A 226,413-nucleotide genomic window follows, 5' to 3' on the forward strand; every position below is an offset into this window, starting at 1 on the left:
CGCGGCGGCGGGTATAAACGTCGCGCGCATGCTGCAGCGCCATTTCCGCGTCGCTCGCATGCAACGAGCCGACATGCTTGTGGCTGAGGCCTTCGCGCGCCCGGATGAACACTTCCCAGAGCGGCCAGTCGTGCCCTGTGGTCATTCTCTCTCTCCCGATGGATCCGGCTTCGGAGGCCGGGATTCGTTCATTCGGCGGCGATCTTCGCCGCTTCCTTGCGCATGCGCTGCTTCTCGGCATAGGCCGCCGCTGCGTCGCGCACCCAGGCACCGTCCTCGTGCGCCTTGATACGGGCCGCCATGCGTTCCTTGTTGCACGGGCCGTCGCCGGAGACGACGCGCTTCAATTCCGCCCAGTCGATCTCGCCGAAATCGTAGTGGCCGCGCTCCTCGTTCCACTTCAGGTCCGGGTCCGGCATTCTTAGGCCCAGATAGTCGGCCTGCGGCACCGTCATATCGATGAACTGCTGGCGCAGATCGTCGTTCGAGACCCGCTTGATCTTCCATTGCATGGACTGGGAGGAATGCGCCGACTCGCGGTCGCTCGGCCCGAACATCATCAACGAAGGCCACCACCAGCGGTCCAGCGCGCTCTGCGCCATCCGTTTCTGCTCCTTCGTCCCGAAGGCCATCGACATCATGATCTCGTAGCCCTGACGCTGATGGAAACTCTCCTCGCGACAGATCCGCTCCATCGCGCGGGCATAGGGCCCGTAGGAACAGCGGCAAAGCGCGATCTGGTTGATGATCGCCGCGCCGTCGACCAGCCAGCCGATCGCACCGATATCGGCCCAGGACAGCACCGGGTAATTGAAGATGTTGGAATATTTGGCGCGCCCCTCATGCAGCGCGTCGACCATCTCCTCCCGGCTGGTGCCGAGCGTCTCGGCGGCACTGTAGAGATAGAGACCGTGCCCACCCTCGTCCTGAATCTTGGCCAGCAGCTGCACCTTGCGGCGGAGCGACGGCGCCCGGGTTACCCAGGTGCCCTCCGGCAGCATGCCGACGATCTCGGAATGTGCGTGCTGAGAGATCTGCCGAACGAGGGTCTTGCGGTACCCGTCCGGCATCCAGTCCCTCGGCTCGATCTTGATTTCACGATCGACCTTTGCCTGGAAATGTGCGGCCTCGTCTGTTTCCGGGGCCATTCCCTGTGTTTGGCTTTGCGCCATTGCGTTCCCTCGCTTAACCCGGACATTGCCGAATAGCTCAAACTTAAATGATACAAAAATCTTCCCGCGTCCAGAAAAAACTGTATCATATTAACCGAAAGGCAGACCTCATGAATGACAGCAAACCTCCGGTCACGGCGACGGAACCGGCAAACAAAACTGCGCGTAGAGTCGCGGACTGGATGCACGAGAACGATCCGGCTACGCGGAACTTCGGCATGCTCATCGAGGAGGTCGGGCCGGGATACGCATGCCTAAGGATGACGGTCCGGCCGGAGATGCTGAACGGACACAAGACCTGCCACGGGGGCTTGATCTTCACCCTTGCGGACAGTGCCTTCGCCTTTGCTTGCAATTCCGGAAACGCGCTCACCGTCGCGCAGAGCTGCGACATCGACTTCGTCAATCCGGCGCATGAGGGAGACGAGTTGGTTGCCATTTGCGAGGAGCGCTTCCATCGCGGTCGTTCAGGGATCTACGACACCGTCGTGCAGCGTGCCGACGGTACGGTCGTGGCCCACTTCCGCGGCCGCTCCCGAACGATCGGCGGCGCGTTGGTGGAGGATGGAGCAGTCGGATGAGTGTCGCGCGCAAGCTCGAGTCCGACACGACCGATGCCGCCGCGCTTCTCGCGGCGCTCAAGCCACGAGCGAAATCACTGATCGTCACTGTTTACGGCGATGCGATCCTGCCGCACGGCGGCGAAGCCTGGCTCGGCGACCTGATCCGACTCATGGAATGTTTCGGCATCAGCGAGCGCCTTGTCCGCACATCGGTCTTCCGCCTGACGCAGGATGGCGTGCTCGCCGCGCGTCAGGTTGGCAGGCGAAGCATCTACGCCCTCACCCCGGGCGGCCGGCGGGCGTTCGATGCTGCTCAGCGCAAGATCTATGCTCCATTGACCGAACGGCGCGATCCCGATGAAAACGCGCCCTGGACCATCGCCCTCCTCGGCGGCAGCGTCGATGCGGAGCAGCGGGACGCTTTGCACCGGGAACTCGGATGGGCGGGTTTCGGAATGCTGGGCACGCAGGCGCTGATCGGTACCGGCAGCGATTTGCAGAGGGCAAAGGACTCTCTAACCACGCTCGGCCTCGAAGACAGGGTGACCCTCTTCGAAGCAACGGCGAACAGCGCAGCCGGTACTCTGCGGGCACTTTGCCACGAGGCCTGGCATCTCGATGCGACGGATCAGGACTATCGCGCATTCATCAGGCGCTTTACGCCTCTGCGCGACCGGCTTCTCGCACCGTCCGAAAAGCCGGCTCCGAAAGAGGCGTTCACGCTTCGGATTTTGATGATCCACGCTTATCGGAGGGCCCTCCTCCGCGATCCCGGATTACCGACACCGCTCATGCCGGACAATTGGAGCGGCCGGACCGCGCGACAGCTTGCGGCCGAGATCTATGACAACCTGCAATACAATGCGCAGGACTTCGTCGAAACCGGCCTGCACGGCACCGACGGTCCACTCCCGCCCTCAGCGCCGCAATTTTCCGCACGCTTTTTGCGGTTAATACCCGACTGAGTGCTCGCCGGACACTCGCGGCGGACACGTTCACGCCAAAATTTATCCCACTGCCTCAATTGGATATTCCAAAACCGGTCAAAAGCCGGAAAACCGCTCTCGCCATCCGCCCCGCCGAGATGATTAAATGCGCCCTGCGCATGCGATGAGCGGCGCGCAGCCTATTTTCCCCTGCCGTCCCGGCGAGCGACCCTGGATTCGAAGTCATGATCGAGATCTATATCGAGTGTTGGGCAAGCCCCGATGGTATTCGATATCCCTGGTCCATCTGGCAGGATGGACGTCAGGTTGATTCTTCTCACGCGACATCTCTCTACGAAAACCCGGACGAAGCGGAGGAGGCTGCGCGCAAATACTGCAACGACGTGCTGAAAACGTCGCCATCCAATGTGGTTCGGCTCTAATCGGGCCACAAACGTTGACGGTTGCGAAGCAATAGGTCTAAGTGACCTTGGTTTCGTTCTGAAACTGCGTTCTACACAGCCGATTGATCTAATATGTCCGAGTCCAGCATCCGCGGCCGCCTCGCGGTCGATGTTGGCGGCACCTTTACCGATGTCGCCCTCGAATTTGGCCCTAAGCGCTACACGGCAAAGGTCCTGACCACGCCCGCCATGCCGGAGCGCGGCGTGATGAACGGGATCGAGAAAGCTCTGGAAGTGGCGAACGCAAACCCGGCGGACATCGGCCTGCTGATCCACGGGACCACGCTCGCGACCAACGCCCTAATCGAGCGCAAGGGCGCCAAGACCGCTCTGATCACTACTGAAGGTCTTCGCGATTCCGTCGAAATGGCCTTCGAGAACCGGTTCGAGCAGTACGACATCAATATCGACCGGCCGGACCCGCTGGTGCCGCGCAATCTGCGCTGGCCGGTCAGGGAGCGGCTGAACTTCAAGGGCGAAGTTCTGATCCCGCTCGACGAAAGCTCCGTCGAGGCGCTGGTGCCCCTGATCGACAAGCACGAGATCGGCTCCATCGCAGTGGGGCTCATCCATTCCTACGCCAACGGCGCGCATGAGGAGCGGGTCGGGGAGATCCTGAGCAAGGCACGCCCGGACCTCAGCATCACCCTCTCGAGCGAAGTCTGCCCGGAGATCCGCGAGTACGAACGGCAGTCGACCGCATCAGCCAACGCCTATGTGCGCCCCATCATGTCGCGCTATCTCGGCATCCTGCGCGAGGACCTGAAAAAACGCGGGTTCGATTGCCCGGTCCTGCTGATGACCTCGGGCGGCGGCCTGACCTCTCTCGACACCGCCATGCGCTTCCCGATCCGGCTGGTCGAGTCCGGCCCGGCAGGCGGTGCCATCCTGGCGAGCGAGATCGCCCGGGAATGCGATCTCTCCAGTGTCGTCTCCTTCGATATGGGCGGCACCACCGCAAAGATCTGCTTGCTGGACGACTTCCTGCCGCAAATGACGCGCACCTTCGAGGTCGCTCGCGTCTACCGCAATATGAAAGGCAGCGGCTGGCCGGTGCGCATTCCGGCCATCGAGATGGTCGAAATCGGTGCCGGCGGCGGCTCGCTCGCAACGATCGATAAACTCGGCCGGATCGCTGTCGGGCCGGAAAGCGCCGGCGCCGATCCGGGACCTGCCAGCTATGATCAGGGCGGCACTCAGCCCGCTGTCACAGACGCGGACGTCGTGCTCGGCAAGATCGATCCAGAGAAATTCGCCGGTGGTTCCGTCGCGCTGAAGCCCGAGAAGGCGGAAGCGGCACTCAAGGCCGAGATCGGAGAGAAGATGGGCCTGACGCCCGCCCTCTCCGCCTTCGGCGTCTGCGAGATCGTAGACGAGAATATGGCCAATGCCGCCCGCGTCCACGCCATCGAATGGGGCAAGGATATCGCGGCGCGGGCGATGATCGCCTTCGGCGGCGCAGCCCCGCTCCATGCGGCCCGCCTAGCGGAGAAGCTCGACATCCCCACAGTCGTGGTACCGACCGGCGCCGGCGTCGGCTCGGCGATCGGCTTCCTGCGCGCGCCGATCTCCTATGAGGTCGTGCGCTCCCGCTACATGAAACTCTCCGATTTCGACGCGGGCGCCGCGAACGCGCTGCTGGCCGAGATGGGCGAGGAAGCACGTGCCATCGTCGAAAGCGGCGCCCAGGGAGCCAAGCTCGCCGAAGGCCGCACCGCCTTCATGCGCTATGTCGGCCAGGGACACGAGATTGCCGTGCAGCTTCCGGCGGGCGCACTTACAGCCGAACATGCCGAAGAGATCCGCGCCGCCTTCGAGACCGAGTACAAGCGGCTCTACGGACGCATCATTCCGGGGCCGGAGCCGGAGATCCTGAGCTGGACATTAAATATGACGGCGCCGAGCCCCGAAACAGAAACCGAACTGATGGCTCCGAAGGGCGGCGAAGCAATACCGACCGGCAGCCGCAAGCTGTTCGATCCGGCGACGAGCGACTATGTCGACGCCGCAATCTACTGGCGCGACGACCTGCCAGTCGGCGCAAAGATCTCCGGCCCCGCGCTGGTGGCCGAGGCGCAGACCACGACGGTCGTCACCTCGGTCTTCGACGCCGCGGTAAACGAACTCGGCTATCTCGTCCTGACCCGCAAATCCGCGGCCTGAGGGAGCAGACACATGAGCACAACCTCCGCCCTCGACCAGATCCGCATGCAGATCCAGTGGAACCGCCTCCTCTCCGTCGTGGAGGAACAGGCCCAGACCCTGATCCGCACCGCCTTCAGCACCTCGGCCCGCGAGGCCGGCGACATTTCCGCCGGCGTCTATGACGTCAAGGGCCGCATGCTGGCGCAGGCGGTCACCGGTACGCCGGGCCACGTCAACGCAATGGCCGCTTCGGTCGGCTTCTTCCTGCAAAAATATCCGCTCGCGAAGATGAAGCCGGGCGACGTGTTCGTGACCAACGATCCCTGGCTCGGCACCGGACACCTCAACGACTTCACCGTCGTCACGCCGACCTTCCGCGGCAACGAGATCGTCGCCCTCTTCGCCTGCACCACTCACGTGGTCGATGTCGGCGGCAAGGGCTTCGGTCCGGACGGGCGGCAGATCTACGAGGAAGGCATCAACATCCCGATCATGCGGCTCGCGGAGAATGGCGAATTCTGCGAGCCCGTGCTCGAAATCATCCGCACCAACGTTCGCAACCCGGTGGAGGTCGAGGGCGATCTCTACTCGCTCGCGGCCTGCAACGATGTCGGCGGCCAGCGCCTTCTGGACATGATGAAGGAATTCGGCCTCGACGATCTGGCTCCCCTCGCCGACTACGTGATCGAGGGCGCGCGCGCCGGCATGGCGGCCGAAATCCGCGAACTGCCGAACGGCACCTACCGCAACTCGATGCGGATCGACGGGTACGAATCGCCGATCGATCTGGTCGCGGCGCTCACCATTCGCGACGAAGAAATCGAGGTGGATTTCTCCGGGACCTCCGGGGTCTCGACCTTCGGCATTAACGTCCCTCTGACCTATACTCAGGCCTATGCCAGCTTCGGCGTGCGCTGCGTCATCGGCGGCGCGGTGCCGAACAATGCGGGCTCGCTTGCCCCGGTGATCATCACCGCGCCGGAAGGCTCGATCCTGAACGCGCCGCATCCCTGCGCCGTCACCGCGCGGCACGTAATCGGTCAGATGCTGCCCGACGTCGTGCTCGGTTGCCTCAACCAGGTGATCCCCGACCGGGTCCCGGCGGAAGGCACATCATGCCTCTGGAACCCGGTGCTGCTCGGCGGCCATGGCCTGACCGACGAGGATTACGGCGACGCGACGCCGTTCGCGATCAACACCTTCCATGCCGGCGGCACCGGCGCGCGACCGAACAAGGACGGCCTCAACGCAACCGCCTTCCCCTCCGGTGTGCGCAACACACCGATCGAGGTGAACGAAACCATCGCCCCTCTGGTGATCTGGAAGAAAGAGTACCGGACCGACAGCGGCGGGGCCGGCAAGTTCCGTGGCGGCGTTGGACAGGTGATGGAAATCTCCCACGCCCAGCACGCCCCCTTCGCCATCAATTGCATGTTCGACCGTGTGACCTATCCGGCACGCGGCCGCAATGGCGGCGGCGACGGCGAGGCCGGAATCATCGAGCGCAAGCTTCGGAACGACCGTCTCAACGCCAAGGGACGGCAATCGATTTCCGGCGACGACCATCTCGTCGTCTCGATGCCCGGAGGCGGCGGCCTCGGTTCCGCGTTCGAGCGCGATCCGGCGGAAGTGGCGCGCGACGTCGTGCTCGGATTTGTGTCCCCGGAGGCGGCCCGCTCGGTCTATGGTGTCGCCGTCGATGAGGAAGGGCGGATCGACGAAGGCCTGACGAAGGACCTGCGCGCCGCCCGCTGAGGGGAGCAGCAGGAATGCAGTCTGGCGCCGCGGAGGCCATCACGATCGAGGGGCTCGCCAAGAGTTTCGTCGATAAGGAAGTCCTCCGCTCTATTTCGCTGACAGTCCCGGCGGGCGAGTCCACCGTTCTGATCGGGCCTTCCGCCACGGGAAAATCGGTGCTGCTGAAATGCCTGCTCGGCCTGATGCCGATCGATAGCGGCAGCATGAAGTATGGAAATCTGGAACTGCATGCTCAGGATGCCGACGGTTGGAGTGCCTTTCAGTCGCGCGCCGGCATGCTGTTTCAGCAGAACGCTCTCTTCGACAGCCTGAGAATCTGGGAGAACGTCGCCTTCAGGCTGATCAATCAGGAGCGTATGTCACGCAAGAAGGCGCGCGAGCGTGCACTGATCCGTATGGCGGAAGTCGGGCTCGGCGAGGAGATGGCGGATCTCTTCCCCGTCGAGCTTTCCGGCGGAATGCAGAAGCGCGTCGGGGTCGCCAGGGCCATGATCGGCAATCCGGAGCTGCTGATCCTCGACGATCCGACAGCGGGCCTAGACCCGATCCTGACAAACTCGATCCTCTCCCTGATCGAGCGGGCGACCGCCGGCAAAGGCACGACCGTGCTTGTCGTTACGGGCGATATGAAGGCCGCCCGGAGCCGGTTCGACAATGTCGCCATGCTTTTCGACGGCGAGATAAAATGGTCCGGAAGACGCGAAGCCGTTCCGGATGCCGGCAACCCCTATCTCGAACAGATGATCAACGGACGCGCCCGTGGCCCGATCAAGATGCGGCTCGCCGCCCGGGACTGATCCGGCCACATACGTGAATTGACCTGGATCAAAGCGCGCGTTCCGGAGCTTCAGCAGACTGTGCCCGCTTGAATGCCGGAATCTTTCGGCGCGAACGAAGCAGGCTGGTTATGGACGTATCGATTGCAGTGGACGGAGATGATTCGGACAAGCTCCCCTGTGCGGGATGCGATGACCGCGATTGCCCCATCCGCAAAGCGCTTGGCGAGGCAGGACTTCTGGAATGTTCGGACTCGATCCGGCAGATATCCGCACGTCCCGGCGAGCGGCTTGAGATCTCGGGTTTTGAGCCCGACACGGTCTTCAGGATCGCCTCCGGAATGCTCATGCAGGAACACGTCCTCGAGGACGGCCGGCGCCACGTCGCCGCCTTCAAAACCGACGGAGAACTTGCCTGGCCACTCTCCCGGGAAGACAATGGCGATATCCGTGAATTCTACGAGGCGGTCAAGCCGACCGATCTCTGCGTGATTTCAGTCTCCCCGCTGGCGGACCGGACGTCCGATGCCTGCGGGTTGATGGAGACACTTTACAGCGCAGCGAAAGAGGAAGTCGCCCGCTCACAGACGCGCATGCTGACCCTCGCCCGCTCCTCGGCGACGGAACGGCTGGCCGGGTTCCTCTTCGACCTCGCCAAGCGCACCGGCAAGCAGATGAAATACGGCACCGAGCTCAAGCTCAACATGCGTCGCGAGCGCATCGCCGACCATCTCGGCATGCAGCCGGAAACGATCAGCCGGATCATGTCCGCCTTCAAGAAGGACGGCGTGATTCAGCTCCCCCGCCCGACCGTGGTGATCATTCCGAACCTGCAGGCGCTCGCCGCCATCGCTTTCGGAGCGGCCTGACCCCGCTCAGTCCGGTTGTGCGAGCGCCGAAAGCACGCTCGCATCCTCAATTTCCGCCAGCGCGAAGATCCGGTCCGCCAATTCGACGGTCCGGGCCGCACCGAGCACCGGCTCGCCGAGCGTCCGATACTTCTCAAGGAGCCGCTGGCGCTGCGCCGGCTGATCAGCCGCCGGGACACCGACATCCCGGATTTCTTCAACCACCGTTCCGTCCTTGAGCTCCGCACGAACGCGCCCGACCGTCCGGGTGTCGGCCTCGACCCCCACCACCATCGAGCGCCGTCCGAGCTCCCGGAGCGCCTCGTCCTGCGCGAGATCATCGGTATAGGCGTTGAGATCCGCCGTATCGCGCCCGCTCAGCGCCATGGCCACCGTATGACGCAGGCTGAACTTCACCTGAAGGCCGGTCTCCGGCCTCTCAATGTTACAGACGGAAAGCGCACCCTTATTGACCTCGATGGTCAATCGCTCGATCGCCTCCGGCGCAACGCCGCGCTCCAGACGCAGCTGGCGCGCTGCTTCGATCGAGGAATGAGTCAGGTAGCAGGCGGCGTGGTACTTGAAAAGATTGCCTTCCACGGCATAGGCGCTATTCCCGCCCGGCGAGATTTCCTGCGGCGTGAAACCGTCCGACTGGGTATCGGCAAGCCCCTGCGCGCATTCAAGCGCATCCGTGCGCGAGGTCATCCCCTTGCCAGCCAGACGGGCAGCGAGCAGGCCGTTCGAGGCCGACTTTCCGACCTGGAAGGGTTTCGACATGGTCCCGAACATGGATTTGAGACCGGCCGCCTGAGCGACGGCGAGGCCAAGCGCGTGTGCCGCCCGCTCCGCATCGAGGCCAAGCAGGCGAGCCGCTGCGGCAGCGGCACCGAGCGTTCCGATCGTCGCCGTCATGTGCCAACCGCGATCATAGTGGCTGAGCCCCACCATTTCCGCTGCGAGAACCTCAGTTTCGTAACCGACCACGAAAGCGTCGAGAAAATCCGGACCCGACACTTTCCGCGTGTCGGCGATGGCGAGCAGTACCGGGACGAGCGGAACCGTCGGATGCCCCATCATCCGCGAATTCACATCGTCATAGTCGAGTGCATGAGAAGCCGCACCGTTCACCAGCGCCGCATTCAACGGGCTGAGACTGTCCGCCAAACCGACCAGACGCGCTGGACCGTCGCCTTCTTCCCGGGCGGCTTCCGCAAGCATCAGGCTCAATGGCTCGCGGCTGCCCGCCAGCGTTACGCCAAACCAATCGAGGATCGCATCCTCCGCCCAGGCATGCGCAGTCGCACCGATACTTCCCGGTTTGGCCGAAACCGCCCATGCGGCAAGTTCCCGGGTCGGCGAGGATGGTGCTCCGGGTTGCGATGCTTCAATATCGGCACGTCCCACTGTTTCCTCCTGTCCCGTCCGGCGTGTTTGAGTCATGTCATGGAATCTGAACCGGACGGCGGCATGATGGCAGCCTCCAGCAATTCATGTGACCGGATCTAGCGGACCATCGAACCATGGAAGAAACCGACGACCAAAGTGCGGCTTTGGAATTTCTCGGGCGCCGCGACAGCTACGATCCACGGCCAGATCAGGATCCGGCCCATATCGCGACCCATGGCAGTCATGTTTTTCTCGCCGGAGACCGCGCCTACAAACTGAAACGCGCGGTGGCATTCCCCTACATGGATTACGGCACGCTCTCGAAGCGGAAACGATTCACGGAAGCGGAGCTCGACCTCAACCGACGCACCGCTCCCGAGCTCTATCTCGGCATCCGGCGGCTGACCGAGACACCGGCCGGCGATCTGGAATGGGACGGCGCGGGCGAAACCGTCGAATATGTCCTTGAGATGCGGCGTTTTCCGGACGGCGCCCTGCTCGATCGCATGGCCGATGACGGGACGCTCTCTGCCGCCCTGATAGAAAGGACAGCGGAACGTATCCGCTCCTTCCACGACGCCGCGGCGGCTTTGCCACGAGAGGACGCACCCGGGGCCGGCGCCGCCGGACTGCGCGCGGTGCTCAAGGAGAATTTCGAGGAATTCGAAGCCCAGCCGGAACATTTCGCGCCCGCCGATGTCGCGAGATATGCGGAGCATGTTTGGACCGCCTTCGACAGCCTCGCGCCGCTCCTCGACAGGCGGATGGCAGGTGGGCACGCCAAACATTGCCACGGCGACCTTCACCTTCGAAACATCTGCCTGCTCGACGGCGAGCCGACGCTTTTCGACGGCCTTGAGTTCAACCCACTCTTTGCCTGCATCGACGTGCTCTACGATTTCGCCTATTTCCTCAGCGACCTTGCGATCCGGGACCGTCCGGACCTCGCGAACCTCGCCTTCAACCGATATTTCGTCGATGGAGGCTATGATGGATTGCCTTGCCTGCCACTGTTCATTTCCACCCGCTCGGCCGTCCGCGCGAAGATCATGGTCAGCGGTGCCATGGCACAAGACGATCCCGCCGCACGCGAAGCCATGCTGGAGCAATCGCGCCATTCCTTCGAGGCCGCGAGGACGCAGATCGAACCGGCGGCGCCTCTCCTGATCGGCGTCGGTGGCTTTTCCGGCTCCGGTAAATCGACCCTCGCACGCGCCCTTGCCAACCGGCGGCGCCCTGTCCCCGGCGCGATCCACCTGCGCAGCGACATCATCCGGAAGCGGATACACGGCGCGGCACCGACCGACCGTCTGCCCAATAGGGCTTACCGTTCCGAAGTGAGCGCGGAAGTCTACCGCCTGATGCTGCAACGCGCGGAAGCGGTGCTGAAATCAGGCTATCCGGTGATCCTCGATGCAGTAAACGACCGCCTCGAAGATCGCGACGCCATGGAGACGCTCGCCCGTTCTTTAAGTGTGCCTTTCCATGGACTCTGGCTTGACCTGCCTGCGGAGCTCATGGCAGCCCGCATTGCGGGGCGAAGAGGTGACGCGTCCGATGCCACGGAAAACGTTATGCGCGATCAACTCGCCCGCGGCCATGGACCGCTCGGCTCATGGCATCGGATAAACGCGTCCAGCGCTCCCGAGACGGTTCTGGAAAGAGCCGAGAAGCTCGGCTTTCCGGGCAATTGACATACATCAACGCCCGCACGCGCCCCCTTCCATAGACTCGCGGCCGTAAAGACCTGAACAGGGATGGTCGCCATGCCAAAAATTCTTGAAATCCTGCAGAAAGATCATGAGCAGCATGACTTGCTGCTCTCGATTCTTGAGAAACAGGTAAAAGACGCTCATCTCCGGGGCGAACCGGATTACGATGTGGTTTCGGAAATCGTCGATTATTTCCTGACCTACCCCGCCGAATTCCATCACGTGCGCGAAGATCAAATCTACGAAAAGATCCTCGCGCGCGACCCGCAAGCCGCAGAAGAGATCGGCCAGATCGAGGAAGAGCACAAAGCGTGCGAAGCCTTCATCAAAGCCTTTGCCGGCGCGCTCGCGAGTGTGCTTGGCACCGGTATCGTTACCCGCAGTCAGTTTGCCAATGCTGCGCTCGAATTCATCGAGTCGCAGCGTCGCCATATCCGGATGGAAGAGAGCATCTTCTTCCCGACCGCACTCCGGGTACTGAAACAAGAGGATTGGCGCGATCTCGACGATCACCTGTCGGACCGGGCGGATCCCATTTTCGGAAGCCAGCGCGAAGCGCAATTCGAGACATTGCGGCAGGAAATACTGGATTGGCAGAGCGCGAGAGAGCCTGCCAACGACCGATTTCCCGCGGGACAGGAAATGAGTGTCTGAAGCGACGGCGCCGCACCCTCGATCCAGGTGAAGACAAATGAATATGATGCGTAAAGAAGGGCCCCGGAGGGTCTGCGAACTCAAGCTTCTACAGAAATACGGCGCGAGCAACGTGCCGCGCTACACGAGCTATCCGACGGCCCCTCATTTCAGCAACCAGGTGTCCGCGGACGACTACAAACAATGGCTCGGCGAGTTGAGCCCGAGCGACGCCCTCTCGCTCTACCTCCACGTGCCGTTTTGCGAGGAACTGTGCTGGTACTGCGGCTGCGCGGCTCAGGTCGCGCGCAAGTACGGCCCGGTGTCCGAGTATGCACGGGTAATGGAGCGGGAAATCGAAACCGTCTCCCATTATCTCGCTAAGCCCGGACCGGTGCGCCACCTGCATTGGGGCGGGGGATCCCCGAACCGGCTCAATGCGAGCGACTTTTTCAGCCTGATGTCGCTGCTGCGCCGCCACTTCGAGTTTTCGGACGATGCGGAACTCGCGATTGAGATCGACCCCCGCACGCTCGACGACAGCCAGATCGACGCCTATGCCCGTTCCGGCATCAATCGTGCCAGCCTCGGCCTGCAGGATTTCACCCCTAAAGTGCAAGCGAGCATCAACCGGCTTCAGCCGTTCGAACTGGTCGCCGACCGCGTTTCGGCGCTGCGCCACGCCGGAGTTTCAAATCTCAACTTCGATCTGATGTACGGCCTGCCCTACCAGACCACTGACGATGCAGAGAAGAGCGTCTCGCTCGCGCTGAGCCTCGAGCCAAGCCGGATCGCGGTCTTCGGGTATGCACATGTCCCCTGGATGCGCAAACATCAGAAGCTCATTCCGGAAACTGCCCTTCCGGGGACGGCGCGCCGCCGCGAGCAGGCGCACGCGATGTCCGAATGCATCCGGGCCGCCGGATACGTCCAGATCGGACTAGACCATTTCGCGCGCCCAGACGATTCGATGGCCCGCGCGGCGGCTGCCGGCACGCTCCGACGGAACTTCCAAGGCTATACGACCGATGATGCGGTCGCTCTGATCGGTTTCGGTGTTTCTTCGATAGGCTATTTGCCGAATGGCTATATCCAGAACGTTCCGGACACACGCCTTTACGAGCAGAGCGTTCGCGAATCGGGCCTCGCCGTCTCCCGGGGACTCTCACTGACCCAAGACGACCGTCTGCGTCGAACCCTGATCGAGAAACTGATGTGTAACGATACCGTCGACGTCGCGGAAACCTGCGCTGACTATGCGATCCCCGTCGAAGACGTTTTGAGCGATGCGGATTCCCTTGGTGAGATGGAAAGGGACGGACTCTTGACGTGGGACGGATCGAGGATCGAGATAACACCGGAGGGGCGGCCCTATGTCCGGGTCGTCGCGGCACTTTTTGATGCGTTCCTGGCTTCCGGCAAGGCCCGCCATTCGGGTGCTGTCTAAACAAAAAATATGACTGTTTGAGTGAAATGTTGCGGCGCAATGTCGCTGTGCGCTCGCGCCACATGCTCATTGCGCCGCCCATAGAGGATCTTGAGCCCACGGCTCAGGACATGCTGGGAATTTGACCTAAATCAATGCCGGATTAGGGCAACGTTTCTAGTTTGCTAGCAAGGCTGTTCCCGGAGGGGGGATGGTCACTCGAGTGTGTTCAGTATCGCGAGGGAAGACATGAACAGCACACTAACCGCAAACCGCCATACAGGCGGCGCATGGACCATGGGGGTTCTCTTCGCCCTCGGTGCCATCGTCAGCCTGCTTTGGATGGCAAAAGCGCCGAGCCCCGAGATGGGCTTTCACGCCTTTCTTTTCTTTGCCTTTTTCACTCTCGGCTGTTTCGTCCTGGTGAAACGCCACTACGATATGGCCAACGCGCCAGCGGTGCCGACGGCGGACGACGACGTCGGCTATATGGACGGCGTGATCCGCGCCGGGGCCATCGCCTCGACCTTCTGGGGCGTGGTGGGCTTTACCGTAGGTCTCGTCATCGCCCTGCAGCTGGCATTTCCGGTCCTGAACTTCGACCTTCCCTGGACGAATTTCGGCCGCCTGCGCCCGCTGCACACCTCGGCGGTGATCTTCGCCTTCGGCGGCAACATCCTGATCATGACCTCTTTCCACGTGGTGCAGCGGACCTGTAAGGCCCGGCTCGCGGGCGGTCTCGCACCCTGGTTCGTTTTCTGGGGTTACCAGCTCTTCATCGTGCTGGCGGCGACCGGTTACGTTCTCGGCATCACGCAGAGCAAGGAATACGCGGAACCGGAATGGTACGTGGATCTCTGGCTGACCATCGTTTGGGTGGTCTATCTGCTGGTCTTCCTCGGCACCATCTGGAAACGGAAAGAGCCGCATATCTACGTCGCGAACTGGTTCTACCTCGCGTTCATCATCACCATCGCGATGCTGCATATCGTCAACAACCTGTCCCTGCCGGTTTCCCTTGCCGGCGCGAAGAGCTACTCCGCCTTCGCCGGTGTGCAGGACGCACTGACGCAGTGGTGGTACGGCCATAACGCCGTCGGGTTCTTCCTGACCGCCGGCTTCCTGGCCATCATGTACTATTACATCCCGAAGCGGGCCGAGCGTCCGGTCTATTCCTACCGGCTTTCGATCATCCACTTCTGGGCGCTGATCTTCCTCTATATCTGGGCCGGTCCGCACCACCTGCACTACACGGCCCTGCCGGACTGGGCGCAGACTCTCGGCATGACCTTCTCGATCATGCTCTGGATGCCGTCCTGGGGCGGCATGATCAACGGCCTGATGACGCTCTCGGGCGCCTGGGACAAGCTCCGCACGGACCCGGTCCTGCGCATGCTGGTCACCTCCGTCGCCTTCTACGGCATGTCCACCTTCGAAGGCCCGGTCATGTCCATCAAGGCGGTGAACGGCCTCAGCCACTACACCGACTGGACCGTCGGCCACGTGCATTCCGGTGCGCTCGGCTGGGTCGGCATGGTCAGCTTCGGCGCCCTCTACTGCGTGGTTCCGATCCTCTGGAACCGCGAGCGGCTCTACTCGCTGCGCCTCGTCGGCTGGCACTTCTGGATCTCGACCATCGGCATCGTGCTGTACATCACCTCGATGTGGGTCTCGGGCATCCTGCAGGGCCTGATGTGGCGTGCCTACGACACCCTCGGCTTTCTGGAATACTCCTTCGTCGAGACCGTCGAGGCCATGCATCCCTTCTATGTGATCCGGGCTCTTGGCGGTGCCGTTTTCGTCGCCGGTTCCCTGGTCATGGCTTACAACCTCTACCGCACCATGCGGGGCGATCTTCGTGATGAAGCCCCGTTCGTGGGCGCGCCGGTGCGCGCACCCCAGGGCGCGGTCGCGGCGGGAGAATGATCGATGTCTCTGCTCAATAAACACGCTGTCTTCGAGAAGAACTCGATCCTGCTCTGCGTCGGGATCCTGATCACCGTCGCCATCGGCGGCCTGGTCGAGATCTCGCCCCTCTTCTACCTGGAAAGCACAATCGAGAAGGTGAAGGGCATGCGTCCTTACACCCCGCTCGAGCTCGCGGGACGGAACATCTATATCCGCGAGGGTTGCTACAACTGCCACAGCCAGATGGTGCGGCCGTTCCGGGACGAAGCCGAACGCTATGGCCATTACAGCCTCGCGGCGGAGAGCATGTACGACCACCCTTTCCAGTGGGGCTCCAAGCGAACCGGACCGGACCTCGCCCGGGTCGGCGGTCGTTATTCCGACGACTGGCACGTGGCGCACCTGATCAATCCGCGCTCCGTGGTGCCGGAATCGATCATGCCGGGCTATCCGTTCCTCGCCGATAAGGAGCTGAAGATCGACGATCTTTCCGGCCACCTGGCGGCGAACCGTGGCGTCGGCGTGCCCTACACGGACGAGATGATCGAGAACGCGGTCCTCGATGCCCGGGTCCAGGTCAATCCGGATGCGGATGAAGTGGATGCCTTCATGGAGCGCTACCCGAAGGTTCAGGTACGCGACTTCGACGGCAATCCGAACAAGCTCACCGAACTCGATGCGGTGATCGCCTACCTCCAGATGCTGGGTACGCTGGTCGATTTCGACCTCTACGCCCAGGATCCGGCGCTGCGATAGGAGGGAGAAATGGATTACCAGACTGTCTCCGCTTTCGCGCAGACCTGGGGCCTTGTGTTCCTGGTCACCATGTTCGGCGGCGCGGTGATTTACGCGCTGTGGCCGAGCAACCGCGGCAAGTTCAAAAAAGCCGCGCACATGCCGCTTGAGGAGGATTGACCGTGGCTCACAACGCTGAAAAGGACGCTGTGACCGGCGTCGAAACAACCGGTCACGAGTGGGACGGGATCAAGGAACTCAACAATCCTCTCCCGCGCTGGTGGCTCTGGACCTTCTACATCACGGTCCTTTGGTCGATCGGCTACTGGGTCGTCTACCCGGCCTGGCCGCTGGTCTCCAGCTATACCGAAGGCATGTTCGGCTATTCCTCCCGCCAAGAGGTGATGGACCGGATCGCAGAGGCAAAGGAAGCCCAGTCAGAGTATCTCGGGAAGATCGAGACCGCCTCCCTGGACGAGATCCGGGGCGACAGCGAGTTGCTGAATTTCGCGCTCGCCGGCGGACGCTCGGCCTTCGCGGTGAACTGCTCCCAGTGTCATGGTCAGGGCGCCCAGGGCTTTGTCGGATACCCGAACCTCAACGACGACGCCTGGATCTGGGGCGGAAAGCCGGACGAGATCATGACCACGATCCTCTACGGCATCCGTTCCGATCACGACGATACGCGGTACAGCGAAATGCCGGCCTTCGGCCGGGACGGTCTGCTGGAACGCCCGCAGATCAACGAGGTCGTGGAATACGTCCTGCAGATCTCCGGACAGGATCACGACTCGGGTATGGCCACGGCAGGTAAGGACGTTTTCGTGGAGCAGTGCGCTGCCTGCCATGGCGAGAACGGCGAAGGTATCCGGGAGACCGGTGCCCCGCGCCTGACCGACTCGATCTGGCTCTATGGCGGCGACCGCGACACGCTCCGTGCGACTGTCACCAATGCCCGCTACGGCGTGATGCCGGCTTGGACCGGCCGTCTCGACGAAGCGACGATCAAACAGCTTGCCGTCTACGTGCATTCGCTCGGCGGCGGCGAATAAACCTTATTGCTCCCGCCGGTCCTCCGGCGGGAGCTTCCCAACCGCCCGGGCCAGGACCGCCCCGGATCAGTGACAGCAAACCCGCGAAAACAGGTCACCCATGGATCAGGCCAGCCAGGTTTCGAGCCCAGCCACCGCCCCCGAGGCCTCAGTCGAGAAGATCGACGTCGATGCGGTCAACAAGAAGGAGGAGCGCTCCCTCTACAAGGCCCGGGTCAAGATCTACCCGAAACGGGCGACCGGCTTCTTTCGCAAGCTGAAGTGGCTGGTCATGGCCGCCACGCTCGCGGTTTACTACGTCGCACCATGGCTCCGCTGGGATCGCGGCCCGAACGCGCCCGATCAGGCGATCCTGATCGATTTCCCCGCGCGCCGGTTCTACTTCTTCTTCATCGAGATCTGGCCGGAAGAGGTCTACTATCTGACCGGCCTCCTGATCATCGCCGCGCTCGGCCTCTTCCTGATCACCAGCCTCGCCGGCCGCGTCTGGTGCGGCTATACCTGCCCGCAGACCGTCTGGACCGATCTCTTCATCTGGGTCGAGCGCTTCGTCGAAGGCGACCGCAGCGCCAGGATCAGGCTCGACAAGCAACCGCTCTCGGTGAACAAGGTCGCCCGGAAATCCGTGAAGCACGCTCTCTGGCTGCTGATCGGGATGGCGACTGGCGGCGCCTGGATCTTCTATTTCGCGGACGCGCCTACCCTGCTGGTCGATCTCTTTACCCTGCAGGCCCCGGTCGTCGCCTACAGCACCGTCGCCGTTTTGACCGCCAGCACCTATATCTTCGGCGGCATGATGCGGGAGCAGGTCTGCACCTTCATGTGCCCCTGGCCCCGTATCCAAGGAGCGCTGGTCGACGAGGACTCCCTGATCGTCTCCTACAAGGACGATCGGGGCGAGCCGCGCGCGCCGTTCCGCAAGAACCAGGACTGGTCAGAGCGCGCCGACTGTATCGATTGCAACCAGTGCGTCGCGGTCTGCCCCATGGGCATCGATATTCGCGATGGCCAGCAGCTTGAATGTATTCACTGCGCCCTCTGCATCGACGCCTGCAACGAGGTGATGACTCGTATCGACCGGCCGCTGAACCTGATTTCCTACGATACTTTCGTCAATCACGAGCGGCGCGCGACAGGACAGCCGACACAGAAACCGCGTCTGATCCGGGCACGGACCGTCATCTACAGCGCGCTGATCTCAGCCGTCGGCCTGCTGATGCTCGCCACCCTGCTGACCCGCGCCACGCTCGACATAAACATCCTGCATGACCGAAACCCGCTCTTCGTCAAACTTTCCGACGGCGGCGTCCGCAATGGCTACACGATCAAGATCCTCAACAAGCAGCACGAGGTGCGGCGTTTCGAGATCGCGGTCGATGGCCTGGACAACGCCCTGGTTACGGTCGTCGGACATGACGGGACCAGCGGCCTCGAGGTGCCCGCCGACAAGCTGGCGCAGTTCCGGGTGTTCGTCTCAGTCCCGCCGGCCTCCGTTCCGGACGGACGGCAGGATTTCGATTTCATCGTGACAGACGTGGTTGACGGGAACCGGGCGGTCAACGACACCATATTCAGAGGACCGGAAAAATGAGTGACCTCGCGATGACCGAGCCCGCCCGCCTGAAAGGCAAACACGTTCTCTTCACCCTGCTCGGGTTTTTCGGCGTGGTGATCGCGGTCAACGTGACCTTCGTCGTGATCGCGCTCGATACCTGGACCGGCCTGACGACGCCGAAATCCTATGTCGAAGGGCTGAACTACAACAGCCTCATCGAGGATGCCACGAAGCAGCGAGCCCTCGGATGGACGGCGGATATCGCCGTCGCGCGGGATCCTGGCAAACCGGACAGCTTCGCGGTGACCGTTACCGCATCGCTCGGCGACCGCAATGGAAAGCCGCTCGCCGCAGAGAGCGTCACCCTCAGTTTCCGCCATCCGATTAACGAGAAATACGATCAGACGATCGCGCTGACGCGTGGAGCGGACGGCCGCTATACCGGAGCAGCCGAGCTTCCCGTCGCCGGCAACTGGGACACACGTATGACCGCGCGCATGGCGGACGGCAGCAGCTTCCGCCGCGACGGCGAACTCTGGATCAAGTAGGCAGAGCAATGAGCACTGCGCCCCGCACTCCGGCAGACAAAGGCAAGACGGAAACCGCTCCGCTGGCGAGCTGCTGCGAGATCGCGGCGGCGATGGATCTAGCGGAGGACGTCATCCGCCCGGCCGATGTGGCAAGTTACGTCGCTGCCGGTCCGGACGGTATCGCAGATCTGCACCTGATCGTCCGCAATATGCATTGCCCCTCGTGCGTGCGTCAGATCGAAGGCGGACTCGGCACCGAAGCCGGTGTGCTCCTCGCCCGTCTCAATGCCACTACGCGGCGACTGCATCTGCGCTGGAACGAAGCCGAAACCAGCGCGGCGGCACTCGTCGAGAAGCTGGCCGATCTCGGTTACGAGGTCTCACCCTATGACCCTGTAAAACTCGCCGCCTCGGCGAATACCGACGACCGGGAACTGCTGAAGGCGATGGCGGTCGCCGGATTTGCCGCCGCGAACGTCATGCTGATCTCTGTCGCGGTCTGGGCCGGCCTCGCACAGGATATGGGCGAAGCCACCCGCGCGCTGATGCACTGGCTCTCGGCGCTGATCGCGCTTCCGGCGGTCGCCTATTCCGGGCGCCCGTTTTTTCGCTCCGCCCTCTCCGCCGTCTCTCACGGCCGCACGAACATGGATGTGCCGATCTCGCTAGCGGTCATCCTCGCCGCGGGCATGAGCCTGTTCGAGACCACGCGCGGCGGCGAACATGTTTATTTCGACGCTTCTGTCAGCCTGCTCTTCTTCCTGCTGATCGGCCGCTTCCTCGATCGTTCGCTCCGGCGGAAGGTGGAATCCGCGGCACAGAACCTGCTCGCCCTGAAAGCCGTCTCCGCGACCGTCATCGGAGAGGACGGCGGTTACATTTCCCAGCCGATAGACCTCGTCCGCCCGGGCATGAAGGTCGCCGTCGCCGCCGGCGAGCGCTTCCCCGTCGACGGTGTCCTGCAATCGGGACAGACAGAGATCGACACTTCAATGGTGACCGGCGAATCCGTCCCGCGCGCCGCCGGGCCGGGCGAAAAGGTCTTCGCCGGCACGGTCAATCTCGGCGCACCCGTGACTGTGACCGTGACAGCGACGGACGAAGGCACCTTGCTCTCCGAAATCGTGGGCCTTATGGAAGCGGCCGAACAGGGCCGTGCGCGCTATGTCCGCCTCGCGGACCGGATGGCCCGCTGGTATGCCCCGGTCGTCCACGCGGTGGCGCTTGCCACCTTCGCCGGCTGGATGACATTCGGAGACATCGGCTGGCAAGCCGCCTTGCTGGTTTCGATCACCGTCCTGATCGTGACCTGCCCCTGCGCCCTAGGCCTCGCCGTCCCCGCGGTTCAGGCCGGCGCCGTCGGACGGCTGCTCAAGGCCGGCATTCTCGCGAAATCGGGCGACGGACTGGAGCGGCTCGCCGCGGTGGACACCATCGTCTTCGACAAGACCGGGACCCTGACGCTCGGCCGTCCGGAGCTGCTGGACCGGCACGATATTGCGCTTTCGGATCTTAAACGCGCCGCTTCCCTCGCGGCCGCGAGCCGCCATCCTCTGTCCCTCGCCATCCGCCGCGTCGCCGGCCCCGTTGCTGCGATGGACGATGTCGAGGAAGTGCCTGGACAGGGCCTTCGTGCGATGGACGGCCAGACCGAGATCCGTCTTGGGCGGCGCAATTTTGCCCGGGTCGGCGCAGAGGCCGGCGCCTATCACGACGGCCCGGAGCTCTGGCTCACCGACGGCAATCGCTGCACCCAGTTTCGCTTCCGCGACGAGGCCAGAGCCGACGCGCGCGAAACCGTCTCAGCCTTGCGCGATCACGGATTCTCGGTCGAGCTTCTCTCCGGTGACCGCCGCGAGGCCGTGGAGCGGCTCGCACGCGATGTCGGTATCGCGCAGTGGCGAGAGGCCTGCACACCTCAGGACAAGATCGCCCGGCTTGAAGCGCTGGCGAAGAAAGGCAGAAAAGTTTGCATGGTCGGGGACGGTCTGAACGACGCGCCCGCCCTCGCCGCCGCCTTCGCCTCGATCTCGCCGGGTACTGCCGCCGACGCAAGCCAGACGGCGGCCGATTTCATCTTCCAGGGCCAGCGCCTCGCCCCCGTGCTGGAAGCCGTGAAGACGGCCCGCTCGGCCCGCGTTCTGGTCTTGCAGAATTTCGCACTCGCCCTCGCCTATAACGTCATCGCGGTGCCGGTCGCGGCAGCCGGCTTCGCGACACCGCTGATCGCGGCCATCGCAATGTCCGCCTCGTCCCTCGTGGTGACCCTGAACGCGCTCAGAATCAAACTGGGTCGTCTTCAGCCGGAGCAGACCAATGACAGCGCTTAGCTTTCTGATCCCCGCCGCCCTGCTGCTTGGCCTGGTGGGCCTCGTCGCCTTCCTCTGGGCGCTGAAGAACGGACAATTCGAGGATCTCGATGGGGCGGCACACCGGATGCTCGACGAGGACTGAGCACTTCTCAATCACGTCCAAGTGACGCACATCCGGGCCGGGTTTGGGTCATGCTCCGGATTATGAACCCGATCCGATTTTTCCCCGCCTTACTGATCGCCTTTTGCCTCGCCGCCGCCCCGGGCGGCGCGGAAGCGTGCGGCGTGGAAACCCCATGCGAAATCCCAGCCGGCAGCTATTACGTCAAACCGCCCTCCGGCTGGGACGGGCAAAGCCCGCTGCCGGCCGTGCTCTATTTTCACGGCTACAAGCAGAGTGGCAGGACCGTCCTGCGAATGAAGGCTCTGATGCGGGCTGCAGATGAGGCCGGTATCCTCGTCGTCGCTCCGAACGGTATCGAAGGGCAATGGGGCGTACGGGGAGCCCCTTCCGTACTTAGGGACGATATCGCCTTCACCCGCGCTGTCAGGGTGGACGTTACGTCAAAATGGCCCATCGACCGGTCGCGCCTGTGGGTTTCCGGGTTCTCGCTCGGCGGCTCCATGGCCTGGAACGTCGCCTGCCTCAGCGGGGACGATTTTTCCGGCTTCCTTCCCGTCTCCGGCGCCTTCTGGCGTCCTCATCCACAGAACTGCCCAAGCGGCCCGATCAACATGCTTCACGTCCACGGGCGCGGCGACAAGGTGGTCCCTATAGAGGGACGCGCCATCGGAAGCCGCTGGCGGCAGGGTAACGTGCTGGAAGGCTTCGATTTCTGGCGCAGCCACGACCGGTGCGAGGCCGACGAGCTGCAAAGCACCGGCGACAAGGGCCTGCATTGCCGGGAATGGCGTGGCTGCTCCGGCGGCAAGCGTCTCGCGCTCTGCCTCTATGACGGCGGCCATTCGGCGCCGAAGGATTGGTATCCCCGGGCCTTCAAATGGATGAAAGACGTGAGCGAAACGCCGAGAGGATAAGGCTTATTCCGGCCGCACCCCGTCGAAGGCGCGCCTGTAGGCATGCCATGTCGCATGGCCGATCAGCGGGAAAGTGATTGCGAGTCCGACGAAACAGGTCACGATCCCGACCGCCGTCAACATGACGATGAGCCAGGCCCAGACGAGCAACGGCCAGAGATTGCGCCGTACCATCTGGACGCTCTCCATCACGGCGGTCACCGCATCGACGTCCCGCACCATGAGCATCGGCACGGAAAACGCCGTCACGGCAAAGACCGCGGCCGCCAGCACTCCACCAAAGGCCGTGCCGATCACAAGCAGCCCGAGGCCGTCATAGGTGAAGAACAGGATGCCGATGGAGTCCTCGAGCCCCGGAAACGGCCGCGTGCCGAGGAAAAGTGCATAAAGCAGCGTCGCGATCCGGATCCAGATCAGATGCACCACCATCAGGATCACACCGAGATAGGCGAGCTGGGTTGGATTCTTTACCGGCACGAACAGGGCGGTCCTGAGCGATACAGGCTCCCCCGCCTCGCGCCGGCGGCTGGTTTCGTAAAGACCGACGGCGAGCATCGGCCCCATCAGCATGAACCCGGCCGAGAGCGGTAGCAGAAGGTGCGGAACGTCCAGCAGGAAAAGCGTGCTCGCCAAGCCGAGGCTGACCAGCGTAAACCCGACCCCGTAGGTCAGGCTGATTCCAGGCACGGCGAGCATGTCGCGCCACCCGGCCGCGAGCCATTCCCACGGCTCGTCGGGCTCCATGCCATTGCCTGTCACGTGGACCGTATCGGCCGATACCATCTGGTTCCTCCACTTCCGCCGTTCTTTCATCGGCAGGAATTGGGAATCCTGTCCGGCCAGCGACTTGTTTCATACCAGTGTCACTCTCAATATCGACCTGAAACAAGTCAAAAACATTGATCCAAATCAATGTTTGAGAGCATGAAACGACCGCCTAATCCTCCTCAGGGACCAAACGATGCCCGTGTGTGCCGACTGGAACAGACCATGAGAAAGCCGATAACCGACGGAGCGGAGGTCTCCATCGAATTTCCCGACAAGGCCTATCTCGGCTATTTCCGCCGCGACAGCACCTTCGAAGTTTCACGGGATGACGACAGTATCGTGCTCAAACTGGTCCATCCCGGCGACGACAAGCGTGTCGCCTCGTTCCACCTGCATGACTACCTGCTTGCTGACGTCCTCCAAGCGATCGCCGGAACCCTCGGCGACGCGGAAATCGGGGGACCTCAGCGCGAGGCCCTCGAACAGGCCGCGAAAACGCTCGTTTCGGCGCTAAAACACTCCTCCTGATCCGACGGCCCAATACAGACTCCGCCGAAGCTGGTTGCGACGCCAAGGGCAGCGTGCAAGGCTGCGCGCATCGGGCGGCGACCGGATGGCGCGCCGCTTTGAACGGGGAGAAAAAGATGAAATCCAAGCTGTTCGCCGCCGCGCTGCTCGCCACCACGCTGGGCGCCGCAGGAAATGCCGCCGCCAAGGATAGCCTCGCTCTCGGTATTGGCCTTGAGCCGCCGCATCTGGACCCGACCGCCGGCGCCGCCGCGGCGATCGACGAGGTTGTCTATGCAAATGTGTTCGAAGGCCTGACGCGCATCGGACCTGATGGCGCGGTGCTGCCGGCACTGGCGAAGTCCTGGAGCGTTTCCGAGAACGGCCTCACCTATACCTTCAAGCTGCAGGACGGTGTCGCCTTCCATGACGGCACCGGGTTCGATTCCGCCGATGTCCTGTTCTCGCTCAATCGCGCCATGGCGGAAGACAGCACCAACGCCCAGAAAGGCCTGTTCGAACCGATCGAGAAGGTCGAGGCGCCGGACGCGACGACGGTCGTGATCACCCTGAAGCGCCCGACCGGCCATTTCCTCTTCAATCTCGGCTGGGGTGACGCTGTCATCGTGGCGCCGGAAAGCGCCGGGGCGAATAAATCCAACCCTGTCGGCACCGGCCCCTTCAGCTTCAAGCGCTGGGCGAAAGGCTCCGAGATCAATCTGGCGCGGAACGACGCCTACTGGGGCACGAAGGCAAAGCTCACAAAGGTCAGCTTCAAGATCATGCCGGACGCCGCCGCTTCGGCGGCCGCATTGATGTCAGGTGATGTCGACGCGATCCCGAATTTCGGCGCTCCGGAATTGCTGGAGCAGTTCCGTTCCGATCCGCGTTTCCTGGTCATGATCGGCACGACGGAAGGGGAAACGATCCTTTCCATGAACCATGCGAACGAAGCATTGAGCGACATTCGTGTTCGCCGCGCGATCAGCCACGCGATCGACCGCCAGGCGATTATTGACGGTGCCATGTTCGGCTCCGGTACCCCCATCGGCAGCCATTTCGCGCCGCACCACCCGGCCTATATCGACCTGACCGGCATGTATCCGCACGATACCGCCAAGGCCAAGGCACTCCTCGCCGAAGCCGGCTACGCCGACGGGCTGAAACTGCGCCTGACACTGCCGCCGCCGAGCTATGCGCGGCGTGGCGGCGAAGTGATCGCGGCCCAGCTCGCAGCCGTCGGGATCGAAACCGAGATCATCCCGGTCGAGTGGGCCCAATGGCTGAAGCAGGTCTTCAAGACGACGGATTACGACCTGACGATCGTCTCCCACACGGAACCGTTCGATATCGGGATCTATGCCCGCGACAGCTACTATTTCAACTACAAGAGCGACCGCTTCCGGAATGTCTATTCCGCTCTCACAGAGGCGGTAGATCCGACGGAGCGGAACTCCCTGATCGGCGAGGCACAGAAAATCCTCGCGGAGGACGCGGTCAACGGTTTCCTCTTCGAACTCGCTCAGAACGGCGTCTGGCGCACGAAGATCAAGGGGCTCTGGCGCAACCGGCCGATCCAGGCGAACGACGTGACAGGCGCCTACTGGGAATAACCCCGCGCCCGACGGACCCTGCATATGCTCGCATTCGCCGTTCGACGGCTGACGGCACTGGCGGCGACCCTTGCGGTTGCCGCCCTTGTCGTCTTCATGGTCATGGAAGTCCTGCCGGGCGATCCGGCGGAAGTCATGCTCGGCCTCAACGCCCAGCCCGACACGCTGGCCGCGCTCCGGGCCCAGATGGGGCTGGACCGGCCGGTGCCCGAACGCTTCCTGGTCTGGATCCTCGCCTTTCTCTCCGGCGATCTCGGTATCAGCTATACCTATGACGTCCCCGTCGCGGAGCTGATCGGCGAGCGCATGGAAGTCACCCTTCCGCTGGCGCTCATGGCCATCCTGTTCTCGACCGCAATCGCCTTGCCCTGCGGCGTGCTTGCAGCCCGTTTCCGTGGCGGTTTCGCAGACACCTTCATCATGGGCGCCGCTCAGCTCGGCGTTGCCGTTCCGAACTTCTGGTTCGCGATCCTGCTGATCCTGCTCTTCGCCGTCACGCTTGGCTGGACCAGTGCCGGCGGCTTTCCCGGTTTCGAGGACGGTATTCTGCCGGCGCTCGGCGCGCTGCTTTTGCCCGCCGTCGCGCTCGCCCTGCCGCAGGCCGCGATCCTGGCGCGCGTCACCCGCTCATCGGTCGTAGAGGTGATGGGCGAGGATTATATCCGCACCGCCCGCGCCAAGGGGCTCTCCGGTCGCACGGTGCTCTGGCGGCATGCGGTGCGAAATGCGCTCGCGGCGCCACTGACGATCATGGGGCTGCAATTCAGTTTCCTGCTCGCCGGGACCGTCATCATCGAGAACGTCTTTTACCTGCCCGGCCTCGGCCGGTTGATTTTCCAGGCCATCGCCCAACGCGACCTCATCGTCGTGAAGGACGTTGTGGTGCTTCTCGTCGCCCTCGTCATCACGGTCAACTTCGTCGTCGACCTTCTCTATGCCTGGACCGATCCGCGGCTCCGGAAAGCGGGCAGCGATGTCTGAAAGCGTCTCGATCGTGTCAGGTCCGGTCCGCACTCCGTTCTGGCGGCGCGCATCGCGTCATCCGGGTTTCCTACTCGGCGGCGCGATCAGTCTCTTCGTCCTCCTTACGGCGGCGCTCGCCCTGATCTGGACGCCGTTCCCGGTAACCGAACTGAACATCGCCCAGAAACTCCGGCCGTTTTCCCTCTCTCATCCGCTCGGCACCGATCATTTTGGACGCGATATCGTATCCATGCTCATGGTCGGCGCCGGCAATTCCGTTCTGGTCGGGATCGTCGCCGTCGGGCTCGGGGTCGGGGTCGGCGGTCCGCTCGGACTGCTGGCCGCAATGCGACCGGGCCTCATCAGCGAAGCCGTGATGCGCGCGAGCGATCTCGCCTTTGCCTTTCCAGCCCTGCTGACCGCCGTGATGATCACCGCGATCTACGGGCCCGGTACGGTGAATTCGATCATCGCCATCGGGATCTTCAACGTCCCGGTCTTCGCCCGGCTCACCCGCGGCGTTTCCCTTTCGGTCTGGCAGATGGAATATGTGTCCGCCGCCCGCGCAATCGGCGTGCCGTCGCTGCAGATCGCGCTCCGGCACATGCTGCCCAACATCGCCAGTCCGCTGATCGTGCAGGCGACGATCCAATTCGCCCTCGCCATACTCGCGGAAGCCGGTCTCAGCTATCTCGGACTCGGTACCCAGCCGCCGCAACCAAGCTGGGGGAAAATGCTCCATGAAGCGCAGACCATGCTTTATTTCGCGCCGACCCTCGCGATTCTCCCCGGCATCAGCATCGCCGTGACCGTCCTCGGCCTCAATTTGCTCGGCGACGGTTTGCGCGATTTGCTCGATCCAAAGCTGCGCAACGCCTCAAACAGGCAGTCTCGGGGCGAATAACCCTGTCGATGCCTGTTGGCGCGCGAGCGCTTGGAAATTATGCTTTTGGCGCCGATCCGTACTGCCTATCTATGTCCGGGTACGGACACCGTCCTGAGCGCCACTGGGGAGCAATGCATAAATGGGTCTTCGATCCGCCAGAGAGGAAATCTTCTTCCTCTCACGATGGCTTCGTGCCCCTCTGAAGACCGGTTCGGTCCGCCCCAGCGGACGCGACCTGACCCGGCTCATTGCACGCACCGTGTCACGGACCGGGCCCGACGAGTGGATAGTCGAGCTCGGCGGAGGCACCGGAGCCGTGACGCGCGCGCTCCTTGATGCCGGTATCGCCCGGAACCGCCTCGTCATCCTTGAGCGCGACCCGGCGCTTTCGGCCTGGCTGCGGCGCGATTTTCCCGGCACGACGGTCATCGCGGGCGACGCGGAGCAGTTGGGCCACCATCTTGCACGCCGCGAGATCGGACCGGTCCGCCGGATCGTCTCCAGCCTGCCCCTGCTCTCTCTTCCGCGCACGCAGCGCAAGGCAATCCTTGCCGCGATCCTTTCGGTCCTCGGTGAGGAAGGCTCCCTGATCCAGTACAGCTACGGTCCGTCCTGCCCGGTTCCACGCGCGTTGCGGAACGAACTCGGCCTGAAGGCAACGCCTGTTGGCATCGCCTGGCGCAATCTGCCGCCGGCGCGGGTCTGGGAATTCAGGAAACGGGCATCCGGTTCGGGCCAGCGCTCAAAGCCGCGCTGCGCCGCCTGAAGATGCGAAGAGTTCAGGCTTCGTGATGACGGACGACGTAGCGGCCGTCGTCGAATTCCGTGAACTGGTCTGAAATGGACGGATGGTTGACCGGGCCATTGCCGCTGTCGTCAATCAGGTTCTGCTCGGAGACATAGGCGACGTAGTAGGTCTCCGGGTTTTCCGCGAATAGGTGGTAGAACGGCTGATCGCGCCGGGGACGGCGGTCCTCCGGAATGGCCTCGTACCATTCCTCGGTGTTGGCGAATTCCGGGTCGACATCGAACACGACACCCCGGAAGTCGAACATCCTGTGCCGAACAACCGCGCCGATACCAAACTTGGCTTCGACCACATTGACCACAGCATATCACTCCGTTGTTTTTGCTCGCATCTTACCGAACTTGTCCGGAATAGCGGCGAACGTCAACCATTGCCGCGCGACGATCCGGGTCCGCGGACATGCTCCCTTTCCGATTACGACGCAACTTGCCCCTTGTTCAGACGCGGTTCTGCATACACTGTGACGATAAGCGGACGGATCAGTTCGCAATAAAACAATAATCGGGAGGTGAGGATGTCCGTCGCGGCTTTGCGCGATCACGTTTTCGGTTATCTGAACGACCGCTTCTTCTATGGCTGGGTCATCCTCTCGGTCGCTGGTCTCGGCCTCTTCACAAGCGGCCCGGGCCAATCCCACACCTTCAGCGTGTTCGTCGACCCGATCAGCGCCGATCTCGGGATTACCAGCACGACTATCGCCTCTGCCTACGGGACGGCAACGCTGGCCGCCGCCCTCTGCCTGCCCGTTGCCGGACGCTTGGTCGACCGTTTCGGGCCGCGCCGTATGGCGGGCGCGATCGTCTTCCTGCTTGGGCTCGCCTGCCTCTTTTTCGGCGCCGCCGCGAATTTCGTCTGGCTGGCTCTCGGCTACGGTTTCCTCCGCTTTTTCGGCCAGGGTGCCTTGATGCTCACCTCCGCCAACCTGACTTCCCGCTGGTTCGCGAGGAAGCGCGGCACGGCCATGGGGCTGATGGCACTCGGTTTCGGTGCATCGATCGCCGTACATCCACCGCTTGCGCAGTTCCTGATCGAAACCGTCGGCTGGCGGCAGGCCTGGACCTATCTGGGTCTTCTGACCTGGGTCCAGATGCTTCCCGCCATTTGGCTCCTCGTGATCGACAGTCCGGAAGAAAAGGGGTTGGCTCCGGACGGTGAGAGCCGCCCGAGGCCAGAAGCCGCGGCCGCAGTAAAAAACTCCAAGGAAGAGGACATTCCGGGCCTTACACTCTCCGAGGCGCTCAGAACACCGACCTTTCACCTGATCTGGTTCAGCATGGCGTCCATCGCAATGCTGGTTACCGCGCTCCATTTCTACCAGGTGAAGATCTTCACGGCGCAGGGCCTCGATCCCGCCGTCGCAGCCTGGGTTTTCCCGATCACAGCCGGCACCATGGTCGCCATGATGCCGGTCGTCGGACGTGTGCTCGACCGCCTCAAGACCCGCCATGCGCTTGCGCTAGCCTTATTGGTCCAGGCCAGTGCCCTCCTCATGGTGACGCAGGTCAATAACGTGCCCACGGCGATTTTCTATGCCGCCCTCTTCGGGCTGAACAACGCCTGCAGCATGACCCTGTTCGGATATATCTGGCCGCGCTATTTCGGACGCCGCCATCTCGGAAGTATTCAGGGAACAGGACAGATGATTATGGTCGTCGGCGCCTCGCTCGGCCCGCTCCCGATCGGCTATGCGTTCGATACATTCGGATCGCCGAGCCTGATGATCCAAGGCCTTTCGGTCTATCCGGCAGCTTGCGCCCTTCTCGCTCTCCTCATCCGCACTCCGGCGGCCATCCCGGTCGAAGAGCATCTGGAGTAGATCCGCAGCGGCGGCATGCCCGGTTTATGCGAGGGGCTGAAGCCGCTCAGCCGGCAACGTCACTGTGATGGTCGTGCCTTCGCTGAGGGCACTCCTGATCTTCAGGTCGCCACCATGCGCCTTGGCGATTGCCTGCGTGAGATACAAGCCGAGCCCGGCCCCTTCGATAGACCGGCTGTAGGTCTCGTCGGTCGCCTGTTCAAACGGATTGAGAACCCGGTCGAGATCGCCCTCTCGAATACCGATGCCATTATCCGAGACTTCAAGGACAACTCCCGCCGCCGCATCCACCGTCAGGCTGAGCGCAATCACTCCGTTCGCATCCGTGAACTTCACTGCATTGGTGAGAAGGTTCATCAGGATTTGGCGAATCTGCCGCTCGTCGCCAACGAAGCCAACCGGACCGTCCGGAAGACTCGCTGAGAAATGATGCCCTTTCTCGGCCAGCTTCGGCCGGATCATTGCAATCGTCGCGGAGACCGAGCGGGCGATGTCAAAAAGGTCCTCCTTGAGGCCCATCTCTCCCAGCTCTATACGCGAAACATCGAGGATATCGTTAATCAGCTCCAGAAGGTGCGCTCCGGCCGAATGTATATGCTGAACGAACTCGACATATCGTTCGCTGCCGATCGGCCCGAACATCTCCTTCTGCAACAGATCCGAAAAGCCGATGATGCTGTTTAGCGGTGTCCGGAGTTCGTGGCTCATATTGGCCAGAAACTGGGTTTTGGCGAGACTGGCGAGATCGGCCCGGTGCAGGGCTTCCTCGAGCTGCCGCGTTTTCTCGGCGACCTTGCTTTGCAGGTCTTTGGCCTGGCGCCTCCGGACCGAGATATCGCGGAACCAGATGATCCTGGCATCGCAGCCTTCAAAAGTGATCGGCCGGCCGCTCAGCAGGATCCAACGGGTTCCGCCATCCAGCGCTTCACGCTCGATCTCGTATTCGGCCATCGCCATGCTGAAATTCGGGTCGATCAGAATTGAAGCGAGATCGTCCGTCCGGTCGCCCACCGGACACGGCTTCGCCCCTGCAATTCCTTCGACGAAATCCGAGCCGAACCAGCGCGTTAGCGACGCATTCGCCATCAGGCATTCGTTCGTATCATTGCAGAGGACGAGCACCCCGATCGGGCAATCCTCGAAGATCCCCCGCAATGCGTCCGATTCTTCGCGTGCCGCAGTTCCAGCAGGCACGAAATCCGGCACCTCTGAAACAACTGTCGCGACTCCGCCGTCCCGCCGCTGGCGCCGGTCGATCCTGACAACACGCCCGGAATCCAGCACGACGCGGAAATCCTCCCGAGGCGCGGCAAGTTCCAAGTCACCCGACGCGAGCTCAGAAGCAAAACCGTTCAGGAAACGGGCATCGCGGCAGGACTCCTGCAAAGCATGGATGTCGCTCGCCTTCATTCCAAGCGATAGCGCGCCGTCCGGCAGTCCGAGGATACCCAAAACCGGGCCGCTATAGGCTTGCAGCCGTCCATTTCGGCTCCAAAGGACAATGCCGTCCCGCGCCGGATCCGGCATGACGTCGAACGCGCCTTCGATCGCGCCTTCCACATCAAAGGAAAGGTCGCTATTCCACACATCACTCATCGCGACAAAACGGCGGGAAATACCCGCGCCGGCCCCAACGTAAAAAATGGAGCGAATTCAATAAAACAATCTCTGGAAATACTCCACAAAATACAAAACGGCTCTTTATCCAAGATTCCGCTTTATTTTTTGAAAATTTCACACGTCTTTACTGGAAACCAGCCACCAAAGCGCGAGCTAGAGCAGACCGAGCTTTTGCAATGCATCGGCAAGGTCGTCACCAAAATACTTTCCTTTGCGGATAACCGGAACCGACTCCGGCAACCCCTGCAGAAGCTGGTTGTCGCGCGAAAACGCCGTCAGCAGCGCGCAGGGAATTTCCTCTGTCGCCCGCATCGCTTTCAGCGCACGAACGAAGTCGACACCGTCGAGCCCCGGCATGTTCGCGGACACGAAGACGCAATCAGGACGCGTCTGATAGACATAACCGATAGCCTGGATCGAAGACTGAACGTGGGTGACACGATAGCCGCAGGCTTCAAGCTCCTTGGTCACCAGGCGTGCCTGAGCTCCCGGCTCCATGATCAGGTCGACCTCGATCTCCGTAATCGTCACATCGGAAACATCGAAACGGGAGCGCATCGGGAGCGAACGCACAATAGTGTCGATCGGCCCATCCTGAGATATCCGTCCGTCGATCACGTCGCCGATCCGATCAACGAAGATCCGGATATCTTTCAGCGACAGCGACTCGGAGCCGTCTGAGGCCGCGAGATAATCTTCCAGGCGATGAGCGATGATCGTGAGGTTGGGATAGCCGTAGGTCGTTCCCGAACCTTTCAGGGAATGGACGATACGAGCCAGCTCGATCTGAGCTCCAGGCTCAAGCTCACCTTTCGCGGATGCCGCGTCCAGCATGTCGTCCAAGTGCGCGACCCGATCGTTCGAGTGATCCAGGAATTCCTGATGCAACTGCGCTAGATGTTTCTCGAAATCTTCCATATCAGGTCCTGCCCACTCGCTTCTGAAACAACCGGTGTCGCCGGTTCGCCGCACTCAGTCCGTCATTTTGTAATTCGTTAACCGGCAATGGTTACGATTCAGTTAGTCGGCAGCATTTTGATACGACTATGTTTGCAATGTGCGCAACCGCCGCGCCGCTCGGCCCAAGGTCCCAACTGTCCTGAGATGCCTACCAGATGCATAAGATCCTGCATGTCGATGACGAGAAAGATATCAGGTCGATCGCCAAACTCTCGCTGCAATCGATCGGCGGCTTTGAGGTGACGTCCTGTGAATCGGGCCGGGAAGCGCTCGGCTGCCTGGAGGCCGTCTCGCCCGACTGCATCCTGCTCGATGTGATGATGCCTGATCTGGACGGCCCAGCCACGCTCCTGGAACTCAGGCGGCGCCAGGACACCGTCGATATTCCCGTGATCTTCATGACTGCGGAGACGGACGCGAGAGAGGTCGAGCGGCTGATCGAGTTGGGAGCAATCGGCGTCATTGCAAAACCGTTCAATCCCATGCAGCTCAGCGAAGAAATAAAGCGCGTCTGGACTGACTGGAAGAGCGGAACCGCTTAAACAACGAGCGTTCCTCAGAACGGGATGGTCCCTATGTCAGGGTCCGCAAACATTTTGTCGGCATCGGCATAGAGCTTGGCAAGTCGCTCAAGGATGTCATCCGGTTGCCCGTCCGGTTCCGCCAAATGACTCCCGCACGCAAGTTCGACGCTCCGCGCGCTGTTGGATAGATCCGCATAGCCGTAAGTACCCGAACTGCCCGAAATCGTATGCGTTTCCCGGCGTATGGTCTCCAATGCCGAACTCTTGTCTGTCGCGCTGGCTCCGGAGCGGAGGACCCGTTCCTGCTCTCGAATCGCGTCAACCCGCCCGCGGCAGATTTGCAGGAACTCCTCGCGCAAGCGAAGAAATGCTTCTTTCATACTGGTCTCGGACAAACACCCCTCCCCGCCCCGGAACTCAAGTCCCCAGCCGGTCGGCACAATAGCATTCGAAGGCATGCCGTCCGAGAACGGTTTTTCTCAGTGCAGGTGCTCGCGCGCTTCGGCGGTCTTCGAGGTCAATGTAGACAGCCGCTTCATGAGATATTCGACATCGTCGTCGGAAAGGCCGAAGTCGTCGGTCTCGAAGGCGGTCAGGAGGCGCTCAAGAACTTTCAGGCTGAAGCGCTCTCGATCACTTTCCAGACCGTCGTATTCGGTATCCCGCATCACATCGATCGCCTTGCGCAACACCGGGTAGCTGCGTTTCGGAAGCCCCGAACGGTCGAACAGGGCCTTGAGACCCAGGTCTCCGGAGTCGTCGAACAGCTTTTGCGCATTGATCAGCGGGACCGAAGCAAGCTCGGCCATAGCGGCCTGGGCGAAGTCGAGATCCCCGAGACAGGCGGCACGCAACACGATCGATTCCGTCAGCCGTCCATTGCGATGAAGCTCTGCAACGAGATCTTCCACCTTTTGTGACGGCGCGCCGTTCGAGACAAGACTCAACGTGGCGTTTTCCCGCGCCTCAAGCAGCAGATCGGTCGCCGTATTCGCCGGCAGATCGTGATGCTTGACCAAGTGCTCTTTCAATCGATCCGAAACGATCGAAACGAGGCGCTCGGAAATTCCGACGGGAAGGGCCTCGCGATGCACCAACCCGTCCTGAATATTCTCGTCGTCGCCAAACCGCTCGATTGCCTTGCTGAAACCGCTCTCGGAGATTTCCGCGCCTTCATTTCTCACCAGGGTTTCGACAACCGTCTGGTTTCCCTTGTCGATCAGGGTGTCTGCGAGGGCCTCGGAAACATTCTCGCGCCGCGCAATGGCAGTCTGTTTCATTTCATCGGCGGCGGATGCGATCTCTATCAGGTCCTCTTCGCGCAGGACCTCGGAGAATTCGAGCACCGGCATAGCCACCGATTCAACGTCCTTCGCGAGCAGAACCGCGACATCGTGCGGAAGGTCCTTCGCCGTCCGTGCTTCCCGGGCTAGCGCCTCTCGCACGCGGCGTTCCGCATCCCGTGCCATGACACGCAGAATTTCCTGTGCCATCGGAAGCTCGGTGGCAGAGAAACTTGCAGCTGTCAGTTGTCCCGCGACTTTCGCGGCCGTCATTGCGCGATTTTCGGCAGAGGGATCTTTCAGCAGAGCCTGAACGTCCGCTACCGAGAGCGCCCCACCGGATCCATTTCCACCGCCGTCCGAACTAACCATGCGCTTCCCCACTTTTCGCCGGAATTCTAGCGAAGCAGTTTTTCGCAGCATTGGTTAACGTTTTCTTATCAAACGCCTTCCGCTGCGGATCTGCTTTTAAGTGTAGCAGCTTTCCCCGGACTCCGCGCAAGTTATGAAGCGACCCGGCTTTAGGACCGGGTCGCTTCATCGCGCGAAGACGGATCAGAGATTGAGCTGATAGCTGGCAGGTATCCAGCGATAACCGCTTCCATGTTTTTCGACATACCCGACCGCTGGGAAAGGCATGTGATATCCGGTCGCAGGGATGCGTTCCGCCGCAACCATATCCAGTACCTTCTTCCGGCTCGCGGCAGCCGCCTCCTTGTCCATATCGAACCGGACATGCCAGTCCGGACGTTGAAGAGAGGCGACATAGTGGTTTGTCGTATCCGCCCAGGCGAGAAGCCGGCGGCCTTCGCTCTCAAAATGATAGGCCATATGCCCAGGCGTATGGCCGAACGAGTTGACGGCCTGTACCCCCGTCACGACGTCCTCTCCCGGCTTGAGGAAAGTCATCTTTTCCGCGAACGGGACGACATTGCTCTGTACCAGTTTACCAACACGAGCAAGTTTGCCCTCGGCCATTTCCGGCGGCGACCAGAAATCGTACTCCGCTGCGCCCGTGACGTAGCGGGCGTTGGGGAACAGAGGTTGCCCGCCTTCCATCAGTCCGCCGATATGATCAGGGTGAAAATGGGTCAGCACCACGACATCGATCTGATCCGCAGTGAAGCCGGCTTTCGCGAGAACACTCGCCAGCTGCCCTGCATTTGGCCTCCGCCCATCGCCGTTACCGCTGTCGAACATGATTACTTCGTTGCCGGTATTGACGATGACCGGCGTGAAGGAGATTTCCATCCGGCTGCCGGAAAGGAAGTTCTCCTCCGCCAGCTTTGCGACTTCCTCCTGGGTAACGTTCTGCCCAAAGATCGGATGAGGCCCGTCGAGCTGGATGGCCCCGTCACGCACCGTCGTGATTTCGAACTTTCCGAGCTTGAAGCGGTAATGGGTCGGATAAGACGCCCCCTGCATCGGAGCGCCCGCCTCCGCCACGGACGGCAGCGCGGACAGGATTGCCGGTGCCGCAAGCGTCCCGGCGGCAGCGAGCAAAGCCTCGCGGCGATTCATTCGTGTAGCATTCGTCGTCATTTCAGGTCCTCCCTCGACCAATACGAAAGACGCCTTCGAGATAGGTCGGCTTCGGCACCCGAAAAGGCCCTCGGGACGCACTTTCCGCAGCATGGACCATCGCAATCAAGTTCACCGCTTCTTGTCCGCGCCCGGACATTGCTTATAAAGAACACGGATTTCTGCGGCCTCACGGCGCGCGACTCCCACCAACCGGCAAAAGCGGGACCGAAACGCGATGGCATTCTTCAAACATGGCTCACGAACAATTCACTATTCGGACCGCCGTCATGGCGATGGGCCGACCCTGGTGCTGGCAAATTCCCTCGGAACCGACTTCCGGATTTGGGATCCGCTGCTCCCTCACCTGGCAGGCATCGGTCGGGTCGTGCGCTACGACAAACGCGGTCACGGTCTGAGCGACGCGGCGCCCGCGCCCTATTCGATAAGGGATCTGAGCGACGACCTGAAAGCCGTCACCGATCATCTAGGCCTTGAGCATTTCCTCCTCGGGGGCGTTTCGATCGGCGGCATGATCGCACAGGATTACGCCGCCCGTTTCCCGAGCCAGGTCAACGGCCTCGTCTGCATGGACACCGCGCCCAAGATCGGCGACGCCCAGCTCTGGCAGGACCGGATGGATGCGATCGCGAAGATCGGGCTGGAGGGTATCGCGGACGGTGTGATGGAGCGCTGGTTCACGGAGAGCTTCCGGACCAATTTCCCGGCCAAGACGGCGGGCTGGCGCAATCTCCTGACGCGAACGACCCAAGTCGGCTATGTCGGCTGCTGCGCGGCGATCCGGGATGCCGATCTCACGGAGGCGACCCGCGCTATCCCCCTGCCGACGCTGGTGGTCTGCGGCGGCGAGGACGGCGCGACACCGCCCGCGCTCGTCGAAGCCATGGCAGATATCATGCCCGATGCCCGTTATGTCGAAATCGCCGGAGCAGGCCATATCCCGAGCCTGGAACAGCCGGAAGCTCTCGCCGAAGCCATGAACAGTTTTTTCAAGGGCCGCGGACTGGTCTGACGTTACGGCTCCCAGCGGACCTCGAAGGGGCGTCCCGCCTCGTCCAGATAGACCATTGCGGCGATGCCCGCGCGCCCGAAGGCCGAAACCGGCACGCCTGGGAGCTTTACGCGGGCGATCTCCCGCAGACCGTCACCTTCGAGCCCGACAGCTAAGAGATGGCGGTAGCCCCGGTCCGGCACGAGCAAATCGGGATGGCCGTCGCCATCGATGTCGGCAACCAAGGAGAGTCCCTGAACAGTCGACCCTCCGTGATGGTTGGCGAACCCGCCTTCCCGCTCCTGCTCGCGCAGACGTACGCCACGCCATTCCAGAAACACCAACTCGCCGCGAATATGGGGCCGGTCAACGTAGGCGATCTCAATGAAACCGTCCCCGTCGAAATCGGCGATACCGGCAATGTTCAGCCAGCGATAGGCCGAGCCGATCCGGCTTGAAGTCGCGAGCCGTACAAGAGTCGGGGCGCCAGTGCTGTCGCGCCCGATACCGAACACGGCAATCGCCGCGCCTTCATTTGCGCTGGCCGTGATTGTAACGATTTCCGGCCGGCCATTCTCTTCGCCGTCAAGGTCGACGATGCGGGGCTCGAGATCCTCGAAAACCTCATCCCCGGCCATTCGATATATCGCGGTCATGCCGCCTACCTCGAGCACCGCGAGCGCAAGGGCCTCGATTGGGTCCCCTAGCGCCCCGTGCCGGTACTGCTCGGTCTCTTCCGCGTACCAGGCGCTGAGACCGAACGCGGAGCTACGCGCGACACGGCCGTCACGGACCATCGGCGGCGCCAGCGGAGCGGCCTCTTCCGGCCATGCGCCCGCCGGCGCGATGCGGAACTCCCCGTCTTCTCCGTACAGGTAAGTCTCGCCCTTGTCCGAACGAACCAGGACCCCGGCCTCTGTGTGCGTCAGGTCGACAGCGCTTCCAGGCAATGCAAGCTGACGGATCCGGAGTTCCGCCGCGGAGAGATCCGAACGCGGGAGACAGGAGAAAAAGAGGGCGGCAATCAAACAGCGAAACATGACGATCCTGTGCGGTGAAATCCGATCTGATCGGAGAAGAGAGCGGATCGAATATAGGACTGGACGCTCCGGTCCGGGTGCTGGATATGTATCGCTCCGCTTCACAGGTGCGCGACCGCGGCGAACGCGGCGCGCCTGCCACTCCCAGACAGGAGTCTGCCATGAGCTATGTTTTCACGCCGCCTCCCGCCGTTTCGCTGCTGGTTAGAGGTCAGGACGACCGCTTCCCGGTCCACCGGGTCTATTGTGTCGGGCGAAACTATGCCGAACATGCGATCGAGATGGGACACGACCCGGACAAGGAACCGCCGTTCTTCTTCCAGAAAAACCCGGACAATCTGATCGTGCCGGACCTGAACTTTCCCTACCCGCCGCAGTCCAATGACGTCCATCACGAGATCGAGATGGTGGTCGCGCTGCACAAAGGCGGCACCGATATCCCGGTCGATGAGGCCATGGACTGCGTCTATGGCTACGGTGTTTCCCTCGATATGACCCGGCGCGATCTGCAAGGCGAAATGAAAAAGCTCGGCCGCCCCTGGGAAATCGGAAAGGCGTTCGAGAAATCGGCCCCTTGCGGCGAGATCGTCCCGGCAAGCGATATAGGTCATCCCGAGAATGGCGCGATCTGGCTCAAAGTAAATGGGGAGATGCGCCAGGAAGGCGATCTCAACCAGATGATCTGGAAAGTGCCGGAAATGATCTCCTATCTCTCCGGCCTGTTCGAGCTGGCACCCGGCGACATCATCATGTCCGGGACGCCGGCAGGTGTCGGCCCGGTGCAACGCGGAGACGTTATGCACGGTCATATCGACGGCATTGGCGAATTGGTCGTAAACGTCGTCTGATCCGACAAATCGGTAAAACGCAAGGGGCGGCCCGAAGGCCGCCCCCTTTTCGTTTCGGTCCTGCCTGCCTTCAGGCTTCGACCTGTTTCGACTGCTTCATCTTTTTCCGCACGACCTGCACGAGCGGGAGAACGAGCAGGATGAGCGCGATCACAGTGATCGGTCCCGCGATCGGACGGGTGAAGAATACCGTTGCATCGCCGCCCGAAATGATCAGGCTCTGTCGCAGGGCCGGCTCTGCGATCGGCCCCAGCACGATGGCGAGCACTGCCGGCGCGAGCGGGTAGTCGAGCTTGCGCAGCAGATAGGCACCGAAGCCGAAGATCACCATCAGCCAGACATCGTGCATATCCTCGGTCGGGGCATAACCGCCAACGAGGCAGAGCACGAAGATGATAGGCGCGAGGATGGTGAACGGCATCTTCAGAACCCAAAGGAAGACCGGGATGAAGAGGATGTTGATCACCACCGCGAAGAAGTTCGCCGCATAGAGGCTCGCCGTCAGCCCCCAAACGAAGTCCGACTGCTCGATGAACATCAGTGGGCCGGGAACCAGTCCCCAGATCACCATACCGCCGAGCAGGATAGCCGTTGTCGGAGAACCCGGAATGCCGAGGGTCAGCATGGGCAGCATGGCGCCGGTCGACGCCGAGTTATTGGCCGCTTCCGGCGCGATCACGCCCCCGACTTCGCCTTTACCGTAGCCGTCAGGATTCTTGGACGTCATCTTCGAGATACCGTAGGCCATCAGAGACCCCGGTGTGGCGCCCGCCGCGGGCAGGATGCCGACGAAGAAGCCGAGCAAGGAGCCGATCCAGGCCGGTTTCCACTCCAGCACGACTTCCTTCATATGCGAAACCGTGCGCTCCATCGAGATCTTCACCTTGGACATCGAGGGGTTTCCGCGCGTCGAGTCGATGGTCCACAGCATCTCGCCGATGCCGTAGACGCCGATGGCGAGGACCAGGAAATTAATCCCGTGCAGGAAGCCGGTGATATCGAAGAATACCAGACGCGGCGTTCCGCTGATGATGTCCATCCCGACAGCGCTGAAAACAAGCCCGATGCAGATCGAGAAAATGGTCTTCGGAATGTCGTCCCCGCCTAACCCGACAAATGTCGCGAAAGCGAGGAGCATCAGGGCGAAGATCTCCTGATCACCGAAATCGAGCGCGACACTGGCCAGCGCCGGCGCGAAGCCGGTGAACAATACAATCGAGATTGTCCCACCGAAGAAAGACGCCATCGCCGCCCCGATAAGGGCCTTGTCAGCCAGCCCTTTCAGCGCCAGCGGTCGCCCATCGAAAGTCGTCGCCACCGCCGTCGAGGCGCCGGGTATTCCGAGCATGACCGAACTGATCGCGCCGCCATACATCGCGCCGTAATAGATCGCTGCAAGAAAGATGATCGCCGAGGTCGGCGGGACCAGGAAGGTCAGCGGCAGAAGGATCGCCACGCCGTTCACGGAACCGAGCCCCGGCATCGCGCCGATGAACAGACCGACAGTCACGCCCACGACCACCAGCCCGAGATTGAGCGGCTCGAACGCGATCAGGAAGCCGTCGAGAAGATGCTGAATGATTTCCATAAGTCAGGTTCCCCGCGGCCTTAAAGAAAGATGTCGTAGAGCGGATAGAACAGTGGCTCCAAGTAGCCCTTGGGCAACACGATCCGCATCGCGACATCGAAGAAGAAGAAGATGACGACGGGAGCTGAGACGGCGACCGGGACGGTCAGCCGCCAGGTATGTCTCCCGAGCACCCGCAGGTAGAACAGCAGGAAGACAGGCACCGCCCCATAGACGCCGATAAAGTGCACCATCGCGACCAGCGCCACTACACTGCCGCCAACCAGCACGAACATGCGGATGGCGTGCGCGTCCATGAACTGCTCGACCGAGCGCGACTGCGGCGTCGCCTTCCGGACCCAGTTCACGATCGTCCAGATGTTGCAGACCAGCATGACTGCGGCCAGCCAGAACGGCCAGGCACCTCCGCCGGGCCCCTCGTATTCGACCCAGCCGATATTCAGCTCGGTGCTCTTCCACATCAGATAGATGGAAAACGCTGCCAAAACGACAGCCGTGACCAATTCCGCGCGACGCATTTGCGGCGACCTTCCCCACTCAGTCGTGAATTGAAAACATATGCCCGGGATCAACAGATCCCACGGTCCGCTGCCCCGGAACCGTCGGCTCCGGGGCAGGCGGCACGATGTTTAGGAGGCGCCCATCTTGGCCAACATCGCACGGTGCGTTTCGTTGTTGACCTTCCAGTAATCGCGCAGATCGTCTCCGGTCAGGAACTCACCGTAGAGACTTTTCTTCGTACGGTAGTCCTGCCACTCGGCGCTCTCATACACCTTCTTGAAGAGGGCCGTGTAGTAGTCCTGAGCTTCCTGGGACATGCCCGGAGCTCCCACCACGCTGCGCTGCATATAGTATGCGAAATCGTGCCCCTTCTCCTTCATAGTCGGAGCATTGGGGAACGCGTCGAGGCGCTCTTTGGTAAAGGAGACCAGCGGAATCGCCGTCCCCGCCTTGTAGAAGCCTTCGATTTCGGACGGGTTGTTGACCGAAGAGTTCACGTGCTTGCCGGCGACCTGCTTCGCGACAGTACCGCCGCCTTTGTAAGGCACGTACTTGATCTTCAGGTCGAAATTGGCGTTCAGGAAGTCGGTGATCAGCTGATCTTCCTGCAGCTTGCCGGTACCGCCCATGACCCACTTGTCGCCGACCTTCTTCACATGGTCGACCCACTGGTCGAACGAGGTCAGGCCGGAGTCCTTGTGTACCCAGAGCAGGAAGGTGTCTTCCGCCATACGGGCGATCGGCGCGAACTTCAGAGAGTCGACGCCGAGGCCGGGCTGACGCATCGGGGTCGTATAGAAGCTGTTCAGGGTCACCATGATGGTGTGGTCCTGATCCTTGGCATTCTGGACATGAACCAGAGCCTCGGCGCCCGAGCCGCCAGGCTTGTTGATCGGGATCAGCGGCTTGGAAGCCATATTGTGCTTCTCGACGATGGTCTGCATGAGCCGCGCCATCTTGTCGGCGCCGCCGCCCTTGCCGGCCATAATGATGAAATCGATCGGCTTGACGGGTTCAAACGCCTGCGCGGCAGGCACTGCTCCCATGGCGAGACCGGCGCAAACGGCCAGTCCCATAAGACTGCGTCTCGAGATTTTCATTGAACTCCTCCCTTTGTTGTTTTCCGGGCAGCTTATTTTTTGTTTTTGCCCGTCACCAAATCGTAGTTCCGCTTTTCCGCGATAACCAACAACTTTTCATGGCATGGAAATGGTATACCAAGCGTTAGTATCTTGTATACCAGTTTCTCCATAAGTCCCCTTCGCATCCCCGTCTTGCGCTATCCCATTATAAAGAGGAGAAAAATTTTCCCGAAAGAATGCGCACCTTCAGCATCCCCGGCACTCGACACAAAAAAAACTGGGAGCTATGGTATACAAGATGCCAAACTGAAAGGAGCCGGACACGCGGACCGGAAAAGCACATAGTTTACGAGTGGTTTTTCGATTTTTCCGCGATTGACACCAGAATACGAACTCCGGCCGAGGCAGGCATGGACTGCTACGGCGACGCTCTGAAGCGAATACATGACGCACACGAGCGAAGCCGGGAAATGACTGGCCGATAGCGTTCAATCGGACGCGATTGGGAGTGAGCCCGAGGCGCCGCAAGAGTGACCCGGGTCAAACCGAGGAAGCAACAAGAAGGCCACGCGAGAGATGAACGAGATCAAAGTCGGGCAAAAGATCCACCCCGGATCTGGCCGCCGCAAAGCGCCCACCTTCAACAAGGGACGTGTTCTGAGCGGAGAAGATGTCGACCGGCTGAAGCAACTGCTCGGCGATCGGCCGAGACGCCGGGATCTCCTCATCGAACATCTTCATCTCATACAGGACAGCGAAGGCTGCCTGCCGGCCGGCCTGCTCCACGCCCTGGCCGCTGAAATGCGGATCCCAATGGCCGAGATCTACGAGGTCGCGTCTTTCTACGCACATTTCGATATCGTGCGCGACGGCGAGACACGCCCCGCTCCGGTCACCATCCGCGTCTGCGAGTCCCTGAGCTGCGCCCTTGCCGGCGCCGAGCAACTGATTTCGGAGCTCGAAAACAATGCCGGCGCGGATATCCGCGTGCTGCGCGCACCTTGCATGGGCCGTTGCGATTTGGCGCCGGTCGCGGAGGTCGGACACCGTCATGTCGACCACTGCACGACGGAAAGCGCGCTATCGGTCGCCCGTAGCGGTCACCTTCACCCGGAGATACCTCCCTATAAGAATTTCTCCACCTATCGGGCCGAGGGCGGCTACGACGTTCTGGAAAGCTGCACGTCCGGCGAGCGCACTGTCGAACAGGCTATCGAGACCCTGTCCGACGGCGGACTGCGCGGTCTCGGGGGGGCGGGCTTTCCCACTGGCAGAAAATGGAGCTTCGTTCGAGCCGAAGACGGTCCGCGCCTCATGGCCGTCAACGGCGACGAGGGTGAGCCCGGCACGTTCAAGGACCGCCTCTACCTGGAAACCAACCCGCACCAATTCATTGAGGGCATGCTGATCGCGGCTTGGGCGGTCGAGGCAGAGGAAGTTTTCATCTATCTCCGCGACGAGTATCCGGCGGCCCGCGAGATCCTGCTCAAGGAAATCGAGGCGGTGGAGAAAGCGGGCCTCGCCACGCACACGAAGATCAATCTCCGGCGCGGCGCAGGCGCCTATATCTGCGGCGAGGAGTCGGCGATGATCGAATCGATCGAGGGCAAGCGCGGCCTACCCCGCCACCGTCCGCCTTTCGTCTCGGTCCGCGGCATCTTCGACCGCCCGACCCTGGTGAACAATATCGAGACTCTCTACTGGGTGCCGGAAATCCTGAAGAACGGCGCCGAGTGGTTCGCGAGCCAAGGCAAGAACGGTTGCAAGGGCATCAGGAGCTATTCCGTATCCGGCCGGGTGAAGAATCCAGGCGTGAAACTCGTTGAGGCCGGCACCACGGCGCGCGAGTTGATCGAGGATCATTGCGGCGGCATGGCGGGCGGTCACGCTTTCAAGGGCTACCTCCCCGGCGGCCCCTCCGGAGGCATTCTTCCCGCCGACATGGCGGATATCCCTCTCGATTTCGGTCAACTTGAGAAGTATGGGGCATTGGTTGGCTCGCATGCCGTCGTGATCCTGTCCGATCAGGATGACATGAAAGATGTCGCACTCAATCTGCTGAAATTCTTCGAGGATGAGAGCTGCGGTCAGTGCACGCCCTGCCGCAACGGCACCGAAAAAGCTGTCAAGCTGATGAGCCAGCCGAGTTGGGACACCGACCTGCTGGAGGAACTGAGCGCGGTGATGGCAGACGCATCGATCTGCGGTCTCGGACAAGCGGCACCGAACCCGATCCGGTCGGTCATCAAATATTTCCCGGGAGACCTGAAATGAGCGAGCGCATCTCTTTCGAGTTGAACGGCGAGACAGTCGAGGCAAACCAGGGCGAAACCATCTGGCAGGTCGCGGACCGGCTCGGAGTGGAGATCCCGCATCTCTGCTGGCAGCCGGAGAAAGACTACAGGGCAGACGGCAACTGCCGGGCCTGTATGGTCGAGATCGAGGGCGAACGCACCCTCGCAGCCTCCTGTATCCGCACCCCCACCGCCGGGATGAAGGTCAGCACGGCCAGCGAGCGGGCGAAGAAATCCCGAGAGATGGTGTTCGAGCTGTTGATGGCCGACCAGCCTGAACGGGAAACCAGCCACGATCCGGAGTCCAAATTCTGGAACTGGGTCGACACGATGCAGATCAGCGACGCGAGCCGCTTCCCGGCGGGCAACCGTCCGATGGCGGACAGCAGCCACTCGGCCATCGCCGTCAATCTCGATGCCTGCATCAACTGCAATCTCTGCGTCCGCGCCTGCCGCGAGGTTCAGGTCAATGACGTGATCGGCATGGCCTATCGCGGCAACGGGGCGAAGATCATCTTCGATTTCGACGAGGATATGGGCGAGTCCACCTGCGTTGCCTGCGGCGAATGCGTCCAGGCCTGCCCGACCGGCGCGCTGATGGAAGCGAACCTGCTCGACAAGGCCGGTAAGCGGACGGAATACGCCGATCGCGTGGTGGACACGCTCTGCCCCTATTGCGGGGTCGGCTGCCAGACCCGCGTCCATGTAAAGGATGACAAGATCCTTCATATCGACGGACGTGACGGGCCGGCCAACACCAACCGGCTCTGTGTGAAGGGGCGCTTCGGCTTCGATTATATCCACCACGAGGACCGCCTGACCGTGCCGCTGATCCGGCGCGACGACGCGCCGAAATCCGGCACCATGCAAATCGGCCGCGGCGAGGTTTCGAAATACTTCCGCGAAGCGACCTGGGAAGAGGCTCTGGAACGGGCCGCATCAGGGCTGAAGAAGGTCCTGGACCGCGACGGCGGCGGTGCGCTCGCGGGCTTCGGCTCGGCAAAATGCTCCAACGAGGAGGCCTATCTCTTTCAGAAACTGATCCGCCAGGGCTTCGGCACCAACAATGTCGACCACTGCACCCGGCTTTGCCACGCCTCTTCCGTTGCCGCCCTGATGGAAGGGTTGAATTCGGGCGCCGTGACAGCTCCTTTCATGGCGGCCAAGGACTCGGACGTCATCATCGTCCTCGGCGCCCGGCCGGCGGAGAACCATCCGGTTGCCGCGACCTTCCTCAAGAACGCTGCCAAGGAAGGCAAGGAACTGATCGTGATGGACCCACGCGGCCAGAATAACGGCCTGTCGCGCCATGCGACCCGGGTGCTGCAGTTCAAGCCGGGGGCAGACGTCTCGCTCCTCAACGGCATGCTCTACACCATCGTCGAGGAAGAGCTCTACGACCGACAATATGTCGCCGCCAACACCGAAGGCTTCGAGGCGCTCAAATCTTCGATAAAGGATTTCCCGCCGGAGAAGATGGAGGAAATCTGCGGCATCGAGGCCAACACGATCCGCGAGGTTGCGCGGCTCTATGCCAAGTCGACAGCGTCACTGATCTTCTGGGGCATGGGCGTGTCGCAGCATATTCACGGCACCGACAATGTGCGCTGCCTGATCGCCCTCGCGCTGACCACGGGCCAGATCGGCCGCCCCGGTTCCGGCCTGCATCCGCTACGCGGCCAGAACAACGTCCAGGGCGCTTCCGACGCCGGCCTGATCCCGATGGTCTTCCCGGACTATAAGTCTGTCGAGGACAGCGAGATCCGTTCCCACTACGAAGAATTCTGGGGCACCGAGCTGGATCCGAAGAAAGGCCTGACGGTGGTCGAGATCATCGACGCGATCCTCGCCGACGATATCAAGTCGATGTACATCCTCGGCGAAAACCCAGCCATGTCCGACCCGGACCAGAACCATGCCCGCGCGGCGCTCGCCAAGCTCGAGCATCTGGTCGTGCAGGATATCTTCCTGACCGAGACCGCCTGGCACGCGGACGTGGTCCTGCCCGCCTCGGCGCATGCGGAGAAGTGGGGCACCTTCACCAATACCAACCGGCAGGTGCAGATCGCCCGACCTGTTGTTCCGCCCCCGGGAGAAGCCCGGCAGGACTGGGAACTGGTCCAGGAGCTGGCGAAGCGCATCGGCCTGGATTGGAACTACGATCACCCATCCGACGTTTTCACCGAGATGACCCAGGTCATGCCTTCTCTGAAGAACATCACCTGGGAACGGCTGGTTCGCGAGGAAGCCGTCACTTATCCGTGCGACGCTCCCGACAAGCCCGGAAACGAGATCATCTTCGGCGACCGCTTTCCGACCGCCTCGGGCCGAGCCAAGATCGTGCCCGCCAAGGTCACGCCTCCGGCCGAGCTGCCGGACGCGGATTATCCGATGGTGCTCACCACCGGCCGCCTGCTGGAACATTGGCACACGGGCAGCATGACCCGGCGCTCGGAAACGCTCGACGCGCTGGAGCCGGAGGCCATCGCGGGCCTCAACCGCTGGGATATGAAAAGGATGGGGGTCACCGCAGGTGATTATGTCCGCGTCAGTACCCGGCGCGGCGAAGTCACACTCAAGGCGCGGCAGGACGTGGATGTGCCCGAAGGCATGATCTTCATTCCGTTCTGCTTCGCCGAAGCGGCGGCAAATCTGCTCACCAATCCGCAGCTCGACCCGATGGGCAAGATCCCCGAGTTCAAGTTCTGCGCGGCAAAGATCGAACCGTTCGAGGAAAAAGTGGAAGCCGCCGAATAAACCAGGCGGCCATGGGAGGAAAAAATGGCAATCAAGGATCTGGCCGTCGCCTTCAACGGCGCGGAAAGTTCGCGTGCGGCCCTGCGCCTGGCCGTACGCATGGCGGACAAATACGGGGCGACCATCACCGGTCTGCATGTCAGCCCGCCGATGAAAATGGACAGCCTGACCCGTCAGTGGATACCGGAAAGCACGCTTGAAACCCTGAAGAAGTCGGAGGCCGATCATATTGCCGGCATCGAGGCCAATTTCCGCGAGGACCTCAAGGCTCTCGGCCATACCAACAACGGTGACTGGTGTGCGGAAAAAGGCGAACCGACCCGGGTTCTCGCGAAAGCCGCGCGCTATTTCGACATCCTGCTCACAGGCCAGGTCGACGCAGCCGGCGGCGTCGCGGATCAGCTAAGGCCCGAGGACGTCGTGCTGCTCTCCGGAAAGCCTGTGATCATCGTGCCGACGGCTTACAAGGACCGGGATTTCAACGAATTCGCCGTCGTTGCCTGGGACGGCAGCCGGCCGGCTGCGCGCGCCCTCACTGACGCCATGCAAATTCTGGAGACCAAGAAGCGTCTCGACATCGTGACCGTGGTTCCGGACGACACCCCGCCGGATTGCGGCCACGATATCCTGCGCCATCTGCGGCGGCACGGGATCGACGCCCGCCAGGTCGTGCTGAAGGACGAAGGCGGCGTCGGCAAGACCATTCTCCAGCACTGCGCCAAGACCGACCCGGACATCATGGTGATGGGCGCCTACAGCCGGACCCGCATCCGCGAGGATATTTTCGGCGGCACCACGCGCGATGTGCTTGAAAACATGAGCACTCCCGTCCTGATGGCGCACTGAACCCGCGCCCCTCCGTCACGAAAGAGTCAAATTCGGCTCTGGGCCGCGACTCTTTCCTTTCAACGGCGCCCTTCTTTGAGTAAACACCTTGCAACCGTTGCACCTTCGCAGGTGCAACAACCAGACGGTGCCGTGCGTCCCGGACGCGAGTGCCCTGGACGCAAGGCACCGGAATCATGACTTGGAGAGAGCGACTTGGCCAAGTGGGTGTATAATTTCGGAGCTGGAAAGGCCGACGGTTCGGCCCAACTGCGCGAGCTGCTCGGCGGCAAGGGCGCGAACCTGGCGGAGATGGCCAGTCTCGGCCTGCCGGTGCCACCGGGTTTCACGATCTCGACCGAGGTCTGCACGCATTATTACGCCAACGGCCGTTCCTATCCGACAGATCTGGAATCCCAGGCAGAGGAAAGCCTGAAAGCCGTCGAAGCCCAGCTCGGCCGCGGTTTCGGCTCGACCGAAAAGCCGCTTCTCGTCTCTGTCCGATCCGGCGCCCGCGCCTCCATGCCGGGCATGATGGATACGGTGCTCAATCTGGGCCTCAACGACGACACCGCCGCGGCGCTGGCGCGCGAGACCAATGACGAGCGCTTCGCCTACGACAGCTTCCGTCGCTTTATCCAGATGTACAGCGACGTCGTGCTTGAGGTGGAGCACTACAATTTCGAGGAAATCCTTGAAGAATACAAGGATATCAAGGACTACAACCTCGACACCGAGATGACAGCCGACGACTGGAAGCAGATCGTCAAGGAATACAAGGCACGGGTGAAGGACGTTCTCGGCAGGGATTTCCCGGCTGATCCGAAAGAGCAGCTCTGGGGCGCGATCAGCGCCGTGTTCGGCTCCTGGATGAATCAGCGCGCCAACACCTACAGGCGCCTGCACGGCATTCCGGAAGAATGGGGCACCGCGGTCACCGTGCAGAGCATGGTGTTCGGAAATATGGGCAACGACTGCTCGACCGGCGTCTGCTTCTCCCGCAACCCCTCGACCGGCGACAATCATTTCTACGGCGAGTTCCTGGTGAACGCCCAGGGCGAGGACGTGGTGGCCGGCATCCGTACGCCGCAGCCCCTGACCCTCGCCGAGCGCGAGAATGGCGGCGGCGAGCTTCCCTCGATGGAAGAGACCCAGCCGGAGGTCTTCAAGGAACTCTGCGCCATCCGCGAGAAGCTGGAAGGCCACTACCGCGACATGCAGGACATGGAGTTCACGGTTCAGCAGAACCGGCTCTGGATCCTGCAGACCCGAAACGGCAAGCGCACAGCGAAAGCGGCGCTGAAGATCGCCTGCGACCTCGTCCGCGAGGGCGTGATCGACAAGCGCGAGGCGATCAAGCGCATCGACCCGGCGCAGCTCGACCAGCTGCTGCATCCGACTCTCGATCCGTCCGCCGAGCGCGACGTGGTCGGACGCGGCCTTCCCGCCTCTCCCGGTGCCGCCAGCGGCCAGATCGTGTTTACCGCCGACGAGGCGGAGGAATGGTCAAAGGCCGGCAAGAAGGTCGTCCTGGTCCGCAACGAGACCAGCCCCGAGGATATCGGCGGCATGCACGTTGCCGAAGGCATCCTGACCACCCGCGGCGGGATGACCTCCCACGCGGCGGTGGTCGCCCGCGGCATGGGCACGCCTTGCGTCTCGGGTGCCGGCGAAATCAAGGTCGACGGCAAGAACAAGGTCATGCTGGCCAACGGACGCGAATTCGCCGAAGGCGACGTCATCACGCTGGACGGCACCACCGGCGAGGTGATGAGCGGCGAGGTCGCCACCATCAAGCCCGAACTGACCGGAGATTTCGGCGAGCTGATGGGTTGGGTCGACGAGTTCCGCACCCTCGGCGTACGCGCCAACGCGGAAACCCCGCTCGACGCCCAGACCGCGGTCGATTTCGGCGCCGAGGGCATCGGCCTCTCGCGGACCGAGCACATGTTCTTCGACCCGGAGCGCATCGTGCACATGCGCGAGATGATCCTCGCCCGCGACCCGGAAGCCCGGCGCGCCGCGATCGCCAAGCTGCTCCCCTATCAGCGTGAGGACTTCACCGCCCTCTTCCGCATCATGAATGGCCTGCCGGCGACCATCCGTCTGCTCGACCCGCCGTTGAACGAGTTCCTGCCGCATACCGAAGAGGAGATGCAGGACGTGGCCGATGCGGCGGGCGTCTCGCTTCGGGCGCTGGAGCTCCGCAAGGCGGAACTGGACGAGGCCAACCCGATGCTCGGCCATCGCGGCTGCCGTCTCGCGGTCACCTATCCGGAAATCTGCGAAATGCAGGCCCGCGCCATCTTCGAAGCCGTGGTCGCGGTGAAGAAGGACGGCATCAAGGCCATTCCGGAAGTGATGATCCCGCTGGTCGGCACCAAGGCGGAGATGGACGATCAGGCGAAAATCGTTCACCGCATCGCGGATGCCGTGAAGAAGGAAAGCGGAGAGGCGTTCGAATATATGGTCGGCACCATGATCGAACTGCCGCGTGCCTGCATGGTCGCAGACGAGATCGCGGAAACCGCCGAATTCTTCAGCTTCGGCACCAACGACCTGACCCAGACGACCTTCGGCTTCTCGCGCGACGACGCGGGCACCTTCATTGAGGAATACCTGCAGCGCGGGCTTCTGCCGGCCGATCCCTTCATCACCATCGACCGGGACGGTGTCGGCGGACTGGTGCGCATGGGCGCGGAGAAAGGCAAGAAGACCCGCCCGGACCTCAAGATGGGGATCTGCGGCGAACATGGCGGCGATCCGGAATCGGTCCGCTTCTGCCACGAAGTCGGCCTGACCTACGTTTCCTGCTCGCCCTATCGCGTGCCGATTGCCCGTCTGGCGGCCGCGCAGGCGGCGATCGACGAGGCCGACGCTGCCTGAATGTGCTCCGCGGCGTAAACGCGAGCGGACACCTCAATCAAGAACGCCGCCCTTCCTTCGGGGCGGCGTTTTTATTTCGCTCTCACTTTCGGCATCCCGATGCAAGTGGAGCCCCAGGGAAGACGGCGTCGGTTCTACGATCTCTAGGCCCCCGCTTTCGCGGGAATGACAAAAACATGCTAGGCGATAACTTCAGGCCGCCTTCAGCATCTCGTAATGCGGAATGCCGTCCTCGTCGTACGGTCCCCGGACGATTTCGTATCCGACACTCTCGTAGAAATCCTTGAGATAGGCTTGCGCATTGAGGCGCAGCGGCACGTCTCCGTAGAGCGCCTTCGCCCGGGCGTGTCCCTCGTCCATCAAGGTGCGCGCCAGCCCGCGGCCGCGCGCTTCCGGCGTGACAAGAATGCGACCGAGCGCCGGCTCTTCGTAATAGTCACCCGGACCGAGGATCCGCATATAGGCAAGGAAGGTATTGTGCGCACCGCGGCCGATCAGATGGCGGGCGACTTGGTCCTTACCGTCGATATCCGGGTAGAAGCATTTCTGCTCGAGAACGAAGACATCCTGACGGTGGCGCAGGATATCGTAGAGATCCCCGCAACTCAGACTTTCGAAGCTCTCGAATGTCCAGTCGATCAAATCGAAATCCTTTCCACGCTCAGGACCGTCCCGCCGACTGCCATAGCGCGGGATAGCGTCTGCGGACAAGAACGGTGATCGGCACGATAGCAAAACCCCGCGCCTTTGCATCCGGAATCCAGTCGCGGAGCACAGTTATCGTCGCGTCGTGGGGATGGCCGATGGCGATCGCCGCACCGGATTTACGCGCGATTTTCTCGACCTGCTCCAGGCGGTAGCGCACCTCTTCCGGCGAATCCTCGTTATCGAGGAACACGTCCCGCTTCAGCACCGGCACGCCCAGCGCCTCGGCCGCGGCGGGGCCCGCGGTGTCCGGCGCGGTCACCGAGTCGAGGAAGAACAGGCCGCGCAGCTTGAGCGCTTCCATCACCGCGTTCATCCCCGCACGGTCGCTGGTGAAGCGGCTGCCCATATGATTGTTCACCCCGACATAACCGCCGAAGCGCGACAGGCCCCAGTCGATCTTCTTCGCGAGATCGACCGGCTTGTCACGCACCCGGAGCACGTTCGGCCCCGGATCGGCATCTGCGCTCTTCGGCTGCATGGGCATATGGACCATCAGTTCGTGGCCCCCGGCCCGCGCGGCGGCGGTCTGCCGGTCAAGATCCTTCGCGTAGGTCAGGTAAGAAAGCGTAAGCGGTCCGGGTAAGGCGACGATCGCATCGGAGCGGCGGCGGTCGATCCCCACATCGTCGATCACCAGCGCTATCATCGGACGGCCGGATGGCAAGTCCGTCGGTAGCGCGTTCTGCACCCAGGCCAGTTGCGCCGGTGCCTCGGCGTCGGGGCGCAATCGAGGAGCTTGCTGCGCAACAGCCTTCACTTCGGGTGCCGGTGCCTTTTCGGGTTCGGCCACTCGGGCGACCAGCCGGTCCATCGCCGCCTGATCGGCAGGACCGGGGCTTACCGGAAGTGGCGGCTTCTGCTTGTCCGCCGGAGAGCGCATCACCGCTTCCTGCTGCCGAGGCGCCGGCGGCTCCTGCCCGAACTGCATCCCGGCCCAGAGACCGGCGGCAAACACTGCGGCGATGAAACCGCCCGCGGCGAGCATAACCACCGGGGTGCCGAACCTGCTGCTGGCCTTGCGTTTTCGTGCCATTCGGAAAGCCCAAAAGAATTTGCCAAGCCAAGTCCGCCGGGGCAGTCTCTATCCGCGAACATGGCCGCTTGCTATAAACACTGTAAGAGCCTTCGAGTTTACTTCAACAGAATTCGATAACAGCCTGAAAATGTTCATACTTATCGACAATTACGATAGCTTCACCTACAATCTCTGGCACTTTCTGGGATCGCTGGGGGTCGAGGTTGTCGTGCATCGAAACGACAAGATCTCCGTCGACGAGGTCATGGCGCTGGCACCGCGGGGCATCGTGCTCTCGCCGGGCCCATGCGATCCGGACCGGGCCGGGATCTGCCTGCCGCTGATCGAAAAGGCCGCCGGCAAGGTGCCGATCTTCGGCGTCTGCCTCGGCCTGCAGTCGATCGGACAGGCCTTTGGCGGAACGATCACGCGCGGGCCGGTACCTATGCACGGCAAGATCAGCAAGGTGAGCCATACCGGCAAGGGCGTGTTCGAAGGCCTGCCGAGCCCGTTCGATGCCACCCGCTATCATTCGCTCGTGGTCGACCGGGCATCCCTGCCGGACTGCCTCGAGATCACGGCGGAGACCGAGGACGGCATGATGATGGGCCTGCAGCACAAGACGATGCAGGTGCACGGGGTGCAGTTCCACCCCGAGAGCATCGCCTCCGAGCACGGCCACAGGATCCTGCAGAACTTCCTCAGGCTCTCCGGGATCAACGCCGAGCCGCTGAAACCGCTGGATGTGCTGGAATCCGAACTCCGGAAAACCGGGACATGAGCGGCGACATCCAGGATATGAAGTCGCTCATCGGGCATGTTGCGACGGGCGCAACGCTGTCCGAAGAGCAGGCTGAAACGGCATTCGACATCATCATGACCGGTAACGCGACACCGGCGCAGATGGGCGGTTTCCTGATGGCGCTCCGGGTGCGCGGCGAGACCGTCGAGGAAATCACCGGGGCGGCCCGTTCGATGCGCGCAAAGGCACTCCGCGTGACCGCTCCCGCCGATGCAATCGACACTGTCGGCACCGGCGGTGACGGCGCCAAGACCTGGAACATTTCCTCCGCCAGCGCTTTCGTGCTCGCAGGCGCCGGCGTCCCGGTCGCCAAGCACGGCAACCGCGCGCTCTCCTCCCGCACCGGTGCCGCCGACGTGCTGAGCGCACTCGGCATCAATAACGAATGCGACATGAGCCTGGTGCAGAAGGCCATCGACGAGGCCGGGATCTGCTTCCTGATGGCGCCGCGGCACCATTCCGCCATGCGCCATGTCGGCGGCACGCGGGTCGAGCTCGGCACGCGGACGATCTTCAACCTGCTCGGCCCGCTCTCCAACCCCGCCTTCGTGAAACGGCAACTGGTGGGAGTGTTCGCGAAGGAATGGGTGGAGCCGGTCGCGCACGTGCTCGGCAGGCTCGGATCCGAAAAGGCCTGGGTGGTGCATGGTTCCGACGGGCTGGATGAAGTCACGACAACCGGCCCGACTTACGTCTCCGCGCTGGAGAATGGCGCAGTGCGCTCCTTCGAGATCTCCCCGGAAGATGCCGGCCTGCCGCTGGCGAAAGCGGAAGACCTGAAAGGCTCGGGCCCGGAAGAAAATGCGAAGGCCCTGCGCGCGCTGCTTGAAGGCGAGCCCGGAGCCTACCGCGACGTCGTTCTGTTCAACAGTGCCGCGGCACTGATGGTCGCCGACAAGGTCTCCGATCTGAAGGACGGTGTCGCGATGGCGGCCGAGGTGATCGACAGCGGCAAGGCGCTTGCGCGTCTCGACGCCCTGATCAGGGTCACCAACAGCCTGAACGAGGCCGCAGAAGATGAGTGACGTCCTGGCGAAGATCTGCGCCGACAAACGCGAACACATTGCCTCCTGCAAGGCCGCTCGCCCGCTTGCCGACGTGAAGGCCCGCACGAGCGACGCCTCTGCGCCGCGCGGTTTCGCGAAGGCGCTTCAGGCCGCATCACGGACCGGTTACGGCCTGATCGCGGAGATCAAGAAGGCCTCGCCGAGCAAGGGACTGATCCGCGCCGATTTCGACCCGCCGCGATTGGCCGAAGCCTATCAGGCCGGGGGTGCCACCTGTCTTTCCGTGCTGACCGACATGCCCTATTTCCAGGGCCACGACGATTTCCTCGTCGCGGCCCGCGCCGCGGTCTCCCTGCCCGCGCTGCGCAAGGACTTCATGCTCGACGCCTATCAGGTCTGGGAAGCGCGGGCGCTCGGCGCCGACTGCATCCTGCTGATTATGGCGGCACTGGAGGATGGCCAGGCGGCGGAGCTGGAAGCGCTTGCATTCGAACTCGGCATGGACGTTCTGATCGAAGTGCATGACGGCAGCGAACTCGACCGGGCGCTGGCGCTGAAATCGCCTCTGCTTGGAATCAACAACCGGAACCTCAAGACCATGGTGACGGATCTCGCGGTGACCGAGGAATTGGCCGCGCGCGTGCCGGCGGACCGGACCCTGATCTCGGAGAGCGGTCTCTACGCTCCCTCCGATCTCGCGCGCATGGCGAAGGTCGGCGCCCGCTGTTTCCTCGTCGGCGAAAGCCTGATGCGGCAGCCGGACGTCACGCGCGCCACGCAAACCCTGCTGAGCGATCCCGTCCCGGCGGTCGCCTGATCGGTAAGGCCGGAAGAGCCACCGGGAGGACACATTGAGCGAACTCACCCATTTCGACGAGCGCGGCAACGCCGCGATGGTCGATGTCGGCGACAAGGACATCACCGAACGGACAGCAACCGCGGCCGGCACCGTCACCATGGATCCGGCGACGATGAAACTAATCGTCGATGGCGGCGTCAAAAAGGGCGATGTGCTCTCCGTCGCACGCCTCGCCGGAATCATGGGCGCCAAGAAGACACCGGACCTCATCCCGCTCTGCCATCCCCTTGCCCTCACTTCGGTTAAGCTCGAATTGTCCTGCGACCCGGGCCGCAGCGCCGTCGACATCACCGCCACCTGCAAACTGAAGGGACGCACCGGCGTCGAGATGGAGGCGCTGACCGCCGTCAGCGTCGCCGCCCTCACCGTCTACGACATGTGCAAGGCGGTCGATCGCGGCATGAAGCTGGAAAACATCCGCCTGATCCATAAAGCGGGCGGCAAATCCGGGGACTGGCATGGCGAATGACCTCCTGCCGGTCGAGCAAGCGCTGGAGCGCATCCTCGCGGCCATGCCGCTCATGCCCGGCGAGGAAGTGCCGCTGACCGAGGCGCACGGGCGCACCGCCGCCGCCGACATCGCCGCCCGGCGCACGCAGCCGCCGGAGGCGGTCTCCGCCATGGACGGCTATGCCGTGCGCGGAGCCGATGTCGCGACGGCCGGCGCCAAGCTCAAGCGGATCGGAACGGCGCCCGCGGGCCATGTCTTCGAAGGCACGGTCGGCCCCGGAGAGGCGGTCCGCATCTTCACCGGCGGCGCCCTGCCGGACGGCACCGACACGATCGTCATCCAGGAAGATGTGCAGGCAAGCGCCGAGGTCGATGGCGCAACCATCGAAGTCACGGAGGCGACGAAGACGGGAGCCTTCGTGCGCCCGGCAGGGCTCGATTTCCGTGAAGGCGATATCCGCATCAAGGCCGGCCAGGTCCTCACGGCCCGCGATGTCGGCATGGCGGCGGCGATGAACGTGCCGTGGATCGAGGTGCGGCGGAAACCGCGCGTCGCGATCCTCCCCACCGGCGACGAGATCATCCGCCCGGGCGATCCGACCGGGCCTAACAAGATCGTCAGTTCCAACAGCTACGCACTGGCGGCGCTTGTGCGGGCCTGCGGCGGCGAGCCGACCCTGCTCGGCATCGCCCCCGATACGGTCGAGGGCATCCAGGCGATGGTCCGGGGCGCGAGCGGCGCGGATATCCTGATCACCACGGGCGGCGCCTCGGTCGGCGAGCACGACCTGATCCGCGAAGCCCTCGGTACGGACGCTTTCGGTCCCGACGGGCTGGATCTCGATTTCTGGAAAATCGCCATGCGTCCGGGCAAGCCGCTGATTTTCGGCCATGTCGGCCGCACTCCGTTGCTCGGCCTGCCGGGGAATCCTGTCTCCACGATCGTCTGCGGCACAATATTCCTGCGCCCCGCAATCGCCACCATGCTAGGCCGGACCGGGCCGAACACAACAATGCTCAAGGCGCGCCTCGCCAAGCCGCTGAAGGAAAACGACCGTCGTCAGGACTATCTCCGCGCGGTCTATCATCTCGACGAGAACGGAGAAGCCGTTGCCGAGGTCTTCGAGCGCCAAGACAGTTCCATGCTGGCCCTCTTGGCGGAGGCGAACTGTCTGCTGATCCGCTCGCCCCATGCGCCCCCCGCCGATGCCGGCGAGAAGGTGGATATCGTTCCGCTCGGGATCGGATCCATTTCAATCTGATCGAGACCTGTAATCAAAGACTTGACGCCAAACAGGAACCAAAGTAGAACATTTGCGATGTTTATCTTTTGTTCCTGATGGAACCAGGGCGGGAGTCTCAGATGCTCACAAAAAAGCAGCAACAACTATTGCTGTTCATTCAGGAACGACTGGAATCCGACGGCGTATCCCCCTCTTTCGATGAAATGAAGGATGCACTGGACCTGAAATCGAAGTCCGGCATTCACCGTCTGATCACCGCACTGGAAGAACGGGGCTTTATCCGCCGTCTGCCGCACCGGGCACGGGCTCTGGAAGTCCTGAAAACCCCGGACGCCAGTTCCGCAGTGAAACCACCGCAGACCGAGATACACCCGGCAGCCCTGGATCGCCCGGCGAGCCGCGGCTTCACTCCGAACGTCATCCCCGGGAACTTTGCTCGTGCAACCCGTGACGAGGACGAGAGTGCAGCGGCTGTGTCCATGCCGGCCGGATCGGACGACACCATGTTCGACCTGCCGATGATGGGGCGGATCGCCGCCGGCACGCCGATCGAGGCGCTGCGCGACGACAGTAACCATGTCGGCGTGCCGGGCTCAATGCTGGGCGGCGGCGACCATTACGCTTTGGAAGTCGCCGGCGATTCCATGGTCGATGCAGGCATTCTCGACGGCGATACGGTGATTATCCGGCGTTGTGATACGGCCGATAACGGTGCGATCGTCGTTGCCCTCGTGGATGAGCACGAAGTAACGCTGAAACGGCTGCGCCGCCGCGGTCATGCTGTCGCGCTGGAGCCTGCGAACCCGAATTACGAGACGCGGATCTTCGGACCGGATCAGGTCAGGATCCAAGGCTGCCTTGTCGGTCTGATGCGGAAATATTGACAGAAATACGGACGCGGGGGCGGCCTAGCGGCTGCCCCAGATCATGCCGAGGTCCGCGATCCGGACATCTGATTGCGGCTTTTCGCGCGCACGTACGGACAGAACGTGCCGCTTTTCTTCCTGCGCCTTATTGATGGCGACGCTCTTGATCTCGCGCCGGTTGGTCAGCGGGATCTGGTCGAAAACTGAAGTCGCCCATTCCTGACGCGCGGAGTTTTCGATCTCGTCCGAGGCCTTCTTGATTGCGATATAGGCAAGATTCTTCTGGCCCACGACGTCGGAGACCGAAGCGGCGAGAATGTTCAGCGCGCGTTTCTTGACCGTATCAGCCACCCTTGACCCACCTTCCCGTGAAAGTCGCTCGTTAACGAGCTGCAGCAAGTAGAAAAAATTATCGGTGGTTTTTCTAGAAAATTCAATCTTTTTCGTTTTTGCGAAATCTCACGCGTGCCGTCCATGGACGATCCCCATGCACATTTCGTGAGTGAACCACCTCAGGTTGCCCGTCCTTCATCCAAACCGCAATCGCGCCTCCAGTACGAAGTTCCCTTGGCCCCAGGATCAGGCGGGGCGCGGTGCACCCCTTCGGAACATGAATCCGGGTGACGAGAATGTCCGCACGGCCGCAATCCTCCCAGAGCGACTGCGCACTCGAAGACCGGACAATCGTTCCAAGCCCCTCCGCGCGATAGACGCACCCCAGCGGATCGCATTCGAAGCGATGCCCCGCCCGGTCTTCATCTTCGCCAAGCCCGGCCCGGCGGCGCCATACCATCGCTTCGAAGCCGCTCCACCCCGAACTTGTGACCAGTTCACGCCCGGTCTGCACCCCGACGACCCGGCCCCGGTCGCTGATCAGGATCTCCGGCGGTCTCCAGGGTGAGAGCAGCAACAGAAATACGGCGCACAGCAGCGGGACGGCCCCCAGAAAACGCCAGCCCGAGCGCCAGAGGCAGAGCCAGAGCGCGGACAGTACCGCCATGCCGACGGCCCATCCAGGTGCGGCCGACACGTTGTGCGTCGCATGGGGCCATCCCCGGATTTCCTGCGCGAGAACCAGAAGCAGATCGAGCCCCCATCCCATCGGCACGAGCGCCAGCATTTCCAAGCCGAGGGGCATCAACACCAATGCCGATACCCCCCAGGGCATGATCCAGATCCCCGCGGCCGGAACCGCGAGGAGATTGCTGGCAACTCCGTAAAGCGCCGCTTTTTGGAAGTGATAGAGGGCGACGGGCAACGTCGCGAGGCTCGCAACGAGCGAACTCAAGGCAAGTAGGAAAACGTGGCGCAGGACCCGATGCATCCATCCGTCCCGGCGGCGGCGGCTGGTCCAGTATCCCGCTTCATAGACCGCGACGAGGCAGGTCACGGCGGCGAAAGAGAGCTGAAAGCTCGCACTCAGCACATATTCCGGCCGGACAGCCATGATCGCCAACGCCGCCGCCGCGATCAGCCGCATGGAGATTGCCTTCCGTCCCAACAAGTGGCCGAGAAGCACGATCAGCGTCATCACATAAGCTCTGAGGGTCGGCACCGAGGCTCCGGAAAGAAGCAGATAGAGCGTCGCGAACAATATCGCGGCGACCGCCGCCGACTGCCGGACCGGCCAGGTCAACGCCGAACGCGGATGCAGACTAAGCAGGAGGCGGACAAATCCGAACACGCACCCAGCGACCAACCCCATATGCAACCCGGAAATCGCAAGCAGATGGGCGATCCCCGCATCCCGCATCGCCGTTTCCGCGTCCTCCGAAATCCAGTCCCGGTCGCCGACGAGCAGAGCTGCGGCGAGTGCCCCCCTATCACCCGTCAGAACGGCCCGGATCCGGCTGGATAGTTCCTGCCGGAGGCGCGCCAGCGCGCTGGCCCAGCGCCCCTCGCCCGCGGCCTCGCCCGTCGCCCTGGCCGTGACCGGTGCCAACGCGAAGCCGACGGCACCGATCCGCTCGAAAAAAAGTGCGCGACGGAAATCGTAGGCGTATGGGGAAACCGGCGGCGGCGGCGGCTGAAAGCGGCCGAAAATAGAGATCCGGCTTCCTGCGGCCGGGGCGTCGTCCCGCTTCAGCAGGAGCACACGCGCCCGCGCCGGAAGTTGCGCAGTCGGAAGCCGCCCGAGCCGCTCGACCTTGAGGATCGTCCGGAAACCGCGCGGGGTCATCCGCACGGTTATGACCACGCCTTCCAATACTCCGGTCATGCCGCGCGCAAGCACTGGCGCCGCGACCTGCGACGTTCTGAATTGCGCCGCGGTAAAACCCGCCGACGCACCCAGCAGAAGAATGGCCGCAAATGCCGGTACCGACGACTTGCGCAGCATGAGGAGCACAAGAGCGGCGACACCGATCATCGCGATCCCATTCCAGGGCGCCGGCTCGGAGCGGAGCCCAAAATAACCGACGATCCCCGCGCCGAAGGCCACGGGCAGCCAAAGCCCCGCTCGTTCGCGCTCCACCTGCTGGAAACGCGTCAGCCCCGCCCCCACCTTGGAGACGAGCTCAAAAGCCCCGTCCGTCCAATCTCGCACTGCCCCTGCCAATGTGCTAAATAGCCCCGCGCCCGCGCTGCACCAGCCCCGGGCGCACCGTCAAAGCCACAGGAATCACGAGAATTCGCCCCATGTCCGTCGTCACGCGCTTCGCCCCCTCGCCGACCGGTTTCCTCCATATCGGCGGCGCCAGGACGGCGCTCTACAACTGGCTCTATGCGCGGCACACGGGCGGAAAATATCTCGTCCGCATCGAGGATACCGATCGCGCCCGCTCCACCCCGGAAGCGGTGCAGGCGATCTTCGACGGCCTTTCCTGGCTCGGTCTGCTCGGCGACGAGGAACCGGTCTACCAGTCGACCCGTCTTGAACGGCACGCGGAAGTCGCCCGCGAGCTGGTGGAAAAGGGCCAGGCCTATTACTGCTACTGCACGCCCGACGAGCTCACCGCCATGCGCGAGGAAGCCAAGGCCGCCGGAAAGCCTATGCGCTACAACGGCATGTGGCGCGACCGTAATCCGTCCGAGGCGCCGGCCGGCGTCGATCCCGTGGTGCGTCTCAAAGCTCCCCTGACCGGCGAAACCACCCTGGTGGACCATGTCCAGGGCGAGATCACGGTGCAGAACGAGCAGCTCGACGATTTCGTGTTGCTGCGGGGAGACGGTACACCGACCTATATGCTCTCCGTGGTGGTCGACGATCACGATATGGGCATCACCCATGTGCTGCGCGGCGATGACCATCTGAACAATGCTTTCCGTCAAGCCGCGCTTTACCGCGCGATGGATTGGGAAGTGCCGGAATTCGGCCATATCCCGCTGATCCACGGCCCGGACGGCGGCAAGCTGTCCAAGCGCCACGGCGCGCTCGGCGTCGATGCCTATCGCGAGATGGGCTATCTGCCGGAGGCCATGAACAACTACCTGCTGCGCCTCGGCTGGGGGCATGGAGACGACGAGATCATCTCCAGCGCCCAGGCGATCGATTGGTTCACGTTGGAAGCCGTCGGCCGCTCGCCGTCGCGCTTCGACCTCGCCAAGCTGGAAAACCTCAACGGTCATTACATCCGCGAAGCGGACGACGCGCGGCTGACCGAGCTGGTGCTTGAAGGGCTGAGCGGCGTCGACGAAATCGGCCGCGCGCGGATTCTGAAAGGCATGAATGGCCTGAAACAGCGCGCCAAGACCATGGTCGAGCTGACCGAGAATTCCGCTTTTTACGCTGCGGCCGTGCCGTTGACCTTCACCGAAAAGGCACAGGGCCTGCTGACGGAAGACGCCGTGGCGCATCTGACGACACTTACGGCACGCCTTGAGGCACTGCCGGACTGGACGGAAGAGTCCGTAGAAGGCGCGGTCCGGGAAGTCGCCGAAGAATCCGGACTGAAACTCGGTAAACTGGCCCAGCCTTTGCGCGCCGCCCTCACGGGATCGACCGTCTCTCCCGGTATTTTCGAGGTTGCCGCGGTACTGGAACGCGCAGAAACCCTAGCCAGACTCAAGGCGATTTGCGGCACTGCACAATAACGACTAATATCCGCCGCGATTTAGCGGCAATGTTGCTTCGAGGGAATGCGAAGCAGCCGCCCAACAAGAACTAAGGGAAGCTCAGGATGAACAAACCAAACACCGGCAGCTTTACGCTCACCGATAATCAGACCGGCAAGAGTTACGAACTCCCTGTCCTGCACGCCTCGGTCGGTCCCAACGTGGTCGACGTCCGCAAGTTTTACGCCGAGACCGATCATTTCACCTACGATCCCGGCTTCACCTCGACCGGCTCCTGCGAGTCCGGCCTCACCTTCATCGACGGCGACAAAGGTATCCTGCTGCACCGCGGCTACCGCATCGAAGATCTCGCCGCCAACTGCAGCTTCCTCGAGGTTGCCCATCTGCTCCTGAACGGCGAACTGCCGAACAAGGAACAGAAGGCCAAATTCGACCATGACGTCACCTATCACACGATGGTGCACGAGCAGTTGAGCAACTTCTACCGGGGTTTCCGTCGCGACGCGCACCCGATGGCCGTGCTCTGCGGCGTGGTCGGCGCGCTTTCCGCCTTCTACCACGACTCCACGGACATCAACGATCCGCATGCCCGGATGGTCGCCTCCTTCCGCCTGATCGCGAAGATGCCTACCCTTGCTGCCATGGCCTACAAGTACTCGATCGGCCAGCCGTTCAACTACCCGAAGAACGATCTCACCTACGCCGAAAACTTCCTGCACATGATGTTCTCGGTCCCGGCAGAGGAATACAAGATGGACCCGGTGCTGGCGAAGGCCATGGACCGCCTGTTCATTCTGCATGCCGACCACGAGCAGAACGCGTCGACCTCGACCGTCCGCCTCGCCGGCTCCTCCGGCGCCAACCCGTTCGCCTGCATCGCCGCCGGCATCGCCTCGCTTTGGGGCCCGGCGCATGGCGGAGCGAACGAGGCCGTGCTGACGATGCTCAACCAGATCGGCCACAAGGACAACATCAACGAGTTCATCAAGAAGGCGAAGGACAAGGACGATCCGTTCCGCCTGATGGGCTTCGGGCACCGGGTCTACAAGAACTACGATCCCCGCGCCAAGGTGATGCAGGAGAGCTGCCACGAAGTGCTCGAGGTGCTCGGCGTCGAGGATCCGCTGCTCGAACTGGCGATGGAACTCGAGAAAATCGCGCTCTCGGACGAGTATTTCGTCGACCGCAAGCTGTTCCCGAACGTCGACTTCTATTCGGGCATCGTGCTCAAGGCGATGGGCTTCCCGACCTCCATGTTCACCGTGCTGTTTGCTGTCGCCCGCACCACGGGCTGGGTGGCGCAGTGGAAGGAAAGCATCGAGGATCCGCAAGCCAAGATCGGCCGTCCGCGCCAGCTCTATACCGGCCCGACCGAGCGTCCGTTCGTCCCGCTCGACAAGCGGTAACAGATATCCGGAAACGGTGTGAAAACGGCGGCACAAGATGCCGCCGTTTTTCTATTCAGGCTGTTTCGGCCGGGGATATTCCGGCAGCATCGGCAACGGTCAGAGCCGCGGTTTCCGACGGGGAAACCGCTCCGGTACCGAGCAACTCACGGAGCTCGCGGGCCGCGGCGGCACAATCGGCACGGGCCCTTGTGTCGTCGAACAGGCGTGCGATCGAGACCGTAAGCGCATCCGGCGTGCAGTTTTCCTGCAGAAAGAACGGCTGCACCGGCCGGCCCAGAATACGGTTTGCCAGTACGACCGCCTCAAGATTGACCAGCCGCCTTCCGATCGGCGCGGAAAGCGGACTAACTTTGTAGCCAACCGCCGTGGGGACCCCCGCAAGCGCCAGTTCGAGAGTCACGGTGCCAGAGGCCGCAAGCGCGACGTTCATGGCATCGAACGCGTTGTACTTCTCCGCCTCACCTTCGATGACGATTGCCGTCCCCGGCCAGTCCTTGACAGTCTCCCGCACCTGTTCGGCGACACCGGACACCGTCGGAACGAGGATTCTGAGATCGGGATAGCGGGCTATCAGCCGGCGCACCGTCTCGCCGAATACCGGCAACAGACGCCGCACTTCGCCAGGTCGGCTGCCCGGAAGAACTCCAAGCACCGGTGCTCGCGGAGCAATTTGCGTCCGCGCCCGAAGCCCAGCGCCATCACCGACAGGCTGCGTCGAAGCCGGATGGCCGACGAACGTCGTCTTCAGTCCATGCTCTTCGAAATAGGGCCGTTCGAAAGGAAACAGCACCAGCAAGCGATCCAGGAACCGGGAAATCACCTTGGCCCGGCCCGGGCGCCAGGCCCAGACCGTCGGCGCCACCATATGGACCAGCGGGAAACCGACCGGGCCTCCCGCCTCCCGGCGCTTGTAGAGGCGTTTCTGCACGCGGAGACTGAACGCCTTCGAGTCCACCGTGACCAGAATATCCGGCTGCTTCTCGAGGATATCGGCAACAGTCTGCTTGATCCGGCGCAGGAGCTTGGGGGCATGGGGAAGGATCTCAAACACTCCCATGACCGCCATTTCCGAGATCGGAAACAGGCTCTCCAGGCCTTCCGCCCGCATCAGATCGCCGCCGACCCCGGCGAAACGGATCTTTCCTCCGGTCACCTTCTTGAGGGCGCGCATCATCCCGGCCGCGAGCAGATCCCCGGACGCTTCGCCGGCGACGATATAGACCAGCGGCGTTTCGGCCACTTCCGCGCTCATGTCTCTTCACCCGGTTCAGCGGCAACAATTCCGGAGACGAAGAGTCCCGCCGCATCCGCCGCTTCGACAACCGCTTCCCGATCGATGACGATCGTGGCGCCGGTCTCGACGGCTATGCCCCGGAACCCCGAAGCGATCGCGCCGCGCACCGTCTCGACGCCAATGGTCGGCAAATCGGCACGCCGTTCCTGCCCGCGCTTGCGGGTTTTGACGAGGATCGGTCCCGGAGCTCCGCTTCGCTTCACGTCTCCAGCCCGGGCAACCATGGCATCCGTGCCTTCCACGGCTTCGACCGCGAGAACGAGTCCCTCCTGTACTACCACGGCCTGCCCGACATCCGCCGGACTGAGGGCGGCCAGGACCTCGAGCCCGCGCGCGATATCCTGCTCTGCGTTCTCATCCGGCCGGGATTCCGTAATCGCACCCGCCGGCATCAGATAGCCGCCGAGCACGTCATCGATTCCGACAACCCGAAAGCCGTCGCGCTCGATCTCCTCGATGATCAGGGACAACAGACCGTCATCGCCGAACGCCTTGCGGCCGGCGCGGGCTAAAGCCTTTACCGAGCGCATGTCGAGAGTGAGGTCTGAAAAAGCCGGTCGCCGCATCGGTCCGGCCATCACAACCTCCTCGACCGATGCTTCCTTGAGCCGCTTAAGGGCAGCCCCTGTCGCCCCAAGACGCATCCAGGCATGTTCCAGCCCCTCAACTGTCGCAGGATCGGTCTGGCCCTCGAAAGCGATGACGAAAACCCTCTCGCCGCTTTCCAGACGGCGCTCGGCAATCCGGCGGGGAAGCACCCCGCCGCCGGCCAGAATTCCGAGCTTGGGCATGGCCCGTCCTCAGTCCTTGCTGGGCTGACAGATCGCGCCGCGACTGCTCGTGGCACGGATGAAGGCGACGATTTCCGCGACCGCCTCGTGATCCTGATATTCCCGCGCGACCTCGTCCACCCGCTCCTGAAAGGTGCCTTCGTCGGCAAAGAGGAGCCGGTAGGCCTTGCGGAGTTCAGAGATCTGATCGGGCGTGTATCCGCGCCGCTTCAGGCCGATCAAGTTGAGACCGGACAACCGCGCCCGGTCGCCCATGACCGTGCCGAACGGAATGACATCATTCTCGACGCCGGTCAGTCCGCCGACCATGGCGTGCTTGCCGATCCGGCAGAATTGACGCACCGCGCTGAGGCCGCCGAGAATGACGAAATCGCCGACCGAGACATGTCCCGCCAGAGTTGCGTTGTTCGCCAGAATCACGTTGTCGCCGACCATGCAGTCGTGCGCGACATGAGAGCCCGCCATGAAAAGACAGCCGTCGCCGACCTTGGTCAGCATGCCCCCGCCCTCGGTGCCGGGGTTCATCGTCACGTGCTCGCGAATGACGTTCCGCGCACCGATATGCAGCTCGGACGGCTCGCCGTTATATTTGAGGTCCTGCGGGATCTGCCCGATCGAGGTGAAGGGAAAGATCTCGGTTTCCGCGCCGATCCGGGTACGCCCCTCGACCACCACATGGGACTTGAGACGGCATCCGTCGCCAAGCACCACATCGGGGCCAATGACGCTGTAGGGACCGATCTCCACACCGCTGCCGATCTCCGCCGCCGCGTCCACGATCGCGGTGGGATGGATCTTGGTCTCCTGTGCGGTCATCAGCTCTATTTGTCCACGATCATTGCGGAGAAGGTGGCTTCGGCGACGAGCACGCCGTCGACTTTCGCCGCCCCGGTGAACTTCCAGACCGGTCCGCGGTTGCGCGCCTTCTCGACATGGATCTTCAGCTGGTCACCCGGCACGACCGGTTTACGGAAGCGGGCATCGTCGATGGTCATGAAATAGACCAGCTTGCCTTCGGCCTCCTCGCCAAGTGTCGCAACGACGAGACATCCCGCCGTCTGCGCCATCGACTCGATGATGAGCACTCCCGGAAACACCGGACGGGTGGGAAAATGGCCCTGGAAGAAGTTTTCGTTGATGGAAACGTTCTTGATCCCGACGGCCCGGACGTCGAGCTCGATCTCCTCGATCCGGTCCACCATCAGGAACGGATAGCGGTGCGGGATCAGTTCCATCACGCGGTTGACGTCGATATCCGTCTTGGTGACCGTTCCGGTCTCTGAGTCTGCGGCGCTCATTTGTTCTCCTGGTCTGACTTCCGTCGCCCCAACGCTTTGACCGCGGCGATCTGCCGGCGAAAATCGTTAATCGGCACCGTCGGCATGCCGCCGACCTTCTGGCCGGGTGCAATCGAGTTGCTGACACCCGACATGGCCGCCACCTGCACACCGTCGCCGATCTCAAGGTGCCCGCCGACGCCGACCTGACCGGCCAGCACCACGTAATTGCCTATCCGGGCGGACCCCGCGATACCGGCCTGACCGCAAATAATACAGCCTTTTCCGATCTGTACGTTGTGGCCGATCTGCACCAGATTATCAATCATGGTAGCGCGACCGATAACCGTGTCCGGACCGCTGCCCCTATCGACACAGCTATTGGCGCCGATCTCGACATCGTCCTCGATGATCGCCCGCCCGAGCTGCGGCATCTTTACGAGACCGCTTTCGTCCACTTCAAAACCGAATCCACAGGTACCGACCCGCGCTCCCGGATAGATCACCACGCGCGCGCCGATCAATGCGTGGCTGACAGACGCATTCTCGCCGATCACCGTCCCGTCGCCGATGACCACAGCCTCTCCGACACAGGCATTGGCGCAGATTTTCACTCCCGCACCGATCTTCGCGCCCGCACCAATCGTGGCTCCGGGACCAACGAAGCAGCCGTCGCCCAGCTCTGCGGACGGATCCACATGCGCTGATTGATCGACACCGGTCCGGTGGTCCTCCTGCGGATAAAATAGTGCCGCGATCTTGGCGAACGCCCTCCGCGGCCGCTCGCTGACGATGAGCGGCATGGCCTCGGGCGCGCGGTCGGCAATATTTCTCGGAAGCAGGCAGACGCCGGCTTTCGAAGAGCCGAGCGCGGCGACATAGCGGCGATTTTCCACAAAACAGATATCACTGCCGGCGGCTTCTTCGACCGACGCCACATCCTCGATTACGGTATCGGGAGCCGGGCAATTCATGAGTTCTCCGCCAACCCGTTCCGCAAGATCGGCGATCGAGTAACTGCCCGATTTAGCGAAGAACCTCTTGTCAGCCATGCTGGATCAACCGGACTAGTTACCATTTTCCGAGAAGGTGACCTCGACGCTCGGCAAACTCTGATTGAGCCGCTTCATGATCTCTTCTGTAAGGTCAATCTTTCGGTCGCCCAGAAAAATCTGGTTCTTGAAGAGCACGAGACCGACTCCGCTCTCTTCGGCAACATCCGCGACGATCTCGATCATGGCCTGGCGCACCTTAGCATTGGCCCGGCCGAACGCCTGGTCGAGCTGATGCTTCATGGACTGGCCGTCGCGCTGAAGCGCCGCGACATTCTCCTGATGCTCCCGGAGGCGTGCCTGGAAGACGTCGTTGGCAAGTATATTCCGCTGCTGTGCGAGCGCCTTCTCAGCCTCCCGCACACCGGATTCACGCTGTTGGAAGTCTTTCTCGTAGATCTTCCGACGCGCCTCGATCTGATCGCGGATCACCTTGGCGGCTTCCGACTGACGCATAATGAGCTGCGCATCGACCACGGCCACGCTCACCGGCGGAATCTTGTCCACGGCGCGGACCGGAGAAACGGCCACCGCGAGTGTCAAAGCGACGGCCAGAACCGTCCCGGCGATGATTCTAGAAGCGCGTTCCGAAACTGAACCTAAAGATTTCAGTATCATCGACATCTTCCTTCAAAACTGCTTGTGCTACATCGATGCGGATCAGGCCGAAAGCGGTGGCCCATGCCAGGCCCGTACCGACAGACGCACGCAATTTCGAGCTGTCTACGATTTCCGAGCCGCTATCGTCGATCCCGTAGAGCGATCCGACATCGGTAAAGACAAATCCCTTGATCCCGAGGTCGCCCGGAAGCCCCAAAGGAAATCCGACTTCGGCTGTCCCGACATAATAGGTGTTGCCGCCCAGCGCGTCACCACTATCGGAATCACGTGGCCCGATACCGTTTCGCGCGAAACCCCGGAAATTGTTACCGCCGACGAAATAGCGCTCCGCAATGCCAACATCGTCATCGAGACCGAAAATGTATCCGCCCTCTCCGATCAGGCCGAGGACATAATCCTCGTAGATCGGAACATAGTAGGCGCCGCGGACATTGGTCCTCAAATGCGCGACGGTTCCGCCAAGCCCGGCAAGATCGTTGCCGATACTCGCAAAGTACCCCTCGGTCGGATCCGACCTGCTGTCGCGGGTATCGTAAGTCAGAACGTGCCCGATCTGCGAAACCGTCTCTGACCCTTCCTGATCGCGGACGAAACGGGACGCGTCATCTTCCACGTCTTTGATTTCCGTCGTCTTGATCAGGTAGTTGACCGAGTGCCGGAGGTCCTCAGCCAGATCGTATCCGGCGCGCAGGCGTGCTCCGGTGCTCTCTTCCTTGAAGGAGCTGTCGTCGGTCTCGTCACGCAGGATGCGGAAGAGGTCGAAGCCGGCGGAAACGTCACGATCCATGAAGTACGGCTCTGTAAAGCCGACGTCGAACTGCTGCCGGTTCGTGGATCCGGAGAACTTCAGCCTCAGGTCCTGACCGCGGCCAAGCAGGTTCCGCTCGCGGATGCCGATATCGCCGATGACACTGTCGACCGTCGAGAAACCGATGCCGAAGGATATCTCGCCGGTCGACTGCTCTTCGACCGTCGCCGTGATCACGGTCCGGTCGGGCTGCGAACCTTCCCGGTTCGTCACATCCACACTCTTAAAGAAGCCCAAATTCCGGATTCTGCGGTTCGAGCGGCGCATCTTGGAAGTGTTGAAGGCATCGCCCTCGGCCAGCTGGAATTCGCGCCGGATGACACGGTCCAGCGTTCGCACATTTCCTTCGATGTCGATCCGTTCCACGAACACCTTCGGGCCTTCGCCAACGAAATAGGTGATCCCGACGGTCCGGCCCTCACGGTCCTGGTTCGGTTGCGGGCGCACATCGACAAAAGCGAAGCCGAGTGTCCCGAGATAGTCGGTGATCTCATCGACCGCGTCATCGACAAGGTCGGCGTCATAGGTTTCGCCCGGAATGGTCTCGATAAGCGGCTGAAGCGCCTCCGCCTCGATACCTTTCAGGCGTATGTCGTAGTCGATCTCGCCGAAAGTGTACTGCTCACCCTCCTCCAGCGTGAAGGTAACCACGAAGTCCTTCTGGTCCGGCGTCAGCTCGGCGACAGCGTTGACGACCTTGAAGTCGGCATACCCCTCGCTCAGATAGAACCGGCGCAACAGTTCCCGATCAAAGCTGAGCCGGTCCGGATCGTAGGTATCTGTCGTCGTGAGAATGCGCCAGAACGCGTATTCCTTGGTCTGGATCTTGTCGCGCAGCTTGGAATCGCTGAACACCTTGTTGCCGATGAACGAAATCGAGCGGATCCGGGTCAGCGGTCCCTCGTCGATTTCGAACACGAGATCGACGCGGTTCTGTTCCAGCTGGATCACCTTCGGCTCCACCGACGCGGCGAAGCGGCCACTGAGGCGGTAGACATCGAGGATGCGCTGCACGTCCTGCTGGACGCGGGTCCGGGTGAAGACGCGCCGCGGCTGCAGCTGAACTTCCCGACCCAGGTCTTCATCCTTGATCCGCTTGTTGCCTTCGAAGGCGATCCGGTTGATCACCGGGTTCTCGACCACGGTGACGATCAGGCGGCGCCCCTCCGGGCGGATACTGACATCGGCAAAGAGACCGGTGCCGAACAGCGCCTTCAGGGACCGGTCGAGCATGGCAGCGTCGGCAACGTCACCGACCTTGACCGACATGTAGGACCGAACGGTTTCGGGATCCACGCGCTGCGTGCCGACAACCTCTATCTCGTCGACCTGCATCGTCTGCGCAAAGGCAGACGACACCGCGCCGGGAAGCAACGGAGTTCCGAGGAAACACGCCGCGGCGAACGCGATGGCGAAAAAGGAACGGGCAAGCGCCAGCCGTGCCGACACGTCAAACTCCGCAAACAAATCTTTTAACCCTGTGAAGGTCAGCTCGGTGGCGGACTATAGACGGGATGGAACACTCATTAAACCAGTGATTCCGTTGAAAATTCGAATTCTTCGCGAACATGGCGCCGCCCTCGGGCCGGGTCAGCCGAAAATCTCGCCAATTCGCTGCACGAGCGGGTGGTTCACGATGTCGTTCCAGGTGACAAAAACCATCAAGGCGATGACCAGCGAGAGTCCCGCGACCGAGGCATATTCACGGAAGCGCTCGTTGAGCGGCTTACCCCGAATCGCTTCAGCGGCATAGAAGACCAGATGGCCGCCATCGAGCACCGGGATCGGAAACAGGTTAATGAGGCCGAGATTGACCGAGAGCACGGCCATGAACCAGAACGTCATTGCCCACCCGGTCTTGGCCACCTCACCCGACATTTGCGCAATCTTGATCGGGCCGCCCAATTCTTCGGTCCCGCGCGCACCGGTAATCATTTGCCAGACGGCCCGAAGAGTCTGCGCCGTGAGATTGTAGGTCTCCAGCGTGGCGTTCCACACTGCGGCGACAGGACCGTGCTTGATAAACTCCACATTATTGCTGCGCACGCCGAGCTGACCGAAACGCAGGACATTGCCAAACCGGTCCTGGGTCTCAATCTCCTTCGGTGTGACGGAGACATTGAATTCTTCCTCGCCGCGCTGGACGCGCATCGGCAGCGCAATTCCGGGATTCTCCCGAACCACCATCTGCAGATCGGCAAAGCGGGTCACTTCGGTACCGTCGACCTCAAGCACCCTGTCGCCCGCCACGAGTCCGGCTTCCGCGGCGGCACTGCCGGCCATCACCTCGTCGATGGTCGCCGGCGCATAGCGTTGCCCGACGACCATGAACATTCCAGCGAGCAGAACGATGGCGAAGAGGAAATTCGCCGCAGGCCCCGCCGCGACGATGGCCGTGCGCTGGGCGACGGACTTGTAGTGGAAGGATACCGCCTTTTCCTCCGGCGTCATCTCTTCCAGCCCCTCCGACGTCGCGCTCGCCGGATCCGCGTCCCCGAACATCTTCACGTACCCGCCCAACGGGACGGCGGAGAATTTCCATCGGGTGCCGTGCTTGTCGTCGAAACCAAAGATCTCCGGTCCGAACCCGATCGAGAACACTTCAACACGAACACCGTTCCGCCGCGCGACCCAGTAATGCCCGAGCTCATGCACGAAAACGAGGACGGTCAGGATCAGCAGAAACGGGATCAGGCTCCCGACGAAACCGGAGAGGAATTCCATGATGGACTGGGCCTTCGGTGCTTTTCGTAACAGTTGGTTCTATTTAGAGACGGCCGGCGCCGATCTCAATGGTGCTCTCGACATCGGCACGCGCGGCGCTATGCGCCAATTGGCCGACCAGACGGTCCTGCGCCAGGACCCGGACCTCACGATCGAGACCGATTACATCGTCGATAGTTGCCGGTCCTGCAAAGTCCGCAGCCGCCATAACCTCTCCCACCAGTTCCGCGATACCGGTGAATTCGAGACGGCCTTCGAGAAACCCGGCGACTGCGATTTCATTCGCGGCATTGAGGATCGCGGGCATCGCACCGCGGAGGCGGAGCGCTTCACGGGCGAGCGCGAGCGCCGGAAACCTCGTCTCGTCGGGCGCAGAGAAAGTCAGCGTCGCGATCTCTGTCAAATCCAGCGGACGCACGTTCGTCTCCATGCGCTCCGGCCAGGCCAGGGCATAGGAGATCGGTGTCCGCATATCCGGCATACCGAGCTGGGCGAGCACCGAGCCGTCCCGATAGGCGACCATGCTGTGCACGATCGACTCCGGATGGACAAGCACGTCGATTCTCTCCTCTGGAAGATCGAAAAGATGCGCTGCTTCAATAACTTCCAGGCCTTTGTTCATCATGGTCGCGGAATCGACGGAGATCTTCGCCCCCATGTCCCAGCGCGGATGCGCGACCGCCTCGGCAGGGCTCTTGCCCGCCATCTCGGCCAGGGAGGCGTCGCGGAACGGTCCGCCCGAGGCGGTCAGCACGATCTTGTCGATCGCCTCTCGGCGCCGCTGCTCGAAGACCTGGAAAATTGCGTTATGCTCGGAATCCACAGGCAACAGCGTGGCGCCCGCATCTGCGACTTCCCGCATCATGATGTCGCCGGCCGAGACCAGACATTCCTTGTTCGCGAGCGCTACCGTCGCACCGCGGCGCACTGCCGTCAGCGTCGGTAACAGTCCCGCGCACCCGACGATCGCCGCCATGACCCAATCGGCCGGCCGGTCGGCAGCCTCGCAGACCGCCTCGTCGCCGGCCGCGACCTCGATACCGCTTCCGGACAACGCGTCTTTCAGCGTCCCATAACAGGACGGATCGGCGATGGCGACAAACCGAGGGTGAAGAGCCGACGCCAGCTCCACGAGGCGCGCGACATTCCGCCCCCCGGTGAGCGCGTCGACCGCGAACCGCTCCGGATTCGCCAAGAGCAGATCGGCGGTACTGCCGCCCACGGACCCTGTTGCGCCAAGAATGGAAACCGTTTTCCGTTCCGTGTCCTGCATCGCGTCAATCGTTTCCGCTTGCTGTCTCGGACTCAGGACCACGACCAGAGCAAAATGCTCTCACCGGTGGCCAGCATCGCCAAAGCCGCGACAGGCAGCACGGTAATCTGGCCGTCGACCCTGTCGAGGATACCGCCGTGTCCCGGAATGAGGCGGCCGGAATCCTTCGCTCCAAACGCGCGCTTGATGGCGGACTCCGCAAAGTCTCCAGCCTGTGCCAGAAGTGCGATCACCACGCCGCAACCCGCTAGCACCAGCGGGTTCGCGGGTCCGACAAGCATCCCGAGACCCGCTCCAAAGGCGGCGGCTCCCAGCATGCCGCCGATCAGCCCTGCCCAGGTCTTGTTCGGGCTCACTCGGACCCAGATTTTAGGCCCGCCGATGGACTTGCCCGCGCAATAGGCCGCCACATCCGTCACGACCACCGATAGCGCCAGCCAGAGCGCCGTTTCCAGACCGAAATCAGGCAGTTCGCGAATCCAATATATCGCGATCGCCGGACATAGCGCCAAAAGCAGTCCCGGAAGCATCTGCGGCATCCAACTCCCGGATCCGATCCTCACAGCGCCCGCGAAGGCGAGCGGCAGCGCAAGCAGAACCACCAAAGCCACCGGCTTTTCGAAGGCGAGCGAGGCCGCAAGGACGAGCAGCGCGCCGATCAGTCCGGCCAGACGGCGAAGGCTGGCGGGACAGCGTGGCGCAACCAGATTGGCCCATTCCCAAGCCATTGCCGCAGCCATCACCGTCACCAGGGCGAGGAAATAAGGGCCGCCTACCCAAAACAGCAGTAACACCGGCGGCAGTATGATCACCGAGGACAGGACACGGAGCGTCAGCTCCCGCGCACGCGGGTTGGGTACAGCGGTCTTATCGGAACCGTTTACGGAATCGCCGCGAGCAGCGCGTTTTTCCGGATCCGGCATTCCGGAGTCAGCCGACGGCGGCGCCGAAACGCCGGTCCCGCTGACAGAATTCGTCGATCGCCTCGATCATCTGGTCCTTGCCGAAATCCGGCCAGAGCGTTTGCATAAAAACATATTCCGAGTAGGCGCACTGCCAGAGCATGAAGTTCGAAATACGCTTCTCGCCGCTGGTCCGGATCAGAAGCTCCGGGTCGGGGATGTCAGCTGTTTCGAGTTGCTCGGCGAATACCTGCTCACTGATCTGCTCCGGCTGGAGCGCGCCGTCCGCAACCAGCTGTGCGAGCTTTCGCGCGGTCCCGGCGATCTCGTCCCGCCCGCCATAGCTGAGCGCGATGGTCAGGACGAGGTCCCGGTTACCCCCAGTCAGGCGCTCCGCCTGCTCGATCAGATTGACGATGTCTCTGTCGAGGCGGCCGCGATCCCCAATAACGCGGAACCGAACGCCTTTTTCATGCAGTTCGGCGATCTCGCTCTTCAGATAGCGCCGAAGGAGCCCCATCAGGTCCAACACCTCGGTCTTCGGGCGCTTCCAGTTCTCCGAGGAGAAGCCGAACAGCGTGAGATAGCCGATCCCGAGTTCGAGCGACGCCTCGACCGTACGCCGGACGGCCTCGGCACCGCGCTGGTGGCCGATCGTGCGCGGGAGCCCGCGCGCGCGGGCCCAACGCCCGTTGCCATCCATGATGATCGCGACGTGACGCGGGGTATTCGGTTGCTGTTCTGCGTCGGACTCCGCCATCGATCAGACCTGCATGATCTCCTTTTCCTTGGCGCTCAGCGCCTCGTCTATGCGGGAGACGAACTTGTCCGTCATCTCCTGCACTTCCTCTTCGTAGAGATGCTTCTCATCCTGGGAAAGGTCGCCGTCTTTTTCGGCCTTTTTCAGGCTGTCCATCCCGTCCCGGCGCACATTGCGCACGGCGACGCGCGCCGACTCGGCATATTTCGCCGCGACCTTGGCGAGCTCACCGCGGCGTTCCTCCGAGAGGTCCGGCAGCGGAATGCGCAGGAGCTGCCCGTCGACCTGCGGGTTGAGGCCGAGGTCGGATTCCCGGATCGCCTTCTCCACCGCTTTGGTCATGGACTTGTCCCAGACCTGAACCGTCAGCATGCGCGGCTCCGGGACGCCAACAGTCCCGACCTGGTTGATGGGCATTTTCGAGCCATAGGCATCGACCATGATCGGCTCAAGCAGGTTGACCGAGGCACGGCCGGTTCGAAGGCCCTGGAATTCCTTCTCCAAGGCATTCAGCGCTCCGTCCATGCGGCGCTTCAGGTCGTCGAGATCGGGTCCTTCAGACATTGTTATTCGGCCTTTTCGCTTATGATTGTGAAGGTACCGCGTCCGCGGATGACATCCGCGAAGGCTCCCACATTCTGTATCGAGAAGACAAGGATCGGAATGCCGTTCTCCCGGGCGAGCGAGATCGCCGAAGCGTCCATGACCCGCAGATCGCGCGAGAGAACGTCCATATAGGTCAGATGGTCGTAGCGGACGGCGTCCTTGGCGAGAGCCGGGTCGGCATCGTAGACGCCGTCGACCTTGGTTGCCTTCAGCATCGCGTCGCAGCCCATTTCCGATGCGCGCAGTGCCGCCGCAGTGTCGGTTGTAAAGAACGGGTTGCCGGTGCCGGCCGCGAAAACCACGACACGGCGCTTTTCCATGTGTCGCATCGCGCGGCGGCGAATATAGGGCTCGGCGACAGCCGAGATGGGCAGCGCGGAAAGCACGCGGGTCGGCACCCCAATGCTCTCAAGTCCGCTCTGCATGGCGAGCGCGTTCATCACCGTCGCCAGCATGCCCATGTAATCGGCGGTCGCCCGCTCCATGCCGGAAGCGGCAGCAGAGACACCGCGGAAAATGTTTCCGCCACCGATGACGACGCAAACCTCGCCTCCCAGGTCCCACACGGATTTGATCTCGTTGGCAACCTGGGAGACCATGTCCGGGTCGAGGCCATAGGCCCGATCGCCCATCAGGGCCTCGCCCGAAATTTTCAACAGAACCCGTTTGTACCTGGGAGCCGCCGGCCCCTGATCTTCTGCCATGTCGTGCTCCCTTGGTTGGTTTCGGGTTCCGTTTCCGCCGATCAGCTGCCCAGCGTGGCCGCGACTTCGGCTGCGAAGTCTTCTTCTTCCTTTTCGATGCCCGCGCCAAGCACGAAATGCCGGAAGCCGACGAGCTTCACTTCGGTGCCCAGCTCCTTGGCGGCATTCTCGACGACCTTGGCAACCTTGGTCTCGTTGTCGATCACGAAGGTCTGCTCCAGCAGAACGACTTCCTGATAGAACTTACGGATCCGGCCCTCGACCATTTTCTGAGCAATCTCTTCCGATTTGCCCGAAGCCTTCGCCTGATCGACCAGCACGGCCCGCTCGCGCTCGACAACTTCCGGATCGAGATCGTCGGTGGAGAGGCTCTGCGGGGAGGTCGCCGCAATATGCATCGCGATCTGCTTGCCGAGTTCGGCGAGCTTGCCCGCATCGCCGGTCGACTCGAGCGCGACCAGAACGCCGATCTTGCCGAGGCCCGGGACGACTGCGCTGTGCACATACGGCACGACCACGCCGTTATCGACGGAGATCGTCGCGGCACGGCGGATGCTCATGTTCTCACCGATCGTCGCGATATTGTGGGTCAGCTGTTCCTCGACGGTACGGCCGGTATCCGGATACGCGAGGCCCTTCAGCGCCTCGACATCGTCGCCATTGGCCAGAACCATGCCGGCGAGCGTCGTCGCGAAACCCTGGAAGTCGGCGTTACGGCCGACGAAATCGGTCTCGGCATTCACCTCAATCAGCGCGCCCTTGCCACCGTCGGTCGCAACGGCGACCAGACCCTCGGCAGCGACACGGCCTGACTTCTTCGCCGCGGCGGCGAGGCCTTTGGTCCGCAGCCAGTCGATCGCGGCTTCGATATTGCCGTCGGTTTCGCCGAGCGCCTTCTTGCAATCCATCATGCCCGCGCCGGACTTCTCGCGCAGTTCCTTAACCATCGCAGCGGTGACAGCAGCCATCGTCTTCCTCTTTTCTTGTTCAAGCGGCCCTCGCGCCCCGCTGGCGCCGGTGGACCTGTCAGACAATCGTAACTTTTCGAACCCACCTCGTAACGGCGGCGGCCCCGCCCTCGCGTGCCGCCGCTGTCACGAACAAGTATACCAAACCGGGCCGGTTTAGGCGCTCGCGGCTTCCGCCTCGGTCTTCTCGCCTTCGGTTTCCGCGGCTTCCGCCGGGGCTTCCTCTGCGGCCTCGACAGCCGGCTCCGCCGGGGCTTCTTCCGACTCGCCGATATCCGCGCCGGACGCCGTCATTTCTTCCTGCAGACCGGACAGAACCGCCTGACCGATCAGGTCGCAATAAAGCGTGACGGCGCGCATGGCGTCGTCGTTACCCGGGATCGGGAAGCTGATACCCTTCGGATCGCAGTTGCTGTCCAGAATGGCCACGACCGGAATACCGAGCGTATTGGCTTCCTGGATAGCGAGCTGCTCCTTGTTGGTGTCGATCACGAACATGATGTCCGGAAGACCGCCCATCTCCTTGATCCCGCCGAGGGACCGGTCGAGCTTCTCGCGCTCGCGGGAGAGGTTCAGCTGTTCCTTCTTGGTCAGGCCCTGCATGCCCTCCTCGAAACGCTCTTCCAGTTCCTTCAGGCGGCGGATCGAATTGGAGATGGTTTTCCAGTTGGTCAGCATGCCGCCGAGCCAGCGGTGGTTGACGTAATACTGGCCGGTCTTCGACGCGGTCTCGGCGATCACGTCGGCGGCCTGGCGCTTGGTGCCGACCATGAGCACGCGGCCGCCGGACGCGGTCACGTCGCGGATCGCGGCAAGCGCGCGGTGCAGCATCGGGACGGTCTGCTGCAGGTCGAGAATGTGGACATTGTTACGGACGCCGAAGATGTATTCCTGCATCTTCGGGTTCCAACGGCGCGTGTGGTGGCCGAAATGGACGCCGGCTTCAAGCAGCTGGCGCATCGTAAACGTAGGGACGCTCATCTTTCCGTCTTTCTCCGGTTATGCCTCCACGGGTTTTGCCGGGACACCTGCCCCGACACCGGAGCGCCTTGCCGGGATGTCTCCCCGGCACAGCGCACACCCGTGTGCGTGATGAATGCGGCGGGTTCTAATGCCCCCGTCACTTAATTGCAAGGGATAACAGTACATCTCGCGACCTGACGTCAGACAGCTTTTGCCGATCCGTGCCAGGCATTGCGGATTGCGCCGGACATGGCGGAGGCCAGAGCTTTCGGAGCCCGTTCGCCGATCAGGATCGAGCGGTTCGAGACAGGCAGTAAAGGAAATCCCTCCTCCTGCCCGAGGACGGCAAGTCCGGGCCCGATGCACGAACTCGGCAGTACGCCGATTGCAAGCCCTGACCGGATCGCCGAAATCAGGCTCTCGAAACTCGCACCAAGATAAGCCTTTCGCCAGGACCGACCGATCGCATCAAGTGCCTCGACGGGAATACGTGGCCACCAACAACTCCGGTCCAGCAATGCCAGAGGCACCGGAACAGCCGGGTCCGGGGCCATTCCCTCGCGGCAGCACCAGACCGTCGGTTCGGACATCAGGAAATCGCCGGGGACGTCTCCCGGACCGGAGCAGACAGCCAGGTCCAGTTCTCCGGCGCGAACCAGATCGGGATACCGCGAGGCGCAGCTCGATGCGACGACGGTTTCCACTTCCGGGTTGCGCGCAGCGAATTCCGCGAGTGCGCGCTCCAGAAGCTCACCGACGAAATCGTCCGGAATCCCGACCCGCAAGCGTCCGGCAAGAGGCACTTCAAATAGACGTCCCGCACGCTCGAGCTCCGTCAGCGCACGTCGCGCCGCAGGAAGGAACTTCCGGCCATTCACGCTCAGATCCATCCCGCGCGCACCACGCTCGAAGAGCGTCACACCGATTGCCGTTTCAAGCTTCTTCAACTGGACACTGATCGCGGACTGCGTACGGTTCAGTCTGTCCGCAGCGAGGGTGAGATTGCCAGCTTCGGCAATCTCCACAAAGGCCCTCAATTGTTCGTAGCTCGGCAGCATGCGTTCGATTTTATTTATCGATTCGATCAAATCAATTCATTTTACTGAACGCCACCTTCGGCTTAGGTCTGAGCAGCGGCCGCACTTCACGCAACCGACTTCAAGGATCTCGCATGTCTCCCGAAATTCTCGGCATCCTGCTCATGATCGGAATCTTCGCCGGCGCCTGGAACGCCATTGCCGGCGGCGCCTCGCTGTTCACATTTCCCGCATTGATGGCCACCGGACTCCCGCCGATGGTCGCGAACGCGACGAACTACCTCGCCTTGCTGCCATCCGGAGCGGCCGCCCTGCCCGCCTATAAGGACGAACTCAGAGACGCCGGCTGGCGCCTGGTGCCGTTGCTGGTGATCTCCGGACTCGGTGCCGTCGTCGGGTCGCTGCTGCTGACGGTTTCAGATCCGGACATGTTCCGCGAGATCGTCCCGTTTCTGCTGATGATCGCGACCGCTCTCTTCGCTTTCGGAGACCGCCTGAGGGCGACATTGCTCCAGACACTGGGCCACAGCCGCAGCCGCCTGCTGATCCTCGCGACGATGTTCGCCTTCTCGGTCTATGGCGGCTATTTCGGCGCCGGGCTCGGGATCATCCTGCTCGGAGTCGTGCAGGTGTTCGGCTTCGAGGGATATCACGCCGCCAACGGCGTGAAGAACCTGGTGGCCACCTTCTTCACCATCCTGAGTGTCACGATCTTCGGCATCGGCGGCCTGATCTCGTGGCCGGCGGCGATCGCGATGATGACCGGCAGCACGATCGGCGGCTACCTCGGCGGCCGCCTCGCCAAACGCGTCAATACGCGCTGGCTGCGCACCGGGATCATATGCTTCGGTGTGATATTGGCGGCCGTGTATTTCCAGCGGATCTACCTGGCCTGACCGGCGATCGGGGACCGTCCGATAAGAGCCCATGCTGGGGGCCTTTCCGAACCGGCGAGGCACCCAGCAGCGCAGCGGTGCGATATTCCGAACTTATCCGCACTTGGCGCCGGTATCCCCCGGCTCCACAACTTTCTCGCGGTTCTTTTCAGCCCATTCCGACACGGCATTCGCCGCCTTCGCTCCCGAATATCCCTTGGGCTTATTCAGCTTGAGTCCCTCTCCGTCACCCGGCGCGGCGAAAAAGCCGCCTTCCGGATGTGCGAGTGGTCAGTGTCCGTCCTTCTCATTCTCTGTGGTAAAGACGACCCGGCAGTTACCGAAAGCATTCTGCTTGTTCCGGTGAACCAGAAGATATCCCAGCTCGAAATTGAATTCGGATGGCCCGAGCTGCGCCTTGCCGTTCAGGCTGGGCACCGCGAAATACAGCTTCTCGGCGGCCGCCGCTACGTTCGGGAGGAAAACCACCGCCAATAGCCCTGCGGCGGCCAAACTGACGCGAAATTTATACATGATTCTCTCCGGGTTCGATTACGCACGAACGGACCTCGTCCCGGACCGTTCCCGGAGAGAATGAGTATTAAATTACTCAATTGCAACTTTAAATTGTAGATTTAATTATTTATCGCGCACCACTCACCTCCGTCACCCCGATCATCGCGTCCCGGTGGACGAGCGCGGCGAGGTCCTCCTCGCTCATGCCGTCCGTCCCTGCGGGCCGCATCGGCAGCACGAAGTAGCGCATGTCCGCCGTGCTGTCGTGGACCCGCACCTCGCGATCGCCGGCGATCTCGGTGCCGAACTCCTTCAGCACAGCGCGCGGCTCGCGCACCACGCGGGAACGGTAGGAACGGCTCTTGTACCAGTCCGGCGGAATGCCAAGGATCCATCGCGGATAGCAGGAGCAGAGGGTGCAGACGACGACATTGTGCACCTCCGGCGTGTTCTCCAGCACCACCAACTTCATCGGCCCGATATCGTGACCGGCTTCGGCGATCGCCTCTTTCGGTGTCTCGATGAGGCGTTTCTTGAAATCCGGATCGGTCCAGGCCCGCGCCACGACCTTCGCGCCGTTCGCCGGAACCCGGGCGTCCATCGCCTCGACCTCGGCGCGGATATCGTCCGGCGTCACCAGCCCCTTCTCGATCATCAGTTCACGCACCGCCTCTTCCATCAGGCGGTAGTAGGTCATCGTGTCGTCCTGATCCGGGCGATGCGGGTGATGGTGCTCGGGATCGTAGGGATGCAGGTGGTCGTGGTCATGACCATGGTGGTGACGATCGTGATGATTGCCGCTCATGCCCCGTCTCCCGCCGCATCGAGCCAGAACTCGAAGATCTCGATCTCGATTTTGTCAGCCTCGTTACCGTCGTAGTCCGGCCAGACGTCCTTCTGACGGAAGCGCACGCGATAAAGCGGAACTTCCGGCGTTCCCGGGCGGCCGAAGGCCAGCTCTTCCGGGTTCTTGAACGCGCCGCAGATGCGCTCGACAGTGCCGGAAAGGCCGCGAATGTAATAGGGCGTGCGGATATGGCTCGGCGGAGTCGGCGGGAACTGCTTATGCACCCGCACCCGGTCTCCCACGGCAAAACGAGGCATCAGCAGCCTCCCCCAGCGGCGCCGCCCGGCATCACGCCGTCCGGATAGCGCGCCCGCACCTCTTCCATCTTCGCACCGAGTTCATCCGCGGTGAACACGCCGCGCTCCAGCAGCGTGTTGGTCACCGAGGAAATCCAGCGCTCGTAATAGGTCATCTCGTCGTAAGCCTCGGGCGGAAGCGCTTCGATGCCCTTGCGGAGCTGATCGACGGTCATCAGCTTCAGCCTGTTGGTGCAAAGCATCATGAGAGCGTCGACACGCTTTTCCCAGAGCGCGTAATCGTGCTCCGCGCGGTCGATCTCGCCGCCGTCCAGGCCGCCCATATCGTGATGCCCGCGCGCGGTGAAATCGCGTTCCATGGCGTTCGCTCCCTCTTGTCCCTCGAAGGTTATCTTGCCAGAGGCGCCTTTCGGCGCAAGCCCGGAGGGATCACGGTTTGACGAGGCAGATGGCGAGCCCGTCATACCCTTTCATTCCGACGAGCTGCAGTGCCGTCGCATCGACCCGCCGCTCGCTCGAGATGAGGTCGAGAACGGCCCGCACACCCTGCACGTTCTCGTCGCGGGTTGCCGCGTCGAGCACACGGCCGCCGCGCACCACATTGTCGATCAGGATCAGACCGCCCGGGCGGACCAGCTTCAGGGCCCATTCGAAGTAGCCGGGATTGTTCTTCTTGTCGGCGTCGATGAAGGCAAGATCGAACGGGCCAATCCCGTCCGCAGCGACTCCCGGCAGGCTCTCCATCGCGGCGCCGACGCGGACCTCGATCCGCTCCGCCAGCCCCGCGTCGCGGAAATTCGCGCGCGCCACCTCGGCATGCAGCGGCTCGAATTCGAGCGTCACCACCTTGCCGTCCTCCGGCAGAGCACTCGCGAACCAGAGCGTGCTGTAGCCGCCGAGCGTGCCGACCTCGAGCACTTTCTTCGCACCGATCATGCGGGCCAGAAGATGCAGGAACTTGCCGACATTGGCGGAGACGCTGATCGCCGGCAGATTGGACGCGTCGCTCGCATCCAGCGCCTTCTGGAATGCCGTCTGCTCCGGCACCAGGGTTTCGGTGAAGTATCCGTCGACGGCTTCCCAGGTCTGCCGGTCGCTCATGCCTTGCTCCTGTCCCAGACCGCCTTCTCTCCGTCCACCGGGAAGAAGGGGCGTTGCACGTATTTCCAGTCGAAATTGGCGAGGTTCGGCGAGGTCAGCCCCGGCACATCCACCTCCACGATCCGCTCCGGCGGGAACATGTGGGCGAAGCCGGCGCGGAAATGGCCACGCGATTTCACGACGATGCAGCGCTCTCCGTCCGGATCGATGCCGAAAGCGGAGAGATAGTCCGGAGAGAGGCACTGCGTCCGTTTGGTGATGCAGACCAGCTTGATGCCGCCGATCTTCAGCACTGCGGTCGCGCCGAGATCGGTGGTCTTGCCCTCGACCATGCCGTGATTGCCGACGAAGATCCCATCGGAGAGATGCAGGACCTCGGCGGAAACGTCGAGCTTGTCGGAGAACGCGTTCTCCTCCTCCGCGTTCAGCGTGATGTCGATCGTCGCCCCGACGCCCGCCTTCTCCGCCGCTTTCACGGCAGCCGGATCGTAGAATACCGCGAGGGTGCAGCCTGTGACGCCAGCTTCAAGGAAGGATTTCAGGATATAGGTCGTATTGCCGCGACCGCCGCCCCCCGGATTGTCCGCCGGGTCGGCGAAGAGGACGGTCTCGCGGCTCATGTCGTCGCCAACCGCCTTGGCGAGCGCGGCCGCCTCGTCGAGCGGCATCATCTTCGGTACATAGCGGTGCCGGTCGGCCCAGGCCGCCTCCGCGAGGTCGGTCGCTACCTCTCTCGCGTCCGTCTCGTTGCCCCGCGTCGTGACGATCACCGTCATGCCGTTCTTCGGCGTATCGCAGAAGGCGAAGCCGGACAGGCAGGTCACGTTCATCACGCTCTCGTCGAGCTTGGTCTGGCCGAGCCGGATCAGATCGCCATAGGGATGTCCCTCCGCCGTCAATTGAGTGACGGACGGCGCGACCAGCGGCAGGCGCACCTTGTAGGCGGCCGTCTTCACCCCGCCGAACATCTCCAGCATCGCCTTCGCCGCCTCGCAACCGCGTTCGTAGAGATCGACATGCGGATTGGTGCGGTAGCCGATCATCAGGTCGGTCGCCTCCATCATCTCACCGGAGACGTTGGCATGGAGATCGAGGGTGGCGATCACCGGCACGTCCGGGCCGACCACCTCACGCACCAGCCGGAAGACGTCGCCGTCCGGATCGTGCGTGTGGGTCGCGCAGGCGCCGCCATGCTGGCAGATATAAACGCCGTCGACCGCGCCGCCCGCTTCGAGATCGGACCGAAGCTCGCCGAGAAACTCCTTGAAGAATGTCTCCTCGACCGGTCCCGCCGGGGTCGAGCCGATCACCAGCGCCGGCACAGGCTCCCAGCCCGTCGGGCCGCCGAGTTGCTCGTCCATGATGTCGTAGAAGCCGCAGATCCCGAGATGGATCGAGGGATATTCTGCCCGGGCCTGAAGATCGATCTCCTTGCCCCGAAAGTACATGTTCTCCTCGAAATCCGCCCTGGAACAGGTCGGGGCGAAGCGGTTGGATTCGAGATTGAACCCGCAGATTGCGATGCGTTTCTTACTCATGGAAAGCCGGTCCCGGGAAAGGCGAGGACAAAGGGTGGGAAGAGGACTTTAGACCAAACCGCGAGTTCTGCCGACCCCCTCACCTGCCCTTTTTCTCCCTTCCCTGTAACCGACTTATCGGGAACGCGGCTCGCCTTCCGGCTCCCGTTTCAGCACCGCCTCAATCTCTTCCATGACATCCTGAGAAAACCGGCCATGGTCGAGAGCACCGATATTTTCTTCGACCTGCGCGGCGGTTCGTCCCCCCGGGATCGGAAGGTTCCCGGACGACTTCGTCATGAGCCAACAAAGGCTTCCCTGGGCCAAAGTACGCCCTCCGCTCGTCAGAAGTTCCCGGACGGCATCGAGATCCGCCAGATATCCCGCTCCGGGTTTGCCATCCCTGAAATAGTCACGCGTCTCCGAGTTCATCGACCGGATGTCGTCGGCCGGCACCGAACTATCGGCAAGGTATTTTCCGGTTAGAACCCCCATCGCGAGCGGCGAGCGGATGAAACCGACCAGCCCGTTCTTTTCAAGCGTCGCCTGCATGCTCGGCGCATCGAAAAACACATTCATAACATGCTGAACTGCGGCGAACCCGTCCCTTCCGGCCATCGCTTCGACCCGCGCCGGGAAATCCGTACTCCATCCGAACGCGCGAACCTTGCCCGCGGCACGGGCCTTCGCGAAGATCTCGAAAATCGGTTCCGCGCGCTCCACCGGCAGATCGTTGTGATGCAGAAACAGCATGTCGATACGGTCCCGTCGGAGCCGCCGGAGGCAGTCTTCTATCGAAGCGACAATTTGGGCCGGATCGGTGACATCGCCGCCGATCTGCTTCGTTCTTTCGTCAAAGCTCATACCGACCTTGGTCGCGATGATGGCGTCCGGCCGGTTCTCCAGAGCACGGCCCAATAGATATTCGGCATGCCCGGCGCCGTAGGCATTGGCCGTGTCGAACAAACGTATGCCGCCGTCCCAGGCCGCATCGATCGCCTTGATGGCCTCGCCGGGATCCGCGTTGGCGTATCCGAGCGACTGTTCGCCCGCATAGAACGGGCCTCCAAGCGGCCAGGTTCCGAGCCCAAGCTGCGGAATGTCGGTGTCCAGAAATCTCATGCGTCCGTTTCCTCGTTCGTATCGGGAACGGCACTATCGGGTTTTCCGCTACCATCTCCCATGCAACGCATTGTAATGTGCATTTCATGAATGAAACGAAGTTCGATTGGGACGATCTACGCCTGTTTCTCGAGGTTGCCCGGGCAGGCGGTCTCGCCGCCGCCAGCGAGCGAACCGGGAAAAGCGCCCCCACACTCGGACGACGAATGCTGCATCTGGAAAAAGAGCTCGGAAAAGAGCTGTTCCACAGACATGCCAGGGGCTACGACCTCACCGAAGACGGTCACAAATTCAAAAGAGAGATAGATGAGATTGCGTCCCGGATCGCGCCGCTGCACCGGTCCGCAGAGGACAGCAAGACAACTCTCGTCAAAATCTCCGCCGGAACCTGGGTCACGCTGTTTCTGGCACGAAACATACAAAAGCTGACCGGCGGCAGCGGAGATGTGCGGCTCCGTTTCATCTCGGACGAGGCGGTTCTCGATATCGGACATCGCGAAGCCGTCATCGGAGTTCGCAACCGCCGGCCGGAACAGATCGGGCTTGCCTGCCGGACGGTCGGGCGCGTGCATTTCGCCGGCTACGCGGTCACTCCGGAGATCCAAACATGGGTGAAGGTTCTCGGGACCACGCCGTCCGCACTCTGGCTTCGGGACGAGATCCGCTGCGCTGATTTTGTAGAAGTCACGTCGCCGCGAAGCGCGCTCGATCTTGCCATGTCAGGACAGGCGCGCGCCGTTCTGCCGACTTTCATCGGAGACCGAGAGTCACCCCTGACCCGCGTGACCGATCCGATCGCCGAGCTCTCTCACGATCAGTGGCTGGTTTCACACGAAGAAGAACGGTTCGTTCCCGAGATTCGGCGCACGATCGAGTACATGGCCAAACTTCTGACGGAGCTGCACCGGGAAGGTCCCCGGAGCGGCGCGCCAGGCTGACACTTGTCACAAGTATTATCTGGTCGTGATTTCCGCGTTGCAGAATTCCTGCAGGTCGCGGGCGAATCCCTCAAGGCAAACGCCGTCATCCGTCAGGCAGATTTCGACCGAACGCTTCCGGTTGGCCGCATCGTCCGCGAGGCTCATTGCCTTCTGGAAATCGATGCCGAAACGATGCTGCTCGAGTTTCCGCTCCGCCGAGAAACAGCGGCCCGTCGCGGTGTGTTCTTCCCAGAGCGTGTAGAGGCCGTACGCCGCAGCGAACGCGACAGCAGTGCCGCCGGTCAGGAAGAGGATCTTCTGGATAAGGGCATCCATGGCGGCCGCCGCTTTTACCTCAGATATCGCGCGCGTCCACGATCCCCGGCAGCGACTTCACCGCGGCACGGAAATCGGGAGAGATGTTGTAGGTCCTGCCAAGCGCCAACTCGACCTCCTCGTCATCGGTATCGACGACGAGCTTGATCTTACCCCGGCCGGGCTTCTCCTTCGCGATCATCTCGGAGATGTGAGGGATGGGCCCGGGGTCCCGGAGATAGATCTTGAGCCCGGCCGCCGTTCCAGAGACCGCTTTATCGAGCGCTTCGAGGCGCGAGACGGTGAGACGGATACCTTCGTCCTCGATCTTCGCATCGGCCTTCACCAGCACGGATTGCCCCGCTTCCAGCAGATCGCGGCTTGTCGCCAGAACCTCCGAGAACACGGTGACTTCGGTGACCCCCGCCTGATCAGTGAGCTGAACGAACGCATAGCGGTTCCCCCGGCTCGAGGTCCGGATGCGGGAGCCGACGACGATCCCGGCGATGTTGATCCGGGTCGAGCCGCCCTTCTCCTTCACCGTCGCGACGATCTGGTCCGAGCGTACAACGCCGAGCCGCTCCAAAGAGGCGCCGTAGGCGTCGAGCGGATGGGCGGAGAGGTAGAAACCGATCGCGTCGAACTCCTCCTTCAGGCGCTCCATCGCCGGCCAGTCGAGCCGGTCGGCGAGTGCAATCTCCGGCTCCGGCGTGCCGGACGGCCCGCCGAACAGGCTCACCTGATCGGAACTGCGCTCCGCCGAGGCGGCGTTTGCATGACGCAGGATCTTCTCGACGCTCTCGAAGAGCTGACCCCGGTTCTGTGTCATGCAGTCGAAGGCCCCGGCGCGGACAAGGTTTTCCATCAGCCGCTTGTTCACCACGGTGCCGTCGATCCGGCCTGCGAACTCGCCGATGGTCTTGTAGGGGCCCTTCTCGCTCCGCTCCGCGATCAGCGCTTCCATCGCATTCTCGCCAACATTCTTGATCGCGGCGAGCGCGTAGCGGATCGCGAGGTCGCCCTCCGGCGTCTCCTCCGGAACGAAATCGACGAAGGACTTGTTGATGTCCGGACCGAGCAACCGGATGCCGAGGCGCTGGATCTCCTGGCGGAAGACGTTCAGCTTGTCGGTGTTGTTCATGTCGTAGGTCATCGAAGCGGCGAGGAACTCGACCGGGTAGTTCGCTTTCAGATAGGCCGTGTGATAGGCGACCAGCGCATAGGCCGCCGCGTGGCTCTTGTTGAAGCCGTAGCCGGCGAAGGCGGCGATCTGGTCGAAGATCTCGGAGGCCTTTTCGGCCTTCACCTTCTGCTCGACCGCGCCCTTCACGAAGGTCTCGCGCTGGGCGTCCATCTCCTCCTTGATCTTCTTACCCATGGCGCGGCGCAGCAGGTCGGCGCCGCCGAGCGTATAGCCGGAGAGACGCTGGGCCGCCTGCTGCACCTGCTCCTGGTAGATCATGATGCCGAAGGTTTCCTTCAGCACCGGCTCCAGCACGGGGTGCATGTAGTCCGGCTGCTCCTCGCCGTGCTTGCAGGCGATGTATTTCGGGATGTTCGCCATGGGCCCCGGACGGTAGAGGGCGACGAGCGCGATGATGTCCTCGAAGCGGTCAGGCTTCATCCGGCGCAGCACGTCGCGCATGCCGGTACTTTCCAGCTGGAACACTCCGGTCGATTCCGCCCGCCCCAGCATCTCGTAAGTCGGCTTGTCGTCGAGCGGCACCTGGGAGAGGTCCAGCTCGATCCCGCGCCGCTTCAGGAGATCGACGGCGTTCTGCAGCACCGAAAGGGTTTTCAGGCCGAGGAAGTCGAACTTCACCAGTCCCGCCTGCTCGACCCATTTCATGTTGAACTGGGTCGCCGGCATGTCCGAGTTCGGATCTCGGTAGAGCGCGACCAGTTCATGCAGCGGCCGGTCGCCGATCACCACGCCGGCGGCATGGGTCGACGCGTTACGGAACAGGCCCTCAAGCTGCAGGCTGATGCGAATGAGATCCCCGACCTCCTCGTCCTCGTCCCGCTGTTTCCTGAGTTCCGGTTCGACCTCGAGCGCCTCGGCGAGCGTCACCGGATTGGCCGGATTGTTCGGCACCAGTTTGCAGATCCTGTCGACCTGTCCATACGGCATCTCGCGCACGCGGCCCACGTCACGCAGGGCTGCTCGGGCCTGGAGCTTACCGAAGGTGATGATCTGCGCCACGCGGTCCCGACCGTAGCGCTTCTGTACATAATCGATCACCTCGCCGCGGCGGTCCTGGCAGAAGTCGATATCGAAGTCAGGCATCGAGACGCGTTCGGGATTGAGGAAGCGTTCGAACAGCAGCCCCCAGCGCAGCGGATCGAGATCGGTGATGGTGAGTGAATAAGCGACCAGCGACCCCGCACCGGAGCCACGGCCGGGGCCGACGGGAATGTTCCGGTCCTTGGCCCAGCCGATGAAGTCCGCGACGATCAGGAAGTAGCCGGGAAAGCCCATCTGCTCGATGACGCCGAGCTCGAAATCGAGCCTCTCCTCGTAAGGCTTGGCCGCCTCCGCGCGGGCCGCCTCGTCCATGCCCTCGGTGAAGACATGAGCCTCCAGCCGTTTCTTCAGCCCCTCCTCGGCCTGCGCCCGCAGTTCTTCCGCCTCGTTCCGGCCCTCGGCCGTATCGAAAGGCGGCAGGATCGGGGCGACCGTCTGAACCATGTAGCTGCAGCGCTGGGCGATCACGAGCGTATTGTCCACCGCTTCCGGCAGGTCGGAGAAGAGTTCGCGCATCTCCTCCGCGCTCTTGAAGCGGTGATGCGGCGTGACCCGGCGGCGGTTCGCATTGCCGATGGTGGTGCGCTCGGCGATGCAGAGCAACGCGTCATGCGCCTCGTACATTTCCTCGGTCGCGAAGTAGCATTCATTGGTGGCGACCAGCGGAACGTCATGCTTGTAGGCGAGATCGAGGAAACCCGCCTCACTGCGCCGCTCGGAATCGAGGAAATGACGTTGGATCTCGACATAGAGCCGGTCGCCGAACAGCGCCTTCAGGTCCAGCAACGCAGTCTCGGCTTCCTCCGGACGGTTCTCCAGCAACAGGCGGCCGATCTTGCCGGACGGCCCGCCGGTAAGTGCGATCAGCCCCTCGCTCCGTCCTTCCAGATCCTCGAAAGGCACCCGCGGAGATTCTCCGGGATCGGTCAACGTGTAGGACCGGCTGACCAATTCCATCAGGTTGCGGTAGCCTGTCTCGGTCTGGGCCAGCAGCACGATCTGATCGGTCTGGTTCGGCGTATGAGCCGTTCCGCCGACCACCTTCAGGGCGCCGCGCGGTTCGGACTCTTCCCGCCTCAGAGCCAGCTGCACGCCGACGATCGGCTGTACGCCGGAGCCGGAAGCCGTCACCGCGAATTCGAGCGCACCGAAGAGATTGCCGCTATCCGTCATGGCCGCCGCCGGCATGCGGTGCTTGACCGCGAGCGACACCAGTTCCTTGCCTTTAATCGCCCCCTCAGCGAGCGAATAGGCGGAATGGACACGGAGATGGACGAAATCGGCGTGAGTCATGCGATCCTCGAAAATCAGGACGCCGAAGTGTTTCACACGGTCCGATAAAGGTCAGCATGAACAGGTTGCGAACACTCGCACCAGCGCAGCAACCTACTGATTTTTTTATTTAATCTCGTGCAATGTCCCGTCCCGCAACTCCACCACCCTGTCCATCGCCCGCGCAAGCTCATGGTTGTGCGTTGCGATCAGAGCAGCGATTCGGGTCGCCGAAATGATCCGGCGGAGCTGACGGAAAACCTCCTCCGCCGTATGCGGATCGAGATTGCCGGTCGGCTCGTCCGCCAGCAGAACGGCCGGGACGTTGGCGATCGAGCGCACGATGGCAACACGCTGCTGCTCGCCGCCGGAGAGTTTCGCCGGACGATGGGTTTCTCGTTCCTCCAAACCGACGAGATTGAGCAGCTGGCGCGCCCGCTCCTTCGCCTCGCGACGCGAGAGCCCCGCGATGAGCTGCGGCATCATCACATTCTCAAGCGCGGAGAACTCCGGCAGGAGATGGTGGAACTGGTAGACGAAGCCGATACCGTCTCGGCGTATCAGGGTGCGTTCCCAGTCGCTTGCGTCGCCGCAATCCTGGCCCTGAAACAGGACCTCGCCGCCGGTGGGTGCTTCCAGAAGACCCGCGATATGCAGCAGCGTCGACTTGCCGGCCCCGGAAGGCCCGACGAGCGCCGTGACCTGACCCGGCATGAGCGAGAGGTTGACCCCCTGCAACACGGTGAGCGTGCCGCCGGCATCCTCGAAACTGCGCGATACGTTCCGCAGTTCGAGAACGGCGCCCCCGTCCGCCGTCTCGCCCGCCGCGATGCGCTCGATCTCGGTCATGCCGGAGACGTCACTCATAGCGGAGCGCCTCCACCGGATCGAGACGCGAGGCCCGCCAGGCCGGATAGATCGTCGCCGCGAAGGTCAGGAACAGCGCCATCGCGATGACCGAGACCACCTCAAACGCATCTACTTCGGCCGGCAGCTTGGAGAGGAAGTAAATCTCCGCCGAGAACAGCTCGGTTCCGGTCAGGCTCTGCAGGAACTGGCGGATCGACTCGATATTGTCGCAGAAGACAAGACCGAGGATCGATCCCGCAACGGTCCCGATCACGCCGATGCTGGCGCCGGACATGAAGAAGATCCGCATCACCATGCCCTGGGAGGCGCCCATGGTCCGCAGGATCGCGATGTCCCGGCCCTTATCCTTCACCAGCATGATCATCGATGAGATGATGTTGAAGGCGGCGACCAGGATGATCAGCGTCAGGATCAGGAACATGACGTTGCGCTCGACCTCTAGCGCATTGAAAAAGCTCGAATTCTGTTGTTTCCAATCGACCGCGTACTTGTCCCCGCCGATCACCTTGGCGAGCGGCAGGCGCAACGCGTCCACGCGCTGCGGATCGTCGACCATCACCTCGACCGCATTGACCGCATCGCCGCTCTTGAAGAAGAGCTGCGCCGTCTTCAGCGGCATGTAGATGAAAGTGTTGTCGTATTCGTACATGCCCACATTGAAGAGCGCGGAAACGGTGAAGGCACGCATACGCGGCACGCTGCCGATCACGGTCGTCGTCGTACTCGGCGAGATCAGGGTGATCTTGTCACCGACACCGACGCGGAGGCGGCGGGCCAGGCGCGCGCCCATGATGACACCGCTCTCGCCGCTGAACTCCTCAAGCGACCCCGTGGTGATATTGTCCGGCACGACCTGGCGGCTGAGCAGCGCACTCGCCCGGAGTCCACGCACCAGTGCACCGGACGCGATACCGTTCGCCATCGCCATGACCTGGCCTTCGAGCTGCGGCGTCACGGTCAGCACGCCCGGGATCTCGCCGATCCGCACTGCGAGCTCGTCGAAGCCCTGCATCGGCGCGCCTTTGCTGTAGACAGACATATGCCCGTTGAGGCCCAGGATGCGTCCGATAAGCTCCGCGCGGAACCCGTTCATCACCGACATGACGATGATCAGGGTCGCAACGCCGAGCCCGATGCCGAGCAGGGAAAACCCCGCGATGACGGAGATGAAGCCTTCCTGGCGACGGGAGCGCAGGTACCGCATGGCCACCATGCGCTCGAAAGTGCCGAACATGCCGATCCCCTTTGCCGGACCCGGATCAGGAAGCGAACTTGTTCAGCGCCGCTTCCGGCGTCATTTCCTCGACCGCACCGGTTTTCCTGTTCTTGACCTCGACCACGCCTGACTTGAGGCCACGCGGGCCGACCAGAATCTGCCACGGCACGCCGATCAGATCGAGGTTGGCGAGCTTGGCGCCCGGGCGTTCGTCGCGGTCATCGATCAGCGCCTCGATACCGGCCTTCGAGAGCTTTGCATATAGATCCTCGGAAACCGATGTGCAGCCCTCGTCATCCGCTTTGAGATTGGCGACAGCGACCTGGAACGGTGCGACCTGCTCCGGCCAGACGATCCCCTTCTCGTCATGGCTCGCCTCGATGATGGCGCCGACAAGACGTGAGACGCCGATGCCGTAGGACCCCATATGCACCGGAACCTCCTCGCCTTCCGGCGTCGAGACGACGGCATTCAGGGGAGCCGAGTATTTGGTGCCGAAATAGAAGATCTGCCCGACCTCGATACCCCGGCGCTCCTTCAGATCGGCGGCCGCGACGCTGCAATTCTCGGTGTCGTGCTTCTCGTCGGTTGCCGCATAGAGCGAAGTATATTTCTCGACAATGCCGTTCACCTCGGACATGTCGGCATAGTTCACGTCCATATTGGCAAAATCCTGGTTTTCCCAGGCCTTGTCGTAGAACACACCGCTCTCGCCGGTATCGGCGAGCACAATGAACTCATGAGAAAGGTCGCCGCCGATCGGCCCGGTATCGGCCTTCATCGGGATCGCGCTCAATCCCATGCGGGCATAAGTCTTCAGATAGGATACGAACATACGGTTATAGGCATCGACCGCGCCCTGATAGTCGGTATCGAAGGAATAGTTGTCCTTCATCAGGAACTCGCGGCCGCGCATCACGCCGAATCGGGGACGGACCTCGTCACGGAATTTCCACTGGATGTGATAGAGCATCAGCGGCAGCGCCTTGTAGCTCCGCACGTGGGTCCGGAAGATGTCGGTGATCAGTTCCTCGTTGGTCGGCCCATAGAGCATGTCACGCCCGTGCCGGTCCTCGATCCGCAGCATTTCCTTGCCGTAGTCGTCGTACCGTCCGCTCTCGCGCCACAGATCGGCGGACTGGATGGTCGGCATCAGAACTTCCTGCGCACCCGCCGCGTCCTGTTCCTCACGCACGATCTGCTCGATTTTCCGGAGCACTTTGTAGCCGAGCGGGAGCCAGGAATAGATTCCGGCACTGGCCTGCTGGATCATGCCTGCCCGCAGCATGAGGCGATGGGAGACAATCTGCGCCTCCTTCGGGTTTTCCCGGAGAGTCGGCAGAAAATAGGCGGAAAGACGCATGGAGTCCTCTGTGCTCTGATATCCGAGCCCCGGCTCGGCGAAACGCCGCGACACTCTATGAAAAGGGTTAGCGGCTGTCCAAACGAAAACGCGGCCGGAAATCCGGCCGCGCGCTCAGAAATTCAACGGAAACAAGACCGCCGGAAAGCCTTCACACCGGCGGCATCCCGCCCCGTATGCCGAAATTGAGCAGCCCCATCCAGAAGCGCTCCAATTCGCGATAGGTCTGGCTCGACTCGGTCAGCCGCTCCGGACTTCCACCAGCCTCGCCCAGCGCCGTCGCGTGGCGATCGAACATGTCGGAGACGAACTCGCAGAGCTCAAGTCCCTTGTCGGAAAGCTTGACGCGGATCGAGCGGCGGTCGTGCGCCGAGCGTTCCTGCACCAAGTAACCGTTCTCGACCATCTTCCGGACGTTATAGGAAACATTGGATCCCAGGTAGTAACCGCGGTTGGTCAACTCGCCGACCGTCAGTTCCTCGCTGCCAATATTGAAGAGAATCAGCGCCTGGATGTTGTTGATATCCTCGATCCCCTTGCGATCGAGTTCCATCTTCACAACTTCAAGGAACTGCCTGTGAAGTCGTTCGATGAGTTTAATGGCTTCGAGGTACTCGTTTTTTATCACAGACGGATCCGCCGCGTTTTGGTTCGGTGTCATCATGCTCGACATTAAGCCCTCAAACTCCGAATTAGATTAGAATTCGCATCAATAGTTCGCATTCTTGTAGCGTCAAAATCGGAAAAAACGCAACCTAATTGCCACGAAGGGTTTTGAAGACCGCAGAGAAATCAAGGGCGCCGTAGCCTTTTTCAACAAACGCGGCATAGAACTCGGCAGCCTTTTTCCCCATCGGGGTTGTGGCTTTAGCCGAATCGGCTGCCTGTTGCGCCAGCTCGAGATCCTTCAGCATCATCGCCGCGGTGAAGCCCGGCTGGTAGTCGCGGTTCGCCGGCGAGGTCGGAACCGGTCCCGGGACCGGGCAGTAACTCGTCATCGCCCAGCACTGGCCGGACGACTTCGAACTGATGTCGAAGAGCTTCTGGCGGTCGAGACCGAGCTTGTCGGCGAGCGCGAAAGCTTCGGAGACCGCGATCATGGAGATACCGAGCACCATGTTGTTGCAGATCTTCGCGGCCTGCCCGCTGCCTTCCGCGCCGGCATGGACGACGGTCGCCCCCATGATATCCAGGAACGGCTTGGCGCGTTCAAACGCACTATCCTCAGCGCCGACCATGAAGGTAAGCGTGCCGGCTTCCGCGCCGCCCGTGCCACCGGAAACAGGCGCATCCAGCATGGCAAAGCCCTTGGCGGCCGCATCCGCGGCCACGGCCCGCGCGGTATCTACGTCGATGGTCGAACAATCGATGAAGAGTGTCCCGGGCGCGGCGTTCGGAAAGATGCTTTCATCATAAACCGCCCGCACGTGCTTTCCCGCCGGCAGCATGGTGACCACGACCTCCGCGCCGGAAACGGCCTCCGCCGCACTGGCCGCCGGAACGCCGCCCGCCGCCTTCAGCTTTTCCAGGCTCTCGTCCGAAAGGTCGAAGCCGCGCACATCATGCCCGGCACCGAGCAGGTTCTTGGCCATCGGGAACCCCATATTTCCGAGGCCGATAAAAGCAATCGTGGTCATGTTTCAAGCTCCCCTATCTTTATCTCTTTGTCACTCAGCCGTCCGGCGCCCACAAGCCACCCCGGTCAGAGCGCGGCTTTTCCGTCCCGCGCGAAAAAAGCTTCGACCTGCTCCGGGCCGACCCCGGAAAGATCCGCCGGAGACCACTTTGGGTTCCGGTCCTTCTCGACCAGCAGCGCCCGCACGCCCTCGAAGAAATCCGCTCCTGTCATGAAACTCTGGACCAGGGCGAACTCCATTTCGAGATCCTCGGCGAGACTGGCGCAGCGCGCTCCGCGCCGCATCAGTTCCAGCGTCATCTTGAGACTGGTCGGCGAACGCGTTCCGAGCAGTTCGGCTGTCTCCGTCGCGAATGCGCCGCCTGTCTCTTTCAGGGCCCCCAGGATCTCCTCGATGCTGTCTCCGCCGAAAGCGCGATCGATCACGTCGCGATGGGCGGCGAGCGGCGCGTCTCCGGCCGGTGCGGCGAATTCCGCGAGCACGGCGCCGATGGCGCCGGCCATGTCATCCACCACGGCGATTCCCGTCAGCGCATCGCGGAGCGCATCGATCCCGTCGCTCGGCACATAGTGGGTCGCGGCGCCGACATAGAGACAGTCGGCGGCTTTCACCGGCGTACCGGTCAGCGCGAGATAGGTCCCGGTCTCGCCCGGGCAGCGCGGCAGAAACCAACCTCCCCCGACATCCGGAAAGAGTCCGATCCCGGTTTCCGGCATCGCGAACAATGTCCGATCGGTGACGATACGGAAATCGCCATGCACCGAGATCCCGACACCGCCGCCCATGGTCACGCCGTCGAGCAGAGCGATATAGGGCTTGGGCAGCTCTGAGATGGTCCGGTTGAGCCGGTATTCCTCTCCGAAGAAATCCAGGATGAACTGCGGCGTGGCGCCGCCGTCGCTTCCCTCTTCCAGTCGCGAGCGGCGAACGGCGACCACGTCACCGCCGGCGCAAAAGGCCCGCTCTCCGGCACCCTCGACCAGGATAGCCCCGACCTTCGGGTCCTCCGCCCAGGCGTCGATCTGCACTTGCATCGCGCGAATGATCTCAAGCGTCAGGGCATTCAGGGCGCGTTGCCGGTCCAGGGTGATGCAGCCGAAGCCGCCCCGGATCTCAAACCGTACTTCCTCAGTCATTCCGTCCAATCCGCAAGGAGTTTGCGCGCGATAATCACGCGCATGATTTCGTTCGTGCCTTCGAGAATCTGATGCACGCGGAGATCGCGCACCAGCCGTTCGAGCGGGAAGTCCCCAAGGTAACCATATCCGCCATGGATCTGCAGCGCCTCGTTGCAGATGCGCGAGCAGATGTCCGTCGCGAAGCGTTTCGCCATGGCGCAATGCTTGGTCGCCTCCGCGTCCTTCCGGTCGAGACTGTCCGCCGCCCGGTGCACCATCAGCCGTGCCGCATCCAGCTCGGTCGCCATGTCCGCGAGCTTGAACTGGATCGCCTGGAATTCGTTCAGCTTCCTGCCGAACTGGGCCCGTTCCGCCGCATAGGAGAGCGCCGCCTCCAGGGCCGCACGGGCGCCGCCGAGCGAGCAGGCGGCAATATTGATCCGGCCCCCGTCGAGACCCGCCATGGCGATCTTGAAACCGTCCCCCTCGTTCCCGACGAGATTGTCCCGCGGCACCGGACAGTCCTCGAAATTCACCATCGAGGTGTGCTGGCTGTGCCAGCCCATCTTGCGCTCCTTCTTGCCGAAGGAGAGCCCTTCAGCGCCTTTCTCGACCAGCAGGCAGGAGACGCCGCCCGCCCCTTCGCCGCCGGTACGGGCCATCACGGCATAGACATCGCTCGTCGGACCGCCGGAGATGAAGGCCTTCGCCCCGCTCATCCGGAATGTGCTGTTGCCTTCCGGTACGGCCTTCGTCTTCAGCGAGGCCGCGTCGGAGCCGGCGCCGGGCTCGGTCAGGCAGTAGCTCGCCATATGCTCCATGGTCGTCAGCTTCGGCAGGAAACGCGCCCGCACATCGTCGGAGCCGAACCGGTCCACCATCCACGAGACCATGTTGTGGATCGAGATATAGGCCGCGGTCGACGGGCAGCCCGCGGAGAGTTCTTCGAAAATGATCGCCGCATCGAGACGGGAGAGACCGGAGCCGCCATGCTCCTCGCCGACATAAATGCCGGCGAGCCCGAGTTCGGCCGCCTTGCGGATCTCCTCGACGGGGAAGATCTCCTCCTCGTCCCAGCGCGCGGCATTGGGCGTGAAATGCTCGGCGGTGAAGGCGCGGGCCATGTCCTGAATGGCGCGCTGTTCCTCGTTGAGCTGAAAATCCATCCCGTCCTCCCTGACCCGCCTGTTTCTTGTCGGCGTTTGACTTGCGGGCGGCGGATCATAGGAGCGCGAAAGAGCGTGTTCAATGCCTCCTGCGGCACTGCGACAAGGCGTGTCTTTTCACCGCACCGCCTCCGCTTTAACATCCCCGCCAAGAGAGACGCCCGCTGGCAATCAAGAACAAGGCCGAGATCAATGCCCCTGAACGGAACCGCGCCGCATAATGCCGCGCAGCAGAGCCGCCAGACCACCGCCCCCGGATTTCCCACCATCCGGATGCGGCGGAACCGCCAGACCGATTGGTCCCGCCGGCTGGTCGCGGAGAACAGGCTGTCGGTGGACGACCTGATCTGGCCGGTTTTCGTGCGCGTCGGCCACGGCCTGGAGGAACCCGTCGAATCCATGCCGGGCGTGTTCCGTCATTCCGTCGATCGTCTGGCCGAAGTGGTCGGCGAGGCGCGGGATCTCGGCATCCCGGCAGTCGCCCTCTTCCCGTTCACCGAGCCGGAACTGAAGGACGCGACCGGCAGCTATTCCGAGCGTGACGACAATCTCGTCTGCGAAGCGGTGCGAGCGATCAAAAAAGATGTCCCCGATATCGGCGTGATGTGCGATGTCGCCCTCGATCCCTATACCGACCACGGCCATGATGGCGTGCTTGAGGACGACCGCATCCTCAACGACGAGAGCGTCGAGATCCTGGTCCGTCAAGCCCTCGCCCAAGCCCGCGCCGGCTGCGACATCATCGCGCCGTCCGACATGATGGACGGACGGATAGGCACGATCCGCCGGGCACTCGACGCCGAAGGGTTCGAGAATGTCCAGATCATGGCCTATTCGGCGAAATACGCCTCCGCCTTCTACGGCCCGTTCCGGGATGCCGTCGGCTCCTCCGGCACGCTCGGCAAAGCCAGCAAATCGACCTATCAGATGGATCCGGCGAATACCGACGAGGCGTTGCGCGAACTCGCGCTCGACATCGCCGAAGGTGCAGACATGGTAATGGTGAAGCCGGGGATGCCCTATCTCGACATCGTGCGGCGTGCAAAAGACGCCTTCTCCATGCCGACCTACGCCTACCAGGTGAGCGGCGAGTACGCGATGATCTCCGCCGCCGGGCTGAATGGCTGGATCGATAGGGACCGCGCTATGATGGAAAGCCTCCTCGGCTTCAAGCGCGCCGGCGCGGACGGGGTCCTGACCTACTTCGCCGTTGAGGTCGCGAAACGCATGAAGGGCTGACGCCTCGTCCATCCGCCTCCGCCGACATCAGGGGAGATCCGCTTAATCTCCCGTCAACCTAATTGACGTATTTGTGACGTGAGCGTTCGCCCCGGCGGACAATAGCTACACAGGTCACGAGTATGAGATTTACTTTCCTGCGCAACCTCTCGGCCGCACTCAGCCTATCGGTTATCGGCATGACGGTGGCCTGCGGAGCGGGTCAGGCGGGAACCATTCAGGTGAGCGGGACCGGTATTTCACTTGGAATTGCGGAAAGACTCGGCAGCCAGCTCTCGGCGCGGAGTCCGGAGCATGTCGTCGTGGTCCTCCCGAGCATGGGGTCGGGCGGCGGGCTCAAGGCGCTTAGAGACGAAGTCATAGACGTCTCCTTTTCGGCCCGACGTCTGAAACCCAAAGAAGAAGCCTGGGGGCTGCGCGAGAGCGGCTGCATGCGGACCCCGCTCGCATTCGCAACAAATCATCACACGCCAAACGGCTTCGAGATCGGCGATTTGCCCGCGATTTACGGATCGCTTGCGCCCTACTGGAACGACGGAACGCAGCTCAAGATCATTTTGCGGTCACGGAGCGGGTCCGAGCTCCCGTATCTGGCCGCGCAGGTGCCTGGCCTCGGAGAGGCGTTCGAGACCGCTTTCAAACGCCCGGACATCGCCATCGGAACCAGTGATCAGGTAAATGCCGAGCTGGCCGACACAATCAGCGGATCCCTGGCAATCATGACCCTGTTACAGATCAGGTCGGAAAAACTGGATCTGGCAACCATCCCGATCGACGGCGTCTCACCCAGCCCGGAGACCGTCACGGACGGCAGTTATCCGTTCTCGCTCCGCGTATGCCTGATCCTTCCGAAGCAGCCGAAAGCCGCCGCTCTTGCGCTGGCCGAGCAGTTCGCCTCGCTCGAGGGTGAAAAGATGATCGCCGAGATGGGCGCTGCCCTGTCCGAGTGACCGCAATGATGTTCGAAGACACGTCGCCGGTACGCCTGACTCACAAAATCGAAGGGTTCACCATTGCTCTCTCGGCTCTGGCGACACTTATCCCGTTGCTCGCTTTCGGCTATTTCGACTACCAGAAAGTCCGGAACGTCGCCGAGTACAAAGCGGCGATTTCCTCACACACCATTTCCCGCTTCGCGTACGAGAACGGCATTCGTTGGAAATATGCCGGGCACAGGCTGCCGGAATTGCTTGCACGCGAGACACCGGACAGCCAGACCCACCAGATACTTCGCGACCTTTCGGGCGAGATCCTTGCGGAGGCCGGTCCAGAGATCGGCAAACCCGCACTCTCGGCACGGACGCCGGTCATCGAGAGCGGCCGCATTATCGGCTACCTGACGATCCGCGTGTCGCTACGTGAATTCGTCGATCGGATCATGCTTTTCGGATTGTTCACTTGTGCGATCGGCGTGCTGTTTTATGTCTTCCTGAAATCCGTTCCGCTGAAAGCGCTGCGGGAGGCGGCAGGCTCGCTGGAAAGTAAGGAGTCGTCTCTTCGCGAACAGGTCAGCCTGACCCAGAAAGCTCTGAACTCGGCCAACGAGCAACGTTTTCGGGCTGAGGCCGCAGGTCAGGCCAAATCCGAATTTCTCACGCATATGAGCCACGAACTCCGGACGCCGCTCAACGCGATTATCGGCTTTTCCGACCTGATCCGGACCGACATCAAGAACGAGATTCCGGCCAAGTACCGGGACTACGCGAACGACATCAACAATAGCGGCGTGCATCTCCTAGAGCTGGTCAACGAAATCCTCGACATGGCGAAGATCGAGAACGGGCAGCAGCGGCTGTCGCTTTCGCCCGTGGACGGAGTTGTCCTGGCAAACGAATGCGTACGTCTGACCTCCGATCTGGCGCAGCGAAAGAACATCGATCTCAGGCTGGAGACCGGGGGATGCGAAAGTGCGCCCGCGATGCTGGACCGCATTCGCGTGCGGCAAATTCTGATCAACCTGATCTCTAACGCGATCAAGTTCACCCCAAACGGCGGATCGGTAGTCTGCGAGACAAAATTCGAGAAAGGCGAGCGCCTGACTTTCTCTATCGCCGACACCGGTGTCGGCATGACGGAACCCGAAATCCTGGTGGCGCTGAAACCGTTTCAGCAAGTCCAGCGCACGGCATCGCTGGCGAGCGAAGGCACCGGGCTCGGGCTTCCGCTCGCGGATTCCCTGACACGCCTGCATGGCGGAACCCTCGATATCCGCAGCCAGCGCGGCAGAGGCACAATCGTCACCGTCAGCTTCCCGCTGGGAGGCAATGACCCCGAAGCTCATTCGCCCGAACACCTCCGCAATCTCGCATGCTAGAGACCGCATCTTCGACGATGCGGGCGCCCAAGCGGGACGTATCCGCGCAGCCATCTAGCTGCGCGGCACGTTGAAAGATCAAACCATCGCGAAGATGCGCGCGGGACCGCCGGTACCGCCCTTGTGTTTCGGCGCGCCGACGACGAGCGTGGCGCCGCTGGCGGGCACCTTGTCGAGATTCGCGATGTTCTCGATCCCGAAGCGTCCGGTCGGCAACCAGGCATAGTGGGTCGCGAAATCGCCGGACATGCCGTAGTCGAGGGAGAGCGTGTCCACCGCGATCGAGGCCGCACCGGTCTCTTCCATCAGCATCTTCACCGCTTCGACATGGAAGCCCGGATAATGCTGCTTCTCCCCATCGAAACCGCGGAACGCATCAGTACCGACCTTCGCGCCCCATCCCGAATACATGGCCACGCAGGCATGCTCCGGAATATCGCCATGTTTCTGCATCCAGCTCTGGATATCGGCCGGCGTCAGCTGCGAATCCGCGGATTCGGCCGCCTTGGCGGAGATATCGATCACGCAGAGCGGAGCGACGAGGTTGGAGACCGGGATCTCGTCGACGGATGTCCCATCGGCCGAGAAGTGCAGCGGCGCATCGATATGCGTGCCCGTGTGCTCGTTCACCGTATATTCGAACAGGTTGAAGCTGTGTTCGGCGTAGTTGAACTTCTGCTCCATCGAGAATTGCGGCGCTCCGAAATAGGTCGGGAAATCGGGCGACAAAGTGTGGGTCATATCCTCGACCCGATGGTGCCCCTTGGCCATCGCCGGCGGCGCGGCAACAGTTGCCCCGGCGACGGCGGCGACACTCGCCATGGCTGCGGCTTTGAAAAGCGAACGACGGGAAAGCATCTTTTCCTTCACCGCGTTCATCACACAGATATCGCACATTTGAAGCCTCCTTATATTTTTTGCGGAGACCAGTCTAAGCGCGCGGGCGGCTTTGCTGCAACGCAGCATAACAATGATTCACCCGCCGGAATGTCCTTTCAATGCGCCGGAATTGCCCGCTTCTCTTCCAGGAAACGCTCGGCCATCCGAAGGTGCCAGCTACCGCCACGATCGTGAAACCCGACATGACCGCCGTCAAGCGGCAGCAGCGGGGTCAAGCTCGGGCTCGCCGCCCAGTCGACATCCAGATATATCCCGCCGGGGATCCATGGGTCGTTCAGGGCGTGAACGACAAGTGTCGGCACGGAGATGCCGCGCAGGAATCCCTTGGCCGAGCATTTCGCGTAATAGTCCCGCGCGCTCTCGAAGCCGTTGCGCGCCGCGATGTGACGCTCGTCATACTCGACAGTCGTGCGCGCGCTGCGGATCGCGGAAAGCTCACGCGCCGAAAGTCCCGGCGTCGCCAGCGCCTGCAGCTTCATGTTTTTCAGCAACCAGCGATGATAGAATCTGTTGCGCGGCTGGATGAAGCGCTCGGACGTCCGGGCGAGATCCAGCGGCGCCGAGATGGAGACCGCCGCCACAATATCGGGCGTCGGCCTTTCGCCCAGATATTTGAGCATCATGTTCGCGCCGAGCGAGACGCCGAAAAGGACAAACCGGTCCGCGATCCCGTGAGCACGAAGCTGCGCCAGGACCGCGGCGAGATCGTCGCTCCGTCCGGCATGGTAGGCGTGCGTGCAGGCGGCCCGGGTCGGTCCGGCACCGCGCAGGTTAAGCCGCAGGACCCGGAGTCCGGCAGATACGAAATAACGCGCGGCATCGCGCATGTGGAAGCTGTCCTCGCAGCCGGTGAGGCCGTGGATCAGCACCACCAGCGGCGCCCCCTCCACCGGAGTGGCCGGTATCTCGAGAACGCCGCTCAGCCGGTCGCCGCTGCCGTCCTCCATCGGAAAGTCGAGGCGCTCGGAGCGCACCGAGTCTATTCGGGGCGTGCCCCCGACAACAAAGCTGCGGAGCGTCTGCAGGTCGCCGCCGACCCAGGGCATTCCGGCACGGAACGGCGGATAGGCGGGCTTGTCAGGAAGCATCGCCCGCGCCGTCCCCCGTCTCGCCCTCTTCTGCTTCCTCGTCCTCGTCAGCCGGTTCGAACTGCATCAGCCATTCGTGCACGGCCGAGATCTGCGCCTCGTCCATCAGCGCCGGCGCATGGCCGCATCCCTCGAACTCGATCAGGTCGGCTTTCGGACCGCGCTGCGTCATCTCTTCGGCGGTTTCCCGCGTCAGGAGATCCGAGTTCGCACCGCGCAGAACCAGGGTCGGGCATTGGATCGCGTCGTAGATCGCCCAGAGATCGACGTCATCGATCGGCCCGTCGAAGGCCTCTCCGATCGCTGGGTCGTAATGCATCCGGTAGGTGCCGTCGGGTTCGCGCACCACGCTGTGCTGGGTCATTTCGGACCAGTCGGCATCGGAAAGTTCTCCGAAATCAGCCAGCGTCTCGCGTAGATAGTCCCCTGCCGCGTTGAGATTCTCGAAGACCGGCGGCTCCGTCACATAGGTCCCGATCCGCTCCAGCGCCGCCTTTGGAATGAATGGGCCGACATCGTTCAGGATCAGCCGCTTGATTGGCCCGTCCTCCCGTGCCGCCAGCAGCATGCCGATGATGCCTCCCATCGAAGTGCCGAGCCATTCGACCTCGGTCAGCCCGCGATAATCCAGCAGCGCATCCGCATGGCGGATATAGGTTTCGAAATTGTAGCCGTCCTTGTTGGCGAGCCAGCCGCTCCGCCCGCGCCCGGCGACGTCTATCTCGATGCAACGGATGTCGCGGCTGACGATGCGGGCGAGCGCATCGAAATCCCGTCCCTGGCGGGTCAGGCCATGCACGCAGATCATGGTGCGCGGCAGCGTGCGCCTGCCCCAATCCGTGAAGGCAAGCCAGATGGTGCCGTGATCGTCGGTGAAGGGAAAGCTGCCCTGGTCCGGTCTCATTGAAACGCCTTTCGGATGTCCCGCGACATATTCCCACCGGCCGGTCGCGCGTCAAGTACGGAGCCCCTTGTCCGCCTGCCGCATACTGCTAAGGTCCGCCGTCGAGCGCAGTGGGAGAGCTAACAATGTCAAACGCGGGAAGCGTCCGGGTGGTTCCCGTCGCCGAACGGCACAAGCAGGACTGGCGCCGGCTCTATGACGGATATGCCGCCTTCTACAAGGTGCCGATGACCGACGAGATCGCCGGGGCGGTCTGGGGATGGCTGCACGATCCGGCGCATGTGATGAACTGCCTGATCGCCGAGGACGAGGACGGCAAGGCGATCGGCCTCGCCCATATCCGCGCCATGCCGCGCCCGCTCTCCGGAGCCGAATGCGGATTCCTCGACGATCTCTTCGTCGACCCGGACGCGCGCGGCAAAGGCGTCTTCGAGGCGCTCTTTGCGGCGATGGACGAAATGGCGCAGAAGAACGGCTGGGCGATGGTCCGCTGGCTGACCCAGGAGTTCAACTATCGCGGCCGTTCCGCCTACGACCGGATCGCGACCAAGACGCCCTTCATCCTCTACCAGCGCGACACGCCTGCGGGCTGATTCGCCGACCTGAACCGAACGGGAGAGAGACCGATGCCCTATACCATGATCATCGCGCTTGCCATCCACATCGTCTCGGCGGTGATCTGGGTCGGCGGCATGTTCTTCGCCTATTCCGTCCTCCGCCCCTCGATGGGCACGCTCGAACAGGCGCCCGACCGGCTCCGGCTCTGGCGCGCGGTCTTCGCCCGCTTCTTCCCCATCGTCATCGTCGAGATCGTGCTGCTGCTCGGCAGCGGCTACTGGATGATCTTCATGGAGTACGGCGGCTTCGCCTATGCCGGCATCCATATCCACATCATGAATCTCACCGGCTTCCTGATGATGGGCCTCTTCGGCCATCTCTGGTTCGCCGAATGGAGCAAGTTCCGCCGTTTCGTCGATACGGAGGACTTCGCGGCGGCCGGCGCGCGGCTGAACCGCATCCGCATGATCGTCGCGACCAATCTCGGCCTCGGCTGGATCACGATCATCGTCGGCGCGACCGGTCGTTATTGGGGATGAGTTTGTTGCCGGGGCGCGGCTTGCCGCGCCCCATTCCATCCCTTACAAATTCGCCCGCTGAACAGGTAACGAAATCAAGAAGGACTTAAGCGCATGGCAGCGTCAGGAGGCCCCCTTTCCGGGGTGACGGTGGTCGATCTCTCGCGGATCCTCGCGGGGCCCTATTGCACGATGATGATGGCCGAGCTCGGCGCCCGGGTGATCAAGGTGGAAACACCGAATTCCGGCGACGACGCACGCCACTACGGCCCCTTCATCAACGGCAAGTCGGCCTATTTCCAGTCCGTCAACCGGGGCAAGGAAAGCATCGCACTGAACCTCAAGGACGAGGGCGACAAGGCGATCCTCGACAAGCTGCTGGAGAAGGCCGACGTCATCGTCGAGAACTTCCGGCCCGGCACCATGGAGAAGCTCGGCTTCGGCTGGGAGCGGCTGCACGAGAAGTTCCCGAAACTGATCTACGTCTCCGCCTCCGGATTCGGCCATTCCGGCCCCGACATGTACCGCCCGGCCTATGACATGGTCGTACAGGGCATGGGCGGCATCATGAGCATCACCGGCCACGAGGGTGCGCCGCCGACCCGGATTGGCACCTCGATCGGCGATATCGGCTCCGGCCTCTATGCCGCGATCGGCGCGATGTCCGCCCTTGTCCACCGCGGCGCAACCGGCGAAGCGACCAAGGTCGACATCTCGATGTTCGACTGCCAGCTCGCGCTGCTGGAAAACGCCATCATGCGCTATTTCGTCTCCGGCACCGCGCCGGGGCCGCTCGGCGCCCGCCATCCTTCGATCACGCCGTTCGAGGCGTTCCACACCGAGGACGGCTACATCATCATCGCCGCCGGCAATGACGGGCTCTTCCACAAGATGGCCGACGCCCTCGGCAGGCCCGGCTGGAAGACCGACGACCGCTATCTGACCAACGATCTCCGTAGCCAGCATCAGGAATATCTGAAGGTCGAGATCGAGGCCGTGCTCGGCACCAACACGACTGCCCACTGGGGCAAGATCATGGACGATGCCGGCGTGCCGAACGGCCCGATCAATAATGTCGGCCAGGCGGCGGAGCATCCGCAGGCGGCCGCCCGTAACATGATCGTCGATGTCGACGACCCGGTGACCGGGGCGATGAAGGTCGTCGGCAATCCGATCAAGCTGACCGCATTCGAAGACCCGAACAGCCGCGTACCCGCGCCGAACCTGGATCAGGACCGCGAGCGCATTCTGAAGGAGCTTGGACTATGAACCTGATGCGCAACGAGCTCGATTTCTCAAGCGAACCGTCGCTGACCCCGAACACCGATCCCTACGCGCTGGCGAAAGCGCTGTCGGGCCGCCACCTGATCGGCGGCAAGCTGGTCCCGGCGAAATCCGGCAACAGCTTCGAGGTCATCGACCCTGCGACCGGCAGCGTCATCGGCTACGGGGCCGAGGGCGACGAGCAGGACGTGAACGAAGCGGTCGCGAATGCCGCCGCCGCGCAGAAGGAATGGGGCAAGATGCGTGCCCGCGACCGCGGTGCGCTGATCCATAAATGCGGCGAGGTTCTGCAGGACCATGTCGAGGAGCTCGGCCGCCTGATCGCGCTCGAGACCGGCAAGGCGCTGCGCACCGAAAGCCGTGTAGAGGCCTCGATCCTCGCCGACGCCTTCCTGTTCCATGCCGGCCTCGCCTCCGAGCTGAAGGGCGAGACCGTCCCGCACCATCCGGAGATGCTGACCATCACGGTGCGCGAGCCGATCGGCGTCGTCGGCGCGATCATTCCCTGGAACGTGCCGCTGCTGCTGATGGCGCTGAAAATTGCCCCGGCGCTGGTCGCGGGCAACACGGTTGTCGTGAAGTCCGCCGAGGAAGCGCCGCTGACCGTGCTGCGCGTTTGCCAGATCCTCGCCTCCGTGCTGCCGGCCGGCTGCTTCAACATGCTCTCCGGCTTCGGCCCCGAATGCGGCGCCCCGCTGGTCGCCCATCCGAAGGTCGGCAAGGTGACCTTCACCGGCTCCGTCGAGACCGGCAAGATCGTCTACAAGACTGCGGCCGACAAGCTGATCCCGGTGACGCTGGAGCTCGGCGGCAAGAGCCCGATGATCGTCATGAAAGATGCCGATATCGACAAGGCGATCGGCGGCGCCGTCACCGGCATGCGCTTCACCCGCCAGGGCCAGAGCTGCACCGCCGCGAGCCGCATGTTCGTGCATGCCGACGTGCATGACGAGTTCGTCGCCAAACTGCGCGAGAAGGTCGACGCCATGGTGATGGGCGACCCGCTCGACGAGAAGACCGATATCGGCACCATCATCTCGCCGGAGCAGTTCTCCAAGGTGAAGGCCTATATCGACCACGGCAAGGGCGAGGAAGGCGCGGAAGCGGTCGAATGCTCCGCCATGCCAACCGATCCGAAGTTCAAGGACGGCCTCTTCGTCCGCCCGGTCGTCTTCCTCGGCATGACGAACGACAGCAAGCTCGCCCGCGAGGAGATTTTCGGCCCCGTCACCTGCGTCCTCAAATGGACCGACGAGGAGGAAGTGCTCGCCGCCGCCAACGACAGCGACTACGGCCTCGCCGCGACAGTCTGGACCAACAACCTGAAAGCGGCCCTGACCTTCACAGAGAAGCTGGAGGCCGGCTTCGTGCAGGTAAACCAGAACCTCGTGGTGCAGCCGGGCCTTTCCTACGGTGGCATCAAGCAATCCGGCATCGGCAAGGAAGCGACGCTGGAAGCGATGCTGGAGCACTTCACGAAGAAGAAGACCATCATCTTCAACAAGACCTGATCGCCAGAGCGATCGAACCGCCGAGTGAGAGAAGGCCGATGAAGAGCTGGGTGAAACGTCTTGCGGTCGGCTTTGTCTTCGCCATTCTGGGCCTAAATTTCGCGGCCGCCGGGCTCCTGATATGGCTCGGCGGCTCACTCCCCCAGATCGAAGGAGAGAAGCGGCTTCCCGGCCTTTCGGAAAGCGTCGAGATCCGGCGCGACGACGCCGGCATCCCCGTGATCCGTGCCGCCTCGATGGCGGACGCCACCTTCGCTCTCGGCTTCGTCCATGCGCAGGACCGGCTCTGGCAAATGGAGTCGATGCGCCGGATCGGCGCGGGCCGCCTGGCGGAGATCGTCGGCACGCTTTCGGAGAGCCTCGGCGAGGAGATTCTTCCGATCGACCGTTTCACCCGGGGGCTCGGATTCTACCGGCGTGCGGAAGCAGCCTACGAGCGGGCCTCTCCGGAACTGAAAGCGGCGCTCAAGCACTATGCGAACGGGGTAAACGCCTATCTCGCAACCCGCGAAGGACCGCTGCCGCCAGAATTCGTCGCCCTCTTCCACGAGCCGGAACCCTGGACGCCTGCCGACAGTCTCGTCTGGCAGCAGCTCATGGCGTTCCAACTCGGCACCAATTGGGCGGATGAGCTCGTACGCCTGCGCATGGCGGAGGCCGGCCTCACTGCCGCGCAGATCGATTTCCTCTACCGTGAGGCCGACGGCGGAGCGTCCCGGCCGATCGAGATCAAACAGGGCCGGATCGCACCGCACCTGCTGGACCAGGCGGTCCGTTTCGCCGCTTCAATGCCGCCGCAGCTGGCACCGCAGGGAGCGTCCAATGCCTGGGCGCTTTCCGGATCCCGCACGGAAAGCGGCAAGCCCCTGCTGGCGAACGATCCGCATCTCCGGCTGACCAATCCGAATCTCTGGTACCTCGCCCGGATCGAAACGCCCGAGGGCGTCCGCGTCGGCGGCACGGTACCGGGCGTGCCATTCCTGGTGCTTGGCCACAACGGCAAGATCGCCTGGGGCTTCACGACGCCGAACGCCGACATTCAGGACCTCTTTATCGAACAGATCGATCCTTCCGACCCGGCGCGTTACCTCGCACCCGGCGGCAGCCGCGCCTTCGAGACGCGCGAAGAGCTGTTCCTTGTCGGCTCCAGGGAAAGACGCGAGACCTTCCGGAGCACCCGCCATGGCCCCGTGCTCTCCGACATCACGGGCCGCGCCGAGAGCATCGACGCGAGCGCTGTACTTGCGATCGCGGCCCCGTCCTTCGCGACCGACGATGCCAGCCCGGAGGCCTTCTTCCGCCTGAGCGGCGCCTCCTCCGTGCCCGACGCGATCGATCTGCTGCGCGATTTCTCAAGTCCGGCGCAGAACATCACCCTCGCGGACCGTGACGGCAACATCGCCCTGCTCTTCGCCGGCCGGGTACCGGAGCGGGTTGCGGCAGACGGCTTCCTGCCTGCCGAGGGCACACAAGAGAGCGGCGACTGGACTGGGTGGGTCGAACGCGACCGCCTGCCGCTGCAGCTCAATCCGGAGAGCGGAGCGGTGCTGCAGGCCAATAACCGTCTGGCCGGAAGCGATCCGGACCTCTCGCTCGGTCGCGAGTTCGAGGCCCCGTTCCGGGCGCAGCGCATCCGCGCCGCAATCGAAGATATGGGCGACAAAGCGACCCTGAACATGCAGACCGGGCTGCAAATGGATACGCTCTCCGTCGAGGTTTCCGGCATGCTCGACCTGCTTCTGCCGCGTCTGCGCGCGGAAGCGCTCACGGACGGCGCGCGCGCCGCAGTGGGAACACTCCGAGCCTGGGACGGGAGGATACAGCGCGACCGGGCGGCGCCTCTCATCTACACGCTCTGGACCTCGCTCCTGCACCGGCGGATCTTCGGCGACGAGCTGGGTCATCTGATCAAGGAATACCGGCGGGTCCGGCCGCATATGTTTGAGGCGGTCATCCGGGAGGCACCGGAATGGTGCGACGATATCCGCTCGGACGCCGTAGAGCCTTGCGAGACCGCTATCCGGGAAAGCCTTGAAGAGGCGATTGCGCGGCTGACCGCGAAATACGGCGCAGACCAGACCGGCTGGCTCTGGGGGCGGGCCCACGAGGTAGAATTCCGCCACCTGCTCTGGTCCCGTGTTCCGGTACTCCGGGACCTGCTGAACGCCTCGCCTGTCACCGACGGCGGCGACTACACGGTCAACCGGGGCAGCCCGAGCGTGCGGATCTCGGACGGAGATTTCAGCTTCCCGCACGTACACGGCGCCGGGATCCGGGCCGTCTACGATCTTTCCGATCTGGACGCCTCGCTCTTCAGCACCAGCCTCGGTCAGTCCGGCAACCCATTCTCGGAGCATTATCAGGATCTGGCCATTGCATGGGCGGACGGCAGTTACAGGACAGTCGGCTCCGGTCCGGCCCCGGGAACGAGGACGCTCATATTGCGGCCCGAATAGCCGGGATCAGAAGCGCAACCGCGCGCCTAGCGTGAAGTTCTGGGCAAAGCCGCTCGGATCCTCGTCCGAACGCAGGCTCTGTTCGGCCCGCCCGGTATAAAAGGCACGGTATTCGGTGAAGAAGTCCCAGTTCTCGTTGATCGCGTAGGACGCCCCGACACCGAGTTCGAAGGCCGGCGCCAGTTCCTCCTGCCGGTCAAGCCCGGTGCCGTAGGCCAGCCCCATGCCGGCGATCATATGCGGGCGCACCCCCCAGCCGCTGAGTTCAGCAAAGGAATGGTCGAAATAGATCGAAAGCACATCGCCCGTGCCGTAGGGGTCCGGGCCGCGTCCAAGGCCGATTTGCCCGGTGGGGGTACCGAGATCGGAGTACCGGAAAGAGAAAGTGTAGCGCTCACCGGAGCGAAACTCGTCCAGGCCGCGCCGGTCCGGAGAAACCAGATCGAAACCCTCGCCGCCGCCGACCAGACCGTTACGGTCCGTCTCGGCGCCGAGAAAATACCAGGAATTCTGCCGGTCGTCGCTCTGCTGGGACAAGGACGGAGTCGACCATCCCGCAACTGCGAGGCAAATCGCGGCAGACGTCAGAATACGGTCAAGGCAGGACATTTCTAGTCCCTCCAACAACACTGCGTTCCCGGTGAGTCCCCTATTCCTCCCGTGAACGGCGCTGGTTCGTAACCTCCCGCTTGCCCGGACTCTTACCATGCTCTAGCAAACGCGGGAAACTGAATCAGAGCCACGTGAATAGGTCCCGGTGGTGGTATCAGAGCTAGCAAGATCGGGGCCAGTAGAGCCGGAGCGGAAGATATGGGACTGGCGGTTTCTTTCGAGGACATTGAAAAGGCTCGGGAAACACTTTCGGACAAGGTTCTCCGGACACCCTCGATCACTGCTCCCGCTCTTGGCGAGGCGCTCGGTGTCGACCTCACTCTCAAACTGGAAAACCTCCAGCGAACGGGTTCCTTCAAGGCGCGCGGAGCTTATGTGAAGCTCGCAAGCCTTAGCGAGGAGGAGCGACGGCGCGGAGTTATTGCCATGTCCGCAGGCAACCATGCCCAAGGCGTCGCCTATCATGCCACGGCGCTCGGGATCCGCTCAACCATCGTCATGCCCGCCGCAACCCCGTTCACCAAGGTGGAGAAGACCCGCAATTTCGGTGCGACCGTGGTTCAGTATGGCGACACCCTCGCCGAAAGCCGGGAGAAGGTTGAGGAACTCGTCACCGAACACGGCTACATCCTGATCCATCCCTACGACGACCCGCTGATCATCGCCGGTCAGGGAACCGCAGGCCTTGAGCTGATGCAGGACGTTCCGGACCTCGACACCCTGGTCGTCCCGATCGGCGGCGGCGGGCTGATTTCCGGCATCGCGCTCGCGGCCCGGCATTTCAATCCGAACATCGAAATCATCGGCGTCCAGACCGAGCAGTATCCCTCGATGTATCAGGCCTTGCGCGGTGAAGAGCCGCAATTCGGCGGGGAAACACTCGCGGAGGGCATTGCCGTCAAGGTTCCCGGCAAGCTCACGATGAAGATCTGCAGCGAACTGGTCTCGGAGATCATTCTGGTCGGCGAGACCGAGATCGAGCGCGCAGTGAACGGCTGCGCCGAGCATCAGAACCTCGTCGCGGAAGGCGCCGGAGCCGCCGGCATCGCGGCGATGCTGAAAGAGCCGGATCGCTTTGCCGGCAAACGGGTCGGAACGGTGATCTGCGGCGGCAATATCGATCAGCGGATGCTGGCCACGGTGCTGCTGCGCGGTCTGACGCGGCACGGACGGCTGGCGCGCCTGCGTATCGACATCACCGACCAGCCGGGCACCCTCGCCCGTGTCGCCGGGATTATCGGAAAATCGGGCGCCAACATCGTCGAGGTGCACCACCAGCGTATGTTCCAGGACGTGCCGGTCAAGAAGGCGGAGCTGGAGGTGCTGGTCGAGACCCGGAACCCGGACCATGTGCTGGAAATCGTTGCGGAGCTCGATGCCGCAGATCTCAAAACCCGCGTCATGAGCAACATGGCGATGGAAACGGCGCCGCTCTGATCCTCAGGCAAGCGCCTGATAGGCGCCGCGATAATAGAGAAGCGGCGCGGAGTCGCCTGCTACCGGCCCGAGCCGCTCCACGCGGCCAATCAGGATCGAGTGGTCGCCGCCCTCATGCACCGCGTGCAGTTTGCAGTCCATCGCCGCCAACACGCCGCGCAACACAGGAGCGCCGGTTTCCCACGTATCGAAATCGAGCCCTTCAAAACGGTCAGCTACATCGGTGCTGAAGCGAACGGAGAGAGAGGCCTGATCCGCCGCGAGGATGTTCACCGCGAAACAATCCCCCTCGACGAAGGGTTGATGGCAGGCCGCGTCTTTTCCCAGACAGACGAGAACAAGCGGCGGATCGAGCGATACCGAGGAGAAGGAACTTGCCGTGAAACCGTGCAGGCTGGCCCCGTTGGCCGTGGTAACGACAGTGACACCGGTTGCAAACCGGCCCATCACGTCGCGAAACTGATCGCCTGTTACGGACATTGCGCCCCCCGCTCCAACAATGGCCGACGACAGATTGTACGGCCCCGATTACCGCTCTCGGCCCACGCGGTGAAATGGCGCATTCCGCACCGTAAATCAAATGTTTACCCCTTGTTGTTTACAAAATACCGAAATTTGAGAGATATTATGCATTGGTGTTTCTCGATATACGTTCAGGAAATATAAGCGGACGGAGAGTCAGATGCTGGTGATCATCGGGTGGATCGTCGTCACCGTCTGCGTCATTGGCGGGTATATGGCCATGGGCGGCAAGCTCGGGCCATTGTGGCAGCCGTTTGAGCTTGTCATCATCGGCGGCGCCGGCGTCGGCGCATTTATCGTTGCCAATCCGAAGCATGTTCTCGGTGCTGCCGGCCGTGGTTTCGGCGCCGCGCTTAAGGGCCCCAAATACTCCAAGGACGACTATCTCGAGCTGCTCAGTCTGATGTACGCGATCTTCAAACTCGCGAAGACCAAAGGCATGCTCGCTATCGAATCTCATATCGAAAGACCTGAAGAGAGTTCGCTCTTCCAGGCCTTTCCAAAATTCTCCTCCGACCACCACGCGCTCGATTTTCTCTGCGACTATCTCCGGATGATGACGCTCGGCACCGACAATCCGCACGAGCTTGCTGATCTGCTGGACGAAGAGTTGGAGACCCACCACGCGGAAGACGCCGCAGTTGCGGGCGCCTACCAGACCATGGGTGACGGCTTCCCCGCTCTCGGGATCGTTGCGGCGGTGCTCGGCATTATCAAGACCATGGGCTCGATCACCGAACCACCGGAGGTGCTGGGCAAGCTCATCGGCGGCGCCCTGGTGGGTACCTTCCTCGGTATTCTTCTCGCTTATGGCTTCGTCAGCCCGCTTGCAGCGACGATGGGCCGTACGTTCGAAGCCGACGCGAAATACATGGGGTGCATCAAGGCTGGTCTTTTGGCCCACGTTTCCGGGTACGCGCCGGCCGTCTCCGTCGAGTTTGCCCGCAAGACCCTGATGTCCAAGGATCGCCCGTCCTTCTTTGAAGTCGAGGAGGCTGTCGCAGCCTTGCCGCCGGTCTAGTACGGACCGATATGGGCATGCAGAACGCAATCGAGGTGACGCGAGGTAGACGCGCGCGCCGGCCAATCGGGAAGACGAGAGCTTGGACAATCACGCCAGCATAGTCATCAAGAAGGTCAAGAAGGGCGGCCATGGCGGACACCATGGCGGCGCCTGGAAGGTTGCCTACGCCGACTTCGTGACCGCGATGATGGCCTTCTTCCTGCTCCTCTGGTTGCTGAACGCGACCACGGAGGAGCAGAAGATGGGTATCTCCAACTATTTCGATCCGACCGCGATCTCCCGCTCCACGCGAAGCGGCTCCGGCGGTGTGCTCGGCGGCACCTCCATCACGGTGCCGGGCGCACTGAAGTCCGCCTCCTCCCCGCCGATGATCTCCACCCCCCAGGTGGCGCGTCCCCAGGCCGAGCGGACGGAGTCCACGGATCCCGATTCAGACGATCCGGAGAACATCGAATCCCGCCTCGGCAGCGAAGACGATGCCGAGGGACTGATCAGCGCCGAGGATCTCGAGAAGCTCCTTGAGGAACGCGAGGCGGCCCAGTTCCAGGCGGCCGAAAAGATGCTGCGCAAGGCGATCGAGGAATCCGACGATCCCGAGATCCAGAAGATGGTCGAGGATGGCGGTCTGCAGATCGACCAATCGCCGGAAGGTCTACGTATCCAGCTGCTCGACCAGGAAAAAACGGCGCTCTTCCCGCTCGGCAGCGCCGACATGTTCGAGCAGACCCAGAAGCTGCTCGCCAAGGTCTCCGAGATCATCGCCAAGCTGCCGAACAAGATCAAAATCTCCGGGCACACGGACAGCCGTCCCTTCCCGCCCGGCGCGACCTATACCAACTGGGAACTTTCCGCCGACCGTGCGCTTTCCAGCCGCCGCGCGCTGATCTCCAACGGTATCCCGCAGGAGCGCGTGGCGCAGGTCGTCGGCATGGCGGATACAGACCCGATTGAACCGAACGACCCGAGCGCGCCGAGCAACAGGCGGATCAGTATCGTCCTGCTGCGAACCGATTTCAGCGACCAGGCCGCCAGCGCCGCGGCGGCCGGACGTCAGCAAGAGCCCGCTGTGCAGCCGACCGAGACCACATTGCCAACCGTTTTGCCGGATAATGGCTCGGCACTTCCCCCGGTAAGGTCCGGAGGCTAGTCTTTACCTGATGTTCGACAATCTCAGAGCCCGCCCGCTGGCGTTCTTCCATACGCTGCCCATGCCCTGCCCCTATCTGCCGGGCAAGACCGAGCGGCGCCTGATCGCGGACATTTCCAGCCGGCGCGGTCAGCACGCGCACGACTCGCTCGCCAAGGCCGGTTTCCGGCGCACCCAGCATCTGACCTACCGGCCTGCCTGCCCCGGATGCAACGCCTGCCACCCAGTGCGCGTGCGCTGCGCCGACTTCCGCTGGTCGCGGACCTTCCGCAAACTCCTCAAGCGCAATAGCGACCTCACCGGCCGCCCGGTCCAGGCCATCGCCACGCGGGAGCAATACGCGCTCTTCCATGCCTATCAGCAGGGCCGCCACGGCGACGGCGAAATGGCGATGATGGATTTCGCCGATTATGCCGAGATGATCGAGCGTTCTCCGATCGAGACCTACCTGATCGAGTATCGCGACGCGGCGCATCGCCTTCTGGCGATCATGCTCGTAGACGAGCAGGAAGACGGCCTCTCCGCCGTCTACAGTTATTTCGACACCGAGGACCCTACACGCGGCTTCGGCACTTACATGGTGCTCGACCTGGTCCAGCAGGCCACATCCCGGGGCCTTGACTATCTCTATCTCGGCTACTGGATCCCGGATTGCCGGAAGATGTCCTACAAGACCAAGTACAAGCCTTACGAACTGCTGACGCCGGAAGGCTGGGTCGAGGCTTCCGACTAAGTCTTCAGCCTTTCGACGCCAATCGGTTTCGCCATATCGACGATGACATCGCCCGGGCGCCGCGGGCTTGGCCGCTTGCCGGTTACCGCATATCCGAGATGCCGGTACAGGTCGATATTCCGGGCCATGCGCTGATTCGTATAGAGCTTGATGTCCGGGTGGCCGCGCTCCGCTCCCACGCGCTCGGCGAAGTCCAGCATCGCCGGCCCCAGTCCTTTTCCCTGCAATGACGGGCTTACGGCAACGCTGAATACTGTCCAGTCGTCTCCGTCGGGCTCCATCTCGATGACCGCGGCGAGAGAACCGTCGCCGTCCGTCGCAACCCAGGCCAAATCGGCCCGAATGAATCGCCCGTGATCTGCGTTGACAGGCATAGGTGCGAAGCCCATCTCGGCAACCCATGACGCATATGCCTGCCGTGTCAATTCGGCGATCGCCGGTTCATCCGCCGGTGTGGCGGCGCGAATTGGGTATTGCGCGTCCACGCCTCACGTGAACCTTGCGGGACGCGGGAAGCCGGTCGGCGGCATCTTGCCCGCGCCCGCGCGCTTGCCACGCCAGGTAGTGAGATCTGTCTCGGTGCGGGTCCGTCCGCCCTGCAGGCTCCAGGAGAGCCCCTCCTCCGCCTTGAGGAACGTGATGTCGCCGAGCTTTCCGTCGCGATAGCGCTGCAGGATCACGCCCTTGCCGCGCGCCATTTCCGGCACTTCAGAGGTTTCGAAAACCAGCAGCTTGCGGTTGGTGCCGACCACGGCGATCAGGTCGCCCTCGACCGGAAGGCAGACCTGCGCCTTGGCGGAGCCGCCGGGATTGAGCACCTGTTTGCCGGCCTTCTTCTGCGCGATCACGTCGTCGCTGTTCACGATGAAACCGCGCCCGTCGGTTGAGGCCAGCAGCAGGCGCTGCCCCGCGCTGTGCGGCAGGATCGCGACGATGTCCTCCTCGTTACCGAGATCGATCATCAGCCGCAGCGGCTCGCCATGTCCCCGGCCCTTCGGCAAACGGTCGGCCGCGACAGTGAAGAAGCGCCCGTCGCTGGCGAAGATCAGGATCTTGTCCGTGGTCTCCGCCCGGACGAGGAATTTGCCCTGGTCGCCTTCCTTGAACTTCAAATCCGCATCGTCGGCGATATGGCCTTTCATGGCGCGGACCCAGCCTTTTTCGGAGCAGATCACCGTGATCGGCTCGCGCTCGACCATGGCCTCCATCGGGACGACGACGTCGGACGGCGGCGCGCCGATCTCCGTACGCCGGCGGCCCAGTTCGGTCGATTTCGCGAATGTGCGGCGGATCTCGGAGATCTCGCCCGAGACCGCCTTCCAGCGCAGCCCCTCGTCGGCGAGGAGCGCCTCGATTTCCGCCTTTTCCGCCGTCAGCTCCTCGAACTCCTTGCGGATCTCGATCTCCTCGAGCTTGCGAAGGCTGCGCAGCCGCATGTTGAGGATTGCTTCGGCCTGCCGCTCGGTCAGCTCGAAGCGGCGGATCATCTCGTCCTTGGGATGATCCTCCTCGCGGATGATGCGGATCACCTCGTCGATATTGAGATAGGCGATCAGATAACCGCCGAGAACCTCCAGCCGGTCCTCGATCTTGCCGAGCCGGTGTTTGGAGCGCCGGACCAGAACCTCGTGCCGGTGATCCAGAAACGCCTTCAGCGTTTCCGGCAGGGACATGACTCGCGGCGTCTGTTCGGCGTCGAGCACGTTGAGGTTCAGGTTGAACTTGATTTCGAGATCGGTCTGCCGATAGAGGCTCTCCATCAGCACTTCGGGGTCGACATTCCGGCTCTTGGGCTCGACCACGATGCGCACGTCGGCCGCCGACTCGTCGAGGATATCGCCCAGCATGACCAGCTTTCTGGCCTGCATCAGCTCCGCGATCCGTTCGATCAGGCGGGATTTCTGCACCTGGTAGGGGATCTCGGTGATGACGATCTGCCAGGTGCCGTTCTTCAGCGGCTCGACCTCGTAATTGGCGCGCAGGCGGAAGCTGCCGCGCCCGGTACGATATGCCTCGATTACCTGTTCACGGCTTTCCACCAGCTTGCCGCCGGTCGGGAAGTCCGGCCCCGGGATCATGTCGACCAGGGTCTCGATCCGCGCTTCCGGATGCTTGATCAGGTGCAGCAGCGCGTCGCAGAGTTCTTCCACGTTATGCGGAGGAATATTGGTCGCCATGCCGACCGCGATGCCCTGCGCGCCGTTCGCCAAAAGGTTCGGGAAGGCGGCCGGCAGCACCATCGGCTCGCTGCCCTCACCGTCATAGGTCTGGCGAAAATCGACCGCGTCCTCGTCGATTCCGCGCAGCAGCAGCTCGGCAACCTCGGTCATGCGCGCTTCGGTGTAGCGCATCGCCGCCGCGTTATCGCCGTCGATATTGCCGAAATTGCCTTGCCCGTCGACCAGCGGATAGCGCACGGCAAAGTCCTGCGCGAGCCGGACCATGGCATCGTAGATCGCCGCGTCGCCGTGCGGGTGGAACTTACCCATCACGTCGCCGACCACGCGGGCGGACTTCTTGAAGGCCTCGTCGGGCGAGAGCCGGAGCTGCCGCATGGCGTAGAGCAGACGCCGGTGCACCGGCTTCAGGCCGTCGCGCACATCCGGCAGCGAGCGCGCCATGATCGTCGACAGGGCATAGGCGAGATAGCGTTCGCTCAGCGCGTCGCCAAGCTGGGTTTCCCGAATGTCAGGCAGCATGGATCTTGTGGACCTTCATCTAACGATACGCGAGATATTGTATTCGAGCCGCCCGGCGCTTCCAAGAAGAGAGAATGGTCGAAAGCCGCCCGAGGACGATTTTCAACCCATCGTATCGGATGCCGCGTGCCCCCCGATCCGATCGCGGAACCGGGTGCGCGGCGCGGGACTCTGCTCGCCCTGGGTGTTGAAGAGATGCTTCTCCAGAAAGTGTCCGGTCAGATCGAGCCCCTTGAGCAGATCCGGAAAGTCACCGCCACCGCGGCCGATCAGAAAATCCGGCATCGGCAGCATACGGTCCCGGTAGGGCTCGCCGGCGGAAAGCGAGACCGCGCGGCCGGTGCGAGGGCTGACATAGGCGAGATCGTCGTTGCTCCCCGTTGCGGCGCACTCCGAAAGATCCAGCCCGTAGCCGAGTTCCGCCAGAAGCCCCAGTTCCCAACGGACATAGACCGCGATCCAGAGATCGCCGAGCGCCTCATTCCCCATAGCGTCTATCAGAGCCAGAAAGCCGGCATGGATCGCGGGATGAGGCTCTCGCTCCGGCAAGGCCCTGTCAGCCACCGCGCAGACTGCGGTAAGCCCTGACAGCTTCAGGGGATCGTCGAAATGTGCGGCGGCGTGGCTCGCATCCAGCTCCAGCGTATAACTGCCGAGCTGTTCGGCCAGCCGGGCACGCCACACAGCACGGACCGCGTTGCCAGGCTGCAGTATTCCCTTCTGCTTCGAGGACGAACCGCCGCGCACCAGACCCGCATGACGGCCATGCTGCTCGGTGAGCAGGACCACGATGGCCCCGGTCTCGCCATGCGGGCGGACCGAGAGGACGATCCCGTCATCAGTCCATTCCACGTGGGTGCCTCTCGCCGTCCGCCGCACCGTGGGTCGCCTCGTCATGGAGCCGGTGCCGGCGGTGCTCCTGATGCACCGCGGAAAGTGCGGCGGCGAAAATTCCGGCCGGCATGGCGACGAGCCCGACCCCCGACAGGGCAACCAGCCCTCCCAGAATCTTCCCGACACTGGTAACCGGAAAGACGTCGCCATATCCGACGGTCGTGAGCGTTGCGATCGCCCACCACATCGCGCGCGGGATACTCCCGAAAGCGTCCGGCTGGACATCTTTTTCGGCGAGATAAAGCAGGGTCGCGGAGACGATCATCATCGCGAACGCCATAAGCGTGCTGAAGATCAGCTCGAAGCGGCGCTCCGCGATACTGTGCCAGACCTCCCGCGCCGCTGTCGTGAACGGCCCTCCCCGCGCGAGCGTCAGGACCCGGAACAGGCGCAGCAGGCGCAGGACGAGAAAATCCGCTCCGTCGAGACGCAGGTCGAGGAACAGGATGACGAACGGCGCTACCGCGATCAGGTCGACGATGGCAACGGGCGTGAAGATGTATTTGACCCGTCCCCAAAGTCCCGCGTACTCGCGCCGCTCTCCGATCGACCAGACCCGCAGGATGTACTCGACGATGAAGATCCAGCCGAAAAAGGTCTCGACGCTCAGGAAGAGCCCGGGAGCCCGTGCCCGTATACTCGGCTCCGTCGCCAGCACGACAGAGCCGACCGAGAGCAGGATCGCGGCGATCAAAAGCTTGTTGGCGACGGAAATGCCTTCGCCGGGATGGGCTCTCACGTCGAGCTGGCGCCAGACCCGATGGCGCAGGCTATCCACTGGCACGACCTCTAAGCATCCGAGCAGCCTTTCCGAACACGTTCACTTGCGCCCCGGGCCTATCAAAGGTGATTCAGGCGTCCGGGTCGAGACCCCAGTCGCGATAGCGTTCGGGATCGTCGATCCAGTTCTCGCGCACCTTCACGAAGACGAAGAGGTGGATGCGCTTGTCGAAGATCTCCTGCATCTGCCGGCGGGCCGCGGCACCGATCGCCTTGATCATGGCGCCGTTCTTACCGAGCATGATCTTCTTCTGACCCTCGCGCTGAACGAAGATCACCTGATTGACGACGGCGCTGCCATCCTCCTTCTCCACCCACTGCTCGGTCTCTACGGTTGCCGCGTAAGGCAGTTCCTGATGCAGCCGGTTGAACACCTCTTCGCGGGTGATCTCGGCCGCCAGCAGGCGCAGAGGCAGATCCGTCACCTCGTCAGGCGGATAGAGATAAGGTCCCTTGGGCATACGCTCGGCGAGATAGGCGAGCAGATCTTCGCAACCGTCCCCGTTTTCGGCGGAGATCATGAAGGTTTCCTCCGCGATCCCGCTTTCCGCGAGATCCGCCGCGAATGGCAGCAACGCCTCGCGCTGGGTCGCGTCGATCTTGTTCAGCACCAGGATGACCTTGCGCCTGGATTTCTGCAGTCCCTCGATGATCCGCCGCGTGTCCGCATCCACCTTCTTGCGAGACGCGTCGACCATGAGCACGACGAGATCGGCATCGCCGGCCCCTTCCCAGGCCGCGTGCACCATGGCGCGGTCGAGCCGATGTTTCGGCTCGAAAATGCCAGGCGTATCGACAAACACGATCTGGGTATTTCCGTGCATGCAGACGCCGCGAATCCGCGTGCGCGTGGTCTGCACCTTGCGCGTCACGATGGAGACCTTATAGCCGACCAGCCGGTTCACCAGCGTCGACTTGCCTGCGTTCGGGGCGCCGACGACGGCAACGAAACCGGCGCGGGTATCTTCAGTCATTCAGTTTCGCAATCATCTTGCCCGCCGCATCCTGTTCGGCGATCCGTTTCGATTTGCCGGTTCCGGTCTGCGCGCCATGCCCCTGGACGGAGACCCTGACGGTGAACTCCGGCGCGTGGGCGGGGCCGTCCCGGCCAATTGTCTCGTAGGTCGGCAGCGGGATTTTCCGGGCCTGAACCCATTCCTGCAGCGTCGTCTTCGCATCTTGCGGCGGCCGCAGATCGGCTTCAACCAGTGGATTCCAGCATTGCAGAATAAAGCGCTGCGCCGCGCCGAGACCGCCGTCGAGATAGAGCGCACCGATCACCGCTTCCATGGCATCGGAAAGGATGGTTTCGCTTTCCCGCACTCCTGCCTCGGTCTCGCCGCGGGAGACGATCAGGAAGCGCCCAAGGCCGATCTGACGGGCAACCTCGGCCAGGGCCTCCCGGCGCACCAGGCCGACATGGCGCTTGGCAATGGCTCCCTCGCGCTCATGCGGAAAACGGTCCAGCAGGTGCTCCGCCATCACGAGGGCCAGCACCCGGTCACCGAGAAACTCCAGCCGTTCGTATGCATTCCAGGCACGCGGTTCGGCGCTGGCATGGGTTACCGCCCTGCGCAGCACGTCGGTATGACCGAACTTGTGGCCGAGCAGTTCCTCAAGATCTTCGAGATCGCTATCCATCTTGCGGTTACTCAATGGCCTGGAACAACCTTCCGTATCTCGTTGCGAACGGCCACTTCCAGAACTCGTAGCCCCGCGCGCTTCCGTCCGTGGAGAAGAACAGGAACTCGGCGCGGCCAACGAAATTCTCGAACGGCACCATGCCGACGGAGCCGTCGCGACTGTCGAGGGAATTGTCCCGGTTGTCGCCCATCATGAAATAGAGGCCTTCGGGGATCTCGAACTCGCGCGTGTTGTCATGCTGCGCGCGGTCGCCCATGGCTTCAAGGATGTGGTGTTCGACGCCGTTCGGCAGCGTTTCGATGTATTGCGGGATCGAGACCGAACGGCCGTAGGGGTCGGTCATGACGTAGTCCTCGATCCGGCGGCGCGGCACCATCTCGCCATTGATGAAGAGACGGCCCTGCTTCATCTGGATCCGGTCGCCTGGAAGCCCGATCACGCGCTTGATGTAATCCGTGGATTCATCCGTCGGTTTCTTGAAGACGGCGACATCGCCGCGCTCCGGCGTCGAGCCCATGATGCGGCCCTCGAAGAACGGCGGCGAGAATGGCAGGGAGTGACGGCTATATCCGTAGGACGGCTTGGAGACGAAGAGATAATCGCCAACCAGAAGCGTCGGAAACATCGAGCCGGACGGAATATTGAAAGGCTCGTACGCGACGGTCCTGAAAATGACCGCAATAAGCACGGCATAGACGAGAGTCTTGATGAATTCCCGCATGATACTCCCGGGGGCGCGGTGATGGTCTTTCTGATCTCATATCAGTGACGGAGGGCCGTCACGTGCTGTCCGCGGCAGCGGCGGGCAAGTCGCCATGTATGCCGCATTCCCCGGGACGCGGCAAGCGGGACACCCTATATAACCGAATTGTCTCGAATGCCCGGCGTCTCGGCGGAGATCACGACAAAAGCCTGCGCCATCGGCGGCTCGTCCGTAAGACTGAGATCGACCCGGGCGACCAGTCCCGCAGGCGTAATCGCCTCGAGCCGCGAGGCGGCGACCCCGCTCAGCTCGAAGGACGGCTTTCCGGACGCATCATTGACCACCTCGAGCTCGCGCCACTGGATACCCGGGCGGTCTTCTTCGCCGAGCGCCTTCCAGATCGCTTCCTTGGCGGCGAAGCGCTTGGCGTAGACCGCGGCCCGGTTTGCTTTCGCGTCGGCGCGCGCCCGTTCCCGTTCGGTGAAAATGCGTTCAAGGAAACGGTCGCCGAAGCGGTCGATGGACTTCTGGATACGGGTGATGTCGACGAGGTCGCTACCGATGCCGAGGATCATGCGGTTACTCAGGCGCCGATCCGGCCGGAGGCATCGGCGCGCGCCTTGTCCATCAGCGCACGCATGCGCCGGATCGCACTGTCAAGGCCGCCGAAAATGGCCTCTCCGACAAGGAAATGGCCGATATTCAGCTCGTGGAACTCAGGCATCTCCGCGATCTGTCCCACTGTATCGAAAGAAAGTCCGTGCCCGGCATGCATTTCAAGCCCCCGTTCGGCGCCATATCGCGCCGCCTCGCGGATCCTTTCGAGATGAGCGCTCCGTTCGGCCGGTGTCTCGGCATCGCAATAGGCGCCGGTATGCAGCTCAACCACCGGCGCGCCGAGCGAAACGGCGGCATCGATCTGCCGCTTGTCCGCCTCGATGAACAGGGAGACGCGGATCCCCGCTCCTTTCAGTTCCGAGCAGAACCGTGTCAGGTGATTGTGCAGCCCGGCGGCGTCGAGGCCGCCTTCCGTTGTCACTTCCTCGCGCTTTTCCGGCACGATGCAGGCCGCGTGCGGACGGTGCTTCAGCGCGATCGCAAGCATCTCGTCGGTCGCCGCCATCTCGAAATTCAGCGGCAGGTCTATTTCCCCGGTCAGGCGCTCGATATCGCCGTCCGAGATGTGCCGGCGGTCCTCGCGCAGATGCGCGGTGATACCGTCCGCCCCCGCCTCCGCCGCCAGGCGTGCCCCGCGCACCGGATCCGGATGGCCTCCGCCCCGGGCGTTCCGGATCGTCGCCACATGATCGATATTCACACCGAGCCGCAGGTAGTTCATCGCCTTCCCGTCCCCATTACGACACGCGTCCCTCGGCCGTCTGCCGGGCTACGGCCTCGGCGCGCCTCTGGATCTTGCGTGCCCGGTAGCCGTGGATCATGCCAGACAACGGCAAATACAAGAGAACCCAGACCGCGAGCCCCGTCAGAACGCCGCCGACCAGCATGGTCAGCAGCAGATCGAGGCTTTGGCCCAGAGTTTCTCCGGAAATGATCCCCACAATCATGTCGAAGGTCAATTGCGGCGGCGCTTCGCTTTCCGGCGAGCCGACGATCCAGCTGCCGACCTTGTAGGTCCAGAGCCAGATGAAGGGGAAGGTCCAGGGATTGCCGATCGCGGTGCCGATGGCGGACGCGAGGATGTTCGCGCGGATCGCCCAGGCCAGCAGGCCGGCCAGAATGAAGTGGAAGCCGATCAGCGGCGTGAAGGAGGCCGCCGCGCCGCAGGCAAAACCGGCGGCGATGCTGTAGGGCGTCCCCTGCATCCGCCCGAGCCGGTGCCCCATATAGCGCCAGAGGCGCGCAAACCCCATGCGCGGCCAGACGAACTCGCGAACCTTCGAACCAATACCCAGCGTATGCCGGCGCTTGAACATTGACGCCGAACCTTTCCCTCTGATCGCTCACGCAGCGCCGTTACCTCCCCGTGCCATCGGGGACCGACGCCATTCTTAAATTGGGTCAGCCCCGCGCCCGGTCCACCGAATTGATGACCGGTGTCGCCCGCAGGGCCGCGATGATTTCCGTCAGGTGACGAACATCGCCTACCTCAACATCGATATACAACTCGAAGAAGTCCGTCGAGCGGTTCACGATTTTCAGGTTGATGATGTTGCCCCGGCTCTTGCCGATAACGGTGGAAAGGCTGCCGAGACTGCCCGGCTCGTTGGCCAGGACGACGTCGAGCCGGCCGACATACATACCGCTCTCTGTCTCCAGATCCCAGGAGACATCGAGCCAACGTTCCGGCGTCGCGTGGAAGTTTTCCAGCGTGTCGCAGTCGATCGTGTGGATCGTCACGCCCTTGCCGGTGGTGACGATGCCGACAATGCGCTCACCCGGCAGCGGATGACAGCAACGCGCGTAATGAACCGCCATGCCCGGGATAAGCCCCTTGAGCGGCACCGCGTCGGCACTACCCTTGCGCGCTTTCGTCCGTGCCCGGGTGATCGGTACGACATTCTGCTTGTCCGGCGCAGGAAGAGTCTCGGGAACGGCGGCGTGCAATACCTCGCGGTCGCTCAGCACTCCTTCGCCGACGCCGGCGAGCAGGTCTTCGACGGTCTCCGAGTGGAATTTGGAGAGCACCGGCTCCAGCACCTTGTCGGAGTATTTCTGCGCTTCCTGGCGGAAGACCTTCTGCATGATGGCACGGCCGAGATCGGCGAATTGCTGGCGCCGCTGCAAGCGGACGAAACGCCGGATCCGCGCCTTCGCCTTGCCGGTGACGACGAACTGCTCCCAGGTCGGCGACGGCGTCGAGGTCTTGGAGGTCGAAACCGCGACCTGGTCGCCGTTCTTCAGCGGGGTGGTCAGCGGCATCAGACGGTCGTTGATGCGAGCGCCGACGCAGCGGTCTCCGACCTCCGAGTGAACCGCATAGGCGAAATCGACCGGCGTCGCGCCGCGCGGCAGAGAGATCAGGTCGCCTTTCGGGGTAAAGCAGAAGACCTGATCCTGGTACATCTCGAGCTTGGTGTGCTCGAGAAATTCCTCCGGTCCGGAGGCATGCTCCAGAATTTCCAGAAGCTCACGTATCCAGCGATACTTCTTGCCTTCCCGGCTGTGCTCCGGCCCCTCCTTGTAGACCCAGTGCGCAGCCACGCCGAGTTCGGCCACTTCGTGCATGTCGCGCGTTCGTATCTGCACTTCGATACGCTTTCTGAGCGGTCCGATAACCGCGGTATGGAGCGACTGGTAGCCGTTCGGCTTCGGCGTGCTGATATAGTCCTTGAAACGGCCCGGGATGACCGAATACTTGCCGTGAATAGCTCCCAGAAGCTGGTAGCATTCCCCGACATCGTCGACCACCAGCCGGAAAGCCATGATGTCGGAGAGCTGTTCGAAGCCAACATCCTTGCGCTGCATCTTCAGCCACACCGAATAGGGAGATTTTCTCCGCCCTGAGATGTCCGGCTCGATGCCGACGCCTTTCGCGGTTTCCAGCAACTCCCCGATAATCCGGTCGACCGTATCGCTGCCCTCGTCATAGAGGTAATCGAGCCGTTTCAGGATCGAGCTGCGGGCATCCGGATTGAGTTCCGCAAAGGCCAGGTCCTCAAGTTCGTCCCGCATCGCCTGGATACCGATCCGCTCGGCCAGCGGCGCATAGATATCCATGGTTTCCGCGGCGATCCGCCGGCGTTTATCCTCGGACCCGATGAAGTGCAGCGTCCGCATGTTGTGGACACGGTCCGCGAGTTTCACCAGAAGGACGCGGATATCCTCGCTCATGGCGAGGACGAGCTTGCGGAAATTCTCCGCCTGCTTGGTACGGTCGGACTGAAGTTCGATCCGGGTCAGCTTGGTGACACCGTCGACGAGGCGGAGGATGTCCGCCCCGAAGAGCCTCTTGACGTCATCCGGCGTCGCGTCCGTGTCCTCGATCGTATCGTGGAGCAGTGCCGTGATGATCGTGCTCGTGTCGAGCCGCATGTCGGTCAGAATACCGGCGACTTCAAGCGGATGAGAGAAATAGGGATCGCCTGAGGCCCGCGTCTGCGAGCCGTGCATCTTCATGGCGTAGACGTAAGCGCGATTGAGCGCGTCCTCGTCCATGCCGGGGTCGTAGTTCTTGACCCGTTCAACCAGTTCGTACTGGCGGATCATGCGCGCGCTCCTTGCCGGGTACGCGCACGCACGGCGCTAGATCCGCGACGGGCGGGCCCTGCCCCGTCGCGGCATCGGCAGAAGGCAGAAAGCCGGAACGGCTTACCCTTCGCGTCCGAGGACCTCTTCATCAACGTCCTCGAATCCGCCAGCGGCGCCGTCTTCCTTCGCAGACTGGATCTGCATGCCCAGCGCATCGGCGGCTTCCTCGATGGCAGCGCCGCCATCGGCCTCGATCGCGCTCATGTCCTCTTCTTCCGGACCGTCATCCTCGACGATACGCTGCAGGCCCTTCACCAAGGCTTCCTGAAGCTCTTCGATATCGACGGTGCGGTCCGCAATCTCGCGCAGCGCGACGACCGGATTCTTGTCGTTATCCCGGTCCACCGTCAGCTGTCCGCCGGCGGAGATGTCCCGCGCGCGCTGACCGGCGACCATAACCAGATCGAACCGGTTCGGAATTTCCAAAATGCAGTCTTCAACCGTGACCCGTGCCATGGGTGTGCGTCCCGTTTCAAAAGATACCGGAAAGAGAGATATATATTGCTACAAGGGGGCGGGAGCAAGTGAATTAGGTCAGGATTTGCGCCCTTGTTTCACGATTTCAGTAGACGGATGACCTGATCCGGATCGAGGCCCGCGATCAGATCGTCGATATGCGTTCCTGTTCCCGGATGGATCCAGTCCGGCGCGAGATCCCGGAGCGGAAGGAGCACAAAAGCGCGCTCATGCATGCGCGGGTGCGGTAGGAGCGGCCCTCCGTCGAGGGCGTTTCGCTCGCCACGATAATCGACAATGTCCAGATCGATCACCCGCGCCGCATTCACCTCTGCCCTGACCCGGCCGAATTCCGCCTCTACACGGTGCATGGCCTCTAGGAGCCGGACGGCAGAGAGGTCGGTCTCGACGCGGAACACCGCATTGACGTACCAGGGTTGATCCGAAATCGGAACCGGAGCGCTTTCGTACCAGCGCGACACCGCGACGGATTTAACGCCGGCTTTCGCAAGCTCCTGCATGGCGGCTTCGAGAGTTGCACGGGGCGTGGAGAATTCCGGGCTCGGCAAGTTGGCGCCAACCCCCAAATAAATCATGGACACGGCTCGGACATCACATCTAGAAAAGGAGAAATCAGATCGAGTTTGCTACTTCGATATAGCCGATCCGGCCCAAGAGATAGAATTGCAATTTTTAAGAGCTTCATAAATTCAATTCCTCAACCGGACACTACTTGCGCCCGTTTGCGTCCACTGCTCTATTGCCAACGGGAGTCGCTTATAAATTAAAGGAAAATATTAATGCATTTTTACCCCCAAGAAAAAACAGGCCTTTTCATTGATGGCGCGAATCTGTATTCGGCAGCACGTTCCCTTGGGTTCGACATCGACTACCGAAAACTTCTCTCCGTTTTTGCGGACGAAAGCCATCTCATCAGAGCGTTCTATTACACCGCCTTGATCGAGAACGAGGAATATTCACCGATCCGGCCTCTGGTCGACTGGCTCGACTATAACGGCTACACCATGGTCACAAAGCCGACCAAGGAATATACAGACGCCTCTGGCCGCCGGAAGATTAAAGGCAACATGGACATCGAACTTGCCATTGATGTCCTCGAAATGGCCGAGCATCTCGACCATGTGGTGTTGTTCTCCGGCGACGGTGATTTCCGCCGGCTCGTCGAAGCGGTGCAGCGCAAGGGGGTGCGGGTGACCGTGGTCTCTACGGTGAAGTCACAGCCGCCGATGATCGCCGACGAATTGCGGCGCCAGGCGGATCACTTCCTTGAGCTGCAGGACTTCCAGGAAAAGATCGCGCGCAGCCATCAAGGCCGTCCGCAACGGCCGCAGCAGAGCCGTTTCGACGATGACGAGGAAGAATTCGAGGACGATTACGAGAATCTGGACGAAGCGGAAGTGACGCCGCGGCGCCCGAAATACTGATCCAGTCCAGATATCCATGATCATGCCGGTTCCCGCACTTGAAGAGCCGGGACGCGACTGCCCGCTCTGCCCCCGCCTCGTCGCGTTCCGCGACGCCAACAGGGAGAAATTTCCGGATTGGCATAACGGTCCGGTGGTTTCCTTCGGACCGAAGGCGGCAGCTTTCCTGATCGTCGGCCTGGCGCCGGGCCTTCGCGGCGCCAACCGGACCGCGCGACCATTTACCGGCGATTATGCGGGCGACCTGCTCTACCAGACGCTCGGCCGGTTCGGCTTTACCAGCGGCAGCTACGATCGCGAGGGAGACGACGACCTCGCACTCGTCGATTGCCGCATCACCAACGCCGTCCGCTGCGTGCCGCCGGAAAACAAGCCGGTCGGCGCCGAGGTCAAAGCCTGCGCGCCTTTTCTCCAAATGGAGCTGGCCGGTTCACGCCGGGTCGTCCTGGCGCTCGGCGGTCTGGCCCACGGCGCGATTCTCTCGGCGCTCGGCATCCCGAAGAACCGCTTCAAGTTCGGGCACAATGCGGTGCATGAACCCGGCGCCGGTTTTACGCTGGTGAATTCCTACCACTGCTCGCGCTACAACACGAACACGGGCAAGCTCACCGAAGAGATGTTCGAGGATGTTTTCCGGACCGTGCGCGGTCTTGTCGACGGGAAATAAAGCCCGGCCTTAGCCTTTGTCGCGGATCAGGCGGGCCTTCTCTCGCTGCCAATCGCGCTTCTTCTCGGTATCGCGCTTGTCCCGCTGCTTCTTTCCCTTGGCAATGCCGAGCGCGAGCTTGGCGATGCCCCGCCGGTTGAAATAGAGCTGCAGTGGCACGAGGGTCGCACCCTCGCGCTGGATCAGGCCAAGCAGCTTGTCCCTCTCCTTCTTGTGCACCAGAAGACGCCGCGGCCGGCGCGGTTCGTGGTTGAACGGTTCGGCCGCGGGATATTCCGGGATATGCGCATTGAAGAGGGTCAGCTCGCCTCGGTCCTGACCCGCATAGGACTCGCCGATGCTCGCCTTGCCGTCGCGCAGGCTTTTCACCTCGGAGCCGGTCAACACAAGACCGGCTTCGAGTGTGTCCTCGATAAAGTAATCGTGCCGCGCACGACGGTTCTTGGCGATCACGTGGTCGCCTGATTTCTGTCCCGCCATGGGAAGAGTTCCTTCAACCGCCGGGCCGGCCCCGGCCCGCTGATCAGTTCAGCAGACCGGCATGCCGGAGGGCGGATTCCACTTTCTGTTTGCTGCTGTCGGCAATCTCGCAGATCGGCAGACGCGCGGTCGCCTCGCAGATGCCGAGCAGGCTGGCTGCATATTTCACCGGTCCCGGGCTGCTCTCGCAGAAGAGGGCCTGATGCAGCGGGTAGAGCCGGTCGTTGATGGTCATGACCGTATCCAGATCGCCGGAGCGCCAGGCACGATGCATTTCCGAAAGCGGCCCCGGCGCCACATTGGCGGTCACCGAAATGCAACCGTGTCCGCCCTGCGAAAGGTACGGCACGACCGTCCCGTCCTCGCCTGAGAGCTGACAGAAGTCCGGTCCGATCGCGAGCCTTGTCTCGATGGGGCGCGTGGCGCTTGCCGTCGCGTCCTTGACCCCGACGATATTCGGGATCTCGGAAAGCCGCTTCATGGTATCGACCGACATGTCGATCACGCTGCGAGGCGGGATATTGTAGATCAGGATCGGAATATCAACCGCATCCGCGATCGCCTTGAAATGGCGATACATGCCTTCCTGAGTCGGCTTGTTGTAATAGGGCGTCACGATCAGCGCGGCGTCGGCACCGGCTTCCTTGGCATGCTGCGTCAGCTCGATCGCCTCTTCGGTCGAATTCGAGCCGGTACCGGCGATCACCGGCACGCGACCGGCCGCCTGATCGATGCAGATCTCGACCACCTGCTTGTGCTCTTCATGGCTGAGCGTCGGAGACTCACCCGTCGTCCCGGTCGGGATCAGACCGTCCGTACCCTGCTCGATCTGCCAGTCGACAAATTTTCGGAACGCGGCCTCGTCGACCGCGCCGTTTTTGAACGGCGTGATCAATGCTACCAAGGATCCCTTAAACATCGGATTTCCAGCATTGTAGGCCACGACTCGTCTCCTGCCGATTGGCAATGGTTAGAAAGACCGGGACCATACGCCCCGCACCGCAGAGGGACAAGAATAAGCATCAGCGTTACGGCAGATTTCCGTTGCGTAGGGCCTTGCAGCCTTGCACGGGTTGGGCTCGATCTGACCGTCCCCGCTCTTGCCCATAGCGCGCGGTGACTTAGCGTGGCGCCTATTTTCTGCTATTATATGGATGGCACATGGAATCCTGCGGTCTCTTAGAAGCACGGGTCGGACATGCACGCCTCAGGCGCCGACGGGGGAGTAGACACTGCGAATGCTGTTCCGATATGGACCGAATCCGTGGGCCATTGTTGCCGTCGGCGGTTTCCTGCTGAGCGGCCTCTTCGCCTCTCTACCGCAGGTGAGCTTCGCGACCACTCCGGTTCCCGAAATCCGGCCCGGCAGCCCCGACGTCGAAAGACCGCCTTTACCGATGCCGCGACCGGGCGACCTGCTGGTTCCGAAGAACAGTTCGACCGTCTACCGGCGGGCCTTTTCCTTCGCGGAAAATGGCAAATGGTCTGCAATCAACAAGCTTGAGCGGCAGCCTAAAAGACCGGAACTGGAGAAGGTGCTTCTCTGGCTCCGTCTCAAGGATCCGCGGGCCGGCTCCGGCTTCGACGAACTCTCGACGTTCCTGCGCGCGAATCCCGCTTGGCCCGGCCGGCGCCGCCTGATCGAGCTGGCGGAGCTTCGCATGCCCGAAGATCTGCCGGCGGCAGCCCAGAAAGCGTGGTTCGCGGAGATAGCGCCGCGCTCGGCCGCGGGGCGGCTGAAATACCTGCGCAGCCTCGAAGGCGGCTCCGACCCGGCACCTCTGGCCGAAGCCGCGCGGGCCTATTGGCACGAAACGCCGTTCGGCCTCTCCGACCACCGCGCCTTTCTCAAACGCTACCGGACCTTGCTCCGGACCGAGGACCACTGGATCCGGCTCGACCGCATGCTGTGGAAGGGTTACCTCTCCTCGGCGCGGCGGGTAATGCCTCTGGTTGAGCGGGACAGACAGAAACTTGCCCTGGCCCGCATGACACTGCGTACCCAGTCTCCGGGCGTCGACGGCGCCATCAACCGGGTGCCGGACGCGCTGCGCTCCGATCCTGGCCTGCAATATGAAAGATTGCGCTGGCGGCACCGCAAGGGCCGCAAAGACTCCGCGCTGGAATTGCTCTGGTCGGTTCCGGCCGGACAGGATTTCGCCGATCTCTGGTGGCGCGAACGGGCGCGCCAGATTCGTTACGCGCTCGACGACAACCGCACCGAGGATGCCTATCTGCTGTCAGCGGCGCATATCCAGCAAGACGGCTATACCTTTGCCGAGGCCGAGTGGCATGCGGGCTGGATCGCACTGCGGTTTGCCGACAAACCGACCGAAGCGCTCGCAGCCTTTACGCGCCTCTATGATGGTGTCAGCACGTCGATAAGTCTCGCCCGAGCGGCTTACTGGGCGGGACGTGCCGCCGAGGAACTGGAGGATACGGATAAGGCTCGACACTGGTACAAACGCGCCGCCGACAACCCGGCGACCTTCTACGGCCAACTTGCCCAGGCACGGCTCAGCACGGATGCTTTCCGCTTGCCGCGCGAACCGAGGCCGACTCGGGATGCACGCAACCAGTTCCGCGACAGCGAACTGGTCAGGACCGCATCCGCTCTCAGCCGCCTCGGAGAAGATGAGCTCGCGCGCGATTTCGTCCTGCACCTCTCCTATCTCGCCGACGACGGTCCGGAGGCGGTACTCGTCGCCAGACTGGCGCGCGAGCTCGGGTATCTGGACCTCGCAGTCCGCGCCGCGCGCAATGCGGCGCGAAAGGGCATCGTACTGGCCGAAACCGGCTATCCGACCCGCTATGCGACCGAGCACGGCCCGCTGGAGCCTGCCCTGATGCTGGCAATCATCCGCCAGGAGAGCGGCTTCGATGCGGAAGCCAAGAGCCGCGCTGGGGCACGGGGCCTGATGCAGCTGATGCCCGCGACCGCACGCCAGGTCTCCAAGACCGTGAAACAGCGCTACTCACAGCGCCGTCTCACCGACGATCCCTACTTCAACATCACCCTTGGCCGCGCCTATCTTTCCGGGCTGATCGATCGCTTCGAGGGGAGCTATGTGCTCGCGATCGCCGCCTACAATGCGGGTCCCGGCAATGTCGACCGCTGGCTCCGGGAGCGCGGCGACCCGCGCAGCGGCGAGGTCGACGTGATCGACTGGATCGAGCGCATTCCGTTCGGCGAGACTCGCAACTATGTCCAGCGCGTGCTCGAGGGCCTGATCGTTTATCGCGACCGGCTCGGCCGTCACAGTCCCGTGATTTCCTGGGATAAGGTCTCCCCCCGCGACGTCTGGTGCGTTACCGCTTGTGGAATCCTAATAGACGCGCATCAAGCGTCAGCACCACTTGGGGAGTGACACCGCATGCCTGCTCATCCGTCCTTCGCAGGCATCCAGGCCTGCGTCTTCGATGCCTATGGAACCCTGTTCGACGTCCATTCCGCCGTCGCCCAGTGCCGAGGCATGTTTCCGGATCCCGACGCCCAGGCGGACAAGACGTCCGATATGTGGCGCACCAAGCAGCTGCAATACACTTGGCTGAGAGGGCTGCAGAATCGGCATGCCGAATTCTGGCAAGTTACCGGAGACGCGCTCGATTTTTCTCTTGAGTCCGTCCTCGGCAATCTCGGACCGGCCGGGCTGCGGGACGCTCTGATGGACAGCTACCTCACTCTCCATGCCTATCCGGAAGTGCTCGGCGTTCTGAAGTCCCTGAAAGAACGGGGCCTGAAGACCGCTATCCTCTCGAACGGCTCGCCCATGATGCTGGAGAAGGTCTGCGAGACCTCGGGCGTCGGCGCGCTGATGGATGCGGTTCTCTCGGTCGAGGAGGTCGGCATCTACAAGCCCCATCCTTCCGTCTACCAGCTCGCCGTCGACCGGCTCGGCGTGCATGCGGATCATATCTCGTTCCAGAGTTCCAATGCCTGGGATGCGACCGCCGCATCCGCCTTCGGCTTCAAGGTGGCCTGGTGCAACCGTTTCGGTCAGGCGCGGGAGCGTCTGCCGGGCGAACCGAACGCCGAAATCAAGAGCCTCGCCGAATTACCGCCGCTGCTCGGCGATTGACTCCATGACAATCCCGGCGTTGCGCGACTGAGCGGGCGCTCCTATCGTTCTGGGGGCCTGCCATTCGGGTGGGGCATCCCATTTCAATCAGGAGACCGCTTGCCATGAACGAGCTTTCAGCACCGCTTACCGCGCCCGCATTCGCCGATGTGGAAGCTGCCGCCAAGCGTCTGGAAGGCAAGGCCGTCCGCACGCCGCTGCTCGAAGCCCCTCTGCTGAACGCAAAGCTGAATGCTCGCCTGCTGGTCAAACCCGAATGCCTGCAGCGCACCGGCTCGTTCAAATATCGCGGCGCCGTCAACCGGCTCTCCCTCATCCCGGAGGCCGACCGCGCTAGGGGCGTGCTCGCCTACTCCTCCGGCAACCATGCCCAAGGCGTCGCCTATGCGGCGAGCGAGCTCGGCATCAAGGCCAGCATCATCATGCCGAAGGATGCTCCGGAACTGAAGATCGGCAATACCCGCGCCTATGGCGCCGAGGTCATTCTCTATGACCGCTATTCCGAGAACCGGGAAGAAATCGGTCAGCGGATCGCCGCCGAGACCGGCGCGACGCTGGTCCGCCCCTATGACGATCCGGGCATCATCGCGGGCCAGGGCACGATCGGGCTCGAAATTGCAGCTCAGGCCGCGGAGATCGGCGCGAAACTGGATGCCGTTATCGTCTGCTGCGGCGGCGGCGGACTTGTTTCCGGCGTCGCCCTCGCCCTCGACGGCGCCGCGCCGGGTGTCCCGGTCTATTCCGCCGAGCCGGAGAATTTCGACGACATGGCGCGCTCGCTCGCCAGCGGCAAGCACGAGCGCAACGATCCCGACGCCCGCTCGATCTGCGATGCGATTGTGACGCCGACACCCGGGCAGATCACTTTCGGAATCAGCAAGAAGCTGCTCGCCGGCGGCCTCGCCGTCTCTGACGGCGAAGCGCTGGACGCAATGGCAGCGGCCTTCCGCTACCTGAAGATCGTGGTCGAGCCGGGCGGCGCCGTAGCGCTCGCAGCCGCGCTCAGCGGCAAGCTCGATATCGAAGGAAAGACGGTCGCCGTGGTCTGTTCCGGCGGCAATGCGGACGCGGAAATGTTCACCCGCGCCCTATCCCGTCAGCAGGACTGACGGGAAATCCGTTTCGGAGATCGCGCCCCGGCCTCAGGCCAGAGCGCGGCTTCCTTCTTCCTTGGCGGCCTGATCGCCTGAAGCCGGCTTCGGGGCACCAACAAGCGCCGCCGGCGCCAGCTCCGGCTTCGCGCCGATCCGCTCCAGCGCCTTCTTTTCGCCCGGCTTGTCTTCCGGGAAATGACGGCAATTGCCTTCGAAGAAAGCACCTGGCTCGATCGTCAGGCGTTCCTGAACGACATCTGCGATGACCCGCGCCGTCTTGTTCAGGGTGACGTGCCGAGCCTTGACCTGACCGGTCACCGCACCGGCGATGATGATCGCCTCGGCCTCGATCGAGCCCCGAACCACCGCAGTCGCGCTGATCGTCAGCTTCTTGCTGGTAATGTCGCCCTCGACAGTCCCGTCGACCTGCATGTCACCGTCACTGACGAGGTTCCCGTTCACAACGAGATCGGCACTCAGAATGGAAGGCGCAGCCTGCTTCTGTGGCGCCTGCTGCGGTCCACGACCGCCACTATCCTTTTTTGAAAACATATCGTCCCGCCTTCAGAAAATTTCGCGGATTCAAAGGTCTGTTCTTGTAACGCACCTCATAGTGCAAATGCGGCGCCGTACTCCGGCCCGAATTGCCCATGCGTCCGATAACTTCACCAAGGCCAATCTCTTGGCCAACCTTGACCTCGATCTTGCTCAGGTGAGCGTAGCGCGTCGTGATGTTGTTGCCATGATCGATTTCCACGATGCGTCCATAAAACCGCTCTCTCTGAGCGCGAATGACCTTGCCCGGCGCCGCTGACATCACTTCCTGCTTGCGCGGACCCGACATATCGAGACCGGCATGCATCGCCCAACGCCCGTTAATCGGATCTTTCCGGCGTCCGAACCCGCTGGTGAAGTAATAGTCCTTCATCGGCGCAATCAGCGGCACCGAAAGATAGACATCGCGGAGCTGCTCCCAGCGCGAAAGCCTCAGCTCAAGTTGCGCCTCCGGAGAGTCCGCCTCCGAACGCTCCGGCTGCAGCTCCGGGTGATACGGAATGAACGGGCCGCCCTGCCCCATGATCATGCCTTCGGGCATCGGCGCGATCCGCTCGAGATCGAGCCCGGTCCGGCGCAGCACCGCCTCGACGGCGTGAATGTTATTCAGCGCCCGGTCCGAAATCAGCTCCAGGCGGCGCTGATGCTCCGAGTCGATATCGGCAAGCCGCGCCTCAAGAGAGGAAATCCGTGCCCGCAGCGCGTCGTTCTCGGACGCCCCCGAACTCCTCTCGAGCATCACCGTCCGCAGGTCGGAACGCATTCGGGCGATCGTGTCCGTCAGTTGCTCGCGCTGAGCCTCCGATTCGGCCAGTTCGTTGTTGAGGCGCCAGAGCCGGCCGTCGAGCTTTTCCCGTTCGGCCGCGATCTCGTTCTTCTCCGCCTCGAGGGTCACGAGGTGGGTACGCAAATTGCTGATATGAGTCTCAAGCCCGTTATTCTTCGCCGTCATGCGGCGCAGTTCGCGGCCGAGCAGGCTGAACTGGTCGTTCAGCGCCTTACGGCCCGCATTGATACGGTCGCGCTCCACCTGCGTGTATTTCAAGCGCGACTCGGTCGAGGTCAAATCGCTCCGGAGGCCTTCATTCTGATCGAAAAGGCGCTGCAGCTGAGCCTGGGTTTCCTTGAGATCACGCGTGATCGCGACGACAGAAAGCTGATAGTCGGAAACCTGGTCGAGAAGCTGGCGGTAAGAATCCTGGCTGCGCTGGATCGCGACGTCTTTGCCCTGCAGCAGCTCGTCCTGCATATAGACACCGACCGACGCGAAGCCAAGCCACCCGGCGAGCATCATCCAGGCGGCGACGACGCCAAGCTGGAACCGAGTACTCAGGGTGAAATAGCGGATACGGGAATCCGAACGCAGAATTACCTCGCGTTCGCGAAAAATATGACCAATCCAGGCTGTTATGGTGCTTGCAAGCGAAGTGCTGCGCGTTTCCATACGCTAAGAGCCTTGTAGATTCCTTCGACATCCCCACGCGAAGAGTACCTGCCGGGACCTCGCAAAGCAAGCCGGGGAACATGGCGTTATAGTGTCCGGAAGTTGCCGCGGAAAAGGCGAAAGCTTCGCCTTAAGACCTTGCGAATTTATGCCAATCCGACCCGAAAACGGGATAAAATCGCCCACATGAACCGAACCCAGTGGGAAGCAGATCAGATCCGCGGCGTTGCCATGGCACTACGCCACTGGTTCGATGTCGCCGATACCGAAGAGCGGATGCGCGAAGTCGGCATTCGCCCCGGCCGGCAGAACAAAAAGTCTCCGCCCGACAAACGGCTCCAGCCATTCGCCCTGACCGCGCTGCCGCCGCAGATCGTGCGTCTGAAACCGGACGCGCCGGTGACAACCCTGCATCTGCTTCAAACTGTCTATGACGACGGAGAACTACATGCTGACCCCTGGCGCTGGTGGTTTGCCTGGATCGCAATCGAGATGATCTCCCGTCTCGGCCCTGATCCGAGCGGCCGCCAGGTCAAGGACTTCATCCGCAAGGACGAGAGCCTCACTCATGTTCGCCAGACCGCCGCCCGCTGGCTTGCAAGCAGCGATGCCCGTATCGAACAGGTGAACCGGGATTACCGCTCCATTCTGAAACGCGCTGTCGAAGAACTTGACGAACCGTCCGACGAAGACGGCTTGATTCAGCGTCTAGGTCAGCCCTTGTTTGTTTTCATCGAGGCCATGGCAAGCGAAGCCGGGCGAATCTCTTCCGGCATTACAGAACAGCTCGCCGAACGGGTCGAACGGAGCTAATCCGCCGGCCAATGGCGCAAATCGGCGAGTGCGGGTCGCAAACTTGCTTTTCCAATGGGTCCACCCGGTGCTAGGGCTATCAGGGTCACATCCGATCCAGCCGACAAGGCAACCCATCACATGTCTGAATATTCCGTCTTCAGCCTCGTCCGGAACGCGCTGACGGGGCACAAACAATGGCAACGCGCCTGGCGCGACCCGGAGCCGAAACCAAGCTACGACGTGATCATCGTCGGCGGCGGCGGCCACGGCCTCGCAACCGCGTTCTATCTCGCCAAGGTCCATGGCATCCGTAATGTCGCGGTACTCGAAAAAGGCTGGCTCGGCGGCGGCAATACGGGGCGCAACACGACGATCGTGCGCTCCAACTACATGCTCGACGACAACGCGCATTTCTACGAGAAATCGCTGAAGCTCTGGGAGCAACTAAGCCACGAGCTTAATTTCAACGTCATGTTCAGCCAGCGCGGCGTGCTCAACCTCGCCCATTCGGACGGGCAGATGGACCGCTACGCCCGGCGCGGCAATTCCATGCGGCTGAACGGGATCGACGCGGAACTTCTGGACCGCAAGCAGGTCATGAAGATGGTGCCGCATCTCGATTTCTCCGACGAGGCACGCTTTCCAATCTATGGCGGACTGCTGCAGCCGCGCGGCGGCACGGCGCGGCACGACGCGGTCGCCTGGGGTCTCGCCCGCGGCGCCGACCGGCTCGGCGTCGATATCATCCAGAATTGCGAGGTCACCGGCTTCAAGCGGAGCGGCGACCGGATCGAGGCCGTGGAAACAAGCCGCGGCACGATCGGCTGCGGCAAGGTCGGTTTCGCGGTTGCAGGCAATACCGGATATCTCGCCTCCAAGCTCGGTCTGAAGCTCCCGATCGAAAGCCACGTGTTGCAAGCCTTTGTCTCCGAGCCGCTGAAGCCGTTCTTCGACCATGTGGTGACCTTCGGCGCCGAGCATTTCTATCTCAGCCAGTCCGACAAGGGCGGCCTCGTCTTCGGCGGCGATCTCGACATGTACAACTCCTATGCCCAACGCGGAAACATGCCGACCATCGATCACGTGATGCGGGCCGGTGTCGCCATGGTCCCTGCGGTCTCGCGGCTGCGGCTTCTGCGCCACTGGGGCGGCGTCATGGACATGTCGATGGACGGAAGCCCGATCATCGGCAAGTCGCCGATCGACAATCTCTACCTCAATTGCGGCTGGTGCTATGGCGGCTTCAAGGCGACGCCGGGTTCCGGCTGGGTCTTTGCCCACACCATAGCCGAAGACGAGCCGCACCCGATCAATGCCGGCCTCCGGCTCGACCGGTTCGAGCGCGGTCACATCATCGACGAAGAAGCGACCGGCCCCGTGCCGGGCCATCACTAGGAGGCACCGGCCATGCTCTATATCGAATGCCCCTATTGCGGCTCCCGGGCACACGAGGAATTCACCTATATCGGCGATGCGACGAAGAAACGCCCCGACGGCGCGGAGAAGAACGACCCGGCCTGGGTCGACTATGTCTACACCCGCGACAACCCGCGCGGCCCGCACCTCGAACTCTGGCACCATTCGCTCGGGTGCCGGGAAGTGGTGAAGGTACTGCGCAATACGCTCACTCACGAGATTCTGGCCACGGGACGGCCCGGAGACGAGATCGCGGCTCCCGAGGCGGAGGCCGGACAATGATGCGCGGCAAGGAACAGCAGCCGTTCCGGATATCCTCCGGCGGCGAGGTCGAGCGCACGCGGCCGCTCAAATTCAGCTTCGACGGCAAGAGCTACACCGGCTACCAGGGCGACACCCTCGCATCCGCCTTGCTCGCGAACGGGGTCCGGCTGGTCGGGCGCAGCTTCAAATATCACCGCCCGCGCGGGATCTATTCCGCCGGCCCGGAAGAGCCGAACGCGCTGGTGCATCTGCGCTCCGGAGGACGGCAGGAGCCGAACACAAGGGCGACGCAGATCGAATTGTTCGCCGGACTTGAGGCGAAGAGCCAGAACCGCTGGCCGAATCTCAGGTTCGACCTGATGGGTGTGAATGAGCTCGCCTCGCGCTTCCTCGTCGCGGGCTTCTACTACAAGACCTTCATGGGCCTGCCGGGCTGGCATTTCTACGAACATTTCATCCGCAAGGCGGCCGGGATGGGCGCTGCGGAGCACATCCCGGATCCCGATACCTACGACAACATGCATGGCCATGCCGACATCGTCGTGATCGGTGCAGGGCCGGCCGGACTTGCCGCCGCGCGCCAGGCGGGCGAGAGCGGCGCGCGGGTCTTCCTGATCGACGAGAACGACCGCCCCGGCGGGCGGCTCCGGGCCGAGCGGGAGACCGTCGACGGGCGCCCCGCGATGGATTGGGCGGATGAGACTGTGGCCGCGCTGGAGTCCATGGAGAATGTCACGCTCCTCACCCGCACCACCGCCTTCGGCTATTACGACGGCGACACGATCGGCGCGGTCGAGCGGATCTCGGACCATCTGCTCGCGCCCGCGCCACACACGGTGCGCCAGCGGCGCTGGCTGATCCATGCTAAGAAGGTGCTGCTCGCCACCGGCGCGACCGAACGACCGCTCGTCTTCGACGGCAACGACCGCCCCGGCATCATGCTCGCCGGCGCGGCACGGACCTATGCGAACAGGTTCGCGGTTCAGGCCGGAAAGCAGGCGGTCATTTTCGCCAACAGCGACGACGGTTACCGGACGGCGCTCGATCTCGCCAATGCCGGCATCGAAGTGCGCGGCGTGATCGATCCGCGCAAGGGCGGCCAGAGCGCGCTGAAGAGCATGGTTACCGACCGCGGCATCGACATCCTCGAGGGCGCCGCGGTCGTCCGCACCCACGGCTATCTCGGTCTCGCCGGTGTCGATATCGCCGATCTCGACGCGCTCCGCTCCGGCGCGATGCCGGAGATCCGCAACATCCCGTGCGACTTGCTCGCGGTCGGCGGCGGTTGGAGCCCGAACGTCCATCTGCACAGCCACCAGAGCGGCAAGCCGGTCTATGATCCGGGCATCGCCGCCTTCGTGCCGGGTGCCTCGCGGATGAACGACCGCTCCATCGGCGCCGCACGCGGACGCTTCGGGCTCGGTGCCTGTCTCGCTGACGGTTTCGAAGCGGGACGGGAGGCGGCGGAAGAGCTTGGTTTTGCCGTCGGTGTCGCGCCCGGAACACCGAAGACCGAAGAGCCGGCGCAGGGACCGTTCATGACCCTCTGGGAGGTCCCCGCCCTGCCCGGCCGCAAAGGCCGGAGCTTCGTCGACCTGCAGGACGATGTCGCGGCTTCCGATGTCGAGCTTGCGGAACGCGAGGGCTATGTCTCGGTCGAGCATCTGAAGCGCTACACCACGCTCGGCATGGGAACGGATCAGGGCAAGACCTCCAACATCAACGGCCACGCGCTGCTTGCGGAGGCCCGCGGCGTCGATATCGCCGCGGTCGGTACGACAACCTTCCGTCCGCCCTACACCCCGGTCGCGATCGGCGCCTTCGCCGGACGCGAGCGTGGCCGCCACGCCCACCCGGTCCGGCGAACGCCGATGCATGACTGGCACCTGGAGAACGGCGCCCAGATGATCGAGGCCGGGCTCTGGATGCGGCCGCAATACTACCTGCAGGACGGCGAGACGGCCTCCCGCGCCGCTATGGACAAGGCGATCACCCGGGAGACGCTCGCGGTGCGCAACGCCGCCGGTATCTCGGACGTTTCCACGCTCGGGAAGATCGATATCCAGGGCACGGACGCGGCCGAGTTCCTGAACCGGATCTATATCAACGGCTGGAAGACGCTCCCGGTCGGCAAGGCGCGCTACGGCGTCATGCTGCGCGAGGACGGGGTGGCGCTCGACGACGGCACCACCTCCCGGATCGGCGAGAACCACTATTTCATGACCACCACCACCGCCGAGGCCGGTCCGGTGATGCAGCATCTGGAGCTGCATCTCCAGGTCCATTGGCCGGATCTCGACGTGAAGGTGTCTTCGGTCACCGACGCCTGGGCGGCGATGGCGATCGCCGGGCCGAACAGCCGCGCGGTCCTCTCGGCGCTGTTCCCGGAGACAGATTTCTCGAATGATGCCTTCCCTTTCATGGGTGTCCGAGATGCCAGCCTCGGCGGAATCCCGGCGCGGATATTCCGCATCAGTTTCTCCGGCGAGATGGCCTACGAAATCGCCGTGCCTGCGGATTACGGCCGGACCGCATGGGAACGCTGTATCGAGGCGGGCGCGGGTCACGGCCTCCTGCCCTACGGCATGGAGGCGCTGGGCATCCTGCGCATCGAGAAAGGCCATGTGACCGTGAGCGAGGTGGATGGGCGCCATACAGCCACCGATCTCGGTTTCGGCAAGATGATGAGCTCGAAGAAGCGCTTCGTCGGCGACGCGCTGGCCACCCGGGAATGCATGGCCGATCCGTCGCGCCCGCGCCTGGTCGGACTGACGCCGGTCGACGGCAAGACCAAGATCCGCGCCGGCTCCGTGCTGGTGGCCGATCCGAAAACGCCGCCGCCCGTCCCCAAACTCGGACATGTGAGTTCGACGGCCTATCTCAGCCCCAATCTCGGCGTGCCGCTATCCCTCGGCATGCTGAAGAACGGGCCGGAGCGCATCGGCGAAACCGTCTGGGCGGTCTTCCCGCTTCGCAACGAGGCCGTCGAGTGCCGGATCACGTCCCCGGTTGTCTATGACGAGGAAGGAGCACGGCTCCATGGCTGATCTTGCAACCGCGACGCGCCGCTCGGCGCTCTCCGGCATCCTCGTTCCCGGCGATTTCGGCGCCACACCGTTCAGCGGCCCCGGCATCCAGCTCAGCGAACGCGGGCCGCTCTCTATCGTACAGATCGAGACCGGCGCCGACACCGTCTCCGACCTCGTTGCGGCGACCGAGACTGCGGTCGGCGTCGCACCCTCTGCCGCGCCGAACGTTGCGAGCGGAACGGGCACACCCCGGATCCTCGGCACAGGAACGGGCCGCTGGGTCGTCTCCGAACCCGAAACCCGCGATCTCCACGCCCATCTCCGTGCATCCCTGCCGCCAGGCGCGGCGGTCACCGATCTCGGCCATGCCCGTACGGTTCTTCGCCTGACCGGGCTCCATGCGCGCGACCTGCTCGCAAAAGGCACCGGCATCGACCTGCACCCGTCGGCCTTCCCGGCCGACAGGAGCCGGATGACGGGACTGTTCCATACGTCCGTACTGATCGACTGCCGCAGCGCGGCGCCGGTCTACGACATCTATGTCCACCGCTCCTACGCCGTGCATCTTTTCGAGATGCTGCTCGACGGCGCTCTCGAATATGGCTGCCGGGTCGGCTAGGCTGAAGGCATAACAGGAAGGAACCCGGTCATGCTCGACCAGATTCTTGTCATTCTCGGCATCACGACGCTGATCATGATCAGTCCAGGGCCCGACATGGTGATCGTCATGCGCAACACCATCATCGGCGGACGCGCGGCGGGACTGAAATCCTCCCTCGGCGTGCTGGCCGGGAATATGGTGCACATCACCTATTGCGCCATCGGGATCGGCATCCTGATTTCCCAGAGCATTCTCGCCTTCAATATCCTGAAATATGCCGGCGCGGCCTATCTGATCTATCTCGGCGTGATGAGCTTCTTCGCAGGAGACACCAAGCTCTCCGCAAAGGACCTGGACCGCTCGAACGTCAGCCAGCGCTGGTTCCTGCAGGGGTTCCTCAACAACATCCTGAACCCGAAGGGAACGCTGTTCTATCTCGGCGTCTTCACCATGGTGATCACGCCGGAGACCGCGACCGGCACGACGCTGCTGCTCGTCGCCATCATGATGGCGGTCAGCGCCGTCTTCTGGCTCTTCTTCGTCTACACCCTCGACAGCAACCACGTTCGGCGCGTGCTGGAACGGGGTCAGAAGCTGGTCAACCGGATCTTCGGCGGGCTGCTGATCTTCCTCGGCATCCGCGTCGCCTTCCTGGAGCGCTGAGCGTATGAGCAGCGGCCTTGGCGGGCATGGCAGCCTCTCCGATTACGCCGTTACAGACGAACTCCGCGCACGGTTTCACATCCCCGAGGAATGGCGCTTCGCGATCCCGAAACTGGTCGAATGGCGGGATTGCGACGGCTTCGCCCATGTGAACCACACCGCCTATTTCTCCTGGTACGAGAGCCTCAGGAACATCTATTTCGAGGTCCTCGGCCATCCACGGCATGCCATGAACGTGCCCGGACTGGTGATGAAGCATCTCGAGTCCGACTATATCCGCGGGCTTTCCTATCACGTGCCGATCTGCGTCACCGGGCGTACCGTCTCGATGCGCAATACCAGCATGGTCATGGAATACGCGACCTGGGACGAACAGGGATGCTGCAACTGGTCGACCCAGCTCTTCGTCATGATCGTCAATTCGACCGGCCAGAAAGCACCTATTTCAGACGATCTTCGGGCTGCGATCATCGATCTGGACCATCCGGAACAGAGCTGACGCGGCTCCCGGCGGTACGATCCCGCGCAGCCCCAAAATCCTTCAGTCTCGCATCTGTAATAATTCCTCTCCATCGACGCCAACAAGTATTTGAGATCGCCCCCGGCTGGGATTAGGGTTCGTTAACCCGATCCCATCCGGATCGTGGAAAAGCACCAAAGCTTTGGCAAAAAATTGTGAGGCTTCACATGAACGCACTGGCAAAGAGCTTTGCCGTCGCGGCCCTCGCCGCATCCGTGGCGCTCCCCCTCTCCGGCGGGCAGACCCACGCGGCAACCCCGGCGGATACGCTCGTCATCGCAAACCGCATCGACGACATCGTCTCGCTCGACCCCGCTGAGATCTTCGAATTCGCGGGCGGCGATCTCGCCAACAATGTCTACGACACGCTCGTCACCTTCGAGCCGTCGAACCTGTCCGGCGGCTACATCCCCGGCCTGGCGGAAAGCTGGACCGTCAGCGCGGACGGCAAGACCTTCACCTTCAAGATGCGCCCGGGCGTCACGTTCCATTCCGGCAATCCGGTGACGGCGAACGACGCGGCGTTCTCCCTGCAGCGTGCGGTCCTTCTGAACAAGACACCGTCCTTCATCCTGACTCAGTTCGGTTTCACCGCCGATAATGTGAAAGAGAAGATCAAGGCGACCGACGACATGACCCTGGTCATCGAGACGGACAAGAAATACGCCGAGTCCTTCGTCCTGAACTGCCTCAGCGCCACAATCGGCAGCATCGTCGACATGAAACTGGCGATGGAGCATGAAGCCGGCGGCGACATGGGCTACGAGTGGCTCAAGACCCATTCCGCAGGCTCAGGCGCTTACTCTCTCCGCGGCTGGAAACCGAACGAGAACTATGTTCTCCAGGTGAACGAGAACTACTGGCGCGGTACGCCGGCCATGAAGCGCGTGTTCATGCGCCACATCCCGGAATCCGCCACCCAGCGCCTGCTGCTGGAGAAAGGCGACGTGGATGTCGCCCGCAACCTCTCACCCGACGATATCGCCGGCATCTCCGGTAACGGCGAGGTCAAGGTCGAAGAGGATCTGCGCGGTCGGATCATGTACTTCTCGCTGAATCAGGAAATCCCGACGCTGGCGAAGCCGAAGGTTCAGGAAGCCTTCAAGTATCTGGTCGATTACGAAGGCATGGCGAACAGCTTCCTGCGCGGTCAGTACACCGTGCATCAGGCGTTTTTGCCGCTGACCTATCTCGGCGAACTCAAGGACAAACCCTACAAGCTCGACGTCGCGAAAGCGAAAGCCCTTCTGGCGGAAGCCGGTGAAGCCGATGGGTTCGAGGTGAAGATCTTCGTCCGCAACGCCCAGGAACGTCTGGAAATCGCCCAATCGCTGCAGAATATCTGGGCCCAGGCCGGTATAAAGGCCACGCTCGAAGTCGCCACCGGCAAGCAGACCCTCGGTGTCTACCGCGCGCGCAAGCACGAGATCTATCTCGGCGCCTGGGGCCCGGACTATCCGGACCCGCACACCAATGCCGACACCTTCGCGCATAACCCGGACAACGCGTTCGAAGCGAAAAACACCGGCAAGCTCGCCTGGCGGAACGCCTGGGATATCCCGGCGATGACAAAGGAAACCGAAGCCGCGGTGCAGGAAAGCGACCGCGACACCCGGGCCGAGATGTATCGCAAGATCCAGAAGGATCACCAGATGACGAGCCCGTTTGTCGTCATGCTGCAGAAAATCGAGCAGACCGGCTTGCGCAAAAATATCTCCGGCTTCTATACCGGCAGCGCCGTGAGTTCCGTCTACTACTGGACGGTGAAGAAATAACCTTCGGGAAAAAGCTGCCGAATGGCACTCAACACATCTGACATCGCAGGGAGAGGGGCACTGTCCCTCTCCCCGCGTTTCTTGCGGGCCGTCATCCGAACCGCGATCACTGTGGCCGTCACCTTCGTCGGGCTCCTCTTCGTCACGTTCATCATCGGCCGTGTCATGCCGATCGACCCGGTTCTTGCCGTGGTCGGCGACAAGGCGAGCGAGGAGATCTATCAGGCCGCGCGCAAGGCGATGGGTCTGGACCAGCCCCTCTATGTCCAGTTCCTCTATTATTTGCGGGACGTCTTCCAGGGCGATCTCGGGATGTCTCTACTGACTTCCCGTCCGGTTTCCGAAGACATCGCCCGTGTCTTTCCGGCGACCCTCGAGCTGGCCACGATCGCAACCCTGTTCGGCGTCGTTTTCGGCATTCCGATGGGGGTCGTCGCGGCCGTCAACCAGGGCCGTTGGCCGGATCAGCTGGTCCGTGTCCTCGGTCTCTTCGGCTATTCCATGCCGGTATTCTGGCTCGGCCTGATCGGCCTACTGGTCTTCTATGGCGTGCTCGGCTGGGTCGGCGGACCGGGCCGGCTCGATATCTTTTATGAGGACATGATCCCGAGCGTGACCGGCGTAATCCTGATCGACAGCCTGATCGCGGGCGATTTCGAGATCTTCTCGAATGCGCTCTCGCACATCATTCTGCCCGCCTCGGTCCTCGGTTACTACTCGATCGCCTATATCAGCCGCATGACCCGCAGCTTCATGCTGGAGCAGCTGAGCCAGGAATACATCACCACCGCCCGCGTAAAAGGCATTTCGGAGACGCAGGTGATCTGGCGCCACGCCCTCGGCAACGTGATGGTCCCGCTGATCACCGTGATCGCGCTCTCCTATGCCCAGCTTCTCGAGGGCTCGGTGCTGACCGAGACCGTCTTCGCCTGGCCCGGTCTCGGTTTCTACATCACCACCGCCCTGCTTTCCGCCGACATGAACGCGGTGCTCGGCGGCACCATCGTGGTCGGCGCCGTTTTCGTCGGCCTCAATCTTCTCTCCGACCTGCTCTACCGGCTCGTCGATCCGCGCGCCCGCTAGCAGGACTTCGAACATGACCGCAGAAGCAGCTCCCTCTTCCGTACCCGGGCTCAAGGCCTGGCTGACCACCGATACGCCGGAATCGCGCTGGCAGGCCCGGATGGTCCAGTTCTATCTCGGCTGGCTGTCGCTCTCGCGCAACCCGCTGGCCATGGTCGGATTGGGCATTCTCGTCGCCCTGATCCTGCTCTCGGCGCTGGCGCCCTGGATCGCGCCGCACGACCCGCTGGCGCAAAATCTCCAGAACCGCCTGCTGCCTCCCGGCAGCCCCGGACATTTATTCGGCACCGACGAACTCGGCCGCGACATCCTGAGCCGGATCATCCACGGCGCCAGCATTACGCTTTACATAGTGGCCCTGGTGGCGGCGACAGCACCGGTGCTCGGCCTCGTCATCGGCACGCTAGCCGGATACGCCGGCGGCTGGGTCGATACCGTGCTGATGCGTCTGACGGATATCTTCCTCGCCTTCCCGCGCCTCGTGCTTGCGCTCGCCTTCGTCGCCGCGCTCGGCCCCGGGATCGAGAACGCGGTGCTCGCCATCGCCATCACCTCCTGGCCGCCTTACGCACGCCTCGCCCGGGCCGAGACCCTGACGATCCGCAACCAGGACTTCATCAGCGCGATCCGTCTGCAGGGCGCCTCGCCCGCGCGCATCATCGCAGGTCACGTGGTGCCGCTCTGTCTCTCCTCGGTCATCGTCCGCGTCACCCTCGATATGGCCGGCATCATCCTGACCGCCGCCGGCCTCGGTTTCCTCGGCCTCGGCGCACAACCGCCGATCCCCGAATGGGGTGCGATGATCTCCGCCGGCCGGAAGTTTCTTCTCGACCAGTGGTGGGTCGCCACGATGCCGGGCCTCGCCATCTTCATCGTCAGCCTCGGCTTCAATCTGCTCGGCGACGGTCTGCGCGACATTCTCGATCCGAGGAGCGGCCAATGAGCGACCCGCTTCTGACGGTCGACGACCTTTCTGTCCGCTTCCACACCCGTACCGGCATTGTCGACGCGGTGCGCAATATCAGCTTCTCGGTCGGCCGGGAGAAGGTCGGAATCGTCGGCGAGTCCGGCTCCGGCAAGACCATGACCGGGCGCTCCGTCCTGCGCCTGATCCGCCCGCCGGGGGTCGTGACGGCGAAGCGGATGGAGTTCGACGGCAGGGACTTGCTGAAGCTCTCCGAGAAGGAGATGCGGCAGATCCGCGGCGACCGGATCTCCATGGTCATGCAGGATCCGAAGTATTCCCTGAACCCGGTGATGACCATCGGCGAGCAGATCGCCGAGGCTTACCGGGTGCACACCGGTGCTTCGAAACGCGAAGCCAAGGAGCGCGCACTGGAAATGCTCGCAGCGGTGAAGATCCGCGACCCGGAACGGGTCCTCGGACTCTATCCGCACGAGGTCTCCGGCGGCATGGGCCAGCGCATCATGATCGCAATGATGCTGATCCCCGATCCCGACCTGATGATCGCCGACGAGCCGACCTCGGCGCTCGATGTAACCGTGCAGATGCAGGTGCTGGCGATTATCGACGATCTCGTGACTCAGCGCGGCATGGGGCTGATGTTCGTCTCGCACGATCTCAATCTCGTCGCCTCTTTCTGCGACCGGGTGATCATCATGTATGCGGGCCAGATCGTTGAGACCTGCAAGGCGAGCGAGCTCGACCAGGCGAAACACCCCTATACCCGCGGGCTGCTGAACTCCCTGCCCCGGCTCGACCGCGAACCCGGCCCGCTCCCTATGCTGGAGCGACAGGAGAGCTGGAAGACGGAGCCCGGCGTCGATGCCTATTTCAAGTGAGAGCGGTCCGATGGCCCTGATCAGCATTACCGACCTCGATGTCCGCTTCGGCTCCGGCGACGAGACCGTGCATGCTGTCCGCGGCGCGTCCTTCACGGTCGCCGAGGGCGAGACCTTCGGGCTGGTCGGCGAGTCCGGCTCCGGCAAGTCCACCGTGCTGCGGGCCATGAGCGGGCTCAACCCGAACTGGACCGGCGAGATCGAGATCGGCGGCCAGAGGCTCGGCGCGGTGCGCGGAAAAACCTTCTACAAGAACGTCCAGATGGTCTTCCAGGATCCCTACGGCTCGCTGCATCCGCGCCATACCGTGGACCGGATCCTGAGCGAGCCCTGCCAGATCCATGGCATGACGGACATCGAGGAGCGAGTGCAGGATGTCCTCGTCGCCGTCGGTCTCGGTCCCACCTTCCGGTTCCGCTTCCCGCACCAGCTATCCGGCGGACAGCGCCAGCGTGTCGCCATTGCACGGGCCCTGATTCTGGAGCCGGAGATCATGCTCCTCGACGAGCCGACATCGGCGCTCGACGTTTCCGTGCAGGCCGAAATCCTGAACCTGCTTCAGAAGCTCAAAGAGGAGCGCGGCCTGACCTTTCTTCTGGTCAGCCACGATCTCGCCGTCATTTCCCATATGTGCGATGGGCTGGCAGTGATGAATGCGGGGCGGATTGTCGAGGAAATGAGTGTCGCCCAGCTCAGGGCGTCGGAGCCAAGGGAGGCCTATACCCGGCAGTTGCTACGCGCCAGCATGGGCTATGACCGCGAAGCTGCGGCGAACATGGAATCGTTCGATTGAACGATCCGTTCACCAAGCGTTTACAGATACGCGGCTAGCATACTCCGATGCGCAGCTACGCCCCTACAGATATCCCGGTCTCCTGGACCAACGGCGGTCATCTTTTCATCGGACCGATTCCGCCGGACGAGAACGCGATCCGCGAAATCGTGGAGAGCGGTTACGACACCGTCGTGACCCTGGCCACGGACACGGAGCTCGCCGAGCTCGGCTGTCCCGGCATGCAGGACGCCTTCCTGCGCCACGGCGTCAACTGGACCCATTTCCCGATCGCGGATTTCGACATCCCGGGCGAAGCCGAAACGAAGGCCTGGCGCTCTATCGAAACTCTGCTCGTTCAACGCCTGAAACACGGCGGCCGGATCATGATCCATTGCCGCGCCGGTTTCGGCCGCAGCGGCATGATCGCGGCGCGCCTGCTGATCGCCTGCGGCAGCGATCCCGACCTTGCCGTCGCGACCGTTCGCGCCGCCCGCCCGGGGGCGATCGAAACGCCGGCGCAGCTCGACTGGGCCAAGAGCGCCGGCGCCATCTGACGCGCTTAGAGTGCCGCGATCGCCATGATCTCGACGGTGAATTTCGGGCTGGCGAGACGCGGCGACTCGACACAGGCCCGGCACGGCGTGCTCCCCGGCACGACCCAGGCGTCCCAGACAGCATTCATTTCGGCGAAATCGTCCATCGAATTCAGCCAAATCGTGGCAGTGAGCAGCTTCGACTTGTCGGTGCCGGCTTCCGCAAGCAAGGCATCCAGAGCCGCCAGAATGTCTTTGGTCTGATCCGCGACGCTGGCGCCCGGCGCATTCTGGGCTACCTGACCCGCCGTGTAGACCGTGTCGCCATGGACGACCACCTGGCTCATCCGTTCACCCGTGCGATAGCGCGTGATTCCCATATCCTTCGCTCCTCAAGCGTTGAAAGAAGCCGCAGCATAGTGGCCGGGCGCACCCTGCGCATAGCGTCATCCGCCGATCTCACCCGTGCCACGGCGGGAACAGCGGAGGGAGACATTGGAGGATTGCAATGCCGGCCCCGACCCGGCTTAATCGGGCCGAAATAAGCGGGGACGGCCCCGCATGGGGAGCGAAAGATAAGCGGGAAAATGGAAGCGGACACGCGCACCGCGCTGGCCGATTGGCTGCGCGCCGAAACAGGCGCCGACATGCTCAAGATAGAAGGGGCGAAAATGCTCTCCGGCGGGGCGATCCAGGAGAATTGGTTGCTGGAGCTAACGGTCTCGGGCGGGCGGCTCGACGGCATGGAGCGTGCCGTGCTTCGCACCGACGCCGCTTCCGGCGTGGACGAGAGCCATGGACGGCCGGAGGAATTCCGGTTGCTCACCGCCGGGTTCGAAGCCGGCATGACCGTGCCCGAACCGCTTGTCCTGGAAGAGACCGGCGAGGTGACCGGCAAGCCATTCTATGTCATGCGAGCGGCCACTGGGACCGCGAACCCGCGCCACCTGACCCGAGACGCGGCGATGGACCCATTGCGCGGCGATTTGGCACGGCAGATCGGCCGCGAAATGGCGAGGCTCCATACCATTCGGGCTCCACGCCCCGAGCTCGCTTTTCTCGGCGCTCCGCCGGCGGATTCCGCTGCGGAACGGATCGCGGAACTGTACGGCTTTCTGGACAGCCTTCCGAAGGCCTATCCCGCGCTCGAATGGGGCCTGCGCTGGTTGGAACTGAACAAACCGGCGCCGGGAGCGCCCGCGCTCTGCCATCGCGATTTCCGCACCGGCAACTATATGGTTGCGGACGGCCACCTGACGGCCGTGCTCGACTGGGAGTTCGCCGGCTGGAGCGACCCGCTCGAGGATATCGGATGGTTCTGCGCCCGCTGCTGGCGCTTCGGCATGGACGACCGCGAGGCCGGAGGAATCGGCGCCCGGGCCGATCTCTATGCCGGCTACGAGGAGGCCGCCGGCGCGCCGCTCGACTGGGCTCAGGTCCCGTTCTGGGAGGTCCTCGCTACCGTACGCTGGGGCACCATCGCCTTGCTCCAGGGAGAGCGGCACAATTCCGGCGGCGAGCGCTCTATCGAACTCGCGCTCACCGGGCGCAAAGCGGCGGAGATGGAACTGGACGTGCTGCAGCAGGTCGCGGCGATTGAGTGGAGCAAATCGGATGCATGAGGCCCCGAGCCGTAAGGCGCTGATCGAAACAGCGCTGGAGTCCTTCCAGGCGGAGATCCTTCCCGATCTTGCCGGCGACCGGAAGTATCTCGGCCTGATGATCGCGAGCGCGCTCGCAATGGCCGTTCGTGAGCTTGAGACAGACGGGGACGGGTCGGCAGCCCGCCGGGTGCTCGACGCCTTCGCCGCGCTCTACGGCGAAGACAACGTCGCGCGTGCCGGAGCAGACATGGAAGCACGGATCGACGAACTTTGCCGCGATCTCTCCAGGGAACTCCGGGACGGCCTCTATGACGCTGATCTCACCGGTCCGGTAATTGAGGTCCTGACCGTCCTGACGGAAGAAAAACTGAAACTCTCGAACCCGAAATTCCTCGCCGCGCGCGAATACTCGCAGCCCACACCGAACTGAGTGATGCAAAAATCAGACTCAAAGCCAGATAAAAATTCGGATTAAGCAAACGCCATACATTTCTAATTTTATGACATTTTCCGTAATTTGATCCACCTCAGCTTCCAGATGGAAGCGAATCCTTTCTGATGCGAATCGGCCACAGATTCCCGACCAACGCTCCGAAGTCCGTGCAAAGAAGACACTCCCGACTGAATCAGGATATCGCCCGATTGACGTAATCTTCGTAACTCGGAACCGCGCGCTCATATGCGCCGTCGAAATACGCACTCGTGAGCACGAAATCGGCACTCGCCTGATTGCAGGCCAGCACGACATTGTAGAGCGTACAGAGTCGGACCAGCGCCTTCACGTCGACATCGTGCGGCATGGTCGTCATCGGGTCGGTGAAGAAGATCAGGATATCGAGACCGCCGTCGGCGATCAGCGCCCCCATCTGCTGATCGCCGCCGAGCGGCCCGCTCTTGAATCGGCGGACCGGGATACCGGTCTCCTTCTCGATCATCCGTCCGGTCGTGCCGGTTGCGAACAGTTCATGGCCGCCGAACTTCCCGGCATGAGCCCGGACGAATTCTCTCAATGCGCGCTTGCGCGCGTCATGCGCGATCAGTCCGATCCGCTTCTTCGCCTGCATGCAATCCGCTCCCCGGTTCGGCCCGATAATTTCCAAATGCGCGCTACACTGTCCTCCCCGGCCCCGCTAGGCTGCAAGAAAAAGCACTAAAGAAAACAACTGATATAGGACGGGAGGACATGTCCGATATTACCGAATCCGATCTGCAGAAGCTGACGGAGTGGGATACCCCCACGATCTGCAACGGTCTTGAAGTCGTCACGCCGGAACGCCGCACCATCGGCTTCACCACCATGCCGCTGGTCGCGCTCGACCCGTCCCTGCCGCCGATCTGCGGTTATGCCCGCACCGCCACAATGCGTGCCGTTACACCGCCGCAGGGCGATGCGAAGGCGCACCGGGCCGCCTATTACACCTATGTCGCCGAAGGGCCCGGCCCGCGCATCGTCGTGCTGCAGGATCTCGATCCGGAACCCGGTTTCGGCGCCTTCTGGGGCGAGGTGAACACCACCGTCCACAAGGGGCTCGGCTGCCTCGGCTGCGTCACCAACGGTTCCTTCCGCGATATCGACGCCTCCGCCAAGGGCTTTCAGATCCTCGGCGGCAAGGTCGGCCCGAGTCACGGCTGGGTGCACCCGGTAGATTTCGGCGTGCCGGTGAATATCGGCGGCATGGCGGTCAATCACGGCGACATCATCCATGCCGACAGGCACGGAGCGGTCGTGGTTCCTGCCGAAGCGGTGAAAAAACTGCCCGAGGCCATCGCGATGCTGGAGCGGCGCGAGAAGGTCATCCTCGATGCGGCCAAGGCGCCCGATTTCGATATCGACAAGCTGAAGGCCGCAATGGCCGGTGCCGCCGAGATCCACTGACCCCTCCCGCCCGAAGAGATCCGAAATGAAGAACAAGTTCCATGTGCTTGTGCCGGACAAGCTGAATCCCGCCGGCCAGTCGCTCTTTGATGCGCGCGACGATATCGAGACCACGACGCTGCACTTCCCGACCGAGGACGAACTGGTCGCTGCCGCGGCAACCTGCGATGCGATCGCGGTGCAGACCACGAAGATCCCACGCCGGGTGATCGAGGCGGCGCCGAACCTGAAGGTCGTCTCCCGGCACGGCGTCGGGTACGATTCCGTCGATGTCGAAGCCTTGACCGAACGGGGCATCCCGCTCTGCGTTGCCGCCTCCTCCAACATGGTCTCGGTGGCGGAGCACACGCTCTATTTCATCCTCGCGCTTGCGAAGAAAAGCGTCGAATTCGATCACGCCACCCGGAATGACAATTTCTGGATCAAGCGCCAGATGGGCGCCCAGGACATCGCCGAGAAGTCCCTGCTGATCGTCGGTTTCGGACGCATCGGCACGCGCGTCGCGAAGCGCGCTCTCGCCTTCGACATGAAGGTCTCGGTGCTCGATCCCTATATCGAGGACGACACGATCAAGGCGGCGGGGTGCACGCCGGTCTCCAATCTGGACGCAGTGCTGCCGCAGATGGATTTCGTCTCCCTGCACTGTCCGAAGAGCGCCGAGACCGTGAACTTGATCGGAAAGGCCCAGCTCGCGGCTATGAAGCCGACGGCGCACCTGATCAACACCGCGCGCGGAGGGATGATCGACGAGGCCGCGCTCTACGACGCCCTCACCTCCGGCGACATCGCCGGAGCGGGTATCGACGTCTTCGCGGTCGAGCCGCCGAAGCCGGAGCATCCGCTGTTCCAGCTCGACAATATCATGGTCAGCCCACACAGCGCCGGGGTGACGGAACAGTCGATCCTGCGCATGGCCTACCAGACGGCGGAGAACGTGCTGAACGTGCTCGACGGCAAACCGGACCCGAACGTCGCCATCAACAAAGAAGTGCTCTGAAGGGAAGGATGCCACATGAAAACGAGACTGAAAGACTGCCTCGCGAGCGGAAAGGGCGTGATCAACGGCTGGCTCTCCATCCCCAACACCTTCACCGCCGAGATTATGGCGGCGCAGGATTTCGATTCCATCACGATTGACCTGCAACACGGGCTGGTCGACTACCAGGCCGCGCTTTCCATGCTGCAGGCGATGAGTGCCTCCGATGCGACACCCGTCGTGCGGCCGCCATGGCTCGAGCCGGGCATCATCATGAAGCTGCTCGATGCCGGCGCGCTCGGCGTCATCTGCCCGATGGTGAACAACCGTGCCGATGCGGAGCAACTGGTCGGCATGTGCAGATACGTGCCCGACGGCTTCCGTTCCTCCGGTCCGACCCGCGCCGGCATGGTCTACGGCGCGGACTATCACAACCGGGCCAACGAGACGGTCATCACCTTCGCCATGATCGAGACCGAGGAAGCACTCGCCAAGGTGGACGAGATCGCGGAGACGCCCGGCCTGACCGGCCTCTATATCGGCCCGAGCGACCTTTCGATCTCCCTCGGCCACCCGCCGGGGCTCGACCGCACCGAGCCGGAAATGCTGGAAGCGATCGAGAAAATTCGACGCGCCGCCAAGGGCGCCGGGATCAAGGCCGGCATTCATTGCCTCGAGACCGACTACGCCAAGCAGATGCTGACCCAGGGCTTCGACCTGGTGACGCTGGCCAACGACGTCCGGCTGCTCTCCGCCGCTGCCGGCGGCGCGGTCAAGGCCATGCGCGGCTGATGGGTACAACATCCGAGGTCCGGATCGCCCCGGACGTGATGATCGGGCTGACACGCGCGATGTTCGCGCGCGCAGGCTGTTCGGAGAAGGAAGCGCGCGACATTGCCGAACGGCTGACCGGGGCCAACCTCCGCGGCCATGACAGCCACGGCGTGATCCGCGTTCCCCGCTATCTCGAATGGATCGAGAGCGGACGTCAGAAGATCAACCAGACCATCGATATCGTCATGGAGAACGATGTGATGGCAGTGGTCGACGGAAAATACGGCTTTGGCCAGAGCGTCGGCGAGCAGACCGTCGATCTCGGGCTGAAGAAGGTGAAAGCGCAGGGTCTCGCGCTGACAGCGCTGCGCAATGCCGGTCATCTCGGGCGGATAGGCGACTGGGCGGAGCGCGCAGCCGCGGCGGGCATCGCCTCCATGCACATGGTCAATGTCCGCGGCTCTCTGCTGGTCGCCCCGTTCGGCGGGCGCGAACGGCGCATGGGCACCTCCCCCTTCTGCATCGGTGTTCCGGTCGAGGGGGGCGACCCGGTGGTGCACGATTTCGCCACCTCCACCGTCGCCGAGGGCAAGGCGCTGGTCGCGCTCAAGGGCGGCAAGGCACTGCCCGAGGGTTCGCTGATCGACGCCGAGGGCAAGCTGACGAACGATCCCTGGCCGCTCTATGGCGACGTCCCGGCGGGCAAGGCCCCGGAGCCCTATGGCGGGCCCGGCGCGCTGACGCCGTTCGGCGGACACAAGGGCTCCGGCCTCAACTTCATGATGGAGATGATGGCGGGCGCCCTCACCGGCTCCGGCTGCGCCGGCGGCCCGGACGAGCCGGAACGGCGGCCTTTCTGCAACGGCATGCTCTCGGTCTTCATCGACCCGGCGCGGATGGACAGCGGCCATGCCATGGCCGACGAGATCCGCAGCTACATCGCCTTCGTGAAGAACACCCGCCCGGCGGACGGTATCCCGGAGGTGCTGGTGCCGGGCGAGAAGGAACGGATGACGCTGACCGAACGCAGCGCCGGCGGCCTGCCATTGGCGCCGGAGGTCTGGGAGGACATTCTCGCGGCGGCACGTAAACTCGGGTTTACAGACAGCGAGCTGCACGATCTGACCGTCGCCTAGCGCGGTCTAAATCGTGGACGCGCCCACCCTGTTTCTTTTTTTTTAAAACCGCGATCCGGTGCAACCATTGCGATCCATGCTCTAGTTGGTAAGCTTAAGACACAACTTAGGCGCGGAAAATCATGCCTGATTCCGGTGCGACATCGACCAGTTCCGTAGATCGGGCCTATCACAGGCCGATCCCCGTCAGGGTCACCAAGGCCGGGCTGCAGCGCGATACCCTTGCATTCGTGCGCAAGCAGAGGCTGGAGGCCGGCTTCGCGATCGAGCCGCTGGTCAATCGTCTCGGCGGCCGCATCAAGTACGGCGAGCTCTACGGACCGTCGCAGTCCAGCGAGTCCCTGCGCGTGCACGGTATCGAAGATTTCACCATCTATGTGGCGACGAACACCTCGCCCGTGCGTGACCGCTTCACGATCGCCCGCGAACTCGCGCATTACCTGCTGCACTATCCGATGGTGCTGGATGCGCACGGAGAGGATTCGGGCATGTTCGCCACGCGTTCTGTAAAACGGCACGAAACCGATCAGGTACGGGCCGACTGGGAGTCCACCTGGTTTGCGAATGCCCTGCTCATGCCCGAACCGGACTTCAAAGAGCAATGGGATGTCGCGGAGCGCAATCTCTACCGCCTTGCGTCCTATTTTGCTGTTCCGAAATCCGCGGTCGAGGTCCGGGCCAATTCGCTCAAGCTGGCGGCAGCCTGAAAATGTACGGCATGGAACAGGCACCCGATTACAGGCTGAGGCTGTTTCTCAGCATAGATTTAGCCGGATCAACCGCCTTCAAGGCCGGCGCCGGGCGCGAGCCGGAACACGGCGCCGACGAGCCGAGATGGCTGACTCTCACAAAGAAGTTCTACAATTCCGTCCCAGGATTCCTCGAAAAACATGTCCGGCGCCATCTGGTGGCTGCCGAGCACACTCCCCGCTTCACTCCCGCTGTTTGGAAGACCTACGGGGACGAGCTGATTTTCGTGTCGAGGATCGAATCCGTGAAGGAAGCGTCCCTCTATGTGCGCGCATTTCTCGACAGTCTCTACACTTACCGGGATACCCTGCGCGACATTCCGCTGGACGTGAAAGGCTGCGCCTGGGTCGCCGCATTTCCGGCCATCAATACGACGTTCAAACTCAGTGCGCTTCCGAGTAACGAGCTGGATAACTCCCTGCTGACCCGGGAGGACTATGAAATCAGTGCGGACGCCCGGCCGTTCGAGCACGATTTTGTCGGTCCGGGCATCGATTGCGGCTTTCGTTTGTCCAAGTTCGCGACAACGACCTTCATGCCGATTTCGATCGATCTCGCGGCCCTGCTTTCGTCGCCCGAGTCCGGTTTCCCGCACGCCCTGCGCTACAATGGCCGGGAAGTCATCAAGGGTGTGCTGAACGATCTTCCATACCCGGTGTTCGGCATCGACACCCAGCATAACGAGGCGAAGCGGCGGGTAAACGAGCGCGAGGAAAACCTGCTTGGCCGCACTCAGCCCAAAGCCTCCCAGATCAACGACTTTGTACGGGAGTTCATGGAAGACGAGGCGATCGAGTTTCCCTACTTCGCGGACGACCCGAAGCTGGACAAAGAGCCTTTGTCACTCGCGAAGTACAGGGCGAGCCAGATGCGCATCATCGAAGAGACCGCGATGGAGGATTCAGCGAGCCGGGAGAGTGAATTTGTCGACGAAACGGAGCGTGATCTCGCCGACGAGATGCCTCCTCGCGTGAAACAATTGCTCGGAATCGCCGAACCCGCTCTGGCCGGCTAGAACGCGTCGACACCCATCATTTCGCAAACGACCTTGCGAGCGACCTTGCTGTGCATGCCGCGCCTCATCGTCCCGGCCCGTATCTCTTCTCGAGCTCATAATACCAATCGAAGCCCACGGTCTCGTAGAGCTCCTCGAAAGCCATCAGCCGGTCCGATCCCGGGTGCGCGCCGCCGGCAATCAGGGCGAGCGCGTCGCGCATGGCCCGGATCGAGACGTTGAGAAGGGTCACGCCGAAAAGCAGGCAGTCGTAGCCGATCTCCTCGGCCTCGACCGGAGTCAGTAACGGACGGCCTTCCCGCTCGAGCTGAGCCAGCAATTTCGGCGCCGGGACGCGGCGGCAGAGTTGCTCCATCTCGCTCCGCTCCTGAGGGCCTTCGAAATAGACGATGTCGGCCCCCATGTCGGCGAAGGCCTCGCAACGCCAGAGCGCCTCGTCCAGCCCGTCCGCGACGCGGCTGTCGGTGCGGGCGAGGATCAGGATGTCGCCGCCCTCCGCGCGGATCTCGTCCCGCATATCGAGCGCGGCCCGCAGCCGGATGGTCGCTTCGTCGCGCGAGACCACCTCGACACCCTTGGCGAAGCCGCAGCGTTTCGGGAAGACTTGGTCCTCCAGCATCACGCAGGCGATCCCCGCATCGGCGAAGCCCCTCACCGTGCGGCGGACATTGACCGGATTGCCAAAGCCGGTATCCGCGTCGCCAATCAGCGGCAGCGAGACGGCTCCGGCGATGTCCCGCGCCTGGTCGAGGATTTCCTTGTAGGAGAGCAAACCCGCATCCGGCAGGCCGATCTGCGTCGCGCTGACGGCGTAGCCGCTGACATAGGCCGCCTCGAAGCCCGCTTTTTCGACCAGCTTCGCGCTCATCGCATCGAAACAGCCCGGGATCGTCAGAATCCGCTCCCCGGCCAGCCGTTCCCGCAGCGCCTTCGCCTGCTTCATCCGTCCCTCCCCCTGGTTCTCTCTTGGGTGAGACGATAACGCCGGTCCAGAAACGGAAAAAGGCCCCTCGGGAGGGGCCTCTTCGCTACACGTATCCGTGCCGGTCTCAGAAAGCGTCTTTGACTTTCAGAACCTGGCGGCCGCGATACATGCCGGTCTTCAGATCGATGTGGTGCGGACGGTGCAGCTCACCGGTATCCGGGCTTTCCACATACGCATCGGACTTCACCCGGTCGTGCGCACGACGCATGCCACGCTTGGACGGGGTCGTTTTCCTCTTAGGAACAGCCATCGTTCTATCCTCGTTTCGTCGGCATAGTTGCACCGACGGTGCAATCTCAGGGGCGCTGTATTAGTGGGTTTCGGGCACGGTTGCAAGGGAAAATCCCCTGTAAATCCGTGCGGCAGGCATGTGCCTATTCGAACTCCATGATCTGCTGGTCGACAGCGAGGCTGGCCCCGGCGGCGGCATGGATCTTCGAGACCGTGCCGTCCTTCACGGCGCGAAGCACGTTCTCCATCTTCATCGCCTCGACCACGGCCAGTTCCTGGCCCGCCTTGACCGGCTCGCCCTCGGAAACCGCGAGCGAGACCAGCAGGCCCGGCATCGGCGAGAGCAGGAATTTGGAGAGGTCGGCCGCCTCCTTCTTCGGCATGCGGTCGAGCAGTTCCGAGGCCTTGCGGCTGATCACCATGAACTGGCGCTGCGCCCCTGCGATCGAAGTGTGATAGTCGATTCCCCGCCGCTCCATCTGCACCGGGAACGGCTTGCCGTTTACGGTGCCGCCGAAGACCGGCTCGCCGGCGCGCAGCGCACCGCGCACCGCGTATGTGCTGCCGTCGATACTCACGTCGTAGCCGCCATCCACCAGCGTCGCTTCGGCATCCTCCGCCGCGTCGTCGTGGCGGACCTTCCAGGCGCTCTGCGGCGGGTGGCGGTCGCCGACCGGGGTCTGGCCGGAGATCATCCGGTTGCGCTCGGCATTGGCGCATTCCGCCGCCACCGCGACGGCACGCATAGCGTTCTCGGTCTCTTTCGAAACCGGCGCGCCCTCGAAGCCGTCCGGATATTCCTCGGCAATGAAATTGGTCGTCAGCCGACCGTCGCGGAAACGCTCATGCGCCATCATCGCGGCGAGGAAATCGACATTGTGGCCGACGCCGCGGATATGGAAGCGGTCGAGCGCCTCTGCCATCCGGTCGATCGCCTCTATCCGGTCCGTACCGTAGGTGCAGAGCTTGGCGACCATCGGGTCGTAGAACATGGAGATCTCGGCGCCCTCATAGACGCCGGTATCGCAGCGCACGCTGTCGCTCTCCGCCGGCGGACTGTAGCGCACGAGACGCCCCGTCGAGGGCAGAAAGCCGCGATAGGGATCCTCGGCATAGATCCGCGACTCCATCGCCCAGCCGGTCAACTTGATGTCCTTCTGGGTAAAGGGCAGCTTCTCGCCCGCGGCGGAGCGGATCATGATCTCGACCAGATCGAGGCCGGTCACCAGCTCGGTCACCGGATGCTCCACCTGCAGGCGGGTGTTCATCTCGAGGAAGTAGAAGTTCCGCTTCGCATCGACGATGAACTCGACCGTGCCGGCGGAGGAATAGTCCACCGCCTTGGCGAGCGCGACGGCCTGCGCGCCCATCTCGGCGCGGGTCTTCTCGTCGAGGAACGGGCTCGGCGCCTCCTCGATCACCTTCTGGTGGCGGCGCTGGATCGAGCATTCGCGCTCGCCCAGATGCACGACATTGCCGTGCTTGTCGGCGATCACCTGGATCTCGATATGGCGCGGCTCCTCGATGAACTTCTCGATGAAGACGCGTTCGTCGCCGAAGCTGGACCGGGCCTCGTTCACCGCCGAGCGGAAGCCGCTGGCGACCTCCTCCGCGGTATGGGCGATGCGCATGCCCTTGCCGCCGCCGCCGGCCGACGCCTTGATCATCACCGGAAAGCCGATATCGGCGGCAACCTTCGCCGCTTCGGTCTCGTCGGCGAGGATGCCGAGATAGCCCGGCACCGTATTCACCTTGGCGTCGTGCGCGAGCTTCTTCGACTCGATCTTGTCGCCCATCGCGCCGATGGCCTTCACGCCGGGGCCGATGAAGGCGACGCCTTCCTTCTCCAACGCCTTGGCGAAAGTCGCGTTCTCGGAAAGGAAGCCGTAGCCAGGATGCACCGCCTCTGCGCCGGTCTGCCGGATCGCATCCATGATCTTGTCGATCACGAGATAGGATTCGGCAGACGGCGCGGGGCCGATATGCACCGCCTCGTCGGCCATCTGGACATGGAGGGCGTCGGCGTCCGCATCGGAATAGACGGCAACGGTTTGGATGCCCATGCGCTTGGCGGTGCGCATCACGCGGCAGGCGATCTCGCCGCGGTTGGCGATGAGGATTTTCTTGAACATGGAATGGAAGTTAGCCGCTCGCCCGGGAGGCGGCAATAGCGCTTGGAGCGGGATCTGACGGAGATCAGATCAGGAAATTGATATAGGAGCCGGGAGGCGCGTCGGGATCGATATTGTCGTTGGCGAGCAGCGTCATCAGTCGCGCGATCTGACGGTCGATATCGGCATCGGTCGTCGCCGTGCGCAGCCGGAACCCACGCGCGGGAGCACTCGGAGCAAGCTGCGGCGTTTCTTCCGCCGGAGCGACCCGCGCCGGGCGGCGCACCGCCGGACGTTGCACGCGGCCGCGGATGTCTCCAACGCCGCCGCTACCCGGTCTGCTCGGTGGAAGTGCCATGTCCGATCCCTCGGTTCGCCATCGATCCGATACAACTATACCTGAGCGGGAATCGCCGGGAAAGCGTCAGGCTTTCGGGCCGCCCAGCACGCCTTCCAGCGCATCCATCGCCGCTTTCAGCCGTTCCGGCGCCGACGCATAGCAGAGCCGGAGATAGCCCTCGCCCGCCGGTCCGAAGGCAGCGCCCGGCGCGAGGCCGACATTGCACTTGTCGATGATCTCCTTGCAGGCGGCGATCGAGTCGCCCATGCCGTCAACCGCGAAGAAGGCGTAGAAGGCCGCCTTCGGGCGCGCCGCGCTGATCCGCGGCCAGGCTTCCAGCCGGTCGAAGACGATATCCCGCCCCGCGAGGCAGCGCTCGCGAAGCTGCTTGATGACCTCGTCGCCCTCGCGCATGGCGGTGATGGCGCCGCGATGCAGGAATTGCGGCACGCCGGAGGTGGTGATCTGCACCAGCTTGGCGACGGTCGGACCGAGCGCGGCCGGATGGGTCAGCCAGCCCAGCCGCCAGCCGGTCATCATCCAGGACTTGGAGAAGGAATTGATCACGAAGAGCCGGTCGTCCGGCTCCGCGATCTGCAGCATGGAGGGGGCGACGTCGCGGTCGAAGACAAGCTGGTGGTAAACCTCGTCCGAGATCACCCAGATGCCGCGCTCACGGGCGAAATCAAGCAGTTGCTGCTGTTGCTCGCGCTCCATCAGCCAGCCGGTCGGGTTGCCCGGGGAATTGACGAAAATCGCCTTGGTCTTGTCGGTGACGGCGGCGTAGAGCTCCTCCATGTCGAGGTGCCAGTCGTCTTCTTCCAGGCGGATAGAGACATGCACACTCTTGCCGCCATTGATCTCCACCGTCGAGTAGATGTTCGGCCAGATCGGGCCGATCACCACCACCTCGTCGCCGGGCTCCAGGATGATCTGCATGGCGAGCGCGAGCGAGGACATGCCGCCCGTCGTCAGGCTCACCCGGTCGGTATCGACCGCGAGATCGCCTTCGAGCTCGAAGGTCCGGTTCATGTAGGACGCGATTTCCTTGCGGAGATCGTGAATGCCGCGCTGGTCGGTATAGAAGGTCTCGCCGCGCCGCATTGCGTCCGCCGCCGCGTCGGTGATGAAGGCCGGGGTCGGCAGGTCTCCCTCGCCAAACCAGAGCGGAATCAGGCCCTGCCGGTCCCAGCCATGCAGCGCCACTTCGACGATCGGGGTTTCCTCGAGGCCTTCGACAAAGGGGTTCATCGGGCCGAAATCGGGCGCGGCATTCATCAGCATCACTCAATCCTGCAAACGGGAGTCCGGCAGCGCAAAGCGCGGCATCGGGGAACTTTATCCCTTTGCCCCCGCCTCACAACCCCATAAAACCGATGCCGTGCATTAGCGGGATTTAACCGGAGACGGCGCGTGCAATGACCAGGATTTATCTGATCCGCCACGGAGAGACGATCTGGAACCGGGAAGGACGGCTGCAGGGTCAGCTCGACTCGCCCCTGACGCTGCATGGCATCCGGCAGGCGGAGGCGAACGGGCGCAAATTCGCTGAGATCTCGGCCCGCGAAAGCCTCTCGCTGCATGCCAGCCCGCTCGGCCGCACCCGTCAGACCGCCGCCATCATCTGCGAGCTTTCGGGCCTCCCTTACGAGGAGATCCGCTTCGATGCCCGGCTGAAGGAAATCACCCTCGGCGAGCATGACGGCTATCGCGGCTGGGAGCGGCTCGACCGCGACTTCCCCGAACTGGCGGCACAGCGCAGGGCCGATCCCTGGCATTTCCAGCATCCGGGCGGGGAAAGCACCGAAATGGTCCGCAGAAGGCTGGCGCCCTTTCTCGGCGAGTTGCAGGAAAAAGGCGGCGCGCACCTGATCGTCGCGCATGGCGTGGTCAACAAGGTGCTGCGCGGGATCTATCTCGGTCTCTCGGAAGAGGAATGTTTCGCGCTCGACCGGCGGCAGGACGGCTTCCACCTGCTGGAGGACGGCGCCGAGCGCTTCGTCGCCACAGAGCCGGCGCCGGACTGAACAACGGGCTTGCCTCCGCTCCCGGCGGAGGACATGCTGAACGCTTCTGGCGGGCACCGTCCCGGCTTTTCAAATCCGACGCGAGAGGCATCGCCCGGCACCGTCCGCGGCCCTGCCCCCGATCGTCCGAGCCGAGGTTCCCCAATGAGTGACCAAACCCGTCCCGATATCGGTTTCGGCCGTATCGCAACCACCCTGCCAGTCAAGGATATCGAACGCGCCCGGCGCTTCTATGTCGACATGCTGGGTTTCACCAAGACCTTCGAGAACGGCACACCTGTCGGCTTCATGATCCTGAAGCAGGGCCCGGCCGAGCTGCATCTGACGCTGCAGCCGAACCACAAGCCTGCGCCCTTCAACGTGGCGCACATGATGGTGCGGGACGTCGATGCGTTCCACGCCCGCTGCAAGCGCGAGGGCCTCCGCATTGTCAAGGGATTGCAGGACAAGGAATACGGTCTCCGTGCCTTCGTGTTCGAGGATCCCGAAGGCAACCGCATCGACGTCGGCGCGGCGCTCTAGGCGCAGGCGCGGCCGGTCATTCCTCCGCAGGAATGGCCGGCAGGCGGCGAATCGTGCGGATCGGGATGTCCATGTCCTTGGTCCGGTCCATGAAATCCGTCAGCGCCTCATAGGCGACCGCCATGTGGTGGCCGTTGGCATGCAGCAGGATGCCCGGCTCCGCTAGGAACATCACGTGGCCCGCGGTGAAGAGCAGGTCGCCCGGCATCGCGGCGTCGAGACCACCCTCGACCACCTCGCCGACCGTCGCTTCCTGCATGTCGCTGTCGCGCGGCGCGGTGATCCCGGCGCGGGCGAGCGCGAGCTGCACCAGCGCCGAGCAGTCGAGCCCGAAGCTGGAGCGCCCGCCCCAGCCGTAGGGCGCTCCCATGAAGAGCTCCGCGGTCGAGAGATAGTCCGGTTCGACCTCGGAAAGTCCGCAGAGATGCGGCGTGTAGATCCAGCCGCCGGCCTCGCCGTAATCGATCCGGGAATATTTGCCGTTTTCGTCCGTCACGCGCACACGCGTCGAGAGATGCAGCATGTCGAGCGGGATGCTCTTCAGGTCCGGCTCCGGAAAGACATAGGAGCGGAGCGCCTGGATCTCGTTGCTGTAGGGCGCGTCCGTGTCGGGACCGAGCCCCTCCTCGCGGACATAGCCGACATAGCCGTCGGTCTGGTTCTGCCCCCAGGCCCAGCCGCCCTTGTGCTCGTAAACGATGAAACGTTCGTTGAAGAGCAGCTCTGTCGATTGCCGTGCAGCCGCCTCCGGCGTCTCACGGACGGAAAGCGCCCCCGAGATCACCCGGAAAGCTTCCCCGGCGACATAGTTCGGAGACTCGATCTCCGCTTCGAGGAAGTCGGCGCAGATATCGTCGCGGGCGGGTGTCAGGCGGGGATCGAAAGGATCGATTTTCACGCCATCAGATCCTTGATCGCGCGGTCGAGGCCGTCGAGGGTGAGCGGGAACATGCGGTCCTCCATCAGGTCGCGGATCATCCCGACCGATTGCGTGTAATGCCAGTATTTCTCGGGCGTCGGGTTGAGCCAGGCGGCGCGCCGGAAATGCCCGGTCAGGCGCTGCATCCAGACCCCGCCCGCCTCCTGGTTCATGTGCTCGACGCTGCCGCCCGGCATGGCGATCTCGTAGGGGCTCATGGAGGCGTCGCCGACGAAAATCGCCTTGTACTCGGGCCCGTAGGTATGCAGCACGTCCCAGGTCTGGGTCGCGTCCACGTGGCGCCGCCAGTTGTCCTTCCAGAGCTTCTCGTAGGGACAATTGTGGAAGTAGAAATATTCGAGATGCTTAAACTCGGCCCGGGCGGCGGAGAACAGCTCCTCCATCACCTTGGTATAGGGATCCATCGAGCCGCCGACATCGAGGAACAGCAGTACGTTCACCGTGTTGTGGCGTTCCGGGCGCATCTTCAGGTCGAGATAGCCGCCGTTGCGCGCTGTCGAGCGGATCGTGTCGCCCATGTCGAGCTCGGTGGCAGCGCCCGAGCGGGCAAAGCGGCGCAGCTTGCGGAGCGCCATCTTGATGTTCCGCGTGCCGATCTCGACGCTGTCATCGAGATTGCGGAACTCGCGCTTGTCCCAGACCTTCACCGCGCGGTTGTTGCGGTTGCCGTCCTGGCCGATGCGCACGCCTTCCGGATTGTAGCCGTAGGCACCGAAAGGGCTGCGGCCGGCCGTCCCAATCCACTTGTTGCCGCCCTGGTGGCGCTTCTCCTGCTCCTCCATGCGCTGCTTCAGGGTCTCCATGAGCTTGTCCCAACCGCCCATGGCCTCGATTTCGGCCTTTTCCTCCTCGGTCAGGTTTAGCTCCGCCATCCGGCGCAGCCATTCCTCCGGGATCTCCTTGCCGAAAAGGTCGTTGAGGTATTCCAGCCCCTTGAAGACATGGCCGAAGACCTGGTCGAAGCGGTCGAGATGGCGCTCGTCCTTCACCAGCGTGGCGCGGGAGAGATAGTAGAAATCCGTGACCGCGTAATTGCCGAGCCCGGCCTGAACGGCCTCGAGCAGCGTCAGGTACTCCTTGACGGAGACCGGCACGTCGGCGCGCTTCAGCTTGTAGAAGAAATTCGAGAACATGGGCAAGAGTTGTCACAGGCGCGGCGGAACCGGTCAAGCGGGAACGGCGGCCGAAGGCGCTTCACCTTTCCCCCTTCCCCCGCGTCTCCATGTCAGCTCCATGCTCCTGCGGGACCGAAATGACCGATGATATGCCGCCCGCCCCCACGGCGGACCATTTCCCCCTGAAGGATCTCAAGACGGGCGCGCCGGACAAGCGCGGCCGCATGGTGACCGACGTCCTCTGGGCCGTACGCGACTTCAAGATCTACAAGACCGACAAGGGTATCAGCCCGCAATTCTCCGACACGCCGGACGAGGCCTGCAAGCAGCGCCAAGCCTATATGTCGCTCGGCCCGGAACTTGCCGAGCTCGGACAGCAGATCGACCTGCTGAAGAATGGCTGGGCCCGCTGGATAACATGGATCTGGCGCCGGCTCGGCGCGCGCGACGACCCGCAGCTCGCCTATTGTGAGCGGGAAACCGCACGCGGTATCGCCCAGGCCCTCGACGGCGATCCCGACGCCGGACGGCAGACGCTCGCCGAGCTCAGCCGGCGTATCTCAAAGCGTCTCGGCAATATGTTGCGCGTGCTCTATTTCACCATCTGCGCCATTGCGGCGTTCGAGATCACCATCGGACTGGCGATCTATACGAGCCGGCTGGAAGCACCGGAGACCGCGACCGTACTCGGCCTCAATATCTTCCAGCTGTCGGTCGCGGCGGTGATGGGATGCCTCGGCGCGCTGCTCTCGACCGCGATCGGGCTGCGCAACCTCGCCATCGATCCCGCCGCCACACTGACCATGAACATCACCTATGCGGTTCAGCGCATGCTGGTCGGCACTCTCGGCGCGATGGTCCTGCATATCACGCTGAAGTCGGGCATCGCCGGCGCCCTGCTCGGGACTGCGGCCAGCAACAGCGGCGGAGAGGACATGATCTACAAACTCTCCTTCGTCAGCTTGCTCGCGGGCTTCAGCGAGCGGCTGGTGCCGAACCTGCTGGAAAAGAGCGCGGAGAAGTACGGCGACGCTTCAGACGCGACAAAGCCCGCGCCTAGTTCAGCGCCGCCTGCAACGCCCGCTGCTGCGCCATGAGCTCGGTCGCCAGTTCGCGTCCGCCATTTTCGGAGCAATCGTAATTGGTAAAGCTGGCGCCAGCCTTCGCTTTCTCCATCGCGGCACGGATCGCAGCCCATTCAACCGGCCCGGCACCCGCCTTCTCGGCGAGCTCCTTCGCCTGACGAACGAAAAACTCCGCTTCCTCCTTCGGGCCGCCGCAGAACGGGACCGAGGCCTCGATACGCCCGGCGGCCGCGCCATAGGCGGCGATCGCCTCCTGCAACTTCTTGTCCGCCGCATCGGCCGGCGAAACCATGCCAGTCCCAATCGCGAAGGCCAAGAACAAGGCCGTCTTCCTGATCATCCCCGTCCCTCCCGGCGGGCGATGAAGGCCAGCCGTTCGAACATGTGCACATCCTGCTCGTTTTTTAGCAAAGCGCCATAAAGCGGCGGAATGATGTCCTTCTTGTCCTTGGAGCGCAGCGCTTCCGGCGGGATGTCCTCGACCACCAGCAGCTTGATCCAGTCGAGCAGTTCCGAGGTCGAGGGCTTCTTCTTCAGGCCCGGCACCTCGCGCACCTCGTAGAACGATGTCAGCGCTTCGCGCAGCAGGTTCTTCTTCAGGTCGGGGAAATGCACCTCGACGATTTCCGCCATCACGTCCGGCTCCGGGAAGCGGATATAGTGGAAGAAACAGCGTCGCAGGAAAGCGTCGGGCAGTTCCTTCTCGTTGTTCGAGGTGATGATGACGACCGGGCGCTGCGTCGCCTTCACCGTCTGCTGCGTCTCGTAGACAAAGAATTCCATGCGGTCGAGTTCGAGCAGCAGGTCGTTCGGAAATTCGATATCGGCCTTGTCGATCTCGTCGATCAGCAGGATCGACTGGGTATCGGCTTCGAAAGCCTCCCAGAGCTTGCCGCGCACGATGTAGTTCGAAATGTCGTGCACTTTCTCGTCGCCGAGCTGGCTGTCGCGGAGGCGCGAAACCGCATCATACTCGTAGAGTCCCTGCTGCGCCTTGGTGGTCGATTTGACGTGCCATTCGATCAGCGGCATTCCGAGTGCTTTCGCCACTTCGTGCGCCAGAACGGTTTTCCCTGTTCCGGGCTCGCCTTTCACCAGGAGCGGGCGCTGCAGGGTAATCGCGGCGTTCACCGCGACCTTCAGATCCTCGGTCGCGACATAATCGTCCGTTCCCGAAAAGCGTGCACTATCGCTCATCAATACCCCTCAAGCCGATGATCCCGCCGCATGTCCGAGAATATCGGCGGGCAGAGAAAGAGGCGCCCGATCGAGGCGCCTCCATGTCAGGTTACGGCGATCCGACTGCGGCTGTCGATGCCGGAGCCGATCGCTCAGGAGAGCGTCTCGGCGAGCGCCGCTTCGATGGCCGCAATCGCCGCCGGCCCCGCCGTGGCGTCCGGGCCGCCCGCTTGCGCCATGTCCGGACGGCCGCCGCCGCCCTTGCCGCCGAGTGCCTCCGAGCCGGCGCGGACCAGATCGACCGCGCTGACCTTATCGGTCAGGTCCTCGGTCACGCCGACGACGAGCGAGGCCTTGCCATCGTCGGAAGAGATCACGGCGGCAACGCCGGAGCCGATCTGCTGCTTCAGCCCGTCCGCGACGCCCTTCAGCTCGCGCGCGGGGATACCCTCGAGCACGCGGCCGGCGAAGCTGACGCCCGCGATCTCCTTGGCCTCGGACGTTCCCCCGCCGCCGCCCTCGGCAAGTTTGCGGCGCAGGTCCTGGACCTCGCGTTCAAGCTTCCGGCGTTCCTCGATCAGCGCCTCGACACGTTCCGGGAGCTGTTCGACGGTGACCTTCGCCGCCGCCGCCGCAGTTGTGAGCAAGCCTTCACGGGAATCGACATATTCCAGCGCACCCGCACCGGTCACCGCCTCGATCCGGCGCACGCCGGCCGCGACGGCGCTCTCGGAGACGATATGCAGCAAGCCGATATCGCCTGTGCGGTTCACGTGGGTGCCGCCACAGAGCTCGACCGAATAAATGTCTTTCGACGGATCGTCGGACGGACCGCCCATCGCGACCACGCGGACTTCGTCGCCGTACTTTTCCCCAAATAGGGCCATGGCGCCGTGCTTGATCGCGCTTTCCGGGTCCATGAGCGTGGTCGTGACCGGGCTGTTGCCGCGGATATGCTCGTTCACCTCGGCTTCGACCGCCTTCAACTCCATGTGGCTCATCGCCTTCGGGTGGCTGAAATCGAAGCGCAGCCGGCCCGGCGCGACGAGCGAGCCCTTTTGGGTCACGTGCTTGCCGAGATGACGGCGCAGCGCCTCGTGCAGCAGGTGGGTCGCCGAATGGTTCGAGCGCGCCCGGCCGCGGCGCGCGCCATCGACCGACAACTCGACCGCATCGCCGACCTCGATCACACCGTCTTCGATCTTTGCCATATGGACCCACAGGTCGCCGACCTTCTTTTGGGTATCGGAAACCGCGATTTCGGTGCCGCCGAGGGTCCGCGCACTGCCGGCATCGCCGACCTGACCGCCGGACTCGCCATAGAACGGGGTTTGATTGACGATCAGGGCGAATTCGGTCGGGCCCTCGACCTTGTTCACCGGCTTGCCGTCGACCACGAGGGCCTCGATCTGTCCTTCCGCCTGCTCTGTATCGTAGCCGAGGAACTCGGTCGCGCCGCAACGCTCGCGCAGCTCGAACCAGACCGTGTCGGTCGCCGCCTCGCCGGAGCCGGACCAGGCCGCGCGGGCCGCCGCGCGCTGGCGTTCCATCGCCGCCTCGAACCCGTCCGTGTCGACCGCACGGCCCTGGCCGCGCAGGATGTCCTGCGTCAGGTCGAGCGGGAAGCCGTAGGTATCGTAGAGCTTGAAGGCGACCTCGCCGGAGAGCGTCTGGCCCTCGCCGAGCTTGCCGGTCTCCTCCTCGAGATGCTTCAGGCCACGGCCGAGGGTCTCCTTGAAGCGGGTCTCTTCCAGCTTCAGGGTTTCCTTGATCAGGCTCTCGGCGCGTCCGAGTTCCGGGAAGGCTTCGCCCATCTCCTTCACCAGCGTCGGCACCAGTTTCCAGACCAGCGGGTCCTGGCACCCCATGATGTGGGCATGCCGCATGGCGCGACGCATGATCCGGCGCAGCACGTAGCCGCGACCCTCGTTCGAGGGCAGCACGCCGTCGGCGATGAGGAAGCTGGAGGCGCGCAGATGGTCGGCGACCACCCGGTTTGAGACCTTGTAAGGCCCGTCCGGATCGACATTCGCCTCGTGCGCGGTCGCCTCGATCAGGGCGCGCATCAGGTCGATATCGTAATTGTCGTGCTTGCCCTGCAGCACCGCAGCGATGCGCTCCAGCCCCATGCCGGTATCGATCGAGGGGCGCGGCAGGTTGACCCGCTCGTCCTTCGAGATCTGCTCGAACTGCATGAAGACGAGGTTCCAGATCTCGATGAATCGGTCGCCATCCTCGTCCGGACTGCCCGGAGGGCCGCCGGGGATCCCTGGTCCGTGATCGAAGAAGATCTCGGAGCACGGGCCGCAGGGACCGGTATCGCCCATGGCCCAGAAGTTGTCCGAGGTCGCGATACGGATGATGCGCTCGTCCGGCAGCCCCGCGATCTTGCGCCAGAGGCCGGCCGCCTCTTCGTCCTCGTGATAGACCGTCACCAGCAGCTTGTCTTCCGGCAGACCGTAGCGCTTGGTGATCAGGGTCCAGGCATGCTCGATCGCCTGTTCCTTGAAATAATCGCCGAAGGAAAAGTTCCCCAGCATCTCGAAGAAGGTGTGGTGGCGGGCGGTATAGCCGACATTCTCGAGGTCGTTGTGCTTGCCCCCGGCGCGCACGCATTTCTGCGAGGTCGCGGCGCGCTTGTAGTCGCGATGCTCTTGTCCGGTGAAGACGTTCTTGAACTGCACCATGCCGGCATTGGTGAAGAGCAGGGTCGGGTCGTTGCGAGGCACCAGCGGGCTGGAGGCGACCTCCTCATGTCCGTTCTCGACGAAATAATCGAGGAAAGTACGGCGGATATCGTTCGCGGTCTGCATCTCGTCCCTCCGGGCCGGCGCCGTCTTGGTCTCGGTCTGCGCCCGGCCGTGCCTTTTCGTGCCGCACATCGCGGCAAACGGGCTCCGCTTTTACTGAAGATGCGCCCCCCTGTCCAGCGCGCGGGCCTTGGAAATCCGCCGCTTTCCGGAACGCGAAACCCCGCCGCTGGTTCCCGGCGGCGGGGTCTCTCACTCTCGGGGCAAATCCGGCCCGCCGAGGGGGGAACGGCGGCACCGGTCTCGCGGCAGGCCTCAGGCGTCGTCCTCGGCCTCAGGTCCCTGCATCATCGCCTCGGCGACGAGACCCGCATTCTGACGGATCTGCTTCTCGATCTCGCCGGCGACATCCTTGTTTTCCGCCAGGAATTTCTTGGCATTCTCGCGGCCCTGGCCGATGCGCTGACCGCCATAGGAGAACCAGGCGCCGGACTTCTCGACGATCCCGGCATTGACGCCGAGATCCAGGATCTCGCCGGTCTTGGAGATACCCTCGCCGTACATGATGTCGAACTCGACCACCCGGAACGGCGGCGCCAGTTTGTTCTTCACCACCTTGACCCGGGTCTGGTTGCCGACCACCTCATCTCGGTCCTTGATCGCACCGATGCGGCGGATATCCATGCGCACCGAGGCGTAGAACTTGAGCGCGTTACCGCCCGACGTGGTCTCCGGATTGCCGAACATCACGCCGATCTTCAAGCGGATCTGGTTGATGAAGATCACCATGCAGCGCGACTTGGAGATCGAGGAAGTCAATTTGCGCAGCGCCTGACTCATCAGCCGCGCCTGCAGGCCGACATGGCTGTCGCCCATCTCGCCCTCAAGCTCCGCCCGCGGCACCAGGGCGGCAACGGAATCGACCACCAGCACATCGATCGCGCCGGAGCGCACCAGCGTATCCGCGATTTCCAGCGCCTGCTCGCCCGCATCGGGCTGGGAAATCAGCAATTCGTCCAGATCGACACCGAGCTTGCGGGCATAGACCGGATCCAGCGCGTGCTCCGCGTCGATGAAAGCACAGGTCCCGCCGCTTTTCTGCGCCTCGGCGATGGCATGCAGCGCCAGCGTCGTCTTGCCGGAACTTTCCGGGCCGTAGATCTCCACGATCCGGCCTCGCGGAAGTCCGCCGATGCCGAGCCCGATATCAAGGCCGATCGATCCGGTGGATATCGCCTCCACCTCGATCGCCTGATCGCTCTGCCCGAGCTTCATGACAGAGCCCTTGCCGAACGCCTTCTCGATCTGGCCGAGGGCCGCCTCCAACGCCTTAGTCTTGTCCATGGGGTCCCGTTCGATGACTTTGAGTGCTAGTTCCGACATACCCGATCCTCCATATCTCACAGGGACGCCTACAATGGCAATCAGCCCCGCATCGCCGCCGCTATAAGCCCCATGGGCGGAACTGGACTGGTTTCCGAGAATGATTATGTACCAATTTTGTTCTCATCAACAAGAACATTTTCACTTTTTGTTCTCGTTATAAATCTAGGATTCTAATTGACAGCAAATACGACATCTTGGGATTTTGGAGAGAATCGGAGAGTTTGTTCTATTTGCGTTCTTTCCGGAAGGCGCGAATCACCTGCGGTCACTGCAGCGGGTGCAGCACATCCTTCACCGTCCCGGCGAGCTGTTTCAGACTGAACGGCTTCGGCAGGAAGTGGATATTGGTGTCCTCCTCGATCCGCTGCCGCAAAGCGTCCTCCGAGTAGCCGGAGATACAGATCACCCGCAGATCGGGCCGGTCCTCGCGCACCTTGCGCACGAGCGTCGGACCGTCCATGCCCGGCATTACGACATCGGTGATGAGGAGATCGATTTCCTCGCTCTTGTCGGAGAGCAACTGCAGAGCCGCCTCGCCATTGCGGGCCTCAATCACCTTGTATCCCTTGTTCCGAAGCGCACGGGCGCCGAACAGACGCACCGGGTCCTCATCCTCCACCAGCATGATCGTTTCCACACCGGTCAGGTCCTTGCGGGCGTTCGCCGCATCGAAGTTCGGGTCTCCCCCCTCGCTTCGGCTGACCTCACCTTCATAGGCGGGGAGGAATATGGAGAAGGTCGTACCCACGCCCACCGTACTGTAGACGGAGATGAAGCCGTTGATCTGTTTCACGATGCCATAAACAGTCGACAATCCGAGCCCGGTCCCCTGCCCGACCTCCTTGGTCGAGAAGAAGGGCTCGAAGATGCGGCCTATAATCTCGTCCTCGATCCCCGAGCCCGTATCCGACACGTCGAGACGGACGTAACGTCCGGAAGGCATCATATCGTCGCCTTGCCGCACCGGCATTTCCGTCACGAAATCAAAGGTTTTCATGGTGATCGTACCGCCGCTGGGACAGGCGTCACGGGCATTCACCACGAGATTGATGACCACCTGTTCGAGCTGACCCTGATCGACACGAATTGGCGCAAGCTCACGGCCGTGCGAGATCTCCAGCGTGATGTTCTCGCCGATCAGACGGCGCAGCAGATGCGAGAGATCCGCAAGGGTTTCCGTCACGTCGAGCACACGGGCGATCATCGTCTGCTGGCGCGAGAAGGCCAGCAGCTGGCGCACCAGATTTGCCGCCCGGTTGGCATTCTGTTTGACCTGCATCACATCCGAAAAGGACTGATCGCCCGGCCGATGCCGCGCCAGAAGCAGATCGCAATACCCGTTCATCGCGGTCAGCAGATTGTTGAAATCGTGTGCGACGCCTCCCGCCAGCTGGCCGACCGCCTGCATCTTCTGGGACTGCGCCACCTGTGCCTCAAGCTGCCGCCGGCGGCCAATATCAATCAGGTAGAGAGCGCAATGCGCGCCTTCCGGCCCTTCCCCCGCTTCCAGACATTGGCAAAAAACAGCAACTTCCGCGCCTTCTTCGCCCGCTTTCCCGACTAGCCGGACCTCGATGTTTTCGGCGGGACTGGACGTCGAACACTCTTCCAGAAATCTTTGGGCGGTTTCCCGGTCCTCATCATCGACAAAATCCGCGAAGGACCGTCCCCTGAAACCGGCCCCGTTCGCGCCCGCGCCGGTGAAATTCCGGAAAGCGCCGTTGCCCGCCACCATCCTCTCGTTGTTGCCGAGGAAGACAACGCCCACCGGCGCGTATTCAAGTGCCGGCGCCATCCAGCTTTCGGTCGCCGGGACCAGAACGGCATCGATTTCCTGACTGTCGCCGCTGCCGGGCGAACCGATCGCGCTCAACAGAACCTGGCAAGCAGAATCGGCTGAGGACGCGGGGAGCGGCAACGTGCCGGCCGTCACCAGATCTCCCGGCTTCGCTTCGCGGACATTTTCCAGATGCTTGGACACCATGAGTCGCATGCGCAGCACGACTTTGTTCGCTTCGATACCCTCGGTTTTGCCATCGGCAAAACGGGCAACGAAAGTTTCGTTCGCCGAGAGAAACCGCCCTTCCTGGGAGAAACGGCAAACCGGAAATGGGGAGTCGAGCTGCGGCGGCGGCGCGTTTCGCAACGCCTCAAGTTCGGCAGTCGCGCCGTCGCGCTCTGCCTCGAGCGCGGCCTTTTCCTCCTGGAGCGCGGATATTTCAAGCCGGCTGCGCCGGAGCCTCGCGAAAACCGCCAGCAAGACGATAAGGGCCAAGAGGATGCCGCCGGCCGCCGCGAGTGTTACTGGTTCCATCCTGCCCCCCGGGGGAACGCCGCATACATGTCTTTTCCGGATCAGCTGGTCGGAATGTAGGTCTGGTTCATCTTGAAAACGTAGCTGATGACCTCGGCGACCGCCTTGTAATACTCCTCCGGAATTTCCTCATCGATCTCCGCATTGTCGTACAGCGCTCTTGCCAGCGGACGGTTCTCAACGATCGGGACATCGTTTTCGTTGGCGACCTCCCTAATACGCAGGGCGACCGCGTCGACCCCCTTGGCGAGGACTCTCGGCGCCGACATCTCGTCCATCTCGTATTTTAGGGCGACGGCAAAATGAGTCGGGTTGGTGATCACCACGGTCGCTTTGGGAACCTCGGCCATCATACGGGTTCGCGCGCGTTCCATGCGAAGCTGCCGTAGCCGCGCCTTCACATGCGGATCGCCTTCTGTCTGCTTGTGCTCGTCGCGGACTTCCTGCTTGCTCATCCGCATCTGATTCATGAACTCGTATTTCTGGTAGAGATAATCCGCCACCGCGATCACGGCGGTGACCGCCAGCGCACCGATGAATACCTTGATCGCTACGAAATGGGTTTCGTCGAGCAAATCCTTGATGTCCATCTGCACCATCATCTCGATACGCGAGAATTCCGGCGAGACGATCAGGTAAGCGACAAAACCGACCATCATCATTTTGACGATGCCTTTAACCAGCTCCATGACTGATTTGAGGCTGAAAAGCCGTTTCGCGCCGCTGATTGGCGATATCTTTTCAAGCTTCGGCTGGATCGATTCCGTCGAGACAAGCCAGCCGATCTGCATCAGAACACCGAGTATGGCGAGCACAAAAAGCAATGCGAGCGCGGGAGCTATAGCGAACCCGACATCGATAAGCATGTCGAGCAGGAGCGAACCGGCCCCGGGTACGTCGATCATATCCGGACGCTCGATAAATACGAGCAGCGCGCGGGCCATATCCGAAAGCAAAAACGGACCGAAAATGCCGACCACCATCGTTGCACCCAGAAGGACGGCAAAATTGTTCACTTCCTTTGAAGTGAGGACCTGGCCTTTCTCGCGCGCTTGCGAAAGTTTTCGCGCAGACGGTTCCTCAGTCTTGTCGCCATCGTCCTGACCGGACATCGCAGCGGCTCCCCGGAACGGACTGCCAAGCGTCGGTCACGCCTGGACATGCCCTTGAATGCTCAAATCGGTACGACGTAACGTCCGATACTTTCCGAATAGTACTCCAAAAAAACCATCATCGCTCCACTGAGGACCAACGAAAGGATCACGAGCCCCATAATCACCTGAACCGGCAACGCCACGAAGAAAATCTGCAGCTGAGGCATCAGACGCGCCATAACGCCCATGACCAGGTAGAACAGCAACCCGAGTATGAGGAAAGGCGCCGCAAGCTGGATGGCGATCTGGAAACTGTTCGCGATAATTCGGGCGATCGCATCGGCGAAGTCGGCTGCCGGCAAAGCCGCGCCAGGCGGAAACAGCGTGTAGCTGTCGATCATAGCTCGGATCAGCAAATGGTGCAGGTCCGATATCAGCAGCAGCAATGTCGCAAGATTCAGCATGAAGAATCCGGGAAGCGAGCCCTGGGTTGCGAGTGCCGGGTTGAAAATCTGCGCGTTGGCGAGACCGGTGTTCATCGCGATCACCTGTCCTGCCGTATCCAACGAGAGAAGGACGATCCGCGCCACAACGCCGAAATAGAGCCCGATAATCATCTCGAGAAACAGCAGCCGCACCAGTTCGGCTCCCGACGGCGCGAAGGGAATCTGGTTTCCGACCAGCGGCGCGACGACGATGCTGAGGCCGATCGCCAGAATAAGCCGGTATTGGACAGGCACGAAGGTTTCGCCGATACCGGGGATCAACAGCACGGTGCCGCCAAGCCGGCTCAATACGAGCAGAATGATATAGACTTGGGTCGGCAGAAAATCCTCTAGCGGCACGGCGCGTCCCTAACTGAGGGAAATGATCTTGTCGGCGATCGACTGCATGAACGCGTTCAGCGTATTCAGCATGAACGGCAGGAAGAAGATCAGAGCGGCGAAGACGACGATGATCTTCGGGACGAAGACGAGGGTCATTTCCTGCAGCTGCGTCAATGCCTGGAAGAGCGCGATCAGAAGGCCGATGGCGAGCCCGACCAGCATGATCGGTGTCGACATGGTCAGCATTGTCATCACGGCCTCCCGGCCGATCTCGATGGCTTCGACTTCATTCATGCGCAGCCCCCGGCAAACAGGTGCGGCCCGGCAAAAATTACCGGGCAAAAACAACCTCCTGATTATGCCGTCAATTTCCGGCCGGTGAAACCGGCCGGTTAGACCTCAGATCGGCATCCGGATAATTTCCTGATAGGCCTGCACCATCTTGTCACGCAGCGCGACGACTGTGCGAAGCGTGATATCCGCACTGTTCACGGCCTGAACGACGTCGGTCAGGTCCGCCTCGCCGGCAATCCCCTTCATCGACATCTTCTCGCCGCTCTCCATGGTACCGAGCGCATCTTCCGCCGCGCCTTTCACGAAGCTGGCGAAATCCTGACCGACGGCACCTGTCTTGGCGTCGTCCATCCCCGGAACCTTACCGATTCCGGCCGCTCCGAGCGCATTTCCAATATTGGCTACCATCTGGTTTCTCCAATCGGCTCAGGCGCGATTCTAAAGGGAATCGGGCCTTTCTGCCAGTGCCGGCGGTGTAGGATCTTAACCGCGCAACAGATCGACGGTCTTCTGCAGCATGCTGCGCGCCATTTCGATGGACGAAAGGTTGGCCTCGTAGGTTCGCTGTGCCTCCCGCATATCCATCATTTCGATCAGCGAGTTCACATTCGGACGGCGCACATAACCTTCCGGATCCGCAAGCGGATGGAAAGGTTCATAGGCGAGATCGAAGTCCGAATCGTCCCGTCCGATCTTGGCGACACGCACCATGTCGGCATTCACGTCGCGGTCGACATAGTTCTCGAACACGATGGTCTTGCGGCGGTACGGGTCCTGCCCCTTGACCGAGCCGAGCGAGTCGGCGTTGGCCACGTTTTCGGAGATGACCCGGAGCCGCGTGCCCTGGGCGCGCATACCGGAAGCGGAGATCTTGATCGCGGAATTGAGATCCATGACTGAGGCCCTTTCCTAATCCGGCCGGCTATTAGCGGGCTCCGCCGCCGCCGCCGAGGGCGGTGCGGAACATGCCGATCTGTTTGTTGTAGAGATTGAGCGCGAGATCGTATTGCAGCTTGGTATCCTGCACCGCGATCATCTGCTCCTCGAGCACGACGCCGTTGCCGTTCGGGCTCGCCTCGTAGACGTCCTTCTGGCTCTTCTCGTCGACCCGGTAATCGGTTTTCGGCAGGATACCGCTCAGGTGATTGCCTTCCGTCACGGCAACGGGGAGCTTGTTCACCTGCTGCACGGTCCGCTTGAAATCAAGCGGCGTCAGATCCTGCGCCCGATAACTCGGAGAGTCCGCATTGGCGATGTTCTGGGCCAGAACTGACTGGCGTTCGGAGAGCCAGTTCAGCTTCTGGTGCGCCATGTTCAGCAGCATCGAATTATCAATCGCCATCTCGAACCTCTCTTGCGAGAACCTTGTTCCAAATCCGGGCACACAATGTGTCCGCCCCAAACAAAGCAAACACCGTGCCAAGATTGACCGGTTTGGGTTCCGCGCCCGCTCGCCTATACTTGCGAGCATGACCGAACGCGTTCCAAACATTGCCGGTTCTTCGGCCACGGTGTCGGACGAGGACAGCCGGGAAAACCAGCGCGCTGCGATGGAGCGCCGCGCCGCGAACGCGCGCCGCGCCGCCAACGCCATGAAAGACCGGCAGGTCGCGATCGCGCTCGATCACGACGCCGGAACGGAGGACGCGCCCAAGGTCATCGCCAAAGGCTATGGAGAACTCGCCGAGAAAATTCTGCGACTGGCGTTCGACAATGACGTGAAAGTCCGCAAGGATCCGGATCTGGCGCAGATCCTGGCCGCCGTCGAAGTGGATTGCGAAATTCCGGTCGAGGCCTTCGCCGCCGTCGCCGAAATCCTCAACTATGTTTACCGCGCCAATGACCGGCTGCGATCCGGGGAGCCGCTATGAGTACCGGACGGAACGCGGAAGATATCGCCAGGCGCCTCGCCTCCGTTCGCGGACGGCTTGAGGCGACGCTGCAGGAACCGACCAGTGCCGTGACAGGCGCACTGGTCGGCCTCGAGGCCGACGTGGCCGCAGTTTGTTCGGCCGTTCCGAATCTGCCGGCGGCCGATGCCCACGCCCTCGCCCCGGAAATGAAACACGTGATCGGTCTTCTGGAACTGCTGTCGAAGGCGATCTCGGAACAAGCTGCGGCGGAGCCGCAGAACTCCGATTCCGCAGCCTTGCGCCGGCAGGCTGCCGCAGCCTATGGCGGCGGTCAAAAACGGCGACGTTAAGTCGACGCCCTTTGAAAGGCCCTGATTTCCGGCATACCGGAGCTGCCGCATCAGGGCGGAAAGCATCCCCGCCGCTTGGCTGTTTCCATCCGATCCGCCTTATGAAATGCTTCGACCATGGGTTTCGAGGTCTATTTCAGGTTTTTCCTCGCCTTCGCCTTCACCATCGGCTTGATCGGCGTGGTCTACTGGGTTGCCCGGCGCTATGCGGGGCGCCTCGGGATCGTGCGCGCCCATGCGGCCGGACGTCTTGCGATCACCGGGCAGATTTCTCTCGATACAAGACGCCGCCTGGTTCTCGTGCAACGGGATGGCTGCGAACATCTTCTGCTGCTTGGCCCGAACAACGACCTTCTGATCGAGTCCGGCATAGGCGCCGCGCAGGACGGCTTCTCGGCCGCATTGAAGAAAGCGGGCACATCGGCGGTCCCAACAATCCCGGAACAGACCACATGAGTCCCAAGCCCTTGCGACGGTCGCGGCCTCTACTGGCCCTTTTCGGCATCATCGCTGTCACTCTGCTCGGCATTGCCCTGTTCTCGCCGGCAACGGTCGCGCAAACACTCACGCTCGATATCGGAGAGCCCGGCGGCTCGACCACCGCGCGCCTGATCCAGCTCGTCGCGGCAATCACGCTGCTTTCCATCGCGCCGGGCATTCTGGTGACGGTGACCTCTTTCACCCGGCTGGTGATCGTTTTCTCCCTGCTCCGGACCGCACTCGGGACCCAGCAGTCACCGCCAAATCTCGTCATGATCAGCCTCGCGCTGTTTCTGACGGGTTTCATTATGGCGCCGACCCTGGAACAGGCCTGGCAGGACGGGATATCGCCACTGATCGACGAACGCATCGACGAGTTCGAAGCCTTCGAGCGCGCAGTGGCGCCGTTCCGGACCTTTATGCTGGCCCAGGTTCGCGACAAGGACCTGCAGCTTTTCGAGGATATCGGTCAGGTCGGTCCCGCGGAGACCGGCGTCAACGCCCCGCTCAAGGTGCTCGTCCCCGCCTTCATGATCAGCGAGCTCCGGCGTGCCTTCGAGATCGGCTTCCTGATCTACCTCCCGTTCGTGATCATCGACATGGTGGTTGCCTCCATCCTCATGTCCATGGGCATGATGATGGTGCCGCCGGTGATCGTCTCCCTGCCTTTCAAGCTGATCTTCTTCGTGCTGGTTGACGGCTGGTATCTGATTGCGGGCAGCATGGTGCGGAGCTTCGGCGCCGGGTAGCGGCGCACCTCTCCTGTCTCAAAGCTAATTGGTCGCGCTGAGCGGCTTGTCCCGCAGGCGGTCCCGATAGGACGTCAGGAAAGCCTGGAAGCGGCCGATCTCGCCGAACCGGTCCGCGAGGGTGCGGAAATCGTCCAGTTCGCCTTCCGTCTTGTTGGTGATCAGGCGGAAAGCTTCGCGGAACGGCGTGTTGTCCATTTGCTGGGTATAGAGTTGCCGCACCCGGCTCAGTTGGTCGAGATTGTTGCTAAGCGAGAGCGAGACCGCCCAGTTCAGGATCAGGGTCGCCGCCCGCTCATCGATCCGGCGCCCGTCGCGGCCGGATCTCCCGACGAGCCTCTGGAAGACCTCTGCCGCCTGTCCCCAGCGCTGGGTGCGCCAGAAGATATCCGCCCGCAGCAGATCCGCGTCCCGGCTCTGGTCACCGGACAGCAGGCGCAATGCGCCGTCCGCGTCGCCGAGTTCGAATTCCGCCCTCGCCCGCAAACGCTTGCGTTCCAAAGCCAGATCCGCACCGATCCCCGGGGCGACGCTCTCGTCAAGCGCGTCCAGCGCCTCCTCCGGTCGGCGGTCGAGCAGACGGATCAGAGCCAGCCGGGCACCGACCCGTGCCTTGTCCTCGCCCTGCAGACGGAATTTCACCTGACGTTCCAGGAGGATCGACGCGCGATCGAGCAGATCGACCTGAACCAGACGATCCGCAAGACGCTGAATGATCTCGTCCCCTCTCGCACCGACCGGCGTCAACTCGCGGAACTGGTCATAAAGCGAAAGCGCCTGGATAGGCGTCATCTGATCGGATTCGCCACCCGTGAAGATCTTCGTGAACGCGTTGGTCATCTCTTCCGCGACCTGGTCCGCATAGAGATTGTCCGGGAAAAACGTGACCGCTTCGCGGAGCGCGTTCAGCCCCTTAACGTATTCGCCTTCTTCCAGATAGAGCCGGCCGAGTTCGCGCAGAAGATCGAACTCGACCTGATCTCCGCGCCACGTGTAGCGCAGGCTCTCGAGCCCCGCGATCGCGTCGGTCTGGCTCAATTGACCATTGCGCAGGCCATGCTCGATCAGGGCCCGTTCCGACCGGACCCGCGCCCATCGGTCCTCCCCCTGAGCAAGCCGCCGCCAGAAATCGAGCGCGGTATCGACGTCGCCGGATGCATAAAGCACACGACCGCGCAGGTAATTGAGCCGGGCTTGCTCGCCCGGCGTCGGCTGTCCGTCCGCCACCACGTCGATAAAGGCCCCGGCCCCCCGGAAATCGCCGGCGCGGATCGCCGCCTCCGCCGCCAGCAAGGCCATTTGGGTCGCCATATTTCTTGGGTAGCCGCCGGGAATTTCTCCGGCCCGCGCGAAATGCTCGACAGCCTCCGGCCAGCGTCCCTGCGAGGCTTTCGTGGCACCGCGCCAGAGTTCGGCTTCCGAGAGTCCGTTCAGGCTGCGATCCATCAGGTCTTCTTCCGCTTCCTTGAAGCGGCCGAGCATGAACTGCGCCGCGCCTTTCAGCGCCTTGACGTCCGGACGGCGGGCAAGGTCCTCGTCTTCCACCTCGATGGTGCGTATCAGCCCCATCGCTTCCGCGGAGAGGCCGTGAGCGAAATAGAAATGAGCGAGCTCGAGGCGGGGGCCGCTGCGCGCGATGCTCGTCGCCTCGGAAATGCGCCGCTGGATCGCCTGCTTTTCCGCAAGAAAGCGATCGATATCGCCTTTGCGCCAATTGCTGAAATCGAAGATCCGGCCGGGTGCAAGTCCGGGCGGGAGACCATCGATACGCTGCGCGACCTGATCGTCCGTCGACTGCTGTACCTCGCGGGAAATCGTCAACCCGCCAGTCTTCGTCACCGCAACTCCGTCCGGAAGAGACCGGAGAGTCACGTCATCTGAAAACGGCTGTACGACGACGCCTTGCGCCGTGTTCAGCAGGTTGAACTCGACAAACTGCCGAAGTCCATCGATCCCACGGCTCAGGGAGGCAACCGGCACGACGAAGAGCTGGTCCCCGATTTCGGGATCGCGGAGAATGACCGTCGCGCCGTGATCCTCCATTGGAATGAAGACACGGGGTCCCTGCGCACTCACGAGTTGGGTGTCGACCCGGAGCGGCACGTCCGGCCGGCTGTTCTGCGGCCGGAAATCGACAATCCAGACCGCGTTGTCACGCCAGACGCGGGGATTGACCCCTTCAACCGTCGGAAACCGCACGGCAGAGCCTCCCCGTACGGGGACCTGGCTCTTGGCACCCAGAAGCTGGAAATCGGCGCGCTCAAGAGCCGTCATATCGAAACGCGCGGGCGCGCCGAACACCACCCAGACGTAGCCAGCACGCGAGAAAACGGCCGCCGGTACGGGTTGGGTCCACTCGAACCGGACCGAAACGACGTTGTTCTCGATACTGGCGGTCATCGGAATCACCGGGCCCTCGATCGCCGCCGCATCGCCCGCGGACAAGCTCCTGACGAGGGAGTCGCCGTCCTTCATCAAGGCTTTCAGATCGATCTCGCGCAGCCGTGTCGCCGTACCAAAAGCATCGGGCTCATCCTCGATCCGCGACGCGAGCGGCGCGGCAGAGGTCGGCAGCGTCTCTGCGTCGGTCATTCCGGCGCTTTGACCGCCGGTCTCCACAGGCGGGACCGCCTCTTCCGCATTGCCCGGCGCTGTTTCCGTCACTGGTGCGGGCGCCGCCGCAACGCTTTGCCCATCCGCCGACGGTTCTGCCGCGCGCGGAGACGGCAGTGTCGCGAGCCCGAACTGTTTTGCAACTTGCTGCGCCGTGTCGGTGGCTTGCGAAGGCGGTATCGCTGCAGTTACCGGCTGACTCGGTGCTGCCGCCGGAACGGGCACCGCAGGCTGCGCAGATACTCCGGTGCGGCTCGGCTCCCCTCCGGCCACCACGTCGAGCACTATGCGCGTTCCAGTCTTGAAATGACGGATACCGTCCCTTGCCTGCAAGGGAATCGTGACCTCGATGGCATTGACGCCGGGCACGGATGAGAAACTCTTGAACCGGTCGGGCACACGTGCACGAAGCTCCGCATCGTCGATCCAGGCAGAGCGGGCAAATCGCAAGACCGTTCGGTCAGGCTGCTCCGAAACTGTGTAAGGCGTGTCCGCCGTCCAGTCGAAGACGAACCTGAAATAGCGATCATGCGCACCTGTACGCACATTCAGGATCGGCTGGTTCGCGCCACGCGGCGTGGAGGGCGGGGCCTCCCTCGTCGCCGGCGGCGATGCCGGGGCACGGGCGGCTCCGGCTTGCGCAGCAGCGGGTGTGGGAGGCGGCGCGGGTGCCGGCGCCGCTCGTGGCGCAGCTACCGCCGGCGGTGCCGCCGCCGCCCGGTCATAGAAATCGATGACGACGGAATTTCCGTCCCTTCTGGAGCGGAACCGCGGATTTTCGGAAAGGTCGATCAACACTGTCCGGTTATCGGAGTCGAGACTGACAGCGCTCACGAATTTACCGACACCGCCCGCAACCGGACCGAAATCCCCGGCCACGTTTCTGTTAAACGTAACCGCGAGGGTGGAGCCGAATTTTTGTGCGCTGTAGCCGACCCGCGCAGGCCAGTCGAAACGGATGCTGTCGACACCGTCACGGCTCGCGCCTGCGATGCTCACCTGTTGTGCCTGGACCGCCCCGCCAAAAGCCAAGACAAGCCAAGCCACGACGAAAACAAGCCCGAACACCCGTTCCGTCAGCCGGCGCTGCGCTCCGCTACGGCCCGGCATCACCGGTCCCGCTCTTTGTAGATGACGAGGTCCACACGGCGCGCCCGTCGAAACCGCTCTTCCTCTTCCAGTCGGGCATCGATCTCCGCGAACTTTCCGTCTGCTGCGCCGCGAACCTCGACCGGCTTTTCGTATCCGAAGCGCCGCAGTGCCTCGGCTACCGCAACCGCGCGTGCAAGCGAAAGCTCCCAGTTGGAACTGAATTTACCGGTGCCCGAGATGAAGGGCCGCGGATCCGTATGCCCGACGATATCGATCCTGTTATCGAGCTGTGAAAGCGCCACGGCGAGGTTGAACATTGCCCCCTCGCCGGACTCCCGCAACACCGCTGCGCCCGGGGCGAAGAAGACGTCACTCGCCATCGAAATCACGAGCCGCCCGCCGTTCTCAGTGACTCTCGCATCCCTAAGGATCGCGTCCCGGGCAAGTTCGGCTTTCAGAAGTTTCTGAAGATAACCGAGATCGAACCCCAGACCGGGATCTTCCGACCTGATCGTCTCGGGCATGACGGCCTGCCGCGCCCTGGTGGGATTATCGCTGGAGAACGCCGACCTGAGAGACGCGGTAAAGGATTCCCATTGCGGCGCGTCGGGCGTGGTCATCGAGAAGAGCAGAACGAAGAAGGCGAGCAGCAGGGAGACCAGATCGACAAAGGTTACCATCCAACTGACGCCGTTGCCGGCCGTACGCCTGTTTTGCCGTCGGGAAACCGCGCTTTCCATCTCTATCGTGCCCCGCCGGTGCCGAGATCGACGGCTATGCGCATCGTGTCGGCTTGCGGCATAGAGCGGAAGCCGATCGAGACACCGGGTCGCGGCGCCCCGCTTCCGATCAGAATTTCCGCCATGCGCGCTGCACGAAGCTGCGATAGCTTCCGCCCGGCTTCGGACGAAGAATACGGGAACCAGATTCGCACTTCCGCATTATGACGACCGACCTCGCGCGTCAGAATGGGAGCAATCCGCGCGGCGAACTTGCGAAAATCGAGCACCGGGTCGACCGAACGCCTTTCGAACAATTCCCCAATCTCGAATTCGACAAAGACCGGATTGCCCTGACGTTCTTCCCTCAGCCAAGTGACGCTTAGAAGCGGGTTGAAAGCCTCGAATACTTCGTTTCTGAACCCGGCATCCTCGTTCCGTCCCGGATCTCCCTCGAAAACGCCGGTCCCGGTTCCGCCCTTGAGAATGGCGGCAAAACTGGAGCGGACGCTGTCTAGGACATCGTTGCTCTTGCCATCTACTCTTGTGGAGATCGAATTCAGAAAAATGAAGAACGCGAGGAGCAACAGAAAAAGGCTCAGGAACAGCGGCAAGCTGCCGAGCTGGCTCGTTCCACGTGCCTTGTCGTCGCTTCGGACCATAGACTACTTGTTGAGTTGGTCCATCAGCGCATCAATTTCTTCCTGGGTCTTTGCATCGGAAGGCAGCTGAGGACCGTTCAACAAACCCTCTTCTGAGAACGGTTCACCGCCCGATTTTTCAACATTTTCCGTGTGTTTGTCACGATTTCTTTTCGCTTCGGATGAAGCATCGTCCGGGCCGTGGCCCGTATGGGCCAAAACCGCTTCGACACGATCCGCGACATTGTCGAGAGTTTGGTGAATACGTCCGACTCTCTGGCCGGTGAGATCCTGGAAGCCACAGGCCTCGAAGATCTCGACGATCGCCTCACCGACAGCCTCGGAAACATCTTCCGGCATACCGTCCCGAAGCCCGTCTATCTTTTCGACGGCAGTCAGAATCTTTTCGGCCGCCGCTTCAGCAACTGAAGCGACAGCATCAAGTTCGAGCGCCGCTTCAGGCAGCAATTCTTCGCGAACGTCTTTAACCATCGAACTCCCCTGCGGCGACGGTTTGTCCGCGCTGGCCGGCGCGCTTAGAAAGCGCCGATCACCGCGGTCATTTTCGTCTTCAGGGTCGCCGCGTTGAACGGCTTGACGATGTAGTTGTTAACGCCAGCCTGCTTGGCCGCCACGACGTTCTCGGTCTTGCTCTCGGCAGTAACCATGATGAACGGCGTGCTTTTCAGCTTCGCGTCGGCCCGTACTTCCTTCAGCAACTGAAGACCAGTCATGGGCTCCATGTTCCAGTCGGAAATCACAAGCCCGTACTCTTCGCCACGACGGAGCATCTGCAGCGCCTGACTGCCGTCGCTCGCCTCGTCCACATTGTTGAAGCCAAGCTGCTTCAGAAGGTTCCGAATAATGCGCAGCATTGTCTTGTAGTCATCGACAATGAGGATCTTCATGCCCTTGTCGACCGCCATCGGCACCTCTCCATTTCATAATATCCCGGATCCATATCCGGCTTTAGATTAACCAACGGGCAGACACTAACCCGATCCTATTAAAAGGACGTTAATGCCTGATATCCCGATGAAATACTGCCAATCACCGGGTTTCGGCAAGTTTCCTCTGAGAATGAGGCCCGACACGCACCGTAACAGATGTATTGAGCCCGGGACGGCGGTCAGTTCGTGGTGAGCGGGATAGATTTGCGTTCAGCGATTCGCGACGTGACTTCCTTGGCCTTCTGCGGACGCATGTTGGCAAGAACCGGCGCCGACTTCGACGCCTTCATACGATCAAAGACCCTCAGCAGGATATCCATGTCCAACTCGTCGAAGATGCGGGCTGCATCCTTCGGTTTCATCTTCTCGTAGATCTGGACGAGGCCTTTTATCTCCTCTTCCTCCTGCTCGTCATATGTCTTGATGAGACTCTCGATCTCCGCGCGCACCGCTTCGAGCTCGACAATTTTCTTCTCGATTCGATCTTCCGCGGCAGTCAGCAGGCCTTCCTTTTGAATCACCGCTTGCTCTCGCGCGTCCAGCTCCTTGCGGCGCTTCGAAAGATCCTGCAGCAATTCGATTTCCGAACGCGTAAACAGAACCGGGTCCAAGGGTTTGTCCGCCTCTTTGTCGGCAGCAGGCTCGGTCGCTTGCGCGACCTGTTCCGGCTCTGCCTGTCCGGATGCGGCCGGACGCGTGGCCGGGCTGTCCGCCTCGGCGAATGCCGCGACGGTCACCGGCGACCGCCCATTTTTCAGCGTATCCCAAATCCCGACGGCCTTGACGCTGATCAGCAGGGCCGCAGCGAAGACGAGAACCGGCAACACCCGGACTATCGTGCGGGAGCGGCCACCGATCCGGCGCGGCGCGGAAGCTGCCCGCGCGTCTCGTTTGGTGTTTTTTCCGCCCGCGGCACGATTTGCCGGAGCCTTGCCCTTGACCGGACGCCCGCCCTGAATGCGCGCTGCGTTTGGCGTGGCCGATTGCGACTCGGCATCTGACGACGGCGTCGTGGCGATTTTTCCGCGGCGGTCATAGGCCATCAGCGTGCGTTCCTCAGCGCTTTCAGCAATTCTTCTTCAGCTTCCGATCGCGGCGAAGAAGCTGCCGGCTCCGGTGCTGCGTCTCCTCCACCGGGAGCGGGGGCACGGCCTTGATCTGCGCCACGCCGAACCGCAGCTGCTTGCTGCCGCTTCGCCGGTTGCTTGCGCGGAGCTTCGGATCGCACACCGGCCTGAGAAGATGCCTGCGGCTGCACAACAGTTGTACCCTCGCTCGCATTCGCAAGCCGTCCAGCCACGATATCGGCACGCTCAACCAAAAATGCAAGTTCGTCACGCAATGCTTCTGCCTTCGAGGCCGCGTCCCGAAAGACGGACTTTCCATTCTCACCGGCGCTTCTGAGCCCTGCCGTCGCCGCCTCCGCCCGTGCACAGGCAACATTCAGCTTGTCCACGAAGGTATCCATCTCTTCGTGATTGCCCCGCAGTCGATTCAGCTTCCGATTCAGAATCATCGCATAGACGATCGTCGCCAGAAGCAACACGACCAGCAATCCGTCAAGCGCGAGGGGCAGAATCGTTTCCGTCATGCGGCGGCCTACATCTTCCGCAGTTTCTGATTGATCTTAACTGCAATATTCCCGTTGCGCTGCCCCATCCCGCCGACAAAGAGCGGAACGTCGCCACAGCGCATGTCGATCGTGGATTTCGGGCTCGCGTTCAGGAGCAGCCTTGTCCCGGGCTTCCAGTTGAGCACGTCGTTCAAAGACAGCACGACCTGATCCAGAACGGCCTCGAGCTCGATATCCGTCGCCCAGAGCTCGTTCGCGAGGTGAGTTTCCCAGATCGAATCGCGGCCGAACTTCTCCCCCATGAACATCTGGAGCAGAAGTTCGCGGACCGGCTCCAGCGTCGCGTAAGGAAGCATCAATTCGAGCCGACCGCCGCGGTCTTCCATGTCGATCCTGAGCCGCGCCAGAACCGCTGCGTTGGCAGGACGGGCGATGGTCGCGAAACGCGGGTTGGTCTCAAGCCGGTCGAAGCGGAAGGTCACCGGACTCAGCGGATCGAAGGCGGCGGAAAGGTCGCTCAGCACGACCGTGACCATACGCTCGACCAGGTTACGCTCGATTGTGGTGTAGGGCCGGCCTTCGATACGCATAGCGGCGGTGCCGCGGCGGCCTCCGAGCAGCACATCGACGATGGAATAGATCAGCGCCGAATCGACGACCAGAAGGCCGTAATTATCCCATTCCTCCGCCTTGAAAACGCTGAGCATCGCCGGCAGCGGGATCGAGTTCAGATAGTCGCCGAAGCGGATCGAGGTAATGTTGTCGAGCGAGACCTCGACGTTGTCGGACGTAAAGTTTCTGAGGCTTGTCGACATCATGCGCACAAGGCGGTCAAAGACGACCTCGAGCATCGGAAGGCGCTCATAGGAAACGAGCGCCGAGTTGACAATCGCCTGGATACCGGATGTGTCGCCGTCTCCGCCCGCACCCTCGTCGAAGCCGAGAAGGGAGTCGATCTCGTCCTGGTTTAGAACACGGGCGCCTGTACCGCCGCCGCCGACATCCTCGTCTTCGTCGTCATCGGCCATCGCCTCCCATTCGGCAGCAAGATCATCATCGGCCATGGGAATACCTCACTGAACCAGCATTTCCTTGAACAGGACGTCTTTAACCCGCGCCGGACGGACCGCCAGGTTCACGCGCCGCAACAGCTCCTCGCGCAAGCGGTACATTCCAGCCGACCCCTGAAGATCGTCGACCCGGAGCTCCCGCAAATATACCTGAAAATTGTCGACGATACGCGGCAAGTTCTCGTTCACGACATCGACATCGGCGGGATCGCTCACTTCCAGCGCGATCTTGATCTTCAGAAAGGCCGTTTTGCGGCTGTTGGTATTCAGGTTGACGATCAGGTCCGGAACCTCGAAGAAAATGGCCTGCGCCGCCGGTTGGGGCGCTTCCGGCTCCGCCGCCTGCTCGCCCCCCTCCACTTCGGGAGGCGGCTCCTCACCGCCCAGCATGCCGAGCATGAGCGCGCCGCCGGCCCCGGCGCCGACAAGCAGCAGAAGAGGCAGCAGCACGAAGAGAATGATCTTCTTAGGGCTTAGCTTGCGGCTAGAGCCATCTTCCTCGACTTCACCGCCGTCCTCGACGACTTCGCCTTCTTCGGCCATCAAACCCGTCCTGTATCATGCCATCACGTTAAGGCCGGAATTTGGCCGAAATCAGGCAACACGCATTCCACACCCGGCTTTCTTCATGCGGCTTGACCAATTGCAAGCAAGGCAAGGACCAAAGGTGCGGACCATTGATTTGAGTAAACCATAAGACGCGCCATTTCTCCATATTTTTCATTAACTTCCAGATATGAGCGAACCCAGTCTCTAAAGACGAGCCCGCGTCGCGCATCCGCGAGGCCCGTTTTCGGCGCCCGGCAAAAGCTGCCACATGGTCCGGACTTGCCGTTCCACGGGCCAACCAACTCGGCACAAACACACTAATTTATTGATTTTATTTATTTTTTAATTTGGCACGAAACCTGCTTTCTCCTTGGCAACGGCCGTAGAACGCGGCGATTTGGAAATTGGTTGGGAAAAATCGTCATGGAAAACGCGATCTATATCGGGCTCTCCAGGCAGTCGGCGCTCCGGCGCGAGCTCTCTCTGGTGGCGAACAATATCGCGAACAGCAGCACTGCCGCGTTCAAGCGCGAGATTGCGCTCTACTCGCCCTATGAGACCGACACGAAGATGGAAGAGAAACTCGACTTCGTGATCGATCACGGCACGATCGTCATTCATCAGCCGGGCACACTGGAGCCGACACAGAATACCTTTGATGTCGCGATCGAAGGGCCCGGCTTCTTCGTCGTGGACAACGGTAATCAGCAACTCTTCACCCGGAACGGCAATTTCAAACTCGATCCGGACAATCAGTTGATCACCGGCAACGGCGAGCTGGTCATGGATGAGGGCGACAATCCGATTTTCATCCCGCAGGACGGCCGCAAGATCGAGATATCGCCGGATGGCACCATCAGTGCCGGCATCGAGGTTCTGGGCATTCTGAAGCTCGTCGAATTCGACGATCTCGCGCGCATGCAGAAGCGCGGCGGCAGCCTCTTCGATACCACCGAAGCTCCGAAGCCGGCCCAAGAATCGGAGCTGCTCCAAGGTCATCTCGAGACCTCGAACGTTTCGGCGATCAGCGAATTGACCCGGATGATCGACGTCCAGCGCTCCTACGAGGGCGTGAAGAACATGCTGGACAAGGAGGCCGAACGGCTCCGCACCTCTGTCCGCAAACTCGGCTCGCCTCAGGCGGTCTAACCTGTTGCTGGAAGGATAAGTACCATGCAATCCCTGAACATCGCCTCCACCGGCATGCTGGCCCAGCAGACCAACGTCGAGGTCATCTCCAACAACATCGCCAACATGAACACCACGGCGTTCAAGCGGCATCGCGCCCAGTTCCAGGATCTTCTCTATCAAGATCTGCGGCGTGTCGGTTCCAACTCGTCCGACGCAGGGACGATCGTGCCGTCCGGTATCCAGCTCGGTGTCGGTGTCCGGACTGCGGCCACCTATCGGGTGAACGAGCAGGGCTCGCTCATCCTGACGGACAACCAATTCGACCTCGCGATCCGCGGCAACGGATACTTCCAGGTTCTGCTCCCGGACGGCGAGACGGCCTATTCCCGGGACGGCTCTTTCCAGGTGAGCCAGGACGGCACGCTGGTGACCGCCGACGGCTATACAGTCCAGCCCGGCATCACGATCCCGTCGGAAGCGATCGGCGTGACGATCAACGAGTCCGGCCAGGTTCTCGTGAAACTCGACGGCCAGACCGCCGAGTCCAATGTCGGCCAGATCCAGCTCGCGATCTTCCAGAATGATGCCGGTCTCGAACATGCCGGTAACAACCTTCTGCTGGAAACCGAGGCGTCCGGCGCACCGAGCACCGCGAACCCCGGCACCGACGGCTTTGGTACCCTTTTCCAGGGCTACATCGAATCCTCGAACGTCGATCCAGTGCAGGAAATCACCGACCTGATCACGGCTCAACGCGCCTACGAGCTGAACTCGAAGGTCATCGAGACCTCCGACCAGATGATGGCCACGGTCAACCAGGTCCGCTAACGCGGGCCTGAGACCTCCTAACCGGGAGAAGTGACATGACAGGCAAAAAGCTGAAGCCCCTGACGCTCTTCTCGGCCGCGCTGCTGCTCGGCGCCGCCATCGGCGGAGCACAGCCGGCCGAGGCCGGGCTCAAGGCGAATAATGCGATTTTCGCCAACGACACGGTCACGTTGCACGGCGACTCTCTCATGCTGAGCGATCTATTTTCCGGCCTCCCTGCCGGCAAGGACGCCCGCATCGGAGACGCCCCGCTCCCGGGAGAGGACATCGTCGTCCGAGCCGGCACGCTGCAACAGCTGGCCTCGGCTCACGACATCGACTGGACGCCGAGCAGTAGCCGCACGCGCGTGATCGTGGAGCGTGAAGGCCGTGCCGTTCCGCTGGAGCGGATCCGGAGCGCCATCGAAGAGCAACTGGTCGAGGACTATGTTACCGACCGCATCGAGGTCGATGTCACGAACCGCCGTCTATCCCTGATGGTACCGAGTGAAATGGATCCTGAAGTCACGGTCGAAAACCTCGATTACAGCAGCCGGAACCAGCGTTTCGCAGCGATCGTTTCCGTGCCTCTCGGCAACGGCAAGTCCCTGCGGGCCAAGGTTCAGGGCGAAGTCCACGCCGTGATCGAGGTACCGGTTCTGAACCGGCATGCGGCACCGGGCGAGACGATCCGCGAGAGCGATATTTCCTGGACGGAAATGCGGGCACGCCGGAGTAACCACAACACCGTGACCACTGTCGATCAGCTCGTCGGCATGAGCGTGCGCCGGCCGATCGGCGCCGGCCGCGTGATCCGGCGAACGGATGTCAAACCGGTACAGCTGATCCGCAAGGGCGATGTCGTCACCATGGTGTTCCGCACCTCTGCGATGACCCTGACCCTCCGCGGCCAGGCACTTGAGAACGGTGCGCGCCGCGACTCGATCCGGGTGAAGAATCTCGCGAGCGGCAAAACGGTCATCGGCTCGGTAACGGATGCCGGGATCGTCTCCGTCGCCGGCCCCCGCATCGCAATGAACTGAACAGACAAGCGCCAGAACAGGCCTTTTGAGGATACGGTAAAATGACCAAGAAAAATCTCTCCGCTCAACTCGCCCGCCTCTGCGCCGTGGCCCTGATCGGAACCTCCGTCAGCGCATGCAACGTTTTCCAGAGACTGGCGGACATCGGCAAGACGCCGGAGCTTTCGGAGATCCAGAACCCGACACAGGCAGCCAACTACCGTCCGGTCTCGATGCCGATGCCGACTCCGGTGACCGCGACGCGCCAGGCCAACTCGCTCTGGGTCGAAGGCTCCCGCGCTTTCTTCGAGGATCAGCGCGCAAGCGAGGTAGGCGATATCATTACTGTCGTTGTCGAAATCGCGGACGACGCCGCGATCGACAACAGAACCCGGCACGACCGAACCCACACGGACAACATGGACGTCAACGGGCTGTTCGGCATCGAAAACTGGTTCAACGAAGTTTTCCCCGAACCCGTGGCCGATCCGCTCGTCGGGTTGAGCTCCAGCACCGCAAATGACGGGCGGGGCCGAATCGACCGCAACGAAACCATCAACCTCCGTCTCGCCGCGGTGGTGACCCAGGAGCTCCCGAACGGCAACATGGTCCTGTTCGGCCGCCAGGAAGTCCGGGTGAATTTCGAGGTCCGTGAGGTCGTTGTCGGCGGCGTCATCCGGCCGGAGGACATCGCCTCCGACAATACGGTGAATTACGACGAGATGGCGGAAGCACGGATCGCCTATGGCGGGCGCGGTCAGATCTCCGATCTGCAGCAGCAGCGCTACGGAGCACAGGCCCTTGAGATCCTCATGCCCTTCTAATTCCCTATAGCGCAAGGGCGGCAAAAATTGCCGCCCTCCACAAATTACCCAACCAAACTGAAACGGGCCGTTCCGACAGGAACGGCCCTCATTTTATCGTCCTGGCGTTTGACGGATATAGAGTTCAGTCGTCGCGATGCGTTCGCTCAAGCCGCTCGTGACGTTCCTGTGCCTCAAGGCTCAGGGTCGCAATCGGTCTCGCTTCCAGTCGGCGCAATCCGATCGGCTCGTCCGTTTCCTCGCAGTAACCGTAGCTGCCGTCCTCGATGCGTTGCAGAGCCGCGTCGATCTTGCTGATCAACTTGCGCTCGCGATCGCGGGTCCGAAGCTCGATCTGATGGTCCGTCTCCAGCGACGCGCGGTCGGCCATATCCGGCTTCTGAAGGTTTTCCTGGGTCAGGTGGCTCAGCGTCTCGTTCGCTTCTTGAAGCAACTCCGCGCGCCACTTCAGCAGCTTCTGCCGGAAATACTCCTGCTGCTTCGGATTCATAAACTCTTCGTCTTCCGACGGCTTGTAGTCCGGCGGCAACGTGACGCTCATTCCGGTCCTCCACCACAAAGGCCAATCAAAGGCAAGGTTTCTGCCCTTTTCGAGCGGCGGGAGTATAGGTCCGCCCCCAGCGAGGTTCAAGCGCCAGTTTGCGTCTTCACGCGCTTGCGCGAAGATCTATAAGGCATTGAATATTAACGATAAACCGAGACGAGACGGAAATCGCTACAAAAAAGTGCCGAGTTTCGCCAACTCTACGCGCGCGCGCAGCTCGATTTCGTCGAGGATCTGGCCCAGCCTTGGATCGGTAAATCCGCGCTCCCTCGTCTGGCCGATTGTCTGCGCCAAACTGCGCAATTCCGATTCCGGGATCGCTCCAAGGAGAAGGCCATCACGAATCCTCTCCAGCCGTGCGAGAAGGTCTTCCCCTCTCTGCTGGCCTTCCCTATTGCCGCCCCGCCCATCCGGGTCCGCTTCCTGAACCGCGAGCAATCCATCGACAGGCATTGCCGAACGGGCAGCCTGGGCGGATTTGCTTTCCTGAGTTTCCTCAAGAAGGCCCGAAAACTGGGTGCCGCTTGTCGAGCCCGACTTCGACGTCTTGCGTGTCGCCGGGGTACTCACACGGCGTGATGGATCTACCTTCATTCCAGAACCCTACGCTGTTCCGCAGAGATATACTACCGCCCGGCGCACGGCATTGCGAATAATGGCTTAGCAAAAAACGTGATATGCGCCCGGTCACCTCAGGACAAGTTGGCACGATCTTCGCATCACGTCCGCCGACAAGAGTCCGAGAAACGGCTCAGCTCAAGTTAAGAGGAACCGGAAACGATGCGGCCGCAGAAAATCTACGAGACCCGCTCCAGCTTCATCAAACGCACGGCCACAGGCCTGCTGGCGGCTGCTTGCTTGCTGCTGGCTTCGGCCGGAAGCTCCGAAGCTCAGACCCGCATCAAGGATATCGTCGACTTCGAGGGTGTCCGCGAGAACATGCTGGTCGGCTACGGTCTGGTGGTCGGCCTGAACGGCACCGGTGACAGCCTCGACAGCGCAATTTTTACCCGTGAGAGCCTCGTCGGCATGCTCGAACGCCTTGGCGTGAACGCCCGCGACGACGATCTCGACACGGACAATGTCGCCGCGGTGATGGTGACGGCCACCCTCCCGCCGTTCGCCAAACAAGGCAGCCGAATCGACGTCTCCATTTCCGCCATCGGCGATGCCGAGGACCTGCTCGGCGGCACCCTTCTCGTCACGCCTCTAATTGGCGCCGACGGAGAAGTCTATGCGGTCGGCCAGGGATCGGTCGCGACCGGTGCTATTTCCGCCGCCGGCGAAGGAGAGACCATCGTCCAGGGCGTCCCGACCAGCGGCCGGATCGCCAATGGCGCGATCATCGAGCGGGAGATCGATTTCTCCATGCAGCAGATGGAAACGGTTACCATCGCCCTCAAGAACCCGGATTTCACGACCGCCCGGCGTATATCCCAGGCGATCAATGCCTTTGTCGGCCTTCCGGTTGCCCAGGTTCGCGACCTTGCATCCGTGCGCATGCTGGTGCCGGAAAATTACCGAGGCAACGCGGTGGCCCTCATCACCGATGTCGAGCAGCTGCGGGTGACCCCGGACATCCCGGCCAAGGTCGTGATCAACGAGACCACCGGCATCATCGTCATGGGCGAGAATGTCCGGATCAGCACCGTGGCGATCGCCCAGGGCAACCTGACGATCCGGATCACGGAAACGCCTCAGGTCTCGCAACCTCAGCCTTTCGCGCAGACCGGCGAGACCGTAACGGTTCCGCGGACTCAGATCGAGATCGACCAGGACGAGGATAAGCAGCTGTCCGTTCTGTCCCAGAGCGTCACTCTGCAGGAACTGGTCGACGGCCTGAATGCTCTCGGGATCGGTCCGCGCGACCTCATCTCCATTCTTCAGGCAATCAAGGCCGCCGGCGCGTTGCAGGCCGAGATCGAAGTCCTCTAAGGAGCCCGAACATGGATAATTTCGCACTCACGGAATCGGCTTCGGCATCCGCCAATCTGCGTGCCTCGCAGGCCAACGCGGCGGCGGACAAACTGAAGTTCGCCGGCAAGAACCGTGAGGAAGTACGCCGGGCCGCCGAAGAATTCGAGTCGATCTTCGTCAGCCAGATGCTCGGCCACATGTTCAAGGGTCTCGATAGCGGCGGCATGTTCGGCGGCGGGCATGCCGAAGGGATCTACCGTGACCTGATGATCGACGAGTACGGCAAGCAGGTCGTCTCAAGCGGCGGAATCGGTATCGCGGACACGATTGAAAGACAATTACTTGCTCTTCAGGAGGTGAATTAAAATGGCGGATGTTTCCATCATCGACGCGTTTCGAGAGAGCATGATCGGTCTGATGAAGCTCCTCAACGAGGAAACGGAACTCCTGAAGAAACGCGAGTTCAAAACCCTCGACCGGCTTCAGGCTCGCAAGCGCCAGCTCGCGATTTCCTTCGAGAAGCATCAGACCGAGATGCGCAAGCATCCCGAGGTACTGGAAATGATCCCCTCGGACGACCGCACCGCCCTTCGGGAGATCTATAACCGCTTCCGCTGCGCACTCTCGGACAACATGCTGGCGCTGCGCTCAAGTCATGACGCCGCCGAACGCGTTGTTTCTCTGATCATGGAATCGGTACGCAAACAGCGCGGCATCACCGCCGACGCGATTCAGTCGTTCGGCAAGACACGCACAGGCTACGATGCCTACACGCCGCTTGGTCAAAACGTCGCCGCGGTCACGAAAAGTCTCTGACACTAACCGGGCGAAAACCTGCCGACTGCGATGGTCGGCAGGAATACAAGACGGGGGGAGGCTCAGGTCAGTGCGGCGGCGCGATCCTCAGCGTCCTTCGCCGCTTCTTCGTTTCCGGCTTTGCCATGGAGCCGGGCCAGAAGTGCAAAACTCGCCGCATTACTACTGTCCAGGGCCACGGCACGTTCGGCAGCGACAATCGCATCGTCATCGCAGCCAAGAGATTCCAGCAACTCTGCAATATCGTTAAAAACCTCGCTCTCAGCCGGTGCGAAAGCGAACGTCTCTTCCAGCTCGGCCACCGCTTCGTCCCGCCGGCCGGCGCGTTTCAACAGCACCGCCAAGCGGCAACGCGTGCCGAGATCCTCCGGAGCCCGTTCCTTCACTGACTTGTAGCAACGCTCCGCGATGCTGAACTCATCAAGCTCCATCATCACGTTGCCCAACGTGAGCATAGCTTCCAGATTCTCGTTGTCCGCACTAATCGCCTGATGCAGGAATTCTGCGGCGCTCGGAAGATCCTCTTTGTCGATCTCGAGAATACCCCGCCAGGTCAGCAATCGGCTGTTGTCAGGGTGGTGCGAAAGCCCGTCCTCAATGATGGATACCGCATCGCCAATGTTCTTCTGAGCGCGATGGACCAGAGCGAGCGACAGGAAGGACTCGCTGATCTCCGGATCGACCGAGATCGCCTTGCGCAACAACTCGCCTGCCGTCTCAAGATTGTCGAGATGGAGCTGCAAAGTGCCCGCATGACAGAGGTAGCGCCCCGAATCCGGGTCTAGCTCCATGGCCGAGTCGAAAAAATCTCTCGCGGCGTCGAATTCGCCGCACTGCATACAGAGCAACCCGGCGAGATCCAGAGCTTTGTGATTCTGGGGATCCCGCTCCAGGATCTCAACATAGATATTGCGGGCCTCTACGACTTCGCCCGCCTCATGGTGATTGAGCCCGCGTTTCAGCAGTTCATTGATCGCGTCTTCGTTCTCCACGCCGGGACCCTCCGTCGGCATTCCACTAGTGCACACTGAATTCCTAACATACTTGGAACTCTAGGGGAATTTTCGCTTCCAGACGGATTTTCCGGATCCGGACGTTTTAAACCCGAATTCCGGCGCAATGGCTCTTGTGAAGGATTCTTGGGTAGATCGATGAACGGTATGACGCGAAATCAATGCCTCAGATCAGAACATTGACTTCCTGTTCGGCGCCGGCATCTGCGGCCGACTCGGTTCCACTATCCGCAGCGATCGCGCGATCTCCCGTGACAGCATTCGGTTCCTGCGTCTCAGGCGCTTCGACACCGAGACCGGCCGTTTTCTCAAGCTCCCGCACGGCACGCTCGGGCGGAAACTGGCGTGTCACTTCGCCGGAACGGCTGTCGCGGATCTCGAAAATAACTTTTAACGCCTCGGAATCGAAACGGATTACCGGGCTAAGATAGAAATCGCGCGGAATAGGATTGGCCGTACTACCAGCGTCAGAGTTCGACGCCTTCTGAGACGACGTGGGGACCTGCTGCGCAACGGATCGTGCGGCGGTCGTCCCCGAGAGGATTTCGACCATGACGATCTCCATTCTGGAGTCAATAAACCTGCCTTTTGTCGGCAACTCTAAATGTATATAGCGCTTCGCGAATCCATTGTCGAGTCATTTGCATGACGCAACAAAATTTAGGAAAAATTTAGACGCGACGAAAAGTCCGTACGGGCGGAACAACTTACCTACCGGTCAGACACACTCTTACAGGTAGTTCGCCAGCGAGAGGTTCCGAATCGAGGCGGTGGTCTGATAAGCAGCCTGGAGCTGCCCCTGAATCAACTGGAATTCTGCGGCGGCTTCGAATGAGTCGATGTTCTCGATACCATCCAGCTGTTTCGTGAGCACCGTATTGTCGTCTTTGTGCTGCGCTTCCAGGTCGGTCATCCGCCCCTGGGTGGTCCCGAGCGAGGCAATCATAAGACCGATCTGGTCCGCGGCGGTTTCAACACGCGTCAAACCATCGGTCACCAGCGCACCGTAGTCGGCATCCAGACCAGCGGCATAATCAACATCGGCGAAAACAGCGAATACCTCGAAGAGTTCCTCGAACGCGTCATTGCTGGCGAGTTCGCCATACTCCAGCCGGACTCCCTCCGCCGCGTCAAAAGCGAAGGGCTGGGTTTGTCCGGGAGGAAGACCTCCGACATTGTTCCAGTTGCCGTCCGTGGCGAAGAAGGTTGCGGAATCACCGATCACCGTCGCCGAGTTGCCGACAGCAAGAGGAGTGATCGCGGCAAAAGCGTTTGTTTTCAGGGTTGTCGCGTCAATCACTGGCTGTGTCGCGACAGAGGTACCGTTAAAGAGATAACGTCCTTCCGACTGGGAGTTGAGAAGACTTACCAGCTGGTCGATCGCCGAGTCTGCGAACTGCTTCAGGACCGGCGCCGTATCGTCGTACTTGCCTTCCTGCTGCTTGATCAGCTCGGCGCGCATCTCCTCAGCCAGATCCTGCATACCGACCAAGGCGGCTTCCATGATCTTGGTCCGAGTACGCACCCCCTCGATCGTATTGACGTAGGCCTCTTTGGTCTGGATTTCCTCGCGCAGCTGGATAGAGATCCGAGCATTGTCACCGGTGAGCCCGCTATAGATCTGCGACACCTTTCCGGTGGAGACCTGCTGCTGAGCACGAAGCATCTGATCCTGCAAATTCAGGACCGTATTCTGGGTTCGGAGGGCTGTCGTCAGGGTGGCGATACGCATCGTCTCACTCCCAGCTAGCGAATGATGTTAACAAGTTCGTCCAGAGCGGTCTGGACGGATTGCAATACGCGCGCCGAGGCCGCGAAAGCGGCTTCGAGTTCAATCAGCTTGGCGAGTTCCTCGTCAGTGTTCACGCCGCTCTCGTCACGATAGGCCTGCTCGATCGTATCCCGGTAGTTGGTTTCGAAAGTCAGCTGGCTCTCGAAACTCGCATGCTGGTTCGCCTGGAACCCGACCAGTTCCGCGGCGAACCCCTCGATCGAATTGCTGGCGGTCAGACCGAAACCCGAGACGAAAGTCTGCGTCGCCTGAAACACGTCGAGCATCGCGTTGGCAATTCGGTGGTCACCCGAACCGATGGCGACGTATGTATTGGCACCGTCGGTCGTATCGCCTGTCACGAGATAGGATGGCGTTGCGAGAACATCCGGGTTGACCTGGATGACTTCCGCAAATCCTTGCTCGTTTCCAAGAGCATCCGCCGGAACATTGCCTGCACCGTCGACAAAGAGGTTCAAGACGGCCGTCGTACCGTTGATGGTGAAGGTATCAAGATCGTTCGCAAGTTCGTGGGCGAGCGTGTCGAGCTGATCCTGAGCCTCGACGAGCAGTGTGTCGCGAATCCTCAGCAGACCGGCAAGGGTACCGTCGCCCCCGGAGACCTCCGACGAAATGTCCGGGTTGGTCGCGGTCCCGGCAAGCCCGTCTTCGATCTGAAGCGGCTGCCCGGTCGTTGTCGAGGTAAACAGCGCAGTTTCAGTGAAGGTCAGCGGAAAGGTCGTGTCGTCGAGCAGCAGCCGGCTGTCGCCGGTCAGGATCGTTAGCTCGCCGTTCGAGCGCTCGATAACATTGATATTCATATATTGTGAGAGTTCCTGGACAAACTTGTCCCGGCTGTCTTCCAGATCGGCCGTCGTCCGCCCTTCGGTCTTTCGCGTCGCGATCTCGTCATTCAGCGTGTCGATATTCTCCAACGCCGTATTAACGAGCTCGACCGTATCAGCAATCGCCCGGTCCGCTTCCTTGCGCAGATCGTTGATCGTATCGGTGATGTTCTGGAACTCGGTCGCCACGGCTTCCGCCGCCCGCAAAACCTCGGCCTGGTTCGCACCGAGTTCCGGCGCGATCGACAAGGCCTGGATCGTCTCTTTCAAATCCGTGATCTTGGCGGAGATTGAGTCGTTGTCCCCGGGCCGACCAAACGCCTCGACCAAACGCTCCAGGTAGGCATCGAGCGTCTCGAGTTCGGCGACCGTTGCCTCCTGGGTACGGAGATCTTCAAGCAGCCCTTCATTTACGGAGCGCTCGATGACGCCAACATCCACGCCCTGCGCCTGACCGCCGATGATACGGGTCGTAACTTCCTGCGACTTGCGGGTGTAATCGTCGTTCGTCGCATTCGCGACGTTCCTGGAAACGACGTCGATCCGGGACTGGGATGCCGCCAATCCGGATGTTGCGGCAAGGAGTGCGCTGGAAATTGACATGGTCGCTGTGACCTCCGAATCCTTTACAGGCGAAATGCCTCGCAAATCGATAAGCAAGAACCGGGCCAAACGAAACGGGATACGATCGACTGAAAGCCTTTCCGGCGTCAGCACATTGGTGCAGCATGGCCCGATGATGTCGGCATCCAATGCAATTTCCGTACAAAAATTTCACCGGGCAGCAGAACTCCACAGCGCCGGACGAGTAGCAGACGCAATGTCCGCTTATCGCGAGCTTGAGGCATTGCTCCCGAGCCTCAGCCAGTTCTGGCACTTCTATGGTCTCGCGACGCTGCAATCCGGCGATCTTGGCGCTGCCGCCCGGCGCTTATGCCGTGCGTTGCTGCTTACCCCCTCGGACGCAAATTGTCTGAACCGCTTTGCCTGCATCTTTTTGAGTGGGGGCCGACCGGAAAGCGCTCAGAAGCAGCTCAGGCGGGCTCTCTCGATCTCTCCGACACTCGCGGAAGCCTGCTACAACCTAGGCGAGGCGGAGCGAAGCCTCGGAAATCGCGCGGCAGCTCTTGCCTGTTTTGAACGAGCTGTCGCTGCGGCCCCGGAAAACACAGCATGGCAGGTCTCGGTGGCCACGCTGCTGAATGACCTCGGGCGCGCCACGGAAGCCCGCGCAATTCTGGAACCTCTGGAGCAGAAGGGAGCGCTCTCCGCAGAGCTTTTCTTCCAAATGGGACGCGCGCGTTTCGACTTCTGCGAGGCTGAAGAAGCCGTCGCATATTACCATCGGGCCTTATTGGCGAACCCAAGCGCCCCCGAGGGCTATAACAACCTGCAACTAGTCCAACGTTCTGTCGGCCGGATGACCGAGGGCGTACGCACTGCGGTTCATGGCAGGACTCTTCGGCCCTCAGATCCGGTTTTGGAATACAATCTCGGAGATGCATTGCTCGCAGCCGGCAAAATCTCCGAAGGTTATTTGCAGTATTCGTGGCGGCACCTGAAAGATGAGGTCCGGGTCGACCGTCGCGGCCTTCCTCAGGAATGGAATGGCAGTCCCGCGACCGGGAATGCGGCGCTTCTGCTCTGCCACGAACAGGGTATCGGAGATGAAATTCGTTTCGCTTCCTGCGTGCGAGACATAAGACGGCTCTATGGCGGGCGCGTAATTCTCGAGGCGGACCCGCGTCTGGTACCCCTTTTCCAGCGATCGTTTGACGACGTCACCGTCATTGAGAAAATCCGCCGCTCAGCGGAAAAAATTGCCGTCGCCGATTGCGGTCCGCTCGTCGCGCGCGAAAACATCGGTGCCTATCTGATGCTCGGCGACATGCCGCGCTTGGTCAGACCAAATCTGGATGCGTTCTCCCCGGTGCCCGGCTTTCTGCTGCCCGCGGTATCAGAGCTCGAATTGTGGCTCAGGAGGTTCAAGGATGCAGGGCAGCACCGCTCAGTCGGATTCTGCTGGCGGAGCGGCCTTCGCCGCCCCGGCTGGCGCCATAACGATTTAGAAGCAAGGCAACTCGCACCGCTCTTCGAAGCGGCCGAGTTCCTGCCGGTTTGTCTTCAATATGATGAATGCGACGACGAAATCAGGGAGCTTGAGAAAGTCACAGGAAAGCCGGTCTACAAACCGCTTGAAATCGATCAGAAAAACGAGCTGGACCGTGTCGCGGGAATGATCGCCGCTCTTGACCTCGTCGTCTCAGCCAATACGTCCGTCTTGTTCATTGCCGGGGCGGTTGGAACGCCCGCTATCGGATTGCACGGCAGCCGAACCGCTGTGTTCTTAGGGGCGCGGAACAATCCTTGGCTTGCAAGCGAGATAAGTGTGGTCAAGGGAGGAAATCGTACGTGGGACCAGGTGATCCCGGAAGCGGCAGCGTTGATACAAAAGGCTTTAGGCGGGGAAAAGTCGATCTGATCAACTCGCTTCCGCGAGCCGGAACTGATCCTGCAGCCCCTCCATGATTTGCCGGTTCACATTTATCAGAGCATCGAGACCGACATTGGTCTCAATCGCCAGTTCGGTTTCCCTCGCGACCCAATGCGCAAGCTGGATAAGACTCGTCTTAAGTCCTTGGGGAAGCTGATTTCCCGGCTCGGACAGGTCGCACAGAAACGCGTCCCAAACCTTTCCGTTCCAGAGCACTGCATTGAGCCGATCCTGCAACGTGCACTCCGTGTCCTGAGCCTTGAGAAGCGCACTGGTAACCTGACCAAGCAGCCTGTACTCAACCTGCTGGTGGCTTTCGGTTTGTTTCTGAACGCTCGAATAAGCGGCATACCCTTGTCGCATATCAGGCTCCTCCGGATGCTATCCCGACGGCTCTTACTGGAAGAGACCCAGCAGGACCTGCGGCGCGTTGTTCGCCACGCCGAGAACCTGTACACCGAGCTGCTGCCGGACCTGCAATGCGGTGAGCTGGGCTGATTCACGAGCGAGATCGGCGTCGACGATGTTCCCGAGTCCTTCTTCGGTCGCATCGCTGACCGAGGTAAGAAACTCGGTCTGGAAGTTCAACGCGCGGGTATCGGCACCAAGCTGGCCGAGTGCAATATTAATTGTCGATTCCAGATTGGAATACTGTGCCGTAAGGACGCTCTGCGCATTGGTAGCGGTGGTCAACGCCGCACCACCGAGCGAGTTGATGTCGGTCAGCAGGTTACGTGCGCGAAGCGTAATCGTGTCGTTGTTCAGGTTCGACAGCGTGTTAACCGCGGTAGAGGTGTTCAACACGTTGATGCCGTTAAATACGGCGTTGGTGACGAAGTTACGCGCCTGGGAAATCAGTTCGTTGAAATCGTCGGTCAGGATGTTGCGCTGCTGCGTCGTGATCCCCTCGTTCGACAATTCCGTCAGTTTCTGACGCACATCCTGCAGCAGGTCCGAAATCGATGTCGCGCCGGCGAGCGCAACCTGTGCGATACCTTTGGTGTTGTTCAGACCTTGCTGAATCGCACCGAGCGCGCGGATGTCGCCCCGGATGCCCTGGGCGATGGCAAAGTTTGATGCATCGTCCTCAGCACCGGAAACCTTCAAACCGGTCGACACACGGTCCTGAGTCTGCGCCAGAAGATTATTGGTCCGCTCGAGGTTGCGTAGCGCAACAAGAGCCTCCGGGTTCGTCAGAATCGAGTTACTAACCATAACCAGTGTTCCTTCTCTCTTTGCGCCGCCCTTCTGCCCAGCCTCCGGACCAATTCTTGGTCTCGGCGTTTTTTGCCGGGTGAATCTGACGGCGAACCACTGTCTCGGCTCTCTTGTCGCAAGAGCCGGACCAGTTTCGAGAAGACCACCAACTTGTTGATTTAAAACATTTTATCGATTCCCCCAGTCGAGAAACGCTTCCAAGAAAGCCGCGCCCGACAGAGCGCCCGGCAGGATATTCCAGGGTGGAATGGAGGTTTTTTCCGCTATTGCTCGGAACTGAGAATGTCCGATAGACGCGCAGCCGCACGGGAAAGGCACGTCGGGAGATCGAAAGGCTCTGCCCGACTGCACATCGGAAGCGAAGCCCCAAGAACCGCATCGTGGTGATCGCTCTGGAACATCAGACTCCGCCCAAGCCGCAAAGTCGGAGTGCCGACCGCGGCGGAGAGAGTACAGACGGCTGTGTCGACCGCGACGACAACGTCCAACACCGCCAGCAAGGCAGCAAGACGGTCAAGTTCATCCTTCTGATCGATCCCTACAGGATCATGGACGATGCAACCGAGTTTCGCTCCTGCAGCTTCTAACTCTCCAGGGAGTGAATTGTAGACCAGATTGACGAACAACGCCTGACGAGGCCCGAGCACCGCGAGCATGGCTTCGGCATCGCAATAAAATCGGTCTCTTGCCGTAGAAGACGTTCCGCCGCGCCAGCATATTCCGACCAGGCTTAAGTCGGTCAATTCCGAAAAGTAAGTCCGCCAGCGTTGGATTTCATTCGCTTCCGGAAGCAGAAATGCCCTCGGCCCCACCTCTTGCGGATTCAATTTGGACAAAGGCAGAAGCGACGCAGAAAGAATAGCGCGATCGAAATCCAGCTCTCGGCAAGCCGCGCGATAATCAAAGACTGGCGCCTCTCTTTCCGTCGCAGAAATTTGCCGGTCGATGAATCGGAAGTCCGGGAAACTACGCTCAAAAAGGCGCCGGTTTCGGCGGTCACATTCGACTGTGATCTCTGAGACCCTGTCACGTAGCCAGGAAAGGCGGCTGAGAAAGATATACTCGTCACCAACACCCTGCTCGGCAGCAACAAGCAGATGTCCCGGATCGGATTGGCCGTCCCAGAGTTCCGGCAAACCCACACGGCGGGTGTCTAGCCGAGAGCCCACGCGATCCTCGTAAAGCCGCCATCCGGCCGCGGTATCGCCGGAAATGAAGGCACAGGCGGCAGCGACGAAACGAAGCTCGGAAATATCCGGAAAGAGTAACAAAGCAAGCCGGCTTGCTCTCGCCGCCGCGGAGAATTCATCCATGCGGAACAGAGCCAGCGCCAGGCAATGATGTGCCGCGTGCGCATCGGGTTCCAGTAACATCGACCGCCGCGCGGCAGAAGCAGTCCTCTTATCATCCTTTCGGGCCTCGAACGCCGCAGCAAGCAGAGCCCAAAGTCCGGCACTCCGGGGAGAGAGGCAAATTGCCCTTGATGCCCATCCTGCCAGATCAATTGGGCAATCGGATTGCCCCTCACCGTCCCTCAGATGGGGGTAGAGAACCACTGCATCGGGAGCCAGCAAAATCGCACTGCGCAATATTGCTTGTGAACGGCCAGCATCGCCGGCCTGCTTCCGAGCCAGGGAAAGATGCAGATACGGCTCGATTTCCAACGGCGCGCGCTCGATGGCCTTTTCCAAATAGCCGATCGCTTGGTCTGGCTCTCGCCTTGAAAGCAACGCGGCCCCTGCCCTGGCATAAACTGCTGCAAGGTCAGGAAAACGCTGAACGGCCTCATATGCAGTCGAAAATGCCTGATCAAGGTCCCCCATCTGCTCGGCCAGACGGGAGCGGTTGAGCCAGGCGTCGACATTGGCGGGGTTCGACATATTCGCCTGGGCAAATGCCCGGACAGCGTCCGCTTTCCTGTTCTGCTGAAACCGGACCGCTCCAAGGCTGTTGGAGGCGGAGGCCAAGCCGGGGTCAAGGCTGAGAGCCCGCTCAAGATGCATCTCGGCCTCTCGCGGTCGCCCGGTCTGATGGAGCAGTGTTCCGAAAAGGTCATTGGCACCGGCATGACCGGGAAATCTCGAAAGGATTTCCCTGTAGCCGGTTTCCGCCAGGTCGAACTGCGAATTCCGATGTGCGCTCAGTGATGCGAACAGCAATTTCTCAAAATGCAGTTCGTCACCAGCTCGAATTGGATGATTTTCCCGATCCTTCGCCACACCGCCGCGCTAAGCGCCGACGCTCAGGCTTTGTCGAGGATGGACCCGACCGCGCTGCTCGGCTGCGGCTGGGGACTTGCGGACGTGGCCTGCTCCGGCTTCAGCCCTTTCATGATGTCCCTGTTGACGGCAACGAGGGAATCGATATCCCCCTCTCCCTCAAGCGCTAGCGCGGTCTCCTTCGTCACCCAAATTCCAAGGCTGACGATCGCCGCCCTAAGCTCACGCGGAAGCTGGTTGCCGGCCGTACCGCAATCTTCAACAAACACGTCCCAAACCTGCTTGTTCCAGTTCAATGCCGATGCGACCTGAGACATTTTCTTAGGGTCGTTCTTGGCATCGTTCTGATTATCGATCGCTTTGATCAATTCTGACGTTACCTGCGCCAGCAGACGATATTCCGTATCACGCGAAGTAGCGGTTTGATTGATCGTCTTCTTGTAGGCATCGATGCCGGACATCAATTAACTCCCAACCGCCGCGGGCGTGCCGATCTTGAGAATTTCAGATTCATAGTTCATGAGCGCCTTACAGGTTTTCAATGCTCGATAAAAGCGCTTTTCGTTCACATCCTGAACAATATTCAGAAGTGTCATACGGACTTCTTTGAAGGTCGTCGCCTCCAGAAAACTCTCAACCAATTCCAAGAACGTGTTCCGATATTGGTCCGATTCATCCTGATCGAGATACATTAACAAAATGGTAAAATAGATTCGTTTCGCCGGCGTGTTGGCATCCTCCTCCTGCATGATGTCTTTGCCGAGTAATATCGTGGCCTCATTCTGGAGCACCAGAGATGCGCCTTTTTTTCCGGCAACCATCACGGCGCCGTTAACCACGAACTTCTCTCCAGGTTTCACATTGATTTTTAAAGGCATTCGAAGAAACCCGCACAATCAAACAGACGTCTTATTCATAACATCAAATGTGGGCTTTCGAAAATGAGGAACGTCACAGTCCGGTGCACCGGGTCATCGCAGCGAGCGCGGCATCGGCATCTCAGAGCCAGTTAGGGGCAGAAGCCCGGGTAATGTGAACAAAAAAAATCGGGGGAATTTCTTCCCCCGATTTCTATTGAGATGTGATCCGTTATTAACGGAACAGACCCAGCAGGGACTGCGGACGCTGGTTCGCGATACCGAGGGTCTGGGTCGACAGCTGCTGCTGCACCTGCAGGGAGGTGAGGCGAGCAGACTCACGAGCCAGGTCGGCATCGACGATGTTGCCGAGGCCTTCTTCGGTCGCATCCCGGATCTGCTCCAGGAACTGCGTCTGCAGATTGAGCGCACGAACTTCCGCGCCGAGAGAGCCGAGCGCGGTGTTCACGACGGACTCAAGGTTGGAGAATTCGTTGGCAATCACGCTCTGCGCGTTGGTCGCATTGGAAAGGGTCGCCGTGGCGATAGCGCCGACCTGGGTGTTGACCGCGCTCTGCGCCGTAAGGGACAGAGTACCGCCAGCCAGGTTCGACAGCGTATTAACGGAAGTCGCACCGGAACTGATCAGGTTCACACCGTTGAACGACGCGTTGGCGATGAAGTTCGCCGCCTGCGAGACCAGCTCGTTGAAGTCGGACTGCAGGATGTTGCGCTGCGCGGTGGTGATACCTTCGTTGGCCAGCTCGGTGAGCTTACCGCGGATGTCGGACAGGAGGTTGGAAACTCCGGTCACACCGGCGATCGCAACGTTACCGATACCCTTGGCGTTATTGAGGCCCTGCGTAACGGCGTCGATACCGCTCAACTCGGCCCGGATACCCTGCGCGATGGCAAAGCTGGAAGCGTTGTCGAGCGCACCGGAAACTTTCAGGCCGGTAGAAACACGGTTCTGGGTCGTATCCAGGCTCCGATTGATGGAGTTCAGGGTACGAAGAGCCGTGAAAGCGGACGGATTGGTAAGGATAGAGTTTTGAACAGCCATTTTGGCCTCCTCTTTCTAAGGTCTGCGGGAATTTTTCCCGCGGATTTTAGGGGCAAGCCCCCAGAGCAAAACCCGCTTCTTCGAGCGGATAACATATAATAACACAGAAAATAGTTGCGAAAAGTTTAATATCCGTAAGGGATTTCGCCACCCGATGAGAACCTCCGGTTGGCAGACAATAAGATTATGAAATAATTAGAACTTCATCGGACTATCGCGATTTCCGGGATGTGGGGAAAATCGCACTGGTAGAATCAAACTGATGGCCCGGACGCAAAAAAGGGCGGCCGAAGCCGCCCTTTCGCAAAAATGTGGTCTGGCTGTCTTAGCCGAACAGGCCCAGCAGGGTCTGCGGACGCTGGTTCGCGATGCTGAGCGTCTGAGTGGAGAGCTGCTGCTGCACCTGCAGAGAGGTGAGCCTTGCAGACTCGCGCGCCAGGTCGGCATCGACGATGTTGCCCAAACCTTCGTCGGTCGCGTCCCGGATTTCCTCGAGGAACGTGGTCTGAAGGTTCAAAGCACGAACTTCCGCACCGAGCGCGCCGAGAGCAGTGTTCACGACGGACTCGAGGTTGGAGAATTCGTTTGCAATCACGCTCTGAGCGTTGGTCGCGTTGGTAAGCGTCGCCGTAGCGATAGCACCAACCTGGGTGTTGACGGCGCTCTGGGCGGTCAGAGTCAGAAGGCCGCCGGACAGGTTGGAGAGCGTGTTGACCGTGTTGGCGCCGGACTGGATCAGGTTCACACCGTTGAACGACGCGTTGGCGATGAAGTTCGCCGCCTGCGAGATCAGCTCGTTAAAGTCGTTCTGCAGGATCTGACGCTGCGAGGTGGTGATACCTTCGTTTGCCAGCTCGGTCAGTTTGCCGCGGACATCGGACAACAGGTTGGAAATACCGGTGACACCGGCGATCGCGACCTTGCCGATACCCTTGGCGTTGTTCAGACCCTGAGTAACCGCATCGATAGCCGTCAGTTCGGCGCGGATACCCTGCGCAATGGCGAAGTTGGACGCATCGTCCAGAGCGCCCGCAACCTTCAGGCCCGTGGAGACACGGTTCTGAGTGACGTCAAGGCTACGGTTAATGCCGTTCAACGTGCGAAGGGCGACGAAGGACGACGGATTGGTCAGAACAGAGTTTTGGATAGCCATGGTTTAAGTCCTCTTTCTAAGGGCTCGTGATGAATCAGCGTTTTGCTGATAGTGGGGTTCTCCCCACGGCGCTCATCATCCACACATGCATAAATATTGTCAATAAAAAAATTAAAATTGTAGATAAATGCAATATTTGTTTGTTCCCAATAAGTTAGCCCCCATGGCGGCGTACCCTCTCCTGCCACCCTCCTTTACGAACCCAAACATCCTCAACAGTCGCCGCACACTCAACTTGCATGCCAACCGTCGTTGGAGACGTTGCCTGGCGCGACCGTGAGCACTGGGAAATAACCGCCCCTCAGACCCGGCACAAGTTGCCCACCTCTCGCCGCGCGACCGCCAAAACCCCGATTACTCCGCCAAACCGTCGGCAAATTCTGCCCGTCAGGACTGGCCCGGTCCTTGCTTCTGATCGACAAACACAAAGCGCGAGGGCAAAGCATGTCTCCCGTATCGACCACCCCGGATCTTCTGAGCGGCGCATCAACGAAGCGTGCGAGCGCATTGCCGTTCGACCCGATAGCATCCCGCAACACGGATCGGCCGAAGTTTCGGCTCGAAGACTATGCCCGCGATGACGTCAACGACAGCGTGCGGGCGGAATCGACTCGCCGCGAGTCTTCCGCTCGAAGCGAGCACGTAAACAACAGGCATGAGTCACGCCGGGAAACTTCGCCGTCTCAGACCAAAGACCGTCCAGAAGACAGCCAGGTGCGCGCGTCCGGTACTGAAGCCTCGCGAACCCCGGCGCCGTCTCATAACGAGACGAAAACTGTCCAGGCAGATAACGCTCCTGCATCGGAGGCTGACGCCGCCCCTGCCTCGACACCGGAACCGGCTTCGACACCGGCAAAAGATCCGAAGGAAAACGTTGCTGAAGGTTCCACCGAGGCTGCGGCAGACAGTCCGGCCGCAGCGCCGGTCGCTTCAGAGGTTCGGGAGACTCAGCCGAAAACGGAGCCTGCGCATCCGGATGGGACCGCGCAAGTGGCACCGACACAGACTGGCACGTCGAACGGCTCCGAGAACGGCAACGACAACGCCCCGTCCCCCACGCCACAGGCGAGCGGCCAGGTCAACGAGCAGAACCCGCTCTCTAATGAGAAGACTGCGCCGGTCGAGTCCTCCGGGCACTCTGTCAAGAAAACCGACGAAACGTCAGCAGCGGTTGAAAAGGCCGCACATGAGCAAATAAAGACTGCTTCCGATAATGTAGTGGCAGGTCAGCAGAAGATCACGGCCGCGACGACGGCGACGTCGGCGACCGAGCCACGCGAAAGCAACTCGGCAAAACAGAGCCCGACCCAGACGGCCTCTGCTCCTGCGCATCAAAGCGGCGACCCCAAACTCGCGGCACTGCAAAAACTGACGCAGCGTCCGGCGGCAGAGGACGCGACAGCGGCGGCGAAGTCGAATGCAAACGCAGCCGCGAGCGACGACAAGACCACTCTCACGCTCCCCGTCCCCTGGCCTCAGAAATCCGCTGCCCAGACCGCCACGGCGCAGACGGCAACCGCCGGCACAAACGGGAAGACGACCGAGTTGCCGGCGGATGCCGTAGCCCGTGCGGTCAGGGCGGCGGCCGGCGCAGCCAATGCGAATAACCAGGCACAAAAGCCTGCAACAGAGACGTCAGCCCCTCAAGGCACCGCGAAAACAGCTGCACCCCAATCGGGGCAGCCGCTGCCGAAGATCGAGATCGAACAATCGGTCGCCGCCCGACAGCAGAATGCCGGCGAGACCGCGCTGCTAGCCGCGAACCGGGCTGCCGCCGCGGACAATGCGCCTAAGCCGAATCTTCTGCCTTCCCAGAGCGAAACCATCGCCGCTGTGACAGCATTGAACAGCCGCGTGCCGCGCTCGAACGCCCTCGGCGCAGCTCAGCAGAGCAACGCCCTGAACAGCGCCGCCGAGAAAGCGGTCTCTCAGATCGCGGCCAATGCCGGACAGACCGCTGTCGGCGCAATCGTCGCAGGCGCAACCCAGTCCTCAGCTCCGGCCGGAGGCAGCACGACCGCCTTCACGGCCGTCCAATCGCAACCGGCGGGCACGCCAATCGAACAGGCCGCCGGGAACCACTCGCGTGGCGGTGCCAGCCAAAACGGCCTTAGCGACTCAGGCTCGACCTCGAGCGGAACGCCCCGTGCCGGCGAGATGCCGTCGACAACGACCGGCAGCAGCTTCGGAGACACGCTCCGGGCCAACGGATCCGAACGCGCGGCCAATGCGCAGGAAGCCCGGCAACCTTTGCCGGGTGCAGCCGCCGAACAGGTCAAAGTAAAGCTGGTCAAAGCTGCCCAGGGTGGCCTCGACCGGATCAAGATGCAGCTCAATCCGTCTGAGCTTGGCAAAGTCGAGGTCCGCCTCGAATTCGGCTCTGACGGCGGCGTTCGGGGAATTGTAACGGTCGAAAAACCTGAAACCCTAAGCCTTCTGCAACGCGATGCACGGCAACTGGAACAGGCTTTGCAGGACGCAGGATTCAAGACCGGTGGCGACAGCCTCGAATTCCAGATGCGGGGCGGCGACACCAACGGGAGACAGCAATTCGCCGGAGACGGCAACGGCTCGCTCTCGAACGCAGGCGGCGACCTGGCGGCTGATGAAGAACAGCTCGGTACGGCCACCGCAGGGACTGAACAAGACGGTATCGGCGACGACGGTTCGCTGAACATGGTGGCCTAGGAGGCAAGTGAGATGTTTAGCGCAGTTTCAAGCACTGGCGAAACCAGCATCTACGCTCAGGAGCAGACGACGTCAGAACGCCTGGAGGAAGAGCTCTCCCAGTTCATGACCCTGTTCCTGACCCAGCTTCAGAACCAGGATCCGACGAGCCCGATGGACACGAACCAGATGACCGAACAGCTAGTCCAGTTCACTTCCGTCGAGCAGCAGATCGAGGCCAACACTCTTCTTGAGGAATTGGTGAGCGCGCAGAGCGGCAATGCGAATTCGGCAGCCGTCAGCTACATCAACCAAGGCGTCTATTTCGATGGCAATACGACCACGCTGACAGATGGCAGCGCGTCCTGGGGGTACCTGATCGACTCCGAAACCGACGCAGACAGTGTCTCGATCAACGTCTTCGATGAAGACGGCACCCTCGTCTACACCGAAGAAGGAGAGACCACCGCCGGCGTGCGCCATGAGTTCAATTGGGACGGCACGGACTCCGGCGGGGAACAGCTTCCGGACGGAACCTATTCGATCCAGGTCGGCTCTCTCGATGAAGAAAACCAGTCCATCGACACCCTCGTCGAGGCCTACGGCCTGGTCACCGGTGTGGTGACCGGCAGCGACGGCCCGAGCCTGCTTATCGGCAATGTGAGCGTCGGCATGGACGAAATCACGCGAGTTTCCGCCACTTAAGGCGGAAGGACCGGGCGGCCGAACAGATGCCCCCGGCCACGGTGCCAGACCGGCACCATCGGTAGAAACGGCCGCGCCCCCGGGCCCGGTCATGGAATGGAGGACTAGACATGAGTGTTACCGGCGGACTTTTCGCGGGCGTGGCGTCGATCGGCGCACAGGCAACCGCGTTTGGTATCATTTCGGACAACATCGCCAACTCGCAGACGGTGGGCTTCAAGGAAACCGATGCGCGCTTCCAGACGCTCGTCACCCGCAGCCCGACCGCGACGGCCTTCACGCCGGGCGGCGTGCAGACCAAGCCCCTGACCGATCCGAGCCGCCAGGGTCTGCTGCAGGCGACCAACAGCACCACGGACATCGCCGTTGACGGCAACGGCTTCTTTGTTGTGAACGAGGCCGCCGATCCGGGCAACGACGACGAATATCTTCTGACCCGCGCCGGCTCCTTCAACACCGACGAGAACGGCCGCCTGGTAAATACCGCGGGTTATTACCTGCAGGGCTGGCGGACCGACGCGACGGGCACCATCGTAAACAACGACACCCGAGACTTGCTGACCAGTCTCGAGACTGTCGATCTGTCCCAGTTCGGCCAGATTGCGAACGCGACCGACGATGTCACCATAAACGCCAACCTCCCGGCTGGCGCGGCAACCGCCGACACCGTGATCACCAATATCACGATCTATGACTCCCAGGGCTTCGACTACCTGCTCGAAACGACCTGGACCAAGGGGGCGGCCCCCAACACCTGGACCTACGACTACACCCTGATCCGCAACCCGGGCACGATCAACGCGACCTCCATGTCGCTCGGCGGCGCGGCAAGAACAATGACCTTCAACCCGGATGGCAGCTTGCGCAGCGTCAACGGCGGAACCGCGGGCACAACCAACGAAGCGGCAACGGAAACGCTGACCATCTCGTCGGGTGAGTTCAGCCGCTCGGTCGCGACGGCCACGATCACGCTCAACTGGGGAACTTTCGGGCAGCCGACCGGTATGTCGCAGTTCAACGGTGATTTCGAAACCTCATTGCTGAACCAGGACGGCTCCGGCCCATCGGCCCTGATCGGCGTCTCGATATCAGAGGACGGATTGGTCGCAGCGAACTTTGCCAACGGTCAGTCGAGAAACATCTACCGGCTCCCGCTGGGCACCGTTCCTTCATCCACGGAACTCTCATCGGTGAACGGCAACGCCTACCGCGTCACCTCGACTTCGGGCGATATCGTTCTCAGCATCCCGACGAACGGCGGTACCGGTCGCGTCCAGTCCGGTGCGCTGGAAAACTCAACCACGGATATCGCGAACGAGTTCACCGATCTCATCATCACGCAGCGGGCCTATTCGGCCTCCACCCGGATCATCACGACCGGCGACGAATTGCTCGACGAGATCATCCGCATCAAGAGGTAGGTATCGTTTCCATTCGATTTCTACCGATTTCTATCTCGCCCCGGCATTTATGCCGGGGCTTTTTTTGTGGACATTCCGAACCGAGAAAGATCGCATTTTAACTATTCCTTAGGACGCGCCACCTATCCTGGGGTTACCGGCCTACTGATCACAAAAATGAGCAGACGACCGTGACCACACCCCGCGAAGAAACGATGAGCGCAGAGCAGGACAACAAAGCGAACGCATCAGCCGACCCGTTTGCCGGCCTACCGCCCGCAGATACCAAGAGGTGGGTCGTCAGCCGGAAAGCACAGGTCGTCCGGGCCGTCGAGGATGGCGTGATCACGCTGGAACAGGCCTGCGAACGCTACAGCCTCAGCCATGAGGAGTTTTCGAACTGGCGGGAATTGATCAAGGCCCACGGCACCCGGGCCTTGCGTGCGACGCGCATTCAGGATTACCGCAGAGCCTCCCGGCGTTTCCGGTCGGGAAGCTGATTTACGGCTTCAGCGCTTCGATCTCCGTCGCGATCTTTCTCAAAACCTTGCTCCACTTCTCCGACTGTCGCTTGGAGAAATAGCGCACGCTCGGGAACCAGGGGCATCGGCCGTTCTTGAAATAGGATTCGGGAACCGGAAACGGCCGGAACTCGATGGTCTCGACCCCGAGCGCGCCCGACATGGTCGAGACCGAGGTCGCCGGACTGACCACCAGATCCATGCAACTTGTTAGCCCCGCCGCTTTCTCCAGTTCGATTTTCAGGTCGACATCGTCCCATCGCACGAGATCGACGCCGAATTCCGACTTCATGAACTCAAGCTCGTCGTCACGGGCGTCATACTGCAGATTGACAAAAGTCACGCCCTCGATCTTGAGAAGCGTGTGCATGTCCTCGACGCCGGAATAATACTCCGATCTGTAGGCGCCCCCGAGACCGCTGCGCCAGCACAACCCTATATAGGGCCCGGGCCCAGCTTCCTTCAGACGCTCCCGGAACAGCTCGACGAAGTAGGGATCCGGCTTCAGATACCCGGAATGTACGGGAAACGCCTCTTTGTTGGGACGAAACAGACGCCCCAAGGTGCCAAACGGGCAAGCAATGTCGAATGGCTCCACCCCCTCTTCCGCCGGCCAATAGGGGGACGGAACGACACGCACTTCGGGGAAGGAGCGCTGAAACAGGTTCACCAATCGCGGCGCACATTCCACGACCACTTCGCCGCCCCGTGCGATCGCCTCCGGAACCATGCTCGCAAAGCGAATCTCGTCGCCGATACCCTGTTCGGCATACAGGATCACTCGCGCGCCGTGAAACGGCTGGCCATTCCAGAGCGGCTGGGGAAACCGTCTCCACGGCTTCCCATTGTTGGTCGCCACCATGCGCCATTCCGAATGGAACCAGCCTTCCTCCCAGCCCCCCTGGCGCAGCAGGTTGCTCCCGAAATTATGGTGCGCATGCGCGTTCTCGGGATCCAGTTCAAGCGCACGCCTGTAATAGCCGTTGGCCTGCTTAAACTCGCCGAGATCCGCCAGCATCGTCGCAATGTTCGTCAGGGCCTCGGGAAACTCGACTCCAACCTCCAGCGCGCGGCGCAGCGAAACCAGCGCCTCGGTCCTGCGCCCGAGTTTCGACAACACACTGCCGATATTGTTATGGATGATCCCGTCCTGGCCCTCCGCTTTCAGGCGTTTGCCGCCCCACTTGAGCGAGTTCTTGTACCAGGACAGCGCCTCTTCATAGTCTTTCTCCGCTTCGTAGATCGTGCCGAGGTTGCATGCGATCATCGCGTTCCGCGGATCGCACTCCAGCGCCTTCTTCATCAACTCGATCGCGACCTTGGGGCGTCCCATTTCGCGCGCGACGACCCCGACGCCGTGAAGGGCGTGAACGTTTTTCTCGTCTTCGTTCAGGATCGCGGTGAATAACTTGCGTGCCTCCTCGATCTTGCCTTGTTCGAGGTATTTCACCGCCTCGTTGTTCAGCGTCGAAAGGCGCGAGCGCGACGTATCGACCATGCCGGAAAAGGAAAATCCGGGGGACTGGCCCACCCTAGCGGTGTTCGATTCAATTCTCTCCATGGACAACTCCCCGGAGCATCCGATACGGGTCATTCAAACAGGCTCGCGTCCGACTGACAACAAATCCTCCTTAACCTTTACCACAAGTTCCGCCGCTAATTAATTGTTCTCTTTCGATTCATTGTCGGATATATTCACTAGGCATTTTTTGCCGAGAGGACTATTTCAATTTTCATAAGATATGTATAAAATGCAATATACTTATGAGAGTGGCCCGGTTTGCACGCCGGGCGTCTGCTGCGCGCAACTGCGAGGGTCTTGACCCATGAATCCTCTCGTCGACCTTATCCGGAATCTCGGCCCGATCCGCATCGCCGCCCTCGTCGGCACCGCGGTAGCCGTGCTCGGCTTCTTCATCTTCCTGGCCTCCCGCCTTTCGACAGGCGGCATGTCGCTGCTTTACGGCGACCTTGACCCCGCGGACAGCGGCGCCATCGTCAAGGAACTCGAAGCCCGGAACATCGAGTACGAACTGAAAGCCGGCGGCCAACAGGTTTACGTTCCCGGCGACGAGGTTCTGAAGCTCCGCGTCGCGCTCGCCGAACAGGGCGTGCCCGGCGGCGGCACCATGGGTTACGAGATTTTCGACAAGTCGGACGGGCTCGGCACGACCAGCTTCGTGCAAAACGTGAACCTGGTGCGCGCGCTAGAGGGTGAACTGGCGCGCACCATCGGCGCCATGAACAATGTCCGCGGCGCCCGCGTCCATCTGGTGCTGCCGCAGCGCGAGCTGTTCAGCCGCGAGCGCCGCAAGCCGAGCGCCTCCGTCGTGCTGCAGGTTCAGGGTGCCGGCCGCCTCGGCCGCGAACAAGTCCTTGCGATCCAGCATCTCGTGGCGGCGGCGGTTCCGGAAATGGATCCGCAGAATATCTCCATTCTCGACAGCCGCGGCCAGTTGCTTGCGCGCGGCACATCCGAGGAAGACGGCGCCCTTCCCGGCCAGAGCTCCGAGGAAATGCGGCTCGCCTTCGAGAACCGCCTACGCGGCTCCGTGGAAGAGCTGGTCGAGCGCATCGTCGGCCTCGGCCGCGTCCGCGCCGAGATCAGTGCCGAAATCGATTACGACCGCTTTACCGAGCAGTCCGAGATTTACGATCCCGACAGCCAGGTCGCCCGCTCGACACAGACCATCACCGAGAGCGAAAGCTCCCAGGAGCGCAACAAGCAGGACACGGTTTCTGTCGAGAACAACCTGCCGGAAGCCGAAGCCAATGCCGGCGCCGGCGACCTCTCCGCCCTCTCTCAGGCCGAGCGCAGCGAGGAAACCGTCAATTTCGAGATCAGCAGGACCGTCCGGAACCGGGTGAAGGAAGCGGGCGAGATCCAGAACCTCTCCGTCGCGGTCCTGGTCGACGGGCGCTATGTCGAAAACGAGGACGGCGACAAGGTCTACCAGCCGCGTTCCCCCGAGGAACTTGAGCAGATCGCCACCCTCGTCCGTTCCGCCGTTGGCTACAACGGCAGCCGCGGAGACACCGTCGAGGTCGTCAACATGCAGTTCGTCAAGCTGGAGCCGCTGGATCTGGACGACGGCTCGCTGCTGTTTGGCATTTCTAAGGACGAGTTCCTGCAGCTCGCCGAGGTTCTGGTTCTGGCCGTGGTCGGACTCCTCGTGATCCTCCTGGTGGTTCGCCCGGTGCTGACGCGCCTGTTTGAATCGATGCCGACCACGCTTGCAACCAGCGGCGGGCCGGCGATTGCCGGCGCCGACGCGATCGCCCAGTTGACGGGGCCGGGCGCGACCGCCGACATGGCGGAACTGCTAGAAGGCGACGACGAAGAGGAAAGCCTTCTCGACCAGATGATCGACATCAACCAGGTCGAAGGCCGGGTACGTGCCTCCTCGCTCAAGAAGATCGGCGAAATCGTCGAGAAACACCCGGAGGAAGCCGTCGCGATCATTCGCAATTGGATGTATCAGGAAGCCGGCAATACGGGCGGCTGAACGGCAGTGAACGGAGAACCGGTTTGAGAGTGGGGGGCTGACGAGCATGGCGACGCAGAAATCACGCTTCCTGTTCGACGATATCTTCGACGAGGAGTATCAGCAGAAGCTGCGCCGAGCGGCCGAAGCGGCGCGCCTCGCCGAGGAAGAAGCCGCGGCCAACGCCCCGCCGACCTACAGCCAGGACGAAATCGACGAGGCGAAGGAAGCCTCCTATCAACTCGGCCGCCAGGAAGGCATGTCCGCCGCCATGGCCGGCATAGAACAGCAGGTCGCGGTCGCGCTCGAAGGCGTGTTGAGCCAGATCGGAAAACTGACCGAGACGCACCGCAAATGGACAAGCGAGATGCAGCGCGACGCGGTCCGGTTGTCCGCGACGATCATGCGCAAGCTCGCCCCGGAACTGACCCGCGGCACTGAGCTTCCGCAGATCGAGCATGTCATCAACCAGGCCTTCCAGTTCCTGACCGAACAGCCGAAGGTTATGATCCGCGTCGCCGCCGAGATTGAGGAGCCGCTGCGGGACAAGGTCCAGCTCATGGCCTCCCGCGTCGGATACGAAGGCGAAGTGGTGCTGGTCGGAGACCCCGAACTGGTGGCAACGGACTGCCGTGTTTCCTGGGCCGCCGGCGCGGTCGAGCGCGCGCTGGACGAGACCTGGAGCGAGATCGACGAGATGGTGGAACGCACGGTCTCCGCCCTCCCGCCGCGCTCGGGCATCGGTTCGGACGTGCCGGCGTCTCCGGAAGTGGACGACGCCGGTGAAATGCCGGACGAGACGGAACACGCAACGGCAATGGGGGCCGAAACCGAGGCCGCCACCGAACCGGAACCGGATGACGAGCCGGGAGCGAATGACGAGATGGAAATGGCCGCCCCCTTGGCCGATACCGAAATCACCACCGAAGTCGAACAGCCGGATATGGACCTGCCTGCAGATCCGGATGAAGCTGAGGTGAGAGAGAGCTAACGCAGCACTGCCGCGGAGGAGAGCTGAATGTCCGACGAGAGCGATGTCGATTTCGAAGATCTCGACGATATGGATATGGCCGCAGCCATGGAGCAGCAGGCCGCAGACGAACCGGAGGAAGTCGTTGCTTCCGACTCGCCGGAGCGGATCAGCGCCCGGGAGCTGGAAGCGGTCTACGATATTCCGGTACAGGTCTCTGCGGTGCTGGGGAAATCCAGCATGCAGGTCAGTCAACTTCTGAAACTCGGCCGTGGCGCCGTCGTCGAACTTGACCGCAAGGTCGGCGAGGCCATCGACATCTATGTGAATAACCGCCTAGTGGCCCGCGGCGAAGTCGTCATCGTCGACGAGCGCCTCGGCGTGACCATGACGGAAATCATCAAGTCCGACCGGACCGGCTGACGCTGAAGGCGGGAACGCTCCATGGCTGATCGTGCGACTGTAGACGAAGGCGCCCCGGCGCGCCCTGCCCGCACCCGTTCGTTCGATGTCCCGGCGAGCGGCCGGACCATCGATATTGCGCTGATATTCGGGCTATGCGTGGCCTTTGGCCTGGTTGGCACGGCGCTCGTGCTGGGCGGATCGGTCAGCTCCTTCTACAATCTGCCGTCCGTGCTCATCGTGCTCATCGGCACCTTCGCGGTCACTCTTGTGTCCTTCAGCATTTCCGAGCTGTTCGGTGCATTCGGCACGGTCTTCCAAACCATGCTTCCGAAGCGTTTCGATCACAAGCTGGCGGGAGAGCGCTGCCTCAATCTGGCGGCCATCGCGCGGGATAACGGCGTCCTCGCACTGGATCACGTGCTGCCGGCGATCGACAGCGAACCTTTCCTGCAGCGCGCCATCGCGATGACCGTCGACGGCGCGACCCCACATCAGATCGACCAGGTCATGGCGCAGGAAATCGATGCGGTACAGGACCTGAGACACCGTCACGCGAGCGTGTTACGACGCGCCGCCGAGGTTGCGCCCTCCATGGGACTCATCGGCACCCTGATCGGTTTGATCCAACTGCTCGGCAATCTGAACAATCCAAGTTCCATCGGCCCCGCCATGGCGGTCGCGCTGCTCACCACCTTCTATGGTGCGATCATGGCCTACATGGTCCTCGCGCCGATCGCGGCCAAGCTGGAGCGAAACGCCGAGTCCGAACTGCTCGAATGCGAAATCTATCATGCCTGCGCGATGTCGATCGCGCGGCAGGAAAACCCGCGCCTGCTGGAGCGGCTTCTCAATACCAAGCTGCCGCCTTCGGAGCGGCTCGACTATTACGGCTAGACGGGTGCGGCCGGGACCGGCCGCACGAAGGGAGAATTGACAGATGCGATTGCTGATCGTCGGCACTCTGGGCGGACATATTAGCGCAGCGGGTCAGATCGCCCTCAAGAAAGGGGCGAAGGTAAGCCATCTCGACACGGTGGACGGGGCCATGCACGCGCTGCGCAGCGGCCAGGGCGCCGACCTCGTGATGATCGACGTTGCCCAGCCGGTGGCCAAGTTGCTCCGGGCGATGAACCAGGAGCGGATCAACACGCCGGTGGTCGCCTGCGGACTGGAGAACGACTCCGACGCCGCGGTCGCGGCGATCAAGGCCGGGGCGAAGGAATACATTCCCCTGCCCCCGAACGCGGAACTGATCGCCGCCGTGCTCCAGGCGGTCACGGAAGAACAGAGCTCCGTGGTCTTTCAGGATCCGATCATGGGAGCGGTCCTGAAGCTTGCGGACCAGATCGCCCCATCGGATGCCAGCGTGCTCATCACCGGCGAATCCGGCACCGGTAAGGAAGTGCTCGCACGCTATCTGCACGACAAGAGCAAACGTTCCGACAAGCAGTTCGTTTCCGTAAACTGCGCGGCGATCCCGGACAATCTTCTGGAATCCGAACTGTTCGGCCATGAGAAAGGCGCCTTCACCGGCGCCGTCGCGCGCCGTATCGGCAAATTCGAGGAAGCGAACGGCGGCACCCTGCTGCTCGACGAAATCAGCGAGATGGACATCCGCCTGCAGGCCAAGCTGCTGCGCGCGATCCAGGAGCGGGAAATCGACCGGGTAGGAGGCAATACGCCGGTGAAGGTCGATATCCGCCTGCTTGCGACCTCCAACCGGGACCTGGAGCGGCATGTGCGTGACGGGAATTTCCGCGAGGATCTCTATTTCCGCCTCAATGTCTTCAATCTGCAACTCCCGCCGCTGCGTCAGCGCCCGGCGGACATCAAGCTCCTGGCCGAGCATTTCGCGAAGAAATATGCCGAGGCCAACAGCGTGCCGGAGCGTCCGCTGAGCGACGAAGCGGTAAAAAGGCTTCAGGGCCATCATTGGCGCGGCAATGTGCGCGAGCTGGAAAACACCATGCACCGCGCCATCCTGCTCGCCTCCGGCGACGAGATCGGTGCGGAGGCGATCATCCTGACCGGCGAACAGATGGCCCCGGCAGCGCCGGAAGCCCCGCCGCTTGCCGCCGCACCGGCTCCGAAACCGGTAGAACAGCCGGCGACGAACGCGTTCCAGCCGGCCTCCTTCGACGAACCGGAGCCGGTTCCGGCGGCCTCACCCGCCGAACCGGCGCCTGCGGAGAGCGATCCGGCGGGCGGCGACCTTGTCGGCCGCACCGTCGCCGACGTGGAGCGCCAGCTCATTATCGACACTCTGACCCATTGCCTCGGCAACCGGACCCATGCCGCGAATATCCTCGGCATCTCGATCCGGACCCTGCGCAACAAGTTGAAGGCCTATTCCGAGGACGGCATCAACGTACCGCCTCCGGGCGAAGCCGACCGGGCCACGGTCTGAGCGGCGGTTCGACCGGAATGACGAAACGGGCGATCATGAGAGGCCTTGAATGAGCGACGCCTCCGGCCAGTCCCCGCAGCCCGAAGGTGGCGGCTCCGGTACGGGTACCGCCCTGCCCTCCTTCAGCCTCGATAGTCTGAAGAGTGCGGCGCATCGCGGTGATATTTATCTCGCGCTCGGCGTTGTCGGAATCCTCTCGGTCCTGATTCTGCCGGTCCCGACAATGCTGCTCGACATCCTGCTCGGGATTTCGATCGCGCTGTCGGTGGTCATCCTCATGACCGTGCTCTTTATCGAGAAACCACTCGATTTCAACGCGTTCCCGACTGTTCTGCTGATCGCGACAATGTTGCGGCTGGCGCTGAACCTCGCCTCTACGCGCCTGATCCTGGCCGATGGGCACACGGGAACGGACGCTGCGGGCGAAGTCATTCAGGCCTTCGGCGCCTTCATGATGAGCGGCAACGCGGCGATCGGGATCATCGTTTTCTCGATCCTGGTGATCGTGAACTTCATCGTCATCACCAAAGGCTCCGGCCGTATCGCCGAAGTCGCGGCCAGGTTCAGTCTCGACGCGATGCCCGGCAAGCAGATGGCGATCGACGCCGACCTCTCCTCCGGTTTGATCAACGAGGATCAGGCGCGTAACCGGCGCGAGGAACTGAGCGCGGAGAGCACCTTCTTCGGCGCCATGGACGGTGCCTCCAAATTCGTCCGGGGCGACGCGGTTGCCGGCCTCCTCATCACCGTGATCAACGTGATCGGCGGCATGGTGATCGGCATCGCGCAACAAGGTATCAGCTTCAACGATGCCTTCTCGACCTACACCCTGCTGACCGTCGGTGACGGCCTCGTCAGCCAGATCCCGGCGCTGATCGTTTCGACAGCGGCCGGCATGCTGGTCACCAAGGGCGGCACAACCGGCACCACCGAGAAAGCGGTCTTCGGCCAGCTCGGCGGCTATCCGAAAGCACTCGCCCTCTGCGCTTTCCTTCTTGCCATCCTCTCGCTGCTGCCCGGTTTCCCGACCTTCATCTTCCTGGCGCTCGCAGGCGCTGTCGGCGGCCTCGCCTACATGGTCTACAGCCAGGCCGAGAAGGCTGCCGCCGCGGAAGTCCAGCGCGAGGCCGAGGAAGCCGCCGCGCCGCCGCCGGAAGAGCCGATCTCCTCCGCCCTGCATATCGATCTCGTGCGCCTCGAACTGGGCTACGGGCTGCTGCCGCTGGTCAACGAAACCGTCGAAGGGCAGCGCCTGACCGACCAGATCCGCGCGCTGCGCCGCCAACTCGCGGTCGAGAGCGGCTTCATCATGCCGCAGGTCCGGATCCAGGATAACCTTCAGCTCCCCGCGAACACCTATGTCATCCGGGTGAAGGAGATCGAGGTCGGACGCGGCGATATCCGGCCGAACCGGCTGCTGGTGATGGATCCGGCCGGCAATCCGATCGAGCTTGCGGGTACCGAGACACGGGAGCCGACCTTCGGGCTGCCCGCCATGTGGGTCGGCCCGGAGCAGCGCGAGGAAGCTTTGTTCAAGGGCTACACCGTCGTCGATCCCTCGACCGTGGTGACCACACATCTGACGGAACTGATCCGCGACAATATGCGCGAACTGCTGTCCTATACCGAGACACAGAAGTTGCTGGACGAGCTGCCGGATCAGTACCAGAAGCTCGTCACCGACGTGGTGCCGTCCAACATTTCCGTCGGCGGCCTTCAGCGCATCCTGCAGAACCTGCTCGGCGAGCGGGTCTCGATCCGCGACCTGCCGACGATTCTCGAAGGTATCTCGGAAGCGGCGACCTTCACGCGCAACATCACGCTGATGACCGAACATGTCCGGACGCGTCTCGCACGCCAGATCAGCGAGCAGAATACCGCGGATGACGGCGTTATCCACCTGGTGACCCTGTCCCCCGACTGGGAGCAGACCTTTGCCAATTCGATTATCGGACAGGGCGAAGAACAACAGCTCTCCATGCCGCCGTCGAAACTGCAGGAATTCATCACGGCACTGCGCAAATCACTGGACCAGTTGGCGGAAGTCGGAGAATTCCCGGTCGTCCTGACCTCTCCTGGCATTCGTCCCTATGTCCGCTCGATCGTCGAGCGGTTCCGGTCGCAGACTGTGGTAATGTCCCAGAACGAGATTCATCCAAAGGCACGGATCAAGACTCTTGGACAGGTATAGCTTTCGTCTAGGGCGCTCCCAGGACGCGCATCTCCGGTGAGGACCTCATGCGCCTGAAGACCTTTACAGCCGACACGATGAACGACGCCATGGCCCTGGTGAAGGAGCATTTCGGCGAGGATGCGATCATCGTCTCGACCCAGACCGGAGAAGGCGGAAGCGGCGTCCGGATCACGGCGGCCATCGACCAGGTCGAAGACGAGTATGGCTTCGAGGAAGATGTCTACGAAGACGAGCTCTATCACGACCCGATCGAGATCATAACGGACGCCCTTCTCACCAACGGCGTTCCGCCGCAACTCTCCGACGATCTGATCGCCACGGCAGAGGAAATGGCCCTCGAGGACCCTGTCCTGGCCCTGGCAGGAGCTGTCGACCGATATTTCAGCTTCTCGCCCATGCCGCTCGGCACGGCGGAGAAACCGATCCTGCTCGTCGGTATGCCCGGAGCCGGAAAGACAGTGACGATCGCCAAACTGGCGACCAAGATCGTCATGCAGAAACAGCCGGTGCGCGTGATCACCACGGACACGGTCCGGGCGGGAGGCTTCGCCCAGCTTGAGGCCTTCACCAAGATCCTGAAATTGAACCTGATCAGCGCCGGCACGCCCGAGGAATTGCGCGCGGCCGTCAAGGGTGCCGAGGGACGCGGACATGTGCTGATCGATTGCCCGGGCGGCAACCCGTTCGACGATCAGGACATCGCGCGCCAGGCCCGCCTGATCAAGGCCGTCGACGCCGACGTGGTTCTGGTCATGGCCGGCGGGACCGACCCGATGGAAGCAGCCGAGATCGCCGCCATCTACCGCGAGCTGGGTGCGCGGCGTCTGCTGCTCACACGGATCGACATGACCCGGCGCTTCGGATCCTATCTAAGCGCCGCTGCAGTCGCCGACCTTATGCTGACGGATGTCGGCGTCGGGCCGAGTGTGGCCGACGGCCTCAGACCGATGAACCCGGTTACGCTGGCCCGATTGTTGCTTCCACACTCTGTGGTGCAAGACTTCGACGACGAGCAGCCCGAAGCGCGAGGCGCCTATGGCTGAGATCGCTAACACGGAACCGGACGAAGGATTTGTCCAATGATGTCGCCTGCCGATAAGCCGCGTCAGACCGCCGCCAGCGGCGCTGCCCTCAAGGGGCCGAAAATCCTCGCCGTCGCATCGGGCAAGGGCGGCGTGGGCAAGACCTGGTTCTCCGTCACCCTCGCCCACGGGCTCAGCCGGATGGGCCAGAAAGTCCTGCTTTTCGACGCGGATCTCGGACTCGCAAACGTCGACATCCAGCTAGGCCTGATGCCTCAGCGCGACCTCGGCGGCGTAATCGGCGGCCGGCTTTCGCTCGCCCAGGCAAAGATTCATTACGAAGACGGCAATTTCGATATCATCGCCGGGCGCTCGGGCTCCGGCAGCCTTGCGACCCTGCCCTCGAACCGTCTGCAGTCCCTCGGCAACGAGCTGGTGACGCTGTCCGAAAGCTACGATCGCGTGGTCATGGATCTCGGCGCCGGGCTCGACCGGACCGTCCGCATTCTGGCGGCCCGCGCCGGGCAGATCGTGGTGGTGACGACGGCCGAGCCGACCTCGCTGACAGACGCTTATGCTTTCGTGAAGGTGGCGCACCAGAACGATCCGAACTGCAATATCCAGATCGTGGTGAACAGCGCCGATTCCGCGAATGACGGGCGCAAGACCTACGAGACGCTGCGCAAGGCGACGATGAATTTCCTGAAGTTCGAGCCGGCCTTGCTCGGCATCATCCGCCGCGACCGCAAGGTGATCGAGTCGATC

222 protein-coding genes (2 of these 222 running past the window's edge) are annotated in these 226,413 nt (G+C 62.2%); 107 read left to right on the plus strand and 115 right to left on the minus strand.

Annotated features, from left to right (window positions below):
* Both paaB and paaA read right to left on the minus strand, forming a co-directional pair.
* Positions 1-145: the start of a 1,2-phenylacetyl-CoA epoxidase subunit PaaB gene (gene paaB / locus NUH88_RS01130; RefSeq protein WP_257769442.1), read on the minus strand. 146 nt of this gene lie to the left of the window's left edge; 145 of the gene's 291 nt are visible here — the first part of the coding sequence; the start codon lies at positions 143-145; its stop codon lies beyond the left edge, outside the window.
* Between the two features lie 43 nt (positions 146-188).
* Positions 189-1,172, minus strand: coding sequence for a 1,2-phenylacetyl-CoA epoxidase subunit PaaA (paaA, locus tag NUH88_RS01135; RefSeq protein WP_257769444.1), 984 nt, complete (start codon positions 1,170-1,172; stop codon positions 189-191).
* 110 nt (positions 1,173-1,282) lie between these two features.
* Here paaA and paaI point away from each other — a divergent pair, with 110 nt between their 5' ends.
* From paaI to NUH88_RS01170, 7 genes are all read left to right on the plus strand, one after another.
* Positions 1,283-1,753: a hydroxyphenylacetyl-CoA thioesterase PaaI gene (paaI, locus tag NUH88_RS01140; RefSeq protein ID WP_257769446.1), complete on the plus strand. Its 471-nt coding sequence runs from the start codon at positions 1,283-1,285 to the stop codon at positions 1,751-1,753.
* The gene (locus tag NUH88_RS01145) at positions 1,750-2,700 is read left to right on the plus strand and encodes a PaaX family transcriptional regulator (protein WP_257769447.1); all 951 of its coding nucleotides are present in this window, start codon (positions 1,750-1,752) and stop codon (positions 2,698-2,700) included. Before paaI ends, NUH88_RS01145 begins: the two co-directional genes overlap by 4 nt.
* Positions 2,701-2,906: 206 nt before the next feature.
* Entirely contained in the window at positions 2,907-3,104 is a 198-nt protein-coding gene (locus NUH88_RS01150; RefSeq protein WP_257769448.1) for a hypothetical protein, read from the plus strand.
* 93 nt (positions 3,105-3,197) lie between these two features.
* Entirely contained in the window at positions 3,198-5,288 is a 2,091-nt protein-coding gene (locus NUH88_RS01155) for a hydantoinase/oxoprolinase family protein (RefSeq protein ID WP_257769449.1), read from the plus strand.
* A 12-nt stretch (positions 5,289-5,300) separates the two neighbouring features.
* Positions 5,301-7,025, plus strand: coding sequence for a hydantoinase B/oxoprolinase family protein (locus tag NUH88_RS01160; RefSeq protein ID WP_257769450.1), 1,725 nt, complete (start codon positions 5,301-5,303; stop codon positions 7,023-7,025).
* A 14-nt stretch (positions 7,026-7,039) separates the two neighbouring features.
* The gene (locus NUH88_RS01165; protein WP_257769451.1) at positions 7,040-7,825 is read left to right on the plus strand and encodes an ABC transporter ATP-binding protein; all 786 of its coding nucleotides are present in this window, start codon (positions 7,040-7,042) and stop codon (positions 7,823-7,825) included.
* A 110-nt stretch (positions 7,826-7,935) separates the two neighbouring features.
* On the plus strand, positions 7,936-8,673 hold the full coding sequence (locus tag NUH88_RS01170) for a Crp/Fnr family transcriptional regulator (protein WP_257769452.1): 738 nt from the start codon (positions 7,936-7,938) through the stop codon (positions 8,671-8,673).
* Positions 8,674-8,679: 6 nt separating this feature from the next.
* Here the strand turns inward: NUH88_RS01170 and NUH88_RS01175 are convergent, their stop codons facing one another.
* Positions 8,680-10,059: an MmgE/PrpD family protein gene (locus NUH88_RS01175; RefSeq protein WP_257769453.1), complete on the minus strand. Its 1,380-nt coding sequence runs from the start codon at positions 10,057-10,059 to the stop codon at positions 8,680-8,682.
* Positions 10,060-10,175: 116 nt separating this feature from the next.
* Between NUH88_RS01175 and NUH88_RS01180 the strand changes: the two genes are divergently transcribed.
* The 12 genes from NUH88_RS01180 to NUH88_RS01235 all read left to right on the plus strand — a co-directional run bounded on the left by NUH88_RS01180 (position 10,176) and on the right by NUH88_RS01235 (position 22,942).
* Positions 10,176-11,735, plus strand: a complete 1,560-nt coding sequence (locus NUH88_RS01180; protein ID WP_257769454.1) for a bifunctional aminoglycoside phosphotransferase/ATP-binding protein — start codon at positions 10,176-10,178, stop codon at positions 11,733-11,735.
* A 63-nt stretch (positions 11,736-11,798) separates the two neighbouring features.
* Positions 11,799-12,407 (plus strand): hemerythrin domain-containing protein, encoded by a 609-nt coding sequence (locus NUH88_RS01185; protein WP_257769455.1) that lies wholly within the window; start codon positions 11,799-11,801, stop codon positions 12,405-12,407.
* Between the two features lie 43 nt (positions 12,408-12,450).
* The gene (gene hemN, locus NUH88_RS01190) at positions 12,451-13,833 is read left to right on the plus strand and encodes an oxygen-independent coproporphyrinogen III oxidase (protein WP_257769456.1); all 1,383 of its coding nucleotides are present in this window, start codon (positions 12,451-12,453) and stop codon (positions 13,831-13,833) included.
* Between the two features lie 468 nt (positions 13,834-14,301).
* The gene (gene ccoN / locus NUH88_RS01195) at positions 14,302-15,738 is read left to right on the plus strand and encodes a cytochrome-c oxidase, cbb3-type subunit I (protein WP_372743575.1); all 1,437 of its coding nucleotides are present in this window, start codon (positions 14,302-14,304) and stop codon (positions 15,736-15,738) included.
* A gap of 3 nt (positions 15,739-15,741) precedes the next feature.
* Positions 15,742-16,476, plus strand: coding sequence for a cytochrome-c oxidase, cbb3-type subunit II (gene ccoO / locus NUH88_RS01200; RefSeq protein ID WP_257769457.1), 735 nt, complete (start codon positions 15,742-15,744; stop codon positions 16,474-16,476).
* A gap of 9 nt (positions 16,477-16,485) precedes the next feature.
* On the plus strand, positions 16,486-16,635 hold the full coding sequence (locus NUH88_RS01205; RefSeq protein WP_257769459.1) for a cbb3-type cytochrome c oxidase subunit 3: 150 nt from the start codon (positions 16,486-16,488) through the stop codon (positions 16,633-16,635).
* Between the two features lie 2 nt (positions 16,636-16,637).
* A complete protein-coding gene (gene ccoP, locus NUH88_RS01210; protein WP_257769461.1) occupies positions 16,638-17,507 on the plus strand; it encodes a cytochrome-c oxidase, cbb3-type subunit III in 870 nt (289 codons plus the stop codon).
* Positions 17,508-17,607: 100 nt separating this feature from the next.
* Entirely contained in the window at positions 17,608-19,098 is a 1,491-nt protein-coding gene (ccoG, locus tag NUH88_RS01215; protein WP_257769462.1) for a cytochrome c oxidase accessory protein CcoG, read from the plus strand.
* The gene (locus NUH88_RS01220) at positions 19,095-19,610 is read left to right on the plus strand and encodes a FixH family protein (RefSeq protein WP_257769464.1); all 516 of its coding nucleotides are present in this window, start codon (positions 19,095-19,097) and stop codon (positions 19,608-19,610) included. Before ccoG ends, NUH88_RS01220 begins: the two co-directional genes overlap by 4 nt.
* A gap of 8 nt (positions 19,611-19,618) precedes the next feature.
* Positions 19,619-21,922, plus strand: coding sequence for a heavy metal translocating P-type ATPase (locus NUH88_RS01225; RefSeq protein ID WP_257769466.1), 2,304 nt, complete (start codon positions 19,619-19,621; stop codon positions 21,920-21,922).
* The gene (gene ccoS, locus NUH88_RS01230) at positions 21,909-22,046 is read left to right on the plus strand and encodes a cbb3-type cytochrome oxidase assembly protein CcoS (RefSeq protein WP_257769467.1); all 138 of its coding nucleotides are present in this window, start codon (positions 21,909-21,911) and stop codon (positions 22,044-22,046) included. The genes NUH88_RS01225 and ccoS overlap by 14 nt, the downstream gene beginning before the upstream one ends.
* Before the next feature lie 50 nt (positions 22,047-22,096).
* The gene (locus NUH88_RS01235) at positions 22,097-22,942 is read left to right on the plus strand and encodes a CE1 family esterase (RefSeq protein ID WP_257769469.1); all 846 of its coding nucleotides are present in this window, start codon (positions 22,097-22,099) and stop codon (positions 22,940-22,942) included.
* A 3-nt stretch (positions 22,943-22,945) separates the two neighbouring features.
* Here NUH88_RS01235 and NUH88_RS01240 read toward each other — a convergent pair whose 3' ends face one another.
* The gene (locus tag NUH88_RS01240; protein ID WP_257769471.1) at positions 22,946-23,725 is read right to left on the minus strand and encodes a DUF2189 domain-containing protein; all 780 of its coding nucleotides are present in this window, start codon (positions 23,723-23,725) and stop codon (positions 22,946-22,948) included.
* 207 nt (positions 23,726-23,932) lie between these two features.
* Between NUH88_RS01240 and NUH88_RS01245 the strand changes: the two genes are divergently transcribed.
* The 5 genes from NUH88_RS01245 (at position 23,933) to NUH88_RS01265 (ending at position 28,445) form a co-directional block, all read left to right on the plus strand.
* Positions 23,933-24,238, plus strand: a complete 306-nt coding sequence (locus NUH88_RS01245; protein WP_257769473.1) for a hypothetical protein — start codon at positions 23,933-23,935, stop codon at positions 24,236-24,238.
* Between the two features lie 116 nt (positions 24,239-24,354).
* Positions 24,355-25,830, plus strand: a complete 1,476-nt coding sequence (locus tag NUH88_RS01250) for an ABC transporter substrate-binding protein (RefSeq protein ID WP_257769474.1) — start codon at positions 24,355-24,357, stop codon at positions 25,828-25,830.
* Positions 25,831-25,854: 24 nt separating this feature from the next.
* Positions 25,855-26,811: an ABC transporter permease gene (locus NUH88_RS01255; protein WP_257769475.1), complete on the plus strand. Its 957-nt coding sequence runs from the start codon at positions 25,855-25,857 to the stop codon at positions 26,809-26,811.
* Positions 26,804-27,697 carry an ABC transporter permease gene (locus NUH88_RS01260; protein ID WP_257769476.1) on the plus strand — a complete coding sequence of 298 codons (894 nt, stop codon included), beginning with the start codon at positions 26,804-26,806 and terminating at the stop codon, positions 27,695-27,697. Before NUH88_RS01255 ends, NUH88_RS01260 begins: the two co-directional genes overlap by 8 nt.
* A gap of 121 nt (positions 27,698-27,818) precedes the next feature.
* Positions 27,819-28,445, plus strand: coding sequence for a class I SAM-dependent methyltransferase (locus tag NUH88_RS01265; RefSeq protein ID WP_257769477.1), 627 nt, complete (start codon positions 27,819-27,821; stop codon positions 28,443-28,445).
* A 13-nt stretch (positions 28,446-28,458) separates the two neighbouring features.
* Here the strand turns inward: NUH88_RS01265 and hspQ are convergent, their stop codons facing one another.
* Positions 28,459-28,788 carry a heat shock protein HspQ gene (gene hspQ, locus NUH88_RS01270; protein ID WP_257769478.1) on the minus strand — a complete coding sequence of 110 codons (330 nt, stop codon included), beginning with the start codon at positions 28,786-28,788 and terminating at the stop codon, positions 28,459-28,461.
* Between the two features lie 213 nt (positions 28,789-29,001).
* Between hspQ and NUH88_RS01275 the strand changes: the two genes are divergently transcribed.
* Positions 29,002-30,303: an MFS transporter gene (locus tag NUH88_RS01275; protein WP_257769479.1), complete on the plus strand. Its 1,302-nt coding sequence runs from the start codon at positions 29,002-29,004 to the stop codon at positions 30,301-30,303.
* A 24-nt stretch (positions 30,304-30,327) separates the two neighbouring features.
* Here the strand turns inward: NUH88_RS01275 and NUH88_RS01280 are convergent, their stop codons facing one another.
* A complete protein-coding gene (locus NUH88_RS01280) occupies positions 30,328-31,899 on the minus strand; it encodes a sensor histidine kinase (RefSeq protein ID WP_257769480.1) in 1,572 nt (523 codons plus the stop codon).
* A 177-nt stretch (positions 31,900-32,076) separates the two neighbouring features.
* Positions 32,077-32,841: an ATP-binding response regulator gene (locus tag NUH88_RS01285; protein ID WP_257769481.1), complete on the minus strand. Its 765-nt coding sequence runs from the start codon at positions 32,839-32,841 to the stop codon at positions 32,077-32,079.
* Between the two features lie 197 nt (positions 32,842-33,038).
* On the opposite strand from NUH88_RS01285, the gene NUH88_RS01290 reads away from it, so the two are divergent.
* Complete coding sequence (locus tag NUH88_RS01290; RefSeq protein WP_257769482.1) at positions 33,039-33,425, plus strand: response regulator; 387 nt, start codon at positions 33,039-33,041, stop codon at positions 33,423-33,425.
* 14 nt (positions 33,426-33,439) lie between these two features.
* Here NUH88_RS01290 and NUH88_RS01295 read toward each other — a convergent pair whose 3' ends face one another.
* From NUH88_RS01295 to NUH88_RS01305, 3 genes are all read right to left on the minus strand, one after another.
* On the minus strand, positions 33,440-33,802 hold the full coding sequence (locus NUH88_RS01295; protein WP_257769483.1) for an Hpt domain-containing protein: 363 nt from the start codon (positions 33,800-33,802) through the stop codon (positions 33,440-33,442).
* Between the two features lie 84 nt (positions 33,803-33,886).
* Entirely contained in the window at positions 33,887-35,113 is a 1,227-nt protein-coding gene (gene spbR, locus NUH88_RS01300) for a SpbR family protein (protein WP_505483645.1), read from the minus strand.
* 132 nt (positions 35,114-35,245) lie between these two features.
* Entirely contained in the window at positions 35,246-36,232 is a 987-nt protein-coding gene (locus NUH88_RS01305) for an MBL fold metallo-hydrolase (protein ID WP_257769486.1), read from the minus strand.
* Between the two features lie 217 nt (positions 36,233-36,449).
* Between NUH88_RS01305 and pcaD the strand changes: the two genes are divergently transcribed.
* A complete protein-coding gene (gene pcaD / locus NUH88_RS01310; protein WP_257769488.1) occupies positions 36,450-37,244 on the plus strand; it encodes a 3-oxoadipate enol-lactonase in 795 nt (264 codons plus the stop codon).
* Positions 37,245-37,246: 2 nt separating this feature from the next.
* Here the strand turns inward: pcaD and NUH88_RS01315 are convergent, their stop codons facing one another.
* On the minus strand, positions 37,247-38,263 hold the full coding sequence (locus NUH88_RS01315; protein ID WP_257769490.1) for an FG-GAP repeat domain-containing protein: 1,017 nt from the start codon (positions 38,261-38,263) through the stop codon (positions 37,247-37,249).
* A gap of 161 nt (positions 38,264-38,424) precedes the next feature.
* Between NUH88_RS01315 and NUH88_RS01320 the strand changes: the two genes are divergently transcribed.
* Positions 38,425-39,111, plus strand: a complete 687-nt coding sequence (locus NUH88_RS01320; protein ID WP_257769492.1) for a fumarylacetoacetate hydrolase family protein — start codon at positions 38,425-38,427, stop codon at positions 39,109-39,111.
* 70 nt (positions 39,112-39,181) lie between these two features.
* On the opposite strand, the gene NUH88_RS01325 is transcribed toward NUH88_RS01320, so the two are convergent.
* The 3 genes from NUH88_RS01325 to NUH88_RS01335 form a co-directional block, all read right to left on the minus strand.
* Positions 39,182-40,699, minus strand: a complete 1,518-nt coding sequence (locus tag NUH88_RS01325) for a tripartite tricarboxylate transporter permease (RefSeq protein WP_257769494.1) — start codon at positions 40,697-40,699, stop codon at positions 39,182-39,184.
* Between the two features lie 20 nt (positions 40,700-40,719).
* On the minus strand, positions 40,720-41,217 hold the full coding sequence (locus NUH88_RS01330; protein ID WP_257769496.1) for a tripartite tricarboxylate transporter TctB family protein: 498 nt from the start codon (positions 41,215-41,217) through the stop codon (positions 40,720-40,722).
* 111 nt (positions 41,218-41,328) lie between these two features.
* Positions 41,329-42,300, minus strand: a complete 972-nt coding sequence (locus NUH88_RS01335; protein WP_257769498.1) for a Bug family tripartite tricarboxylate transporter substrate binding protein — start codon at positions 42,298-42,300, stop codon at positions 41,329-41,331.
* Positions 42,301-42,858: 558 nt separating this feature from the next.
* Between NUH88_RS01335 and NUH88_RS01340 the strand changes: the two genes are divergently transcribed.
* The 4 genes from NUH88_RS01340 to ppdK all read left to right on the plus strand — a co-directional run bounded on the left by NUH88_RS01340 (position 42,859) and on the right by ppdK (position 51,044).
* Positions 42,859-44,556: an NAD(P)H-dependent oxidoreductase subunit E gene (locus NUH88_RS01340; RefSeq protein WP_257769500.1), complete on the plus strand. Its 1,698-nt coding sequence runs from the start codon at positions 42,859-42,861 to the stop codon at positions 44,554-44,556.
* On the plus strand, positions 44,553-47,333 hold the full coding sequence (fdhF, locus tag NUH88_RS01345) for a formate dehydrogenase subunit alpha (RefSeq protein WP_257769502.1): 2,781 nt from the start codon (positions 44,553-44,555) through the stop codon (positions 47,331-47,333). Before NUH88_RS01340 ends, fdhF begins: the two co-directional genes overlap by 4 nt.
* A 24-nt stretch (positions 47,334-47,357) precedes the next feature.
* Positions 47,358-48,179: a universal stress protein gene (locus NUH88_RS01350; RefSeq protein ID WP_257769504.1), complete on the plus strand. Its 822-nt coding sequence runs from the start codon at positions 47,358-47,360 to the stop codon at positions 48,177-48,179.
* Positions 48,180-48,374: 195 nt separating this feature from the next.
* The gene (gene ppdK / locus NUH88_RS01355) at positions 48,375-51,044 is read left to right on the plus strand and encodes a pyruvate, phosphate dikinase (protein ID WP_257769505.1); all 2,670 of its coding nucleotides are present in this window, start codon (positions 48,375-48,377) and stop codon (positions 51,042-51,044) included.
* Between the two features lie 192 nt (positions 51,045-51,236).
* Here the strand turns inward: ppdK and NUH88_RS01360 are convergent, their stop codons facing one another.
* Entirely contained in the window at positions 51,237-51,686 is a 450-nt protein-coding gene (locus NUH88_RS01360; protein WP_257769506.1) for a GNAT family N-acetyltransferase, read from the minus strand.
* A gap of 19 nt (positions 51,687-51,705) precedes the next feature.
* A complete protein-coding gene (locus NUH88_RS01365) occupies positions 51,706-52,785 on the minus strand; it encodes a divergent polysaccharide deacetylase family protein (RefSeq protein WP_257769507.1) in 1,080 nt (359 codons plus the stop codon).
* Positions 52,786-52,915: 130 nt separating this feature from the next.
* Between NUH88_RS01365 and NUH88_RS01370 the strand changes: the two genes are divergently transcribed.
* The 6 genes from NUH88_RS01370 (at position 52,916) to lexA (ending at position 58,013) form a co-directional block, all read left to right on the plus strand.
* Positions 52,916-53,548: an anthranilate synthase component II gene (locus NUH88_RS01370; RefSeq protein WP_257769508.1), complete on the plus strand. Its 633-nt coding sequence runs from the start codon at positions 52,916-52,918 to the stop codon at positions 53,546-53,548.
* Positions 53,545-54,594 (plus strand): anthranilate phosphoribosyltransferase, encoded by a 1,050-nt coding sequence (gene trpD / locus NUH88_RS01375; RefSeq protein WP_257769509.1) that lies wholly within the window; start codon positions 53,545-53,547, stop codon positions 54,592-54,594. The genes NUH88_RS01370 and trpD overlap by 4 nt, the downstream gene beginning before the upstream one ends.
* On the plus strand, positions 54,587-55,393 hold the full coding sequence (gene trpC, locus NUH88_RS01380; RefSeq protein ID WP_257769510.1) for an indole-3-glycerol phosphate synthase TrpC: 807 nt from the start codon (positions 54,587-54,589) through the stop codon (positions 55,391-55,393). The genes trpD and trpC overlap by 8 nt, the downstream gene beginning before the upstream one ends.
* A 34-nt stretch (positions 55,394-55,427) precedes the next feature.
* Positions 55,428-55,904, plus strand: coding sequence for a cyclic pyranopterin monophosphate synthase MoaC (gene moaC, locus NUH88_RS01385; protein WP_257769511.1), 477 nt, complete (start codon positions 55,428-55,430; stop codon positions 55,902-55,904).
* The gene (locus tag NUH88_RS01390; protein ID WP_257769512.1) at positions 55,894-57,147 is read left to right on the plus strand and encodes a molybdopterin molybdotransferase MoeA; all 1,254 of its coding nucleotides are present in this window, start codon (positions 55,894-55,896) and stop codon (positions 57,145-57,147) included. The genes moaC and NUH88_RS01390 overlap by 11 nt, the downstream gene beginning before the upstream one ends.
* A 101-nt stretch (positions 57,148-57,248) precedes the next feature.
* Positions 57,249-58,013, plus strand: a complete 765-nt coding sequence (gene lexA, locus NUH88_RS01395; protein WP_257769514.1) for a transcriptional repressor LexA — start codon at positions 57,249-57,251, stop codon at positions 58,011-58,013.
* A 24-nt stretch (positions 58,014-58,037) separates the two neighbouring features.
* Here lexA and NUH88_RS01400 read toward each other — a convergent pair whose 3' ends face one another.
* Both NUH88_RS01400 and NUH88_RS01405 read right to left on the minus strand, forming a co-directional pair.
* The gene (locus NUH88_RS01400; RefSeq protein WP_257769516.1) at positions 58,038-58,346 is read right to left on the minus strand and encodes a hypothetical protein; all 309 of its coding nucleotides are present in this window, start codon (positions 58,344-58,346) and stop codon (positions 58,038-58,040) included.
* A gap of 82 nt (positions 58,347-58,428) precedes the next feature.
* The gene (locus tag NUH88_RS01405; RefSeq protein WP_257769517.1) at positions 58,429-60,540 is read right to left on the minus strand and encodes a ComEC/Rec2 family competence protein; all 2,112 of its coding nucleotides are present in this window, start codon (positions 60,538-60,540) and stop codon (positions 58,429-58,431) included.
* 92 nt (positions 60,541-60,632) lie between these two features.
* Here NUH88_RS01405 and gltX point away from each other — a divergent pair, with 92 nt between their 5' ends.
* On the plus strand, positions 60,633-62,027 hold the full coding sequence (gene gltX / locus NUH88_RS01410; RefSeq protein ID WP_257769518.1) for a glutamate--tRNA ligase: 1,395 nt from the start codon (positions 60,633-60,635) through the stop codon (positions 62,025-62,027).
* An 86-nt stretch (positions 62,028-62,113) separates the two neighbouring features.
* Positions 62,114-63,415, plus strand: coding sequence for a citrate synthase (locus NUH88_RS01415; protein WP_257769519.1), 1,302 nt, complete (start codon positions 62,114-62,116; stop codon positions 63,413-63,415).
* Between the two features lie 55 nt (positions 63,416-63,470).
* On the opposite strand, the gene lpxB is transcribed toward NUH88_RS01415, so the two are convergent.
* The 16 genes from lpxB to NUH88_RS01495 form a co-directional block, all read right to left on the minus strand.
* On the minus strand, positions 63,471-64,670 hold the full coding sequence (lpxB, locus tag NUH88_RS01420; RefSeq protein ID WP_257769520.1) for a lipid-A-disaccharide synthase: 1,200 nt from the start codon (positions 64,668-64,670) through the stop codon (positions 63,471-63,473).
* Positions 64,667-65,503 carry an LpxI family protein gene (locus tag NUH88_RS01425; RefSeq protein ID WP_257769521.1) on the minus strand — a complete coding sequence of 279 codons (837 nt, stop codon included), beginning with the start codon at positions 65,501-65,503 and terminating at the stop codon, positions 64,667-64,669. Before NUH88_RS01425 ends, lpxB begins: the two co-directional genes overlap by 4 nt.
* 9 nt (positions 65,504-65,512) lie before the next feature.
* Entirely contained in the window at positions 65,513-66,319 is an 807-nt protein-coding gene (lpxA, locus tag NUH88_RS01430; RefSeq protein WP_257769522.1) for an acyl-ACP--UDP-N-acetylglucosamine O-acyltransferase, read from the minus strand.
* Between the two features lie 5 nt (positions 66,320-66,324).
* Positions 66,325-66,801, minus strand: a complete 477-nt coding sequence (gene fabZ, locus NUH88_RS01435) for a 3-hydroxyacyl-ACP dehydratase FabZ (RefSeq protein WP_257769523.1) — start codon at positions 66,799-66,801, stop codon at positions 66,325-66,327.
* Positions 66,798-67,832 carry a UDP-3-O-(3-hydroxymyristoyl)glucosamine N-acyltransferase gene (gene lpxD, locus NUH88_RS01440; RefSeq protein WP_257769524.1) on the minus strand — a complete coding sequence of 345 codons (1,035 nt, stop codon included), beginning with the start codon at positions 67,830-67,832 and terminating at the stop codon, positions 66,798-66,800. The genes fabZ and lpxD overlap by 4 nt, the downstream gene beginning before the upstream one ends.
* 15 nt (positions 67,833-67,847) lie before the next feature.
* Positions 67,848-68,339, minus strand: a complete 492-nt coding sequence (locus NUH88_RS01445; protein WP_257769525.1) for an OmpH/Skp family outer membrane protein — start codon at positions 68,337-68,339, stop codon at positions 67,848-67,850.
* A gap of 67 nt (positions 68,340-68,406) precedes the next feature.
* Positions 68,407-70,710: an outer membrane protein assembly factor BamA gene (gene bamA, locus NUH88_RS01450; protein WP_257769526.1), complete on the minus strand. Its 2,304-nt coding sequence runs from the start codon at positions 70,708-70,710 to the stop codon at positions 68,407-68,409.
* 141 nt (positions 70,711-70,851) lie between these two features.
* Complete coding sequence (gene rseP, locus NUH88_RS01455) at positions 70,852-71,985, minus strand: RIP metalloprotease RseP (RefSeq protein WP_257769527.1); 1,134 nt, start codon at positions 71,983-71,985, stop codon at positions 70,852-70,854.
* A 43-nt stretch (positions 71,986-72,028) separates the two neighbouring features.
* Positions 72,029-73,258, minus strand: a complete 1,230-nt coding sequence (locus NUH88_RS01460) for a 1-deoxy-D-xylulose-5-phosphate reductoisomerase (protein WP_257769528.1) — start codon at positions 73,256-73,258, stop codon at positions 72,029-72,031.
* A gap of 32 nt (positions 73,259-73,290) precedes the next feature.
* Complete coding sequence (locus NUH88_RS01465) at positions 73,291-74,181, minus strand: phosphatidate cytidylyltransferase (protein ID WP_257769529.1); 891 nt, start codon at positions 74,179-74,181, stop codon at positions 73,291-73,293.
* Positions 74,182-74,188: 7 nt separating this feature from the next.
* Entirely contained in the window at positions 74,189-74,920 is a 732-nt protein-coding gene (locus NUH88_RS01470) for an isoprenyl transferase (protein ID WP_257769530.1), read from the minus strand.
* Positions 74,921-74,923: 3 nt separating this feature from the next.
* The gene (gene frr, locus NUH88_RS01475) at positions 74,924-75,484 is read right to left on the minus strand and encodes a ribosome recycling factor (RefSeq protein ID WP_257769531.1); all 561 of its coding nucleotides are present in this window, start codon (positions 75,482-75,484) and stop codon (positions 74,924-74,926) included.
* Positions 75,485-75,486: 2 nt separating this feature from the next.
* A complete protein-coding gene (pyrH, locus tag NUH88_RS01480; RefSeq protein ID WP_257769532.1) occupies positions 75,487-76,230 on the minus strand; it encodes a UMP kinase in 744 nt (247 codons plus the stop codon).
* 41 nt (positions 76,231-76,271) lie between these two features.
* On the minus strand, positions 76,272-77,198 hold the full coding sequence (tsf, locus tag NUH88_RS01485) for a translation elongation factor Ts (RefSeq protein ID WP_257769533.1): 927 nt from the start codon (positions 77,196-77,198) through the stop codon (positions 76,272-76,274).
* 156 nt (positions 77,199-77,354) lie between these two features.
* A complete protein-coding gene (gene rpsB / locus NUH88_RS01490; protein ID WP_257769534.1) occupies positions 77,355-78,179 on the minus strand; it encodes a 30S ribosomal protein S2 in 825 nt (274 codons plus the stop codon).
* Positions 78,180-78,361: 182 nt separating this feature from the next.
* Entirely contained in the window at positions 78,362-79,219 is an 858-nt protein-coding gene (locus tag NUH88_RS01495) for a LysR family transcriptional regulator (RefSeq protein WP_257769535.1), read from the minus strand.
* A 113-nt stretch (positions 79,220-79,332) separates the two neighbouring features.
* On the opposite strand from NUH88_RS01495, the gene NUH88_RS01500 reads away from it, so the two are divergent.
* On the plus strand, positions 79,333-80,094 hold the full coding sequence (locus tag NUH88_RS01500; RefSeq protein WP_257769536.1) for a sulfite exporter TauE/SafE family protein: 762 nt from the start codon (positions 79,333-79,335) through the stop codon (positions 80,092-80,094).
* Positions 80,095-80,364: 270 nt separating this feature from the next.
* Here NUH88_RS01500 and NUH88_RS01505 read toward each other — a convergent pair whose 3' ends face one another.
* The 7 genes from NUH88_RS01505 to NUH88_RS01535 form a co-directional block, all read right to left on the minus strand.
* Complete coding sequence (locus tag NUH88_RS01505; protein WP_257769537.1) at positions 80,365-80,607, minus strand: hypothetical protein; 243 nt, start codon at positions 80,605-80,607, stop codon at positions 80,365-80,367.
* Positions 80,608-80,716: 109 nt separating this feature from the next.
* Entirely contained in the window at positions 80,717-81,394 is a 678-nt protein-coding gene (nthA, locus tag NUH88_RS01510; RefSeq protein WP_257769538.1) for a nitrile hydratase subunit alpha, read from the minus strand.
* A complete protein-coding gene (locus NUH88_RS01515) occupies positions 81,391-81,693 on the minus strand; it encodes an SH3-like domain-containing protein (RefSeq protein ID WP_257769539.1) in 303 nt (100 codons plus the stop codon). Before NUH88_RS01515 ends, nthA begins: the two co-directional genes overlap by 4 nt.
* Positions 81,693-82,052, minus strand: coding sequence for a nitrile hydratase subunit beta (locus tag NUH88_RS01520; RefSeq protein WP_257769540.1), 360 nt, complete (start codon positions 82,050-82,052; stop codon positions 81,693-81,695). Before NUH88_RS01520 ends, NUH88_RS01515 begins: the two co-directional genes overlap by 1 nt.
* Positions 82,053-82,122: 70 nt before the next feature.
* Positions 82,123-82,794 (minus strand): O-methyltransferase, encoded by a 672-nt coding sequence (locus tag NUH88_RS01525; protein WP_257769542.1) that lies wholly within the window; start codon positions 82,792-82,794, stop codon positions 82,123-82,125.
* Positions 82,791-84,332: a M81 family metallopeptidase gene (locus tag NUH88_RS01530; protein WP_257769544.1), complete on the minus strand. Its 1,542-nt coding sequence runs from the start codon at positions 84,330-84,332 to the stop codon at positions 82,791-82,793. Before NUH88_RS01530 ends, NUH88_RS01525 begins: the two co-directional genes overlap by 4 nt.
* A gap of 114 nt (positions 84,333-84,446) precedes the next feature.
* Positions 84,447-85,433 (minus strand): aldo/keto reductase, encoded by a 987-nt coding sequence (locus NUH88_RS01535; protein ID WP_257769546.1) that lies wholly within the window; start codon positions 85,431-85,433, stop codon positions 84,447-84,449.
* Between the two features lie 86 nt (positions 85,434-85,519).
* Between NUH88_RS01535 and NUH88_RS01540 the strand changes: the two genes are divergently transcribed.
* Complete coding sequence (locus NUH88_RS01540) at positions 85,520-86,371, plus strand: LysR family transcriptional regulator (RefSeq protein WP_257769548.1); 852 nt, start codon at positions 85,520-85,522, stop codon at positions 86,369-86,371.
* A gap of 15 nt (positions 86,372-86,386) precedes the next feature.
* On the opposite strand, the gene NUH88_RS01545 is transcribed toward NUH88_RS01540, so the two are convergent.
* From NUH88_RS01545 to NUH88_RS01585, 9 genes are all read right to left on the minus strand, one after another.
* The gene (locus tag NUH88_RS01545; protein ID WP_257769550.1) at positions 86,387-86,689 is read right to left on the minus strand and encodes a hypothetical protein; all 303 of its coding nucleotides are present in this window, start codon (positions 86,687-86,689) and stop codon (positions 86,387-86,389) included.
* A gap of 19 nt (positions 86,690-86,708) precedes the next feature.
* The gene (gene dnaE, locus NUH88_RS01550; RefSeq protein ID WP_257769551.1) at positions 86,709-90,206 is read right to left on the minus strand and encodes a DNA polymerase III subunit alpha; all 3,498 of its coding nucleotides are present in this window, start codon (positions 90,204-90,206) and stop codon (positions 86,709-86,711) included.
* A 105-nt stretch (positions 90,207-90,311) separates the two neighbouring features.
* Entirely contained in the window at positions 90,312-91,034 is a 723-nt protein-coding gene (locus tag NUH88_RS01555; RefSeq protein ID WP_372743576.1) for an ABC transporter ATP-binding protein, read from the minus strand.
* 10 nt (positions 91,035-91,044) lie between these two features.
* The gene (locus NUH88_RS01560) at positions 91,045-92,289 is read right to left on the minus strand and encodes a lipoprotein-releasing ABC transporter permease subunit (protein ID WP_257769553.1); all 1,245 of its coding nucleotides are present in this window, start codon (positions 92,287-92,289) and stop codon (positions 91,045-91,047) included.
* A gap of 25 nt (positions 92,290-92,314) precedes the next feature.
* Entirely contained in the window at positions 92,315-93,634 is a 1,320-nt protein-coding gene (gene proS, locus NUH88_RS01565; protein ID WP_257769554.1) for a proline--tRNA ligase, read from the minus strand.
* A 151-nt stretch (positions 93,635-93,785) separates the two neighbouring features.
* Positions 93,786-94,307: a MarR family winged helix-turn-helix transcriptional regulator gene (locus NUH88_RS01570; RefSeq protein ID WP_308220085.1), complete on the minus strand. Its 522-nt coding sequence runs from the start codon at positions 94,305-94,307 to the stop codon at positions 93,786-93,788.
* Between the two features lie 82 nt (positions 94,308-94,389).
* Positions 94,390-95,271, minus strand: a complete 882-nt coding sequence (gene mmsB, locus NUH88_RS01575; RefSeq protein WP_257769555.1) for a 3-hydroxyisobutyrate dehydrogenase — start codon at positions 95,269-95,271, stop codon at positions 94,390-94,392.
* A 65-nt stretch (positions 95,272-95,336) separates the two neighbouring features.
* Positions 95,337-96,407, minus strand: a complete 1,071-nt coding sequence (locus tag NUH88_RS01580; protein WP_257769556.1) for an enoyl-CoA hydratase/isomerase family protein — start codon at positions 96,405-96,407, stop codon at positions 95,337-95,339.
* Positions 96,404-97,555: an acyl-CoA dehydrogenase family protein gene (locus NUH88_RS01585; RefSeq protein WP_257769557.1), complete on the minus strand. Its 1,152-nt coding sequence runs from the start codon at positions 97,553-97,555 to the stop codon at positions 96,404-96,406. The genes NUH88_RS01580 and NUH88_RS01585 overlap by 4 nt, the downstream gene beginning before the upstream one ends.
* A 192-nt stretch (positions 97,556-97,747) precedes the next feature.
* Between NUH88_RS01585 and hemB the strand changes: the two genes are divergently transcribed.
* The 3 genes from hemB (at position 97,748) to NUH88_RS01600 (ending at position 101,108) form a co-directional block, all read left to right on the plus strand.
* Positions 97,748-98,794 carry a porphobilinogen synthase gene (gene hemB / locus NUH88_RS01590; RefSeq protein ID WP_372743539.1) on the plus strand — a complete coding sequence of 349 codons (1,047 nt, stop codon included), beginning with the start codon at positions 97,748-97,750 and terminating at the stop codon, positions 98,792-98,794.
* Positions 98,795-98,916: 122 nt separating this feature from the next.
* Positions 98,917-99,744 (plus strand): substrate-binding domain-containing protein, encoded by an 828-nt coding sequence (locus NUH88_RS01595; RefSeq protein ID WP_257769558.1) that lies wholly within the window; start codon positions 98,917-98,919, stop codon positions 99,742-99,744.
* 5 nt (positions 99,745-99,749) lie between these two features.
* Positions 99,750-101,108, plus strand: coding sequence for a sensor histidine kinase (locus NUH88_RS01600; RefSeq protein ID WP_257769559.1), 1,359 nt, complete (start codon positions 99,750-99,752; stop codon positions 101,106-101,108).
* Between the two features lie 78 nt (positions 101,109-101,186).
* Here NUH88_RS01600 and NUH88_RS01605 read toward each other — a convergent pair whose 3' ends face one another.
* The 3 genes from NUH88_RS01605 to NUH88_RS01615 form a co-directional block, all read right to left on the minus strand.
* Positions 101,187-102,005 (minus strand): cyclase family protein, encoded by an 819-nt coding sequence (locus NUH88_RS01605; RefSeq protein ID WP_257769560.1) that lies wholly within the window; start codon positions 102,003-102,005, stop codon positions 101,187-101,189.
* Between the two features lie 98 nt (positions 102,006-102,103).
* Positions 102,104-103,096, minus strand: coding sequence for a YheT family hydrolase (locus NUH88_RS01610; RefSeq protein ID WP_257769561.1), 993 nt, complete (start codon positions 103,094-103,096; stop codon positions 102,104-102,106).
* On the minus strand, positions 103,086-104,000 hold the full coding sequence (locus NUH88_RS01615) for an alpha/beta fold hydrolase (protein WP_257769563.1): 915 nt from the start codon (positions 103,998-104,000) through the stop codon (positions 103,086-103,088). The genes NUH88_RS01610 and NUH88_RS01615 overlap by 11 nt, the downstream gene beginning before the upstream one ends.
* A 125-nt stretch (positions 104,001-104,125) precedes the next feature.
* Here NUH88_RS01615 and NUH88_RS01620 point away from each other — a divergent pair, with 125 nt between their 5' ends.
* The 5 genes from NUH88_RS01620 to NUH88_RS01640 all read left to right on the plus strand — a co-directional run bounded on the left by NUH88_RS01620 (position 104,126) and on the right by NUH88_RS01640 (position 110,327).
* On the plus strand, positions 104,126-104,593 hold the full coding sequence (locus NUH88_RS01620; protein ID WP_257769565.1) for a GNAT family N-acetyltransferase: 468 nt from the start codon (positions 104,126-104,128) through the stop codon (positions 104,591-104,593).
* 33 nt (positions 104,594-104,626) lie between these two features.
* A complete protein-coding gene (locus NUH88_RS01625) occupies positions 104,627-105,097 on the plus strand; it encodes a hypothetical protein (protein ID WP_257769566.1) in 471 nt (156 codons plus the stop codon).
* 93 nt (positions 105,098-105,190) lie between these two features.
* Entirely contained in the window at positions 105,191-106,345 is a 1,155-nt protein-coding gene (locus NUH88_RS01630) for a CaiB/BaiF CoA transferase family protein (RefSeq protein WP_257769567.1), read from the plus strand.
* Positions 106,342-107,871, plus strand: a complete 1,530-nt coding sequence (locus NUH88_RS01635; protein WP_257769568.1) for an aldehyde dehydrogenase family protein — start codon at positions 106,342-106,344, stop codon at positions 107,869-107,871. The genes NUH88_RS01630 and NUH88_RS01635 overlap by 4 nt, the downstream gene beginning before the upstream one ends.
* Before the next feature lie 38 nt (positions 107,872-107,909).
* Positions 107,910-110,327 (plus strand): penicillin acylase family protein, encoded by a 2,418-nt coding sequence (locus NUH88_RS01640; protein ID WP_257769569.1) that lies wholly within the window; start codon positions 107,910-107,912, stop codon positions 110,325-110,327.
* A gap of 6 nt (positions 110,328-110,333) precedes the next feature.
* Here NUH88_RS01640 and NUH88_RS01645 read toward each other — a convergent pair whose 3' ends face one another.
* On the minus strand, positions 110,334-110,936 hold the full coding sequence (locus NUH88_RS01645) for an outer membrane protein (RefSeq protein WP_257769570.1): 603 nt from the start codon (positions 110,934-110,936) through the stop codon (positions 110,334-110,336).
* A gap of 201 nt (positions 110,937-111,137) precedes the next feature.
* On the opposite strand from NUH88_RS01645, the gene NUH88_RS01650 reads away from it, so the two are divergent.
* Positions 111,138-112,376: a threonine ammonia-lyase gene (locus tag NUH88_RS01650; protein WP_257769571.1), complete on the plus strand. Its 1,239-nt coding sequence runs from the start codon at positions 111,138-111,140 to the stop codon at positions 112,374-112,376.
* A 3-nt stretch (positions 112,377-112,379) separates the two neighbouring features.
* Here NUH88_RS01650 and NUH88_RS01655 read toward each other — a convergent pair whose 3' ends face one another.
* Positions 112,380-112,856 carry a flavin reductase family protein gene (locus NUH88_RS01655; RefSeq protein ID WP_257769572.1) on the minus strand — a complete coding sequence of 159 codons (477 nt, stop codon included), beginning with the start codon at positions 112,854-112,856 and terminating at the stop codon, positions 112,380-112,382.
* 202 nt (positions 112,857-113,058) lie between these two features.
* On the opposite strand from NUH88_RS01655, the gene motA reads away from it, so the two are divergent.
* The 3 genes from motA to NUH88_RS01670 all read left to right on the plus strand — a co-directional run bounded on the left by motA (position 113,059) and on the right by NUH88_RS01670 (position 115,802).
* Positions 113,059-113,919 carry a flagellar motor stator protein MotA gene (motA, locus tag NUH88_RS01660; RefSeq protein WP_257769573.1) on the plus strand — a complete coding sequence of 287 codons (861 nt, stop codon included), beginning with the start codon at positions 113,059-113,061 and terminating at the stop codon, positions 113,917-113,919.
* Between the two features lie 82 nt (positions 113,920-114,001).
* Positions 114,002-115,069 carry a flagellar motor protein MotB gene (locus NUH88_RS01665; protein ID WP_257769574.1) on the plus strand — a complete coding sequence of 356 codons (1,068 nt, stop codon included), beginning with the start codon at positions 114,002-114,004 and terminating at the stop codon, positions 115,067-115,069.
* Positions 115,070-115,079: 10 nt separating this feature from the next.
* Positions 115,080-115,802, plus strand: coding sequence for an arginyltransferase (locus tag NUH88_RS01670; protein ID WP_257769576.1), 723 nt, complete (start codon positions 115,080-115,082; stop codon positions 115,800-115,802).
* Here NUH88_RS01670 and NUH88_RS01675 read toward each other — a convergent pair.
* The 13 genes from NUH88_RS01675 to folK form a co-directional block, all read right to left on the minus strand.
* A complete protein-coding gene (locus tag NUH88_RS01675) occupies positions 115,799-116,287 on the minus strand; it encodes a GNAT family N-acetyltransferase (RefSeq protein WP_257769577.1) in 489 nt (162 codons plus the stop codon). The genes NUH88_RS01670 and NUH88_RS01675 overlap by 4 nt on opposite strands.
* Positions 116,288-116,290: 3 nt before the next feature.
* On the minus strand, positions 116,291-118,501 hold the full coding sequence (gene parC, locus NUH88_RS01680; RefSeq protein WP_257769578.1) for a DNA topoisomerase IV subunit A: 2,211 nt from the start codon (positions 118,499-118,501) through the stop codon (positions 116,291-116,293).
* 102 nt (positions 118,502-118,603) lie between these two features.
* A complete protein-coding gene (gene recO, locus NUH88_RS01685; RefSeq protein ID WP_257769579.1) occupies positions 118,604-119,353 on the minus strand; it encodes a DNA repair protein RecO in 750 nt (249 codons plus the stop codon).
* Positions 119,340-120,179 (minus strand): potassium channel family protein, encoded by an 840-nt coding sequence (locus NUH88_RS01690; protein WP_257769580.1) that lies wholly within the window; start codon positions 120,177-120,179, stop codon positions 119,340-119,342. The genes recO and NUH88_RS01690 overlap by 14 nt, the downstream gene beginning before the upstream one ends.
* 67 nt (positions 120,180-120,246) lie before the next feature.
* Positions 120,247-121,149, minus strand: a complete 903-nt coding sequence (gene era, locus NUH88_RS01695; protein ID WP_257769581.1) for a GTPase Era — start codon at positions 121,147-121,149, stop codon at positions 120,247-120,249.
* Positions 121,142-121,816 (minus strand): ribonuclease III, encoded by a 675-nt coding sequence (gene rnc, locus NUH88_RS01700; protein WP_257769582.1) that lies wholly within the window; start codon positions 121,814-121,816, stop codon positions 121,142-121,144. Before rnc ends, era begins: the two co-directional genes overlap by 8 nt.
* Before the next feature lie 7 nt (positions 121,817-121,823).
* A complete protein-coding gene (gene lepB, locus NUH88_RS01705) occupies positions 121,824-122,540 on the minus strand; it encodes a signal peptidase I (protein ID WP_257769583.1) in 717 nt (238 codons plus the stop codon).
* 134 nt (positions 122,541-122,674) lie between these two features.
* On the minus strand, positions 122,675-123,097 hold the full coding sequence (gene acpS, locus NUH88_RS01710) for a holo-ACP synthase (RefSeq protein ID WP_257769584.1): 423 nt from the start codon (positions 123,095-123,097) through the stop codon (positions 122,675-122,677).
* Between the two features lie 8 nt (positions 123,098-123,105).
* Entirely contained in the window at positions 123,106-123,861 is a 756-nt protein-coding gene (locus tag NUH88_RS01715) for a pyridoxine 5'-phosphate synthase (RefSeq protein ID WP_257769585.1), read from the minus strand.
* 16 nt (positions 123,862-123,877) lie between these two features.
* Complete coding sequence (locus NUH88_RS01720) at positions 123,878-124,456, minus strand: DUF2062 domain-containing protein (protein WP_257769586.1); 579 nt, start codon at positions 124,454-124,456, stop codon at positions 123,878-123,880.
* Between the two features lie 85 nt (positions 124,457-124,541).
* Positions 124,542-126,689 (minus strand): RelA/SpoT family protein, encoded by a 2,148-nt coding sequence (locus NUH88_RS01725; protein ID WP_257769587.1) that lies wholly within the window; start codon positions 126,687-126,689, stop codon positions 124,542-124,544.
* 102 nt (positions 126,690-126,791) lie between these two features.
* Entirely contained in the window at positions 126,792-127,187 is a 396-nt protein-coding gene (gene rpoZ, locus NUH88_RS22245; protein ID WP_308220086.1) for a DNA-directed RNA polymerase subunit omega, read from the minus strand.
* A gap of 98 nt (positions 127,188-127,285) precedes the next feature.
* Positions 127,286-127,783: a 2-amino-4-hydroxy-6-hydroxymethyldihydropteridine diphosphokinase gene (folK, locus tag NUH88_RS01735; protein WP_257769588.1), complete on the minus strand. Its 498-nt coding sequence runs from the start codon at positions 127,781-127,783 to the stop codon at positions 127,286-127,288.
* Positions 127,784-127,987: 204 nt separating this feature from the next.
* Between folK and NUH88_RS01740 the strand changes: the two genes are divergently transcribed.
* Together NUH88_RS01740 and NUH88_RS01745 are read left to right on the plus strand one after the other, a co-directional pair.
* Positions 127,988-128,632: a LabA-like NYN domain-containing protein gene (locus tag NUH88_RS01740; RefSeq protein WP_257769589.1), complete on the plus strand. Its 645-nt coding sequence runs from the start codon at positions 127,988-127,990 to the stop codon at positions 128,630-128,632.
* Between the two features lie 22 nt (positions 128,633-128,654).
* On the plus strand, positions 128,655-129,299 hold the full coding sequence (locus tag NUH88_RS01745) for a uracil-DNA glycosylase (protein ID WP_257769590.1): 645 nt from the start codon (positions 128,655-128,657) through the stop codon (positions 129,297-129,299).
* A 9-nt stretch (positions 129,300-129,308) separates the two neighbouring features.
* Here the strand turns inward: NUH88_RS01745 and smpB are convergent, their stop codons facing one another.
* Together smpB and dapA are read right to left on the minus strand one after the other, a co-directional pair.
* Entirely contained in the window at positions 129,309-129,779 is a 471-nt protein-coding gene (gene smpB, locus NUH88_RS01750; protein WP_257769591.1) for an SsrA-binding protein SmpB, read from the minus strand.
* Between the two features lie 43 nt (positions 129,780-129,822).
* Positions 129,823-130,698: a 4-hydroxy-tetrahydrodipicolinate synthase gene (dapA, locus tag NUH88_RS01755; RefSeq protein WP_257769592.1), complete on the minus strand. Its 876-nt coding sequence runs from the start codon at positions 130,696-130,698 to the stop codon at positions 129,823-129,825.
* Between the two features lie 319 nt (positions 130,699-131,017).
* On the opposite strand from dapA, the gene NUH88_RS01760 reads away from it, so the two are divergent.
* From NUH88_RS01760 to NUH88_RS01770, 3 genes are all read left to right on the plus strand, one after another.
* The gene (locus tag NUH88_RS01760; protein ID WP_257769593.1) at positions 131,018-133,147 is read left to right on the plus strand and encodes a lytic transglycosylase domain-containing protein; all 2,130 of its coding nucleotides are present in this window, start codon (positions 131,018-131,020) and stop codon (positions 133,145-133,147) included.
* A gap of 6 nt (positions 133,148-133,153) precedes the next feature.
* Positions 133,154-133,858 carry a haloacid dehalogenase type II gene (locus tag NUH88_RS01765; RefSeq protein WP_257769594.1) on the plus strand — a complete coding sequence of 235 codons (705 nt, stop codon included), beginning with the start codon at positions 133,154-133,156 and terminating at the stop codon, positions 133,856-133,858.
* Between the two features lie 104 nt (positions 133,859-133,962).
* A complete protein-coding gene (locus tag NUH88_RS01770; protein ID WP_257769596.1) occupies positions 133,963-134,967 on the plus strand; it encodes a threonine ammonia-lyase in 1,005 nt (334 codons plus the stop codon).
* A 33-nt stretch (positions 134,968-135,000) separates the two neighbouring features.
* Here NUH88_RS01770 and NUH88_RS01775 read toward each other — a convergent pair whose 3' ends face one another.
* Positions 135,001-135,504 carry a bactofilin family protein gene (locus tag NUH88_RS01775; protein ID WP_257769597.1) on the minus strand — a complete coding sequence of 168 codons (504 nt, stop codon included), beginning with the start codon at positions 135,502-135,504 and terminating at the stop codon, positions 135,001-135,003.
* Positions 135,485-136,951, minus strand: coding sequence for a M23 family metallopeptidase (locus NUH88_RS01780; RefSeq protein WP_257769599.1), 1,467 nt, complete (start codon positions 136,949-136,951; stop codon positions 135,485-135,487). The genes NUH88_RS01775 and NUH88_RS01780 overlap by 20 nt, the downstream gene beginning before the upstream one ends.
* A 186-nt stretch (positions 136,952-137,137) precedes the next feature.
* Between NUH88_RS01780 and NUH88_RS01785 the strand changes: the two genes are divergently transcribed.
* The 13 genes from NUH88_RS01785 (at position 137,138) to NUH88_RS01845 (ending at position 150,229) form a co-directional block, all read left to right on the plus strand.
* Positions 137,138-137,764: a hypothetical protein gene (locus NUH88_RS01785; RefSeq protein WP_257769601.1), complete on the plus strand. Its 627-nt coding sequence runs from the start codon at positions 137,138-137,140 to the stop codon at positions 137,762-137,764.
* 120 nt (positions 137,765-137,884) lie between these two features.
* Complete coding sequence (locus NUH88_RS01790; protein WP_257769602.1) at positions 137,885-139,141, plus strand: sarcosine oxidase subunit beta family protein; 1,257 nt, start codon at positions 137,885-137,887, stop codon at positions 139,139-139,141.
* A 12-nt stretch (positions 139,142-139,153) separates the two neighbouring features.
* The gene (locus tag NUH88_RS01795; protein WP_257769603.1) at positions 139,154-139,444 is read left to right on the plus strand and encodes a sarcosine oxidase subunit delta; all 291 of its coding nucleotides are present in this window, start codon (positions 139,154-139,156) and stop codon (positions 139,442-139,444) included.
* Positions 139,441-142,473 carry a sarcosine oxidase subunit alpha family protein gene (locus NUH88_RS01800; RefSeq protein WP_257769604.1) on the plus strand — a complete coding sequence of 1,011 codons (3,033 nt, stop codon included), beginning with the start codon at positions 139,441-139,443 and terminating at the stop codon, positions 142,471-142,473. The genes NUH88_RS01795 and NUH88_RS01800 overlap by 4 nt, the downstream gene beginning before the upstream one ends.
* On the plus strand, positions 142,466-143,074 hold the full coding sequence (locus NUH88_RS01805) for a sarcosine oxidase subunit gamma (RefSeq protein WP_257769605.1): 609 nt from the start codon (positions 142,466-142,468) through the stop codon (positions 143,072-143,074). The genes NUH88_RS01800 and NUH88_RS01805 overlap by 8 nt, the downstream gene beginning before the upstream one ends.
* 30 nt (positions 143,075-143,104) lie before the next feature.
* Complete coding sequence (locus NUH88_RS01810) at positions 143,105-143,719, plus strand: LysE family translocator (RefSeq protein WP_257769606.1); 615 nt, start codon at positions 143,105-143,107, stop codon at positions 143,717-143,719.
* A gap of 4 nt (positions 143,720-143,723) precedes the next feature.
* Complete coding sequence (locus tag NUH88_RS01815) at positions 143,724-144,218, plus strand: acyl-CoA thioesterase (RefSeq protein WP_257769607.1); 495 nt, start codon at positions 143,724-143,726, stop codon at positions 144,216-144,218.
* 188 nt (positions 144,219-144,406) lie between these two features.
* On the plus strand, positions 144,407-146,014 hold the full coding sequence (locus NUH88_RS01820; protein ID WP_257769608.1) for an ABC transporter substrate-binding protein: 1,608 nt from the start codon (positions 144,407-144,409) through the stop codon (positions 146,012-146,014).
* Between the two features lie 21 nt (positions 146,015-146,035).
* Positions 146,036-147,097: an ABC transporter permease gene (locus NUH88_RS01825; protein WP_257769609.1), complete on the plus strand. Its 1,062-nt coding sequence runs from the start codon at positions 146,036-146,038 to the stop codon at positions 147,095-147,097.
* Positions 147,098-147,110: 13 nt separating this feature from the next.
* Entirely contained in the window at positions 147,111-148,040 is a 930-nt protein-coding gene (gene nikC, locus NUH88_RS01830; protein WP_257769610.1) for a nickel transporter permease, read from the plus strand.
* Positions 148,037-148,900 carry an ABC transporter ATP-binding protein gene (locus NUH88_RS01835; RefSeq protein WP_257769611.1) on the plus strand — a complete coding sequence of 288 codons (864 nt, stop codon included), beginning with the start codon at positions 148,037-148,039 and terminating at the stop codon, positions 148,898-148,900. The genes nikC and NUH88_RS01835 overlap by 4 nt, the downstream gene beginning before the upstream one ends.
* Positions 148,884-149,693: an ABC transporter ATP-binding protein gene (locus NUH88_RS01840; RefSeq protein WP_257769612.1), complete on the plus strand. Its 810-nt coding sequence runs from the start codon at positions 148,884-148,886 to the stop codon at positions 149,691-149,693. The genes NUH88_RS01835 and NUH88_RS01840 overlap by 17 nt, the downstream gene beginning before the upstream one ends.
* A gap of 47 nt (positions 149,694-149,740) precedes the next feature.
* Entirely contained in the window at positions 149,741-150,229 is a 489-nt protein-coding gene (locus NUH88_RS01845; protein ID WP_257769613.1) for a protein-tyrosine phosphatase family protein, read from the plus strand.
* A gap of 5 nt (positions 150,230-150,234) precedes the next feature.
* On the opposite strand, the gene NUH88_RS01850 is transcribed toward NUH88_RS01845, so the two are convergent.
* Positions 150,235-150,588: a RidA family protein gene (locus NUH88_RS01850; protein ID WP_257769614.1), complete on the minus strand. Its 354-nt coding sequence runs from the start codon at positions 150,586-150,588 to the stop codon at positions 150,235-150,237.
* 207 nt (positions 150,589-150,795) lie between these two features.
* On the opposite strand from NUH88_RS01850, the gene NUH88_RS01855 reads away from it, so the two are divergent.
* On the plus strand, positions 150,796-151,830 hold the full coding sequence (locus tag NUH88_RS01855; protein WP_257769616.1) for a phosphotransferase family protein: 1,035 nt from the start codon (positions 150,796-150,798) through the stop codon (positions 151,828-151,830).
* A complete protein-coding gene (locus NUH88_RS01860) occupies positions 151,823-152,242 on the plus strand; it encodes a DUF6285 domain-containing protein (RefSeq protein ID WP_257769618.1) in 420 nt (139 codons plus the stop codon). Before NUH88_RS01855 ends, NUH88_RS01860 begins: the two co-directional genes overlap by 8 nt.
* A gap of 196 nt (positions 152,243-152,438) precedes the next feature.
* Here the strand turns inward: NUH88_RS01860 and NUH88_RS01865 are convergent, their stop codons facing one another.
* Positions 152,439-152,876 (minus strand): methylglyoxal synthase, encoded by a 438-nt coding sequence (locus NUH88_RS01865; protein ID WP_257769619.1) that lies wholly within the window; start codon positions 152,874-152,876, stop codon positions 152,439-152,441.
* A 119-nt stretch (positions 152,877-152,995) separates the two neighbouring features.
* Here NUH88_RS01865 and NUH88_RS01870 point away from each other — a divergent pair, with 119 nt between their 5' ends.
* The 6 genes from NUH88_RS01870 to NUH88_RS01895 all read left to right on the plus strand — a co-directional run bounded on the left by NUH88_RS01870 (position 152,996) and on the right by NUH88_RS01895 (position 158,339).
* On the plus strand, positions 152,996-153,688 hold the full coding sequence (locus tag NUH88_RS01870) for an RraA family protein (RefSeq protein WP_257769620.1): 693 nt from the start codon (positions 152,996-152,998) through the stop codon (positions 153,686-153,688).
* A gap of 25 nt (positions 153,689-153,713) precedes the next feature.
* Positions 153,714-154,685 carry a hydroxyacid dehydrogenase gene (locus NUH88_RS01875; protein WP_257769621.1) on the plus strand — a complete coding sequence of 324 codons (972 nt, stop codon included), beginning with the start codon at positions 153,714-153,716 and terminating at the stop codon, positions 154,683-154,685.
* A 15-nt stretch (positions 154,686-154,700) separates the two neighbouring features.
* The gene (locus NUH88_RS01880; RefSeq protein ID WP_257769622.1) at positions 154,701-155,456 is read left to right on the plus strand and encodes an HpcH/HpaI aldolase family protein; all 756 of its coding nucleotides are present in this window, start codon (positions 154,701-154,703) and stop codon (positions 155,454-155,456) included.
* Complete coding sequence (locus NUH88_RS01885) at positions 155,456-156,574, plus strand: malate/lactate/ureidoglycolate dehydrogenase (RefSeq protein ID WP_257769623.1); 1,119 nt, start codon at positions 155,456-155,458, stop codon at positions 156,572-156,574. Before NUH88_RS01880 ends, NUH88_RS01885 begins: the two co-directional genes overlap by 1 nt.
* A 122-nt stretch (positions 156,575-156,696) precedes the next feature.
* Positions 156,697-157,281 carry an ImmA/IrrE family metallo-endopeptidase gene (locus NUH88_RS01890; protein ID WP_257769624.1) on the plus strand — a complete coding sequence of 195 codons (585 nt, stop codon included), beginning with the start codon at positions 156,697-156,699 and terminating at the stop codon, positions 157,279-157,281.
* A gap of 11 nt (positions 157,282-157,292) precedes the next feature.
* Positions 157,293-158,339, plus strand: a complete 1,047-nt coding sequence (locus tag NUH88_RS01895; protein ID WP_257769625.1) for a hypothetical protein — start codon at positions 157,293-157,295, stop codon at positions 158,337-158,339.
* 64 nt (positions 158,340-158,403) lie between these two features.
* Here NUH88_RS01895 and NUH88_RS01900 read toward each other — a convergent pair whose 3' ends face one another.
* The 5 genes from NUH88_RS01900 to NUH88_RS01920 form a co-directional block, all read right to left on the minus strand.
* A complete protein-coding gene (locus tag NUH88_RS01900) occupies positions 158,404-159,282 on the minus strand; it encodes an isocitrate lyase/PEP mutase family protein (protein WP_257769626.1) in 879 nt (292 codons plus the stop codon).
* A gap of 106 nt (positions 159,283-159,388) precedes the next feature.
* Positions 159,389-159,574 (minus strand): 50S ribosomal protein L32, encoded by a 186-nt coding sequence (rpmF, locus tag NUH88_RS01905; protein ID WP_028464665.1) that lies wholly within the window; start codon positions 159,572-159,574, stop codon positions 159,389-159,391.
* Positions 159,575-159,698: 124 nt separating this feature from the next.
* Positions 159,699-161,687 (minus strand): acetyl-CoA carboxylase biotin carboxylase subunit, encoded by a 1,989-nt coding sequence (locus NUH88_RS01910; protein WP_257769627.1) that lies wholly within the window; start codon positions 161,685-161,687, stop codon positions 159,699-159,701.
* A 64-nt stretch (positions 161,688-161,751) separates the two neighbouring features.
* Positions 161,752-162,024: a hypothetical protein gene (locus tag NUH88_RS01915; RefSeq protein ID WP_257769628.1), complete on the minus strand. Its 273-nt coding sequence runs from the start codon at positions 162,022-162,024 to the stop codon at positions 161,752-161,754.
* A gap of 66 nt (positions 162,025-162,090) precedes the next feature.
* Complete coding sequence (locus NUH88_RS01920) at positions 162,091-163,290, minus strand: pyridoxal phosphate-dependent aminotransferase (RefSeq protein ID WP_257769629.1); 1,200 nt, start codon at positions 163,288-163,290, stop codon at positions 162,091-162,093.
* A 134-nt stretch (positions 163,291-163,424) separates the two neighbouring features.
* Here NUH88_RS01920 and NUH88_RS01925 point away from each other — a divergent pair, with 134 nt between their 5' ends.
* Together NUH88_RS01925 and NUH88_RS01930 are read left to right on the plus strand one after the other, a co-directional pair.
* Positions 163,425-164,033: a histidine phosphatase family protein gene (locus tag NUH88_RS01925; RefSeq protein WP_257769630.1), complete on the plus strand. Its 609-nt coding sequence runs from the start codon at positions 163,425-163,427 to the stop codon at positions 164,031-164,033.
* A 144-nt stretch (positions 164,034-164,177) separates the two neighbouring features.
* Positions 164,178-164,555: a glyoxalase superfamily protein gene (locus tag NUH88_RS01930; RefSeq protein WP_257769631.1), complete on the plus strand. Its 378-nt coding sequence runs from the start codon at positions 164,178-164,180 to the stop codon at positions 164,553-164,555.
* A gap of 16 nt (positions 164,556-164,571) precedes the next feature.
* Here NUH88_RS01930 and NUH88_RS01935 read toward each other — a convergent pair whose 3' ends face one another.
* Both NUH88_RS01935 and NUH88_RS01940 read right to left on the minus strand, forming a co-directional pair.
* Entirely contained in the window at positions 164,572-165,453 is an 882-nt protein-coding gene (locus NUH88_RS01935) for a C40 family peptidase (protein WP_257769633.1), read from the minus strand.
* On the minus strand, positions 165,450-166,628 hold the full coding sequence (locus tag NUH88_RS01940) for a vWA domain-containing protein (RefSeq protein WP_257769634.1): 1,179 nt from the start codon (positions 166,626-166,628) through the stop codon (positions 165,450-165,452). The genes NUH88_RS01935 and NUH88_RS01940 overlap by 4 nt, the downstream gene beginning before the upstream one ends.
* 119 nt (positions 166,629-166,747) lie before the next feature.
* Here NUH88_RS01940 and NUH88_RS01945 point away from each other — a divergent pair, with 119 nt between their 5' ends.
* On the plus strand, positions 166,748-167,707 hold the full coding sequence (locus NUH88_RS01945) for a hypothetical protein (RefSeq protein WP_257769636.1): 960 nt from the start codon (positions 166,748-166,750) through the stop codon (positions 167,705-167,707).
* Here the strand turns inward: NUH88_RS01945 and NUH88_RS01950 are convergent.
* From NUH88_RS01950 to flgB, 11 genes are all read right to left on the minus strand, one after another.
* On the minus strand, positions 167,667-168,035 hold the full coding sequence (locus tag NUH88_RS01950; RefSeq protein ID WP_257769637.1) for a hypothetical protein: 369 nt from the start codon (positions 168,033-168,035) through the stop codon (positions 167,667-167,669). The two genes, NUH88_RS01945 and NUH88_RS01950, sit on opposite strands and share 41 nt — an antisense overlap.
* A complete protein-coding gene (locus NUH88_RS01955) occupies positions 168,032-168,892 on the minus strand; it encodes an AAA family ATPase (protein WP_257769638.1) in 861 nt (286 codons plus the stop codon). The genes NUH88_RS01950 and NUH88_RS01955 overlap by 4 nt, the downstream gene beginning before the upstream one ends.
* A gap of 134 nt (positions 168,893-169,026) precedes the next feature.
* The gene (gene alaS, locus NUH88_RS01960; protein ID WP_257772313.1) at positions 169,027-171,687 is read right to left on the minus strand and encodes an alanine--tRNA ligase; all 2,661 of its coding nucleotides are present in this window, start codon (positions 171,685-171,687) and stop codon (positions 169,027-169,029) included.
* 252 nt (positions 171,688-171,939) lie between these two features.
* Positions 171,940-173,007, minus strand: coding sequence for a recombinase RecA (recA, locus tag NUH88_RS01965; protein ID WP_308220087.1), 1,068 nt, complete (start codon positions 173,005-173,007; stop codon positions 171,940-171,942).
* A 268-nt stretch (positions 173,008-173,275) separates the two neighbouring features.
* A complete protein-coding gene (locus tag NUH88_RS01970; RefSeq protein WP_257769639.1) occupies positions 173,276-175,324 on the minus strand; it encodes a hybrid sensor histidine kinase/response regulator in 2,049 nt (682 codons plus the stop codon).
* 41 nt (positions 175,325-175,365) lie between these two features.
* The gene (gene flhB, locus NUH88_RS01975) at positions 175,366-176,436 is read right to left on the minus strand and encodes a flagellar biosynthesis protein FlhB (RefSeq protein ID WP_257769640.1); all 1,071 of its coding nucleotides are present in this window, start codon (positions 176,434-176,436) and stop codon (positions 175,366-175,368) included.
* A gap of 62 nt (positions 176,437-176,498) precedes the next feature.
* Positions 176,499-177,263 carry a flagellar biosynthetic protein FliR gene (gene fliR / locus NUH88_RS01980; RefSeq protein WP_257769641.1) on the minus strand — a complete coding sequence of 255 codons (765 nt, stop codon included), beginning with the start codon at positions 177,261-177,263 and terminating at the stop codon, positions 176,499-176,501.
* Positions 177,264-177,272: 9 nt separating this feature from the next.
* Positions 177,273-177,539 carry a flagellar biosynthesis protein FliQ gene (gene fliQ / locus NUH88_RS01985; RefSeq protein WP_257769642.1) on the minus strand — a complete coding sequence of 89 codons (267 nt, stop codon included), beginning with the start codon at positions 177,537-177,539 and terminating at the stop codon, positions 177,273-177,275.
* A gap of 105 nt (positions 177,540-177,644) precedes the next feature.
* Positions 177,645-177,947 carry a flagellar hook-basal body complex protein FliE gene (gene fliE, locus NUH88_RS01990; RefSeq protein WP_257769643.1) on the minus strand — a complete coding sequence of 101 codons (303 nt, stop codon included), beginning with the start codon at positions 177,945-177,947 and terminating at the stop codon, positions 177,645-177,647.
* Positions 177,948-178,022: 75 nt separating this feature from the next.
* Positions 178,023-178,433: a flagellar basal body rod protein FlgC gene (flgC, locus tag NUH88_RS01995; protein ID WP_257769644.1), complete on the minus strand. Its 411-nt coding sequence runs from the start codon at positions 178,431-178,433 to the stop codon at positions 178,023-178,025.
* A gap of 31 nt (positions 178,434-178,464) precedes the next feature.
* Positions 178,465-178,881, minus strand: coding sequence for a flagellar basal body rod protein FlgB (gene flgB, locus NUH88_RS02000; protein ID WP_257769645.1), 417 nt, complete (start codon positions 178,879-178,881; stop codon positions 178,465-178,467).
* Between the two features lie 127 nt (positions 178,882-179,008).
* On the opposite strand from flgB, the gene NUH88_RS02005 reads away from it, so the two are divergent.
* From NUH88_RS02005 to fliP, 4 genes are all read left to right on the plus strand, one after another.
* Entirely contained in the window at positions 179,009-179,410 is a 402-nt protein-coding gene (locus NUH88_RS02005; RefSeq protein ID WP_257769646.1) for an EscU/YscU/HrcU family type III secretion system export apparatus switch protein, read from the plus strand.
* Positions 179,407-179,742 (plus strand): hypothetical protein, encoded by a 336-nt coding sequence (locus NUH88_RS02010; RefSeq protein WP_257769647.1) that lies wholly within the window; start codon positions 179,407-179,409, stop codon positions 179,740-179,742. The genes NUH88_RS02005 and NUH88_RS02010 overlap by 4 nt, the downstream gene beginning before the upstream one ends.
* Positions 179,743-179,859: 117 nt before the next feature.
* A complete protein-coding gene (locus NUH88_RS02015; protein ID WP_257769649.1) occupies positions 179,860-180,198 on the plus strand; it encodes a FliO/MopB family protein in 339 nt (112 codons plus the stop codon).
* Positions 180,195-180,971 carry a flagellar type III secretion system pore protein FliP gene (fliP, locus tag NUH88_RS02020; protein ID WP_257769650.1) on the plus strand — a complete coding sequence of 259 codons (777 nt, stop codon included), beginning with the start codon at positions 180,195-180,197 and terminating at the stop codon, positions 180,969-180,971. The genes NUH88_RS02015 and fliP overlap by 4 nt, the downstream gene beginning before the upstream one ends.
* Before the next feature lie 24 nt (positions 180,972-180,995).
* Here fliP and NUH88_RS02025 read toward each other — a convergent pair whose 3' ends face one another.
* The 9 genes from NUH88_RS02025 to NUH88_RS02065 form a co-directional block, all read right to left on the minus strand.
* On the minus strand, positions 180,996-184,694 hold the full coding sequence (locus NUH88_RS02025) for a hypothetical protein (protein WP_257769651.1): 3,699 nt from the start codon (positions 184,692-184,694) through the stop codon (positions 180,996-180,998).
* A complete protein-coding gene (locus tag NUH88_RS02030; RefSeq protein WP_257769652.1) occupies positions 184,694-185,416 on the minus strand; it encodes an OmpA/MotB family protein in 723 nt (240 codons plus the stop codon). The genes NUH88_RS02025 and NUH88_RS02030 overlap by 1 nt, the downstream gene beginning before the upstream one ends.
* A gap of 2 nt (positions 185,417-185,418) precedes the next feature.
* Entirely contained in the window at positions 185,419-186,057 is a 639-nt protein-coding gene (locus NUH88_RS02035) for a hypothetical protein (protein ID WP_257769653.1), read from the minus strand.
* Positions 186,058-186,060: 3 nt separating this feature from the next.
* Entirely contained in the window at positions 186,061-186,528 is a 468-nt protein-coding gene (locus NUH88_RS02040) for a protein phosphatase CheZ (protein ID WP_257769654.1), read from the minus strand.
* 44 nt (positions 186,529-186,572) lie between these two features.
* The gene (locus NUH88_RS02045) at positions 186,573-186,962 is read right to left on the minus strand and encodes a response regulator (RefSeq protein ID WP_193179982.1); all 390 of its coding nucleotides are present in this window, start codon (positions 186,960-186,962) and stop codon (positions 186,573-186,575) included.
* Positions 186,963-187,165: 203 nt separating this feature from the next.
* Positions 187,166-188,029 (minus strand): MotE family protein, encoded by an 864-nt coding sequence (locus NUH88_RS02050; RefSeq protein WP_257769655.1) that lies wholly within the window; start codon positions 188,027-188,029, stop codon positions 187,166-187,168.
* Positions 188,029-188,577, minus strand: coding sequence for a DUF6468 domain-containing protein (locus NUH88_RS02055; protein ID WP_257769656.1), 549 nt, complete (start codon positions 188,575-188,577; stop codon positions 188,029-188,031). Before NUH88_RS02055 ends, NUH88_RS02050 begins: the two co-directional genes overlap by 1 nt.
* Before the next feature lie 8 nt (positions 188,578-188,585).
* Positions 188,586-189,623: a flagellar motor switch protein FliM gene (fliM, locus tag NUH88_RS02060; protein WP_257769657.1), complete on the minus strand. Its 1,038-nt coding sequence runs from the start codon at positions 189,621-189,623 to the stop codon at positions 188,586-188,588.
* Positions 189,624-189,632: 9 nt separating this feature from the next.
* Positions 189,633-190,172, minus strand: a complete 540-nt coding sequence (locus NUH88_RS02065; protein ID WP_257769658.1) for a flagellar basal body-associated FliL family protein — start codon at positions 190,170-190,172, stop codon at positions 189,633-189,635.
* A gap of 429 nt (positions 190,173-190,601) precedes the next feature.
* On the opposite strand from NUH88_RS02065, the gene flgF reads away from it, so the two are divergent.
* Genes flgF through flgH form a run of 4 tightly spaced genes read left to right on the plus strand, consistent with a single transcriptional unit; the run spans position 190,602 to position 193,962 of the window.
* The gene (flgF, locus tag NUH88_RS02070) at positions 190,602-191,327 is read left to right on the plus strand and encodes a flagellar basal-body rod protein FlgF (protein ID WP_257769659.1); all 726 of its coding nucleotides are present in this window, start codon (positions 190,602-190,604) and stop codon (positions 191,325-191,327) included.
* Positions 191,328-191,351: 24 nt separating this feature from the next.
* Positions 191,352-192,137 (plus strand): flagellar basal-body rod protein FlgG, encoded by a 786-nt coding sequence (gene flgG / locus NUH88_RS02075; protein WP_257769660.1) that lies wholly within the window; start codon positions 191,352-191,354, stop codon positions 192,135-192,137.
* 35 nt (positions 192,138-192,172) lie between these two features.
* Positions 192,173-193,159 carry a flagellar basal body P-ring formation chaperone FlgA gene (flgA, locus tag NUH88_RS02080; RefSeq protein ID WP_257769661.1) on the plus strand — a complete coding sequence of 329 codons (987 nt, stop codon included), beginning with the start codon at positions 192,173-192,175 and terminating at the stop codon, positions 193,157-193,159.
* A gap of 41 nt (positions 193,160-193,200) precedes the next feature.
* Complete coding sequence (flgH, locus tag NUH88_RS02085; protein ID WP_257769662.1) at positions 193,201-193,962, plus strand: flagellar basal body L-ring protein FlgH; 762 nt, start codon at positions 193,201-193,203, stop codon at positions 193,960-193,962.
* 124 nt (positions 193,963-194,086) lie between these two features.
* On the opposite strand, the gene dksA is transcribed toward flgH, so the two are convergent.
* The gene (dksA, locus tag NUH88_RS02090; RefSeq protein WP_257769663.1) at positions 194,087-194,503 is read right to left on the minus strand and encodes an RNA polymerase-binding protein DksA; all 417 of its coding nucleotides are present in this window, start codon (positions 194,501-194,503) and stop codon (positions 194,087-194,089) included.
* Positions 194,504-194,677: 174 nt separating this feature from the next.
* Positions 194,678-195,100 (minus strand): flagellar assembly protein FliX, encoded by a 423-nt coding sequence (locus tag NUH88_RS02095; protein WP_257769664.1) that lies wholly within the window; start codon positions 195,098-195,100, stop codon positions 194,678-194,680.
* A 186-nt stretch (positions 195,101-195,286) separates the two neighbouring features.
* Here NUH88_RS02095 and NUH88_RS02100 point away from each other — a divergent pair, with 186 nt between their 5' ends.
* The 3 genes from NUH88_RS02100 to NUH88_RS02110 are packed head-to-tail and all read left to right on the plus strand — an operon-like array spanning position 195,287 to position 197,239.
* Complete coding sequence (locus NUH88_RS02100) at positions 195,287-196,441, plus strand: flagellar basal body P-ring protein FlgI (protein ID WP_257769666.1); 1,155 nt, start codon at positions 195,287-195,289, stop codon at positions 196,439-196,441.
* Positions 196,442-196,452: 11 nt separating this feature from the next.
* Complete coding sequence (locus NUH88_RS02105) at positions 196,453-196,788, plus strand: rod-binding protein (RefSeq protein WP_257769667.1); 336 nt, start codon at positions 196,453-196,455, stop codon at positions 196,786-196,788.
* 1 nt (position 196,789) lies between these two features.
* Positions 196,790-197,239 (plus strand): flagellar protein FlgN, encoded by a 450-nt coding sequence (locus NUH88_RS02110; protein WP_257769668.1) that lies wholly within the window; start codon positions 196,790-196,792, stop codon positions 197,237-197,239.
* 62 nt (positions 197,240-197,301) lie between these two features.
* Here NUH88_RS02110 and NUH88_RS02115 read toward each other — a convergent pair whose 3' ends face one another.
* The 4 genes from NUH88_RS02115 to flgK form a co-directional block, all read right to left on the minus strand.
* Positions 197,302-198,231 (minus strand): tetratricopeptide repeat protein, encoded by a 930-nt coding sequence (locus NUH88_RS02115; RefSeq protein ID WP_257769670.1) that lies wholly within the window; start codon positions 198,229-198,231, stop codon positions 197,302-197,304.
* A 187-nt stretch (positions 198,232-198,418) separates the two neighbouring features.
* Positions 198,419-198,805, minus strand: a complete 387-nt coding sequence (locus NUH88_RS02120; protein ID WP_257769671.1) for a hypothetical protein — start codon at positions 198,803-198,805, stop codon at positions 198,419-198,421.
* 177 nt (positions 198,806-198,982) lie between these two features.
* A complete protein-coding gene (locus NUH88_RS02125; protein WP_257769672.1) occupies positions 198,983-199,984 on the minus strand; it encodes a flagellin N-terminal helical domain-containing protein in 1,002 nt (333 codons plus the stop codon).
* 14 nt (positions 199,985-199,998) lie between these two features.
* Entirely contained in the window at positions 199,999-201,471 is a 1,473-nt protein-coding gene (gene flgK, locus NUH88_RS02130; RefSeq protein WP_257769673.1) for a flagellar hook-associated protein FlgK, read from the minus strand.
* On the opposite strand from flgK, the gene NUH88_RS02135 reads away from it, so the two are divergent.
* Positions 201,470-203,350: a tetratricopeptide repeat protein gene (locus NUH88_RS02135; RefSeq protein ID WP_257769674.1), complete on the plus strand. Its 1,881-nt coding sequence runs from the start codon at positions 201,470-201,472 to the stop codon at positions 203,348-203,350. The two genes, flgK and NUH88_RS02135, sit on opposite strands and share 2 nt — an antisense overlap.
* Here the strand turns inward: NUH88_RS02135 and flaF (NUH88_RS02140) are convergent, their stop codons facing one another.
* From flaF (NUH88_RS02140) to NUH88_RS02170, 7 genes are all read right to left on the minus strand, one after another.
* Positions 203,351-203,725: a flagellar biosynthesis regulator FlaF gene (gene flaF / locus NUH88_RS02140; protein WP_257769675.1), complete on the minus strand. Its 375-nt coding sequence runs from the start codon at positions 203,723-203,725 to the stop codon at positions 203,351-203,353.
* 33 nt (positions 203,726-203,758) lie between these two features.
* Positions 203,759-204,577: a flagellin gene (locus NUH88_RS02145; RefSeq protein ID WP_257769676.1), complete on the minus strand. Its 819-nt coding sequence runs from the start codon at positions 204,575-204,577 to the stop codon at positions 203,759-203,761.
* A 266-nt stretch (positions 204,578-204,843) separates the two neighbouring features.
* Positions 204,844-206,799, minus strand: a complete 1,956-nt coding sequence (locus tag NUH88_RS02150; RefSeq protein ID WP_257769677.1) for a tetratricopeptide repeat protein — start codon at positions 206,797-206,799, stop codon at positions 204,844-204,846.
* Positions 206,800-206,822: 23 nt separating this feature from the next.
* Positions 206,823-207,260 carry a flagellar biosynthesis regulator FlaF gene (flaF, locus tag NUH88_RS02155; RefSeq protein ID WP_257769678.1) on the minus strand — a complete coding sequence of 146 codons (438 nt, stop codon included), beginning with the start codon at positions 207,258-207,260 and terminating at the stop codon, positions 206,823-206,825.
* A 3-nt stretch (positions 207,261-207,263) separates the two neighbouring features.
* Complete coding sequence (gene flbT, locus NUH88_RS02160; RefSeq protein WP_257769680.1) at positions 207,264-207,677, minus strand: flagellar biosynthesis repressor FlbT; 414 nt, start codon at positions 207,675-207,677, stop codon at positions 207,264-207,266.
* A gap of 214 nt (positions 207,678-207,891) precedes the next feature.
* Positions 207,892-208,719 carry a flagellin gene (locus NUH88_RS02165; RefSeq protein WP_257769682.1) on the minus strand — a complete coding sequence of 276 codons (828 nt, stop codon included), beginning with the start codon at positions 208,717-208,719 and terminating at the stop codon, positions 207,892-207,894.
* 325 nt (positions 208,720-209,044) lie between these two features.
* A complete protein-coding gene (locus NUH88_RS02170) occupies positions 209,045-209,872 on the minus strand; it encodes a flagellin (RefSeq protein ID WP_257769683.1) in 828 nt (275 codons plus the stop codon).
* Positions 209,873-210,277: 405 nt separating this feature from the next.
* On the opposite strand from NUH88_RS02170, the gene NUH88_RS02175 reads away from it, so the two are divergent.
* The 4 genes from NUH88_RS02175 (at position 210,278) to sciP (ending at position 215,144) form a co-directional block, all read left to right on the plus strand.
* Positions 210,278-212,560, plus strand: coding sequence for a flagellar hook-length control protein FliK (locus NUH88_RS02175; RefSeq protein ID WP_257769685.1), 2,283 nt, complete (start codon positions 210,278-210,280; stop codon positions 212,558-212,560).
* 12 nt (positions 212,561-212,572) lie between these two features.
* Positions 212,573-213,244 carry a flagellar hook assembly protein FlgD gene (locus NUH88_RS02180; protein WP_257769686.1) on the plus strand — a complete coding sequence of 224 codons (672 nt, stop codon included), beginning with the start codon at positions 212,573-212,575 and terminating at the stop codon, positions 213,242-213,244.
* Positions 213,245-213,354: 110 nt separating this feature from the next.
* Positions 213,355-214,665 carry a flagellar hook protein FlgE gene (locus NUH88_RS02185; RefSeq protein WP_257769687.1) on the plus strand — a complete coding sequence of 437 codons (1,311 nt, stop codon included), beginning with the start codon at positions 213,355-213,357 and terminating at the stop codon, positions 214,663-214,665.
* A gap of 170 nt (positions 214,666-214,835) precedes the next feature.
* Positions 214,836-215,144: a CtrA inhibitor SciP gene (sciP, locus tag NUH88_RS02190; RefSeq protein ID WP_257769688.1), complete on the plus strand. Its 309-nt coding sequence runs from the start codon at positions 214,836-214,838 to the stop codon at positions 215,142-215,144.
* 1 nt (position 215,145) lies between these two features.
* Here sciP and NUH88_RS02195 read toward each other — a convergent pair whose 3' ends face one another.
* The gene (locus tag NUH88_RS02195; protein ID WP_257769689.1) at positions 215,146-216,726 is read right to left on the minus strand and encodes a tetratricopeptide repeat protein; all 1,581 of its coding nucleotides are present in this window, start codon (positions 216,724-216,726) and stop codon (positions 215,146-215,148) included.
* Positions 216,727-216,991: 265 nt separating this feature from the next.
* Here NUH88_RS02195 and fliF point away from each other — a divergent pair, with 265 nt between their 5' ends.
* The 8 genes in view from fliF to NUH88_RS02235 are tightly spaced (at most 49 nt apart) and all read left to right on the plus strand, a layout consistent with a single transcriptional unit that may run on beyond the window.
* Positions 216,992-218,671: a flagellar basal-body MS-ring/collar protein FliF gene (gene fliF / locus NUH88_RS02200; RefSeq protein WP_257769690.1), complete on the plus strand. Its 1,680-nt coding sequence runs from the start codon at positions 216,992-216,994 to the stop codon at positions 218,669-218,671.
* A 46-nt stretch (positions 218,672-218,717) separates the two neighbouring features.
* Positions 218,718-219,641: a FliH/SctL family protein gene (locus NUH88_RS02205; protein ID WP_257769691.1), complete on the plus strand. Its 924-nt coding sequence runs from the start codon at positions 218,718-218,720 to the stop codon at positions 219,639-219,641.
* 27 nt (positions 219,642-219,668) lie between these two features.
* The gene (fliN, locus tag NUH88_RS02210; RefSeq protein ID WP_257769692.1) at positions 219,669-220,043 is read left to right on the plus strand and encodes a flagellar motor switch protein FliN; all 375 of its coding nucleotides are present in this window, start codon (positions 219,669-219,671) and stop codon (positions 220,041-220,043) included.
* 21 nt (positions 220,044-220,064) lie between these two features.
* Complete coding sequence (locus NUH88_RS02215; protein ID WP_257769693.1) at positions 220,065-220,919, plus strand: motility protein A; 855 nt, start codon at positions 220,065-220,067, stop codon at positions 220,917-220,919.
* Between the two features lie 43 nt (positions 220,920-220,962).
* Complete coding sequence (locus NUH88_RS02220) at positions 220,963-222,432, plus strand: sigma-54 interaction domain-containing protein (RefSeq protein WP_257769694.1); 1,470 nt, start codon at positions 220,963-220,965, stop codon at positions 222,430-222,432.
* 49 nt (positions 222,433-222,481) lie between these two features.
* Entirely contained in the window at positions 222,482-224,623 is a 2,142-nt protein-coding gene (gene flhA / locus NUH88_RS02225) for a flagellar biosynthesis protein FlhA (RefSeq protein WP_257769695.1), read from the plus strand.
* 47 nt (positions 224,624-224,670) lie between these two features.
* Entirely contained in the window at positions 224,671-225,669 is a 999-nt protein-coding gene (locus tag NUH88_RS02230; protein WP_257769697.1) for a flagellar biosynthesis protein FlhF, read from the plus strand.
* Positions 225,670-225,708: 39 nt separating this feature from the next.
* A protein-coding gene (locus NUH88_RS02235) for a MinD/ParA family protein (RefSeq protein ID WP_372743577.1) crosses the window boundary here: on the plus strand, positions 225,709-226,413 show its 5' portion. The gene runs 84 nt beyond the window's last position; only the first 705 of its 789 coding nucleotides appear in the window; the start codon lies at positions 225,709-225,711; its stop codon lies beyond the right edge, outside the window.

The organism is Nisaea acidiphila (genome assembly GCF_024662015.1).
Taxonomy (GTDB): domain Bacteria; phylum Pseudomonadota; class Alphaproteobacteria; order Thalassobaculales; family Thalassobaculaceae; genus Nisaea; species Nisaea acidiphila.

What these genes read in the sequence shown, in the direction of transcription:
- paaA (WP_257769444.1), bottom strand. Translation starts at nt 1,172, where the DNA reads ATGGCGCAAAGCCAAACACAGGGAATGGCCCCGGAAACAGACGAGGCC.
- paaI (WP_257769446.1), top strand. Translation starts at nt 1,283, where the DNA reads ATGAATGACAGCAAACCTCCGGTCACGGCGACGGAACCGGCAAACAAA.
- NUH88_RS01145 (WP_257769447.1), top strand. Translation starts at nt 1,750, where the DNA reads ATGAGTGTCGCGCGCAAGCTCGAGTCCGACACGACCGATGCCGCCGCG.
- NUH88_RS01150 (WP_257769448.1), top strand. Translation starts at nt 2,907, where the DNA reads ATGATCGAGATCTATATCGAGTGTTGGGCAAGCCCCGATGGTATTCGA.
- NUH88_RS01155 (WP_257769449.1), top strand. Translation starts at nt 3,198, where the DNA reads ATGTCCGAGTCCAGCATCCGCGGCCGCCTCGCGGTCGATGTTGGCGGC.
- NUH88_RS01160 (WP_257769450.1), top strand. Translation starts at nt 5,301, where the DNA reads ATGAGCACAACCTCCGCCCTCGACCAGATCCGCATGCAGATCCAGTGG.
- NUH88_RS01165 (WP_257769451.1), top strand. Translation starts at nt 7,040, where the DNA reads ATGCAGTCTGGCGCCGCGGAGGCCATCACGATCGAGGGGCTCGCCAAG.
- NUH88_RS01170 (WP_257769452.1), top strand. Translation starts at nt 7,936, where the DNA reads ATGGACGTATCGATTGCAGTGGACGGAGATGATTCGGACAAGCTCCCC.
- NUH88_RS01180 (WP_257769454.1), top strand. Translation starts at nt 10,176, where the DNA reads ATGGAAGAAACCGACGACCAAAGTGCGGCTTTGGAATTTCTCGGGCGC.
- NUH88_RS01185 (WP_257769455.1), top strand. Translation starts at nt 11,799, where the DNA reads ATGGTCGCCATGCCAAAAATTCTTGAAATCCTGCAGAAAGATCATGAG.
- hemN (WP_257769456.1), top strand. Translation starts at nt 12,451, where the DNA reads ATGATGCGTAAAGAAGGGCCCCGGAGGGTCTGCGAACTCAAGCTTCTA.
- ccoN (WP_372743575.1), top strand. Translation starts at nt 14,302, where the DNA reads ATGGACGGCGTGATCCGCGCCGGGGCCATCGCCTCGACCTTCTGGGGC.
- ccoO (WP_257769457.1), top strand. Translation starts at nt 15,742, where the DNA reads ATGTCTCTGCTCAATAAACACGCTGTCTTCGAGAAGAACTCGATCCTG.
- NUH88_RS01205 (WP_257769459.1), top strand. Translation starts at nt 16,486, where the DNA reads ATGGATTACCAGACTGTCTCCGCTTTCGCGCAGACCTGGGGCCTTGTG.
- ccoG (WP_257769462.1), top strand. Translation starts at nt 17,608, where the DNA reads ATGGATCAGGCCAGCCAGGTTTCGAGCCCAGCCACCGCCCCCGAGGCC.
- NUH88_RS01220 (WP_257769464.1), top strand. Translation starts at nt 19,095, where the DNA reads ATGAGTGACCTCGCGATGACCGAGCCCGCCCGCCTGAAAGGCAAACAC.
- NUH88_RS01225 (WP_257769466.1), top strand. Translation starts at nt 19,619, where the DNA reads ATGAGCACTGCGCCCCGCACTCCGGCAGACAAAGGCAAGACGGAAACC.
- ccoS (WP_257769467.1), top strand. Translation starts at nt 21,909, where the DNA reads ATGACAGCGCTTAGCTTTCTGATCCCCGCCGCCCTGCTGCTTGGCCTG.
- NUH88_RS01235 (WP_257769469.1), top strand. Translation starts at nt 22,097, where the DNA reads ATGCTCCGGATTATGAACCCGATCCGATTTTTCCCCGCCTTACTGATC.
- NUH88_RS01240 (WP_257769471.1), bottom strand. Translation starts at nt 23,725, where the DNA reads ATGGTATCGGCCGATACGGTCCACGTGACAGGCAATGGCATGGAGCCC.
- NUH88_RS01245 (WP_257769473.1), top strand. Translation starts at nt 23,933, where the DNA reads ATGAGAAAGCCGATAACCGACGGAGCGGAGGTCTCCATCGAATTTCCC.
- NUH88_RS01250 (WP_257769474.1), top strand. Translation starts at nt 24,355, where the DNA reads ATGAAATCCAAGCTGTTCGCCGCCGCGCTGCTCGCCACCACGCTGGGC.
- NUH88_RS01255 (WP_257769475.1), top strand. Translation starts at nt 25,855, where the DNA reads ATGCTCGCATTCGCCGTTCGACGGCTGACGGCACTGGCGGCGACCCTT.
- NUH88_RS01260 (WP_257769476.1), top strand. Translation starts at nt 26,804, where the DNA reads ATGTCTGAAAGCGTCTCGATCGTGTCAGGTCCGGTCCGCACTCCGTTC.
- NUH88_RS01265 (WP_257769477.1), top strand. Translation starts at nt 27,819, where the DNA reads ATGGGTCTTCGATCCGCCAGAGAGGAAATCTTCTTCCTCTCACGATGG.
- NUH88_RS01275 (WP_257769479.1), top strand. Translation starts at nt 29,002, where the DNA reads ATGTCCGTCGCGGCTTTGCGCGATCACGTTTTCGGTTATCTGAACGAC.
- NUH88_RS01280 (WP_257769480.1), bottom strand. Translation starts at nt 31,899, where the DNA reads ATGAGTGATGTGTGGAATAGCGACCTTTCCTTTGATGTGGAAGGCGCG.
- NUH88_RS01285 (WP_257769481.1), bottom strand. Translation starts at nt 32,841, where the DNA reads ATGGAAGATTTCGAGAAACATCTAGCGCAGTTGCATCAGGAATTCCTG.
- NUH88_RS01290 (WP_257769482.1), top strand. Translation starts at nt 33,039, where the DNA reads ATGCATAAGATCCTGCATGTCGATGACGAGAAAGATATCAGGTCGATC.
- spbR (WP_505483645.1), bottom strand. Translation starts at nt 35,113, where the DNA reads ATGCTGCGAAAAACTGCTTCGCTAGAATTCCGGCGAAAAGTGGGGAAG.
- NUH88_RS01305 (WP_257769486.1), bottom strand. Translation starts at nt 36,232, where the DNA reads ATGACGACGAATGCTACACGAATGAATCGCCGCGAGGCTTTGCTCGCT.
- pcaD (WP_257769488.1), top strand. Translation starts at nt 36,450, where the DNA reads ATGGCATTCTTCAAACATGGCTCACGAACAATTCACTATTCGGACCGC.
- NUH88_RS01315 (WP_257769490.1), bottom strand. Translation starts at nt 38,263, where the DNA reads ATGTTTCGCTGTTTGATTGCCGCCCTCTTTTTCTCCTGTCTCCCGCGT.
- NUH88_RS01320 (WP_257769492.1), top strand. Translation starts at nt 38,425, where the DNA reads ATGAGCTATGTTTTCACGCCGCCTCCCGCCGTTTCGCTGCTGGTTAGA.
- NUH88_RS01325 (WP_257769494.1), bottom strand. Translation starts at nt 40,699, where the DNA reads ATGGAAATCATTCAGCATCTTCTCGACGGCTTCCTGATCGCGTTCGAG.
- NUH88_RS01330 (WP_257769496.1), bottom strand. Translation starts at nt 41,217, where the DNA reads ATGCGTCGCGCGGAATTGGTCACGGCTGTCGTTTTGGCAGCGTTTTCC.
- NUH88_RS01335 (WP_257769498.1), bottom strand. Translation starts at nt 42,300, where the DNA reads ATGAAAATCTCGAGACGCAGTCTTATGGGACTGGCCGTTTGCGCCGGT.
- NUH88_RS01340 (WP_257769500.1), top strand. Translation starts at nt 42,859, where the DNA reads ATGAACGAGATCAAAGTCGGGCAAAAGATCCACCCCGGATCTGGCCGC.
- fdhF (WP_257769502.1), top strand. Translation starts at nt 44,553, where the DNA reads ATGAGCGAGCGCATCTCTTTCGAGTTGAACGGCGAGACAGTCGAGGCA.
- NUH88_RS01350 (WP_257769504.1), top strand. Translation starts at nt 47,358, where the DNA reads ATGGCAATCAAGGATCTGGCCGTCGCCTTCAACGGCGCGGAAAGTTCG.
- NUH88_RS01365 (WP_257769507.1), bottom strand. Translation starts at nt 52,785, where the DNA reads ATGGCACGAAAACGCAAGGCCAGCAGCAGGTTCGGCACCCCGGTGGTT.
- NUH88_RS01370 (WP_257769508.1), top strand. Translation starts at nt 52,916, where the DNA reads ATGTTCATACTTATCGACAATTACGATAGCTTCACCTACAATCTCTGG.
- trpD (WP_257769509.1), top strand. Translation starts at nt 53,545, where the DNA reads ATGAGCGGCGACATCCAGGATATGAAGTCGCTCATCGGGCATGTTGCG.
- trpC (WP_257769510.1), top strand. Translation starts at nt 54,587, where the DNA reads ATGAGTGACGTCCTGGCGAAGATCTGCGCCGACAAACGCGAACACATT.
- NUH88_RS01390 (WP_257769512.1), top strand. Translation starts at nt 55,894, where the DNA reads ATGGCGAATGACCTCCTGCCGGTCGAGCAAGCGCTGGAGCGCATCCTC.
- lexA (WP_257769514.1), top strand. Translation starts at nt 57,249, where the DNA reads ATGCTCACAAAAAAGCAGCAACAACTATTGCTGTTCATTCAGGAACGA.
- gltX (WP_257769518.1), top strand. Translation starts at nt 60,633, where the DNA reads ATGTCCGTCGTCACGCGCTTCGCCCCCTCGCCGACCGGTTTCCTCCAT.
- NUH88_RS01415 (WP_257769519.1), top strand. Translation starts at nt 62,114, where the DNA reads ATGAACAAACCAAACACCGGCAGCTTTACGCTCACCGATAATCAGACC.
- lpxB (WP_257769520.1), bottom strand. Translation starts at nt 64,670, where the DNA reads ATGAGCGCGGAAGTGGCCGAAACGCCGCTGGTCTATATCGTCGCCGGC.
- NUH88_RS01425 (WP_257769521.1), bottom strand. Translation starts at nt 65,503, where the DNA reads ATGCCCAAGCTCGGAATTCTGGCCGGCGGCGGGGTGCTTCCCCGCCGG.
- lpxA (WP_257769522.1), bottom strand. Translation starts at nt 66,319, where the DNA reads ATGACCGCACAGGAGACCAAGATCCATCCCACCGCGATCGTGGACGCG.
- fabZ (WP_257769523.1), bottom strand. Translation starts at nt 66,801, where the DNA reads ATGAGCGCCGCAGACTCAGAGACCGGAACGGTCACCAAGACGGATATC.
- lpxD (WP_257769524.1), bottom strand. Translation starts at nt 67,832, where the DNA reads ATGGCTGACAAGAGGTTCTTCGCTAAATCGGGCAGTTACTCGATCGCC.
- rseP (WP_257769527.1), bottom strand. Translation starts at nt 71,985, where the DNA reads ATGGAATTCCTCTCCGGTTTCGTCGGGAGCCTGATCCCGTTTCTGCTG.
- NUH88_RS01460 (WP_257769528.1), bottom strand. Translation starts at nt 73,258, where the DNA reads ATGCAGGACACGGAACGGAAAACGGTTTCCATTCTTGGCGCAACAGGG.
- NUH88_RS01465 (WP_257769529.1), bottom strand. Translation starts at nt 74,181, where the DNA reads ATGCCGGATCCGGAAAAACGCGCTGCTCGCGGCGATTCCGTAAACGGT.
- NUH88_RS01470 (WP_257769530.1), bottom strand. Translation starts at nt 74,920, where the DNA reads ATGGCGGAGTCCGACGCAGAACAGCAACCGAATACCCCGCGTCACGTC.
- frr (WP_257769531.1), bottom strand. Translation starts at nt 75,484, where the DNA reads ATGTCTGAAGGACCCGATCTCGACGACCTGAAGCGCCGCATGGACGGA.
- pyrH (WP_257769532.1), bottom strand. Translation starts at nt 76,230, where the DNA reads ATGGCAGAAGATCAGGGGCCGGCGGCTCCCAGGTACAAACGGGTTCTG.
- tsf (WP_257769533.1), bottom strand. Translation starts at nt 77,198, where the DNA reads ATGGCTGCTGTCACCGCTGCGATGGTTAAGGAACTGCGCGAGAAGTCC.
- rpsB (WP_257769534.1), bottom strand. Translation starts at nt 78,179, where the DNA reads ATGAGCGTCCCTACGTTTACGATGCGCCAGCTGCTTGAAGCCGGCGTC.
- NUH88_RS01495 (WP_257769535.1), bottom strand. Translation starts at nt 79,219, where the DNA reads ATGCTGCCGAGCTACGAACAATTGAGGGCCTTTGTGGAGATTGCCGAA.
- NUH88_RS01500 (WP_257769536.1), top strand. Translation starts at nt 79,333, where the DNA reads ATGTCTCCCGAAATTCTCGGCATCCTGCTCATGATCGGAATCTTCGCC.
- NUH88_RS01505 (WP_257769537.1), bottom strand. Translation starts at nt 80,607, where the DNA reads ATGTATAAATTTCGCGTCAGTTTGGCCGCCGCAGGGCTATTGGCGGTG.
- nthA (WP_257769538.1), bottom strand. Translation starts at nt 81,394, where the DNA reads ATGAGCGGCAATCATCACGATCGTCACCACCATGGTCATGACCACGAC.
- NUH88_RS01515 (WP_257769539.1), bottom strand. Translation starts at nt 81,693, where the DNA reads ATGCCTCGTTTTGCCGTGGGAGACCGGGTGCGGGTGCATAAGCAGTTC.
- NUH88_RS01520 (WP_257769540.1), bottom strand. Translation starts at nt 82,052, where the DNA reads ATGGAACGCGATTTCACCGCGCGCGGGCATCACGATATGGGCGGCCTG.
- NUH88_RS01525 (WP_257769542.1), bottom strand. Translation starts at nt 82,794, where the DNA reads ATGAGCGACCGGCAGACCTGGGAAGCCGTCGACGGATACTTCACCGAA.
- NUH88_RS01530 (WP_257769544.1), bottom strand. Translation starts at nt 84,332, where the DNA reads ATGAGTAAGAAACGCATCGCAATCTGCGGGTTCAATCTCGAATCCAAC.
- NUH88_RS01535 (WP_257769546.1), bottom strand. Translation starts at nt 85,433, where the DNA reads ATGAGATTTCTGGACACCGACATTCCGCAGCTTGGGCTCGGAACCTGG.
- NUH88_RS01540 (WP_257769548.1), top strand. Translation starts at nt 85,520, where the DNA reads ATGAATGAAACGAAGTTCGATTGGGACGATCTACGCCTGTTTCTCGAG.
- NUH88_RS01545 (WP_257769550.1), bottom strand. Translation starts at nt 86,689, where the DNA reads ATGGATGCCCTTATCCAGAAGATCCTCTTCCTGACCGGCGGCACTGCT.
- dnaE (WP_257769551.1), bottom strand. Translation starts at nt 90,206, where the DNA reads ATGACTCACGCCGATTTCGTCCATCTCCGTGTCCATTCCGCCTATTCG.
- NUH88_RS01555 (WP_372743576.1), bottom strand. Translation starts at nt 91,034, where the DNA reads ATGACCGAGATCGAGCGCATCGCGGCGGGCGAGACGGCGGACGGGGGC.
- NUH88_RS01560 (WP_257769553.1), bottom strand. Translation starts at nt 92,289, where the DNA reads ATGTTCGGCACTTTCGAGCGCATGGTGGCCATGCGGTACCTGCGCTCC.
- proS (WP_257769554.1), bottom strand. Translation starts at nt 93,634, where the DNA reads ATGCGTCTTTCCGCCTATTTTCTGCCGACTCTCCGGGAAAACCCGAAG.
- NUH88_RS01570 (WP_308220085.1), bottom strand. Translation starts at nt 94,307, where the DNA reads ATGTCGAGCATGATGACACCGAACCAAAACGCGGCGGATCCGTCTGTG.
- mmsB (WP_257769555.1), bottom strand. Translation starts at nt 95,271, where the DNA reads ATGACCACGATTGCTTTTATCGGCCTCGGAAATATGGGGTTCCCGATG.
- NUH88_RS01580 (WP_257769556.1), bottom strand. Translation starts at nt 96,407, where the DNA reads ATGACTGAGGAAGTACGGTTTGAGATCCGGGGCGGCTTCGGCTGCATC.
- NUH88_RS01585 (WP_257769557.1), bottom strand. Translation starts at nt 97,555, where the DNA reads ATGGATTTTCAGCTCAACGAGGAACAGCGCGCCATTCAGGACATGGCC.
- hemB (WP_372743539.1), top strand. Translation starts at nt 97,748, where the DNA reads ATGCCCCTGAACGGAACCGCGCCGCATAATGCCGCGCAGCAGAGCCGC.
- NUH88_RS01595 (WP_257769558.1), top strand. Translation starts at nt 98,917, where the DNA reads ATGAGATTTACTTTCCTGCGCAACCTCTCGGCCGCACTCAGCCTATCG.
- NUH88_RS01600 (WP_257769559.1), top strand. Translation starts at nt 99,750, where the DNA reads ATGATGTTCGAAGACACGTCGCCGGTACGCCTGACTCACAAAATCGAA.
- NUH88_RS01605 (WP_257769560.1), bottom strand. Translation starts at nt 102,005, where the DNA reads ATGTGCGATATCTGTGTGATGAACGCGGTGAAGGAAAAGATGCTTTCC.
- NUH88_RS01610 (WP_257769561.1), bottom strand. Translation starts at nt 103,096, where the DNA reads ATGCTTCCTGACAAGCCCGCCTATCCGCCGTTCCGTGCCGGAATGCCC.
- NUH88_RS01615 (WP_257769563.1), bottom strand. Translation starts at nt 104,000, where the DNA reads ATGAGACCGGACCAGGGCAGCTTTCCCTTCACCGACGATCACGGCACC.
- NUH88_RS01620 (WP_257769565.1), top strand. Translation starts at nt 104,126, where the DNA reads ATGTCAAACGCGGGAAGCGTCCGGGTGGTTCCCGTCGCCGAACGGCAC.
- NUH88_RS01625 (WP_257769566.1), top strand. Translation starts at nt 104,627, where the DNA reads ATGCCCTATACCATGATCATCGCGCTTGCCATCCACATCGTCTCGGCG.
- NUH88_RS01630 (WP_257769567.1), top strand. Translation starts at nt 105,191, where the DNA reads ATGGCAGCGTCAGGAGGCCCCCTTTCCGGGGTGACGGTGGTCGATCTC.
- NUH88_RS01635 (WP_257769568.1), top strand. Translation starts at nt 106,342, where the DNA reads ATGAACCTGATGCGCAACGAGCTCGATTTCTCAAGCGAACCGTCGCTG.
- NUH88_RS01640 (WP_257769569.1), top strand. Translation starts at nt 107,910, where the DNA reads ATGAAGAGCTGGGTGAAACGTCTTGCGGTCGGCTTTGTCTTCGCCATT.
- NUH88_RS01645 (WP_257769570.1), bottom strand. Translation starts at nt 110,936, where the DNA reads ATGTCCTGCCTTGACCGTATTCTGACGTCTGCCGCGATTTGCCTCGCA.
- NUH88_RS01650 (WP_257769571.1), top strand. Translation starts at nt 111,138, where the DNA reads ATGGGACTGGCGGTTTCTTTCGAGGACATTGAAAAGGCTCGGGAAACA.
- NUH88_RS01655 (WP_257769572.1), bottom strand. Translation starts at nt 112,856, where the DNA reads ATGTCCGTAACAGGCGATCAGTTTCGCGACGTGATGGGCCGGTTTGCA.
- motA (WP_257769573.1), top strand. Translation starts at nt 113,059, where the DNA reads ATGCTGGTGATCATCGGGTGGATCGTCGTCACCGTCTGCGTCATTGGC.
- NUH88_RS01670 (WP_257769576.1), top strand. Translation starts at nt 115,080, where the DNA reads ATGTTCGACAATCTCAGAGCCCGCCCGCTGGCGTTCTTCCATACGCTG.
- parC (WP_257769578.1), bottom strand. Translation starts at nt 118,501, where the DNA reads ATGCTGCCTGACATTCGGGAAACCCAGCTTGGCGACGCGCTGAGCGAA.
- era (WP_257769581.1), bottom strand. Translation starts at nt 121,149, where the DNA reads ATGACTGAAGATACCCGCGCCGGTTTCGTTGCCGTCGTCGGCGCCCCG.
- rnc (WP_257769582.1), bottom strand. Translation starts at nt 121,816, where the DNA reads ATGGATAGCGATCTCGAAGATCTTGAGGAACTGCTCGGCCACAAGTTC.
- lepB (WP_257769583.1), bottom strand. Translation starts at nt 122,540, where the DNA reads ATGCGGGAATTCATCAAGACTCTCGTCTATGCCGTGCTTATTGCGGTC.
- acpS (WP_257769584.1), bottom strand. Translation starts at nt 123,097, where the DNA reads ATGATCCTCGGCATCGGTAGCGACCTCGTCGACATCACCCGTATCCAG.
- NUH88_RS01715 (WP_257769585.1), bottom strand. Translation starts at nt 123,861, where the DNA reads ATGAACTACCTGCGGCTCGGTGTGAATATCGATCATGTGGCGACGATC.
- NUH88_RS01720 (WP_257769586.1), bottom strand. Translation starts at nt 124,456, where the DNA reads ATGTTCAAGCGCCGGCATACGCTGGGTATTGGTTCGAAGGTTCGCGAG.
- NUH88_RS01725 (WP_257769587.1), bottom strand. Translation starts at nt 126,689, where the DNA reads ATGATCCGCCAGTACGAACTGGTTGAACGGGTCAAGAACTACGACCCC.
- rpoZ (WP_308220086.1), bottom strand. Translation starts at nt 127,187, where the DNA reads ATGGCACGGGTCACGGTTGAAGACTGCATTTTGGAAATTCCGAACCGG.
- folK (WP_257769588.1), bottom strand. Translation starts at nt 127,783, where the DNA reads ATGATTTATTTGGGGGTTGGCGCCAACTTGCCGAGCCCGGAATTCTCC.
- NUH88_RS01740 (WP_257769589.1), top strand. Translation starts at nt 127,988, where the DNA reads ATGCATTTTTACCCCCAAGAAAAAACAGGCCTTTTCATTGATGGCGCG.
- NUH88_RS01745 (WP_257769590.1), top strand. Translation starts at nt 128,655, where the DNA reads ATGCCGGTTCCCGCACTTGAAGAGCCGGGACGCGACTGCCCGCTCTGC.
- smpB (WP_257769591.1), bottom strand. Translation starts at nt 129,779, where the DNA reads ATGGCGGGACAGAAATCAGGCGACCACGTGATCGCCAAGAACCGTCGT.
- dapA (WP_257769592.1), bottom strand. Translation starts at nt 130,698, where the DNA reads ATGTTTAAGGGATCCTTGGTAGCATTGATCACGCCGTTCAAAAACGGC.
- NUH88_RS01760 (WP_257769593.1), top strand. Translation starts at nt 131,018, where the DNA reads ATGCTGTTCCGATATGGACCGAATCCGTGGGCCATTGTTGCCGTCGGC.
- NUH88_RS01765 (WP_257769594.1), top strand. Translation starts at nt 133,154, where the DNA reads ATGCCTGCTCATCCGTCCTTCGCAGGCATCCAGGCCTGCGTCTTCGAT.
- NUH88_RS01770 (WP_257769596.1), top strand. Translation starts at nt 133,963, where the DNA reads ATGAACGAGCTTTCAGCACCGCTTACCGCGCCCGCATTCGCCGATGTG.
- NUH88_RS01775 (WP_257769597.1), bottom strand. Translation starts at nt 135,504, where the DNA reads ATGTTTTCAAAAAAGGATAGTGGCGGTCGTGGACCGCAGCAGGCGCCA.
- NUH88_RS01780 (WP_257769599.1), bottom strand. Translation starts at nt 136,951, where the DNA reads ATGGAAACGCGCAGCACTTCGCTTGCAAGCACCATAACAGCCTGGATT.
- NUH88_RS01785 (WP_257769601.1), top strand. Translation starts at nt 137,138, where the DNA reads ATGAACCGAACCCAGTGGGAAGCAGATCAGATCCGCGGCGTTGCCATG.
- NUH88_RS01790 (WP_257769602.1), top strand. Translation starts at nt 137,885, where the DNA reads ATGTCTGAATATTCCGTCTTCAGCCTCGTCCGGAACGCGCTGACGGGG.
- NUH88_RS01795 (WP_257769603.1), top strand. Translation starts at nt 139,154, where the DNA reads ATGCTCTATATCGAATGCCCCTATTGCGGCTCCCGGGCACACGAGGAA.
- NUH88_RS01800 (WP_257769604.1), top strand. Translation starts at nt 139,441, where the DNA reads ATGATGCGCGGCAAGGAACAGCAGCCGTTCCGGATATCCTCCGGCGGC.
- NUH88_RS01805 (WP_257769605.1), top strand. Translation starts at nt 142,466, where the DNA reads ATGGCTGATCTTGCAACCGCGACGCGCCGCTCGGCGCTCTCCGGCATC.
- NUH88_RS01810 (WP_257769606.1), top strand. Translation starts at nt 143,105, where the DNA reads ATGCTCGACCAGATTCTTGTCATTCTCGGCATCACGACGCTGATCATG.
- NUH88_RS01815 (WP_257769607.1), top strand. Translation starts at nt 143,724, where the DNA reads ATGAGCAGCGGCCTTGGCGGGCATGGCAGCCTCTCCGATTACGCCGTT.
- NUH88_RS01820 (WP_257769608.1), top strand. Translation starts at nt 144,407, where the DNA reads ATGAACGCACTGGCAAAGAGCTTTGCCGTCGCGGCCCTCGCCGCATCC.
- NUH88_RS01825 (WP_257769609.1), top strand. Translation starts at nt 146,036, where the DNA reads ATGGCACTCAACACATCTGACATCGCAGGGAGAGGGGCACTGTCCCTC.
- nikC (WP_257769610.1), top strand. Translation starts at nt 147,111, where the DNA reads ATGACCGCAGAAGCAGCTCCCTCTTCCGTACCCGGGCTCAAGGCCTGG.
- NUH88_RS01835 (WP_257769611.1), top strand. Translation starts at nt 148,037, where the DNA reads ATGAGCGACCCGCTTCTGACGGTCGACGACCTTTCTGTCCGCTTCCAC.
- NUH88_RS01840 (WP_257769612.1), top strand. Translation starts at nt 148,884, where the DNA reads ATGCCTATTTCAAGTGAGAGCGGTCCGATGGCCCTGATCAGCATTACC.
- NUH88_RS01845 (WP_257769613.1), top strand. Translation starts at nt 149,741, where the DNA reads ATGCGCAGCTACGCCCCTACAGATATCCCGGTCTCCTGGACCAACGGC.
- NUH88_RS01850 (WP_257769614.1), bottom strand. Translation starts at nt 150,588, where the DNA reads ATGGGAATCACGCGCTATCGCACGGGTGAACGGATGAGCCAGGTGGTC.
- NUH88_RS01855 (WP_257769616.1), top strand. Translation starts at nt 150,796, where the DNA reads ATGGAAGCGGACACGCGCACCGCGCTGGCCGATTGGCTGCGCGCCGAA.
- NUH88_RS01860 (WP_257769618.1), top strand. Translation starts at nt 151,823, where the DNA reads ATGCATGAGGCCCCGAGCCGTAAGGCGCTGATCGAAACAGCGCTGGAG.
- NUH88_RS01865 (WP_257769619.1), bottom strand. Translation starts at nt 152,876, where the DNA reads ATGCAGGCGAAGAAGCGGATCGGACTGATCGCGCATGACGCGCGCAAG.
- NUH88_RS01870 (WP_257769620.1), top strand. Translation starts at nt 152,996, where the DNA reads ATGTCCGATATTACCGAATCCGATCTGCAGAAGCTGACGGAGTGGGAT.
- NUH88_RS01875 (WP_257769621.1), top strand. Translation starts at nt 153,714, where the DNA reads ATGAAGAACAAGTTCCATGTGCTTGTGCCGGACAAGCTGAATCCCGCC.
- NUH88_RS01880 (WP_257769622.1), top strand. Translation starts at nt 154,701, where the DNA reads ATGAAAACGAGACTGAAAGACTGCCTCGCGAGCGGAAAGGGCGTGATC.
- NUH88_RS01885 (WP_257769623.1), top strand. Translation starts at nt 155,456, where the DNA reads ATGGGTACAACATCCGAGGTCCGGATCGCCCCGGACGTGATGATCGGG.
- NUH88_RS01890 (WP_257769624.1), top strand. Translation starts at nt 156,697, where the DNA reads ATGCCTGATTCCGGTGCGACATCGACCAGTTCCGTAGATCGGGCCTAT.
- NUH88_RS01895 (WP_257769625.1), top strand. Translation starts at nt 157,293, where the DNA reads ATGGAACAGGCACCCGATTACAGGCTGAGGCTGTTTCTCAGCATAGAT.
- NUH88_RS01900 (WP_257769626.1), bottom strand. Translation starts at nt 159,282, where the DNA reads ATGAAGCAGGCGAAGGCGCTGCGGGAACGGCTGGCCGGGGAGCGGATT.
- rpmF (WP_028464665.1), bottom strand. Translation starts at nt 159,574, where the DNA reads ATGGCTGTTCCTAAGAGGAAAACGACCCCGTCCAAGCGTGGCATGCGT.
- NUH88_RS01910 (WP_257769627.1), bottom strand. Translation starts at nt 161,687, where the DNA reads ATGTTCAAGAAAATCCTCATCGCCAACCGCGGCGAGATCGCCTGCCGC.
- NUH88_RS01915 (WP_257769628.1), bottom strand. Translation starts at nt 162,024, where the DNA reads ATGGCACTTCCACCGAGCAGACCGGGTAGCGGCGGCGTTGGAGACATC.
- NUH88_RS01920 (WP_257769629.1), bottom strand. Translation starts at nt 163,290, where the DNA reads ATGCTGATGAATGCCGCGCCCGATTTCGGCCCGATGAACCCCTTTGTC.
- NUH88_RS01925 (WP_257769630.1), top strand. Translation starts at nt 163,425, where the DNA reads ATGACCAGGATTTATCTGATCCGCCACGGAGAGACGATCTGGAACCGG.
- NUH88_RS01930 (WP_257769631.1), top strand. Translation starts at nt 164,178, where the DNA reads ATGAGTGACCAAACCCGTCCCGATATCGGTTTCGGCCGTATCGCAACC.
- NUH88_RS01940 (WP_257769634.1), bottom strand. Translation starts at nt 166,628, where the DNA reads ATGTTCTCGAATTTCTTCTACAAGCTGAAGCGCGCCGACGTGCCGGTC.
- NUH88_RS01945 (WP_257769636.1), top strand. Translation starts at nt 166,748, where the DNA reads ATGACCGATGATATGCCGCCCGCCCCCACGGCGGACCATTTCCCCCTG.
- NUH88_RS01950 (WP_257769637.1), bottom strand. Translation starts at nt 168,035, where the DNA reads ATGATCAGGAAGACGGCCTTGTTCTTGGCCTTCGCGATTGGGACTGGC.
- NUH88_RS01955 (WP_257769638.1), bottom strand. Translation starts at nt 168,892, where the DNA reads ATGAGCGATAGTGCACGCTTTTCGGGAACGGACGATTATGTCGCGACC.
- alaS (WP_257772313.1), bottom strand. Translation starts at nt 171,687, where the DNA reads ATGCAGACCGCGAACGATATCCGCCGTACTTTCCTCGATTATTTCGTC.
- recA (WP_308220087.1), bottom strand. Translation starts at nt 173,007, where the DNA reads ATGTCGGAACTAGCACTCAAAGTCATCGAACGGGACCCCATGGACAAG.
- NUH88_RS01970 (WP_257769639.1), bottom strand. Translation starts at nt 175,324, where the DNA reads ATGGAACCAGTAACACTCGCGGCGGCCGGCGGCATCCTCTTGGCCCTT.
- flhB (WP_257769640.1), bottom strand. Translation starts at nt 176,436, where the DNA reads ATGTCCGGTCAGGACGATGGCGACAAGACTGAGGAACCGTCTGCGCGA.
- fliQ (WP_257769642.1), bottom strand. Translation starts at nt 177,539, where the DNA reads ATGAATGAAGTCGAAGCCATCGAGATCGGCCGGGAGGCCGTGATGACA.
- fliE (WP_257769643.1), bottom strand. Translation starts at nt 177,947, where the DNA reads ATGGTAGCCAATATTGGAAATGCGCTCGGAGCGGCCGGAATCGGTAAG.
- flgC (WP_257769644.1), bottom strand. Translation starts at nt 178,433, where the DNA reads ATGGATCTCAATTCCGCGATCAAGATCTCCGCTTCCGGTATGCGCGCC.
- flgB (WP_257769645.1), bottom strand. Translation starts at nt 178,881, where the DNA reads ATGGCGATTGATAATTCGATGCTGCTGAACATGGCGCACCAGAAGCTG.
- NUH88_RS02005 (WP_257769646.1), top strand. Translation starts at nt 179,009, where the DNA reads ATGACCGAACGCGTTCCAAACATTGCCGGTTCTTCGGCCACGGTGTCG.
- NUH88_RS02010 (WP_257769647.1), top strand. Translation starts at nt 179,407, where the DNA reads ATGAGTACCGGACGGAACGCGGAAGATATCGCCAGGCGCCTCGCCTCC.
- NUH88_RS02015 (WP_257769649.1), top strand. Translation starts at nt 179,860, where the DNA reads ATGGGTTTCGAGGTCTATTTCAGGTTTTTCCTCGCCTTCGCCTTCACC.
- fliP (WP_257769650.1), top strand. Translation starts at nt 180,195, where the DNA reads ATGAGTCCCAAGCCCTTGCGACGGTCGCGGCCTCTACTGGCCCTTTTC.
- NUH88_RS02025 (WP_257769651.1), bottom strand. Translation starts at nt 184,694, where the DNA reads ATGCCGGGCCGTAGCGGAGCGCAGCGCCGGCTGACGGAACGGGTGTTC.
- NUH88_RS02030 (WP_257769652.1), bottom strand. Translation starts at nt 185,416, where the DNA reads ATGGAAAGCGCGGTTTCCCGACGGCAAAACAGGCGTACGGCCGGCAAC.
- NUH88_RS02035 (WP_257769653.1), bottom strand. Translation starts at nt 186,057, where the DNA reads ATGGTCCGAAGCGACGACAAGGCACGTGGAACGAGCCAGCTCGGCAGC.
- NUH88_RS02040 (WP_257769654.1), bottom strand. Translation starts at nt 186,528, where the DNA reads ATGGTTAAAGACGTTCGCGAAGAATTGCTGCCTGAAGCGGCGCTCGAA.
- NUH88_RS02045 (WP_193179982.1), bottom strand. Translation starts at nt 186,962, where the DNA reads ATGGCGGTCGACAAGGGCATGAAGATCCTCATTGTCGATGACTACAAG.
- NUH88_RS02050 (WP_257769655.1), bottom strand. Translation starts at nt 188,029, where the DNA reads ATGGCCTATGACCGCCGCGGAAAAATCGCCACGACGCCGTCGTCAGAT.
- NUH88_RS02055 (WP_257769656.1), bottom strand. Translation starts at nt 188,577, where the DNA reads ATGACGGAAACGATTCTGCCCCTCGCGCTTGACGGATTGCTGGTCGTG.
- fliM (WP_257769657.1), bottom strand. Translation starts at nt 189,623, where the DNA reads ATGGCCGATGATGATCTTGCTGCCGAATGGGAGGCGATGGCCGATGAC.
- NUH88_RS02065 (WP_257769658.1), bottom strand. Translation starts at nt 190,172, where the DNA reads ATGGCCGAAGAAGGCGAAGTCGTCGAGGACGGCGGTGAAGTCGAGGAA.
- flgF (WP_257769659.1), top strand. Translation starts at nt 190,602, where the DNA reads ATGGAAAACGCGATCTATATCGGGCTCTCCAGGCAGTCGGCGCTCCGG.
- flgG (WP_257769660.1), top strand. Translation starts at nt 191,352, where the DNA reads ATGCAATCCCTGAACATCGCCTCCACCGGCATGCTGGCCCAGCAGACC.
- flgA (WP_257769661.1), top strand. Translation starts at nt 192,173, where the DNA reads ATGACAGGCAAAAAGCTGAAGCCCCTGACGCTCTTCTCGGCCGCGCTG.
- flgH (WP_257769662.1), top strand. Translation starts at nt 193,201, where the DNA reads ATGACCAAGAAAAATCTCTCCGCTCAACTCGCCCGCCTCTGCGCCGTG.
- dksA (WP_257769663.1), bottom strand. Translation starts at nt 194,503, where the DNA reads ATGAGCGTCACGTTGCCGCCGGACTACAAGCCGTCGGAAGACGAAGAG.
- NUH88_RS02095 (WP_257769664.1), bottom strand. Translation starts at nt 195,100, where the DNA reads ATGAAGGTAGATCCATCACGCCGTGTGAGTACCCCGGCGACACGCAAG.
- NUH88_RS02100 (WP_257769666.1), top strand. Translation starts at nt 195,287, where the DNA reads ATGCGGCCGCAGAAAATCTACGAGACCCGCTCCAGCTTCATCAAACGC.
- NUH88_RS02105 (WP_257769667.1), top strand. Translation starts at nt 196,453, where the DNA reads ATGGATAATTTCGCACTCACGGAATCGGCTTCGGCATCCGCCAATCTG.
- NUH88_RS02110 (WP_257769668.1), top strand. Translation starts at nt 196,790, where the DNA reads ATGGCGGATGTTTCCATCATCGACGCGTTTCGAGAGAGCATGATCGGT.
- NUH88_RS02120 (WP_257769671.1), bottom strand. Translation starts at nt 198,805, where the DNA reads ATGGTCGAAATCCTCTCGGGGACGACCGCCGCACGATCCGTTGCGCAG.
- NUH88_RS02125 (WP_257769672.1), bottom strand. Translation starts at nt 199,984, where the DNA reads ATGCGTATCGCCACCCTGACGACAGCCCTCCGAACCCAGAATACGGTC.
- NUH88_RS02135 (WP_257769674.1), top strand. Translation starts at nt 201,470, where the DNA reads ATGGTCGCTGTGACCTCCGAATCCTTTACAGGCGAAATGCCTCGCAAA.
- flgK (WP_257769673.1), bottom strand. Translation starts at nt 201,471, where the DNA reads ATGTCAATTTCCAGCGCACTCCTTGCCGCAACATCCGGATTGGCGGCA.
- flaF (WP_257769675.1), bottom strand. Translation starts at nt 203,725, where the DNA reads ATGCGACAAGGGTATGCCGCTTATTCGAGCGTTCAGAAACAAACCGAA.
- NUH88_RS02145 (WP_257769676.1), bottom strand. Translation starts at nt 204,577, where the DNA reads ATGGTTAGTAACTCGATTCTGACGAACCCGGAGGCTCTTGTTGCGCTA.
- flaF (WP_257769678.1), bottom strand. Translation starts at nt 207,260, where the DNA reads ATGTCCGGCATCGATGCCTACAAGAAGACGATCAATCAAACCGCTACT.
- flbT (WP_257769680.1), bottom strand. Translation starts at nt 207,677, where the DNA reads ATGCCTTTAAAAATCAATGTGAAACCTGGAGAGAAGTTCGTGGTTAAC.
- NUH88_RS02165 (WP_257769682.1), bottom strand. Translation starts at nt 208,719, where the DNA reads ATGGCTGTTCAAAACTCTATCCTTACCAATCCGTCCGCTTTCACGGCT.
- NUH88_RS02170 (WP_257769683.1), bottom strand. Translation starts at nt 209,872, where the DNA reads ATGGCTATCCAAAACTCTGTTCTGACCAATCCGTCGTCCTTCGTCGCC.
- NUH88_RS02180 (WP_257769686.1), top strand. Translation starts at nt 212,573, where the DNA reads ATGTTTAGCGCAGTTTCAAGCACTGGCGAAACCAGCATCTACGCTCAG.
- NUH88_RS02185 (WP_257769687.1), top strand. Translation starts at nt 213,355, where the DNA reads ATGAGTGTTACCGGCGGACTTTTCGCGGGCGTGGCGTCGATCGGCGCA.
- NUH88_RS02195 (WP_257769689.1), bottom strand. Translation starts at nt 216,726, where the DNA reads ATGGAGAGAATTGAATCGAACACCGCTAGGGTGGGCCAGTCCCCCGGA.
- fliF (WP_257769690.1), top strand. Translation starts at nt 216,992, where the DNA reads ATGAATCCTCTCGTCGACCTTATCCGGAATCTCGGCCCGATCCGCATC.
- NUH88_RS02205 (WP_257769691.1), top strand. Translation starts at nt 218,718, where the DNA reads ATGGCGACGCAGAAATCACGCTTCCTGTTCGACGATATCTTCGACGAG.
- fliN (WP_257769692.1), top strand. Translation starts at nt 219,669, where the DNA reads ATGTCCGACGAGAGCGATGTCGATTTCGAAGATCTCGACGATATGGAT.
- NUH88_RS02215 (WP_257769693.1), top strand. Translation starts at nt 220,065, where the DNA reads ATGGCTGATCGTGCGACTGTAGACGAAGGCGCCCCGGCGCGCCCTGCC.
- NUH88_RS02220 (WP_257769694.1), top strand. Translation starts at nt 220,963, where the DNA reads ATGCGATTGCTGATCGTCGGCACTCTGGGCGGACATATTAGCGCAGCG.
- flhA (WP_257769695.1), top strand. Translation starts at nt 222,482, where the DNA reads ATGAGCGACGCCTCCGGCCAGTCCCCGCAGCCCGAAGGTGGCGGCTCC.
- NUH88_RS02230 (WP_257769697.1), top strand. Translation starts at nt 224,671, where the DNA reads ATGCGCCTGAAGACCTTTACAGCCGACACGATGAACGACGCCATGGCC.